The sequence below is a fragment of the Haloarchaeobius pelagicus genome (assembly GCF_051207375.1).
Lineage (GTDB): Archaea > Halobacteriota > Halobacteria > Halobacteriales > Natrialbaceae > Haloarchaeobius.
The window spans coordinates 387,921-613,545 of sequence record NZ_JBPJZD010000002.1; the positions used below are offsets into that span (position 1 = coordinate 387,921).

The 225,625-nt window shown below is 66.7% G+C and carries 223 protein-coding genes, 4 tRNA genes and 1 pseudogene (2 of these 228 only partly in view); 104 read left to right on the forward strand and 124 right to left on the reverse strand.

The features are described from left to right. The 4 genes from ACSC1S_RS14495 to ACSC1S_RS14510 all read right to left on the reverse strand — a co-directional run. Positions 1-138, reverse strand: partial view of a site-2 protease family protein gene (locus ACSC1S_RS14495; protein WP_261648504.1) — the 5' portion only. 993 nt of this gene lie to the left of the window's left edge; 138 of the gene's 1,131 nt are visible here — the first part of the coding sequence; its start codon is at positions 136-138; the stop codon falls past the left edge of the window. A gap of 374 nt (positions 139-512) precedes the next feature. Beyond that, positions 513-764: a DUF7123 family protein gene (locus tag ACSC1S_RS14500; protein WP_435319551.1), complete on the reverse strand. Its 252-nt coding sequence runs from the start codon at positions 762-764 to the stop codon at positions 513-515. A gap of 277 nt (positions 765-1,041) precedes the next feature. After that, positions 1,042-1,869, reverse strand: coding sequence for a molybdopterin synthase (locus tag ACSC1S_RS14505; RefSeq protein ID WP_261648507.1), 828 nt, complete (start codon positions 1,867-1,869; stop codon positions 1,042-1,044). Between the two features lie 53 nt (positions 1,870-1,922). Next, complete coding sequence (locus tag ACSC1S_RS14510) at positions 1,923-2,213, reverse strand: hypothetical protein (RefSeq protein WP_261648510.1); 291 nt, start codon at positions 2,211-2,213, stop codon at positions 1,923-1,925. A 335-nt stretch (positions 2,214-2,548) separates the two neighbouring features. On the opposite strand from ACSC1S_RS14510, the gene pyrH reads away from it, so the two are divergent. From pyrH to ACSC1S_RS14530, 4 genes are all read left to right on the forward strand, one after another. After that, complete coding sequence (gene pyrH, locus ACSC1S_RS14515; RefSeq protein ID WP_435364934.1) at positions 2,549-3,265, forward strand: UMP kinase; 717 nt, start codon at positions 2,549-2,551, stop codon at positions 3,263-3,265. Between the two features lie 138 nt (positions 3,266-3,403). Then, positions 3,404-5,074 (forward strand): lysine--tRNA ligase, encoded by a 1,671-nt coding sequence (lysS, locus tag ACSC1S_RS14520; RefSeq protein ID WP_435364935.1) that lies wholly within the window; start codon positions 3,404-3,406, stop codon positions 5,072-5,074. Between the two features lie 84 nt (positions 5,075-5,158). Next, a complete protein-coding gene (locus tag ACSC1S_RS14525; RefSeq protein WP_435364936.1) occupies positions 5,159-5,986 on the forward strand; it encodes a hypothetical protein in 828 nt (275 codons plus the stop codon). A gap of 90 nt (positions 5,987-6,076) precedes the next feature. Continuing rightward, a complete protein-coding gene (locus ACSC1S_RS14530; protein ID WP_435364937.1) occupies positions 6,077-7,873 on the forward strand; it encodes a site-2 protease family protein in 1,797 nt (598 codons plus the stop codon). Between the two features lie 55 nt (positions 7,874-7,928). Here ACSC1S_RS14530 and ACSC1S_RS14535 read toward each other — a convergent pair whose 3' ends face one another. Beyond that, complete coding sequence (locus ACSC1S_RS14535) at positions 7,929-8,459, reverse strand: PadR family transcriptional regulator (RefSeq protein ID WP_435364938.1); 531 nt, start codon at positions 8,457-8,459, stop codon at positions 7,929-7,931. Between the two features lie 113 nt (positions 8,460-8,572). Here ACSC1S_RS14535 and ACSC1S_RS14540 point away from each other — a divergent pair, with 113 nt between their 5' ends. Then, complete coding sequence (locus ACSC1S_RS14540) at positions 8,573-10,117, forward strand: heme-binding protein (protein ID WP_435364939.1); 1,545 nt, start codon at positions 8,573-8,575, stop codon at positions 10,115-10,117. A 569-nt stretch (positions 10,118-10,686) separates the two neighbouring features. On the opposite strand, the gene ACSC1S_RS14545 is transcribed toward ACSC1S_RS14540, so the two are convergent. Beyond that, the gene (locus tag ACSC1S_RS14545) at positions 10,687-11,739 is read right to left on the reverse strand and encodes an aldo/keto reductase (protein ID WP_435364940.1); all 1,053 of its coding nucleotides are present in this window, start codon (positions 11,737-11,739) and stop codon (positions 10,687-10,689) included. Positions 11,740-11,898: 159 nt separating this feature from the next. On the opposite strand from ACSC1S_RS14545, the gene ACSC1S_RS14550 reads away from it, so the two are divergent. Then, positions 11,899-14,034, forward strand: coding sequence for a glycoside hydrolase family 32 protein (locus tag ACSC1S_RS14550; RefSeq protein ID WP_435364941.1), 2,136 nt, complete (start codon positions 11,899-11,901; stop codon positions 14,032-14,034). A gap of 322 nt (positions 14,035-14,356) precedes the next feature. Here the strand turns inward: ACSC1S_RS14550 and ACSC1S_RS14555 are convergent, their stop codons facing one another. Then, on the reverse strand, positions 14,357-15,658 hold the full coding sequence (locus ACSC1S_RS14555) for a glycoside hydrolase family 68 protein (RefSeq protein WP_435365529.1): 1,302 nt from the start codon (positions 15,656-15,658) through the stop codon (positions 14,357-14,359). Between the two features lie 299 nt (positions 15,659-15,957). On the opposite strand from ACSC1S_RS14555, the gene ACSC1S_RS14560 reads away from it, so the two are divergent. Together ACSC1S_RS14560 and ACSC1S_RS14565 are read left to right on the forward strand one after the other, a co-directional pair. Next, positions 15,958-16,857: an acyltransferase gene (locus tag ACSC1S_RS14560; RefSeq protein WP_435364942.1), complete on the forward strand. Its 900-nt coding sequence runs from the start codon at positions 15,958-15,960 to the stop codon at positions 16,855-16,857. 35 nt (positions 16,858-16,892) lie between these two features. Next, the gene (locus ACSC1S_RS14565) at positions 16,893-17,981 is read left to right on the forward strand and encodes a PQQ-dependent sugar dehydrogenase (RefSeq protein WP_435364943.1); all 1,089 of its coding nucleotides are present in this window, start codon (positions 16,893-16,895) and stop codon (positions 17,979-17,981) included. Between the two features lie 27 nt (positions 17,982-18,008). On the opposite strand, the gene ACSC1S_RS14570 is transcribed toward ACSC1S_RS14565, so the two are convergent. Beyond that, the gene (locus tag ACSC1S_RS14570) at positions 18,009-19,301 is read right to left on the reverse strand and encodes an aryl-sulfate sulfotransferase (protein WP_435364944.1); all 1,293 of its coding nucleotides are present in this window, start codon (positions 19,299-19,301) and stop codon (positions 18,009-18,011) included. Between the two features lie 99 nt (positions 19,302-19,400). On the opposite strand from ACSC1S_RS14570, the gene ACSC1S_RS14575 reads away from it, so the two are divergent. Continuing rightward, positions 19,401-19,685, forward strand: coding sequence for a DUF7577 domain-containing protein (locus ACSC1S_RS14575; RefSeq protein WP_435319564.1), 285 nt, complete (start codon positions 19,401-19,403; stop codon positions 19,683-19,685). Positions 19,686-19,779: 94 nt separating this feature from the next. Next, positions 19,780-19,935 (forward strand): DUF7331 family protein, encoded by a 156-nt coding sequence (locus ACSC1S_RS14580; protein WP_261648530.1) that lies wholly within the window; start codon positions 19,780-19,782, stop codon positions 19,933-19,935. Here ACSC1S_RS14580 and ACSC1S_RS14585 read toward each other — a convergent pair. Next, on the reverse strand, positions 19,911-20,402 hold the full coding sequence (locus ACSC1S_RS14585) for a cupin domain-containing protein (protein WP_435364945.1): 492 nt from the start codon (positions 20,400-20,402) through the stop codon (positions 19,911-19,913). The genes ACSC1S_RS14580 and ACSC1S_RS14585 overlap by 25 nt on opposite strands. Before the next feature lie 95 nt (positions 20,403-20,497). Next, positions 20,498-20,752 (reverse strand): hypothetical protein, encoded by a 255-nt coding sequence (locus tag ACSC1S_RS14590; protein WP_435364946.1) that lies wholly within the window; start codon positions 20,750-20,752, stop codon positions 20,498-20,500. Between the two features lie 307 nt (positions 20,753-21,059). On the opposite strand from ACSC1S_RS14590, the gene ACSC1S_RS14595 reads away from it, so the two are divergent. Continuing rightward, on the forward strand, positions 21,060-22,424 hold the full coding sequence (locus ACSC1S_RS14595) for an RNA-guided endonuclease TnpB family protein (protein WP_435364947.1): 1,365 nt from the start codon (positions 21,060-21,062) through the stop codon (positions 22,422-22,424). A 101-nt stretch (positions 22,425-22,525) separates the two neighbouring features. Here ACSC1S_RS14595 and ACSC1S_RS14600 read toward each other — a convergent pair. Together ACSC1S_RS14600 and ACSC1S_RS14605 are read right to left on the reverse strand one after the other, a co-directional pair. Further along, positions 22,526-22,596, reverse strand: a tRNA-Gly gene (locus ACSC1S_RS14600). Between the two features lie 168 nt (positions 22,597-22,764). Next, positions 22,765-23,238, reverse strand: a complete 474-nt coding sequence (locus tag ACSC1S_RS14605) for a hypothetical protein (RefSeq protein ID WP_435319568.1) — start codon at positions 23,236-23,238, stop codon at positions 22,765-22,767. Positions 23,239-23,427: 189 nt separating this feature from the next. On the opposite strand from ACSC1S_RS14605, the gene ACSC1S_RS14610 reads away from it, so the two are divergent. Next, entirely contained in the window at positions 23,428-24,225 is a 798-nt protein-coding gene (locus ACSC1S_RS14610) for an NAD+ synthase (protein WP_435364948.1), read from the forward strand. 29 nt (positions 24,226-24,254) lie between these two features. On the opposite strand, the gene ACSC1S_RS14615 is transcribed toward ACSC1S_RS14610, so the two are convergent. Together ACSC1S_RS14615 and ACSC1S_RS14620 are read right to left on the reverse strand one after the other, a co-directional pair. Beyond that, positions 24,255-24,881, reverse strand: a complete 627-nt coding sequence (locus ACSC1S_RS14615) for a hypothetical protein (protein WP_435364949.1) — start codon at positions 24,879-24,881, stop codon at positions 24,255-24,257. 68 nt (positions 24,882-24,949) lie between these two features. Continuing rightward, a complete protein-coding gene (locus tag ACSC1S_RS14620) occupies positions 24,950-25,639 on the reverse strand; it encodes an enoyl-CoA hydratase/isomerase family protein (RefSeq protein ID WP_435364950.1) in 690 nt (229 codons plus the stop codon). A 60-nt stretch (positions 25,640-25,699) separates the two neighbouring features. Between ACSC1S_RS14620 and ACSC1S_RS14625 the strand changes: the two genes are divergently transcribed. The 7 genes from ACSC1S_RS14625 (at position 25,700) to ACSC1S_RS14655 (ending at position 34,483) form a co-directional block, all read left to right on the forward strand. After that, positions 25,700-26,371, forward strand: coding sequence for a DUF7114 family protein (locus ACSC1S_RS14625; RefSeq protein WP_435364951.1), 672 nt, complete (start codon positions 25,700-25,702; stop codon positions 26,369-26,371). Between the two features lie 64 nt (positions 26,372-26,435). Then, a tRNA-Thr gene (locus tag ACSC1S_RS14630) sits at positions 26,436-26,507 on the forward strand. 156 nt (positions 26,508-26,663) lie between these two features. Beyond that, positions 26,664-27,032: a DUF7980 family protein gene (locus ACSC1S_RS14635; RefSeq protein ID WP_435364952.1), complete on the forward strand. Its 369-nt coding sequence runs from the start codon at positions 26,664-26,666 to the stop codon at positions 27,030-27,032. 196 nt (positions 27,033-27,228) lie between these two features. After that, on the forward strand, positions 27,229-30,975 hold the full coding sequence (locus ACSC1S_RS14640; RefSeq protein ID WP_435364953.1) for a glycoside hydrolase family 97 N-terminal domain-containing protein: 3,747 nt from the start codon (positions 27,229-27,231) through the stop codon (positions 30,973-30,975). Between the two features lie 86 nt (positions 30,976-31,061). After that, positions 31,062-32,099, forward strand: a complete 1,038-nt coding sequence (locus ACSC1S_RS14645; protein ID WP_435364954.1) for an NAD-dependent epimerase/dehydratase family protein — start codon at positions 31,062-31,064, stop codon at positions 32,097-32,099. Between the two features lie 75 nt (positions 32,100-32,174). Beyond that, the gene (locus tag ACSC1S_RS14650; RefSeq protein ID WP_435319579.1) at positions 32,175-32,888 is read left to right on the forward strand and encodes a hypothetical protein; all 714 of its coding nucleotides are present in this window, start codon (positions 32,175-32,177) and stop codon (positions 32,886-32,888) included. Positions 32,889-32,962: 74 nt separating this feature from the next. Continuing rightward, entirely contained in the window at positions 32,963-34,483 is a 1,521-nt protein-coding gene (locus tag ACSC1S_RS14655) for an Hvo_1808 family surface protein (protein ID WP_435364955.1), read from the forward strand. A 30-nt stretch (positions 34,484-34,513) separates the two neighbouring features. Here ACSC1S_RS14655 and ACSC1S_RS14660 read toward each other — a convergent pair whose 3' ends face one another. The 7 genes from ACSC1S_RS14660 to ACSC1S_RS14690 are packed head-to-tail and all read right to left on the reverse strand — an operon-like array spanning position 34,514 to position 42,194. Continuing rightward, the gene (locus ACSC1S_RS14660) at positions 34,514-36,694 is read right to left on the reverse strand and encodes an LUD domain-containing protein (RefSeq protein WP_435364956.1); all 2,181 of its coding nucleotides are present in this window, start codon (positions 36,692-36,694) and stop codon (positions 34,514-34,516) included. Beyond that, positions 36,691-37,197 carry an LUD domain-containing protein gene (locus tag ACSC1S_RS14665; RefSeq protein ID WP_435364957.1) on the reverse strand — a complete coding sequence of 169 codons (507 nt, stop codon included), beginning with the start codon at positions 37,195-37,197 and terminating at the stop codon, positions 36,691-36,693. The genes ACSC1S_RS14660 and ACSC1S_RS14665 overlap by 4 nt, the downstream gene beginning before the upstream one ends. After that, the gene (locus tag ACSC1S_RS14670; protein ID WP_435364958.1) at positions 37,194-37,967 is read right to left on the reverse strand and encodes an ABC transporter ATP-binding protein; all 774 of its coding nucleotides are present in this window, start codon (positions 37,965-37,967) and stop codon (positions 37,194-37,196) included. Before ACSC1S_RS14670 ends, ACSC1S_RS14665 begins: the two co-directional genes overlap by 4 nt. Further along, positions 37,964-38,782 carry an ABC transporter ATP-binding protein gene (locus ACSC1S_RS14675; protein WP_435364959.1) on the reverse strand — a complete coding sequence of 273 codons (819 nt, stop codon included), beginning with the start codon at positions 38,780-38,782 and terminating at the stop codon, positions 37,964-37,966. Before ACSC1S_RS14675 ends, ACSC1S_RS14670 begins: the two co-directional genes overlap by 4 nt. Continuing rightward, a complete protein-coding gene (locus ACSC1S_RS14680) occupies positions 38,779-39,903 on the reverse strand; it encodes a branched-chain amino acid ABC transporter permease (protein WP_435364960.1) in 1,125 nt (374 codons plus the stop codon). Before ACSC1S_RS14680 ends, ACSC1S_RS14675 begins: the two co-directional genes overlap by 4 nt. After that, positions 39,900-40,919, reverse strand: coding sequence for a branched-chain amino acid ABC transporter permease (locus ACSC1S_RS14685; protein WP_435364961.1), 1,020 nt, complete (start codon positions 40,917-40,919; stop codon positions 39,900-39,902). The genes ACSC1S_RS14680 and ACSC1S_RS14685 overlap by 4 nt, the downstream gene beginning before the upstream one ends. A gap of 6 nt (positions 40,920-40,925) precedes the next feature. Next, positions 40,926-42,194: an ABC transporter substrate-binding protein gene (locus ACSC1S_RS14690; protein ID WP_435364962.1), complete on the reverse strand. Its 1,269-nt coding sequence runs from the start codon at positions 42,192-42,194 to the stop codon at positions 40,926-40,928. Positions 42,195-42,496: 302 nt separating this feature from the next. On the opposite strand from ACSC1S_RS14690, the gene ACSC1S_RS14695 reads away from it, so the two are divergent. Both ACSC1S_RS14695 and ACSC1S_RS14700 read left to right on the forward strand, forming a co-directional pair. Next, a complete protein-coding gene (locus tag ACSC1S_RS14695) occupies positions 42,497-43,150 on the forward strand; it encodes a potassium channel family protein (protein ID WP_435364963.1) in 654 nt (217 codons plus the stop codon). A 327-nt stretch (positions 43,151-43,477) separates the two neighbouring features. Further along, a complete protein-coding gene (locus ACSC1S_RS14700; protein ID WP_435364964.1) occupies positions 43,478-44,353 on the forward strand; it encodes a dihydrodipicolinate synthase family protein in 876 nt (291 codons plus the stop codon). On the opposite strand, the gene ACSC1S_RS14705 is transcribed toward ACSC1S_RS14700, so the two are convergent. Next, on the reverse strand, positions 44,318-45,028 hold the full coding sequence (locus ACSC1S_RS14705; protein ID WP_435364965.1) for a TOBE domain-containing protein: 711 nt from the start codon (positions 45,026-45,028) through the stop codon (positions 44,318-44,320). The two genes, ACSC1S_RS14700 and ACSC1S_RS14705, sit on opposite strands and share 36 nt — an antisense overlap. A 65-nt stretch (positions 45,029-45,093) precedes the next feature. Here ACSC1S_RS14705 and ACSC1S_RS14710 point away from each other — a divergent pair, with 65 nt between their 5' ends. The 6 genes from ACSC1S_RS14710 to ACSC1S_RS14735 all read left to right on the forward strand — a co-directional run bounded on the left by ACSC1S_RS14710 (position 45,094) and on the right by ACSC1S_RS14735 (position 50,719). Next, entirely contained in the window at positions 45,094-46,104 is a 1,011-nt protein-coding gene (locus ACSC1S_RS14710; protein ID WP_435364966.1) for an extracellular solute-binding protein, read from the forward strand. Between the two features lie 38 nt (positions 46,105-46,142). Then, on the forward strand, positions 46,143-47,123 hold the full coding sequence (locus ACSC1S_RS14715) for an ABC transporter permease (protein ID WP_435364967.1): 981 nt from the start codon (positions 46,143-46,145) through the stop codon (positions 47,121-47,123). Continuing rightward, positions 47,120-48,055, forward strand: coding sequence for an ABC transporter ATP-binding protein (locus ACSC1S_RS14720; RefSeq protein ID WP_435364968.1), 936 nt, complete (start codon positions 47,120-47,122; stop codon positions 48,053-48,055). The genes ACSC1S_RS14715 and ACSC1S_RS14720 overlap by 4 nt, the downstream gene beginning before the upstream one ends. A gap of 58 nt (positions 48,056-48,113) precedes the next feature. Continuing rightward, positions 48,114-49,325 (forward strand): outer membrane protein assembly factor BamB family protein, encoded by a 1,212-nt coding sequence (locus ACSC1S_RS14725; protein ID WP_435364969.1) that lies wholly within the window; start codon positions 48,114-48,116, stop codon positions 49,323-49,325. Continuing rightward, positions 49,322-50,113 carry a hypothetical protein gene (locus ACSC1S_RS14730; RefSeq protein WP_435364970.1) on the forward strand — a complete coding sequence of 264 codons (792 nt, stop codon included), beginning with the start codon at positions 49,322-49,324 and terminating at the stop codon, positions 50,111-50,113. Before ACSC1S_RS14725 ends, ACSC1S_RS14730 begins: the two co-directional genes overlap by 4 nt. A gap of 138 nt (positions 50,114-50,251) precedes the next feature. Further along, entirely contained in the window at positions 50,252-50,719 is a 468-nt protein-coding gene (locus ACSC1S_RS14735; protein WP_435364971.1) for a DUF7384 family protein, read from the forward strand. Positions 50,720-50,731: 12 nt separating this feature from the next. Here ACSC1S_RS14735 and ACSC1S_RS14740 read toward each other — a convergent pair whose 3' ends face one another. The 16 genes from ACSC1S_RS14740 to ACSC1S_RS14815 all read right to left on the reverse strand — a co-directional run bounded on the left by ACSC1S_RS14740 (position 50,732) and on the right by ACSC1S_RS14815 (position 61,594). Further along, complete coding sequence (locus ACSC1S_RS14740; RefSeq protein ID WP_435319596.1) at positions 50,732-50,938, reverse strand: hypothetical protein; 207 nt, start codon at positions 50,936-50,938, stop codon at positions 50,732-50,734. A 43-nt stretch (positions 50,939-50,981) separates the two neighbouring features. After that, complete coding sequence (locus ACSC1S_RS14745) at positions 50,982-51,761, reverse strand: SDR family NAD(P)-dependent oxidoreductase (protein WP_435364972.1); 780 nt, start codon at positions 51,759-51,761, stop codon at positions 50,982-50,984. A gap of 192 nt (positions 51,762-51,953) precedes the next feature. Further along, positions 51,954-52,520 (reverse strand): XTP/dITP diphosphatase, encoded by a 567-nt coding sequence (locus tag ACSC1S_RS14750; protein WP_435319598.1) that lies wholly within the window; start codon positions 52,518-52,520, stop codon positions 51,954-51,956. A 51-nt stretch (positions 52,521-52,571) separates the two neighbouring features. Next, entirely contained in the window at positions 52,572-53,225 is a 654-nt protein-coding gene (locus ACSC1S_RS14755; protein ID WP_435364973.1) for a helix-turn-helix domain-containing protein, read from the reverse strand. Positions 53,226-53,331: 106 nt separating this feature from the next. Beyond that, complete coding sequence (locus ACSC1S_RS14760; protein ID WP_435364974.1) at positions 53,332-53,604, reverse strand: DUF5808 domain-containing protein; 273 nt, start codon at positions 53,602-53,604, stop codon at positions 53,332-53,334. Between the two features lie 41 nt (positions 53,605-53,645). After that, on the reverse strand, positions 53,646-54,224 hold the full coding sequence (locus ACSC1S_RS14765; RefSeq protein ID WP_435364975.1) for a VIT1/CCC1 transporter family protein: 579 nt from the start codon (positions 54,222-54,224) through the stop codon (positions 53,646-53,648). Further along, positions 54,225-54,512 (reverse strand): DUF211 domain-containing protein, encoded by a 288-nt coding sequence (locus ACSC1S_RS14770; RefSeq protein ID WP_435364976.1) that lies wholly within the window; start codon positions 54,510-54,512, stop codon positions 54,225-54,227. 55 nt (positions 54,513-54,567) lie between these two features. Next, positions 54,568-56,163 carry a bifunctional N(6)-L-threonylcarbamoyladenine synthase/serine/threonine protein kinase gene (locus ACSC1S_RS14775; protein WP_435364977.1) on the reverse strand — a complete coding sequence of 532 codons (1,596 nt, stop codon included), beginning with the start codon at positions 56,161-56,163 and terminating at the stop codon, positions 54,568-54,570. Continuing rightward, positions 56,164-56,298 (reverse strand): 30S ribosomal protein S27ae, encoded by a 135-nt coding sequence (locus ACSC1S_RS14780; protein ID WP_261648580.1) that lies wholly within the window; start codon positions 56,296-56,298, stop codon positions 56,164-56,166. Between the two features lie 3 nt (positions 56,299-56,301). Next, entirely contained in the window at positions 56,302-56,604 is a 303-nt protein-coding gene (locus ACSC1S_RS14785; protein WP_435319602.1) for a 30S ribosomal protein S24e, read from the reverse strand. 114 nt (positions 56,605-56,718) lie between these two features. Continuing rightward, positions 56,719-57,264: a GTP-dependent dephospho-CoA kinase family protein gene (locus ACSC1S_RS14790; protein WP_435364978.1), complete on the reverse strand. Its 546-nt coding sequence runs from the start codon at positions 57,262-57,264 to the stop codon at positions 56,719-56,721. 1 nt (position 57,265) lies between these two features. Then, a complete protein-coding gene (gene spt4 / locus ACSC1S_RS14795; RefSeq protein WP_435319604.1) occupies positions 57,266-57,463 on the reverse strand; it encodes a transcription elongation factor subunit Spt4 in 198 nt (65 codons plus the stop codon). Continuing rightward, positions 57,464-58,033 carry a DNA-directed RNA polymerase gene (locus tag ACSC1S_RS14800; protein ID WP_261648587.1) on the reverse strand — a complete coding sequence of 190 codons (570 nt, stop codon included), beginning with the start codon at positions 58,031-58,033 and terminating at the stop codon, positions 57,464-57,466. A gap of 3 nt (positions 58,034-58,036) precedes the next feature. Continuing rightward, positions 58,037-58,423, reverse strand: a complete 387-nt coding sequence (locus tag ACSC1S_RS14805; RefSeq protein ID WP_435319605.1) for a type II toxin-antitoxin system VapC family toxin — start codon at positions 58,421-58,423, stop codon at positions 58,037-58,039. Continuing rightward, on the reverse strand, positions 58,424-59,659 hold the full coding sequence (locus ACSC1S_RS14810; protein ID WP_435319606.1) for a translation initiation factor IF-2 subunit gamma: 1,236 nt from the start codon (positions 59,657-59,659) through the stop codon (positions 58,424-58,426). It lies immediately after the preceding gene. Between the two features lie 90 nt (positions 59,660-59,749). Beyond that, a complete protein-coding gene (locus tag ACSC1S_RS14815) occupies positions 59,750-61,594 on the reverse strand; it encodes an SLC13 family permease (protein ID WP_435364979.1) in 1,845 nt (614 codons plus the stop codon). Between the two features lie 111 nt (positions 61,595-61,705). Here ACSC1S_RS14815 and ACSC1S_RS14820 point away from each other — a divergent pair, with 111 nt between their 5' ends. From ACSC1S_RS14820 to ACSC1S_RS14835, 4 genes are all read left to right on the forward strand, one after another. After that, positions 61,706-62,590 (forward strand): DUF7351 domain-containing protein, encoded by an 885-nt coding sequence (locus ACSC1S_RS14820; RefSeq protein ID WP_435319608.1) that lies wholly within the window; start codon positions 61,706-61,708, stop codon positions 62,588-62,590. 103 nt (positions 62,591-62,693) lie between these two features. Beyond that, positions 62,694-62,942 carry a hypothetical protein gene (locus ACSC1S_RS14825; protein WP_435364980.1) on the forward strand — a complete coding sequence of 83 codons (249 nt, stop codon included), beginning with the start codon at positions 62,694-62,696 and terminating at the stop codon, positions 62,940-62,942. A gap of 77 nt (positions 62,943-63,019) precedes the next feature. Further along, complete coding sequence (locus tag ACSC1S_RS14830; RefSeq protein ID WP_435364981.1) at positions 63,020-63,265, forward strand: hypothetical protein; 246 nt, start codon at positions 63,020-63,022, stop codon at positions 63,263-63,265. A 90-nt stretch (positions 63,266-63,355) separates the two neighbouring features. Beyond that, positions 63,356-64,327: a DUF5787 family protein gene (locus ACSC1S_RS14835; RefSeq protein WP_435364982.1), complete on the forward strand. Its 972-nt coding sequence runs from the start codon at positions 63,356-63,358 to the stop codon at positions 64,325-64,327. Between the two features lie 116 nt (positions 64,328-64,443). Here the strand turns inward: ACSC1S_RS14835 and ACSC1S_RS14840 are convergent, their stop codons facing one another. The 4 genes from ACSC1S_RS14840 to ACSC1S_RS14855 all read right to left on the reverse strand — a co-directional run bounded on the left by ACSC1S_RS14840 (position 64,444) and on the right by ACSC1S_RS14855 (position 70,007). After that, a complete protein-coding gene (locus ACSC1S_RS14840) occupies positions 64,444-65,331 on the reverse strand; it encodes a phosphorylase family protein (RefSeq protein ID WP_435364983.1) in 888 nt (295 codons plus the stop codon). A gap of 42 nt (positions 65,332-65,373) precedes the next feature. Then, positions 65,374-66,195, reverse strand: coding sequence for an MBL fold metallo-hydrolase (locus ACSC1S_RS14845; RefSeq protein WP_435364984.1), 822 nt, complete (start codon positions 66,193-66,195; stop codon positions 65,374-65,376). A 3-nt stretch (positions 66,196-66,198) separates the two neighbouring features. Continuing rightward, entirely contained in the window at positions 66,199-67,563 is a 1,365-nt protein-coding gene (locus ACSC1S_RS14850) for an ATP-binding protein (protein ID WP_435364985.1), read from the reverse strand. 215 nt (positions 67,564-67,778) lie between these two features. Beyond that, positions 67,779-70,007: a flippase activity-associated protein Agl23 gene (locus ACSC1S_RS14855; RefSeq protein WP_435364986.1), complete on the reverse strand. Its 2,229-nt coding sequence runs from the start codon at positions 70,005-70,007 to the stop codon at positions 67,779-67,781. Between the two features lie 312 nt (positions 70,008-70,319). On the opposite strand from ACSC1S_RS14855, the gene ACSC1S_RS14860 reads away from it, so the two are divergent. From ACSC1S_RS14860 to ACSC1S_RS14870, 3 genes are all read left to right on the forward strand, one after another. Then, positions 70,320-71,465: a thiolase family protein gene (locus ACSC1S_RS14860; protein ID WP_435364987.1), complete on the forward strand. Its 1,146-nt coding sequence runs from the start codon at positions 70,320-70,322 to the stop codon at positions 71,463-71,465. A 786-nt stretch (positions 71,466-72,251) separates the two neighbouring features. Then, a complete protein-coding gene (locus ACSC1S_RS14865) occupies positions 72,252-72,725 on the forward strand; it encodes an HTH domain-containing protein (protein ID WP_435364988.1) in 474 nt (157 codons plus the stop codon). 63 nt (positions 72,726-72,788) lie between these two features. Continuing rightward, entirely contained in the window at positions 72,789-73,544 is a 756-nt protein-coding gene (locus ACSC1S_RS14870; protein WP_435364989.1) for an ABC transporter ATP-binding protein, read from the forward strand. A gap of 4 nt (positions 73,545-73,548) precedes the next feature. Here the strand turns inward: ACSC1S_RS14870 and ACSC1S_RS14875 are convergent, their stop codons facing one another. The 7 genes from ACSC1S_RS14875 to ACSC1S_RS14905 form a co-directional block, all read right to left on the reverse strand. Next, positions 73,549-74,079 carry a 2'-5' RNA ligase family protein gene (locus ACSC1S_RS14875; protein WP_261648605.1) on the reverse strand — a complete coding sequence of 177 codons (531 nt, stop codon included), beginning with the start codon at positions 74,077-74,079 and terminating at the stop codon, positions 73,549-73,551. Next, positions 74,080-75,759, reverse strand: coding sequence for an aldehyde ferredoxin oxidoreductase family protein (locus ACSC1S_RS14880; protein WP_435364990.1), 1,680 nt, complete (start codon positions 75,757-75,759; stop codon positions 74,080-74,082). 408 nt (positions 75,760-76,167) lie between these two features. Continuing rightward, positions 76,168-78,069, reverse strand: a complete 1,902-nt coding sequence (locus tag ACSC1S_RS14885) for a cation:proton antiporter domain-containing protein (RefSeq protein ID WP_435364991.1) — start codon at positions 78,067-78,069, stop codon at positions 76,168-76,170. A gap of 99 nt (positions 78,070-78,168) precedes the next feature. After that, positions 78,169-80,136, reverse strand: a complete 1,968-nt coding sequence (locus ACSC1S_RS14890; RefSeq protein ID WP_435364992.1) for an AMP-dependent synthetase/ligase — start codon at positions 80,134-80,136, stop codon at positions 78,169-78,171. A 75-nt stretch (positions 80,137-80,211) separates the two neighbouring features. Continuing rightward, on the reverse strand, positions 80,212-82,200 hold the full coding sequence (locus tag ACSC1S_RS14895) for an AMP-dependent synthetase/ligase (RefSeq protein WP_435364993.1): 1,989 nt from the start codon (positions 82,198-82,200) through the stop codon (positions 80,212-80,214). 73 nt (positions 82,201-82,273) lie between these two features. Next, entirely contained in the window at positions 82,274-84,229 is a 1,956-nt protein-coding gene (locus tag ACSC1S_RS14900) for an AMP-dependent synthetase/ligase (RefSeq protein ID WP_435364994.1), read from the reverse strand. A gap of 68 nt (positions 84,230-84,297) precedes the next feature. Next, a complete protein-coding gene (locus ACSC1S_RS14905) occupies positions 84,298-85,206 on the reverse strand; it encodes an MBL fold metallo-hydrolase (RefSeq protein WP_435364995.1) in 909 nt (302 codons plus the stop codon). 135 nt (positions 85,207-85,341) lie between these two features. Here ACSC1S_RS14905 and serS point away from each other — a divergent pair, with 135 nt between their 5' ends. From serS to ACSC1S_RS14920, 3 genes are all read left to right on the forward strand, one after another. Further along, the gene (serS, locus tag ACSC1S_RS14910) at positions 85,342-86,718 is read left to right on the forward strand and encodes a serine--tRNA ligase (RefSeq protein WP_435364996.1); all 1,377 of its coding nucleotides are present in this window, start codon (positions 85,342-85,344) and stop codon (positions 86,716-86,718) included. A 112-nt stretch (positions 86,719-86,830) separates the two neighbouring features. Beyond that, positions 86,831-87,064, forward strand: a complete 234-nt coding sequence (locus ACSC1S_RS14915) for an SHOCT domain-containing protein (RefSeq protein ID WP_435364997.1) — start codon at positions 86,831-86,833, stop codon at positions 87,062-87,064. A 46-nt stretch (positions 87,065-87,110) separates the two neighbouring features. Then, positions 87,111-87,413 (forward strand): SHOCT domain-containing protein, encoded by a 303-nt coding sequence (locus ACSC1S_RS14920; protein WP_435364998.1) that lies wholly within the window; start codon positions 87,111-87,113, stop codon positions 87,411-87,413. An 8-nt stretch (positions 87,414-87,421) separates the two neighbouring features. On the opposite strand, the gene ACSC1S_RS14925 is transcribed toward ACSC1S_RS14920, so the two are convergent. Further along, positions 87,422-87,748, reverse strand: coding sequence for a nuclear transport factor 2 family protein (locus tag ACSC1S_RS14925; RefSeq protein ID WP_435364999.1), 327 nt, complete (start codon positions 87,746-87,748; stop codon positions 87,422-87,424). A 39-nt stretch (positions 87,749-87,787) separates the two neighbouring features. Next, a complete protein-coding gene (locus ACSC1S_RS14930) occupies positions 87,788-88,669 on the reverse strand; it encodes a redoxin domain-containing protein (protein ID WP_435365000.1) in 882 nt (293 codons plus the stop codon). 127 nt (positions 88,670-88,796) lie between these two features. Between ACSC1S_RS14930 and ACSC1S_RS14935 the strand changes: the two genes are divergently transcribed. The 4 genes from ACSC1S_RS14935 (at position 88,797) to ACSC1S_RS14950 (ending at position 91,956) form a co-directional block, all read left to right on the forward strand. Continuing rightward, on the forward strand, positions 88,797-90,539 hold the full coding sequence (locus tag ACSC1S_RS14935; protein WP_435365001.1) for a Rieske (2Fe-2S) protein: 1,743 nt from the start codon (positions 88,797-88,799) through the stop codon (positions 90,537-90,539). 75 nt (positions 90,540-90,614) lie between these two features. Next, the gene (locus tag ACSC1S_RS14940; RefSeq protein ID WP_261648625.1) at positions 90,615-91,031 is read left to right on the forward strand and encodes a hypothetical protein; all 417 of its coding nucleotides are present in this window, start codon (positions 90,615-90,617) and stop codon (positions 91,029-91,031) included. A gap of 37 nt (positions 91,032-91,068) precedes the next feature. Beyond that, positions 91,069-91,575: a DUF367 family protein gene (locus ACSC1S_RS14945; protein ID WP_435319632.1), complete on the forward strand. Its 507-nt coding sequence runs from the start codon at positions 91,069-91,071 to the stop codon at positions 91,573-91,575. Positions 91,576-91,806: 231 nt separating this feature from the next. Continuing rightward, on the forward strand, positions 91,807-91,956 hold the full coding sequence (locus ACSC1S_RS14950; protein ID WP_435365002.1) for a 50S ribosomal protein L40e: 150 nt from the start codon (positions 91,807-91,809) through the stop codon (positions 91,954-91,956). Positions 91,957-92,011: 55 nt separating this feature from the next. Here the strand turns inward: ACSC1S_RS14950 and ACSC1S_RS14955 are convergent, their stop codons facing one another. Continuing rightward, on the reverse strand, positions 92,012-92,623 hold the full coding sequence (locus ACSC1S_RS14955; RefSeq protein ID WP_435365003.1) for an MBL fold metallo-hydrolase: 612 nt from the start codon (positions 92,621-92,623) through the stop codon (positions 92,012-92,014). Between the two features lie 130 nt (positions 92,624-92,753). Between ACSC1S_RS14955 and ACSC1S_RS14960 the strand changes: the two genes are divergently transcribed. Genes ACSC1S_RS14960 through ACSC1S_RS14970 form a run of 3 tightly spaced genes read left to right on the forward strand, consistent with a single transcriptional unit; the run spans position 92,754 to position 94,140 of the window. Continuing rightward, positions 92,754-92,933, forward strand: coding sequence for a DUF5786 family protein (locus ACSC1S_RS14960; protein ID WP_261648631.1), 180 nt, complete (start codon positions 92,754-92,756; stop codon positions 92,931-92,933). A 6-nt stretch (positions 92,934-92,939) separates the two neighbouring features. Beyond that, the gene (locus tag ACSC1S_RS14965; protein WP_435365004.1) at positions 92,940-93,494 is read left to right on the forward strand and encodes an endonuclease dU; all 555 of its coding nucleotides are present in this window, start codon (positions 92,940-92,942) and stop codon (positions 93,492-93,494) included. A gap of 25 nt (positions 93,495-93,519) precedes the next feature. Next, positions 93,520-94,140 (forward strand): uracil-DNA glycosylase, encoded by a 621-nt coding sequence (locus ACSC1S_RS14970; protein ID WP_435319636.1) that lies wholly within the window; start codon positions 93,520-93,522, stop codon positions 94,138-94,140. Here ACSC1S_RS14970 and ACSC1S_RS14975 read toward each other — a convergent pair. The 4 genes from ACSC1S_RS14975 to ACSC1S_RS14990 all read right to left on the reverse strand — a co-directional run bounded on the left by ACSC1S_RS14975 (position 94,137) and on the right by ACSC1S_RS14990 (position 99,149). Further along, positions 94,137-95,168: a PhnE/PtxC family ABC transporter permease gene (locus ACSC1S_RS14975; RefSeq protein ID WP_435365005.1), complete on the reverse strand. Its 1,032-nt coding sequence runs from the start codon at positions 95,166-95,168 to the stop codon at positions 94,137-94,139. The two genes, ACSC1S_RS14970 and ACSC1S_RS14975, sit on opposite strands and share 4 nt — an antisense overlap. Then, positions 95,165-95,923: a phosphonate ABC transporter ATP-binding protein gene (locus ACSC1S_RS14980; protein WP_435319638.1), complete on the reverse strand. Its 759-nt coding sequence runs from the start codon at positions 95,921-95,923 to the stop codon at positions 95,165-95,167. Before ACSC1S_RS14980 ends, ACSC1S_RS14975 begins: the two co-directional genes overlap by 4 nt. A gap of 63 nt (positions 95,924-95,986) precedes the next feature. Next, positions 95,987-96,961, reverse strand: a complete 975-nt coding sequence (locus ACSC1S_RS14985; RefSeq protein ID WP_435365006.1) for a phosphate/phosphite/phosphonate ABC transporter substrate-binding protein — start codon at positions 96,959-96,961, stop codon at positions 95,987-95,989. Between the two features lie 136 nt (positions 96,962-97,097). Continuing rightward, positions 97,098-99,149 (reverse strand): thermonuclease family protein, encoded by a 2,052-nt coding sequence (locus ACSC1S_RS14990; protein WP_435365007.1) that lies wholly within the window; start codon positions 99,147-99,149, stop codon positions 97,098-97,100. A 133-nt stretch (positions 99,150-99,282) separates the two neighbouring features. On the opposite strand from ACSC1S_RS14990, the gene hisH reads away from it, so the two are divergent. Then, positions 99,283-99,948 (forward strand): imidazole glycerol phosphate synthase subunit HisH, encoded by a 666-nt coding sequence (hisH, locus tag ACSC1S_RS14995; RefSeq protein ID WP_435365008.1) that lies wholly within the window; start codon positions 99,283-99,285, stop codon positions 99,946-99,948. A 10-nt stretch (positions 99,949-99,958) separates the two neighbouring features. Here hisH and ACSC1S_RS15000 read toward each other — a convergent pair whose 3' ends face one another. From ACSC1S_RS15000 to ACSC1S_RS15010, 3 genes are all read right to left on the reverse strand, one after another. Next, entirely contained in the window at positions 99,959-100,126 is a 168-nt protein-coding gene (locus ACSC1S_RS15000; protein ID WP_435365009.1) for a hypothetical protein, read from the reverse strand. 47 nt (positions 100,127-100,173) lie between these two features. Further along, the gene (locus ACSC1S_RS15005) at positions 100,174-100,530 is read right to left on the reverse strand and encodes a hypothetical protein (protein WP_435319643.1); all 357 of its coding nucleotides are present in this window, start codon (positions 100,528-100,530) and stop codon (positions 100,174-100,176) included. Positions 100,531-100,608: 78 nt separating this feature from the next. After that, complete coding sequence (locus ACSC1S_RS15010; RefSeq protein WP_435365010.1) at positions 100,609-102,030, reverse strand: PAS domain-containing protein; 1,422 nt, start codon at positions 102,028-102,030, stop codon at positions 100,609-100,611. Positions 102,031-102,120: 90 nt separating this feature from the next. Between ACSC1S_RS15010 and ACSC1S_RS15015 the strand changes: the two genes are divergently transcribed. From ACSC1S_RS15015 to ACSC1S_RS15030, 4 genes are all read left to right on the forward strand, one after another. After that, positions 102,121-103,227 (forward strand): tRNA (guanine(26)-N(2))-dimethyltransferase, encoded by a 1,107-nt coding sequence (locus ACSC1S_RS15015; RefSeq protein ID WP_435365011.1) that lies wholly within the window; start codon positions 102,121-102,123, stop codon positions 103,225-103,227. Between the two features lie 82 nt (positions 103,228-103,309). After that, on the forward strand, positions 103,310-104,206 hold the full coding sequence (locus ACSC1S_RS15020) for a YihY/virulence factor BrkB family protein (RefSeq protein WP_435365012.1): 897 nt from the start codon (positions 103,310-103,312) through the stop codon (positions 104,204-104,206). Beyond that, the gene (locus ACSC1S_RS15025; protein ID WP_435365013.1) at positions 104,199-104,783 is read left to right on the forward strand and encodes a kinetochore Spc7 family protein; all 585 of its coding nucleotides are present in this window, start codon (positions 104,199-104,201) and stop codon (positions 104,781-104,783) included. Before ACSC1S_RS15020 ends, ACSC1S_RS15025 begins: the two co-directional genes overlap by 8 nt. Then, complete coding sequence (locus tag ACSC1S_RS15030; RefSeq protein WP_435365014.1) at positions 104,771-105,673, forward strand: phosphatase PAP2 family protein; 903 nt, start codon at positions 104,771-104,773, stop codon at positions 105,671-105,673. Before ACSC1S_RS15025 ends, ACSC1S_RS15030 begins: the two co-directional genes overlap by 13 nt. Here ACSC1S_RS15030 and ACSC1S_RS15035 read toward each other — a convergent pair. Further along, positions 105,621-106,268 (reverse strand): DedA family protein, encoded by a 648-nt coding sequence (locus ACSC1S_RS15035; RefSeq protein WP_435365015.1) that lies wholly within the window; start codon positions 106,266-106,268, stop codon positions 105,621-105,623. The two genes, ACSC1S_RS15030 and ACSC1S_RS15035, sit on opposite strands and share 53 nt — an antisense overlap. A gap of 42 nt (positions 106,269-106,310) precedes the next feature. Further along, the gene (gene glnA / locus ACSC1S_RS15040; protein WP_435365016.1) at positions 106,311-107,663 is read right to left on the reverse strand and encodes a type I glutamate--ammonia ligase; all 1,353 of its coding nucleotides are present in this window, start codon (positions 107,661-107,663) and stop codon (positions 106,311-106,313) included. A 126-nt stretch (positions 107,664-107,789) separates the two neighbouring features. Between glnA and lrp the strand changes: the two genes are divergently transcribed. Both lrp and ACSC1S_RS15050 read left to right on the forward strand, forming a co-directional pair. After that, positions 107,790-108,245: an HTH-type transcriptional regulator Lrp gene (gene lrp, locus ACSC1S_RS15045; RefSeq protein WP_435365017.1), complete on the forward strand. Its 456-nt coding sequence runs from the start codon at positions 107,790-107,792 to the stop codon at positions 108,243-108,245. Positions 108,246-108,443: 198 nt separating this feature from the next. Further along, on the forward strand, positions 108,444-108,758 hold the full coding sequence (locus tag ACSC1S_RS15050) for a thiamine-binding protein (protein WP_435365018.1): 315 nt from the start codon (positions 108,444-108,446) through the stop codon (positions 108,756-108,758). 60 nt (positions 108,759-108,818) lie between these two features. Here the strand turns inward: ACSC1S_RS15050 and ACSC1S_RS15055 are convergent, their stop codons facing one another. The 7 genes from ACSC1S_RS15055 to ACSC1S_RS15085 all read right to left on the reverse strand — a co-directional run bounded on the left by ACSC1S_RS15055 (position 108,819) and on the right by ACSC1S_RS15085 (position 113,577). Next, entirely contained in the window at positions 108,819-109,223 is a 405-nt protein-coding gene (locus ACSC1S_RS15055; protein ID WP_435319653.1) for a ubiquitin-like small modifier protein 1, read from the reverse strand. A gap of 212 nt (positions 109,224-109,435) precedes the next feature. After that, positions 109,436-111,079 (reverse strand): thermosome subunit beta, encoded by a 1,644-nt coding sequence (gene thsB / locus ACSC1S_RS15060; RefSeq protein WP_435365019.1) that lies wholly within the window; start codon positions 111,077-111,079, stop codon positions 109,436-109,438. Between the two features lie 232 nt (positions 111,080-111,311). After that, on the reverse strand, positions 111,312-112,052 hold the full coding sequence (locus ACSC1S_RS15065; protein ID WP_435365020.1) for an SOS response-associated peptidase: 741 nt from the start codon (positions 112,050-112,052) through the stop codon (positions 111,312-111,314). Positions 112,053-112,352: 300 nt separating this feature from the next. Next, positions 112,353-112,434 (reverse strand) — tRNA-Ser (locus ACSC1S_RS15070). Positions 112,435-112,498: 64 nt separating this feature from the next. Beyond that, on the reverse strand, positions 112,499-112,699 hold the full coding sequence (locus ACSC1S_RS15075; protein ID WP_435365021.1) for a DUF7981 family protein: 201 nt from the start codon (positions 112,697-112,699) through the stop codon (positions 112,499-112,501). Further along, positions 112,696-113,076, reverse strand: a complete 381-nt coding sequence (locus tag ACSC1S_RS15080; protein WP_435365022.1) for a Rid family detoxifying hydrolase — start codon at positions 113,074-113,076, stop codon at positions 112,696-112,698. Before ACSC1S_RS15080 ends, ACSC1S_RS15075 begins: the two co-directional genes overlap by 4 nt. 69 nt (positions 113,077-113,145) lie before the next feature. Next, positions 113,146-113,577, reverse strand: coding sequence for a PaaI family thioesterase (locus ACSC1S_RS15085; protein WP_435365023.1), 432 nt, complete (start codon positions 113,575-113,577; stop codon positions 113,146-113,148). A gap of 141 nt (positions 113,578-113,718) precedes the next feature. Between ACSC1S_RS15085 and ACSC1S_RS15090 the strand changes: the two genes are divergently transcribed. Then, positions 113,719-114,588 (forward strand): hypothetical protein, encoded by an 870-nt coding sequence (locus ACSC1S_RS15090; protein ID WP_435365024.1) that lies wholly within the window; start codon positions 113,719-113,721, stop codon positions 114,586-114,588. 137 nt (positions 114,589-114,725) lie between these two features. Next, on the forward strand, positions 114,726-115,007 hold the full coding sequence (locus ACSC1S_RS15095; protein ID WP_435365025.1) for an amphi-Trp domain-containing protein: 282 nt from the start codon (positions 114,726-114,728) through the stop codon (positions 115,005-115,007). A 30-nt stretch (positions 115,008-115,037) separates the two neighbouring features. On the opposite strand, the gene ilvA is transcribed toward ACSC1S_RS15095, so the two are convergent. Both ilvA and ACSC1S_RS15105 read right to left on the reverse strand, forming a co-directional pair. Continuing rightward, entirely contained in the window at positions 115,038-116,249 is a 1,212-nt protein-coding gene (ilvA, locus tag ACSC1S_RS15100; RefSeq protein ID WP_435365026.1) for a threonine ammonia-lyase, read from the reverse strand. 259 nt (positions 116,250-116,508) lie between these two features. Further along, a complete protein-coding gene (locus tag ACSC1S_RS15105; RefSeq protein WP_435365027.1) occupies positions 116,509-116,916 on the reverse strand; it encodes a gamma-glutamylcyclotransferase family protein in 408 nt (135 codons plus the stop codon). A 53-nt stretch (positions 116,917-116,969) separates the two neighbouring features. Here ACSC1S_RS15105 and ACSC1S_RS15110 point away from each other — a divergent pair, with 53 nt between their 5' ends. Next, a complete protein-coding gene (locus tag ACSC1S_RS15110; RefSeq protein WP_435365028.1) occupies positions 116,970-118,337 on the forward strand; it encodes an MATE family efflux transporter in 1,368 nt (455 codons plus the stop codon). Here the strand turns inward: ACSC1S_RS15110 and ACSC1S_RS15115 are convergent, their stop codons facing one another. After that, on the reverse strand, positions 118,338-120,656 hold the full coding sequence (locus ACSC1S_RS15115) for a PAS domain S-box protein (RefSeq protein WP_435365029.1): 2,319 nt from the start codon (positions 120,654-120,656) through the stop codon (positions 118,338-118,340). Positions 120,657-120,780: 124 nt separating this feature from the next. Between ACSC1S_RS15115 and ACSC1S_RS15120 the strand changes: the two genes are divergently transcribed. Continuing rightward, on the forward strand, positions 120,781-121,803 hold the full coding sequence (locus tag ACSC1S_RS15120; RefSeq protein WP_435365030.1) for a DUF7490 domain-containing protein: 1,023 nt from the start codon (positions 120,781-120,783) through the stop codon (positions 121,801-121,803). Then, the gene (locus ACSC1S_RS15125; RefSeq protein WP_435365031.1) at positions 121,800-122,300 is read left to right on the forward strand and encodes a DUF8060 family membrane protein; all 501 of its coding nucleotides are present in this window, start codon (positions 121,800-121,802) and stop codon (positions 122,298-122,300) included. Before ACSC1S_RS15120 ends, ACSC1S_RS15125 begins: the two co-directional genes overlap by 4 nt. On the opposite strand, the gene ACSC1S_RS15130 is transcribed toward ACSC1S_RS15125, so the two are convergent. The 3 genes from ACSC1S_RS15130 to citZ all read right to left on the reverse strand — a co-directional run bounded on the left by ACSC1S_RS15130 (position 122,297) and on the right by citZ (position 124,626). Beyond that, positions 122,297-122,641, reverse strand: a complete 345-nt coding sequence (locus ACSC1S_RS15130; RefSeq protein WP_435365032.1) for a hypothetical protein — start codon at positions 122,639-122,641, stop codon at positions 122,297-122,299. The genes ACSC1S_RS15125 and ACSC1S_RS15130 overlap by 4 nt on opposite strands. Before the next feature lie 56 nt (positions 122,642-122,697). Beyond that, complete coding sequence (locus ACSC1S_RS15135; RefSeq protein WP_435365033.1) at positions 122,698-123,165, reverse strand: hypothetical protein; 468 nt, start codon at positions 123,163-123,165, stop codon at positions 122,698-122,700. Positions 123,166-123,489: 324 nt separating this feature from the next. Beyond that, the gene (citZ, locus tag ACSC1S_RS15140; protein ID WP_435365034.1) at positions 123,490-124,626 is read right to left on the reverse strand and encodes a citrate synthase; all 1,137 of its coding nucleotides are present in this window, start codon (positions 124,624-124,626) and stop codon (positions 123,490-123,492) included. Between the two features lie 257 nt (positions 124,627-124,883). Here citZ and ACSC1S_RS15145 point away from each other — a divergent pair, with 257 nt between their 5' ends. Continuing rightward, on the forward strand, positions 124,884-126,101 hold the full coding sequence (locus ACSC1S_RS15145; protein ID WP_435365035.1) for a potassium channel family protein: 1,218 nt from the start codon (positions 124,884-124,886) through the stop codon (positions 126,099-126,101). Here ACSC1S_RS15145 and ACSC1S_RS15150 read toward each other — a convergent pair. Both ACSC1S_RS15150 and ACSC1S_RS15155 read right to left on the reverse strand, forming a co-directional pair. Then, positions 126,081-126,980 carry a DUF7536 family protein gene (locus tag ACSC1S_RS15150; RefSeq protein ID WP_435365036.1) on the reverse strand — a complete coding sequence of 300 codons (900 nt, stop codon included), beginning with the start codon at positions 126,978-126,980 and terminating at the stop codon, positions 126,081-126,083. The two genes, ACSC1S_RS15145 and ACSC1S_RS15150, sit on opposite strands and share 21 nt — an antisense overlap. A 63-nt stretch (positions 126,981-127,043) precedes the next feature. Then, on the reverse strand, positions 127,044-128,390 hold the full coding sequence (locus ACSC1S_RS15155; protein WP_435365037.1) for an MFS transporter: 1,347 nt from the start codon (positions 128,388-128,390) through the stop codon (positions 127,044-127,046). Positions 128,391-128,515: 125 nt separating this feature from the next. On the opposite strand from ACSC1S_RS15155, the gene ACSC1S_RS15160 reads away from it, so the two are divergent. The 6 genes from ACSC1S_RS15160 to ACSC1S_RS15185 all read left to right on the forward strand — a co-directional run bounded on the left by ACSC1S_RS15160 (position 128,516) and on the right by ACSC1S_RS15185 (position 134,752). After that, the gene (locus ACSC1S_RS15160) at positions 128,516-129,664 is read left to right on the forward strand and encodes a hypothetical protein (RefSeq protein ID WP_435365038.1); all 1,149 of its coding nucleotides are present in this window, start codon (positions 128,516-128,518) and stop codon (positions 129,662-129,664) included. 55 nt (positions 129,665-129,719) lie between these two features. Beyond that, positions 129,720-130,844, forward strand: a complete 1,125-nt coding sequence (locus ACSC1S_RS15165; RefSeq protein WP_435365039.1) for a hypothetical protein — start codon at positions 129,720-129,722, stop codon at positions 130,842-130,844. A 92-nt stretch (positions 130,845-130,936) separates the two neighbouring features. Next, a complete protein-coding gene (locus ACSC1S_RS15170; RefSeq protein WP_435365040.1) occupies positions 130,937-132,073 on the forward strand; it encodes a hypothetical protein in 1,137 nt (378 codons plus the stop codon). 85 nt (positions 132,074-132,158) lie between these two features. Next, entirely contained in the window at positions 132,159-133,115 is a 957-nt protein-coding gene (locus tag ACSC1S_RS15175) for a succinylglutamate desuccinylase/aspartoacylase family protein (RefSeq protein WP_435365041.1), read from the forward strand. Between the two features lie 5 nt (positions 133,116-133,120). Then, positions 133,121-134,224, forward strand: a complete 1,104-nt coding sequence (locus ACSC1S_RS15180) for a threonine synthase (protein WP_435365042.1) — start codon at positions 133,121-133,123, stop codon at positions 134,222-134,224. Positions 134,225-134,227: 3 nt separating this feature from the next. Next, positions 134,228-134,752 carry an NUDIX domain-containing protein gene (locus ACSC1S_RS15185; RefSeq protein ID WP_435365043.1) on the forward strand — a complete coding sequence of 175 codons (525 nt, stop codon included), beginning with the start codon at positions 134,228-134,230 and terminating at the stop codon, positions 134,750-134,752. 247 nt (positions 134,753-134,999) lie between these two features. Here the strand turns inward: ACSC1S_RS15185 and ACSC1S_RS15190 are convergent, their stop codons facing one another. Together ACSC1S_RS15190 and ACSC1S_RS15195 are read right to left on the reverse strand one after the other, a co-directional pair. Next, the gene (locus ACSC1S_RS15190) at positions 135,000-136,274 is read right to left on the reverse strand and encodes a TiaS agmantine-binding domain-containing protein (protein WP_435365044.1); all 1,275 of its coding nucleotides are present in this window, start codon (positions 136,272-136,274) and stop codon (positions 135,000-135,002) included. Between the two features lie 72 nt (positions 136,275-136,346). Then, positions 136,347-138,266: a right-handed parallel beta-helix repeat-containing protein gene (locus ACSC1S_RS15195; protein ID WP_435365045.1), complete on the reverse strand. Its 1,920-nt coding sequence runs from the start codon at positions 138,264-138,266 to the stop codon at positions 136,347-136,349. Positions 138,267-138,564: 298 nt separating this feature from the next. Between ACSC1S_RS15195 and ACSC1S_RS15200 the strand changes: the two genes are divergently transcribed. Further along, positions 138,565-139,569, forward strand: a complete 1,005-nt coding sequence (locus ACSC1S_RS15200) for a transcriptional regulator (RefSeq protein ID WP_435319681.1) — start codon at positions 138,565-138,567, stop codon at positions 139,567-139,569. A 56-nt stretch (positions 139,570-139,625) separates the two neighbouring features. Here ACSC1S_RS15200 and ACSC1S_RS15205 read toward each other — a convergent pair whose 3' ends face one another. Beyond that, on the reverse strand, positions 139,626-139,877 hold the full coding sequence (locus tag ACSC1S_RS15205; RefSeq protein WP_435319682.1) for a glutathione S-transferase N-terminal domain-containing protein: 252 nt from the start codon (positions 139,875-139,877) through the stop codon (positions 139,626-139,628). Between the two features lie 167 nt (positions 139,878-140,044). Between ACSC1S_RS15205 and ACSC1S_RS15210 the strand changes: the two genes are divergently transcribed. Next, the gene (locus ACSC1S_RS15210) at positions 140,045-142,357 is read left to right on the forward strand and encodes a DUF2298 domain-containing protein (RefSeq protein ID WP_435365046.1); all 2,313 of its coding nucleotides are present in this window, start codon (positions 140,045-140,047) and stop codon (positions 142,355-142,357) included. Here ACSC1S_RS15210 and ACSC1S_RS15215 read toward each other — a convergent pair whose 3' ends face one another. After that, complete coding sequence (locus tag ACSC1S_RS15215; protein WP_435319684.1) at positions 142,358-143,806, reverse strand: NCS2 family permease; 1,449 nt, start codon at positions 143,804-143,806, stop codon at positions 142,358-142,360. Positions 143,807-144,154: 348 nt separating this feature from the next. Between ACSC1S_RS15215 and ACSC1S_RS15220 the strand changes: the two genes are divergently transcribed. Further along, positions 144,155-146,074, forward strand: coding sequence for a DEAD/DEAH box helicase (locus ACSC1S_RS15220; RefSeq protein WP_435365047.1), 1,920 nt, complete (start codon positions 144,155-144,157; stop codon positions 146,072-146,074). Between the two features lie 22 nt (positions 146,075-146,096). On the opposite strand, the gene ACSC1S_RS15225 is transcribed toward ACSC1S_RS15220, so the two are convergent. The 6 genes from ACSC1S_RS15225 to ACSC1S_RS15250 form a co-directional block, all read right to left on the reverse strand. Beyond that, the gene (locus ACSC1S_RS15225; protein ID WP_435319686.1) at positions 146,097-146,813 is read right to left on the reverse strand and encodes a phosphoribosyltransferase family protein; all 717 of its coding nucleotides are present in this window, start codon (positions 146,811-146,813) and stop codon (positions 146,097-146,099) included. Between the two features lie 78 nt (positions 146,814-146,891). Further along, complete coding sequence (gene thrS / locus ACSC1S_RS15230) at positions 146,892-148,826, reverse strand: threonine--tRNA ligase (protein WP_435365048.1); 1,935 nt, start codon at positions 148,824-148,826, stop codon at positions 146,892-146,894. Positions 148,827-149,090: 264 nt separating this feature from the next. Beyond that, positions 149,091-149,594, reverse strand: a complete 504-nt coding sequence (locus tag ACSC1S_RS15235; RefSeq protein WP_435319688.1) for a DUF4352 domain-containing protein — start codon at positions 149,592-149,594, stop codon at positions 149,091-149,093. A 3-nt stretch (positions 149,595-149,597) separates the two neighbouring features. Next, positions 149,598-151,298, reverse strand: coding sequence for a b(o/a)3-type cytochrome-c oxidase subunit 1 (locus ACSC1S_RS15240; protein ID WP_435319689.1), 1,701 nt, complete (start codon positions 151,296-151,298; stop codon positions 149,598-149,600). Continuing rightward, entirely contained in the window at positions 151,295-151,855 is a 561-nt protein-coding gene (locus tag ACSC1S_RS15245; RefSeq protein ID WP_435319690.1) for a cytochrome c oxidase subunit II, read from the reverse strand. Before ACSC1S_RS15245 ends, ACSC1S_RS15240 begins: the two co-directional genes overlap by 4 nt. Before the next feature lie 4 nt (positions 151,856-151,859). After that, a complete protein-coding gene (locus tag ACSC1S_RS15250) occupies positions 151,860-152,051 on the reverse strand; it encodes a hypothetical protein (RefSeq protein ID WP_435365049.1) in 192 nt (63 codons plus the stop codon). 176 nt (positions 152,052-152,227) lie between these two features. On the opposite strand from ACSC1S_RS15250, the gene ACSC1S_RS15255 reads away from it, so the two are divergent. Genes ACSC1S_RS15255 through ACSC1S_RS15270 form a run of 4 tightly spaced genes read left to right on the forward strand, consistent with a single transcriptional unit; the run spans position 152,228 to position 156,130 of the window. Beyond that, positions 152,228-152,419, forward strand: a complete 192-nt coding sequence (locus ACSC1S_RS15255; RefSeq protein ID WP_435365050.1) for a DUF8131 family protein — start codon at positions 152,228-152,230, stop codon at positions 152,417-152,419. A gap of 4 nt (positions 152,420-152,423) precedes the next feature. Beyond that, complete coding sequence (locus ACSC1S_RS15260) at positions 152,424-152,954, forward strand: TlpA family protein disulfide reductase (protein ID WP_435365051.1); 531 nt, start codon at positions 152,424-152,426, stop codon at positions 152,952-152,954. A gap of 2 nt (positions 152,955-152,956) precedes the next feature. Beyond that, positions 152,957-153,721, forward strand: a complete 765-nt coding sequence (locus tag ACSC1S_RS15265; RefSeq protein ID WP_435365052.1) for a sulfite exporter TauE/SafE family protein — start codon at positions 152,957-152,959, stop codon at positions 153,719-153,721. A gap of 18 nt (positions 153,722-153,739) precedes the next feature. Next, positions 153,740-156,130 carry a heavy metal translocating P-type ATPase gene (locus ACSC1S_RS15270; protein WP_435365053.1) on the forward strand — a complete coding sequence of 797 codons (2,391 nt, stop codon included), beginning with the start codon at positions 153,740-153,742 and terminating at the stop codon, positions 156,128-156,130. A gap of 44 nt (positions 156,131-156,174) precedes the next feature. On the opposite strand, the gene ACSC1S_RS15275 is transcribed toward ACSC1S_RS15270, so the two are convergent. From ACSC1S_RS15275 to ACSC1S_RS15315, 9 genes are all read right to left on the reverse strand, one after another. After that, positions 156,175-156,402 (reverse strand): hypothetical protein, encoded by a 228-nt coding sequence (locus ACSC1S_RS15275; RefSeq protein ID WP_435319695.1) that lies wholly within the window; start codon positions 156,400-156,402, stop codon positions 156,175-156,177. A gap of 119 nt (positions 156,403-156,521) precedes the next feature. Further along, on the reverse strand, positions 156,522-156,773 hold the full coding sequence (locus ACSC1S_RS15280; RefSeq protein WP_261648724.1) for a hypothetical protein: 252 nt from the start codon (positions 156,771-156,773) through the stop codon (positions 156,522-156,524). A 145-nt stretch (positions 156,774-156,918) separates the two neighbouring features. Next, positions 156,919-157,452, reverse strand: coding sequence for an orotate phosphoribosyltransferase (pyrE, locus tag ACSC1S_RS15285; protein ID WP_261648726.1), 534 nt, complete (start codon positions 157,450-157,452; stop codon positions 156,919-156,921). A 183-nt stretch (positions 157,453-157,635) separates the two neighbouring features. Then, a complete protein-coding gene (locus ACSC1S_RS15290) occupies positions 157,636-158,181 on the reverse strand; it encodes a CDP-2,3-bis-(O-geranylgeranyl)-sn-glycerol synthase (RefSeq protein ID WP_435365054.1) in 546 nt (181 codons plus the stop codon). A gap of 25 nt (positions 158,182-158,206) precedes the next feature. Then, a complete protein-coding gene (locus tag ACSC1S_RS15295) occupies positions 158,207-158,929 on the reverse strand; it encodes a maleate cis-trans isomerase family protein (RefSeq protein ID WP_435365055.1) in 723 nt (240 codons plus the stop codon). Positions 158,930-158,931: 2 nt separating this feature from the next. Next, the gene (locus ACSC1S_RS15300) at positions 158,932-160,530 is read right to left on the reverse strand and encodes a hydantoinase B/oxoprolinase family protein (RefSeq protein WP_435365056.1); all 1,599 of its coding nucleotides are present in this window, start codon (positions 160,528-160,530) and stop codon (positions 158,932-158,934) included. Next, on the reverse strand, positions 160,527-162,542 hold the full coding sequence (locus ACSC1S_RS15305; RefSeq protein WP_435365057.1) for a hydantoinase/oxoprolinase family protein: 2,016 nt from the start codon (positions 162,540-162,542) through the stop codon (positions 160,527-160,529). The genes ACSC1S_RS15300 and ACSC1S_RS15305 overlap by 4 nt, the downstream gene beginning before the upstream one ends. 1 nt (position 162,543) lies before the next feature. Continuing rightward, complete coding sequence (locus ACSC1S_RS15310; protein ID WP_435365058.1) at positions 162,544-163,752, reverse strand: Nramp family divalent metal transporter; 1,209 nt, start codon at positions 163,750-163,752, stop codon at positions 162,544-162,546. A 148-nt stretch (positions 163,753-163,900) separates the two neighbouring features. Beyond that, a complete protein-coding gene (locus tag ACSC1S_RS15315) occupies positions 163,901-164,443 on the reverse strand; it encodes a ribbon-helix-helix protein, CopG family (RefSeq protein WP_435319701.1) in 543 nt (180 codons plus the stop codon). A gap of 118 nt (positions 164,444-164,561) precedes the next feature. Here ACSC1S_RS15315 and ACSC1S_RS15320 point away from each other — a divergent pair, with 118 nt between their 5' ends. Next, complete coding sequence (locus ACSC1S_RS15320) at positions 164,562-165,401, forward strand: proline dehydrogenase family protein (protein WP_435365059.1); 840 nt, start codon at positions 164,562-164,564, stop codon at positions 165,399-165,401. Positions 165,402-165,457: 56 nt separating this feature from the next. Then, positions 165,458-166,123 (forward strand): DUF502 domain-containing protein, encoded by a 666-nt coding sequence (locus ACSC1S_RS15325; protein WP_435365060.1) that lies wholly within the window; start codon positions 165,458-165,460, stop codon positions 166,121-166,123. Between the two features lie 120 nt (positions 166,124-166,243). Here ACSC1S_RS15325 and ACSC1S_RS15330 read toward each other — a convergent pair whose 3' ends face one another. The 4 genes from ACSC1S_RS15330 to ACSC1S_RS15345 form a co-directional block, all read right to left on the reverse strand. Further along, positions 166,244-167,197 carry a branched-chain amino acid transaminase gene (locus tag ACSC1S_RS15330; RefSeq protein ID WP_435319704.1) on the reverse strand — a complete coding sequence of 318 codons (954 nt, stop codon included), beginning with the start codon at positions 167,195-167,197 and terminating at the stop codon, positions 166,244-166,246. 72 nt (positions 167,198-167,269) lie between these two features. Continuing rightward, entirely contained in the window at positions 167,270-167,629 is a 360-nt protein-coding gene (locus tag ACSC1S_RS15335; protein WP_435365061.1) for an HVO_A0114 family putative DNA-binding protein, read from the reverse strand. A gap of 150 nt (positions 167,630-167,779) precedes the next feature. Beyond that, positions 167,780-168,457: a 3,4-dihydroxy-2-butanone-4-phosphate synthase gene (ribB, locus tag ACSC1S_RS15340; RefSeq protein WP_435365062.1), complete on the reverse strand. Its 678-nt coding sequence runs from the start codon at positions 168,455-168,457 to the stop codon at positions 167,780-167,782. A 1-nt stretch (position 168,458) separates the two neighbouring features. Beyond that, positions 168,459-169,163 (reverse strand): DUF120 domain-containing protein, encoded by a 705-nt coding sequence (locus tag ACSC1S_RS15345; RefSeq protein WP_435365063.1) that lies wholly within the window; start codon positions 169,161-169,163, stop codon positions 168,459-168,461. Positions 169,164-169,379: 216 nt separating this feature from the next. On the opposite strand from ACSC1S_RS15345, the gene ACSC1S_RS15350 reads away from it, so the two are divergent. Both ACSC1S_RS15350 and ACSC1S_RS15355 read left to right on the forward strand, forming a co-directional pair. Further along, positions 169,380-172,412: a PAS domain S-box protein gene (locus ACSC1S_RS15350; RefSeq protein WP_435365064.1), complete on the forward strand. Its 3,033-nt coding sequence runs from the start codon at positions 169,380-169,382 to the stop codon at positions 172,410-172,412. 46 nt (positions 172,413-172,458) lie between these two features. Next, positions 172,459-175,035, forward strand: coding sequence for a PAS domain S-box protein (locus ACSC1S_RS15355; protein WP_435365065.1), 2,577 nt, complete (start codon positions 172,459-172,461; stop codon positions 175,033-175,035). 14 nt (positions 175,036-175,049) lie between these two features. Here ACSC1S_RS15355 and twy1 read toward each other — a convergent pair whose 3' ends face one another. After that, positions 175,050-176,039: a 4-demethylwyosine synthase TYW1 gene (gene twy1, locus ACSC1S_RS15360; protein ID WP_435319710.1), complete on the reverse strand. Its 990-nt coding sequence runs from the start codon at positions 176,037-176,039 to the stop codon at positions 175,050-175,052. A 45-nt stretch (positions 176,040-176,084) separates the two neighbouring features. Next, positions 176,085-176,561 (reverse strand): hypothetical protein, encoded by a 477-nt coding sequence (locus ACSC1S_RS15365; protein WP_435365066.1) that lies wholly within the window; start codon positions 176,559-176,561, stop codon positions 176,085-176,087. A gap of 186 nt (positions 176,562-176,747) precedes the next feature. Here ACSC1S_RS15365 and argS point away from each other — a divergent pair, with 186 nt between their 5' ends. Beyond that, positions 176,748-178,502, forward strand: coding sequence for an arginine--tRNA ligase (argS, locus tag ACSC1S_RS15370; protein WP_435365067.1), 1,755 nt, complete (start codon positions 176,748-176,750; stop codon positions 178,500-178,502). 90 nt (positions 178,503-178,592) lie between these two features. Here the strand turns inward: argS and minD are convergent, their stop codons facing one another. After that, positions 178,593-179,507, reverse strand: a complete 915-nt coding sequence (gene minD / locus ACSC1S_RS15375; RefSeq protein WP_435365068.1) for a cell division ATPase MinD — start codon at positions 179,505-179,507, stop codon at positions 178,593-178,595. A 311-nt stretch (positions 179,508-179,818) separates the two neighbouring features. On the opposite strand from minD, the gene prf1 reads away from it, so the two are divergent. Further along, entirely contained in the window at positions 179,819-181,060 is a 1,242-nt protein-coding gene (gene prf1, locus ACSC1S_RS15380; RefSeq protein WP_435365069.1) for a peptide chain release factor aRF-1, read from the forward strand. 36 nt (positions 181,061-181,096) lie between these two features. Here prf1 and ACSC1S_RS15385 read toward each other — a convergent pair whose 3' ends face one another. The 10 genes from ACSC1S_RS15385 to ahaH all read right to left on the reverse strand — a co-directional run bounded on the left by ACSC1S_RS15385 (position 181,097) and on the right by ahaH (position 190,609). Next, positions 181,097-181,489 carry a DUF6276 family protein gene (locus ACSC1S_RS15385; protein WP_435365070.1) on the reverse strand — a complete coding sequence of 131 codons (393 nt, stop codon included), beginning with the start codon at positions 181,487-181,489 and terminating at the stop codon, positions 181,097-181,099. Positions 181,490-181,577: 88 nt separating this feature from the next. Next, on the reverse strand, positions 181,578-182,270 hold the full coding sequence (locus ACSC1S_RS15390; RefSeq protein WP_435365071.1) for a V-type ATP synthase subunit D: 693 nt from the start codon (positions 182,268-182,270) through the stop codon (positions 181,578-181,580). A gap of 147 nt (positions 182,271-182,417) precedes the next feature. Beyond that, positions 182,418-183,824 (reverse strand): ATP synthase subunit B, encoded by a 1,407-nt coding sequence (locus tag ACSC1S_RS15395; protein ID WP_435365072.1) that lies wholly within the window; start codon positions 183,822-183,824, stop codon positions 182,418-182,420. Positions 183,825-183,828: 4 nt separating this feature from the next. Further along, positions 183,829-185,592, reverse strand: coding sequence for an ATP synthase subunit A (locus ACSC1S_RS15400; protein WP_435365073.1), 1,764 nt, complete (start codon positions 185,590-185,592; stop codon positions 183,829-183,831). 3 nt (positions 185,593-185,595) lie between these two features. Beyond that, positions 185,596-185,919, reverse strand: coding sequence for a V-type ATP synthase subunit F (locus ACSC1S_RS15405; RefSeq protein ID WP_435319719.1), 324 nt, complete (start codon positions 185,917-185,919; stop codon positions 185,596-185,598). Continuing rightward, entirely contained in the window at positions 185,916-186,977 is a 1,062-nt protein-coding gene (locus ACSC1S_RS15410; RefSeq protein ID WP_435365074.1) for a V-type ATP synthase subunit C, read from the reverse strand. The genes ACSC1S_RS15405 and ACSC1S_RS15410 overlap by 4 nt, the downstream gene beginning before the upstream one ends. Next, positions 186,974-187,558, reverse strand: a complete 585-nt coding sequence (locus ACSC1S_RS15415) for a V-type ATP synthase subunit E (protein ID WP_435365075.1) — start codon at positions 187,556-187,558, stop codon at positions 186,974-186,976. The genes ACSC1S_RS15410 and ACSC1S_RS15415 overlap by 4 nt, the downstream gene beginning before the upstream one ends. Positions 187,559-187,578: 20 nt before the next feature. After that, the gene (locus ACSC1S_RS15420; RefSeq protein WP_435319722.1) at positions 187,579-187,848 is read right to left on the reverse strand and encodes a hypothetical protein; all 270 of its coding nucleotides are present in this window, start codon (positions 187,846-187,848) and stop codon (positions 187,579-187,581) included. A 228-nt stretch (positions 187,849-188,076) separates the two neighbouring features. Continuing rightward, entirely contained in the window at positions 188,077-190,290 is a 2,214-nt protein-coding gene (locus tag ACSC1S_RS15425; RefSeq protein WP_435365076.1) for a V-type ATP synthase subunit I, read from the reverse strand. Then, positions 190,277-190,609: an ATP synthase archaeal subunit H gene (gene ahaH / locus ACSC1S_RS15430; RefSeq protein ID WP_435365077.1), complete on the reverse strand. Its 333-nt coding sequence runs from the start codon at positions 190,607-190,609 to the stop codon at positions 190,277-190,279. The genes ACSC1S_RS15425 and ahaH overlap by 14 nt, the downstream gene beginning before the upstream one ends. 153 nt (positions 190,610-190,762) lie before the next feature. On the opposite strand from ahaH, the gene ACSC1S_RS15435 reads away from it, so the two are divergent. After that, on the forward strand, positions 190,763-191,464 hold the full coding sequence (locus ACSC1S_RS15435; RefSeq protein ID WP_435365078.1) for a methyltransferase domain-containing protein: 702 nt from the start codon (positions 190,763-190,765) through the stop codon (positions 191,462-191,464). A 344-nt stretch (positions 191,465-191,808) separates the two neighbouring features. On the opposite strand, the pseudogene ACSC1S_RS21830 reads toward ACSC1S_RS15435, so the two are convergent. Together ACSC1S_RS21830 and ACSC1S_RS15445 are read right to left on the reverse strand one after the other, a co-directional pair. After that, positions 191,809-191,928, reverse strand: a pseudogene (locus ACSC1S_RS21830) (type IV pilin domain-containing protein); the annotation flags it as partial. A 39-nt stretch (positions 191,929-191,967) separates the two neighbouring features. Further along, positions 191,968-193,167: a DUF7096 domain-containing protein gene (locus ACSC1S_RS15445; protein ID WP_435365079.1), complete on the reverse strand. Its 1,200-nt coding sequence runs from the start codon at positions 193,165-193,167 to the stop codon at positions 191,968-191,970. A gap of 152 nt (positions 193,168-193,319) precedes the next feature. On the opposite strand from ACSC1S_RS15445, the gene ACSC1S_RS15450 reads away from it, so the two are divergent. From ACSC1S_RS15450 to ACSC1S_RS15480, 7 genes are all read left to right on the forward strand, one after another. Further along, positions 193,320-194,663, forward strand: coding sequence for a helix-turn-helix transcriptional regulator (locus ACSC1S_RS15450; protein WP_435365080.1), 1,344 nt, complete (start codon positions 193,320-193,322; stop codon positions 194,661-194,663). Between the two features lie 93 nt (positions 194,664-194,756). Continuing rightward, entirely contained in the window at positions 194,757-195,557 is an 801-nt protein-coding gene (locus ACSC1S_RS15455) for an electron transfer flavoprotein subunit beta/FixA family protein (RefSeq protein ID WP_435365081.1), read from the forward strand. Further along, the gene (locus tag ACSC1S_RS15460) at positions 195,554-196,510 is read left to right on the forward strand and encodes an electron transfer flavoprotein subunit alpha/FixB family protein (protein ID WP_435365082.1); all 957 of its coding nucleotides are present in this window, start codon (positions 195,554-195,556) and stop codon (positions 196,508-196,510) included. Before ACSC1S_RS15455 ends, ACSC1S_RS15460 begins: the two co-directional genes overlap by 4 nt. 335 nt (positions 196,511-196,845) lie before the next feature. After that, positions 196,846-197,964 (forward strand): BMP family lipoprotein, encoded by a 1,119-nt coding sequence (locus tag ACSC1S_RS15465; protein WP_435365083.1) that lies wholly within the window; start codon positions 196,846-196,848, stop codon positions 197,962-197,964. Between the two features lies 1 nt (position 197,965). Next, a complete protein-coding gene (locus ACSC1S_RS15470; protein WP_435365084.1) occupies positions 197,966-200,404 on the forward strand; it encodes a methyl-accepting chemotaxis protein in 2,439 nt (812 codons plus the stop codon). A gap of 259 nt (positions 200,405-200,663) precedes the next feature. Next, positions 200,664-203,009, forward strand: a complete 2,346-nt coding sequence (locus tag ACSC1S_RS15475; protein ID WP_435365085.1) for a methyl-accepting chemotaxis protein — start codon at positions 200,664-200,666, stop codon at positions 203,007-203,009. A gap of 132 nt (positions 203,010-203,141) precedes the next feature. Then, entirely contained in the window at positions 203,142-203,984 is an 843-nt protein-coding gene (locus ACSC1S_RS15480; protein WP_435319732.1) for a polyprenyl synthetase family protein, read from the forward strand. A 17-nt stretch (positions 203,985-204,001) separates the two neighbouring features. Here the strand turns inward: ACSC1S_RS15480 and ACSC1S_RS15485 are convergent, their stop codons facing one another. Beyond that, positions 204,002-205,102, reverse strand: a complete 1,101-nt coding sequence (locus ACSC1S_RS15485) for a DUF373 family protein (protein WP_435365086.1) — start codon at positions 205,100-205,102, stop codon at positions 204,002-204,004. Positions 205,103-205,128: 26 nt separating this feature from the next. Beyond that, on the reverse strand, positions 205,129-205,989 hold the full coding sequence (locus tag ACSC1S_RS15490) for an N-acyl homoserine lactonase family protein (protein WP_435365087.1): 861 nt from the start codon (positions 205,987-205,989) through the stop codon (positions 205,129-205,131). A 154-nt stretch (positions 205,990-206,143) separates the two neighbouring features. On the opposite strand from ACSC1S_RS15490, the gene ACSC1S_RS15495 reads away from it, so the two are divergent. After that, positions 206,144-206,899 carry a YqcI/YcgG family protein gene (locus tag ACSC1S_RS15495; RefSeq protein WP_435365530.1) on the forward strand — a complete coding sequence of 252 codons (756 nt, stop codon included), beginning with the start codon at positions 206,144-206,146 and terminating at the stop codon, positions 206,897-206,899. Further along, complete coding sequence (locus ACSC1S_RS15500) at positions 206,896-207,459, forward strand: cysteine hydrolase family protein (protein WP_435365088.1); 564 nt, start codon at positions 206,896-206,898, stop codon at positions 207,457-207,459. Before ACSC1S_RS15495 ends, ACSC1S_RS15500 begins: the two co-directional genes overlap by 4 nt. On the opposite strand, the gene ACSC1S_RS15505 is transcribed toward ACSC1S_RS15500, so the two are convergent. Next, positions 207,451-207,951, reverse strand: coding sequence for a phosphate-starvation-inducible PsiE family protein (locus ACSC1S_RS15505; protein ID WP_435319736.1), 501 nt, complete (start codon positions 207,949-207,951; stop codon positions 207,451-207,453). The genes ACSC1S_RS15500 and ACSC1S_RS15505 overlap by 9 nt on opposite strands. A gap of 179 nt (positions 207,952-208,130) precedes the next feature. On the opposite strand from ACSC1S_RS15505, the gene ACSC1S_RS15510 reads away from it, so the two are divergent. Next, complete coding sequence (locus ACSC1S_RS15510; RefSeq protein ID WP_261648799.1) at positions 208,131-209,126, forward strand: radical SAM protein; 996 nt, start codon at positions 208,131-208,133, stop codon at positions 209,124-209,126. Between the two features lie 48 nt (positions 209,127-209,174). Continuing rightward, positions 209,175-209,330: a hypothetical protein gene (locus ACSC1S_RS15515; RefSeq protein WP_435365089.1), complete on the forward strand. Its 156-nt coding sequence runs from the start codon at positions 209,175-209,177 to the stop codon at positions 209,328-209,330. 70 nt (positions 209,331-209,400) lie between these two features. On the opposite strand, the gene ACSC1S_RS15520 is transcribed toward ACSC1S_RS15515, so the two are convergent. Beyond that, the gene (locus ACSC1S_RS15520) at positions 209,401-210,087 is read right to left on the reverse strand and encodes a hypothetical protein (RefSeq protein WP_435365090.1); all 687 of its coding nucleotides are present in this window, start codon (positions 210,085-210,087) and stop codon (positions 209,401-209,403) included. A 162-nt stretch (positions 210,088-210,249) separates the two neighbouring features. Between ACSC1S_RS15520 and ACSC1S_RS15525 the strand changes: the two genes are divergently transcribed. The 4 genes from ACSC1S_RS15525 to ACSC1S_RS15540 all read left to right on the forward strand — a co-directional run bounded on the left by ACSC1S_RS15525 (position 210,250) and on the right by ACSC1S_RS15540 (position 212,441). Continuing rightward, a complete protein-coding gene (locus ACSC1S_RS15525; RefSeq protein ID WP_435319739.1) occupies positions 210,250-210,696 on the forward strand; it encodes a TRAM domain-containing protein in 447 nt (148 codons plus the stop codon). 75 nt (positions 210,697-210,771) lie between these two features. Beyond that, complete coding sequence (locus ACSC1S_RS15530) at positions 210,772-211,248, forward strand: Tfx family DNA-binding protein (protein ID WP_435319740.1); 477 nt, start codon at positions 210,772-210,774, stop codon at positions 211,246-211,248. Between the two features lie 23 nt (positions 211,249-211,271). Next, the gene (locus ACSC1S_RS15535) at positions 211,272-211,631 is read left to right on the forward strand and encodes a DUF952 domain-containing protein (RefSeq protein ID WP_261648805.1); all 360 of its coding nucleotides are present in this window, start codon (positions 211,272-211,274) and stop codon (positions 211,629-211,631) included. Positions 211,632-211,655: 24 nt separating this feature from the next. Further along, positions 211,656-212,441, forward strand: a complete 786-nt coding sequence (locus ACSC1S_RS15540; RefSeq protein WP_435365091.1) for an SDR family oxidoreductase — start codon at positions 211,656-211,658, stop codon at positions 212,439-212,441. Between the two features lie 19 nt (positions 212,442-212,460). On the opposite strand, the gene ACSC1S_RS15545 is transcribed toward ACSC1S_RS15540, so the two are convergent. Beyond that, a complete protein-coding gene (locus ACSC1S_RS15545; protein ID WP_435365092.1) occupies positions 212,461-213,441 on the reverse strand; it encodes a mannose-1-phosphate guanylyltransferase in 981 nt (326 codons plus the stop codon). Next, positions 213,435-213,716 carry a DUF7091 family protein gene (locus tag ACSC1S_RS15550; protein ID WP_261648811.1) on the reverse strand — a complete coding sequence of 94 codons (282 nt, stop codon included), beginning with the start codon at positions 213,714-213,716 and terminating at the stop codon, positions 213,435-213,437. The genes ACSC1S_RS15545 and ACSC1S_RS15550 overlap by 7 nt, the downstream gene beginning before the upstream one ends. A 143-nt stretch (positions 213,717-213,859) precedes the next feature. Between ACSC1S_RS15550 and ACSC1S_RS15555 the strand changes: the two genes are divergently transcribed. The 4 genes from ACSC1S_RS15555 to ACSC1S_RS15570 all read left to right on the forward strand — a co-directional run bounded on the left by ACSC1S_RS15555 (position 213,860) and on the right by ACSC1S_RS15570 (position 216,287). Continuing rightward, the gene (locus ACSC1S_RS15555; RefSeq protein ID WP_435365093.1) at positions 213,860-214,078 is read left to right on the forward strand and encodes a hypothetical protein; all 219 of its coding nucleotides are present in this window, start codon (positions 213,860-213,862) and stop codon (positions 214,076-214,078) included. Positions 214,079-214,185: 107 nt separating this feature from the next. Beyond that, on the forward strand, positions 214,186-215,121 hold the full coding sequence (locus ACSC1S_RS15560) for a replication factor A (RefSeq protein ID WP_435319744.1): 936 nt from the start codon (positions 214,186-214,188) through the stop codon (positions 215,119-215,121). 1 nt (position 215,122) lies between these two features. Continuing rightward, positions 215,123-215,737 carry an RPA family protein gene (locus tag ACSC1S_RS15565; RefSeq protein WP_261648816.1) on the forward strand — a complete coding sequence of 205 codons (615 nt, stop codon included), beginning with the start codon at positions 215,123-215,125 and terminating at the stop codon, positions 215,735-215,737. A gap of 115 nt (positions 215,738-215,852) precedes the next feature. Then, positions 215,853-216,287, forward strand: a complete 435-nt coding sequence (locus ACSC1S_RS15570) for a DUF8146 domain-containing protein (RefSeq protein WP_435365094.1) — start codon at positions 215,853-215,855, stop codon at positions 216,285-216,287. Between the two features lie 12 nt (positions 216,288-216,299). On the opposite strand, the gene ACSC1S_RS15575 is transcribed toward ACSC1S_RS15570, so the two are convergent. Next, positions 216,300-216,758: a DUF5814 domain-containing protein gene (locus ACSC1S_RS15575; RefSeq protein ID WP_435319746.1), complete on the reverse strand. Its 459-nt coding sequence runs from the start codon at positions 216,756-216,758 to the stop codon at positions 216,300-216,302. A gap of 130 nt (positions 216,759-216,888) precedes the next feature. Between ACSC1S_RS15575 and ACSC1S_RS15580 the strand changes: the two genes are divergently transcribed. After that, positions 216,889-216,961: transfer RNA gene (locus ACSC1S_RS15580), tRNA-His, on the forward strand. A gap of 100 nt (positions 216,962-217,061) precedes the next feature. Here ACSC1S_RS15580 and ACSC1S_RS15585 read toward each other — a convergent pair. Next, on the reverse strand, positions 217,062-217,430 hold the full coding sequence (locus tag ACSC1S_RS15585) for an HNH endonuclease (RefSeq protein WP_435365095.1): 369 nt from the start codon (positions 217,428-217,430) through the stop codon (positions 217,062-217,064). Positions 217,431-217,937: 507 nt separating this feature from the next. Further along, positions 217,938-219,101 carry a CBS domain-containing protein gene (locus ACSC1S_RS15590; protein WP_435365096.1) on the reverse strand — a complete coding sequence of 388 codons (1,164 nt, stop codon included), beginning with the start codon at positions 219,099-219,101 and terminating at the stop codon, positions 217,938-217,940. A 70-nt stretch (positions 219,102-219,171) separates the two neighbouring features. Between ACSC1S_RS15590 and ACSC1S_RS15595 the strand changes: the two genes are divergently transcribed. Continuing rightward, positions 219,172-219,543, forward strand: a complete 372-nt coding sequence (locus ACSC1S_RS15595) for a cupin domain-containing protein (protein ID WP_435365097.1) — start codon at positions 219,172-219,174, stop codon at positions 219,541-219,543. 202 nt (positions 219,544-219,745) lie between these two features. Here the strand turns inward: ACSC1S_RS15595 and ACSC1S_RS15600 are convergent, their stop codons facing one another. Then, positions 219,746-220,207 carry a DUF7552 domain-containing protein gene (locus tag ACSC1S_RS15600; protein ID WP_435365098.1) on the reverse strand — a complete coding sequence of 154 codons (462 nt, stop codon included), beginning with the start codon at positions 220,205-220,207 and terminating at the stop codon, positions 219,746-219,748. A gap of 168 nt (positions 220,208-220,375) precedes the next feature. On the opposite strand from ACSC1S_RS15600, the gene ACSC1S_RS15605 reads away from it, so the two are divergent. The 6 genes from ACSC1S_RS15605 to ACSC1S_RS15630 all read left to right on the forward strand — a co-directional run. Continuing rightward, positions 220,376-220,672 (forward strand): DUF7552 domain-containing protein, encoded by a 297-nt coding sequence (locus ACSC1S_RS15605; RefSeq protein WP_435365099.1) that lies wholly within the window; start codon positions 220,376-220,378, stop codon positions 220,670-220,672. 55 nt (positions 220,673-220,727) lie between these two features. Beyond that, positions 220,728-222,782, forward strand: coding sequence for a DEAD/DEAH box helicase (locus ACSC1S_RS15610; RefSeq protein ID WP_435365100.1), 2,055 nt, complete (start codon positions 220,728-220,730; stop codon positions 222,780-222,782). Then, complete coding sequence (locus ACSC1S_RS15615; protein WP_435365101.1) at positions 222,779-223,510, forward strand: hypothetical protein; 732 nt, start codon at positions 222,779-222,781, stop codon at positions 223,508-223,510. Before ACSC1S_RS15610 ends, ACSC1S_RS15615 begins: the two co-directional genes overlap by 4 nt. Before the next feature lie 144 nt (positions 223,511-223,654). After that, entirely contained in the window at positions 223,655-224,389 is a 735-nt protein-coding gene (locus tag ACSC1S_RS15620; protein ID WP_435365102.1) for a DUF7504 family protein, read from the forward strand. 85 nt (positions 224,390-224,474) lie between these two features. Beyond that, a complete protein-coding gene (locus ACSC1S_RS15625) occupies positions 224,475-225,305 on the forward strand; it encodes a DUF7504 family protein (protein ID WP_435365103.1) in 831 nt (276 codons plus the stop codon). Positions 225,306-225,377: 72 nt separating this feature from the next. Continuing rightward, positions 225,378-225,625, forward strand: the start of a protein-coding gene (locus ACSC1S_RS15630) for an SLC13 family permease (protein WP_435365104.1). Its footprint extends 1,657 nt past the window's final position; 248 of the gene's 1,905 nt are visible here — the first part of the coding sequence; it begins with the start codon at positions 225,378-225,380; its stop codon lies off the right edge, out of view.

Below are 225,625 nucleotides of genomic sequence, written 5' to 3' on the forward strand. Positions count from 1 at the left end.
CACCACGTCGGGCTGCCGCAGGGGCATCCCGTAGTAGTACAGCGTCTCGCCGTCGGTCCGGACCTCCTCGACGTAGAACTCGTCGTCGAACGACGAGAGCGGTGGGCCGGCGTCTGGCGACAGGTCCCTGGCAGACATCTACCGAGCCTACGGCATCGTCGCGTAAAAACCCACGGCGGCGTCACGTTGCCGTAACCAGCGCGCGTGCTGCCAGCAGGAGCGCCGCGAGGGTGGGAGGGCCGAAGCGGGATAGCTGTCGCTCACCGGTGTGGTGAGATGACAGACGGGGGACCACGACAGGCCACCGGGGGCCGTGCGGGAGCGGACGGCGTGTGGGTGGGCTGTCGTTCGCAGCGGGTGTGGGAGCGCTGCGTGCGGTGCGGGAGTTGTCTGCGTGCGGTGCGGGAGTCGGGTGGGAGGTTGTCTGCGTGCGGTGCGGGGAGGTCAGGACGGGTCGAGGTCGCGAGGCGCGGGGACCTGCGGGACCGGTGGTGTGGGAGGCCGGTCCGGGTTCAGGCCTGTGCGACGCGCCAGGTGGTCGCACTCGTGTACGACCACTTCTCGATCTCGAGGTCCGTCGCGGACTCTCTGAGCTTGACCATGAGTGCGCCTATCTCCTTCGGGGAGAGGCCGACGTCGTCGGCGATGAACTTCGACTTGAAGTACATCTCGCCGTCGTTCGCCTTCTCGCGCAGGTAGTCGGCAAGGCGTGTCTCTTTGTTTGCGGGCTCGTTGTCAGCGGAGGGGTTCTGAGTGACGCTCATTTCTTTTCGCCTCGACCAATCCTATCTGCCGGGAGATGTTATAAAGGGGAGATGCTTCGGGCTGTTTCGCCACGTTTCGAGTGAAATCGCCGTATTTCGCCTCATTGTATTCTTTTTATTACCTTTAACGGCGCTTCGAGAGATGTTTAGACGTTTTATAGACGGCGCTAACGCTTTTATCCCGAATCCGTCGAGGGCTCGGATTCGTTCAGCTACAGCGACATATATCGGCAAGAGAGACCGCTTTCAGGCCGCGATTGCGTCGGTGCGCGCCGGCTCAGGTGCGCTCGTGTACCCAGAATTCTTCGTCCGTTGTCACTTCCTTCTTGAATATCGGCACCTCGTCCTTGAGCCGGTTGATACCGTCCTCGACGGTCCGGAACGCCTCGTCACGATGACCAGCGAGCACGACCACGAACACGATGTCCTCGCCGTACTCGATGACGCCGGTGCGGTGGTGCATGAGCACCTCGTGGACGCCCTCGCGCGATTCGAGATCCGCACTGAGCGCAGCCATGCGCTCTTCGGCGACGCCGTCGTACTTCTCGAACTCCAGTGACTCCGTCACGTCGTCCTCGTCGTGGTCCTTCGCACGGACGCGTCCGGTGAACGTGGCGATGGCACCCGCCTTCGGCGCGTCGGGCGAACGCTTCGCGCGCGCCACGAGCGAGTCGAGGCACTCGTACGGGTCGGTGTCCGCCAGTGCGTCACAGACGGCTTCCACGGCCACGTCGTCTGCGGTCTCACCCGTCACGAGCGCCTCGCCCGCGTGGTCGCGCCCGCCGAGGACGACCTGCGGGACGTTCGCCCAGCTGTACCCCTCCAGCAGGCAGAAGTCGTAGTCGGGGGCGAGGTCGTCGAGCGTCTCGTCCAGGGTCCGCTCGTCGCCGGTCGCGAACCACGAACCCTCTGCCACCCCGTAGGTCACGTCCGCGCCGGCAGCCCGGTGCCGGGCCGTGTCGCGGCCCTCGGTGTCGATGTCCGGGTCGACCGTGCAGTGTTTCACCGTCGCGACGCGACCACGCTCGCTGAGGCGCTCGACCAGCCGGCTCACCAGCGTCGTCTTGCCCGAGTCCGACGGACCGACGACACCCAGTACGTACATATCCGTGCGAAGCGGCGGCAGGCGCTTGTAGGTATCGCCCCGGCCAGTGAGAATCAGGGTTCGGGCGGCAGGCGGAACAGCCAGCGGACCCCCTCGAAGAGCGAGTCCTTGGCGACGACGAGGGTGAAAAAGAGGAAGAGGACACCGCCAGCGCGCCCGAACATCGGCTGGCCGGCCTCCTCCCCGAACGCGAGGACGACGAGCGAGAGGGACCCGAAGGTGGGGCCGGTCACACGCCGCAGGTTCGTCGTCGAGAGGGCCCCCGTGCGATACTGCACCACTGCGTAGCCGAGTATGGCACAGCAGGCGGTACCGAACACTATCGCAACGAGAGCCCCGAGCATACCATAGAATATGCGACGTTGACATAAAAGGGAGACGGTTCGTTCACCCGAAAATTGCCGTCTCGAACGGTCGAGTAGCCCGTTACCAGCCGTTTCGACAGTGACAGTCTGAGCCTACCAGTAGTCGGTCACCGACGGGAAACGTGGGTTCCAGCTGGGTAGCCACGCAGGTGGCACGGTGGAACCACCTACGAACACCGCCGGTCGCTATCCAGAACCCGATGACTGCACCGCGGTATGCTGTGGATACTATGGAGAACGCGTCCTGGCCAGACGCGTTCCCGCCGGTCCCGACTTGGCAATCCTTAAGAGATGCAGTGGGCTACACGGCGACAATGAAAGTAGTCGTCTCCGTCGGCGGGAGCGTCCTCGCGCCGGAACTCGACGCAGAGCGCGTCTCGGCGTTCGCCGACGTCATCAACGAACTCGTCGACGACGGGTGCCAGGTGGCAGCCGTCGTCGGGGGCGGCGGCGTCGCCCGGGACTACATCGGGACCGCCCGCGACCTCGGTGCCAACGAGATCGAACTCGACCAGCTCGGCATCGACGTGACGCGGCTGAACGCCCGCCTGCTCATCGCCGCACTCGGCGAGAACGTCGTCACCGCGCCCGCGAAGAACTACGAACAGGCCGGCGAGATAATGCGCAACGGCGACGTCTGCGTCATGGGCGGTGTCGCCCCGGCCCAGACGACCGACGCCGTCGGAGCCGCGGTCGCGGAGTACGTCGGCGCGGACCTGCTCGTCTACGCCACCTCCGTCCCCGGCGTCTTCTCCGCGGACCCCAACGAGGACCCCGATGCCGAGAAGTACGACCAGCTCTCCGCCGAGGAACTCGTCGAGGTCATCGCCGGGCTGGAGATGAACGCCGGGTCGTCCGCCCCGGTCGACCTCCTCGCCGCGAAGATCATCCAGCGCTCGGGCATACGCACCATCGTCCTCGACGGGAACGACCCGACGCGCGTCCTGGACGCGGTCCGCACCGGCGAGCACGACGGCACCGACATCATCCCCGAGGGCACCGGCGACAACCTGACGTACTGGGTCGAATAGAGCGACACCCCCGACCCGCCGCCGCGAGCCCCGTGTGACCCGTTTTCGCAGGTTGACAACCCTTAAGAGCGCGACAGCGGTACGCTCTTCCATGCAACAGACACGTGTTCGACCGACAGGAATCGGGGTGGGCGACCGGTGAGCCGCACCGACGACGCCACCAGTCCGTACACCCTCTCGGCCGACGACGACCGAGACGGCGAGACGGCCCGCCACGTCTTCTGGGCCGACCGCATCGCCGACGTCGTCGAGGCCCGCAACCCCGACGAGCCCATCATCATCAAGGGCGGTATCTCTCCCTCGGGCGTCCCGCACCTCGGCAACGTCAACGAGATCATGCGCGGCTACTTCGTCGCGGAAGTGCTGCGCGAGCGTGGCCACGAGGTCCGCCAGGTGTTCACCGCGGACGACCGCGACCCCCTGCGCAAGCTCCCGCGCAAGCTCGCCAACCTCGACGGCGACATCGTCGACCTGGGCGACGTGAACGCCGGCGCACTCGGCCGGAACCTCGGCCACCCCTACACCGACATCCCGGACCCCTTCGGCTGCTGTGACTCCTACGGCGCGCACTTCTCGAACCTCATCACCGAGAGCGCGGAGCTGCTCGACGTCGAGTTCGACATCGAGTCCAACACCGCGATGTACGAGGACGGCCGCTTCGACGACGTCGTCGAGTTCATCCTCGACCACGCCGACGAGGCCCGCGAGGTCCTCTCGCACTACCAGGACAAGGTCGACGAGGACTACGTCCCGTTCAACCCCATCTGTTCCGAGTGCGGGAAGATCACGGAGACCGTGACCGCCATCGACACCGAGGCCGGCACCGTCGACTACGTCTGCACCGACATGCAGGCCGGCGACAACACCATCTCGGGCTGTGGCCACGAGGGCACCGCGACCTTCCGCGAGGGCAAGCTCCCCTGGCGCTTCGAGTGGCCCGCCCAGTGGCAGGTTCTGGGCGTGGACTTCGAGCCGTTCGGGAAGGACCACGCCGAGGGCTCGTGGCCCTCCGGCGACGACATCGCCCGGAACGTCCTCGACATCCAGCCGCCGGTCCCGATGGTGTACGAGTGGTTCACCCTCGACGGCAAGCCGTTCTCCTCCTCGGAAGGGAACATCATCCTCGTCGGCGAGGTGCTCGAACTCCTCGAACCCGAGGTCGTCCGCTACTTCTTCGCGAAGGACCCCAAGAAGGCGCGTGACTTCTCCATCGAGCGCCTCGACCAGCTCGTCGACGAGTTCGACCGCTACGAACAGCTCTACTTCGGCGAGGTCGAGGGGACCGAGGACGAGATCGCGAAGGCAGAGCGCGTCTACCCCTTCGTCGTCGAGGACATCGACGAGGACCGGATTCGCCTGCCCTACACGTTCGCGGCCGTCCTCTCGATGTTCCCCGACGAGCAGACCCGCATCGACCACGCGAAGAAGCAGGGTCACATTCCCGAGGACGCCGACGACGCGACCATCGACGCCGCCTTCGAGCGCGTCGAGCGCGCCGCGAACTGGGCCGAACGAACCGACAACGAGTACAACTACACCGTGCTCGAGGAACTCCCGGACGTGGACTTCGACGAGGAGACCGCGGCCGCCCTCGACCAGCTCGCCGACTTCATCGAGGAGGGCCACGACGGCGAGGCGATACAGGGCGAGATCTACGAGTCCGCCAAGCGCCGCGACCTCGACATGGGGTCGTTCTTCGGTGCCGGCTACCAGCTCTTCTTCGGGCAGGACCAGGGCCCGCAGCTCGGCCCGTTCCTCTCGAAGCTGGAGCGCGAGTTCGTCGTGAATCGGCTGCGGCGAGAAGCCTGAATTCGGGGGTTGCGGTTTCTGCGGGAGCGAACAGGAGAACGTTTCGGGCGTGAAACCTTTGTGTATCCCCACGACAACCAGCCCATGCGCAGGTTTCCGCTGGACAGGCGGCGGTTTCTCGCACGCCTCTCCGCATCGAGCGTCGCTGGACTCGCAGGCTGCGTCTCCGATTCCGTTCGCCCCGGCCGTGACGGCCAGATTCGTAATTTCGAGGCAGACAACGAGTACTTCGAGAGGCCCCAGCTGGAGGCGGGTGAGAGCCAGTATCACCTCTTTTACGCGCCGCACTTCTTCGAACTCGAATACACGTTCACCCCGGCCCACGATACCGAAGGATACGCTGAGATGGGACCGGTAAACGTCGTCGTCGCGAACCTGGAGCCGTTCTTCGACTACGATCTCGACGAGATAAAAGCGGGCGAACTCTACCTGCCCGGCGCGAGCACGTTCGACCTGAACCTCGACAGCGAAACCGAAGTGACGCAGCGACTTCCCGCGGGCATATACCAGCTAGTGATCGACAACACGGAAGCCAACCGGAACGTCATTTTCGACCTGCAGGCGTTCGTGTACCGGTACGTACGCGACCCGGAGCGTGTCACGTGTCCCGAACCAGCCGACTCGAAACTACAGATCGAACTACTCCACGTGAACACGTTCAATCAGGACATCTACTACCACATCACGCTGGACGAAACCGACGCGGACTCGTACACGATGGAGCTGCGCCTCCTGGGGAAAGAGCGGGACATAGAGACGTTCACCGTCGAACAGTCACCGGACAGTTGTCGGACACACTTCGTCGGCGCACCAGCCTACGAGGACGATTATCAGTACGAATCTGACCTCCTCGTTGAAATCGTCGTCTCCGATGGCGAGACGGAGATCGCTCGCACGACGGAGCGAGTATAGCTCCCTAACCGCCCCGAGAGGTTTCCCAGAACACCACGTACCCTCCCCCAAACCAAACTCCTTTGCCCGTCCCTGCCCCAGTCACCGGTAATGGTCTCCACTCTGCAGTTGGTATTCGCCGGCTTCGCCGTCTACTGGATGGCGGTGCTGGTGGCCAAACGTGAGGGACTCCTCCCCTCGTACGTCTCCACACAGGGACCCATCCTGCTGATACACACGAAGCGGGGGCGGGAGTTCCTGAACTGGGCCGCCGGACCGCGTCGGTTCTGGCGGGCCTGGGCGAACGTCGGTGTCGGTATCGCGCTGGTCGTGATGTTCGGCGCGTTCGTCTTCCTGCTCGATGCCGCACTCTCGACGATACAGAACCCGCCGCCGCCGACGGCGGTGAACCAGCCGAAGAACGTGCTCGTCATCCCCGGCGTGAACGACTTCCTGCCGCTCTCGGTGGCACCCGAGATCCTGTTCGGCCTTGGTGTGGGTCTCATCGTCCACGAGGGCGGCCACGGCCTGCTCTGCCGGGTCGAAAACATCGACATCGAATCGATGGGTATCGGGCTGCTCGCCATCCTCCCCATCGCGGCGTTCGTCGAACCGAACGAGAACTCCCGCCGGGAGGCGTCCCGGGGCGGCCAGACCCGGATGTTCGCCGCCGGCGTGACGAACAACTTCGCCATCACCATCGTCGCCTTCGCCCTGCTGTTCGGGCCGGTCGCGGGCTCCATCGCGGTCGCGGACGGGGCGCTGCTGGGCGGCGTCGCAGCGGGCTCACCCGCCGACCAGGCCGGACTCTCCGGCGGCGACCGCATCACCGCGGTCGACGGCGCGACGGTCCAGAACAACTCCCACCTCACGGAGCTACTCGACGCGACCGACGAGAAGACCGTCCAGATAACGGTCAACGGTGAGGAGACGCGGACGCTCGAACGGGCCGTCCTGGTCCGCGAGGCGCTGGCGAACGGGCCGACCGGGCTCGACGCCGAGGCCACCATCCGGACCGTGAACGGCACGTCGGTCGATACGGTCTCGGAGTTCCACGCGGCCCTCGCCGAGTCGCCCGGCCCGGTGACCGTCGAGGCGACCACCGGCGGCGGCGAGGACGTGACCACCACGTTCGTCGCGGGTGCGTACGTCCGCATCGCCGAGGACGGTGCCTTCGCCGCGGCGGGTCCCGAACCAGACACGAACCTCATCGTGACCGAGTTCGCCGGCCAGCGGACCGTCACCTGGACGGACCTCTCGGAGGCCATCGAGACCACCGAGCCGGGCCAGACCGTCGAGATCGTCGCCTACGACGACGGCCAGCGCCAGACCTACCAGGTCGAGATGGGGAGCCGTGACGGCAACCCGCAACTCGGCGTGTTCGCGACCTCCTTCGGCACGGCCGGTCTCGACGTGACCGACCTCGGCGTGCAGTTCTACCCGGCCGACCGCTACCTCGCCATCCTGGGCGGGGGCGACCAGGCCAGCCTGAACGCGTTCGCATCCTCGTTCTTCGGCAAGATGCTGTTCGTGCTCATCCTGCCGGTCGTCGGCGTCGTCGCGGGCGCGACCGGCACGCTCCCGTACAACTTCGCGGGGTTCACCGGCGAGATAACGAACTTCTACGTCGCCACGGGGCCACTGGGCTTCCTCGGCGGCGGCGTGTTCCTGCTCGCCAACCTGCTGTTCTGGACCGGCTGGATCAACATCCAGCTCGGCTTCTTCAACTGCATCCCGGCGTTCCCGCTCGACGGCGGGCACATCCTGCGGACCTCGACCGAGGCCGTCATGTCCCGGCTGCCCATCCAGGCGACTCGCCGCCGGGTCCGCATGGTCACGACGACGGTCGGGCTCACCATGCTGGTGAGCTTCCTCGTGCTCATCCTCGGGCCGCAGCTGTTCGGCTGACGGTCGAGGTCTTGAAAACAGGGAACAGCTCGTTCCTTTTCGCGGGTTCGTCGACTCAGTCTTCGTCGTCCTGGTCGATGTCGTGGCGCTCGTAGAACTCCTCGGGCGTGTCCTCGATTCGGTCGAAGTCGTCGGCGAAGTAGTGCTCGTGGTGGCGAATCATCTGTTCGACCACCCAGCCGGAGAACTCGTCGTCGAAGCGCCACTCGCCGTCGATTTCGGGGACATCGAATCGTTCGTCGGTCGCGAAGGCGACGTAGACGTGGTAGAAGCCGAGGATGACGTCCGCGAACTCGCGGGCCTTCGTCGCGCTGTCCTCCCGGCGGTCGGCGAGTTCGTCGCGGCCCGCCTCGGTCAGCTCGAAGTACTTTCTATCCGGTTCGTCCTCGCGCTCGATGCGCTCGGCCCAGCCCTTGTCCTCGAACTTGTAGAGGATGGGGTACACCGAGCCGTAGGAGGGTTCCCAGTGGCCGCCGCTGATGTCACGGATTTCCTTGAGTATCTCGTACCCGTAGCGCGGTTTCTCCTCTAGGAGTTCCAGCACGAGATACGCGATGAGTCCTTTCGGCGGGCCGCTTTTCCGCATCGCGTGAGGCTTTCCTCGGTGGTAGTAATAGGGTTTCGATACCCACGAGGGGTTGCCCGCATCACGGACGACGAACCAACACGTCCTTACTCTCGGTCTCCCAAGCCGACGATATGGAGCGACGCGAACCTCCGATGACGGAGGAGGGCTGGTACGCACTGCACGACTTCCGAACCGTCGACTGGGACGCGTGGCGTGACGCCCCCGAACGCGAGCGCGAACGGGCCCTGGCGGACGCCCGGTCGTTCTTCGACGCGCATTCGAGCCCCGAGGTGGGTGGCACGGCGGTCTTCACCATCATCGGGCACAAGGCGGACCTCATGGTCCTGCACCTGCGCGAGTCGATGGGCGACCTCGACCGACTCGAACGGAGCTTCGAGAACACGGCGTTCGCGGAGTACACCGAGCAGTCGAGTTCGTACGTCTCCGTCACGGAGGCCTCGGGCTACACCGAGCGCGCCCGGGAGTACTTCGAGGGCGAGATGGACGAGGACTCCGGGCTGGCGCAGTACATCGAGTCCCGCCTCCACCCGGACATCCCGGACATGGAGTACGTCTCGTTCTACCCGATGGACAAGCGTCGCACGCCCGAGGACAACTGGTACGACCTGTCCCACGACGAGCGCGCCGAGCACATGGCGAGCCACGGGGAGATCGGCCGCGACTACGCCGGCAAGGTCACCCAGATGATCACCTCCAGCGTCGGCTTCGACGACCACGAGTGGGGCGTCACCCTCTGGTCCGACGAGCCGACCGAGATCAAGGACCTGCTGTACGAGATGCGCTTTGACCCCTCCTCCAGCCGGTTCGCCGAGTTCGGCACGTTCTACTTCGGTCGCCGGTTCGAGCCGGACGACCTCGACGCCTTCATGGCCGGCGAGGCGGTCCCGGCCGAGGAAGGGCATCCCCACGGCGACGCCGCCGGGCACCCCCACGGGGCGTCCGACCACGGCGAGAGCGGGCACTCCCACGGTGAGGGCGGCCACCCGCACGGCGAAGGCGGCCACGGCGACAGCGCGGAACACGGCCACGGCGACGACTCGGGTCGCCCGCCGACCGACCACGGCGCGGAGGTCCGCGAGGAACTCGAGGACCGCGGCGTCTACGGCGGCCAACCCCACGGTGAGGACGTGTACGCGGTCGTCCTCTACTCCGAGGCCGACACCGACGAGCTGTTCGCGGAGGTCGACGGTCTCCGGAAGAACTTCGACCACTACGACTCCCACGTCAAGACCGCGGTGTACGAGAGTGACGGCGACTCCCCGGCCGCCATCGCGAGCGTCTGGGAGACCGAATCGGCGGCGGACACCGCCAGTGGCTTCCTCACCGACCTCCCCGGTATCGTCCGGCAGGCCGGCGACGACGCCGACAGCGACACCTGGGGCACGATGGGGATGTTCTACACCGTCAAGCCCGAGAAGCGCGAGGATTTCGTCGAGAAGTTCGGCGTCGTCGGCGAGGTGCTCGAGGACATGGACGGCCACATCCAGACCGACCTCCTCGCGAACCGTGAGGACGAGGACGACATGTTCATCGCCTCGCGCTGGGAGTCCCAGGAGGACGCGATGGCGTTCTTCCGCTCGGACGCCTTCTCGGACACGGTCGACTGGGGCCGAGACGTCCTCGCGGACCGCCCGCGACACGTGTTCCTCGCCTGAATCGGCCGAGCAGGCCGCGACCGCAGTGTTCGAAGAACAGGGGTCTCCCCGACACGGTTCCCTGTGCGCTGTTTCCGGTACGCTGCGCTGTTTCCTGTACGCTGTACCCCGGAGAAACCGCGTGGAGAGCCGAAGCGACAGCCAACGGAGACTCGATTCAGATGGGGAAAGGAGCGGCTGCTGAAAGAGAGGTCACGAGGCAACGCGACGGTCTCGTTGCGGCGCGTCTGTCGCGTGCCCTCACCTGCCAGGGCCGCGGGGGGCTTGCGGCCAGACACGGCAGATGGCCCCGACCGGTCGGTGTGGGGGGTAGCCGACGGGTCGGGACGGTGCACCGTGTCGCACACGAGTGCGAGCGGAACCGATGCATTTCGACACGGAGTCGAAACGAAATCGGAGTTCTTCCGCACGCCGTGCGGCCGACCGGGAGTGATACCAGCGCACTGTGCTCCGAATCCCGGTCAGTGGCGAACGTCGTTGCACGCTTCTCACGGCGAGCTGGACGCTCCCGCGAGAAGGGCGTATATAAGTAGTGCGCCGGAGGGTATAGCTAATCGCTCGTTTCCTATTTAAGCGACACGCTTGTCTATCCCGGCGGTTTCTATATCTTCCCCGCCGACGGACGAACGGAGCACGTCCATCCCGTCGTCGCGGTCGACGTCGAACCCGTCGGCGTAGAGGTCCTGCACGCGCTCGAACTCCTCGTCCGAGAGCGGCGGGACGTCACTGGCGGCTGCCCACTCGTCGATGTCCTCGCGGGTGCGGAACGTCGGCGTGATGGTCGCCACCGAATCGTGATACAACAGCCACTGGAGGCTCGCCTGGGACATGGTTCGCTCGCCGTCGCGTTCGAGGAACCGGACCGTGTCGAGCTTGTCCCAGCCCGTCTCGTACCAGGCGTCCGGCCGGTACGAGCGGTGGTCGTCCTCGGCCAGTTCGGTGTCACGGGTGACCTGTTCGTTCAGGACGCCCGAGGAGTGCGGGACGCGGGGGATGAGGCTCGTGTTCGAGCCGGTCTCCGCGATGGTGTCGAGGAAGTGCCCGCCGACCTCCTGCTCGAGCATGTTCCAGACGAGCTGGAGCGAGTCGAACTCCTCGGTGATGGCCTTGTCGCCCTCGGCCAGCCAGCCGATGGAGGGGCCGAGCGCCCAGCCGACGGCGTTCACGAGGCCCTCCTCTTTCAGTTCGTCGAGGGTCTCCAGGACGTCGGCGTCGACCTCGTCGACGTTGGCGTTGTGGAGCTGGAGCACGTCGATGGTGTCGAAGCCGAGACGGTCGAGGCTGCGCTCGGTCGCGGTTCGAATCCACTCGGGCGTGATCTCCTTGGGGAGTTCGCCGTGGCCGGCCTGGGGGTTGTTGTAGAAGTCGTAGCCGACCTTCGTGGCGACGACGACCTCGTCCCGGCGGTCACGCAGCGCCTCACCGATGAGTTCCTCGCTTCGGCCGTGGCCGTACACGTCTCCGGTGTCGAAGTAGGTGATACCCTGGTCGAGCGCGTAGCGGACCATCTCCTTGGCCTGCTCTTCTGTCCGGTCGCCCCACCAGTCGGTGCCGACGACCCACGCGCCGAACCCGATCTCTGAGACCTCGAGTCCGGAATCGCCGAGTTCGCGATAGTGCATATCCCCGGGTTAGGAACCGGGATACTTAGCGGGTGTGCTTCGTTCTCGACCACTGAGAAAGAATCGGCCGGGAACGGGGTCCGCTCGGAGCCCTTCACGAGCCGCGAGTGACGAGAGAGAAGCAACGCTTTTCATTCGGTGCCGAGTTAAAAACTGCCAATGGACGGAATTCCGGTTCGCGTCGCGTGTCTCTACGTGGCCGAACTGACCAGTGAACAGCGGGCCGCCTACGACTGGTGTGCCGAGACGGCCGCCCGGGCGGACCGCATCTCGCTGGACGTGGTCGCGGACGGCGCGGTCGACCTCGCGGCGTACGACGCCGTCTGGTGGCACCGCGACCGCCCGCTGGATGGTGCGGACGTGCGAGCCGCCGGCGAGCCCCTGTCGGCTTACGTCGAGAACGGTGGCGGCCTCCTGCTCAGTCTGCGCGCCCTGGCCGCCGTCGACCAGCTGGGCATCGACCCGGTCGCCCCCGACGCCACCGGCGTCGACGACATCACCGGCCGGGCCGGCATGTTGCGCCGGTCGCTCCACGACGACCACCCGGCGTTCGAGACGTTCGAGGGCCGGCGTATCTTCACTCGCGCGCCCGACCGCGAACAGGCGTTCGCCCGGTACGAGCGCGTGGTCCCGGATTCGGGCGACGTGCTGGCGTGCTCGGTCCGGGGCGACGCCGACCTCGTCGGCCACCGCACCCTCGTCGAGTGGACGCCCGGCGCGGGCCAGGTCATCGGGGCCGGCTCCGCGCTCGGCTTCCGCGACCCCGGCGACTACGAGGACGCCATGCGCCACGAGCAGTTCGTGCGCAACCTGCTCGCGACGCTTTCGAGTTCCCGAACCCGGGGCGTGACCGGCCGGCCCGCGACGACGGAGGGCTTCACCCAGCTACGCGAGTACCTCGCCGACGACCACCACCGCCCCGCGTACCACCTCTCGCCGCCCGCGAACTGGCTCAACGACCCGAACGGCCTCATCGAATATGGTGGGGAGTACCACGTCTTCTACCAGTACAACCCGAGTGGGCCGTTCCACGGCTCCATCCACTGGGGTCACGCCGTCAGCGGGGACCTGGTGCACTGGCGCGACGAACCGGTCGCGCTGGCACCCACTCCCGGGGGACCGGACCACGACGGCTGCTGGTCCGGCTGTGCGGTCGTCGACGACGACGGAACCCCGACACTGCTCTACACCGGTGGCGAAGGCCACGTGCAGTTGCCGTGTCTGGCCACCAGCGACGACGACCTCCAGTCGTGGACGAAACACCACGACAACCCCATCATCGAGGAGGCACCCACGGACATCGACATCCTCTCGACCGACGACTGGGAGGCCGAGTTCCGCGACCACTGCGTCTGGCGCGACGACGGGTACTGGTACCAGCTCATCGGCTCGGGCGTCACCGAGGTCGGCGGCACCGCCCTGCTCTACCGCGGCGAGACCCTCCGCGAGTGGGAGTACGTCGGCCCCCTCCTGACGGGCGATGACGGCCACGGCACCGTCTGGGAGTGCCCCGAACTCCTCGACTTCGGCGAGAAACAGCTCCTGCACGTCTCGAACTACGACGAGGTCCGGTACTTCCTCGGCGAGGCCGACCTCTCCGCGCCCGCGTTCACCACCGACTACGAGGGCAAACTCGACTACGGCGCGTTCTACGCCCCGCAGTCGCTCTCGACCGACGACGGCCGGGAACTCACCTTCGGCTGGCTGCCCGAGGCCCGCGGCATGGAAGCCCAGTGGGAGGCCGGCTGGTCCGGGCTCATGTCCCTCCCCCGCGAACTCGACCTCGGCGACGACGGCCGCCTCCGCCAGCGCCCCGCCGCCGAGCTGGCCACGCTCCGCGAGCGCCACGCCGAATCGCGCGAACTCGGGCTCCCGACCGACGCCCATCGCCGGCTCGACCTGGAAGGTGCGGCCGAACTCCAGCTCTCGGTCGACGTCTCTCCGGGGGGTACCTTCGAACTCGGCGTCTGCGAGTCCCCCGCCCTGTCGGAACGCACCGCCATCCGCTACGACGGCGAGTCCGTCGTCGTGGACCGCTCACACAGCAGCCAGGACCCCGCCGCCGACCCCGGCGACCAGCACATGCCGGTCGACGGTGACGGCCAGGTCGACCTCCACGTCTTCGTCGACGGGAGCGTCATCGAGATATTCGCGAACGAGCACCGCTGCCTGACGAGCCGGGTGTACCCGACCCGGGCGGACGCGACCGGGGCCTCGATTCGGGCACTCGGCGGGCCCGTCGACGTCGACGTCGAAGGCTGGGAGCTCGACAGCGTGTGGCCGGCTGGACGGTGAGATCAGGAGAAACGGCTGTTTTCTGGGTTTTCACGAACACTCTGGCGCGTGCGGGCAGGAGCCGCGAGCATCGCGAGTGGCTCCTGTCGAACTCGCGCGAGGGATGAGGACCGCAGTGGAGCGCAGCGGAACGAGGACCTGAATCGGCTGGGGAGGGTGTGGTTGCGGTGGCGGTGCTGTGCGGTGGCGGGGCGGTGGCGGTGGCGGTGCTGTGCGGGGCGGTTTCCAGTGCCACCAGCGCGAGTGACCTGCTCGCCGTCACCAGAACCAGTTCGACCATCAGCGGGGAAAAGTCAGCTCTCAGCGACCCCGCAAACACGCCTCACCGGTACGAGTACCCAGAGTCCTCCTCGCGAGTCCCGTACCGCTCCGCGAACTCCACAGGCGGCAGTTCCTCGTCCTCGGTCGGGAGATGCCCATGGGCCAGCACCCCACGGAGCCACGTCTCGGCGTCCTCGAACCCTAACCGCACCGTCGGCGCGAGCGTCCCGCCGAAGCGACGTAGCTGCTCGTCCTCGGGGAGCAGGGCCACGTCGTCCAGCGACGGCCGGTCGAAGTCGTAGTAGTTGAAGAAGCTCGTCACCAGCAGTTCGTCGCGGTGCTGGTACACCATCCACGAGTACGCCTGGAAGGGGGCGTTCGCGGGGTTGGTCAGCACCAGCCCGGAGCCGTTCAGGGGCTGGTAGTCCCCCCGTAACTCGTCCGCGACGAAGCCGTAGAGGGCGTCGTACCCGGAGAGGCCGGGCGCGAACGTGTGGACGTGGCTCGCGGTGAACAGGTAGTACTGGCCGTCGTCGACGGCGATGTGGGGGCGCTCCAGTTCCTGGTTGACGCCCACTGCGTCGAGCAGCGGAGGCTGGAGATTCCAGTCGGTCGGGTCGCCCGTCGGGGAGTGGGCGATGCCGATGCTGCCGTTGAACTCCTGCTGGGCCGCGTCGCCGCCGCAGGCGTCCGAACCCTCCGGGACGGGGGTGTTCGCCTCGAACAGCAGGTAGGTCTCGCCGTCGGCGGGGTCCTCGAAGAACCACGGGTCGCGGAAGGTGTAGATCATCCCGCGGGACTGGTCTTCCGTCTCGTACCAGTCGCCGTCGGGCTCGGCGAGGATCTCGTGCTCCCACGGGCCCTGGAGGCTGAGGCCCTGGCCGCTCGTGTCGACGGTGCCGCCCGAGGCGCAGGCGAGGCGCTGGGTGTAGGTCAGTTCGTCCTCGCCGGACTCGCCGGCCGCGGTGTAGTAGAGGTAGCAGGTGCCGTCGTCGTCCAGCAGCGCGGAGCCGGCCCACTGTCGAGAGCCGAACGCCTCATCCGGGTCGACGGCGACGCCGCCGCGGTTCCACTGCTCGCCGTCCTTCGAGTAGTAGTACCGGATGGTCGCCACGTCGTGGCGCTTGCCGGGGAGCAGGTCCGCCGAGGCGGAGAGACAGAAGATGACGCGGTAGCCACCGGGCGTGGCGATGCTGCCGTCGCGCTCGCGCAGGAGCCACGTGTCCCAGATGTGGTTCTCGGAATCCGTGGTGCTCGCAGGTGGGTAGATGATGGGTGCGGTCGCGTCGTCACGCCGAGTGATGGTCGCGGCCTGGTCACGGGTCCAGGCAGGCGTCGCGGAACCGGGCGTCTGCTCGGTCATACACGACGTACTCGTCTCCGAGTGAATAGACGTACTCATTTCCGGCACGTCCCGTGTCGCGTCGTCGCGCTCCGTGTCGGTCTCGTCCCGGTCGCGATGCACGGTCGGTGTCGCGGAGCCGGGCGTCTCGTCGCTCATAGGAAAACTACTCGCTACCGAGTAAATAGTTATTGTCCTTCCCGGCAAGTCCCGCACCGGGGGTGTCGAGTCGCACACGGGCGAATCCCGGCAACACTGCCCGTGTGGTACAGAGTTCGCACAACCGAACCACCATATGTGTCCGTGACGAATGACCGCCCATGACGAAGCGACACGTCTCGTTGCCGGACAGTGCGGAGGCCGGCGTTCGAGCGTTCATCGAGGAGGTAGACGAACGACTCTCCTCCGACGAGAGCACCTGTAGCGTGGTCGAGGACGTGCTCGTCGACCTCCACGGCGACCGCGACGCCTACGAGCGCTGGAAGAACGGCGAAGACGTCTCCGCAGCCGAGCGGGTCCGCCTGCAGGGGTACGACCCGTGCAACACCACCCTCGAATCGGAGTACTACGCCGAGAAGGACGAGGAGGCGTTCAAGCGCTCGAAGCACCTCCAGTGGCTCTGGCGGCAGTTCGACGCCACACCGATGGCCGACAACGTCGAGTTCGCGCTCCGCTTCCGCCAGATGCTCGCCGAACACCTCTTCGAGGACGTGGGTGAGAACTGCCGCTTCTTCAAGGGCATCTCGTTCACCTACGGCCACAACATCACCATCGGCGACAACGTGGTCATCCACGACGACGTCCACCTCGACGACCGCGGCAAGCTCACCATCGGCGACCGCTGTTCCATCTCCGACGGCGTCCACGTCTACAGCCACGACCACGACGTCGTCGACCAGACCGCCATCGAGAACTTCCACACCATCGTCGAGGACGACGTGCGCCTCACCTTCGACGTGATGGTCCGTGCCGGCTGCAAGGTCGGCGAGAACGCCGTCGTCGGCGCTCGCGGCGTCGTCCAGCACGACATTCCCGCCCACCACATCGCTGTCGGCCAACCCGCCAAGAGCGTGAAGATAAAGCCCGGGTTCGAGGACGAGGCCGAACCGCTGGAGGACGCTGGTGTCAACCGCCAGGACGAGCGGAAGATCCCGTACGACCTCCCGGACGACTTCGAGGCGTTCGACGAGTTCGGACGTGACCTGTCGTCCCGGGAGTAACAGATTTTTACCGTGTCGGGCCGAATCGCATGACGATGCGACGCCGCCGGCTGCTCTCCACCCTCGTCGCCCTCCCCACCGTCGCCGGCGCGGGCTGTCTGACGCTCGACGACGACGACGAGCCGACGCCCACGACGGACGAACCCGACCCCGTCCGGCTCGAACGCGTCAGGATGCGCCTCGACACACCGTGGGGGGCCGCCTTCCACCCGCGCACCGGCGAACTCTACCTCACGGAGCGCCCCGGCCGCATCCAGCGGGCGACCGGCCGTGACGCCGGCCTCGTGCGCGACCTGACGGGCGAGACCGTCGAGCGCGGCGAGAGCGGCCTGCTCGGGCTCACGTTCGACCCCGCCGACCCGACCCGGGCGTTCGCCTACCAGACGTACCAGCGCAAGTCCGGCCTGTGGAACCGCATCCTCGAACTCGCCGTCGACCGCGACTTCGCCGTCAGCGGCGTCCTCTTCGACAAGATACCGGCCGCGGGGGTCAACAACGGCGGCCGGCTCGCGGTCGGCCCGGAGAACGCGTTATACGTCACCACCGGCGACGCCGACGACCCGGAATCGGCACAGGACACCGACTCCCTCGCGGGCAAGGTGCTCCGGCTCACCCTCGATGGCGAGCCCCACCCGGACAACCCGTTCGGGAACGCGGTGTACAGCTACGGGCACCGCAACCCGCTCGGCATCACGTTCGTCGAGGGGGAGTGCTACCTCTGTGACCACGGCCTCGACGGGAACGACGAACTCAATCGCGTCCAGCCGGGCGAGAACTACGGCTGGCCGGTCGTCACCGGGGAGACACGGGCGAACCGGTTCGTCGACCCACTGGTGTCGTGGAGCCCCCAGATAACGCCCGCGAGCCTCACCTACTACCGCGGCGGTATCGAGCGCTGGCAGGACAGCTTCTTCGTCGGCGCACTCACCGGCCAGCACCTGCGCCGCGTCGTCATCGCGGGCGACGGCCCCACGGAACAGGACACGTTCTTCGGCGACCTCGGTCGCATCCGGACGACGTTCACCGGCCCCGACGGCCATCTCTACCTCACGACGAGCGACCAGGACGGCGAGGGCGACCCTGAACCGACGGACGACGCCGTGTTCAGGGTCCTGCCGCCGTAGCCAGAAAAGGACTGTCTCGACCGCGGTTCAGCGCAGTCGTGCCACGCCGAAGAGCGCGAGGTCGAACACGAGGACGAGCGACAACACCGCCCCGAGGGCGGCTGCCGCGAACTCCTCGAACGACACCCAGCCGGGGAAGACGAACCGTGCCCAGGCGACGTAGGTGCCGACCTGCTTCTCGACACCGTCACCCTCGACCTTGCTCGTCAGGTTCTCCCCGGTCGCATCGACGCCACCCTCCTCGGGGCCGCCGAGTCGGTCGGCCGCGTACGGCATCTGTATGCCGCCGTACTGCCAGACGACCTCGCCCTCGGTGTTCAGCTCGATGACGCGGTTGTTGAACGTGTCCACGATGAGCGTGTTGCCGTTCTCCAGTCGGTCCGCGTCACGCGGCCAGAGGATACCCTGACTGTACTCCCAGACCTTCTCGCCGGTCTCGACGTCGTACTCGACGACGCGGTCGTTCTCGCTGTCCGCGACGAGGGTGGTCCCGTTCAGCCGCATCGGGTTGTGCTGTTCGTAGAGCTTGTCGTGCTCACCCGGCACCCCGACGACGCTCACCACGTCCTTCGTCGTCCGGTTGACCTCGATGACCACGTCGAAGTTCCGGATGGACAGCTGGAAGTTCCCGTTCTGGAGCAGGTCGATGTCGTTCATGTGCGTCCAGTCGTTCTCCGGGCCGGTGTACTCGGGACTGTCGTACTGCTGGTCGAACTCGGTTCCCTCACCGAGGTGGTCCCGGGCGTGCCACTCCCAGGTGATGTCACCCTGCTGGTCGACCGTGAACGCCCGGTTGTTGCCCATGTCGATGATGGCGGTCTCGCCGTTCGGCAGCCGGTCGGCGTCGTGGACCTCGTGGTTGTGGACGAACACGTCGTACCACGAGTGGTTCCACACCTCTTCTTTCGTCTCGTAGTCGAGTTCGACGACACGGTTGTGGACACAGCCGCCCTCGGCGAACTCTTCGGGGCACGCACTCGATGGGCGGTTCGTCGCCACGGAGGCGAGGATGTTCCCGTTCTCGAGCATCTCGACGTCGAACACCCGGGAGTTGTCGGGCTCGTACTCCCAGATCACCTCACCGGAGGGCGTCACCTCGATGGCGCGACCCTCGTACGCGTCGCCGTAGCTCTGGATGCCGATGAGCGTGTTACCGGCGTGCTGTTCGAGGACCGATGCCGTCTCGTTCGTCGTGTTCTGTTCGGTCGCCATCGGCGTGGCGGCGGCCGCAGGCGCACCGAAGGCGGCCTGCAACCCGAGATACGCCGTGACGAGGAGGAGGAGCGCGGAAACCGCGAGCATCCGGGACCGTCGTTCCATACCCGAGCCTGCAGGTGACGGTGCCTAACTCTGACGGAATTCGGTGCACCTGAGAGGCAAGTACCAACAGTAAAGTAGCGTGCTACGCTATACCACGGTATGGCAGAGGTCTGGGACTGGGCCATCGGCTACCTGCTCGTGTTCGCAGCGCTGCAGCTGGCGGTCTACATCTACTACCGGCGACAGACCGACAGCGGGCCGTCGCGCGCCGTCCCCGAGGGCGACGGCATCGGTTTCGAGGAGCGAGCGTCGAGCGCGCCCGCGACCCGCCGACGCGAACCCACCGGCGACAGCCGGCACTGCCCACACTGCGGCACCCCGAACGAGCTCGACCCGACGTTCCGGTACTGCCGGTACTGCGCCGGCGACCTCTCTGGCACATAGGCGTTTCGGCCGTTTCAGCCCACCTATTAGCCGTTTCGGCCGGTCTTGGCCAGCAAACATATACCGACCCGCGCAGAAGCCTGAATCGAGTCGAATGAACACGACCGATACCGAAGCAGAGCGCTACGTCGGCCGCGAGACTGTCAACGGCCTCATCATCTACGACCGAGAGAACCTCGACGCCTGGATCGAGTCCGATACGACAGTCGCCGTCGCGCAGTCCGACTACCGCTCCTCGCCGTCCCAGTAATCGACGGCCGCATCACGGGGGTAGTAGCCATCCACGGTTCGGGCCGCCGAATCACCCCCCGGAGGGGCACCGGCGAAGATGCCGAGTTTTCCAGAGTCCGGATACACCGTCACGTCAGGTTCCTGCATCGTCGACACACACAGGTAGCGAAGCGGCTCTTCGCCCGTGTTGACGACACGATGGCCACCCTCCTCGCCCGTCGGTAACGCCACGAAATCACCCCGTTCGAGCGCCTGCCCCCCATCGGCGGTTCGGAGCGTTCCCGTCCCCGCGAGCACGTAGATGGCCTCCTCGTTCGCCGTGTGGTAGTGGAACGGCCACGAGCGCGCTCCAGCCGGGAGTTCGTACAGGCTCGCCCCCAGCTGTTCGGCGTCGGCTGCACCACCGAGTCGCTTGCGCCGAAAGCGCGTCGCGCCCGTCTCCAGTTCGTCCCACTCCAGGTCTGCCTCGTTGACGTGTCCGACCATGGCCGACGCTACGAATCCAGTTCTCCTGATACTTTCGCGTCCGACACCTGCCGCTGGTCGATGCGAGAACGAGTCACCAGCGCGACTATCGGTCCTTACTCCTCGCGGAGGTACTCGTCGGGGTCGACATGCAGGTCGTCGTGGTCGATGGTATCCCACTCGCCCGCGACCGTCGCCCGGACCATCGTGAAGTCGTTGTCACAGTACCCTCTGGCCAGCTGCGGCCATCGCTCGACGATAGCCTCGCTGTCGTAGTGGATGCCCAGCAGTGCCTCCTCGTGTGTCTCGTAGAACGTTCCGAGCGTGGTCTCGAACGATGCCCCACTGTCGTGTTGTACGTTGTAGCTCACAGGTTCCCAACTCCCAACTCATCAATCGGCCAGTAGAATCATAGCTAATAGTATGTTATCGAACCGGTAGTTCCGCTGTAACCCGGCGGCGAGACGGCGTAGGGAGAGACTACTATCGATAGCCGTCGGCGGGTTTGCACGTCCTGGTGACATCTCGGGGAGAAATCGGGGAGATGTGCCGACCCTGCTCAGCATGGAAGAAAGGAACCCACCCTCCCGAGAACACAATAAAAGGTTAAAATTTATACCTATAGAAAGAGGAATCAAAACTGTCCGGGGTAATACAACGGTTGCGCCACCCAGTTCGATGACTACAATTGTGACCAAGACGTTGGAGGCGACGCTTGTCCAGCCCACTGCTCATAAGCAGTCTAAACTCGAGGATCTTCTCGAAACGTATCGTCAGGGTCTGCAAGAAGCGTTCGACGCCGGAGCGAGTACGATGTCATCAGTCAGTGACATCGTTACCCCCTACAATCTCCCATATCAGGCCAAAGCCGCACTCTGCAATTACGTTCCGAAACTGCAGAAGACGGACGAAGCCGAGCAGCTAGACGAGAATCACCCTGCACGCCTCACCAACCAAGCCGCGAGGTTCGACCATTCGGAGCACCGTCACTACGAATTCACGTGGTGGGTTCCCCGTCCCGGTCGGGGAACGAACTTTTGGATTCCGCTCCGTATCAACCCCGAGCAGGGATCGCTCTGGTGTGACCTCGTGGCCGACGATTTGAAAGCGGGTGAGATACGGCTTCAGAAACACCGAAAGAGCTGGGTACTGCATGTCACCGTTGAATACCAAGTCGAGAAACCAACGACTGACGGTGACGCCACGCACATCGGTTTAGATATCGGAGAAACCGCCCTCATCACGGGCTGTGCCCTCAAGGACGGTGCTCCGACTGACCCGTTCGTGTGTAGCGGAAGCAGAGCCAAGCATCTCCGCAAAGAGATGCATACGACCCTGAAGCGGCTCCAAAAGCGCGAAGCGTCCGAGTGGCGTATCGAAGACAACTTCTCGCACTACCAGAACGCGCTCACCGACATCGTGGAAAAAGCGTCTCGGCAGGCCGTCGAATACGCCAGACAGTACGAAAACCCGGTGTTGGTGATGGAGGACTTGACGTACATCCGTGAGCGGCTCGACTACGGGAGGTACATCAACCGCCGTCTCCACTCGTGGGCCTTCGCTCGACTGCAAGGGCGCATAGAGGACAAGGCAACGGAAGCAGGCATTCCGGTAGAGTACGTGAACCCGGCATACACCTCGAAAACGTGCCACTCGTGCCACCGCATTGGTCATCGGGACTCACAGGCAGAGTTCAAGTGTCCCAACGACAACTGCCACGTTTCGACGTTCCAGGCCGATATCAACGCTTCCGCGAATATCGCACGACGAGTTGACCCGTGGGGAGAGAGCGTGCCGCTTGACAAGGTGGAACGCGATGATTCACCTCGGGATGGGAGCGGTTGTGATACCGCCACGACTCACTGTGGGCAGCGCACATCCACGCAGATGACGCCCAGCAGTACCGGAGAGTCGAAACCCTCTGCCAGCGTTCACGAGACAGGGTCTCGTGAGTCAACCAAAACCGGAGGTCCTGGTGACGTTCGACAGACCGATTGTCTGTCAGGCGAGTCGGAGTCGCAATGCGACTCTGGCGTCGACTAGTGACTGGTATTCCCCATGCGTGGGAAGCCTCTCACTTCGAGAGGAGGATATCACTAGCTTGGGAACTTAAGCAGGAGTAGAAGACCTGTGGACGAAAGGAATGCGCCGGCCGGGAATCGAACCCGGACTAGTGGCTTGGGAAGCCACTGTCCTACCATTGGACCACCGGCGCTCACTCACTACGTTCGTTCGCGCCGAGCCTCCACTCACTTCGTTCGTGGAGACACCGGCGCTCACTGGCGTTGTGCCGCTGTACTGTACTATTGCTGACCTGGCTTTTTAAAGACATCGAATACCCATGATGTTGGCAGGGCAAAAGCCGCTGGACAGCGCCACGCTGTCACCCCCGGTTGTGGGAAGACGTTCGCGCGAATCCCGTGGTTTCGTCGAAGCAGCGGGACTCGCCACGGAAGGCTATCGAATCGCCCGCTTCGACGACGACCGCGACCGAATTGCCTCGATATTCGGGCGTGCAATCGAACGTGACCGGCGCGTCCACGTAGCGACCGTCTACACTGTCGAGCGTCGCGCGGACGTGAACGTCGTCCCCTTTGGACGCGTTTTCAACAAGCAGGACTGTTTCGAGGTTGACGGCCGCACCAGACTCACCAGCTGGGAGCGAGACGTACTGTCGGGCCAGCGTGTGTTCGTCCCGGTACGCCCTGACGACGAGTTCGTGGGATGTGGGAGATTCGTTCGTCACTCGGATACGTAATCGCTGGTCGGAGTCGGTCGTCGAACAGCCAGACAGGGTGGCGAGCGACACGAGCGCTCCTGCCGAGAGGAACGTTCGTCGGGAGGGTGTCGAATCCATCGGACCTTTCGAAAACGGGCCCACAAAACCATAAAAGATGTGTCATATTGTGGGCTGTCTCGACTGTGTAGTCCAGAGCGACGGGCCCGAACCACTACGCACCGCAATCCAGCCACATAGCTGGACGAACGTCCAGCCTCCGGCCGCATCGAGCAACGTATTAACGGGTGCAGGTGCAAGGCCACGATAATGTTGGACCTTCGCTTCTCGGAGGAAGAGCTGGCCGCCCAGCGCGACCACATCGTCTCGTTCATCCAGGACACAGTCGCAGCCGCGGGCGCCGACGGGGCCGTCCTCGGGCTCTCGGGCGGTGTCGACAGCACGACGACGGCGTACCTGGCCGTCGAGGCGCTCGGGAAAGAGAACGTTCGCGGGCTGGTACTGCCGGCGTCGGTCTCCAGTGATGCGAACATGAGCGACGCCGAGCGCGTCGCGGAGACGCTGGACATCGAGTACGACACCATCGAGATCGGCCCCATCGTGGACGAACTGGTCGACGCGATTCCGGACGCAGACGGGTCGACGGTCGCGGTGGGCAACGCCCGGGCACGCCTGCGCGGGGTCGTCAACTACTACGTCGCCAACGAGGAGAACCGCATCGTCCTCGGGACCGGGAACAAGGCCGAGGCGCTGACGGGCTACTTCACCAAGTACGGCGACCAGGCGGTCGACTGCAACCCCATCGGGAACCTCTACAAGCAGCAGGTCCGTCAGCTCGCGGCGTATATGGGCGCGTCAGAGGACCTCGCGGAGAAGGAGGCGACCGCGGAGCTGTGGGAGGACCAGACCGACGCACAGGAGATGGGCGTCGACTACGACACGGTCGACGCGGTCATCGCGCTCCACATCGAGGGCGGCGCATCGACCAGCGCGACCGCGCGCGAACTCGGTATCCCGGAAGCAGACGTGGAGACGGTCCGCGGGCTGTACGAGGCCAGTGAGCACAAGCGCCACATGCCGCCCGCGCCGTCCGAGCTGCGGCTCTGAGCGAGCGGCCAAAACTGGGTGAGAATCGCCTATTCGTCGACCGGGTCCTCGGCGACCACACGGACGCTGTCACCGCTTTTGAGCACGTAGCTCTCCGGGTCGACGGGTTGGCCGTTCACCTCGTAGACGACCGTCGAGCCCTGGCCGGACCGGTAGACGTCGTCACCGAAGGCGAGGCCGTTCTCGGTCACACCCATCCCCAGGGACTCAAGAGCGTACTCCAGCGTGACGCCCTGCCCGTGGACGTGCCACTGGCTCCCGCCACCGTTCTCGTAGTGAAAGTAGTCGTCCTGGAGCTGGTACTTGCTCTGGCTGAAGTCGAGCGACTGGCCGTCGATGGTGACGGTCATCGAGCCGTGCTGGTGGACCGTCCCGAGGCTGGCGGGCTGACGGACGCTATCGCCGGCGAGGGCGTTCGCCGCACTGGCGCTGGACCCGCCGCTGAGGCTCACCAGCAAGCCACCCACGATGAGCGCGAAGACGACCCCGACCGCGCCCAGCGCGAGGGTGCTGGTCGGGATGCCGTCGCCATCGTCGAGGTCGGCGACGCGTCGCTGTTCGATGCGGCCCAGGTCGTCCGGGTGCTCGTCGCGGAGGTGGCGGAGGTACGCCTCCTCGGCGTCGAACGAGGCCCCACAGTAGTCGCAATCGTGCACACGCGCACAGGAGTGCCCGACCGAAATCAATGCTTCCCTGCGCCGTCGGTACCCCGGTGCCCAGCCTGTTACCGGCCTAATTCGTCGGCGTGCTCGACGACGAGGTCCGCGAACACCTCGGCCTCGCGGGCCTCCTGCACCACCCGGTCGGTACCGTCGCGCATCCGCCGCTTCACTGCTGCCAGCGCGTCCGGCTCGTTCGCGGCGACCTCCTCGGCCACCGCCCTGGGGTCCTCGACCACCCGCGACACGAGTCCCATCCGGTGCGCCTCCTCGGCGTCGACCACCCGCCCCGAGAGCGCGAGGTCCATCGCATCGCCCTCTCCGAGGACGCGGGGCAGCCTGACGGTGCCGCCCCAGGCCCCGAACAGCCCGAGTGTCACGCCCGTCTCCGCGAACGTCGCCTCGGGCGTCGCGACCCGAATGTCACACGCCAGCGCGAGTTCGACCCCGCCGCCGCGCGCCGGGCCGTCGATGCCTGCCACGACGACGTTCTCGGCGGTCTCGATCGTCCGTGCAGTTCGCTGACCCTGCCGCGCGAACGTCCTCGCGTCATCGTGGTCGAGCGACGCCACCACGTCGAAGTCGGCCCCCGCGGAGAACGCGCCCGCCGCGCCGGTCAGGTAGACCACCGGGGTCTCGGCCGCCTTGATGGCGGCCGCCAGGTCGTCCAGTCCTGCCCGCGTCAACGCGTTCCGCCGCGACGGCCGGGAGATCGTAACCGTCGTCACGTCCCCCGAAACCTCCGTCTGAATCATGTCCCTGCGTCTGTCGGGTTTTCCAAAGGTCTTTGCCTTTCCCACCGCTAGCGACTGCCAATGGACGAGGCCGCTACGTGCCGCCGTGCCGCCATCGAGGCCATCCGGGACATCTATCCGGACCGCCTCCGGGACGACCTGGAGGCGCGACTCGAGTCGGCGTCGATGGCACCAGGAGTGCTGACGATTCGCTGTGCGCGCGCCTGTGACGACGCCGTCGACCCCGCGTCCGTCGCCGAGCGGGCCGCTGGAGTCCAGCTCATCTACGACGGACTCCGCCTCACCCGGACGCTGGCCCACGAGGAACCCTGGACCGACAGCGACGACCACACCCAGCCCAACCTCGACTCGCTCGCCGCCACCGTCCTCGTCTCCCGCGGCTTCTATCTCCTCGCGCGAACAGACGCCGCCAGCAAGGCCGTCGCCACCGTCCGCCGGTTCGGTCGCGACCAGACCGGCCGCCGCGCCCCCGACGCCGACACCGCCGCGCTCGACATCACCCTCGAACGCGACGTGTTCGAACTCGCCGCCACCGCCGGCGTCACCGCCGTCGACGCCACCCCCACGACCGAGCTGTTCGCACAGGTCGACGACCTCGCCGTCGCCGCCGGTATCGGGCTCCCCGACGCCGCGGCATCACTCCCGGCCCACACGGACCTCCAGACCGGCGCGACCGCCGGTGACGCGGCCAGCGCTGACGATCATGTCCGCCAGCCGGCGACGGATTCGTGACGACGAATCGAAGCCCTTAAAGATACGAGCGGGCAACCATGAAATGCGCCGAACGCGACACGGTGCCTGGGTAGCTTAGCGGTAAAGCGCGTCCTTGGTAAGGACGAGAGCCCGGGTTCAAATCCCGGCCTAGGCTTTTTCCGAGCGACTAACCCCGGAGCGATAGCGACGGGGTTGTCACGGATTCAACTCCCGGCCGATACCCACCCACTTCTCTCGCCGCCTACACCTCGAAACGGGAGGAATCTCGCTTATACTCGCAGCTCGCCTACAGTGTGTCACAGAGGCACACATGCTACGCCACACCCGACAACGCATCAAGGGTGGGCTCCTCGCGACAGTCGGCTTCATCCTCTCACCGCTCTCGTGGTGGAACGACCTGCTGGTGAACGTCCCGCTGGCGTACGCGTTCGCGACGGTCGTCGCCCTGTTGGTCCACGGGTCGTTCGTCCCTGCACTGGTCGTCGGCTACTGGCTGACGAACGTTCTCGGGTTCGTGCTGTTGCAACAGGGCACCACCAGCGTCGTCACCGGGGAGAACGAGCCGTACACGAGAAAGCGACTCACCCGCGATCTCCTGCTGTCGGTCGGGTACACGGTCCTCATCCTGGTGCTCGTCGAGGCCGGGGTGCTCACGTTCCCCGAGGGGTTGTTGCCCTGACCTGTGGGACGCGACTGGCGAACTCTGTCAGCGTTTTCAGTTCTTCTGTTCTCCTGTTACAAACGGGTGCTGCTGCCTGAAGACACAACCACACCCGCTGTACTGCATCTCGATACGCAATCGAATCAGTTGAGAGAAATACACGTGTCAGATTAGATAGGTACGTTTATTATGCGCCCCTCTGCCATGCTAGTCGATGTTTGACGAACGAAGTAATCACACTTTACCATCCATGGACCGGCGCGAGTTCGTGGGTGGATTGGCCTCGCTGGTCGCGGCGTCGGCGTTCTCGCTGACGGTCGCCGACGAGACGGCCGCGAAGGTCACGACGGGGAACGATGCAGCCACACAGACGGTCACGTCGCCGGACGGGAACGTCGCGGTGACGGTTGACGTGGCGGACGGGGTACCGAGCTACAGCATGAACCACGGCGGGGAGACGGTCGTCGCCGACTCACGGCTGGGCTTCGCATTCCAGGACCAGCCCGCCTTCGGCGAGGGCGTCACGGTGACCGGCAGCGAGCGCGCCACGGAGGACACCACCTGGACACCGGTGTGGGACCAGTACGACAAGATTCGCGAGCAGTACGAGGAGCTTCGACTCGGGCTGGTAGAAGAAGCCGACCCCGGTCGCCACCTCACGCTGGAGGTCCGGGCCTTCGACGACGGCGTCGGCTTCCGGTACGTCTTCCCCGAGGAGAGCGGGTTCGGCGAGTTCGTCGTCACGGGCGAACGGACCGAGTTCGCGTTCACCGGCGACCACACGAGCTGGTGGGTCGAGAACGACTTCAACAGCTACGAGTACGCCTACAAGGAGACGCCCCTGAGCGAGGTCGGCTCGGGAACGCCCTACGAGGGCGCACACACGCCAATCACGATGGAGACGGCGGGCGGGCGCTACCTCAGCGTCCACGAGGCGAACCTGGTCGACTACGCCGCGATGGCGGTCGAACCGGTCGCCGAGGGCTCGACCACCGTCCAGTCCACGCTGGCACCGATGCCCGACGGGACGAAGGTCTCGGCGGCGGCCCCGCACCGGACGCCCTGGCGCACGATACAGGTCGGCGAACGCCCGGGTGACCTCGTCGAGTCGAGCCTCGTCCTGAACCTGAACGACCCCATGGACCCCGAGGAGTTCCCGCAGGGGACCGACTGGATCCAGCCCCAGAAGTTCCTCGGCGTCTGGTGGCTGATGATAACCGGGCGCGCGGACTGGGAGTACACCGGCCCGCAATCGGGCAACCACGGGGCCCAGACCGACCGGATGAAGCGGTACATGGACTTCGCCAGCGAGCACGGCATCGACAGCGTGCTCGTGGAGGGGTGGAACGAGGGCTGGGACTCCTACCCCGGCGACGGGAGCACGATGGACTTCGACGACACGTACCCCGACTTCGACATCGAGGCAGTCACCGACCACGGTGCCCAGCTCGACCCGCCGGTCGCGATGACGGCCCACAACGAGACCGCCGGCAACGTCTCGAACTACGAAGCCCAGCTCGACAACGACCCGAACCCGTTCGCCGACTACGACGACCTCGGCATCAACTCCATCAAGACGGGCTACGTCGCCGACAGCGGCGTCTCCATCGACGGGACGACGTACAACCACCACTGCCAGGCACTGGTGAACCACCACCGGCTGGTGTACCAGGAAGCCGCGAAACACCGCCAGATGCTGGAGGTCCACGAGCCCGTCAAACCGACGGGCGAGCGCCGGACCTACCCGAACGTGATGACCCGCGAGGGCGTCCTCGGGCAGGAGTACGACGCCTTCGGCTACATCGACCCCTCGCACCACGTCACGTTCCCGTTCACCCGGATGCTCGGCGGTCCCGTCGAGTACACGCCGGGTATCTTCGACATGGACTCCGGTTCCGGGGGAATCGAGACCACGCGGGCGAAGCAGCTCGCGATGTACCCGACCTACCTGAGCGGCCTCCACATGGTGGCTGACCTGCCGAGTTCCTACCTCGCCGACCAGCCCGCGGTCTGTGCAGTCGACGAGGTCTGCCAGGCCGAGTTCGCCGACAGCGACGGGTTCACCACGAAGGCGCGCTGGGCCGGCGCGCAGGGCGGCCGGTACGTCCCGGTCGACCCGAACACGGTCGCCACCGACGCGTCGCTCTCGTGGACCGTCGAGGACGTCCCCGAGGCCGGCGAGTACGCGGTCCACCTGCGCTACGCCAGCGACGCCGAGAACAACGCGGTCCCGGCGGAGGAACCCCGGACCGCGACCATCGTCGCCAACGGCGACACCACGCAGGTCACCTTCCCGCCCACGGCGTACTGGGACGAGTGGACCACCGTCTCGGCGACGGTCACGCTCCAATCGGGCGAGAACGACCTCGCGCTCACACTCGCTGACGACGACACCGGCGGCCTGAACCTCGATTCGGTCGCGGTCACGGAACCCGACGCGTCGATGCCCGAGCCCGAACCCGACCCGACGCTCGGCCCCACAGTCGACGCCTTCCAGTTCATCGAGGACGTGCCGGCCGCCGGCTGGGACGACACCCGCGTCGTCGACGCGGACATCGGCTCCTACATGGTCACCGCCCGGCAGAAGGGTGCGGAGTGGTTCGTCGGCGCGATGACCGACGAGAACGGCCGCGCCCTCGACGTTCCCCTCGACTTCCTCGACTCGGCCACCGGCACGCGTAACGGCCACGAAGAGGGCACGGGGACGGGCCACGGCGGCGGCACGGGCAACGGGAACGGCCAGGGCAAAGAGAACGGCGAGGGCACGGGCCACACCAAAGGCAAGTACGTCGCCGAGATCTACTCCGACGGCATCGACGCCCGCTTCGACGAGAACCTCACCGACGTGCGCATCGACGAGGCCATCGTCACCGCCGACACGACCCTGCTCGCCTCGACCATCGAGTCCGGCGGAACCGCGGTTCGCATCCGCCCCGCGGACTGGGCGGACGTGGCCGAGCTGCCCGAGTACGAGTATCCCGAGCAGGACCTCGACGTCGAAATCAGAGACGAGACGTTCGTCCAGGAGCCCTTCGTCAGCGCCACCGGCTCGAATTCGGGCGACTACATCGGCGGCACCACGGTCGAACTCGTCGTCGACGGCGAGGTGGCCGCGAGCGCGAACGTCCGCTTCCCGCCGAACTCGACCGAGCAGACGTACGAGTTCTCCTACGCCATCGACACGCCGGGTACCTACGACGTGGTCGTCCAGACAACCGGCGAGGAGACGCTCGCGAGCGAGACGGTCACGGTCAAACCGCCAGAGACGGTCGCGACTATCAGCGACCCGACCGGCGACGACCACGGCCCCGGCGAGTACACCTACCCGACCGCCGGCGCGTTCCCCGAGGGCGTGTTCGACCTCACCGCGGTCACGGTCGAGCAGACCCCGAGCATCCACCAGTTCCGCTTTGAGGTCGAGACCCTGAACAACGCGTTCGGAAGCAGTCGCGGGTTCTCGCCACACATGTTCGTCTGCTGGCTCCGCGACCCGAACAAGGCCGGCGGGTCGACGGCCAGTCTCGACGACCTCGGCGCGAACGTCGACTTCGCCGAGGCGTGGCACTACCGCCTCGAGATCAGCGGCTTCACCAAGAGTGCAATCGACGCGACCGGCGCGGCGCTCACCGACGCCGACGGGAACACCGTCACCGTGCGCGAGAGCGTCGACACCGCGGCGGGAACCGTCACCCTGAGCCTCGACCGCGAGGCCCTCGACGGGGTGGACGCCGCGGACCTCGAACTCGTCACGATGGTCCAGTCCGAGAACTTCGGCGGGCTCCGGCCCGTCAACGAGACGGCCGGCGGCTACACCTTCGGCGGCGCGAAACCCGGCGCGGTCGACAACGCGCCGTGGATCATGGACCTGGTCACGCCCGACAGCGTGAGCCAGGCCGACGCGCTGGCCTACAGCGACACCGAGCGCGCGACGCTGCCGTTCGTCTCGGTGGGCGAGGAGTAGGTCGGAGAACTGTCTGTCGTCCCCTTCTTTCAGCAGACCGCCGCGACCAGCACCACGGTTATCGTGTTTCCGAACCGATACACCCCATGCCACGCGCCCTGCTCGTCGGCGGTACCCGCTTCATCGGTCGCCACACGGTCGAGGAACTGCTCGCACACGATTACGAGGTGACCACCTTCTCCCGGGGAAAGGCCGCAGACCCGTTCGCCGACACCGACGGGGTCTCTAACTACCAGGGTGACCGGAACGACCACGCCGCCCTCGAAGCCGCCCGCGACGAGGTCGACCCCGACATCGTCATCGACTTCGTTGGCATGTTCCCCGAGCAGATTGCGACCGCGACCGAGGTGTTCGCCGACGTGGATGCGTACGTGTTCGTCTCCTCCGGGTCGGCCTACGGCGAACAGCCGATTCCGATGCGCGAGGACGAGACGCCGCTGTGCGAGTGCACCCCCGAGCAGGCGACCGACGAATCGATGGCGAGCTACGGTCCCCGGAAAGCCGAGTGCGACCGCGAGGTGTTCGACGCCGCCGACCGCGGGGTGAACGCGATGTCGGTCCGCCCGATGCTGGTGTACGGCCCGCACGACTACACCCAGCGGACCGACTACTGGCTGCACAGGGTGTCAGAGTACGACCAGGTGCTGGTGCCCGGTGACGGCGACAGCCTGCTGCACCGGGCCTACGTCGCGGACGTGGCGCGGGCGCTCAGACTCGTCGCCGAGCGCGGCGACCCGGGCGAGGCGTACAACGTCGCGGACCGCGAGGCGACGACGCTCGCGGGCTGGCTGGAACTGGCAGCCGATGCCCTCGACACCGAGGTCGAGTTGGTGTACGCCAGCGAGCGCGAACTCGCCGCGAATGATCTGTCTCCCTCGGATTTCCCGCTGTTCACGGACGAACCGATGCTCGTCTCGACCGAGAAGCTGGCCGCCCTCGGCTGGGACTCGACGCCCCTCTCTGATGCCTACGAAATGACCGTCACGGAGCATCTGGAATCGGAGCGGGACGGGACCGAACTGGGCCCGGCTCGCGAGGCCGAGGAGGCGGCCATCGACGCACTCGGACCGGTCGAGAGCGACTACGAGGGCGGGGTCTCCTCGAAGCCGTCGCGGTCGGGGTAGCACGACCGCGCGGTCGAGGTAGTCCAGAAAACCGGGACACGGCACCGATTTGTACCTGCCCCGAGTCTCCCCGGTATGGGAACGCTGGCACTCGACATCGAGACCGCGAGTCCACACGGCAAGCCACGCGACTTCGAGGACACCGACTACTTCGAACTCGTGGCGGTCGCGGTGGGTTACGCGGCCTCGCCCGACGACGACCCCGAGACGGCGGTCTTCCTCCGCGAGGGCGGGTGGGAGGACGAACACACCGCCGACGTGTTGCAGGCCGTGCTCGACTGGGTCGGTGACCGCCCCGTCGACCGGACGCTCACCTACCACGGGACCGGGTTCGACGAGATCCACCTGCGGAACTGGGCGAGCGAGGTAGCCGAGGCGGGCGCGTGGCCAGAGGCCGAAGCCGAACTCGACCGGCTCTTCGCCGGCCACGTCGACCTCGCCGTACACGCGGGCGATGCCTACCAGGACCGGCTCCGGGGCCGCGCGACCTTCCCGAAGCTGGAGCGGCTCTGTCGCTGGGAGGACATCGACACCGGCGAGGTTCGCTATGCCGAGTACGACTTCCACGACGGCTACCTCGCCGGGATGGGCATCACCGACGAGGTCATGCAGGGGAAACACATCGGTGTCGCGCTCGGCGAAGCCTACGTCGACGGAATCGAGAACGGGCTCACCGAGACGGCGACGTTCCAAGAACTGGAGCGACTCCTGCGCGACTACGCCACCGGCGACATCGTCCCGCTGTTCGAGCTCGACGCGCTGTTCGGGCATCCCGACCCCGAGGAGTGACGACGCGGTCGACAGCCCCTCCGAGCGTGGTCGGGCACACGGCTTTTACCGTCCCCACCCCAACCGTCTGAGGAATGCGACAGCTCGGCCTGCTCGGCCTCGCCCTCGTCCTCGTCGTCCTCCTCGCCGGCTGCAACGCGGTCCCCATCGGCGCACAGGAGTCGGGGACCCTCGGTGTGAACGACTCGCTCGCGGGGAACGCGAGCGTCACCAACCCGACGAGCGACCCGCAGGGCTGGGAGGACGGGTTCTGGTACGACGAATCGCTGAACGTCACGACCGCCGACGGGCTCAGCGACGCCGAACTCGACGCCGTCGTCGCCCGCGCGATGGCCCGCGTCGAACAGGTCCGGGGCGTGGAGTTCGAACGACCCGTCCCGGTCGAACTCGTCACGCGGAGCGAGTACCGGAACACGATGCCCGCGGCCGCAGGCGGCGGGGGCGACACCGAGGCGTCGGCGACTCTGCAGGCCGCGGCCACCGAACAGGCCGCCCGATACGAGGCGCTGTTCCTCGTGGGCGAGTCGGCCGACGCTCAACAGCAGCAGTCCGAGAACCGCGGCTCGACCGTACAGGGCTACTACGACACCCAGGAGGACCGCATCGTCATCGTCTCCAACAGCGACCCGGCACGGCTCAACGAGGTGACGCTGGCCCAGGAACTCTACCACGCCTACCAGTTCCGGCAGGTCCTCGTCTCGACCCCGGTGCCGAGGAACATGAACGACGACCAGGTTCGCGGGGTCATCTCGCTGGTCGAGGGTGACGCGAACTTCGTCGACCGGCGGTACGAGCAGCGGTGTTCGACGGACTGGGAGTGCCTGGAAGACGACGGGACCGGTGGCGACGGCGGGGCTGACGAGGACGGCGACGGCGAGACCGCAGCCAGCACCGACGACGGCCCGTCGGTCCACATGGGGCTGTACCTGCTCTCGTACTTCCCCTACGCCGAGGGCGAGGAACTCGTCCACGACATCTACGCCGAGGACGGCTGGGAGGGCGTGGACGACCTGTACGATGACCCACCCCTGTCGAGCGAGCAGGTCATCGAGCAGGACCTCGACGCCGAGTCGGACCTGGTGCAAGAACCCGACCGGAGCAGTCAGGCGTGGGAGCGTGTCGACGTCGGGCCGCCGGGGTCGACCCTCGGCGAGGCCGGCATCGCCACGATGTTCGCGTACACCCTCTACGACGACCGGAACGCGACGCTGGTCTCGCGCGAGGACTTCCTCAACACGGATGCGAACGGGAGCGTGAACAGCTCGAACCCGCTGGACTACGACCTCCCCCCGAGTGACGGCTGGGCAGGCGACACGCTGTACGCCTACCAGAACGGCGACCAGACGGGCTACGTCTGGCACACGACGTGGGACTCGGACGCTGATGCGAGAGAGTTCGCCGACGCCTACCGCGAACTACTGCGCTATCACGATGCAGAACAGGTCGACGAGAACACGTTCCTCATCCTTCAGGGGCCGTTCGCCGACGCCTTCCGGGTGACCGTCGAGGGGAAGCAGGTGACCATCGTGAACGGGCCGGCCCCCTCGACGCTGTCCGGGATTCACGACGGGACCGCGAACGCGTCGGCAGCCTGAAAAAGACGAACGCGACGGCGACCGCCTGAGTTACCGGACGAGCAACTCGACCGGGTGTCGAATCCCCTGCGAGAGCAGGTCGCCTAACTGCTCGGTGCAGGAGGTCCCCGACGCGACGACGGTCCGCTCGCCCGCGAACTGCTCGCGGAGCGGTTCGCCGACGGTCATGCTCATCTCGTAGTACTCCGACTTGTAGCCGAAGCTCCCGGCCATGCCACAGCACTCGGTGTTGGAGGTGCGGACACTGGCTCCACAGTCCTCCAGCACCGCGACGGTGTACGGTTCCAGCCCGAGGGTCCGCTGCTGGCAGTGGCTGTGGTAGGCCACCTCGGAAGGTGGCGATTCCAGGGCACTCGAATCGGCCCCGTTCTCGAGGAGACCATACAGGTACTCCATCACCTCGTAGCTCGCGTCGCTCAGGCGCTCGTGGGACTTCGGCGCGAGGAACTTCTCGTACTCGCGGTCGAACATCGCGAGGGCCGAGGGCTCGACCACGACCACGTCGTGGTCCGCGTCGATGTGTTCGGCGAGGCTCGCGTACACCTCGTGGGCGTGGTCCGCTGCAGTCGAAACCATGCCCTGCGAGAGCGGCGCGCGCCCGGACGAGGCCACCTTCGGGACCCTGACGTGGACGTTCAGGGCTTCGAGCGCCCGGACCGCGGCCTTCCCGCGGTCGACCAGCACGTGGTTGGTGTAGAGGTCCGGATAGAGGACGGCCTCGCGGTCGGCCTCCTCGGCGGAGACGGTCGGGCCTCGCGAGTCGAACCACTTCACCAGCGTCTCGCGCTGGAATTTCGGTAACTCGCGACGGCGGTCGATGCCGAGGAAGCGGTCCATCCCGGCCCGGACCGGTTCCGAACTGGCCACCCAGTTCGAGACGGGGGCGGTCGCACTCGCCAGCTTCGCGACCGTGTCGAAGTTCCCGAACAGGCGCGTGCCGAGGTCCAGTCCAGCGGGCTCCTCGTCGGGTGTCAACCCCTCCACGAGATGGTCGAAGGCGTCGGCGTCTACGCCCCGGTTCACGCGGTCGCGGACGACCGTGTTTATCCAGGGGATATCGATCTTGACGGGGCAAGCGTTCACGCACCGGGTACAGCCGGTACACATGTCGTTGAACTCCGCGGCGCTGTCGAGACCGTGAACGCCGGCCTCCCAGCCGGTGCCGATGCCGCCGGAGTAGGTCTCGCCGCCGAAGCCGTGGCCGCCGACGGCCTGGAAGTTGCCACACGAGTTCGAGCAGGCGCCACAGCGGATGCAGTACAGCGTCTCGCGAAGGTGCTCGTCCTCGCGCATGTCGAAGCGACCGTTGTCCAGCAGCACGAGGTGGAACTCGCGGTCCTCGCCCAACCCGCGCTCGTCGGTCTCGAAGTCGAAGGTCGGCGAGTCCGTGGGTGGGGTGAACAGCGAGATGTACTGCGAGATGTCCTGCCCCGTGGCCGCCTTCGAGATGATGTCGATGAAGGGTCCGAGTTCGCGAATCGAGGGGATGAGTTTCTCCACGCCCGCGACCGCGACGTGCGTATCGGGCGTGACCGCGCACTTGCGGGCGTTGCCCTCGTTCGTGACGAGCGCGATGGTGCCCGACTCCGCCATCACGAAGTTCGCGCCCGTGACGCCCACGTCGGCCTCCATGATGCGCTCGCCCAGGTAGTCCCGGGCGAACTTCGTCATCTCCTCGGCCGTTTCGAGGGGTTCCTCGGGCTCGAATACGTCGTTGAGCAGGTCGGCGATCTCCTCGCGGGACTTGTGCAGTGCCGGGCCGACGAGGTGGCTCGGGGATTCGTCCGCGAGCTGGATGACGAACTCACCGAGGTCGGTCTCGTACACGTCGACCCCGGCGTCCGCGAGGGCGTCGTTGAGGTCCGTCTCCTCGGTCGTCATCGACTTCGACTTCACGAGCGTCTCCGCCGATTCGGACTCACAGACCTCCTCGACGTAGCGGTTCGCGTCCGCCGCGTCCTCGGCGAGGTAGACCGTCCCGCCGTTGGCCTCCACCGACGCCCGAACCGTCTCGATGAGGTGGTCGAGGTTCGCGATGGCGTCCTCCTTGATGGCCCGTGCCGCCTCGCGACTGTCTTCCCAGTCGTCGAAGCGGTCGATGGCCGCGTAGCGCTTCTCGTTCTTGTCCTGGACGCTCGGGCCGATGTTCGGGCCCTCCGCGTCGAGCAGGTGACGAATCTCCGCCGCCTTGCGTCTTCGTTCTGTGCTCATCTGTCTTCGATGACGATGACGTGTACTTCGTTCGGGCCGTGGACCCCTTCGACGAGGCCACCCATGTCGGCCGTCGCGGACGGACCGGTCGCGAACACGTAGGAATCGCGCCCGGATTCGAACTCGTCGGCGAGCCAGTCGACCGCGTCCCGGGTCCCGACGACGAGCGCGCTGGCCGCGACGACCGCGACGTGGCGGTTCGGGTAGAGACTCACCGGCTCGTCGCCCTCCGGCGTCGACCGGATGAGGATGCTACCGAGCGCGGCGACACCGAGGCGGGCGGGCGTGACACCCGTCTCGGCGTCGGCGAGGTCGGACGGACCGGGGTCGGTCGCCACCGATTCCGGGAGGCCGACGCCCTCGAACGGGAGCGGTGTCCCGACAGTGGGCGCGTCGACCGCCGCCGCGATTGCGGATTCGGCGTCCGCCGCAGGGACGACCTCGACGGTCGCCCCGGTCTCGGCGACCGACTCCGTGAACGCGTCTGTGATACCCGTACTCATACCCCGAGGTACGTCTTCCGAAGGGCGTCGTCTTTTCGGAGTCGCTCCGTGCTGACCTCGGCGACGATCTGTCCCTCGTCGAGGATGTAGTGGCGCGACCCGATGGCGAGCGCGGCCGCGACGTTCTGTTCGACGAAGAAGACGGTCACGCCCTTCTCGTCGTTGATGTCCGCGATGATGTCCTCGATGCGCCGGACGATGTAGGGCGCGAGCCCCTCGAACGGTTCGTCGAGCAGCATCAGGTCCGGGTTCGCGGCCAGCGCCCGGGCGATGGCGAGCATCTGCTGTTCGCCCCCGCTCATGTTCCGGGCGTGCTTCTCCCGCATATCGTCGAGTTCGGGGAAGAACTCGAGGACCGCGTCGACCGACAGCGAGTCGTCGACGGTGTTCACCGCGAGCTTGATGTTCTCGACCACGGTCAGTCGCGGGAAACAGCGTCGCTTCTCGGGGACGATTGCGATGCCCCGGTTCGCGCGCTGGTAGGACTTCAGCCCGAGGATGGACTCGCCGCGGTAGCGGACGTCGCCACCGGTCACCTCGGGCACGTCACCGCCCATGATGGCCCGGATGGTCGTCGTCTTGCCCGCGCCGTTGCGGCCGAGCAGCGAGACGAGTTCTCCCTCGTGGATGGAGAGGTCGACGCCGAACAGCACCTGTCCCGTCTCGTACCCGGCTTCGAGGCCGGCCACGTCGAGGACGACCGGGCCGTCGGCCACGTCTCCCTCTGCGTCCGATTCGCCGTCGCGTGGTGTCGCTGTGTCAGAACTCATAGTTCCTCCCTGATGCCGCCGAGGTAGGCGTCCTGGACCCGTTCGTCCGCCTGGACCTCCTCGGGCGTGCCCGTCGCGATTATCGAGCCGCGGTTGAGCACGCTGATGCGGTCGCTGATGGAGAGCACGACGTCCATGTCGTGTTCGATGAGGACGAGCGTGAGCCCCAGTTCGGACTGGAGCGACTGGATGAGTTCCGCGGTCGCGTTCGTCGCGTCCGGGCTCATCCCCGAGGTCGGCTCGTCCAGCAACAGCACGTCCGGGTCCGTCGCGAGCGCCATCGCGATACCGAGGCGGCGCTGGTCGCCGTGACTCAGGTTCTTCGCGAGCGTGTCCGGGTCGGCGTCGAGGCCGACGCGCCGGAGGTGCTCGCGGGCCGCGTCCTCGCCGACCTCGCGGTGGTCGCGGAACAGGTCCCAGCTGAAGTCGCCGCGCTCGGTGGTCTGGACCACGACGCGGACGTTCTCCAGGACGGTCTGGTCGGCGAACAGTTCGTTCGACTGGAACGACCGCGCCAGCCCCTGGTGCGGGCGGTCGTACTCCGGGTCGTCCGTGATGTCGGTGCCGTCGAGGTAGATGCGCCCCGCGGTCGGTTCCAGGGTGCCCATGACGGAGTTGAACAGGGTGGTCTTCCCGGCCCCGTTCGGACCGATGACGGCCCGGAGTTCGCCCGGTTCGATGCCGAGCGAGACGTCGTCGACCGCGGTCACCTCGCCGAAGGTCTTCCGGAGACCGTCGGTGGCGAGGGCGGCCTCGCTCTTTGGGACCGCCTGGTCGACGTCGACGTCCATCTTGCCCGGTGCCTCACCGCTCATTCGGCATCACCCCGGACCCGCGTGACGAGTCGGGAGATGCGACCGGTGAGGAAGCCCCAGACGCCTTCGAGCGGGGCCGCCACGACCACGATGACGAAGATGCCACCGAGGAAGAACGGCCAGTCCGCGGCGAGGTCGAGGCTCACGATACCGAGGTCTAACACCCCGAAGTCGGTGAGGAACTCCTCGGCGAACTGCCAGAGGAACACCCCGGCGATGGGGCCGAAGAAGTACCGGACCCCGCCGAGCACCGCCATCAGGACGGTGTCACCGCTCGTGGTGACCGAGAGCGTCTCCAGTGACGCCCCGAAGTCGTTGATGGAGAGCAGTGCCCCGGCGAGGGCCGCGAACATCGCGCTCAGGGTGAACGACTGCACCTTGTAGCGCGTGGTGTTCACGCCCATCGCGCGGGCGAGGTTCTCGTTCTCGCGGATGGCCACCAGCGACCGCCCGAACGGCGAGCGCGTGATCTGCCAGAGCGCGAGCATCGCCGCGAGGAACACCAGCGCGACGAACCAGTACCAGTCGAGCGAGCCGAAGCCCGCGACGTCGAACGGGAGGGGCAGGCTGAGTCGCCCCCGGGTCGTCTCGACGAAGCCGGGCAGGACGCCCTGCGAGATACCGTTCGAGCCACCGGTGAGTTCGCCGGGGTTCTTGTTCGCCGTGAAGTGGATGGCCTGGGCCACCGCCAGCGTCAGGAAGGCGAAGTATATCTCGCCCTTCTGCACCGTGAGTCGGCCGATGCCATACCCCAGGCCGGCCGCGAGAACCATCCCGAGTACTGTCGAAAGGGGGAACCCGAGCACGGGGAAGCCCGCGTGCCCGGAGACGCCCAACGCGGCGGCGTACATCCCGATGCCGAGGAACATGGCGTGCCCGAACGAGAGTAATCCTGTATAGCCGAACAGCAGGTTGAACGCCGCGACGTACAGCATCCAGATGAGCATCGTGGCCGCGATGGCCTCGAACCCGAGCAGGAACGGGAGCGAGACCAGCGGTTTGAGCAGCACAACGAGCGTGACGAGGCCGAGCGGGATGCGGTAGCGCTGGGCCAGCGCCTTCGCCGTGGCGAGGGCGTCGGAGTCGCGTTCGGCCTCGCCGTGGACCGTCTCGCCGCTCATTCGAGGAACCCCTCCTCGCCGAACAGGCCGCGTGGTCTGACCAGCAGGATGAGCACCATCACCAGATAGGGCACGATGCCGCCGATGTCCGCGCCGAGGAGGCCGATACCGGTGACCTCCGACAGCGCGTCGCCGACCGCCGGCACGAGGAAACGCGCCTCGCCGATGATGATGCCGCTGACGACGCTGCCGAACAGGCTACCGACGCCGCCGACAACGACCACGACGAACGCGAGGATGACGAACGTCTCGCCCATCGTCGTGTTCATCGTGTACTCGGGTGCATAGAGCGCGCCGGCGAGGCCGGCGATGGCCGCCCCCACGAAGAACATCGTGGTGAAGCGGAACGGAAGGTTCACGCCGACGAACTCGGTCATCTCGCCGTCCTGGACGCCGGCCCGGACGGTCAGGCCGTAGTCGGTCTTCGAGATGAGCGCGTAGACGGCGACGACGGTGACGACCGCGACCGCGACGATGAACAGGCGGAACGCGCCCACCTGCGTCGGGCCGAGGTCGACGCTCGCCGCCAGCAGCCCCGGCTTGTCGTAGCCCAGCGGCTGGGTGCCCCAGTGGCTCTCGATGACCTGCTCCATCATCATCGTCAGGCCGAACGTCGCGAGCAGGCTGACGATGGGGTCCTGGTCGTACAGGTACCTGAGAACCGTCATCTCGAGCAACACGCCGACGACCCCGACGAAGACGGGGACGAGCACGAGGGCCGCCCAGAACGGCAGCCCCAGCGTGACGACGACCGAGTACGAGGCGTACGCGCCGAGCATGAAGAACGCCCCGTGGGCGAAGTTCACGATGCCCATCAGCCCGAGGATGAGCGACAGCCCGAGCGTGATGAGCACCAGGACCATCCCGTAGACGAGGCCACCGATGGCCTGGTCGATGAACAGCCCCGGGTCGACCGCCGCCGTGATGCCCAGCAGGACGAGCGTCACGACGCCGACCGCCCACCAGACGGGCGAGACGTTCACGAGTCGTTCACGCGTGAGTTGTGTCGTGCTCATCGACTGTTAGAACGAGCACCCCGTGTCGGCCACCGAACGCGCCACGTCGTCCCCCGCGAACGTCTTGGTCGCGGTGAACCAGCGCTTGTAGGGGTCGTCCTGCATGTCGCCCTCCGGGAGCGCCTCCATGCTGAACGTCGGCTGGATGAGCTGGTGGTCGCCCTCACGCCAGTACATCTTCTCGCCGCCCTTGATGTCCTTCGCGGGCGAGGTGACCTCGTGGCCTTCGAGGGCCGACCGCATCTCCTCGGCACCCGAGGAATCCGCCCGGACCGCCGCCCGGACCGCCTGGTCCATCGAGACGTAGCCGAGGTAGTGCCGGACGTAGGGGCTGGTCTCGGAGTTCTCCGCGACGCGGGTCGCGAAGTCGTTGCTGGCGCTGTTCTCCACGCCGGGGCCCCAGACCTGGCCGGCCGCGTCGAGCACGCTGGCCGCCTTCTTGTCGTTGTAGACCGCGTCCTCCAGCTGGTGCATCGCGAGGACGTGGTCCTCGTGCATACCCTTCGCGAGGAGCTGGTTGGTCGCCTTGCGGAGGTCCAGCCCCGCGACGAGCATGCCGATACCGTCCGCGTCGGCGGACTTCGCCTCGTTGAGGTACGGCGCGTAGTCGTCGTTGGGGAACGGCGTCGCCGACTTCCCGACGACGGTCTTGCCCTGCGATTCGAGGATGCGCGTGACCGCCGCCTGGGCGGTCTGCCCCCACGAGTAATCGGAGTACAGCAGGTACCAGTTGTCCGCCTGGTTCGCCATCTCCTCGCCGATGGTCGCCGCGAGCATCGAGTTCGAGGTCGTCGGCCGGAACACGTACTTGCTACAGCCGCTCCCCGTGAGCGCGTCACTGTGTGCGCCCGTCGGGAAGTAGACGACCTCGTTCTGCGAGGCCCACTCGCCCATCTTCAGCGCCACGCTGGAGGAGACCGCACCCATGGTGAAGTCCGCACCGTCCTCCGTGACGAGTTTCTTCATCCGGCTGACGCCGGTGCTCGGTTCCAGTTTCGTGTCGCCGGTTTTGATCTCGATGTCGACGCCGAGTTCGTCCTTGAGGTCCTCGACCGCCAGCTTCGCGCCGTCGAGCGCCGACTCGCCGAACACGGCGAACGGGCCGGACAGCGAGGTCGTGTAGCCGACTGTCAGCGTGTCGGTGCCGCCACCGCCACCACCCAGGCCGCCGAGACAACCCGAGAGTCCGGTGAGGCCGGCCACCCCGGCCGCGCCGAGGGTCTTCAGTGCAGTGCGTCTACTCGTTCCCGTGCCGCGATTGTTGGTGCCACCCATGACATTCCATTTCAAACCCGGTGGTATAAGCACCTATGGTAGCCTCTCCCAGAGTCACCGATGAATTTACACTCGAGCGCTGGAATAATCAAGAACTCACAGAACCTGTGTTAGTTTGCCACAAACTACCAAATTATCACGGGCTGGTATGATACAGGAAACGATTGCCAGGTACACCGCCGACACCGTCGGCGCGACGCGAGCCCGGCCGATTCGTCCTGCCGAGTTCGAGAATCGCACTGGGGGAAACCGATGCCCGAGACGAACGCACTTTTTTACCCCCCGGTTGCGTAGCGTTCCCCATGAAGTTCGTTATCGTGGGCTACGGTCGAGTCGGAACCCGAACCTGCCGCATCCTCGCGGAGGAGGGACACGAGGTAATCGTCGTCGACAACGACTACGACAAGGTCCAACGTGCACGCAAAGAGGGCTTCACCGTCGTCGAGGGCGACGGCGAGGAGGAGGACATCCTCGAAGAGGCCGGTATCGCGGACGCCGACGCCATCGCCGCACTCACGCCCGACCTGAACGTGAACTTCACCGCCTGCATGGTCGGCAAACACCACGGGGCCCGTACCGTCTTGCGCATCGACGAGGACTACCGCGAGGACATCTACGAGAAGTACGCCAACGACGTGGACGAGGTCATCTACCCCGAACGCCTCGGGGCTGCAGGCGCGAAGACCGCCATGCTCGGCGGCGACTTCAACGTCCTCGCGGACATCACGGAGAAGCTCCAGTTCTCCGTGTTCGAGATTCCGGCGGACTCTCCGCTCGTCGGCAAGCGCGTCGTCGAAGTCGACCTCCCGGAGGAGGCCCGCATCTACGCCCACGGCCACGCGAACGAGTCCCTGACCATCCCGATGCCGACCACGAGCATCGAGGCCGGAGACCAGCTCGCCGTCGTCGTCGAGACCGAACGCGTCGGTGAGGTGCGAGACGCACTGTCGGCCTGACCGCAGGCAGCACGCTCGTTTTCGTCGGATATCGAACGCACAGTGACGACGGTCGAGTCGTACCGGAAAGGGGGGAAGAGGAGCGATGTGGGGGGAGAGACAGCGGTGTGCCGGGGTGCGCGCCGAGTGAGGATGGGATCGCGAGGCCGTCGGACCGCGCACCCGGTTTCAGCCATCCGCGGAGACAGTATAAAACTACGTCAGACACCCGTCAGACCCCGTATGAACGGCTGTGGTTCCTGCAGACGGTGCCGGTATCTGCGACGGGCCAGTACCCAGCTGGCCGGGGCGACCACACTTTTGCCAGGGCGGTGAGTCGTGGCGACCATGCGAGGAACCGGACTGCCGCTTGTGACGCCGTTCGCCGACGACGAGAGCATCGACGCGGCCGCGCTCCGTGCCCTGGTCGCGTGGGTCGAGGACGCGGGCGTCGACTTCATCGTCCCCTGCGGGTCGAACAGCGAGGCCGCGTTGCTCACACCCGAAGAACGGACGCGGGTGGTCGAGATCGTCGCCGACGAGACCGACCTGCCCGTGCTCGCGGGGACCGGCCACCCCGGCCTGCACCAGACCCGCGAGCAGACCGCGGCCGCGGCCGAAGTGGGTGCGGACGCCGCGCTGGTCGTCACCCCGTTCTACCACCAGCACGACCAGGCGGCCATGGCCGACTACTACCGGGACGTGGCCGACGCGAGTGCCATCCCCATCTACCTCTACAGCGTCCCGAAGTACACCGACACGGTGCTCCAGCCCGAGACGGTCGGCGAGCTGGCGACCCACCCCAACATCGCTGGCATCAAGGACTCCAGCGGGAGCCTGGAAGCGCTCCAGCGGACCGTCTCGCGCACCGACGACGCCGACTTTGACGTCCTCGTCGGGAGCGGGAGCATCTACGCCGCCGGCCTCGACTACGGTGCCGCCGGCGGCGTGCTGGCGATGGCGAACGTCGTCCCCGACCTGGCCAGCGAGGTGTACGCGCGACACCAGTCAGGGGATATCGACGGCGCGCGCAGCCTGAACCAGTCGCTCGTCGAACTGAATCGCGCCGTCACGGCAGGGCACGGCGTCCCCGGGCTGAAGGCCGCCATGCGCCACCGCGGGCAACCGGCCGGCCGGACGCGACGGCCGTTCACGCCGGTCGACGACGAGGCGGAACGGGACCTCGCCTCACTCGTCGACGGGGCGCTCGACACCCCGGTCTGACGCCACCGCCCGGGTCGCGGTCGCCTTGGCGGTCACGACGACCGGTGTGCCCGCTTCCAGCCCCAGTCGCGCCACGCTGTCTATCGTCACGAGCGCCGAGAGCGGCGCATCCGCGCCCACGTCCACGGAAACCGTGGCGATGGCCTGCCCGGCATCGACCCCCGTCACGGTCCCCTCGAACCGGTTCCGGGCGCTGGTGCCGCCGGCAGCCGGCGCGTCGGCCGGCTCGTGGAGCGTCACCGCGTCCGCGCGGAGCCAGACCTGCACGGCGGTCGCGTCGGGGGGAACCAGTGCCCGCACCCGGCCGGCAGCGGTCTCGACCGTCCCGAGTTCCCCGTCGCGGTCCACGACGCTCCCATCCAGAACGGTCTCGTCGGCCTCCGCGACGCCGGCGAACTCGGCGCTGAGGCGCTGGAAGCGAGCGAGCAGCTCCCGGGCGTGGGGCGTGAGCTGACTGCCACCACCACCCGAGCCGCCGCGGGTGCGCTCCACCAGCGACCCGAACGTCTCCTCCAGCGTCTGCAGCCGGGCGAGTGCCCGGGCGTACGAGCGACCGAGGTCGTCTGCCGCCCGGTTCAGCGAGCCGGCGTCGTCGATGGCCCACAGCAGCGTCGCGTCGTCGGCCCCGAAGGTCACGTCGCCCGACCGAAGACCAGCCTCGAAGTCGCCCTCCATGGCCAACCGTCCGCGACCCGTCGGCAAAACCGTTATGTCACCCCCGTCGAAACACCGTTGTATCTATGTCGGAACAACGCTACTCGCGCCGAACGTTTCTCGCCGGCGCGGCAGCCACAGGGACCGCAGCACTCGCCGGGTGTATCTCGTCGTTCACGGGCGGGAGCGGCGGCGATACGGCGACCATCTTCCACGCTGGCAGTCTGGCTGCCCCGTTCGGGGATGCCGAGGGGCCGTTCGAGGAGCAACAGGACGCCGACGTCGTCCGTGAGGCGAAGGGCTCCGTGGGGTCGACCAGGAAGATAACCGAGCAGGGCAAGTCCGCAGAGGTGCTCGGCGTCTCCGACTTCCGGCTCATCCGGGACATGGTCCTGCCCGACCACGGCAGCTGGTACAGCATCTTCGCGACCAACTCGATGGCCATCGCCTACACCGACGAGTCCACCGGGGCAGACGAGTTCTCGACGGGGAACTGGTGGGAGGTCCTGTCCCGTGACGACGTGGCCGTTGCCCACAGCGACCCCGCGGTCGACCCGAACGGCTACCGCTCCCGGATGGCGATGAAGCTCGGGGCCATCGAGTTCGAGGGCGAACGCCTCTACGACGAGGAGACTCGGGACGCGCTCATCGAGCAGGCGGAGATCCCCTCGGGGACCGAGACGGAGCTCATCGCCCAGCTCGAATCCGGCGAACTCGACTACGCCTGGCAGTACAAGTCCGCGGGCAAGAGCCACGACGTGAACGTCATCGACCTCCAGCCGGCGGTCAACCTCGCCGTGGCCGACCAGAAACACGCCAAGCACTACGCGAAGGCGACGGTGAACGCCGGCGGGAACACCTACACTGGCGCGCCTATCGCCTACGGCATCACCGTCCCCGGCGTGGCCGAGAACCCCGACCTCGGCGCGCAGTGGGTCGAGTTCATGGCCAGCGACGACGGCAAGGCCATCCTGGAGGACAACGGGTTCTCCCCGGTCTCGCCGCTGGTCGTTCCCGAGAGCGGGAAGAGCAACGTGCCGGAGAGCGTCATGGCCATGGCCGAGGCGAAGTCCAGCCTCGGTCCCCTGGAACTGTAGCGCGGGGTTCTTCACTCCACACTCCCTGTTCGATGGCGATGGAAGACCAGACGGCGACCGGGACAGCCCCGATGAGCGACACGCTCGGCCGCGGCTCGCTCGCCGTCGCGGTCGCCACCGTCCAGTTCGCCGTCTTCGCCGGGCTGGTCGTCCTCGACATGCCGACGCTCTACGTCCCGTTCGCCCTCGCCAGCGCCGCCACGCTGGGGTACGTCAGCGACCGGGGCTGGTTCGGCCTCGCCACCGCGACCCTCGGCACGGTCCTCTTGCTGGCACTCGCCCTCCCACTCGGGCTGTTCGTCGCCCGCCAGAAACCCGCCCTGGTCGCCCAGGCCCTCACCGACCCGGCCGTCCACCAGATGCTCTACCTGACGATATACGCGCCACTGGTCGCGGCGGTCCTCGCACTCCTGTTCGGCGTCCCGCTGGCGTACCTGCTCGCCAGAGGCTTCCCCGGTGACGCGGTCATCGCGGCCCTCGTCGACCTCCCGCTCGTGGTTCCGCACTCCGTCGCGGGCATCCTCATCCTGTTCGGCTTCGGCCGCCGCGGCGTCCTCCCGGGCGTCTCGGTCCTCGGGACGATGGCCGGGATGGTGCTCGCACTCTCGTTCGTGGCCGCCCCCTTCGCCGTGAACGCGGCCCGTGACGCCTTCGAGGCGGTCGACCCCAGACTCGAATACGCCGCCCGGAGCCACGGTGCGACCCAGACCGACACGTTCCTGCGGGTGAGCCTCCCGCTCGCCAAACGCGGCATCGCAACCGGCGGGGTCCTCGCGTGGGCCCGCGGCGTCAGCGAGTTCGGCGCGGTCGCCGTCGTCGCCTACACGGTCGAGTTCTTCTACCCGCCCGCGTTCGACACGGTCCTCGGCACCCACGCCCCGGTGTACATCTTCCAGCAGTACAACCAGTCAGGACTCGACCAGTCCGGGTCGGTCGCGTTCGTCCTGCTCGTGCTCTCGCTCCTGATATTCCTCCTCGTCCGATGGCTCGGCTTCGGCCAGCTGGGTGGTGCCTCGTGAGCCTCGACTTCACCATCCAGTCCCGGTTCACCGCGCCCGGCGCCGAGCCGTTCACCGTCGACGCCGATCTGGCGGTCGAGACCGGCGAGACGCTGGTCGTCCTCGGCCCCAGCGGGAGCGGGAAGACCCTCTTGCTGGAGTGCGTCGGCGGCCACCACACCTACCACGGAACCGTCGCGAGCCACGGCCACGACCTCAGTGACGCCCCGCCGGAGCATCGCGACTTCGGCTTCGTCTTCCAGGACTACGCGCTGTTCCCGCACATGACCGCCCGCGAGAACGTCGCCTTCGGGGCGAAGTACCACGACGACACTGGCGACCCCGACGACCTGCTCGCAGACCTCGACGTGGCCGACCTCGCCGACCGCTATCCGGACACGCTCTCGGGCGGTGAGCAACAGCGCGTCGCCCTCGCCCGGGCGCTCGCCATCCAGCCCGACGTGTTGCTCCTGGACGAGCCACTGTCGGCACTCGACGCACCGACCCGTCGGGGCCTCCGGGGTGACCTCGCGGACGTACTGGACGAGGTGACGGCGCTGTACGTCACCCACGACCGGACGACCGCCCGGGCGCTGGCCGACCGCGTGGCGGTCATGCGCGACGGGCAGGTCGTCCAGGTCGGGAGTCCCGAGGAGGTGTTCGAGCGACCGGCCACCGCGTTCGTGGCCCGGTTCGTCGGCGCGAACGTGCTCCCCGGAAGCCTCGTCGGCTCGAAGGCCGAGTCGGTCGCGATCCGACCCGAACACGTCCGAATCGGCGACGGGGAGTACACCGGGACCGTCGAACGGGCGGCCCGTGAGGAGGCTGCGACCCGGGTGACGCTGGACATCGAGGGAACGACCATCGAGGCGCTGGTCCAGGACCCGCCAGCGGTCGGCGAGGCTGTCGCGGTGGGACTGCCCGCAGCACACCGCAGCCGGCTCGACGGGTAGTCAATTCCGACGGCCAGCACCGACGGAAATATGCCAGTTCCGAAATACGTTCATGACGATGACCGACTGGTCCCCCTCCCGACGCCACTTCCTCCTCGGCTGTGCGACAGTGGGACTGAGTGGGTGCAACGCCCTCCAGCCCGACCCGCCAGCCCCCGCTCTTGGGGACTGGACACATCCCCGGGGCGACGCCGCCAGAACCGGCCACAGCCCGGTGGGCGACCTTCGCGAACAGCCTGGCGTCGCCTGGCGCACGGACCTCGAACGCATCGGCGCTCCGAACGCGACGGCAACGCTGTTCGACGGCACGCTCTACCATCCCGACGGCGGATTTCTCGCGGTCGACGCGACCGACGGAACCGTCCGCGCCCGCGGCACCGAGACGACGTTCTCGGCCCCGGTCGTCGCCCCCACGGCGGCCTACCGGAACGAGACGCTGGTCTTCGGGGGCGGCGGGGCCGTCACGGCCGCGAACCCGTCGAGTAGCGTCCCGGACAACCTCCGCCAACGCTGGCAGTTTCCCGGGCCACCGAGCGAGTCGGTGTTCCCGTCCCTCACTACCGGCGCGGACGATTCCGGGCCCGTCGTCGCCGACGGGACGGTGTACTGGTCGGGGCCCGTCTCAGGGGACGGTTCCCTCGTCGCCATCGACGCCAGCAGCGGCCGGAAGCGCTGGCACGTCACCGCCGAGAACGGCCTGCACGAACCCGTGGTCGCCGACGGCGCCGTGTTCGCAGGGAACTTCGCAGACGTGGTGGTGGCGGTCGACCACGACGGCACCGAACGCTGGCGGGTGCGGCGAGACATCGAGATCGTCGACTGGAACCGCTTCGTCGCCGACGACGAACGCCTCTACCTCGCCCGCAGCGAGCACGTCGCCGCGCTGGACACGACCACGGGCGAGGAGGTGTGGAGCCAGCCACTGATGGCTCGCAACGGCAGCCGCCCCGCCCTCGCCGACGAGACGCTCTTCGTCGGTGTCAACACCGAAGAGGGAGAGAACGACGAACTGGTCGCGCTCGACGCCGCAACCGGCGAGCACCGCTGGTCGGTGCCCGCGGGCTCCCACGACCGGCCGCCCGTCGTCGCGGGCGAGACGCTCTACCAGGTCGACTACGACACCATCGTCGCCCGGGACGTCACAGACGGAACCGAACGCTGGCGGTGGACGAATCCGGCTGAGGACGAGTTATCGGTCCCGACGCCAGGCGACAGACGTCTCTACGCCCCGGCGCTGCGCGAACTCCTGGCGCTGGAGGTGCCCGGATGAGCGCGAGCGAGCAGCCCGACCAGCGACAGCGTTCCAGCGGTACCATGGGACTCATCGGCGACGCCGTCGAGGACATCTGGGACGACCCCGCGCTGCTCGTGCCGTACCTCCTCGCCGGAGTGGTCGTCGCCGCCGTCGACACCCTCCGGCTCGCAGATCCCGTGCCCGTCGACGTGCAGACGACCGGGACGAACGGCCTGATACACGTCCGGATACGCTCGTTCCCGGGCGTGGTCCGGGTCGTCCAGTCCTGGCCGACGAGTCTCCCCGGACTCGAACCAGCATACCTGGCGAGCACCCTCGCGGCGAACGTCCTCGCCGTCGCCTGCGGCGTCCTCGCGATGGCACTGGTGGTGAGCCGGTTCGACGCGAAGACGAGCCGGGGCCGGCGGCCAGTCGGCCGACTGCTCGCCTACGCCCTCGTCCTCGGCGCGCTCGGGAGCGGGGTCGGCGGGCTGGCGCTCTGGGTCGGCTTCCCGGCGACGCTGCTGGCCGTCCTCGGGATGCTCGTCGTCGCGATGCGGACCTACCCGGTGCCCGTGCTGCTCCTCCGCGGCCGGTCGGTCGTGGACGCACTGAGACGGTCGATGACGCTGACCGCGGGCCACAACCGACTCACCTTCGGTCTCGTGACCGTCCTCGGCCTCGGAGCCCATCTCCTTGCGAGCCCGGTTCCCCTGCTCGACGTCGACCTCCCCCTCGCGGTCGGGACGTTCCTCGCGACGACCGTCGTTGGCCCGGTACACGCGCTCGCGACGGTCCACGCCACCGACCAGTGGGAGCGCTGACCCTCGCCGACGAGTCGCTTTTCACGTCCGGCCTCCTGCACCCAGACATGACCTGGGCCGAGCTGTTCGAGCGCGCCGACAGCTACGACGTGGACGAGGAGACCGTCCGAGAAACGCTCCGCCGCCACCGCGAGGACGATGCCTGAGGCGAGCACGCGTGTCGTCGCCGACGCGGACGTGTTGGCCGCAGACTTGCTCTGTGACGGCCCGAGCCGTGAGGCGCTCGACCACGTTCGCGGGCACTCGTGGATGACGCTCGTGGCGAGCGACCACCTGCTCGACGATGCCGAGACGGTCATCGCCGAGTTGGCCGACGCCGAGTTGGCTGCCGACTGGCGCGAGCGCATCGAGCAAGAGGTCGAATCGGTCGAGCACCCGCCGAACGACCACCCCGGGCTGGCGTCTGCCTACCGCGGCGAGGCCGCCCACCTGCTCAGCTTCGACCGCGGCCTCGGGAGCGCCAAGGCGGGTGCGGGCATGAACAAGCACATGTCACTGAGCGTCCGGCCGCCGGACGCGTTCGCGCGGCTGTTCGACCCGGAGAGCCTCTACGAGGCCGTGGTCGGCGACGAGTATCCGGGACCGGACGTGGACCCGCGGCAGTGAGCGACTGAGTCGTTACGCGTCGAGGTGGTTCTGGAACAACCGTGAAAGGACGACGTAGAGGAACACCAGCCCGAAGAGGGCCATTGCGAGCGTGGCGACAGTCATCAGCATGTCGTCGAAGAACAGGATCGGCGACGCGGTGACCAGTGCAGCTCCTGCGGCCATGAACAGCGCGAGTCGCTTCGGACCGACGCGGTGGAGAACGCTCTCTTGAGACATATTTTCAGCGATGACAACATGAGAGGTAAACGTTTCGCTCAGCTTACCGGTCGCTGTTGACCCGGCGAGCCACCCGCCGGAGGATGGGTCGGGGCGTCACGCGAGCGAGCACCGTGAGCACCTTCATCGAGAGTCCCGGGACGACGACGGTTTCGCCGCTCATGACACCCCTGTACCCCGCCTTGGCCACGGCCTCGACCGGCTGCATGTACGTCGACCCGACCGCCGAATCCTGCATCCCGGCGCGCGCTTGGAACTCGGTGTCGACCGGCCCCGGGCAGAGCACGGTCGCGTTGACGCCCGTATCCCGGAGTTCCTCGGCGATGGCCTCCGTGAACGAGTTGACGTACGCCTTGCTGGCGTAGTAGCCGGCCATGAACGGGCCTGGCTGGAAGCCAGCGACGGAGCCGACGTTGAGGACTTTTCCTGCATCTCGCTCGGTGAAGTCGTCGAGGAAGAGCCGGGTGAGCGTGACCAGCGTGGTGACGTTGAGCCGGAGCTGGGTCTGCTCGCGGTCGAGGGCCGATTCCGAGAACGGGCCGTACGTGCCGATGCCGACGTTGTTGACGAGGATGCCCACGTCGAGGCCGCGTTCGTGGACCTCGTCGTACAGTTCCTGCGGGGCGGCCTCGTCGTCGAGGTCTTTCGGAATCGTGGTTGCCTCGATGCCGTGGCGCGATTCCAGTTCCTCGGCGGCCGCGGCGAGTTCGTCCTCGCGGCGGGCGACGAGGACGAGGTCGTGGCCGTGGCGGGCGAACTGGCGGGCGAGTTCGCGGCCGATGCCCGAGGAAGCACCGGTCACGAGTGCGGTGTCGCGGTTCATACCGGGACGGGCGGGCCGGTATCAGAAACCGGTTCGGGTTCCGGCTGGCGGTTCGACTCGACTGTGGGTTCGAGAGGATGGCGAACAGGCGGCGCTCGCAGTCGGCCCGACGGTGCGCCACGCACCAGCCTCGGCCGCCGGGCGGCGGGGGTCAGGTCACGCCCCATCTGGTCCCGGCTTCTCGGAAAAAGGTTAGCGCGGGCCCTTGCGCTCGGCCGGTTCCTTGGCGAGCCAGTCCGCGAACTTCGCGAGGGCGCGCCCCCGGTGGCTGATGGCGTTCTTCTCTTCGGTACTCATCTCGGCCATCGTCTTCCCGTCGTGCTCGAAGATGGGGTCGTACCCGAACCCACCCTCGCCGCGCGGGGCGACGATGCGGCCCGGGACCGCGCCCTCGAACGTCGTCGTCTCCTCGCCGTCGTAGTACGCGAGGACGGTCCGGAAGTACGCGCGGTCGTTGTCCTGGAGGTCGGTGAGTTCGTACACGCGCTCGACGCCGACGGTGTCCTCGACGTACGAGGAGTACGGGCCCGGGAAGCCGTCGAACGCGTCGAGGAACAGGCCCGCGTCGTCGACCAGCACGGGCTCGTCGCTGTCGAGTTGCTCGTAGGCTTCGCGAGCCCCGTGGGCCGCGATGTCCGCGAGGTCGTCGCTCTGTATCTCGAGGTAGTCGTAGTTCACCTGCTCGACCGCGTCGGTGCCGAGGTACTCGCGTGCCTCGCGCACCTTCCCCTGGTTGCTCGTCACGAAGCGAATCGTCATGTGCGAGTGCCGGCGGGCAGCAGGCAAAGAGGCGTCGGTTGCTGGCGAGGGTCAGCAGTCGAGGTCGCCGAGCAGGGTGGACTCCGCCTTCCGGAGGTGCTCGGCCGCGGTTCCGGTCGCACAGTCCAGTTCGTCGGCTACGTCGGCGACCGACCCCTCGCGGGGCACGTCGTAGTAGCCGACTCGCTGGGCGGCCCGGACCGCCTCTCGCTGGCGGTCGGTGATGGGGACGCCCGCTGCGGTCGGGTCGGCCTCGTAGCTCCCGAGGCGGTCGATGGAGACGTCGATGCCGTCGGGTGTCGCGTCGAGTGCGGCCTGCAGGGCATCGGGTTCGCCGAGGATGCCGAAGGAGACCGAACGGTCGGTGTTGTACGACAGCGGCGGGACAGCTACGAGACTCAGCTTCGAGAACGCCGTGAGCAGCTGCTGGCCGGTCTCGCCCGGTTCGTCGAGGACGTACACGTAGAACCGGTCGTCGCCGAGCGGCGCGACCTCGTACGACCGAACGGAATCGACATCGGCGAGTCGGTCCTCGTACGCCTCGCGGTCGCCGCGGACGTGGAAGAGCAGCGTGTTCGCCTCGTCGTTCGCGAAGGCCCAGTGGACGAGGCGGTAGTCGCTGTACCCGCCGTGCTCGCAGACGAACGCGTGCATCGGATGAATCGTCTCGTCCGAGTGCGAGAGCGTGACAGAGAGGTACTTCATAATGAAAACCGGTCGCGGCTGGCAGGTAAATCCCGACCACACGCATCGCTGTGGCGGCTAGCAACGAAAACGAAGGAATCGACCGCTGCCGTCGGTCAGCCCCGATTCAGTCCTCGACGACGACTTCGACCGGCTCGTCTGCCGCCTCGGTCTCGCCCTTCTGTTTGCCACGCTCCATCCAGAGCATCCCGCCAGCGACGGCGAGGACGACCCACGACCGCCAGTTCGCGAGGTTCAGCGTATATCCGATACCGAACGGCTTCTCCACGAGCATCCCCTTGCCCGGCTTCCAGTACGACGAAAGCATTCGACTCAGGCTGGGGCGTTCGAAGTTGTACGGAACTCCAAGGATCTCACCGGAACTCGGCTTGTCTGCCATACTGAATTTTACGTCCGTTGTAGGTAAAAACGTACCTCCTCTCACCCCGGCAACAGGACGTTCACGACGGCCACGAGAACGCCTGCGAGCGCCATCCGAATCCCGGTCACCGTCCAGTTGAGTTCGGCGATGGAACCCATGTACGCACCGAAGGCGAAGAGGAGACCGACGCCGACAGCCACGGAAAGCAGCGTCGCCTGCAGCAGCGACACCAGCCACCCCTCGAACAGGAACGGGACCAGTGGAGTGAGCGTACCGACCAGCGGCCCGACCCCACTGGCGATGGCGTTCACCGCCCGGCCGGCGCGGTCCTCGCGCTGGAGGTGCGTGTCGTCGAGGTCCCGGAGCATGGCGCGTTCGAGCTCGCGACGCTGGCTCAGCTTCTCGGCACGTTCGATCTCCCAGACGCTCCACACGCCCGACGTACACAGGCCGACTGCGCCACCGACCCCGACGAGCACGACGGTCCGCCCGTCGGGCACGCCCGAGAGGTACGCGCCGGTCGCGACGCCGATGCTGGTGAGCGTCCCGTCGAACCCGTTCGAGACGAAGTAGCGCCGGGAGATAGACCGCACCGACGGTCGTCTGAGCGCGGCCTGCAGGGCATCGAGTCGGCTCATCTAATCCTGCGGCGTCTCGCTCTGTTCGACGAGTTGCTCCCCGCACGCCACCTCGTCGATGGAGTGGACCGACCCGCCCAGGTCCTCGACGCGCTTGCGGACCGTCTCGAACGAGATCTCGGAGCCCTCGACGGTGAGCTTCACCGTCTCGACCTGGCGGTCGGTCTCGACGAGCACCACGTTGACACCCTCGACCCCATCGAGACCCGCCACACCCCTGGCATACCGGACCGCGTTGGGGTCGTGTGGCTTCAGTACGTCCAGGACCAGCCGTCGTATCGGAGGCATCGCTACCTGTCGATTCGACGGGGAGGCCCTTCAGTCCGACCCCGGGTTCCGGGGATCACCCCGACTGGTAGCGGCCACGCCCCTCGACGGTCGCCAGCCGTCCGAGCACCGCGTCAGCCTGCTCGCTCGCGTCGCGGTACGCGTCACGAACCGCCTCGCGGAGGGGTTCCGGGTCGTCGGCCGTCCCGACGAGGCTCTGGTCGAAGACGTGGAGGTCCATGGCGTAGTCCTCGACGTGGTCGGTGTGGTAGCCCAGTCCGAAGTCGATGAGGTAGGTGCGAGAACCGACCCGGACGTTCCGGGTGGTCGGGTCGCCGTGGACGAACCCCGAATCGTGGATGGCCGCGAGGTGGCGACCCACGTCTCGAACGGCCGCCTCGGCGGGTGCCTCACGCAGGTCGCTCTCGCCGACGAACTCGAAGACGATGGTCGACTCCGTGGGGTCGAGGTCGCGGACCACGGGGGTCGGGACGCCGACGCGGCGCGCCTGACTCGTCAATCTCGCTTCGAGGACGGTCCGGTCGCGCCGGAGTTTGTCGTCGAGTTCGGCGTGCCGGTACGCCTTGGGCACGCGACGCTTGACGACGCGGTCCTCCTCGAACTCGACGACGGCCTCGGCCCCGCGGACCGTCACGCCCGTCTCCGGGCTGACGTGGACGTCCTCGTCCGCGCCGCGCCACGTCACCGGGACCTCGTCCGGCCGGAAGTTCGGGTCGACCGCCGAGTCGTCGATAGCGAGGGTGTCGCCGGCCCGTGCCATCTTCGCACCGAGGACCGCGATCATCCCCGCGTTGTCCCGCAGGAAGCGCGGCTCGGGCGCGTAGAACTCGGCACCGCGCTCCTCGCACATCGATTCGAGCATCTCGCGCAGTCGGGCGTTCTGTCCCACCCCACCGCCGAGGACGAGTTCGTCGCTCCCGGTGAGCGAGAGGGCGCGTTCGGACACCTCGGTGAGCATCCCGAAGATGTGTTCCTGCAGGGAGAAGCAGACGTCTTCAACCGGGACACCGTCGTCGTACGCCTGCTTGGCCGCGCTCATGATACCCGAGAACGAGAAGTCCATCCCCTTGACGACGTAGGGCAGGTCACAGAACTCGCCGTCTTTCGCGTGCTGTTCGACCTTCGGGCCGCCGGGGTGGGACCAGCCGACGTGCCGGGTGAACTTGTCGATGGCGTTGCCGACACCGGTGTCCATCGTCTCGCCCAGCACCCGGTATCGACCGTTCCGGTACCCGAGCAGGTGGGCGTTCGCCCCGCTGGCGTTCAGGCACACCGGCGAGTCGAAACCGGACTGCTGGCGGCCGATCTCGAGGTGGGCCACCATGTGGTTGACGCCGACCAGCGGCACGTCGAGCGTCTGGGCCAGTGCGCGCGCGGCGGTGCCGACGGTTCGAAGACACGGCCCCAACCCGGGGCCGCGGGAGAACGCGACCGCGTCGATGTCGCCATCGGCGCGCTCCAGGACCGTCGCGACCACCTCGGGCACGGCCTCGTGCATGTGCTCGGCGGCCTCGCGCGGATGAATGCCGCCGCTCTCCGGTTGGTAGGCGTCTGATTCGATAAAAATCGTGTCCGCGTCGTCAGCGGCCTCGGTATCGTACAGCGCGGCGCTCGCACACCACGCCGTACCCTCGATACCGAGGACTCGCATCTATTCCCACTCGGTGTAGGAGCACTTGCCGCAGTGCTTGCGGTCGCCGTAGTCGCCGAGGAACGTGTCGCCACAGCGCGGGCACTGCTCTTTCGTCGGGTTGCCGTCCTCGTCGTAGTATTCGTAGCGCGCCATGAGTTAGGCCTCCTCGCCTTCTTCGGTGCCGACGATCTTGTTTCGCTCGAGCATGTGCTCCTGCTCGACCTCCTGTGCGCGCTCGGCGGAGTCGTAGACCTTCGCGTAGCCGACGGTCTTGCGCATGCCGAACTTGGTGTCGAGCTTGCGCACGACGACCTCGTCCGCGTCCTTGTTCAGCTTGGCCGCGAGGGAGTCTCGGACGGAGAGGCGCGAGGGAGTCGCTTCCTCGTGAACCATCTCGAACGTAACGTCCGTACGGTGCAACATGGGGTTCTCCTCTTCGGAGATGATGTCGATGTCCATGATATCCAGTTACCAGTTACTTCCCCTCGTAGCGGGTAAAAGGATTTCGAAGTGAAGGGTCTCGTGTCCGGTTTCCAGACCGAGCCGACGCCCCACGCCGGCCGCGGTCTGCTGTCAGAACAGTGACCAGAACTGGTCGTGGTCGCCGTCCATCCGCTCGACCAGTTCGCGGATGTCGGCCTGGATGGCCTCGGTGACGCGGACGTGGACCATGCCCTCGTCGGGCTGGCCGTACACGACGCTCGCGCCGACAGGGGCCGCGAGAATCGCGGGCAAGGTAGCGAGGTCCTCCTCCCCGTCGACGAGGATGGTCGTCGGCTCGTCGGCCGCCAGCCCGTCCTGGATGGCGACGACGAGTGCCTCGGTCAGCGCGCCCGCCGGATTCGAGACGGTGACGTCGGGGTCGACGACGACCTCGTGTATCTCGTCATCGACGCGGTCGCGCTTGGTGTACTCGTCGACGAGCGCCACGTCCGGTCGGCGGTCAGCCTGCAGGAAGTGATAGGTGACGATGTCGCCGACGGCCACGAGCGGGCCGTCGACGTCCCGGAGAAGAATCTCTGCATCGGTCTCGACGGGACCCAGTGGGTCCTTGAACGCGCTCCGAAGCGCTCTGGGCAGGGTGAGCAAGACGCCGTCGTCGCGCGCTTCCTCGGGCACGTTATCTGACTTTGAGGGCGTACTTGCCCGGCTCCGTGACCTCCATCTCGCGGGCGATCTCGGATTCCTCGGGGTGGGCGATGATGACGTAGCCGGCCCAGTCCTCGGTCAGCGAGGTCGAGCCACAGCCGTCACACGAGTCGAGGTCGGGCTCGTTCACCCGGTGACAGTCTCGACAGACGACTCGGTTCTTCGCCATCTAATCACCCGCCTGCGCTTCGCGACTGTTGCGCTCGTCCTCGAGCCACCCGTGCTTGCCGAGGCCGGGCTGTTTCGCCGTGAGCCCGATCTTGGAGTCCCGCGGGTTGCGCTCGTCGATGCTCTTGGTGACGATGCGCGTGCGGACGGCGTCGTCGACACCGAGCGTGCGGTTGGACTCGTTCGAGGCGAGTTGCTGGTTCTCCGGGTCGAACGCGAGGTACTCGTCGGAGATCTGGGAGACGTGGAGCAGTCCGTCCACGGGGCCGATGCCGACGAAGGCACCGAACTCGACGACCTCGACGACCGTCCCGTCGACGACCTCCTGCATCTGCGGGTCGAACGTGACGGCGTCGAAGTCCGCCTCGTAGTAGACGCCCGGACGGTTCGGGAGGACCGCGCCCTCACCGATGTCGTGGACCTTCGTGACGGAGACGACGCTGCCCACGTCCTCGTCCATCCGTCCTTCGAGCTTGTCCTGCAGCAGTTTCTTCACGAGTTCGGGGGAGACGTCCCCGAGTTCCTCCGGCGGCACCTCGACCGTGTCTTTGAGCCTGACGCGCTTGTACATCTGTTATGGTTGAGTGATTGCGAGTTTGTTCCTGCCCCGTAAAGCTATTACCGGAATACCCGTGTCGAGCACCCGGTCTCGCAGCGGCAGGTCGTTCGTGACGACGTAGTCGACCTGCCCTTCGCGGGCGAGTTCGACCAGGGCGTCGTCGGCGTACGATTCGTCCGTGTCCACGATGAGACAGCGTTCGGTCGCCAGGTCGTGCCCGACGTTCGCGGCGGTGCCCTCCTGTCCACCCTTCTCCGAGAGGCGGCGCAGTTCCTCGACGACCGCCTGTGGTGTGACGAGGTCGGCCGCCTCGAGGAGACGGTCGAGTTCGTCGAACAGGCGCACGTCGAGTTCGACGGGCATCATCAGCGAACTCGTATCGAGCGCGACCCGGTGTGTCATCTATCCCTGGAGCGTGCCGACGCCGATGAGTCGCCAGCGAGCGCCGACGCGGCGGTTGATGGCTATCTTCGCACCCTCGCCCGCACAGACCGGGCGCTTGAGGTTGACCTCACACTCGCCGCCCCGGGCGGACGTGACTGCGCCGACCGTGGTGGCGGTGCCGACCGTGAGCATCAGCGGCTCACCGGTCGAGATCTCCTCGACCTCGTCCATGTCCTCGCCGACGACGCGGTCGAGCAGGTCGACCGACATCGTGAACGACTCCCACGTCGGCGGGAGCGACCCCGGCGGGCCAGCGATCTGGCCGGCGAGGGCGTCACCCTTCGTGTAGGAGGGGTCGAGGCCGGTCCCGACGCCGAGCAGGCCGCCCGGCGACGCTTCGTCGGTGGACTGCCCGCCGGCCTGGATGGACCGGATGGAGGTCGTGATGGGCTGGTACTCGGTCTGGCCGCCCTCGTCGACCTCGCGGCCCGGGCGGACTTCGAGTTCCTCGTCCGGGTGGAGACGACCCTGCACGAGCGAGCCACCGATGACGCCGCCCATGAGGTTCTCCCAGGTCGTGCCCGGGCGGTTGATGTCGAACGAGCGGGCGACGTGGAGTCGCGCATCGTCGTCCGGGTCGCGCTCCGGCGTCGGGATGCGCTCCTCGATGGCCTGCATCAGCACGTCCATGTTGACGTTCTGCCCGGCACTGACGGGGACCACTGGGGCGTCTTCGGCGACCGTCCCCTCGACGAAGTCCTGTATCTGCTGGTAGTTCTCGCGGGCCCGCTCGGCGTCGACGAGGTCGACCTTGTTCTGGGCGATGACGATGTTGTCGATGCCGATGATGTCGAGCGCCATGAGGTGCTCTTCCGTCTGGGCCTGCGGGACGTCCTCGGTCGCGCTCACGACGAGGACCGCACCGTCCATGATCGCCGCGCCGGAGAGCATCGTCGCCATCAGCGTTTCGTGGCCCGGTGCGTCGACGAACGAGACCGTGCGGACGACCTCCGTGTCGACGTCGTGCTCGGGGCACGTGTCCTCAACGGTGTAACACTCGGGCTCGTCGCACTCCGGACACCGCCGGAAGGTGGCGTCGGCGTAGCCGAGACGAATCGAGATACCACGCTTCATCTCCTCCGAGTGCTGGTCCGTCCACTCGCCACTCAGAGCCTGCACGAGCGTGGTCTTCCCGTGGTCGACGTGACCGACGAGGCCGATGTTCACCTCCGGTTGTTGGTGTTTTCCTGCCATATCGAGAGTAATCTTGGCTACGTCTACCCTTGTGCGCCTGATAAACCCACCGTTCTCGCGCGCGGAGCGCTCCCTCTCGGTCCCGTCTGCTCAGCCCACCGGTGGCCAGAGCACGCCGATGCCGAGCGTCGTCACGACCAGCAGCAACAGCTGCAATGGTCCCCCGACCCGGAGGTAGTCCGTGAACTTGTACCCGCCGGGGCCGTACACCATGAGGTTCGTCTGGTATCCGATAGGTGTCATGAACGCGGTCGACCCGGCGAAGGTACACGCCAGGACGAACGAGAACGGGTCGACGGTGCCGGGTAGTTGCTGGGCGGTCCCCACCGCGACCGGTATCATGAGTGCCACGCTCGCGACCGGCGTGATGACGTTCGCCAGCAGGCTCGTCAGCAGGTAGAACAGCGCGACGAGTCCGAGCACCGGGACCGTGGTCGCGGCGCTGGACACCACGAGGTCCGCGAGGTACTGGGCTGCCTCGGTCTCCTGCAGCGCGGTCGACAGCGGGAGGATGCCCGCCAGCAGGAAGATGACGTCCCACGAGACCGCGTCGTATGCGTCGCTCGTGTCGAGGCAGTCGGTGACGACCATCGCCACGACGCCCGCCAGCGCCGTGATGACGATGGGGAGCCGGGTGAACGCTGCCGCCAGGACGACCCAGAGCATGATGCTGATGGCGATCGGGGTCTTCACACTGAGCTCCGGCAGCTCCCGCTGGCCGTCCTCTCCCGCGCTCCGCGTGATGACCAGGTCGCCGTCGGCCTCCAGTAGCGACACCGCCTCGGACCGGCAGTACAGTAACAGCGTGTCACCGGCTTCCAGCGTCTTGTCCGCCAGTTGCTCGTGGAAGACCGAGCTGCCTCGCCGGATGGCCATCACGGTCGCGTCGAACCGTTCCCGGAAGCTGAGCTCACGGAGTGTCTCCCCGTCGAATCCCGAACTCGGCGGGAGGACCACCTCGACGAGTTCACCACGGATCCAGTGGGCACTCAGGCTGTCGCCGGTGACCTCCTCACGCGGGAGCTGGCGGAGGTCGTACTCCTCGGCGAACCGGTTTATCTCCTGGAGGTTCGCCCGGAGCGTCAGCACGTCGCCCGGCAGTATCTCGCGGTCGGTCTTCGGCGTGATGAACACCTCATCGTCCCGGATGAGCTGCAAGGCGTCGAGGTCTCGGCCGAGTTCCCTGAACGCGTCGTCGAGCCGCTGCCCTGCCAACGACGAGGTTTCACGGACCCGGACCTGCGCGAGGTAGTCGCTGACCTCGTACGTGTCGGTGATGTCCAGCACGGCTTCGATGCGCTCGGGGATGAGCCGTGGCGCGACGGTGAGCAGGTAGGCGCTGCCGACGATCAGCACCACGATGCCCAGCGGGGTGAGTTCGAACATCCCGATGCCCGACCGGCCCTCGATGAGGTCGCTCGCGAGGTCCGAGGCGACGATGTTCGTCGCAGTCCCGATGAGCGTCAGCGTCCCGCCGAGCATTGCCGCATACGAGAGGGGCAACAGGAGTTTGGATGGCGAGAGGTGGCTGTCCTCCGCCAGGTCGGTCACCATCGGGATGAACACCGCGACGACCGGCGTGTTGTTCACGATACCGGCGAGTGGGCCGGTCGTCCCGACCGTCGCCGCGAGCACCCGTTTCTCGTCGCCGTGTGTCACCCGTCGGAGGAAGGCACCCAGCTGGTCGACGATACCGGTCCGCTGGACGCCCTCGCTCAGCATGTACATCGCCATGATGGTGATGGTGGCAGAGCTGGCGAACCCGAGGATGGCCGTGTTGGCGTCGACCTCGGTCCAGGGTTCGAGGACGACCAGCGAGACGAGCACCCCGAGTGCCGTCACGTCCGGGGAGACCAGTTCGGTCAGGAACAACAGCAGGGCCGCGATGGTGACGGCGAACACCACGAGCATCTCGGTGGTGGGCGGGGGAACCATACGACGGCGTACTCACGTCACCGAAAAATAACTACCCACGAGTACTGACAGTTCTGTTACCAAAACTCGTTTCAGCGAACGTCTTTATTCCGGTAGGGAGATACGTCTCGTATGAGCAAAGCGAGCATCACCGACTGCGAGGACTGCGTCGAACCCGCCGAGGCGTTCTCCGTCATCGGCAACGAGACGCGGCTGTCCATCCTCGAGGCGCTCTGGCGGCTGCCTGACCGGCCCGTCCGCTTCTCCCGACTGCACGAGGAAGTCGGGATGCGCGACTCCGCACAGTTCAACTACCATCTGCAGCAGCTGCTCGGCCAGTTCGTCGTCCAGACCGACGACGGCTACGACCTCCGATATGCCGGCGAGAAGGTCGTCCGCGCACTCCTCGCCGGCGAGTTCACCGAGGACCCCCACTGGGACCCCTTCGAGATAGACGGGACCTGTGTGAGCTGTGATGCGACCCTCCTCGCCGAGTACGAGAACGAGAACATCACCATCGAGTGCCCCGACTGCGGCCACGCCCACGGCGAGTACCCGTTCCCGCCGGGTGGACTCAAGGACCGGACGAAGGCCGAGGTCATGCAGGCGTTCGACGAGCGCGTCCGCCACCTGCACTGTCTCGCGGCCGACGGCGTCTGTCCGGAGTGTGCCGGCCGGATGGAGAGCGAGATCGAACGCGGCGGCGACTGCTGCATCGGCCTCGACCTCCGCGTCGAACACACCTGCCAGCAGTGTGGCCACTCCCTGTGCTCGGCGTTCGGGCTCCTCCTGCTCGACCAGTCCGACGCCGTCACCTTCCACCGCGACCACGGCATCGACCTGAACGACACGCCGTACTGGGACCTGCCGTGGTGCGTGAGCGACCACTCGAACGAGGTCGTCTCCGAAGACCCGTGGGAGGTCGTCGTCTCGGTCACGCTCGACGACGAGACGCTGCAGGTCACCTTCGACGAGTCCCTCGAGGCGACGCGGGTCCAGCGCCAGCGCGAACGGTAGTCGACGGAGACCGCCGGAACAGCCCTCGCAGTCGCTTTCCTCACGCGAAAAGGACGTTCTCGCGTAAAACATCGATTTGGTCCCAGCACGCGTACGTGTCCGTATGCGCCGCAACGTCACATCGACGAAGGAGGCCATCGCCCGGCGTGGCTCGCACACGCTCGACCTGCTCGGACTCGCTGGCCTGCTGTTGCTGACCGTGCTGGCAGCAGCGGCAGTCCTGTTCGTCCTGCTCTGGTTCATGCCGCGGTTCGGCCTGCTGCTGGCCATCGCCGCCTGGGTCGTCGTCCTGGGTCTCGCCATCGGGCTGCCGATACTCGCCGTCCAGTACTTCGGGGAGTCGCTCGACTGAAGCGGATTTCAGTACGGCGGCTTACAGAAATGTAGTTCAGGTTATATATTTATCCTCAGGGGTACTCTCTCTACTTGATGATACACGACACCGCAACCTCGCACCGAATCGCACCCCAGAAGCACGCCTCGATCGCCGCCGTGGTCGGACGCGCCAGTCTCCTGGTCGTGGCCGCCGTGCTGGCGGTCGCAGTGGTCTTCGCCGCCGTCGCCGCCGTGCCGGCACTCGCGCTTCCCATCGGCATCGCGGTCTGGGTCGCCATCATCGGCGGCCTCGTCGCACTCCCGGTGTTCGCGGTCCAGGCCATCGGCGAGGCGCTGTAGCGCTCCACGACCGACGAGTCTCTTCTCCTATTGCTGTCTTCACGCACCGCTGGCGCGAGGTTTTAGGCCACAGCCCACCGAACGGGAGACGTGCGAGAATTCGGGTTCGAACTCCACCTCTGTGCGTTCCTCGAACGCGAGCGTGACGCCGTCCTCGCCCGCCAGCTCGGTGGCGGGGTCCACAGCAGCAGACGCGTCCTCGACGTGATCTGTGTCGAACCCGGACCGAGTTTCGCCGACCGAACCGCCATCACCGCCGAGCGTATCCCCGACCTCGCCATCGAGAGCGACATCGGCCCCGGGAGAGCACGCTACTACCGCGACGGTTTCGACTGCCGCCCGGACCGGGCGCGCCACGTCGTCGACTGGGCGACCGACATCGGCTTCTTCGAGCGCGAGCGACGCAGTGGCCGGGACTACGTCCGCCAGACGTGTCGCTATCCGGACGACTGGTTCGGCCGCGTACTGGCCATCGAGAACAAGCCCGACCTCGGCGCGCCCGGCGACCTGGAGACGCAGCTCCGCAAGGACGTGCGCCTCGGACTGGTCGACGAGGTGGTGCTGGCGACGGCGAGCCACGTCACCGGGGCGCACCTCAACCGCATCCCCGAAGAGGTCGGGGTGTGGCGTTTCGACCCGGAGACGCTCTCGCGGGAAGTCATCCGCGAGCCGATGGCTCTGCCAGTGGCCGACCCAGGCGTCGAGATCATCGACGAGCACGCGGGCTGGACCGAGGTCCGCATCGCCGACCCCGACCAGAAATCGCGGGCACGACGCCGCCTCGCCGAGCGCGCCTACGGCAAGGGCTGGCGGAGCTACGACTTCCCGGGCTGTGCCGAAGTCGAGGACACGGCGGTCGCTGGCGGTGGGGGCGTGCCCTACTGCGACTGGAAGGGACGCGTCGTCGACCCCGGGAACGAGTGCGGCCCGGACTGCCCGGGGTTCGAGGAAGCAGACCCCCCGGTCGTCGACGGCGAGGCGGAGCGCGACCGGCGGACGCCCTGGGTCGCCGACCCGGAGGGACAGGCGCGGCGACAGTCGGGACTCGACCGGTTCACGTAGGGGCGAACAGACGGCGAGAGAGAGGCGCGCGAACGGGATCGCCGTGCAACCGCAGACCCGTCCGCGTCAGTGGTTCAGGGCATGCCGGGGGTGGCCACCCTCTAGTATTTGAACCCTCAGCCGAGGCGCTCGTCCACCAGCGCGCTGGCGACCCGAACTGCGTTCTCGAGGCCGAGTTCGAACCCGGCCTCGAAGTCCTCGTCGTGGAGGCTCTCTGCCACCGATTTTCCGGGCCGGGGCCGGTCGAAGTTCGCGATACCGCGTATGCTCAGGTAGTCGTCGAGTCGCCCGAACCGGTAGAGCGCGGTCGCGGTCGCGGCGTCCTCCATCTCGGTCGCGCAGTAGGTGCCGGCGTCGTACTCGTCACAGAGCCACTGGACGCGCTCGGCGAGGACCCGGCCGTGCCAGAACTCGTCGCCGCAGACGTTGGTCCCGACGAGAAATTGCGGGTCCGCGTGAGCACCCCGACCCTCGTACCGTTCGCGGTGGGCTTTCACTTCCGGGTCGTCCGCGAGGTCGGTCTTACGAGCGAGTTCGGCGGCCCAGTCGAGTAGTGCAGAATCGGGCCGGAAGACGTGGTCGTCCAGCCGGTAGGGGTTCAGTTCGAGTGGAACCCCGCCGTCGCCCTCGGCGGCGTCCCAGCGAACCTTCACGTCCCAGTCGACGATGGCGTCCCCGAGGACCACGGAGCCGATGGTCGTCTCCGTGGGTGGGCCGCCCGCGACACCGACCGAGAGGAACAGTGTCTCCGAGAGGTCGAGTTCGGGGCTGGTGAGGGCGGCCGCGACGGTGGTCGCGGTGTTCGCCTTGCCCATCCCGGTCGGGAGGAGCGCGAGCGGGCCGGTTCCGTCGGTCGAGTCGGTGTACTGGAGCGGCTCGGGTGCACCAGGCAGGTCGCGCTCGTTCGCGAACCCGTAGCGGTCGAGCCACGGCTGGCGCTCGTCGAGCGTCTCGGCGTCGTGGACGAACGCCGGGAGGACGAGCACCGTGGGAGCGATGGTCATGTCTCGGCTGGCGGCTTGCGGTGAAAAACGTCTTTCTGTCTCTCAGAGCGAGTAGGTCTCGCCGTCGACCGCGATAGGCTCCTCGAACGCCTGCTCGACAGGGTAGTAGTGTGCGGCGTGGACAACCCGGGTTTCGCTGGCGTCTAAGTCCTCGGCGAGCGCCAGTGCCCCCTCCCGGGTCATGTGCTTCGTCCCGAACGTGTAGAACACGTCGCCGTGCTCGTGTTTCCCGCCGAGGGGGTGGTACTTGCAGAGTTCGCTCGGGACGATACCGTCCGCGAGCAGGAGGTCGGGATCGGCGAGGACCTCGCGAGACTCGGGGGGGAGGCCGTAGCTCGTGTCACCCGAGAACGAGAGGACTGCGCCGGTCTCGAGGTCCTCGATGCGGAGACCGTAACAGACCAGCGGTGGGTGATCCACCGGGACCAGCGTCACCTCGAACCCGCAGGTCTCGAAGGACTGCATGGGGGTCTCGGGGTGGACGGTGACCGCGTCGAGGTAGTCGTACTTCCGCGAGACGGTGTCGGCCACGCTTTCGTCGGTTATGGGGTCGGTCTCGTCCGCGGCGAACACGTCCAGTTCGTCGAACAGCCGGTAGGCATTGCCCAGTCCATCGAGGTGGTCGAAGTGGATGTGCGAGATGATCATCGCGTCTGGCAGGGGGACGTCCTCGCGGAGGAACTGGTAGCGGAAGTCGGGACTCGCGTCGATGAGCAGCGACTCGTCGGTCCGCTCGTTGTACACGTGGACCGAGAACCGCGTACGCTCGACGTCGCGGCGCTCGGCCTCCTGGCAGGTGTCGCAGTCGCAGCCGACGGTTGGCGTGCCGGTGGTGTCGCCGGTCCCGAGCAGCGTCACCTCCATAGCTCAGTGGTCGTGGTCGTCGTGGTCGTCGTGACTGTGGTCGTCGTGGTCGTCGTGGTCGTGGTCGTGCCCGCTCCCGTCACCGGCGACCAGCGCGTCACTGTCGTCCATCATGTCGAGGTTCTTCAGGTTGTCCCGCTCCTCGAAGTCGGCGACGGCGTCCTCGAGGTCCTCCTGTGTGAGCGTCATCCGTTCCTCGGTCAGCGCGTCGAGGACGGCTTCGCGCATGACCAGCCGGAGGTCACTTCCGGTCAGCCCCTCGGTGATGTCGGCGATAGCGTAGGGGTCGAACTCCTCGATGTCCATCGCCCGGGTGATGATGCGGAGGATGTCCGCCCGCATCCCGTGGTCGGGCTTGGGGAAGTTGACGATCTCGTCGAAGCGACGCCAGGCCGCGGCGTCGAGCTGGTCCGGGTGGTTCGTCGCGCCGATGAGCAACACGTCGTCCTGGATGAGCGAGATGTCGTCGATGCTCTTCAACAGGGTGTTGACGGCGCGCTTGATGGCGTTGTGCTCGTCCCCGCCGCGGGTCTTCGCGACGAAGTCGAACTCGTCCATGAACAGGATACACGGCGAGAGCCGCTTTGCCACCTCGAACGTCTTCTCGACGTTCTTGGCCGTCTCCCCGAGATACTGGCTCGTGATCATCGAGAGCTTCACCTCGACGAATGGGAGGTCGAGCTTGTACGCCAGCCCCTTCGCGGCGGAGGTCTTCCCGGTGCCCGGTGGGCCGACGAACAGCAGCTTGCCGATCTCCCGCAGGCCGATTTCAGCCAGGTAGTCGCGGTGTTCGATGGCCTTGACGACCTTCTGGATCTCGCCCTCCTGCTCCTCGGTGAGGACGATGTCGTCGAGAGTCTGGTCGATCTCCTCGGGTGCCCGGATGTCGACGAGGTCGAGCATCTCCTCGTCCTCCTCGTCCTCGAACATCTCGTCGAGCAGCGAGTCGATCCAGACGCGGTCGGCCTGGATGGGACGGTTGGTCTCCCGTGCCGCCTCGTAGGTGACGTCGACGTCCTCCTCGTCCTCGAACACCGACGCGAGGACGGGGTTCTGGAGGATGTCGGCATCGTCCATGCGCTCTTTCAGCCAGCGCTCGGCCATCTCCGGCTGGGTCAGGTTCAGCTTGCCGGAGAACTCGTCGCGGTCGGTGAACATCAGGTCGGAGACGGCGTCCCACGGGTGATCGATTCCCGTGGCCGCGCGGGCCGTCTTGTTCGTGACTGCGAGCGGACGCTCGACCGCCCCATCGGTGTAGAAAACCCGGCGATACCGAGGGGGCAGGTCGTTCTCGTCCAGCTCACGGTCGTTGGTGTACACGTGGGCTGTCAACAGGAACTCGACGACCGATAGCGCCGCGGTACTCATTCCCCGTAGCGTACTGGCCACACGCGCTTAAGACCGTCGAACTACGTGGAATCCGCGGTTCTCGTGGGATGCGACCACGCGACAGGGGGACCGTGACACGGCGCGCTGTCGTCGCTGCGACCGCTCTGGCGCGTGCTCGAAGGCGCGAGCCCGTCTGCTGCTGACTCACGGGGACGGCTCGACAGGGGACAGTCCGCCAGAATCCAGCCTGCAGTTCAAACCGCGGGACGCGCAACCGGGTCGACCGGCACACGAATCGAGGCCGCATCGTGCCCGACACCAGCCACGGCCGTCGTCCGGTCACTGCTGTTCGACCCCGACTCCTCCAGCGCGTCCTCGTCGATGTAGATCATGAACGGGGTACCCGGACCGAGGCCCTCGTCGGTCCGGTTGGTGGTCAGGAAGCGCTGGAACTCGCGGGCTTCGTAGCCGTTCTCCAGCGCCCAGTCGTGGATCTCGTCGGCGTCGTCGCCGTTGCTCCCGTTCCCGATGGCGATGATGACCGGGGGCTTCGACTCGTTGAGTGCCGTCAGCGAGAGCGTCGAGTCGTAGTTGAACGCGGCATCCGGGTCGTCGAGTGCCCGATATTGGTACATCTCCATGTACCACATCAGCGTCCGGCGGTCGAAGTAGCCACCCCCGGCGTTCGGTTGCAGGTTCTCCGACTCGTTCGAGACGTAGTAGCCGTTCCCGTAGAACATCACGTCGGTCTCATCGATGCCACCGTGCTGGTAGCCGACCCGTTCGACGTCCGCGAGGGTCGGCTTGAGGTCGGTACTCGAGGACTGCGCGTACTGGACGAGCGAGTTGTCGGGGCTCTGCGGTTCGCTGTAGACGAGGTTGCCGGCCGGAACCGCGATGAACATCAGGACCACGAGGACGACCACGGCCGAGAGCGCGACGCCGACCGCGTCGTCGTCGGTGAAGGCGTCGACGCCCCACCGGAAGACGATAGCGAGACCGACTGCCGCCGGGATGGCCAGCGGGAAGATGGCGTGGGTGGTCGCCCAGCCAGCGCGGATGTCGGTCGCGATGGGGTAGCCCAGGATGCTGACGAAGCCCCAGTACGAACACAGCGCGACGAAGTCCCGCGGGCCGCGGTTCGAGTAGCGGTCCACGATGAAGCCGACGATAGCGAACAGCAGGACGACGAGTGCGCCGTCGAGCATGACCGTCACGTAGTGCTCGAAGAACTGGAGGAACGGGTTGCCGTGGCCGCCACCCCACGTGCCCATGAACTCCTCCCAGGAGCCGACGAGGGACTCCCAGACGATAGCTCCGAACATGCCCACGTCGGCCGAGCCGATGGCGTTCCAGAGGCCGATGTCCATCCCGGCCTGCTCCGGGCCGGGCCAGCCCGCGACGCCTTCCTCGGTGAAGCCGCCGCCGCGGGGCGCGTAGAACAGCACGATGATGGCGACGAACTCGACGACCAGCGAGAACGCGAAGCCGACGGACTGCCAGTTGCCGCCCCACCAGGCGAGGTGGCGGTCGACCAGCACCCCACCGTTCGCCCGGCGTAGCTCGCTCCAGGTACCACGCAGGTCGAACGGGGCGAGCCAGTCGAGGTAGTCCACGAGCACCGAAAGGACGGACTCCCCGCGGGCCGGCGCGCGGAACAGCCGATGGTCGAGCAAGAGCGCGGCCGCCCCCAGCCAGCACACCGGGTAGAGCAGCACGTTCTCCTTGGTCGTCATCGCGAGCGCGAAGACGCCGACCCCGGCGGCGAGGTGCCAGCGCTTGCGGTCGTCGGCGTAGCGCAGGAAGAACCCGAGCGCGAACGCCGTGAAGACGACCAGTGGGATGTCCTCGCGCATGAACCGCGAGTAGTACAGCAACACCGGGTTGAATGCGAACAGCAGGCCGAGCGCGACGACCTCGGTGTCCCGCAGGTGCTTGCGGTAGAGCCACGCGGCCAGAGGCATCGACGCCCCGAGGATGGCGGGGACGAGCCTGGAGGTGAAGTCCGAGGGGCCGAGGAACTCGAAGACCCACTTGTTCACGTGGAAGAGGAACGGGCCGTGGACGATGGGGCGGTACTCCCAGACACCGCTTTCGAGGTAGCGGATGATCCAGTAGCCGACCCGACCCTCGTCCTGGTGGGCGACGCGCTGGCCGAGCCACACCAGGCGAGCGACCAGACCGAGAACGGCGAAGACGACCAGCGCGCCGAGGGCCCTGTCCGTGGAGGGGAAGGGGACGAGACTGTCCCGGTCGGCGACACGGCTGCGAGCCGCGTCGGTGAGGGACTTGCTGGTGCCGGATTCGTCGGCGAGAGACTCGCTGGCGGGCGACTGCTCGTCCTGGACGGGCTCTGGCGGTTCCGACGCTGCCGCCGCCGTCGCTGGGTCGTCGACCGACTGGGCGCTCCCGCTGGCACCACCGTCGGCCTGGGCGGTGTCCGCCGACGGACGGTCGGGCGAGTGCGGGGACTCGTCTGACATTAGTGGCGCAGAGTAACACAGCGGGTATACGCTTTTTGGGTTTCATCGCCGGGCGAACACGAGGGTCGGTCGTGCGTGGCGCGACCCCGTTCTCCAGGGCGACACGCCGCCGCTCCCCGGGCGAGCCACCACGACCACATCAACTCCTCATTCGTTGTATTCACGCAGGTTCGACAGCAATTTCGACCGAAACGCAGGACTGGACCGCTCACAGCCCGCGGTGGTACTGGAGCCTCAACCCCAAATAAACACCTGGTGAGATTACTTGGAGTTCTACGGTGATTTAAGGGGCAGGACCACCACGTACGTAGCATGGCAGCCAACACGCCCGTCATCGCGGCAGCGTACCGGACACCGCAGGGGAAGAAGGACGGAGTCTACGCCGACATCCGCGGCGAGGACCTCGCCGTCCCGCTCATCGACGAGATTCTCGCGGAGACCGGCCTCAGCGGCGACGACGTCGACGACCTCATGTGGGGCTGTGCGCAACAGCGCGGCCACCAGGACAACAACGTCGGACGCGTCATCGCCCTCATGTCCGAACTGGGCGAGAGCGTCCCGGCGACGACCATCAACCGCTGGTGCGCGTCCTCGATGCAGTCCGTCATCTCCGCCAGCGACGCCATCGCCGCGGGCAACCGCGACTGCGTCATCGCGGGCGGCTTCGAGCACATGACCAACGTCCCCATGGAGGGCGGGATGGACGGCCGAAGCTTCCACCCCGACTTCCAGGACATGTACAACATGATCGAACTCCAGATGGGCATGACCGCGGAGAAGGTCGCCCGGGAGTACGACGTGTCCCGTGAGGAACAGGACCGCTACGCCGTCCAGAGTCAGCAGCGCGCCGCAGCGGCCACGGAAGAGGATCGGTTCGACGACGAGATCATCCCCATCGAGACTCCCGACGGGAAGGTTACGGAAGACGAGGGCATCCGGCCCGGAACCGACTTCGAGACCCTCCAGAGTCTCCCGACCGTGTTCATGGAGGACGTGACCGCAGGGAACTCCAGCCAGATCTCCGACGGTGCGGCCGCGACGCTCGTCACCTCGAAGGAGTTCGCCGAGGAGCACGACCTCGAGATTCTCGCCGAGGTCGGCATGAACAACGTCGCCGGCGTCGACCCGACCGTCATGGGCATCGGCCCGGTCCCGGCCACCCGCGGCCTGCTCGAGCGTAACGGCCGCGACATCGAGGACTACGACCTCGTCGAGCTCAACGAGGCGTTCGCCTCCCAGTGTGTCTACGCCCGCGACGAGCTCGGCATCGACAACGACATCTTCAACGTCAACGGCGGTGCCATCGCCATCGGCCACCCGCTGGGTGCCTCCGGCGCGCGCCTCCCCGTGACGCTCATCCACGAACTCCGCAAGCGCGGTGGCGGCCGTGGACTGGCGACCCTGTGCGTCGGCTTCGGCCAGGGTGCCGCCATCGAGTTCGAAGTGGAAGGCGAGTAAGGGCTCTCGAGTTCACTTTTTTGTCCCAGCTTTTGTCGAGCACTGCGCGTGGCGAGTGATAGTGAAGCGACGCGGTCGCCTCGATGCGAACGGGGAACGAAGTGACCCGTGAGCGGCAACGCCACGAGTCACGCGAGAAGCGAGACGAATCCCGGTCGGTCGAGAAGAGACCCCGCCCACGAACCGGCCATCACTCGTGACAGTCAAGATCTGGAACGTGTACCGCCGAGGAAGCGGGGGTGAACCGCCGATTTCCGGGGACGATGGCGCAGCGGCGACCCGAGCAGTCCAGAAACAGACCAGTCTATTGGTTGAATGGTCCGAATACAGTCAATACTCGTCTGTTGTTTCAGAGTCGACTTTCGAGCCACAATACGAGGCTTCAGCACGGGTTAGCGATTTCTGAAAACAGGCGATTTGCCACCCACCAGACCAAACATTTGGCAGATACGACAGTGGAGAGATAGCTCAGCGAAGAAACCGGTCCTGTTTTCGCACCTATCTGCACACGAGAACAGAGTGACAGCAGGATGAACTATCAACGGAATATCCAGACGATTGTGAATACTCACGCGGGCAGTGTGTTCCACGCGCGTCGGACGTGTCGGTGCATGTGGACGACAGTCCAACAGGAAGAACTGTCCGCCAAAGGATAGTTTCGAGAAAACCGAGGGGCAGAACCGACCTCGGTGTGGGACCGTTCAGGTGGACGTGTCAATCGCGTACTGTGTTGGTTTGTGACATACACCCATACACCTTAGGTTCATCCGTCCCATTAGTACAGGCATGACCGGGGAATTTCAGACCGGGACTCGGCTGGAGCTCTGGCTTCGGCCGTCGTGCGAATGGATGTGCAGACACGAGAAGGGCCTCGTCGAGTGTACGAAGGGACTCGCAGACGCTGGCGTCGTTGACGAGGTCCAGGTAGAGCAATGGGGAAAGTACGCTCCCATCGACCCCGAAGACGCTAGCACCGAATCGGAGCGCAAGGCGAGCGAGCGACTTGCGGAGTACCGCGAGTGGGCCGCGTCGGAGGGGGTCGACCTCCACGCGTTCTCGCGGACGGCCGTGCTCACCCGCGGTGGCGAGCCGGTGACGATGCAGGTCCTCCCCCTCGTCGCACTCGCATCGTACGACGAGACGGGCGAGCTCCTGTGGGTCGTCCCCCACGGGCAGGGCTCGGCCGCAGTCAGCGTCACCGAACGACTGGACGACCTCGAAGCGCTCGCGTCCGAGGACCGCGTGCTGGTGGCGGACTGACCGCAGCAACCGACCCTTTTCGAACCGCGAACTTTCTTACCAACCCCGAGTGAACGCCAGCGTATGGCAGTCCCCGCCATCGAGACCGACGGGCTCACCAAGGAGTACGACGGGACGAGCGCCGTCGCCGACCTCGACCTCTCCATCGAGTCCGGGACCGTGTACGGCTTCCTCGGCCCCAACGGCGCGGGCAAGACGACGACCATGCGGATGCTGACGACGCTCATCCGGCCCACCTCGGGGACCGCCCGGGTCGCCGGACAACCCGTCACCGACCGCGACGCCGTCACCCCCCACATCGGGTACCTTCCCGAGGAGCCCCCCCTGTACGACGAACTCACCGGCCGCGAGCAGTTGACCTACATCGCCGGCCTCCGCGATATCCCCGACGGCGAGGCCCGCGAGCGCATCGACTCCCTCCTCCGGCGGTTCGACCTTCACGAGGACGCCAACAAGCGCATCTCTGCGTACTCGAAGGGGATGCGCCAGAAGACCGGCGTCATCCAGGCGGTGCTGCACCGCCCCGACGTGGTGTTCCTCGACGAACCGACCTCGGGGCTGGACCCCCGCGCCGCCCGGACCATGCGCGACACCATCGCCGACCTCGCCAGCCAGGAGATGACCGTCTTCCTGTCGACGCACATCCTCCCCGTCGTCGACGAACTCGCGGACCGCATCGGCGTCCTCCACGACGGCCGCCTCGTCGCCGAGGGCGCGCCAGAGGAACTGAAGCGCCGCGCCGAATCCGGCGAGGGGCGCAGTCTGGAGGAGGTGTTCCTCGAGGTGACGACCGAGGTCGAAGAATCGCTGGCGGAGTGACCGGTCAGAACTCCACGCGCGAACAGATCTTCGTCTCGCCGTCGTTCGACTCCAGGTGGGCGATGTCCTCGACGCGCATCTCCCAGTCGAACGACCGGTCCGAGAGGTACGACACCACGTCGCCGACCAGCTCCTCGTCGAGGCTGTAGTACGCCAGCGTGATGTGCGGGAACCACCGGTCCGGGTGGTAGTAGTGGTCGGCGTGGTCCGCGAAGTCGGTGAGGCTCGTCCAGACCCGGTCGTGCAGCGCGGCCAGGTTGGGTGACCGCGCGAGCGGGAGGTAGATGACCGGCGCGGCGGTGAACACCCCGAGCCCGCCCGTGTGGACGGTGAAGGGGTCGACCTCGGGCGTGACCGAGTGCAGGCGCGACTCGACGGTCGTCTTGTCGTACTTCTCCGCGACGTGATAGGAGATGTGCGGCGGTGGCAACTCACTGGCGGGGTCGATACCGAACTCGTCGTGGAGGTCATCCCAGAGGTCGAGGACGCGCTGGTGATGGTCGTCCGGCAACGTGGAGATGACCGCGGAGTTCATCTAGTCGTCAGCGCTCGCGTGGCCGGAGACGGTGCCGTCCGGGACCGTCCCGTCGTCGTTCCAGCCACGGACCTCGTAGTACTCCGAGAGCGCCGTCTCGAAGTCCGGCAGGTCGTAGGGCAGGCTGTCGTCGGCGCGGTCGAAGCCGCGCTGGTTGTTGAAGTGCCGTTCGAGTTCGATGATGCGCGCGCCGACGTCGAGCAGGTCGTCGTAGTCCGTGTCGAGCAGCGCGCCCAGGGTCTCGTCGTCGACGAAGTCACGGGAGAACTTGCAGACGACGCCGGAGTCCAGCACGGCAGCGTGGTTCTCCTTCTCGACGAGCTTCGGGGGCTTACCCTCCAGTCCCTCCTTCGGGACGGCCTTGTCCTTCCCGACGAGGGGGTACTCCAGCGAGTAGAATTCGGCGTACATGTGGTCGGCACCGCGGTTCGCCGTGGCGAAGGCGAGGCCCTGGCCGTTCAGGGTCCGGCCGTCGTGGGCGGAGAACTCCATGCCCTTGACCGACCAGTTCTCGACGCCCAGCTCCTCGTGACAGCGGGCGACGCCCTCGGCGAGCGTGTCGCCGATGTCTTCTCGCCTGGCGATCTTCTCGACCGTCTCGTGGACCAGGTCGGCGTTCCCGAACTCGTCCTCGCTGGCGAGGTACGCCGAGACCACGTCGCCACAGGAGATGGTGTCCATCCCGTACTCGTCGCACAGCTCGTTCGATTTCATCACGTCGACCACGTCGTCGATGCCTGCGTTCGAGCCGAACGACATGACCGTTTCGTACTCCGGGCCCTCCGTCTCGATGCCTGACTCCTCGTCCTTCGTCGGCAGCTTGCAGGCGAAGGCACAGGACGAGCAGGTGCCCTTCTTGTACTTCTTCTCCTCGACGGCGTCGCCGCCGATGCCGTCGGCACCCTCGAACGAGAGCTCGGAGAAGTACCGCGTCGGCAGCGCCTCGACGTGGTTCGCGTAGGAGGTGACGCTGGTCGTCCCCTGCCGGCGCATGATGTGGTCGCTCGTGGCGGCCTCGCGGTGGACGTCCATCTGCACGTCGGGGATGGTCACCTCGGGCGTGGCCTCCCCGCCGAAGGTGAGCGCCTTGACGTTCTTCGACCCGAGGATGGCCCCGAGACCGCCACGGCCGAAGGCACGGGTCTCGGTGGTCATGATGGAGGCAAAGCGCACCAGGTTCTCGCCCGCGGGGCCGATGCAGGCGACCTGGTCCTCCTCGAGGTCGTGGGTCGCGTCCATGTATTCGGAGACCTCGGAGGTGGTCGCGCCCTCGAGCTCCGGGACCTCCTCGAACTCGACGCCCTCGTCCGTGACGTGGATGGCGAGCAGTTCGTCGCTCGCGCCCGTGACCTCGACCGCGCTATAGCCCGTGCCCGTGAAGTTCCGGGACATGAACCCGCCCGCGTTCGAGGAGAGCAGCCCACCGGTCAGCGGCGAGACGCCCGTACAGCTCATCCGGCCGGTGAACGACATCTGGGACATCTGCATCGGGCCCGTCGCGAAGAACAGGGAGTTCTCCGCGTCGAACGGGTCGACGTCGACAGGAACCCGGTCGTACGCGAGTTTCGTGCCGACCCCGCGGCCACCGATGAACGATTCGAGGACGTCGTCGATGTCCGTCTCGTGTGTCTCGCGGGCACCGACGTCGAGCGTGAGGAGTGGACCGACTGCGTGTTTCATGTTCCGAGATAACGGTCTATTCCCGATAAACGTTGTTGCACGACTCGCAAGCGAGCGGCGCGTCTGACGCCGCGGTGAACGTGGGTGTTCGACCGATAGCCGGGGCGTCACGGGGACACCACAGACATGGTGTCAGTATTTACCCACCTCTCGGCCAACCGGGTAGCCATGCGCCGCGGAACGACGACGACAGCCCAGCACCCACGCCGACGAGGACACGGCCACCAGTACGAGGATGAACCCTGATGGTCTCACTCCTCGCACAGGTCGCCGTCATGGGTACGGCAGCATCGGCGGCTACCGACCCCGGCGACCCGAACCTGGTCGTCGGTGTGGGATTGCTCGCGGTCGCGCTGTTCGGCTGAGAAACGTCGAACCGCCCATCAACCGCAGGAAAACGAAGGTCGGTCAGTCGCTCGGGTTACAGAGGTTCATCGCTTCACGGACGCCATCGCGCCGACCGAGCAGGGTGATGCGGTCGCCCTCTTGCATCGTGAAGTCCGCGTCGGGGACCTGCGTGTCGCCGTTGCGGCTCACGAGCGCGATGAGACACCCCTCCGGGAGTTCCGGGCCAATCTCGCGGACGGTGCGCCCGATGAGCTTCTCCGAGGTGACCTGTATCTCCTGGACGTCCCCGGACCGGCCGATGTGGGTCATCCAGTTGGCGAGCGCGGGCCGTTCTATCTCGTTGTCGATGGCCCACGCGGTCGCCATCGCCGAGGAGATGGTCCGCACACCGAGGTCCTCGAACGCCTCGACGTTGTCCGGGTTGTTCGCCCGGGCGATGATGGTCTGGATGTCGAACTTGCTGTTTGCGAGCTGTGCCACGAGGAGGTTCGCGTCGTCGTCACCGGTTGCCGCCACGAGAATCTTCGCGTTTCCGGCACCCGCCGAGCGCAACTCGTCGGTGTCGGTGCCGTCACCCTTGTGGACCGTGTAGCCGGCCTCACGGGCGATTTCGACTATCTCGGGGTTCTTCTCGATGATGACGACGTTCTCCCCTCGGTCTTCGAGGCGAGCGGCGAGCTGTCGACCCACCTTGCCGCCTCCGATTACGAGTACACGCATTGGAATCACGTCGAGTAGTTCTGCGATCTGTCTGGCGAGTCCGGCCTCGAACACGACCGTCACGAGGATGACCAGGAAGACGGTCCCGACGAGGATGTCGGCACCGGCCAGGTTGGTTATCGCGGACTCCGGGTTCGAGAGCTCGAGCGCGAACAGCGTCGCGACCGACGCCGGGATGATACCGCGGGGGCCGACGAGGCTGATGAACCAGCGCTCGTTGGTGGTAAGGCGGTTCCCGGTCGTGCTGAGGAACACCAGCGCCGGCCGGAGGAGAACCGTGATGAAGAGGACGACAGCCATGCCTTGCCAGCCGAGGTCGAGCAGCTTCTCGAACTCCAGCAACGCGGCGAGCGCGATGAAGACGAACGAGAGCACGATCAGGGTTACGTCGCCCTTGAACGACTCTATCTGCTCCTCGTAGGGCAGGTCGGCGTTCCCGAGCACGATGCCGGCCGTCGCGGTCGCGGCGACCCCCGCCTCGGAGTAGATCTCGTTCGCGACCGCGAACGCGACGACCGCCCCCGCCAGGGTGAGCAGCCGTGCGTTCTGCGGCGCGTTGGCGGGCGAGAGGTCGACGTGCCGGAGCAGGTACCAGATGATGCCGGCGACGACGAGACCCACCAGGATGCCCGTCCCCAGTCGCTCGGCGAACAGCCGCACGTACTCGCTGACGCCGGGCTCCTGGACACGGAACGTCTCGAAGATGACGACCGCGAGGATGGCCGCGGTCACGTCGTTGACGATACCCTCGGTCTCCAGCACCGCCTCGACGCGGTCGCGGACCGCGACCACTTCGAGGATGGGCGTGATGACCGTCGGCCCCGTCGCGATCAGCAGCGAGCCGACGAGGAACGCGATTCCCCACTCGGCGTCGAGCAGGTAGCGAACGGCGATGGCCGTGCCGAGGAACGAGATCGCTGCGCCGAGGGTGACGAGTTGGAAGGTCGCTGACGGTGCCTCTCTGAGCTTCTCCAGTTTGAGGTGGAACGCGCCCTCGAAGACGATGATGGCGACGGCGAAACCGACGATTGCCGACAGCGGGTTCGGCCCACCGAACGTCTCCAGCGTGACCAGTCCCAGCACCTCGGGACCGACGATGATGCCGGTGATGATGAGGAACAGCACGCTCGGCACGCGGAAGCGGTCGCCGAGTACCTGCGCTCCCACGCCGAGCGCGAGTATCAGCGCCACGAGCGCGAGGAGGCTACTGCTCCCAGCGGCCGCTGCTGTCAGGGCTAGCACGACGCGTCACCTCGGGTGTCCGCCATGTGGCGGGGACGAAGGTCGCCTGTAGTATAAACGACCCGTTTGCCATCGAGGATTCCCGGAAATTTTCGGGGGTTAGTTACTCGCCGTCGACGCCGACTTCGCCTCCTCGTAGATGTCGAAGACGAAGTCCTCGTATCGCTCCGTGATCTTGCTGCGCTTTTTCTTCATCGTCGGGGTCAACATCCCGTTCTCCTCGGTGAACTCCTCGGGCACCAGCCGGAACTCCTTGATCTGTTCGTGCTTCTCGAAGCGCTCGTTGATGCGGTCGACCTCTGCCTGGATGAGCTCGCGGACGTCGGGGTTGCGACAGACCGCCTTCGGGTCGTCGGGCAGGTCGGCGTCGACCACGTCGCGCAGGGCCTCGAAGTTCGGGACGATGAGCGCCGAGATGAACTTCTCCCCGTCGCCGAGGACGAGTACCTGTTCGACCGTCCGCAGGGAGGCGAACGCGTCCTCGATGGGAGCCGGTGCGACGTTCTTCCCCGTCGAGAGCACGAGCAACTGCTTGGCGCGCTCGCGGAAGACGATGTAGCCGTCGGGACGTTCCTGGACGATGTCACCGGTCCGGAAGTAGCCGTCGTCGGTGAACGCCTTCTCCGTCTCCTCGGGCTTGTTCCAGTAGCCCTCGGTGACGTTCGGGCCCTTGATGAGCAACTCGCCGAAGGTCCCGAGCGCGTCGGTGAACTTGCCCTCCGGGACGACCGTCCGGTCTATCTTCGTCTCCTGGTCGTAGACGACCGGGCCGATGGTGCCGATCTTCGGTTCCTCCGGCGGGTTGGTCGAGACGACGGGTGCGGCCTCGGTGAGCCCGTACCCCTCGTAGATGGGCAGGCCCATCCCGTGGTACAGCGTACACAGTTCGGACGAGAGCGTGCCGCCGCCGCTGATGAGGAAGTCGATGTTGCCACCGAGCGCCTCGCGCACGTCGCTGAACACGAGTTTGTCGGCGAGCCAGTAGCGCGTCTTCAGCATCGGGCCGGGTTTGTCCGCACGGTAGTAGTCGCGGCTGACGTCGGTCGCCCAGTTGAACACGCGCTCTTTGAGCGACGACTCCTCGGCCTGCTCGCGGATGGCGTCGTATATCTTCTCGTACACCCGCGGCACGCTGGTCGCCGTCGTCGGCTCGACGGCCTGGAAGTCCTCTTTCAGGGTGTCGACGCTCTCGGCGTAGCCGACGCACGCCCCGGCGGCGAACTGCAGGAAGTGCCCCGTCAACCGTTCGAACACGTGTGCCAGCGGGAGGTACGACACCGTCTGCGTGTTCTCGTCCACCGTTGGAATGCTGCCGGACTTGTCCGGACGCGGGCCGTAGCGTCGGTAACACTGGTTCACGTTCGCCCGGAAGTTCCCGTGGCTGAGCTTCACGCCCTTGGGCTGGCCGGTCGTCCCGGACGTGTACACCAGACTGGCGAGGTCGTCCATCCCGACCGCGTCGATCCAGCCCTGGTACTCGTCCTCGTCGAATCGCTGCTTGCCCTGCTCGTAGACGTCCGCGAGCGTGTAGATACCGTCTCTGTCCGCGTGCTCCTCGGAGAGCGAGTCCATCGAGATGATGAACCGCACGTCCAGCGAGTCGACGACCTCCAGGACGCGCTCCAGGAGCACCTCGTTCTGGACGACCACGCCGGTCGCGCCCGGGTCTCCGAGGAGGTACTGTATCTGGGCCGGCGAAGACGACTTGTAGACGGTCGTCACGGTCGCGCCAGCGCCGAGCAGGGCGAAGTCACACTGCGCCCACTCCATGCGCGTATCGGAGAACATCCCGACGCGCTGGCCGTGCTCGAGGCCGAGCGCCCGGAACCCCGCCGCCAGGTTCCGGACGATGTCGCGCATCTCGTCGTATGTCAGTGTCTCGAACGCGCCGTCCGGTGCCGCATCGATGGCATCGGTCTCGGCCAGTGCACGGTCGTGGACGCCTCCTTTGTACATCTGTGCCGGCCTGTCGGCGTGTCGCGCTGCGCTCTCCTCGAACATTCGTGCCAGGTTGTTCTCGACGAGCACCTCGTCCGAGAACTCCCGTTCTGCCTCCCGCCAGTCCATAGTCTGGCACGAAACACACGGTACACACCATAATAGTTTATGGCTGAGTCGTCGGTTTACGCCGGTTTATACATATCAATCCGCTGTCGGTGCGTCGGCCGACTGCTCGTCGCCGTAGATGTCGGTCAACAGATGGTCGTAACGCTGCCTGATCTTCAGGCGCTTCTTCTTCAGGGTCGGCGTGAGCATATCGTTCTCGTCGGTCCACTCCTCCGCGACCAATCGGAACGCTTTCACTTGCTCGTGCTTCTCGAAACTCTCGTTCGCCTCGTCGATGGCCGCCTGGATCTGCCCCTGGGTGAACTCGTGGGCACAGAGCTCCTGGTCGTCGTCCGGGACGTCCACACCCTCGCTGGCGGCCCGGGACCGCACCTCGTCGACGTTCGGGACCACGAGCGCGGAGACGAACTTCTCGTCGTCACCCGTGACCATCACCTGTTCGACGACCGCCGCGTTCGAGATGGTGCTCTCGATGGGCTGGGGTGCGAGGTTCTTGCCGGTCGAGAGCACGAGCAACTGCTTCGAGCGCTCGCGGAACACGAGGTAGTCGTCGGGGCGCTTCGTGACGATGTCACCGGTTCGGAACCAGCGGTCGCCGTTCTCGTCCTCGGTGAACGAGGCGTCGGTCTCCTCGGGCTTGTTCCAGTAGCCCCGGGTCACCTGCGGACCCTTGACCAGCAGCTCACCCGTCTCCCCGAGCGTGTCGCGGAGGTCACCCTCGGGGACGACCGACTTGTCTATCCTGATGTCGGTTCCCTCGACCACCGGGCCGATGGTCCCGACCTTCGGCTCCTCCGGCGGGTTCGCGGTGACGCCGGGGGCCGTCTCCGTGAGGCCGTACGCCTCCCAGAGCGGGAGCCCCATCCCGTTGTAGAGCGCGGCGAGCTCCGGCGAGATGCTCCCACCGGCCGACAGCATCACCTCGACGTTCCCGCCGAGCGCCTCCCGGACCGTCGAGAAGACGAGTCTGTCCGCCAGCCACAGCTTCGCGCCGAGGACGACCCCCGGGGAGGAGGTATGGTACTGCTCCCGGGCGACCTCGGTCGCCCAGTTGAACACGCGCTCTTTGAACGCCGACTCCTGTGCCTGCTCCCGGATGGCGTCGTAGAGTTTCTCGAACACCCGTGGGACCGCGGAGGTGACCGTCGGCTGGAGCAACTGGAAGTCCTCTTTCAGCGTGTCGGGACTCTCGGCGAAGCCGACACAGCTGCCGACCGTATACATGTGGAAGTGCCCGGCATGGCGTTCGAACACGTGTGCCAGCGGGAGGAACGAGATGGTCTGGGCGTCGCCGGTGTCGGGCACCGAATCCGGTCGGTCCGGTCGGGGCCCGTACCGTCGCAGCATCTGGTTCATGTTCGCCCGGAAGTTTCGGTGGCTCAGCTGGACGCCCTTGGGCTGGCCGGTCGTCCCCGACGTGTAGACCAGGCTCGCCAGGTCCTCGAGGTCGATGTCGTCGATCCAGCCCTGGTAGGCGTCTTCGTCGAACCGTTTCTTCCCCTGCTCGTACACCTCCGCGAGCGTGTAGATGCCGTCTCGGTCGTCGTACACCGGGTCGACGTCGTCCATCACCACGACGAACCGAACGTCCAGCGCGTCGACGACCTGTTCGACCCGTTCGAGCAGCTCCTGGTTCTCGACGACGACCCCGACCGAGCCGGAGTCGCCGAGGAGGTACTTGACCTGCTCCGGCGAGGACGACTTGTATACCGTCGTCACCACGCCCCCGGCGGCGAGCAGCCCGAAGTCGGTCTGTGCCCACTCCATCCGGGTGTCCGAGAAGATGCCGACCCGCTGGCCGTGTTTCACCCCGAGCGCCCGGAAGCCCGTCGCCAGGTTCCGGACGATGTCGCGCATCTCGTCGTACGTGAGCGTCGCGAAATCGCCGTCTGGTGCGGCGTCGACCACCCCCTGGGAGACGAGCGACCGCTCGTAGATACCACCTTTGTACTTCTGTGCCGGCTTCTCGCTGTGTCGCTCGGCACTCTTCTCGTAGGTCCGGGGCAACGGCTCCATCGCGATGACGTCGCCGTCGAACGCCCGTTCTGCGTCCCGCCAGTCCATGATACGCCAACTGTTGACATGGCACAGAATAAGCATTGTAGCCGAAAGTTGACAGGAAACGGGACGTGGGGCGTCAGTCCTCGGCGTAGAGTGCCGAGATCTCGTCCGCGTACCGCTGCTGGATGTTCCGACGTTTCTTCTTCATCGTCGGCGTGAGCATGTCGTTCTCCTCGGTGAACTCCTCGGGCACCAGCCGGAACTGCTTGATCCGCTCGTACTTCTCGAAGTTCTCGTTGAGGCGGTCGACCTCCGCCTCGATGGTCTCGCGCACGAACTCGTGGGCACAGAGCGCCCCGGGGTTCTCCGGCAGGTCGATGCCCTCGTCGGCCGCGAGCGCCCGGAGACGCTCCGCGTTCGGCACGATGATCGCCCCGATGAACTTCTCGCCGTCACCGACGACCATGCACTGTTCGACCACCTGCGAGGATGCGAACGCGTCCTCGATGGGTGCGGGTGCGACGTTCTTCCCGGTCGAGAGCACGAGCAACTGCTTCGAGCGCTCGCGGAACTCCAGGTAGCCGTCGTCGCGCTGGTGGACGATGTCGCCCGTGCGGAACCAGCGGTCGCCGTTCTCGTCCTCGGTGAACGCTCGCTGGGTTTCCCCGGGCTTCTCCCAGTAGCCCTGGGTCACCGTCTCGCCTTTCACGAGCAACTCGCCGACGATACCCGGGTCGTCCGCGAACGGCTCCTGGTCGATGGCGCTCTCGTCGACCGTCACCTCGACGCCGGGCAGCGCCGGGCCGATGGTGCCGATCTTCGGTTCTTCGGGTGGATTGACGCTGACGACCGGCGAGGTCTCGGTGAGCCCGTAGCCCTCGAGGATGGGCAGGCCCATCCCGTGGTACAGCGCACATAGCTCTGCCGAGAGCGAGCCGCCACCACTCAGCAGGTAGTCGATGTTCCCGCCGAGGGCGTCGCGAACCTTCTTGAACACCAGCTTGTCCGCGACCGCCGCCTTCGCGCGGAGCCCGACGCCGGGATTCTCGGTCGTGTGGTACTCCTTGCCCACGTCGGTCGCCCACTCGAATATCTTCAGGCGCATGTCCGACTCCGCCGCCTGCTCGCGGATGGCGTCGTATATCTTCTCGTACACCCGCGGGACGCTCGTCGCGGCCGTCGGTTGCACGAGTTCGAAGTCCGCCTGCAGGGTGTCGGGGCTCTCGGCGTAGCCGACCGCCGCCCCCGACGCGAACATGATGAAGTGCCCGGCAGTGCGCTCGAACACGTGCGCCAGCGGGAGATAGGAGACGCTCCGGGTGTTCTCGTCGATGACCGGGGTGTCGCCCTTGTCGGGACGCGGGCCGTAGCGCTTGCGAATCTGGTTCACGTTCGCCCGGAAGTTCCCGTGCGTGAGCTGGACGCCCTTGGGCTGGCCCGTGGTCCCCGAGGTGTAGATGAGGCTCGCGAGGTCGTCCCACTCGCGCTCGTCGACCCAGTTCTGGTAGGCGTCTTCGTCGAATACCTCGGCCCCGCGGTCGTGGACCTCGTTCAGCGTGTAGATGTCCTCCCGGTCGTGGAAGCCCTCGATCCAGTCCATCACGACGATGAACTCCAGGTCGAGTTCGTCTTCGACCTCCAGCACCCGGTTCATCATATCCGCGTTCTCGACGACCACCCCGTCGGCGTCCGGGTCGTCCAGCAGGTACTGGACCTGACTCTTCGACGAGCCCGAGTAGACGGTCGTGACGACCGCACCGGCCGCGAGCAGCGCGAAGTCACACTGCGCCCACTCCATCCGTGTGTTCGCGAACAGCCCGACCCGGTCCGCGGGTTCGACGCCGATGTCACGGAACCCCGCCGTGAGATGCCGCACGATGGACTGCATGTCGGCGTAGCTGATGGCCCGGTACTCCTCGTCCGGCACTTCGGGAAGCACCGTCTCCGTGAGTGACCGGTGGTAGACGCCGCCCTTGTACAGCTGTGCCGGGCGGTCGGCGTATCGCTCGGCTGCCTCCTCGAACATCCGGGCGAGATTGGTTCGCCCGATAACCTCGTCCTCGTAGTCCCGCTCCGCGTCCTGCCAGTTCATATCATACCCAAGCAGGGCAAACAGAATAAAAACCTATGAACTTTCGGTCGGTTTCTGGTCGGCCGTCCTCACTGCCTGTTGTCCAGGTACCGTAACACGCCCCGCACGTTCATCGCGGTCTCCCCGCGGGCCTTCCGCTCGCCCCACACCTCGGTCATCTCCGTGTCTTCGACGAAGTACTCGACGACCGCCTCGTCGTCCGCCAGTTCCTCGCGCATCTCCTCGACGGTGGCGACCCACGCCTCCAGCTGGGCCTCGTACTCGGTCAGCCGGTCCGCGGTCGGGGTCGGGCCGAAGTGCGGGTACAGCAGGGTCGAGGGCGCGATAGCGCGAATCTTCTCGACGTCGTCGATGGCCTGTTCGAGGTCGAACTGCGGCGGCGGCGTGGTCTCCCGGACGCTGTCGAACGTCGGGACGTAGATGCCCGCCGCGTCCGCGGTGAACACGGCGTCGTTGGTCGGGTCGTAGAAGATGTGCTGGTGGGGCGCGTGCCCAGGGGCATCGGTGGCGTGCAGAGAGTGGTCGCCGAGGCGGATGACGTCGCCATCGGCGAGTTCGAGAATCCGGTCCTCCGGGACGGGCTTCGGCTCGGTGTACCACTCTATCTGGTCGCCGACGGCTCCCTTGGTCCCCTCCCAGAGCCGGGACGGGTCGACGAGGTGGCGCGCGCCACGTTCGTGGACCGCGACCGTCGCGTTGGGGCACGCCTCGGCGAGGTAGCCCGCGCCACCCGCGTGGTCGAGGTGGACGTGTGTGGGCACGAGGTACTCCACGTCCCCGGGCGCGATGTCGAGTTCAGAGAGCGCGTCGAGGATGCGCTCGTAGTGGGTGCCGATGCCGGTGTCCACGATGGCCACCTGCTCGGCATCGAGGATGTACACCGCACCGTACTCCTCGGTATCGTACATCCCCGTGTCGACGTAGTAGAGGTCGGTACACTCTCCTGTCGTGACTTCCTGCAGGTCCCCTGGAGCCATGTGTATCAACGCGACCCGAACCGGGAAAAAGATTCAGTCGTGGTGGGCAAGCAGTGCGGTGCGCTACCGTGCCTGTGCCACGCCGGACCACGGTTCCGATACGGTTTTCCCGGGCCCTCGTGAAGAATTCGGCAAATGCTTGACCGCCGGTACATCCGAGAGAATCCGGAGGAGGTCCGTGCGAGCCTCGCAAACCGAGGCTACGACATCGACCTCGACGAGATCCTCGACATGGACGAGGAGTGGCGCGAACTCAAGGCGAGAGGCGACGACCTCCGCCACGAGCGCAACACGGTGAGCCAGAAAATCGGCCAGCTCAAACAGGAGGGCAAAGAGGAGGAGGCCCAGGAAGCCATCGAGAAGTCCAGCGAACTCAAGGACGAGCTCGAGACCATCGAAGACCGTGCCGACGAGCTCGACGCGGAACTCGACGAGCGCCTGCTCGAACTCCCGCAGGTCCCCCACGAGTCGGTCCCGGTCGGCGAGGACGAGTCGGACAACGTCGAGGAGACCCGCTGGGGCTTCGACGACCTGCGCGACCTGCCAGACGAGGTGACCCCGCACTACGACATCGGCGAGGACCTCGACATCATCGACGAGGCCCGCGGCGCGAAGACCACCGGTGCCGGCTTCTACTTCCTCAAGGGCGACGGTGCCCGCCTCGAACACGCGCTCATCCAGTTCATGCTGGACGTCCACCGCGAGCAGGACTACGTCGACGTGTTCCCGCCGGTCCCCGTGAAATCGACCTCGATGCGCGGCACCGGCCAGCTCCCGAAGTTCAACGAGGACGCCTACCGCATCGGCGGCGACGAGTTCGACGACTACGACGACGACGACCTCTGGCTCTGCCCCACCGCCGAGGTCCCGGTCACGAACATGTACCGCGACGACATCCTCCTGCGGGAGGACCTCCCGCTGAAGCACCAGGCGTACACGCCGAACTTCCGGCGCGAGGCCGGTGAACACGGGACCGAAACGCGGGGAATCGTCCGCGTCCACCAGTTCAACAAGGTCGAACTCGTCAACTTCGTCGAACCCGAGGAGAGCTACGACCGCCTCCAGGACCTGGTCGACGAGGCCGCCGAGGTGCTCGAACGCCTCGGCCTGCCCTACCGCGTCCTCTCGCTCTGTACCGGCGACCTCACCTTCGCCAGCGCGAAGACGTTCGACCTCGAGGTGTGGGCCCCCGGCACCGAGAGCGACGACGCACCCGAGGGACTGGGCGGCCGCTGGCTCGAGGTGTCGAGCGCCTCGAACTTCGAGGACTTCCAGGCCCGCCGCGCCGGCATCCGCTTCCGCCGCGAGCACCACGAGAGCGCGGAGTACCTCCACACGCTCAACGCCTCGGGCACCGCCGTCGGCCGCGTGATGGTCGCCATCCTCGAGTACTACCAGAACGAGGACGGCACCGTCACCGTCCCCGAGGCCCTGCGCCCGTACATGGGCGGGACCGAGGTCATCGAGGGCCACGAGAAGGTCGGCGAGAGCGCCCTCGGGAAGGGCGAGTAACCCCTGCACAGTCCGGGTCGACCATTTCGTTCTCCCGGCCCGTCTTCTCCGGTATGCACCCCGTCAGTACCGACCGTGCCGCAAGTAGCCGCCCGCCCACCCGGTGCCCGCCATGCTGACCGCGTTCCTCGGCGGCCTCGGTGGCCCGGAACTCCTCGTGTTGTTCCTGCTGATCGCGCTCCCCGTGGGCATCGTCCTCGCGCTCGTCGTCGCCGTGCGCGGGCTCACCAGCCACCGGCAGCAGGATTCTGCACTCGAAGCGCTCCGGCTCGCCTACGCCCGTGGCGACCTCACCCGCAACGAGTACGAGGAGCGCCGGGACGTCCTCGAACGTGACCGGCGGTGAGTCCGCAGAAAGTTGATTCGTCGTGAGCACGAACTCGACACCGACGATGGTCCTCGCACTCGACACCCTGGCTACACCCGCACCCCTGTTCGTCGGCGGTATCGGCGGCCCGGAGATACTCATCATCCTCATCGTATTCGGGCTCCCCGCCGTGCTCGTCCTGCTGGCGGCCGGCGTCGGCCGCGAACTCCTGACCGGCGGCGACGACGAAGATTCCGCACTCGAAGCCCTCCGGGAGGCGTACGCCCGCGGCGACATCGACCGCGAGGAGTACGAGGAACGCCGCGACGTGCTGGTCTCTGACGGACAGGAACCGGAAGACCGGGCAGTCGAGACCGAACAGCAGTAACAGATTTCTTACCGGGTGTACGTCGACAACGCCGTTATCTCCCCCTCCGCGATCTCGAACACGTCGACGAACCGGACCAGGACGTCACCCGCGTCGGTCACGACCTGCCCCCTGACGGCCGTCTCCGTCCCGTTCCGGTAGACTGCCTCGACGGTGTGAGTCGTGTCACTCCGCGGCCGCTCCTCGCGCATGAACCGGACGAACGAATCGCGTCCCTCGAAGGTGCGGTCGGGGCGATGCTGCACGAACGCCGGCGACAGCGCCGTTCGAAGCGACTCGTACGCCCCCTCGTCAAGCGCTCGGTAGTACGTAGCGACAGGCTCGGCGAGGTCCATGCCCACGCTTCGACCCGGTGGTAGAAAGGTCCGTCGCGGTCAGGCCTGGTCGGGAAAGAGCGAACTCGGCTTGCGGAGCTCGTCCCCGGTACTCGCGGACTCGTGTGCTTGCTCCGCATCGGCCTGATACTCCGCGCCCAGCTCGGCGTCCGCTGCGTCGAAGTGCTCTGCCGCCCCGGCGTACCACTTCGCCGCCCGCCGGAAGTCGTCGCTCCGGGACCGCGCGTCCTCCGCGGCCGCCTCGACCTCCGCGGATTCCGAGAACCGCCTGGCGGACCGGAAGCTCTCGGCCGCGGCGTCGAAGTACGCGACCGCCTCGTCGAACTGGTCGACCGCGCCGCCCCACGCCTCCATCTCGTACATCGACCACGCGGTCTCGAACCGGTCGTGGCCGCCGTCGTAGTGCTCGAACCCGCGGGCGTAGCGCTGGATGGCGGTCCGGTCGTCCCGCACGTCGTCGAGCGCGCCGCGGACCTCGCCCAGCTCGGGGACGACCCGCTGGTCCTCGGTCGTCCACGTGTACCGGACGCGCTGGCGGTCGTCGATGACGACCACGGACCGTTGCGGGACCTTCCGGTGGCCGCGCCAGTCGTCCATGCAGACGCCGTACTCCTCGGCGACCTCGCCGATGGAGTCCGTCAGGAGCGGATACGTGATGTTGTTCATCTCGGCGAACTGTCGGTGGCTGAACACCGAGTCCCCGGAGATGCCGAACAGCGTCACGTCCGCGTCGAGGTTCAGGAGGTCGAAATCCTGCATCGTACACAGCGAGGAGGTACAGGTCGGGCTGAAGTCCGCGGGATAGAACGCGAGGACGACCACGTCTTCGCGGAGCGCCTCGGACAGCGAGAACTCGCCGATCTCGCCGTTCTCGACGCCGGGGAGTGCGAAGTCCGGTGCGTGCGAGCCAACCGATAACATGGCTTCCCGTTGTGTGCCCCCGAACTTAGCTCTGGCCGCCGGCCCGCGCCGTCGCCAGACAACTCAGCTAACATACAGGAACGCGCTTCAGGGAACGGTTTTCCACCCGGCGACCGAACCCTGTGCCATGGCAACAACCGACGATTCGTTCGTCCCGGTCGCGTCGCTCGCCGAGCTCGAAGCGGAGGGCCGAAAGCTCGTCACCCCGCAGGGTCACGCCATCGCGGTCTTCTACCACGAGGGTGAGGTCCGGGCGGTCGACAACCGCTGCCCACACATGGGATTCCCGCTCGCAGATGGCACCGTCGACGAGGGCGTCCTGACCTGTCACTGGCACCACGCCCGGTTCGAGCTCTCGTGCGGGGATACGTTCGACCCCTGGGCCGACGACGTCCAGACCTACCCCGTCGAGGTCCGCGACGGCGAAGTGTACGTGGACCCGGACCCACCGCTGGAGACCGAGCCCGCCGAGCACTGGGCGACCCGTCTCGACACCGGTCTCGAGGAGAACCTGCGGCTGGTCGTCGCCAAGGCGACCATCGGCCTGCTGAACGAGCAGATCGACCCCGTCGACCCACTGGCACAGGGCGTCCGGTTCGGGACCCGGTACCGCGAGCAGGGCTGGTCCTCTGGCCTCACCATCCTCGCCGCGATGGCGAACGTCCTCCCCGAACTCGACGATGAGGACCAGAAACGGGCACTCTACACCGGCCTGCGCCACGTCGCCTCCGACTGTGCAGGACAGGCCCCGAACTTCGACCAGCCGTCGTTCTCGACGCGCGAGGTCGACCCCGAGCGCCTCGAATCGTGGTTCCGCGAGAACGTCGAGGTTCGCGACGCCGATGGTGCCGAGCGCGTCCTCCGGACCGCCATCGAGACCTGCGACCGCGAGCAGGTCGAGACGATGCTGTTCGCCGCGGCGACCGACCACCGCTACCTCGATTCCGGGCACTCCTTCGACTTCGTCAACAAGGCCATCGAGACACTGGACCACGTCGGCTGGGACGCCGCGGACGACACGCTGGCGAGCCTCGTCGAGCGACTGACCGCCGCCCAGCGCAGCGAGGAACTCTCCTCGTGGCGACAGCCCATCGACCTGGCCAGTCTGCTGGACGACGCCTTCGAGGACCTCGACGACCTGGCGGCCAGCGGGGAGGGCCAGACGTGGACCGAACCTGCGGACTTCCAGGACACGCTGCTCTCGGACGACCCGCATGACATCGTGGCTGCGCTGTGTGGGGCAATCGAAGCCGGGGCGACGACCGAGGAGCTGGCACACGCCGTGGCCCACGCCGCTGCGACTCGCGTCGCCCAGTTCGGCACCGCGAACGAGTTCTCCGACTGGAACACGGTACATCACACGTTCACCTACGCGAACGCGGTCCACCAGGCGACCCGGCGCGTCGAGGCCACGGAACTCTACCGCGGCGTGTTCGACGCAGCGATCAACGTGTATCTGGACCGGTTCCTCAACACGCCGCCCGCGCCGATTCCGGAGCCTGCCAGCAGCGACCGCGGCCCGGCCGCCGTGCTCTACGACCTCCGCGAGACGTTCGACGAGGAGGGGCAGGTGAACGAGGCAGGAAGACTCGTCGGGGAGTTCCTCGACTGCGGGGGCGACCCCGCCGACCTGAAGCGGACGCTCGGGCACTGTCTCCTGCGCGAGGACGCGGGCTTCCACACGCTGCAGGCGCTCGAAACTGGCTTCCGGCAGTTCGACCTCGCGGGCGACGACTACCGGGCCAGGGTCGCGATGGTCGCGGTCGCCCGCTACATGGCGGCGCACTTCCCGACCCGCCGGGAGGCCGAGCAGACGTTCACCATCGCCTCGCGGCTGCTCCGCGGGGAAGCGGTCCACGAGGCGGACTGACCGGGCGTCGCTGCCCGAACCGTCGACATCTCTCCGGACGCGTCGCTTTTCACCTCGGGGCCCCTGCATCCGTCCATGCTGCGCTTTCAGGTTCACGGTGTGTACGGCGGCTGGGAGGCCGCCGTGACGGGTCCCTCCGATCACGTCGAGTTCGGCGTCGAGGCAGACGGCTCGCAGGTGTTGCACACCTACGGCTCGATGCACTCGCTGCTCCGACTGTACGACCTCGCCCGGCTGGAGCAGCCCCGCCACCCCCGCTTTCTGGGGTACGACGTGCACGAAGGGCCAAACGGCATCACCCTCGATTTCCAGGCCGCCCGGGTGGAGACGACGTACCCGGAGCTCCGCGAGGCGATGGAACCGTTCCTGACCGACCTGTTCGGTCAGCTCGACGCCCAGACCGTCGGCGACCGTGACGACCACATCGACACCATCCTCGACCGCGACGAGGTGCTGGTCGACCTGCACGAGCTTCGCGACCAGCTCGGGTAGCGAGGCGCTTTTCTCCCTCGACGGGGAACTCCCTCGCGTGAACCTCCACGTCCGCTACGAGGGTGACGACGACCCGAAGAAGTGCACGGCCCGCAAGCTCGCGCGGTTCGACCTCGCCGAGTTGCACCGCTCGAACCGGGCCACCCCCTACGGCGTCGTCCTCAACCCCCACGCGGAGCAGGCGCTCTCGCCGGCCGACGCGGACGCGACGAACCTCGTCGCGCTGGACTGCTCGTGGGAGACCGCCGAGGCCGCGATGTTCGAGATGCCGGGTGAGCACCGGGCGCTCCCGTTCCTCGTCGCGGCGAACCCGGTGAACTACGGCCGGCCGTTCAAGCTGACGACGGTCGAGGCGCTGGCGGCGGCGCTGTGCATCCTCGGCGAGCGCGACCACGCCGAGGAGATCCTCGCGAAGTTCACCTGGGGCGAGACCTTCCTGACGCTCAACGAGGAGCCGCTGCGGCGCTACAGCGAGTGCGCGGATTCAACGGCGGTCGTCGCGGTGCAAGACGACTACCTCGCGGACGAGGACGACGAGGAGTGAGCGGTCGCTGGTCGTCGGGTGAATGGCGAACAGACGGCACGGGGGGAGCAGACGGTACGGAATCTGCTATCCCGCGCGAGCGGGTGCCGCACAACCGCGGACGCTCGCGCGGTGACTCGTCAGTGCATGCCGAGACTGGCCCCGGCATCGGTCTTGAATGGTCGTGCAGGTGGGGTCGTGGGGCGACCCGACTCGGAAACGCTTTTATCCGCACCCGCATGAACTCACGATATGGCTAAATTCGACGCTGCGGTCGACCGGACGCTCGAGAAGATGATCTGCATGCGATGTAACGCCCGCAACGCGAAGCGCGCGGAGAAGTGCCGCAAGTGCGGCTACCAGAAGCTCCGCCCGAAGGCGAAGGAAAAGCGCGCGGCGTAATCGGCTCGACCCTTCTCTCCGAGGCAGCACTCCCGTAGCGTTGCGTCTGTCTCGCTCACTCGCCGGGGTACTTCGGCTGCCGGCGCTCGGCCCGAGAGAGGGCGGTCTCGACCACGTCGCGCACGTCGCCGTGGAACTCGTCGCCGTGACCGGCGTACATGTGTTCGACCGAGTCCGGCATGCGGTCGAGCAGGTCCTTGATGCTCGCGATGAGTCGTTCGCGCGACTGCCCGTCCATGTCGGTCCGGCCGAAGCTCCCGTAGTCGAAGGCGGCGTCGTTGTGGACCACGACGTCGCCCGAGAACAGCGTCGATTCGCTCACGTAGGCGACGTGGTCGGCGGCGTGGCCGGGGGTGTAGACGACCTCGAACGTCTCGTCGCCGATCTTCACGAAGTCGCCGTCGTCCAGTTCGTGGGTCCGGCGGGGATGCTGGGCGTAGGCGTAGCAGTCACACGAGAAGGCGTCGAGGACGGCATCGAGCTGGGCGACGTGGTCGCCGTGCTGGTGCGTGAGGACCACCTGGTCGAGGTGGTCGGTGTGGCCACGGACGACTTCGACGACGCCCTCCATGGCCCCGGCGTCGACGAGCGTCGTGCGCTCGCCGGTGACGAGATAGGCGTTACAGGTGAACACGTCGGCGTCTGCCGTCACGTGGGTCACGTTCATACTCGGAGCCTCGTGGCCACGCCAGAAAACGGTGGCGGGGCGGGCAAACACCGTTTCGACGACCGAATGGGTTGGTATTCCAAGGCATGGCCGTGGTTTTTTTGAGTCCTTAACGATTATACCCAAACGCATGGGCTTCGGGAGCTACGACGAATCGGAACAGGAGAACCAGAGCATCGACACAGACCTCGACGAGAGCGAGTCAGTAAACACACGGGAATCGAACCACGAAGGAAGCATCGAGTTCGAGAACGGGGCGTCGAACGACGAACTTATCGACCGGCTGAAAGACATCAAGACAGAGGAGTAGTCACGCGTGAAGCCCGGAGTGCGGGCGTTGGGTGTCGCCGAATCGTTCCGGGACGACGAGAGCACACTCGCGGGTGTCGTGGTCAGAGCGAATCGCGTTGTAGACGGTCTCTCTTTTGGGACGTGTACCGTCGGTGGGAGCGACGTGACCGCAGCTGTCGAGGGGCTGTACGACCGGCTCGGCCGTGAGGACGTCCGGTACGTCATGGTGTCGGGTATCGCACTGGCATGGTACAACCTGCTGGACATGCACCGGCTGGCCGACGCCATCGACCGGCCGGTCCTCTCGGTGACGTACGAGGCGAGCGACGGCCTGGACGACGCCATCCGCGAGGCGTTCGAGGGCGAGGCGCGCGAGGCCCGGCTGGCGACCTACCGGGCACAGCCCGACCGGACCCCCGTCGAAGTCAACGGTGAGACCGTGTACGTCCGGGCGGTCGGCGTGGACCCAGCCGAGGCGCGCGACGTGGTGCGGGCGTTCACCCCTGAAGGTGGGCGACCCGAACCGCTCCGGGTGGCTCGCATGGCCGCCCGTGCGGGGGACGCGCTCCGCAGGGATTAGGTACGCCGGGCGCGCCCATCCGGACATGGCAAACACGGATTCCCTCGAGAACATGGACGGCCTCGAGGTGACGGCCTGTGAGCGCTGCCCGGAGCTCTGTGAGTCGCGCAGTCGCATCGTCAACGGCGTCGGCCCCGACGACGCAGACGTGCTCTTTCTCGGCGAGGCACCCGGCGCGCAGGAGGACGAGGAGGGCGAACCGTTCGTCGGCCGGTCGGGCGACGTGCTCACCGAGGAGCTGCGGAACGTCGGCCTCGACCGCGAGACGGTCCGTATCACGAACTGCGTGCGCTGTCGACCGCCGGACAATCGCAATCCACGCAAGGAGGAACTCGCGAACTGTCGGGAGTACCTCGAACGTGAGATCGACCTCGTCGACCCCGAGGTCATCGTCACGCTCGGGAAGGTCCCCGCCGAGCACCTGCTGGACCGGTCGGTCGCGGTGACGAAAGAGACCGGCAGCGTCGAGGAGGTCCGCATCGCCGGCGAGCCCCGGCGGGTTATGCTCTGTCTGCACCCCGCGGCGACGCTGTACGACCGGAGCCAGCGCGAACCGTTCGAGGAGACGCTCGCCGAAGCCGCGTCGCTGGCCGGCGTGCGTGGAGACGGTGGAGAAAGCGGTCAGTCGCGGTTAGGCGACTTCTAGGCGCTGCGACCCAGCCACTTGTCGCCGTCGAACAGGCCACGAAGCCTGTCGAAGAAGCCCTCGGAGACCTCCTCGTCCGGGCGCAGGCGCGACCGGAGCCGCGAGGAGAACAGCTCGACGGAGATGACGATGACGATGACCATGAAGATGCCCGCCGCCGCGTGACTGAACGCGAGCTGGGCGAGCTGGCCCTTGATGAACTGGCCGAGACCACCGGCACCGACGACACCGAGCGAGATGGCGATGCGGACGTTGATCTCGAGGATGTACAGTGCCCAGGCGATGAATGAGGAGAACACCTGGCTCAGCATCCCGAAGGTGATGACCTGCGAGCGGTCCGCACCCGTCGAGGAGATGGCCTCGATGGGGCCGTCCTCGACCTCTTCGAGTTCGTCCGTGAACAGGCGGCCCATGTTTCCGATGGTGTCGGTCGCGATGGCGAACATCGCCGACAGCGGCGTCGGGCCGAACACCGGGATGTAGAACAGCACCCAGACGATGGCCGGGATGGCCCGGATGGTGCTCATCGTGCCGCGGAAGATGAAGTTGAACGGGAACGGCGTCACGCGCTCCGAGCCCATCACGCCGAAGAACAGCGCGAGGGGGAACCCGACGATGGTCCCGGTCGCGCCGACGACGATGGTGACGACGCTCGCGCCGACGATGGAGGTCGCCTGGTCACGCTGGAGGACGGCCTCGACGAGCGACCCGGGGTGGGTCAGGCTGCCGAACAGGGCGTTCCAGCCGTGGAGACCCAGGTCCTGGGAGTGCAGCGTGAAGAAGTAGAAGTCGGGACTGAGGAACTCGAGCAGGTTCGAGATGAACACCGGTCCCTGCCGGAACACCTGCGCGACGGTGAAGTCGAGGTAGACGAGGCCAGCACCGGTGAACACGAGCATGGCCAGCACGAGTCCGGCGTACAGGCCGCGCCGGATGAGCTGCTGGCGCTCGATGAGTTCGAGTCGCTCCGTCACACGAGGGTCCGTGCCGGAGACGGTGCCCCCGTCGGTGGCGGGCTCGTCGCTCATTGGGCGACCTCCTCGGCGGTGGCCGCGGACATCTCCTCGTCCTCGGAGTAGTAGATGTCGTCGACGATGTCCATGGTGAGTTCTTCCCTGCCGCCGTCGAACACCTTCTTGCCGTCGCGCAGGCCGATGTAGCGTTCACCGAACTCGCGGGCGAGGCCGACCTGGTGGAGGCTCGCGATGGTCGTCAGGTTGCGTTCCTCGGCCGCCCGTCGCATGTAGCCCATGACCTCCTCTGCGGCCTTGGGGTCGAGGCTCGCGACGGGTTCGTCGGCCAGCAACAGGGAGGGCTGCTGGACGAGTGCGCGAGCGATACCGACGCGCTGTTTCTGCCCGCCGGACATCGAGCCGGCGCGCTGGTTCGCCTCGTCGAGCAGGCCGACCGTATCGAGCGCTTCGAGCGCGGTGACCTTGTCCTCGCGGTCGTACCGCGTCAGCAGACTACTGATGAGGTCCTCGCGGGAGAGCGCACCCGTGAGTGCGTTCTTGTACGCGCTCATCGCCTCGACGAGATAGTGCATCTGGAACACCATCCCGATGTCACTGCGCCGGCCGGTGACCTTCGAGTCACCGATGTAGACGCCGCCCTCCGTGGGCTCTGCGAGCCCGTTGAGGAGCCGCAGGAGTGTCGACTTCCCGGCACCCGAGGGCCCGAGCAGCACGACGAACTCCCCATCGGGTATCGTGAATGACACGTCGTCGAGTGCGACTGTGTCGCCGTATCGTTTCGTGAGATTCTCCACCTGTATCGCTGTCATTACCAAATAATTCGTGAAGGAGGGTTAGTTTGTTTCGGACTCGACTCCGTCGGAAATCGCCGCTTATGCGGAGTCGAGCAGGTCGGTGCTCAGGTTGAGCTCGTTGGCGACGTCGATGACCGGCTGGTAGGTCTCGAGGTCGGCCGGGCGGACACCGTCGAACCAGAGGTCGTCCTCGACGACGCCTTCCTTGTCGGCATCGGTCTCGGAGTTCGGCTTGCCGTTCGCGCCGAGGTAGGCCGAGTCCGGTGCGTCCTTGAGCGCGTTGACGAGGTCTTCCTTCTCGGAGTCACTGAGCTCCGGGCTGACGATCATCGGTGCGCGCGGGATACCGTTGCCGTACTCCTTCTTGTAGTCGATGACGGGGCGGATGCCGTCGACGTAGCCGTTGTCACCCTGCGTGATGAACTTGCCAACGCCGGCGGCCTCGACCTGGCCGTCCTGCAGCGCGCTGAACGCTTCGGCGTGGCCGGACCAGGTGCCGGTGAAGTCCGCGCCGTTGTCGCTGACGGGGGCCTCACCGATCTCGAGGCCGGCGTCCTGCAGCATGTACAGCGGGTAGAGCGAGCCACTCGCGGAGGTCATGTCGGCGAAGGCGATACGCTTGCCCTCGAGGTCGGTGAGCGACTCGATGTCGCTGTCCTCGCGGGTGACGATGACGCTCGTGTAGTCCCAGGAGCCGTACGCGTGGCGCTGGAGGGCGATCTCTGCCTTGTCGGCTTTGACACCGAGCGCGGCGGCGAACGGACCGGTCTCGGCGATGTCTGCGGAGCCACTGCCCAGGCCCTGCAGCACGGCGCTGTAGTCCGCGGCGTACTGGAGCTCGACGTCGTTGCCGACCTCCTCGCTGAGGTAGTCCCGCATCGGGCCGTACTGTTTCTTCATGTAGTTCTGCGGCTCGGACGGGGACATCATGAACTGGACTGTCCCGTCACCGTACGCCTGTTCGCCGAACGAACCGAGACACCCTGCTGTTCCGGTAAGGGCCGCTGCCCCTGCCACACCTGCTGCCTTGAGGAAATCGCGTCGACTTTCCATAGCGAATCAATTCATAGTTCTTGATGTCGACCTTAAAAGTTCCTAATCTGTCTACGTGGAACTATGTAGATTCCATTAGTCACTATCCGAAGTAAAAAACAAAAATAACCGGCAAAAATAAAATCGAGAGACGGGATTAACTGTACGGGCCGAACAGGCCGAACGAGCTGTCGAACGAGCTCGTCGTCGGCACGGTATCGTCGTTGTCCAGGTTGTTGCTGGAGTCACGCACCGAACCGCCGAGCCGTAGGTCGGTTCCCAGCGCGCTCGCGAGGTCGTTCAGGTCGGTCGCGTCGCCGTTGGACGCACCCATCAGTACGACCGCACCCCCGGCCGTAACGAAGTCGGAGAGGGCGGTCTTTTCAGCGCTCGTGAACGTGCTCGAAGGTGTCGTCACGACGACCGCTCTCGCCCCCGAGAGGTCCGCGGTGGCGAGGTCGTTGCGCTGCTCGAACGCGATGTCCTGACCCTCCAGGTAGCGCTGGTAGTAGGCCGCATCCTCGTTCGAGAGCGCGGCGTCGGACCCGAACTGGCCGTGCCCACCGTCGATGACGATGCTCCCGGTACTGCTCGTGAGCGAGTCGACGAGGTTCGTGAGGAACGGGTAGTTGCCGTACTGGGAGGTGTCGACCGGGTAACCCTCCTCGGACTCGTAGGACTCGTCGATGGTGAGGCCGCCGACCATGGCGACGTTCGCACTCGAATCGACGCCGACGAGCGGCGTCGCGCCGGACTGGTCGTAGACCGGGGCGCGCGAGTCGGCCAGCGCGCCAGTGCTGGTCTCGACCGCGGCCGCCTTGGGGAAGAACAGCTCCGAGTAGCTGCCGTCGCGGATCTCGGTCGAGGCGTTCGGGTCGCTGTTGGCCCAGAGGCCGGTCCCGTTGGCGCGTGCGGTCGCCTCGGCGTTGCGGAAGGCGTCGTGCTTGGTGAGCGCGGACCCGTACACCCGGGCGTACCCCTGCTCGATGAGTTCGCGGTTGTAGAGGGTGTCCCGGCTGCCGTCGCCGGTCGCGTCGTACTTGACGTACGCGAGCAGGCGACCGAACGGGTCGGTCTGGCCCTCGTTGTCGTCGTAGAATATCTCGACCGTGTCGCCCACGTCGAACGCCTGCTTCGAGAAGTCGGTCGCGTTCGCGCCCCACGTCGCGAGGTAGTCGTAGGACTCGATGCCCTCCCACTCGGGCGGGCGCTCGGCAGAGCGGTTGCTCGCCTTCTCGGGCGTGTCGATGCCGAGGACGCGGATGCTCTCGACGCTGCCGTCCGGCATCGTCACGTCGAAGGTGTCCCCGTCGGAGAGGCTCTCGATGGTGACCGTGGTGGTGTCCGGCGACCCGCTGCCGCCGTCATCGCCGCCGTCGTCACCGCCGCCACCGCCGCCACCACCGCCCGACCCGCCGTCGAAGTAGCCGAAGTCCGTGTTGAACACGGTCGTCGTCGGCCGGTAGGACGCGCCGGCGTTGTTCTGGGTGTCCGCGACCTGGTCGTCGTTGAACTGGAACGACAGGCCGAGCCGGAACGTGATGTCGTTCAGGTGGTTCGTCTGGTCGTAGTTGTTGTAGTCGGACTGGTCGTGCAGGAACAGCACGCCGCCGCCGTTGACGAACTGTGCGAGCTTGTCGAGTTCGCCGTCGGAGAGCGCATCACCCGGCGACGTGATGACCGCCGCGTCCGCCCCCGACAGGTCGTTGTGCAGGTTCGTCGTCGGCTGGACGTCGTAGCCCGCGCTCTCGGCCGCCGATTCGAACGAGGAGAACTTCGAGAGGTCGTAGTACTGTCCGTTGCTCTCGTCCCAGATGACGGTGCCGGACCCGCCGAGTTCCTGGTCCCAGACGTTGAGGACGAACCGCTCGTTGTCGTAGCTCCCGTCGAGGTTCGCGTCGTCCACGAGGACGGAGCCGAACGCCACGACGCCGTCTTCGGACGCGACGAGGGGAATCTGTCGCCAGTCCCAGTAGACGAACGCGTCGTCGTCGTAGTCCTGGTCGTCGTTGGTCGCTTCGTCTTCCGCCCACACGGGGACGACCGTGCTGTCCGTCAGCGGTCCGCCGTCCGCCCCGTACAGACTGCAGGTCGAGTGGAATCGGAGTGATGTTACGCTCGTGGTGAGGGTGCCATGCCCGGTTCGTGCCGCCGCGGTTCCGCCAACCGCGGACGCGGCCAGAAGTTCTATGAAGCGTCGTCGACGCATCAGTTTAGCAGTTCAAAGAATTACAATTTAAACGCTTCTATTATTAATAAATAGCTCGCTCGGTTCTAAATAGTTGGTGGCTATAGCTTTCGGAAAGGAAACCGACTTGGCGGCGCGGGGCCGACGCTTACCCATGAGTCAACAGTCCGTCACCGACGAGCGCGAGACGCTCGCCTCGGTCGTCGTCGTGGACTACGGTCTCGGGAACCTTCGCAGCGTCACGCGCGGGCTCGAACGGGCCGGTGCCGACGTGGAGATATCGGGCGACCCCGAGGACTTCGCAGCCGCCGACGGCGTCGTCCTCCCGGGTGTCGGGGCCTTCGGCGAAGGCATGGAGAACGCCGAGTCCGTCCGCGACGAACTCGTCGCCGTCGCCGACCGCGGCCAGCCCCTGTTCGGTATCTGTCTGGGCATGCAGATGCTCCTGACCTCCAGCGAAGAAGCCGACCGCGAGGGCCAGGGCGACGTGCGCGGCCTCGACCTGATTCCGGGCACGAACGTCCGGTTCTCGCAGGGCCAGAAGGTCCCGCACATGGGCTGGAACGAACTCGACGTGCAACGCGAGCACCCCCTCGTCGAGGGAATCGATGGCGAGTACGCCTACTTCGTCCACTCCTACTACGCCGCGCCCGACGACGAACACGCGACGGTCGCGACGACCGAGTACGACGTGGAGTTCCCGTCCATCGTCGCCAACGACGAGGGCAACGTCTTCGGGACGCAGTTCCACCCCGAGAAGAGCGGGGAGACGGGGCTTCGTATCCTGAAAAATTTCGTCGAGTTCTGTGCCGAGTCCTGACCCGTCGGTCCTACGCCGACGCTGAGAATCGCCCCTTTGCGGCGAGATACGCCAGGGAGACGAGCCCGAGCGTCATCAGGGCGTAGTACAGTTGCGTCCCGTTCTCGACACCGACGACGTAGCTGGTTGCACCAAGTAGCGCGGCAATCACTGCGACGATGAGGGCAGCGGATTTCACGTGTACCCGGCCGATTATTTTTCCGAGGAGTTATAGCTTGAGATAACTCACAGGAACTCCCTGACCTCGGAGTACCACATGTCGTGGTGGTCGACCGCGTCCACGCGTTCTGCGATGGCGACCGCGAGCGCGTGCCAGCACTGCTCGGTCGGGTCGTCGGGGTCGAGGTTGTACTCGGCGTCCTTGCAGTTGCAGCCGCCGGCCTCGACGATGTACTCGTCCTCGTAGCCGACGACGACGGTGAAGTCGCGGTACTGCTTCACGCGACGCTCCGAGACCGCCTCGATGGCGTGGTGGCCCCGGTCGCCGTGGACCTGCATGATGCGCTTGGCCGCATCGGGCGTCAGGCTGCCGGCCTCCTCCAGCAGGCGTTGCCACTCGGCCACCACGTCCTCGTCGGTCACGCCGACCACCCGACAGCGAACACCCGAATCACTGGCGGACGTACGGACGGCCCCGTGAAAACAGGTTCGGCTGGTCGGTCAGTCCTGCTCGCGGCCAGGGACTACCGCTCGCTCGTCGTCGGGCTCCGGGTCCGGGGGTGTCGTGAGATCGGTCAGGTCGTCGATGATGGGCACCAGTCGCTCGATAGCCCCCTGGGCCGCGAGCACGTGGTCCCTGACGGGGCCGCCGGCCGACACCCGCCGCAGGTGACTTCGGGCGACACCCAGCCCGGGGTACACCTCGTCGGTGAGCAGGTCGTTCGCGTCGGCGAGCTGGTCGAGCGCGGTTTCGAGCTGTCGCCGGGCGACCTCGACCTCGGTGATGTCGTCGAACATGACGACGACGTACTCGAGTTCCCCGCCGGGGTCGAACAGCGGCGCGGCGTTGACCTTGCACTCGAACCGTTCGCCGTCGCCGCGGGTGACCACCATGTCCTCCCCGACGACCGTCTCGCCGGCTTCGAGGACCCGGTACGTCGGGTGTCGCTCTATCGGGTACTCCTCGCCGTCGAACGTGTACAGGCCCCAGTCCGGGTCGTCGTACGTGGTCCCGATGATGTCACCGAGGTCCATGCGGAGCAGCGTCGCCGCCCGGTCGTTGGCGCGGACGATGACCCGGTCCGAATCGACCAGCACGATGCCGACCGGGCTCGTCTCGAACAGCCGGTCCATCAGGTCCCGCTCCTGTCGCAGCGAGGCGTCGAGTTCGACCTGTTCGGTCAGGTCGCGGACGACACAGACGTGGCCGCCGTCGTCGAGCACGGCGACCGAGACGGACTCGGGGAACGGCGACCCATCGGCGCGCTGCCCCACCGCCTCGCCGTGCCAGGAGCCCTGTTCTTCCATCTCCGGGAGGATATTGTCCTCGAACCGGGCCGCCTCGTCGGGACCGTACAGCATGTGCCAGTGGTTCCCGACGATGTCCTCTGGCTCGTACCCGTACACCGCGGCGTAGGCGCGGTTCATGTACGTGTAGACGCCGTCGGCGTCGAGGATGGCGATGCCTTCGCTGGCCGTCTCGATGGCGTGCAACCGGCGGCGGAGGGTACGTTCCGTCCGGTAGCGCCCGACGAGGTTCTGGATGCGGTTGACCAGCAGCGTGTACTGGTCGGTCCCCCGACCCTTCTGGATGTAGTCGGACACGCCCTCGGAGATCGCCTGACTGGCGATCTCCTCGGAACCCTTCCCCGTAAAGAGGATGAACGGAAGGTCCTCGTCGACCTCACGCACCTTCGCGAGCAGTTCCAGTCCGTCCATGCCCGGCATATCGTAGTCACTGACGACACAGTCGACCCCGTTCCGGACGAGGTCGAGCGCCTCGCTCCCCGACGTAACGTCTGTCACCTCGAATCCGTCTGCCATCCGCTCCAGAAAGGTTGCCGAGACCTCCCCGAACGATGGTTCGTCGTCGACGTGAACGACCGAGATTCGATCCGTCGACGCCACCATACTCGATGCCATCTCCTGGTATAATGGACGGCGCCGAGTTCGATAAAAGGCGCGCCCACTCGTATCGAGCGGTTTAACGCCTTCCCTCGGTGACTGAGGAGTATGGACGTCACGGAGGGTCAGGTCACCGTCGACGTGCCCGAGCAAGACGGCACGGGGAAGACAGATTCGGTGTTCTTCAACCCGAAACAGGAGTTGAATCGCGACCTCACCATCGCCGTCTTGCGGGCCTACCGCGAGCACGACGAGCGGGCCGCGACGTACCTCGACGCGATGACCGCCTCGGGCATCCGAGGGGTCCGGGCCGCCGCCGACGGCTGGGACGTCACCATGTGCGACGTGGACCCCGAGGCGGTCGAGTTGGCCCGCGAGAACCTCGCGCGCAACGACCTCGACGGCACCGTCCTGCACCGCGACGTGAACGCCTACCTCTGGGACGAGTACGTCGACGTGGCCGACATCGACCCGTTCGGGACGCCGATGCCGTTCGCCGACACCGTGTTCGCCAACACCCGTGACCTCGCGTGTATCACGGCGACCGACACCGCCCCGCTGTGTGGCGCGCACTTCAAATCTGGCATCCGGTCGTACAGCGCCATCCCCCGGAACACCGAGTACCACGCCGAGATGGGCGTTCGCATCCTGCTCGGGGCGCTCGCCCGGAGCGCGGCCCGGTTCGACGTGGGCATCGAACCCCTGTTCACGCACGCCACGAGTCACTACGTTCGCACCTACCTCGACCTCACCCACAAGCCGAGTGCGGCGAACTGGAGCCTCGACCAGCTCGGCCACCTCTACCACTGCGAGGACTGCCTGTTCCGCGAGCCCGACCCCGGCCTCATCGCCCACCCGCCCGAGACCTGCCCCGAGTGCGACTCGAACCGCCTGCTCGAAGCCGGGCCGCTCTGGCTCGGCCCCTACCGTGACCGCGATTTCACCCTCGACGTGCGCGACCGCATCACCGACGACATGGGGACCGCCGAGAACGCCCGCGACCTCTGTACGACCATCGAGCGCGAACTCGACCAGCCGACCCACTACGACCAGCACAAGCTGTGCAAGCTCTGGGGTCGCGGTGCCAGCGGCATGGACGAGTTCCTCGAAACCCTCCGGGACGCCGGATACGAGGCCGAACGCGCCCACTACGGCGGGACCGCGTTCAAGACCGACGCCTCGATTCCGGAGATGCACGACGCGACCAGCGACTGAGACGAGGGCAGCCGGCGACGCTGTCCCGTAACCAATGGGCCGTCGGCGGGCCTTTTTGTAGCCTCTCGGCGTACGTCCACGTGTGTCCCAGCCATCAGCGGAGTCGCTGCCACCCCGGCTCCAGCGTGCGAAGTCGCTCCTCCTCGCCGTCGTGGCCCTCGCACAGGCCGAACAGCTCACGTTCCTCGCGGCGGCCATCGCCTACTACGCCTTCGTCTCGCTCATCCCGCTGGTCCTCCTCGCCGTCGCCGTCGCCACCAGCATCGGTGGGGAAGAACTCGCAACACAGGTCGTGAACGCCGCCAGTGACGTGATCACCCCCGCGAGCCAGGAGGTCTTGCTGGAAGTGCTCACCACGACCGAGGGCCGCTCGGCGACGACCGTGGTCGGCCTCGGCGTGCTCATCTGGAGTAGTCTCAAGGTCTTCCGCGGCATGGACCAGGCGTTCTCCGAGGTGTACGGGAACGGGAACGGCCACTCCTTCGTCGATAAGCTCACCGACGCCGCGGTCGGGCTGGCCGCGGTGGGTGCCGCCGCCTTCATCGCCATCGCCGCCATCACCGTCGTCCAGCTCGTCGAGTTCCCGTTCGAATCGATCCTCGGGCCGGTCGTCAGTCTGTTCGCGCTCGCCTTCGCGTTCTACCCGCTGTACTACCTCTTCCCCGACGAAGACGTCGGCTGGCGCGAGGCCGTTCCGGGGGCGCTGTTCGCGGCCGCCGGCTGGACCGTGATGGGCGTTATCTTCAACCTGTACGCGGGCTACGCGGGCGCAGCGTCGCTGTACGGCTTCTTCGGTGCCATCCTGTTGCTCGTCACGTGGCTCTATTTCGGGGCCCTGATGTTGCTGCTCGGTACCGCCCTGAACGCGGTGCTGGCCGGGCAGACGGCCAACCTGAACCCTGACCTGTCAGCCGCCGTGGACCGGCACCTTCAAACCGCGGGCCTGCGACAGGAAGAACCGACAGAAGACGATGCCTGAGGACGAGCCGCCGGCGGACGACGACCGGCCCGACGAGGGGGAACGCGCACCTGCCGACAGCGGCGACGACGCCGACCCGGCAGCGGACCCGGACCCGTCGGGCGACGGTGGTCCGGCCGGGGACGACGAACCGGTCGACGACCGTGACGCCGAACTCGACCGGCTCTACGAACGCCTCGCCGACCTCGAAGACCAGGTCGAGGGCCAGCGCGCCAGCAAGGCCTCGGTCGCCGAGTTGCGCGAGGAGCTCGAATCGTTCGAGGAGGACGTCGAATCCCGGACCGTCGACAAGGACACGGTCGAGTCCGACCTCAAACGGTACGTCCGGCGCAAGCTCCGACGCGGCCACGCCCGCGGCTGGGGCCCCTACCTCGTGTTGCTCTACGGGACCGCCATGACCCTCGGCCTGCTCTACGCCCCGAAGATGGAGGGCGACGGCTGGGTCGTGTTCGCGATGATAATCATCTGGCTGTCGGTGCTCGGGCTGTACACCCTGTTCGTCATCGTCGGCGTGACCTTCACCGTCCTCGGGGTGCCCGGCCGCCTCCGCGACCGCGTCCAGGAATGGCGCTCCTGACCCGCGGCGAGTGGGCGACCGAAGTCGCCCGCGGCCTCGTCCCCGACGTCCTCGCACCGGCGGTCGGCCTCGTCTCACACCTCGGCGACCCGGTGTTCCTCGTCGCGCTCCTCGTGCTCACGTACTGGTTCACCGACCGGGAGCGCGCCGTCCACCTGCTCGGTATCGGGCTCGGGGCGCTCGCGCTCGTCATCTTCCTCAAGAACCTCCTGCTCGTCCCCCGACCGACCATCGGGCCACCGGTCCCCGCGGAGTCGGTCCCCTGGCTGTTCCGGACCTCGTACCGCCTCGCAAGCGAGGCCGACGGCTACGCGATTCCGAGCGGGCACGCGATGGGGACGACCGTCGTCTACCTGGCGCTCGCGATGCGACGCGGCACCAGCCGGGCGTACGGGGCCGCCGCCGCCATCATCGCTGGCGTCGGGTTCGCCCGCGTCTACCTCGGGGCGCACTACCTGGGTGACGTCATCATCGGCTTCAGTCTCGGCGTGACCTACCTCCTGCTAGCGACGAGACTGCTCGACAGGCGGGAGCCGCGGGTCGCGCTCTATCTGGCGGTCGGCATCGGGATTCTCAGCGTTCTCGCGACGGCACCCGCCCCCACCAGCGACGCGATGGCGACGGTCGGGTTCGCCATCGGGGCGGCCGTCGGCTGGCAGGCGACTGACGTGCCGAGCGAGCCGTGGTCGCCCTCGCGCTCGCTCTGGCGGCCGCTCACCGTCGTGGGCGGCGTCGGGCTGGCGCTCGGGCTGGTCATCGTGGGAGTCGGAACGGAACCGCTGTGGGTCTTCGCCGCCGCACTACTCGCCGGCGTGACGGTCGTCGCGGTCCCCGGTCTCAGAACGGGAACGCCCGCCGACGCTGCCACGCCACCGTACCGAGAGCCGTGACGAGCACGACCACGACCGTCGACGCGACCGGGTTCGCCTGCACGACGGGCCACACCGCGGCCCAGGCGACCTCGATGGGCGCTTTCGCCTCGCCGCCGTTGGAGTAGCCGAGACCGGCCAACGCGGCCACGTAGATGGCCCAGCCCGCACCCGAGTAGAAGCTGAACTTCGTCAGGTCCATCTTGGCGAACCCTGCCGGGATGGAGATGGGCGTGCGGAGCACGGGGAGGAACCGACCCCAGAACATGAGGCCCTCGCCGTAGCGATTGAACCACTCCTGACTCTTGTCTATCTCGTCGTCGGGCATCCGGACGATGTGACCCCACCGGCGCATCAGGCGCTCACCGTTGACGCCGAACAACCAGTAACACAGCAGGCTCCCGATGATACCGCCGACCACGGAGACGGCGACGAACAGCCCGAACGTCGTCGGCCCGGTTATCATGAACAGCGCGGCCAGCGGGATGACCACCTCGCTCGGGATGAAGTGCAGGATGAACGAGGTCTCGAGGACCACGAAGACGAACAGGGCGATGAACCCGTAGCTCTCGATGAACGCGATAGAGAAGTCTGTGAGCCACGCGAGTTCGACCATTCACCCGAAAAAAGCCAGCAGACGATTATATGTCTCTTGGTCTCAGAACGTCTCGAGGTAGCGGTCGAGTTCCCAGTCGGAGACGTCGACGAGGTAGTCCTTGAACTCGGCGCGCTTGGCCTCGACGAACTTCTCGTAGACGTGCTCGCCGAGCGCGTCGCCGATGACCTCGTCCTCCTCGAGGGCGTCGACTGCCTCGCCGAGGTTGGTCGGCAGCGTGTTGATGCCGTACTCCTCGCGCTTCTGCTCGTCGAACTCGTAGATGTTCTCGCGGACCGGGTCCGGGCACTCGAGGCCCTGCTCGATCCCGTCGAGACCCGCGTGGATGAGCGCCGCGAAGGCGAGGTACGGGTTACAGGACGGGTCGGGGAAGCGAGCCTCGATACGGCTGGCGGCCGGGACGCGGGCGGCCGGCTTCCGGATGAGCGCGGAGCGGTTGCGGTCGGACCACGCGACGTAGACGGGTGCCTCGTAGCCGGGCACCAGGCGCTTGTAGGAGTTCACGGTCGGGTTCGAGACCGCCGTGATGGCCGGCGCGTGCTCGAGGATACCGGCGACGAACTGCTTGGCCGTCTCGCTCAGGTTGAACTCGTCGTCGTCGTCGTGGAACGCGTTCTCGCCGCCCTGGAACAGCGAGATGTGCGTGTGCATGCCGGAGCCGTTGATGCGCGGGATGGGCTTGGGCATGAACGTCGCGTGCAGGTCGTGCTCGGCCGCGATGGCGCGGACGACGGACCGGAACGTCGCGACGTTGTCGGCCGTCGACAGGGCGTCGTCGTACGTGAAGTTGATCTCGTGCTGGCCCTGGGCGACCTCGTGGTGGGAGGCTTCGATGTCGAAGCCCATGGACTCGAGGCCGTAGATGATGTCACGGCGGACGTCCTGGGCGAGGTCCTTCGGCGCGAGGTCGAAGTAGCCACCGGCGTCGTTGGTCTTCGTCGTCGCGCGCCCGTCCTCGTCCTCCTCGAACAGGAAGAACTCCGGCTCGGGGGCGGCGTTGATGTCGTAGCCCATGTCGTCGGCACGCTCGATGGCGCGCTTGAGGACGCCACGCGGGTCGCCCGAGAACGGCTCGCCGGTGGACGTGTTCATCACGTCACAGATGAGGCGCGCGGCCGCGCTCTCTTCGGTGTTCCGCCACGGCAGGACGGCGAACGTGGACGGGTCCGGCTCGAGACGCATGTCGGACTCCTGGATACGGACGAAGCCGTCGATGGACGACCCGTCGAAGTAGATGCCCTCGGTGAACGCCTTCTCGGCCTGGCTGGCCGGGACGGAGACGTTCTTCACGGTGCCGAGGATGTCCGTGAACTGGAGGCGCAGGAAGTCGACGTTCTGTTCTTCGATCTGGTCGATGACCGCTTCTTCTTCCGCAGACAGGTTTCCGCTTGTCATCTTTCTGGTCGCGTAATCCAACTATCCCCACTACAAAAACCCTACTGTTATACGCAATTCTACCCCCCTCCCAGTGGAACTGGATATTCGTAAAATTCTAATGGCTGGAGGCGTAGTTCTGACGTAATGACGTACGAAAATCTCGATGCGAAGTTGGTGAATGCCCTACTCGACAACGGGGACGCGAGTCTCCGTAGCCTCGCAGAACAGCTCGACGTCTCGGTGACGACGGTCTCCAACCACGTCTCTGCGCTGGAGGAAGAGGGCGTCATCCGCGGCTACACGCCCAAGATCGACTACGACCAGCTCGGCTACGACGTGACGGCCATCCTCCAGCTCAAGGTCGAGGGGAGTGCCCTCCCCGACGTGACCGAACGCCTCCGCCAGGAGAAACAGATGGTGTCGGTGTACGAGGTCACCGGCGACTACGACGTCATCGCCATCGGCAAGTTCGTCGATACGGACGGCATGAACACACAGATCAAGCGCCTGCTCACCGACCCCGAGATCAAGGAGTCGAACACCTCCGTCGTCCTGAACTCGGTGTGTGAGAACGAGCAGTTCGAGCTGGACCTCGAGTAGTAACTCGATTCTCGCGCCCTCGCGTGCGCTTGCGACACGGCCGCGACCGCCGGCCAGCACCGGCCAGCAGCCGCGTTCTCCTCGCTGGCTGTACTCTCTCGCCCGCTGGGCCGTCCCGATAGCCCAAGAAAGCGATTTTCGCCGTCGTGGTGTATGCTAGCTCGAATCGCGACCAGACCACACCGTCACACCACAGCCATGACAGTCATCGCCCGGTTCGAGATACTACCCGTCGGAGAATCGCACATGTCCGAGTCCATCGCCCGCGCGCTCGACGCGCTGGAGGAGACCGGCGTCACCTACGAGACGACCGGGATGGACACCATCGTCGAGGCAGAAACCGCCGCCGAGGTGTTCACCGCGCTCCAGGCCGCCCACGAGGCAGCCGCCGACGGCCGACTCGTCACCAACATCGAGATAGACGACGACCCCGAAGCCGAACAGAGCGCCGATGCCCGCGTCTCCGCCGTCGAGAAGGCTCGTAAGCACTCGGCAGGCGCGGCGAAGCCGTAGCACCGGTCACCTTTTCGGCAGCGAGAATAGTCGGACCGGCCAGCCGCGGCCGTCACCCCCTCAGGCGACGGCCGCGAACAGCCCGAGCTCGTCGTGGTCGTGCAGCGGCGCGGTGAACCGGTCGTCGTCGTAGGTCACGTCGTCGTGGTTGACGACGAGGTGGACGCCCGGCCTGAACTCGCCCGCATCGTCGAACACCGTCCCCGCGATGGTCGGGTACGTGTCGAGCAGCAGGTGGAGCGCGTCGGCGACCGTCGCACCGTCCTCGACCTCGACGGCGACGGACTTCTTGCCGACCGCGTGTTTGAACTCGCCGAACAGTTTCCACTCGACGTGGCTCTCGGGATGGTACGCCGAGAAGTCGTAGTCGTCACAGACCGCACAGCGACGGGGGCCGGTGGACGACGACGTCGCGTGGACGACACCGCAGTGTTGACAGACGTGAAGGTGGTTCCTGAATCCCATTGTGACTCCCCCAGGTAGAGATACGTCTCCAGCGAGATTCAACAGAGACCTGATTCCTCCAGTTCGCTGGGCTGTCGCTGTCCAGCGCGGGAAACGGGAGTGTGTGGGATGACAGACGAAAACGGAAAACTGCGATTCGGAAACTGCGTCTGGCTGTCTGCGGGTCGGGACAGGTGGTCGGCGAGTGGTGTGAAGTAGGTGTTAGCCTATTCTCACATCGCGCCGCCCATGCCACCCATGCCGCCCATGCCGCCGGGTGCGCCGCCTTCGTCGTCGCCCTTGTCGGTCGACAGGTCGCCGGCGGAGATGATGTCGTCGATCTTGAGGACGAGGTTCGCGGCCTCGGTGGCGGACGTGTACGCCTGCTCCTTGGAGTGAGCGGGCTCGACGACGCCAGCGTCGAAGGTGTCCTCGATGTCGCCGGAGAACACGTTCAGGCCGGCGCGCTTGTTGCCGCTCTCGTGCTCGGAGCGGAGGTTGACGAGGATGTCGATGGAGTCGAGACCAGCGTTCTCGGCGAGGACGCGGGGCACGAGCTCGAGGGAGTCAGCGAACGCCTCGACGGCGAGCTGCTCGCGGCCCTCGACGGAGTCGGCGTAGTCACGGAGACGCGAGGCGACTTCGACCTCGATGGCACCGCCGCCAGCGACGACGCGGCCGTCGGAGACGGTCTGGGCGACGACGTCGAGGGCGTCGGTGACGCCGCGCTCGAGTTCGTCGACGACGTGGTCGGTGGAGCCGCGGAGGGTGAGCGTGACGCCGTGGGCGTTCTCGGCACCCTCGACGTAGAACAGCTCGTCCTCGGCGTCGCGGCTGATGGAGCCCGCGCCGAGGTCGGAGGCGTCGAAGTCGTCGAGGTCGGAGACGACGGACGCGCCGAGGATCTCGCGCAGGAAGCGGATGTCGGACTTCTTCACGCGGCGGACGGCGAGGATGCCCTCCTTCGCGAGGTAGTGCTGTGCGAGGTCGTCGATGCCCTTCTGGCAGAAGACGACGTCAGCACCGGACTCGACGATGGCGTTGACCTTGTCCTTGAGCTGCTTCTCCTCCTGGTCGAGGAACTGCTGGAGCTGGGTCGGGTCGGTGACGTTGACCTCGGTGTCGACGCTGGCCTCCTCGACCTCGATGGCCTCGTTGAGGAGGAGGACCTTGGCGTCGTCGACCGTCTTCGGCATGTCGTCGTGGACCGGGTCCTTGTCGATGACCGCGCCCTTGAGGAGCTCGGAGGCGGAGGCGGGCTGGCCGGTCTGGGTCTCGATGTTGAGGTACTCCATGTCGACCTGGCCCTCGACGGTGACGGACTGGACCGCGTCGACGATGAGCTGGGCGAGGTGCTCCTTGTCGAGCTCTGCGCCCTTGCCCGTCATGGAGGTCTCGGCGACCTTCTTGAGGAGTTCCTCGTCGGAGGCGTCGACGCGCTCTGCGATGTCGTCGACCTCTTTGCGAGCCTGCTTGCTGGCGAGGTGGAAGCCCTTGATGATGGCGCTCGGGTGGATGTCCTGCTCGAGGAGGTCCTCGGCGTTCTTGAGGAGTTCACCCGCGATGGCGACGGCGGTCGTCGTGCCGTCACCGGCCTCGTCTTCCTGCGTCTCGGCGACCTCGATGATCATCTCGGCCGTCGGGTTGTCGATGTCCATCTCCTTCAGGATGGTTACGCCGTCGTTCGTGATGGTGACGTCGCCCATCGAGTCGACGAGCATCTTGTCCATCCCTTTCGGGCCGAGTGTGGAACGCACGGCCTCGGCGACTGCGCGAGCCGCCTGGATGTTGTACTCCTGCGCGTCACGGTCCTTGACGCGCTGGGACTCGTCGGACATCACGATCATCGGCTGACCTTGCTGCATTCGCTGGCTCATGTTCAGTCGAGGCATTGATTGTGCTTCTATATAAAAGTTGGGTATTCGGTGCGGCGCAGGTGGGGAGGCTGGCCAGCAGGAAACCCGCCTAATCGCAGTACAGTGGCCATCCACCACCCGACCCATGCACATCTTTACCAAACCACGAGCCGGCAATCTGGTCGCCGAACACAGGCATTTATATAGTATCGTGCCGGCGAGCAGGCACGTCCACGGGTCGAGACCGGCGTGCTCAGTTCGCGCCGAGTTCTTCGACGACCGCCGGCGAGTCGTTCGCCGGGTCGTTCACCGCCGTCGACACCGGGTACGCCCGCATCTCGCCTGCGGGATACGGTTCGAACAGACCGGCTGCCTCCTCGACCCCGCCGTGGAGCCACGTCTCCTCTTCGCCCTCGGGAACCATGACCGCCATCCGGTGGTGCAGGTCAGCCACGAGGTCGTTCGGCTCGGTCGTACAGACCGTGAACGAGACGACCCGTCTGGTCTCGGGCTCCGCCTTCCCGCCGCCCGCGAAGGCGTCCAGCCCGGTCTGTTTCTCGACGCCCTCCCAGACGGCATACAGCCCGGCCATCGCGAACGGCTTCTCGTCGGCGAGTGTCACGCGGTAGGGCTGTTTTCCACCTCCCTCCTCTTTCCACTCGTAGAACCCGTCTGCGGGGACGAGACACCGACCCGCCGTGGCGAGGTCCGCCCCCGCACCCGCCGACGCGAAGGCGTCCCGGAACATCGGCTTGTCCCGGACCGTCTCCGACCGGGCGTTGATAGGTCGGGGCGCGTCGTCCGGGTCGTCGGTCCACGACGGGAGGAACCCCCAGTTCGCCCGGGTGAGTTCGGCGTCCGGATCGGCCCGGATGACCGGCAGGTCCTGCCGCGGTGCCGCGTTGTACCGCGGTCCGTAGTCTGCAGGAACGGACACGCCGAACCGTTCTTCCAGCTCGTCCGGCGTCACGAAGAGACTGTAGCGACCACACATGCGCCTGCGTACGCGTGGGAGCCACAAAAGCGGGGGTTACCCGGCAGGCAGGAACACCCTGATAGCCAATGTTGCACCGGAAACGAAGGGGTTGGGGGCGGGAGGCGGTGCTCGTCGGAAGTGAATCAGTGAGAAACGTCAGGACAGGGATTTGAACCACGCCGAGACGGTCCGGGCGTGTGGCCTTCGGCCGGTCCGGGCTCCGTCTCGTCTCCCTCAAATCCCTTCTCACGCGTGTAGGATTTCACGACTGCTCGCAACACAGCGAGCTGGTTGCTCGTGACGGTGAAATCCTGAGAGCGCCAGGACAGGGATTTGAACCCTGAATCCCGAAAGGGAACACGCTTTCCAGGCGTGCGCCTTACCGTTCGGCCATCCTGGCTTCACCAGTGAGTTACCGGGTGTTGCATTTAACGGCTTTGTTTCGTCCGACGGTGTGCGAAAGTCTACCGCCCCCTGGTGAGGAGGCGAAACTCGGCGACGTAGGCCCCAGCGGCGACCGCGGCACCCACGACGAGAGCCACGCCGAGCGCCGGCAGGAAGCCGACACCGTCGTTCCCGAGTACCACGTACCCCTGGTAGAGCACGAGGAAGGCGAACAGGCCGACAGCACCCCACAGCAGGGCCGATTTCGCTCTCTGGTTCACTCGTTCGACGCGATGGCCTCGATCTCGACGCCGACGCCCTTCGGGAGGTTCGCGACTTCGACGGCGGAGCGGGCGGGCGGGTTGTCGAGGAAGTACTCCTTGTACGCGTCGTTCATCTCGTCGAAGTCCTCGATGTCGTCCATGAAGACGGTCACCTTGAGCACGTCCTCCATGGTGCAGCCCTCCTCCTCGAGGATGGCGCTGACGTTCTCGAGGGACTGGCGGGTCTGGACCGTGATGGACTCGTCGTCCAGCAGTTCGCCGTCCGGTGTCATCGGAATCTGGCCGGCGGTGAACACGATGTCGCCGTTCGTCGTCGCCTGACTGTACGCCCCGACCGCGGCCGGTGCCTCGTCCGTGCTGATGATTCGCTTCATGTCAGGGCCGACGACCGCCGCCGTCTTAAAAACCCCCGACTCCCCGGCAACGTTTCCGCGCTCCCGCCGTCACTCGTACCCGACGTCCGGCGTCAACTCCATCCCGCTGCGCTGGAAGGTCCCGCTGCCGCGGGCGATCTCGTTGCCATCGCTGTCCCACGCCACGGCCTCGGCGATGAGCTGGCGCGGGTTGTCGTTGACGACCTCGCCGACGGCGCGAATCTCGCCCGCCGAGACTGGGCGTTCGAGGTAGATGTTGAACTCCGTGGTGAGAACCGCCACGTCCTCGACCAGCGAACTCGCCGCGAAGAACGCCGCGTCGTCGAGCACCTTGAAGTACACCGAGCCGTGGACACCCCCCAGCGCGTGACACAGGGACTCGTCGACGGGCGTCACGACCTCGGCTTCACCCTCGCGGACGGTCAACTCCGGGTCGTAGAAGTCGTTGACCGGGGCGCTGGCGTACATCCCCTCCAGTTTCCGGAAGTGTTCCTCGTTCACGGACGATTGCTCGTGGGCTGGCGAGAAATAGCTGTGTGCCCCTCGAAACCCGGTCCACAGAGTGACTCAGGAGGACCCCAGCCGCCAGCGAGTGGCCGGAACCGTGGTGCCTTTGGACTCGCCTCCCCACGAATCGACGTGATGACTCACCCGGCTTCACCGGCCAGACGAGCCCTCGCCGGACTCGTGCTCGCGGGCGGGCTGCTGGTCGCTGCCAGCCGACTCCTCGCGGCGCGCGTCACCGACGTTCCCCTCTGCCCGCTCACGGCCCGGGGACGCATCGGCTCGAACTGGGTCGCGCGCTCCGGCGTCGGGACGGGCGAGGAGCTGCCCGGCGAGATGGACGACCTCGGTACCTTCGCTCGCCCCGACTTCGACCCCGCACTGGTCGCACCCGAGGTACGGAAGTTCTACGAACAGACGAGCCAGTACGACCTCGCCCTGACCGCGGAGTGGCACCGCCCCTTCCGGACCGGCGCGTGGCTGGCGAGTTTGCTCACCGGTGCCCTCGAACAGCTGAACCTCCCCGCACCGGGCGATTCGCGGGTTCGCCACCTGACGAACCACCTGGAACGGCTCGACCCGGCCGCCGACCCCCGCGAGGGTGCCCGGGCCTGGGTCCGGACCGACCGCGACACTGGCGAAGGCGTGTTCACCGCGATGTACGCGACCCACGTGCGAGGGGACGAACGGTTCGTCAACATCGGCGTTCCCCTTCCCTTCACGAATCTCTCGACGGTGCTGTCGATTCGCCACCTCGGAGACGCCGGTGCGGTCGAACTCGTGAGCGATACCGACGGCGGCCCGGGGCTCTACCTCGTGACGCCGGTTGGGACCTTCGAACTACCCATGAAACAGCGGTTCCGGGTGTGGCCGGTCGACGCGCCGGGTGCGCCGCCGGCACTGGACGGGAACGCGAGCGTCGTCGCGACCCACGAGATGTGGGTGTTCGGCAGGCAGTTCCTGACGGTCAGGTACGCCGGGGTGACGGCGGCCGACGACCCGGAGTAGCTGCCAGCGGCGAGCGGGACAGGAGCGACCTCGAGCGGTGACAGGCGCGACCCGGAGCCGTGGCAGGCCCGACCAGAGCGATGCTCCTCCTTGTGCCGATACGCAGAGTCAATAGCCTGCGTGCCGTAGCTGGACGAATGCCAGAAGAGACGCTGTTCGAGTTCGAACGGGACATGACCACGAGCGAGGTCGCACAGTACCTTCGGACGGTCGCGGACCGACTCGACTCCGGTGGCGAGTTCACGCTGGAATCCGGCGGCGACTCGGTGACGCTCTCGGTACCGGGGCGCGTCGAGTTCGAGGTCGAAATCGAACGGGAGACCTCGAAGTCCGGCAAGTCGCCGGAGATCGAGCTCGAGTTCGCCCTGGAGTGGGACGAGAACGGGAGCGACGACAGCGGCGACCTCTCCATCGAGTGAGGTCCTGCGAGAGGAGAGCGGCGACGTGACTCAGACCAGCACTTCGACCTCGTAGCCCGCGTCCCGAATCGCCTCCAGCAGTTGCTCGACGTGGTCGTGGCCCCTCGTTTCGAGGTCGACCTCGACCTCGGTGTCGGCCATGCCGATCTGCCGGGAGGTCCGGTCGTGCTGGATGGCGTAGATGTTCGCCTTCTTCTCGGCGATGATGTGCAGCAGTTCTTCGAGCGAGCCGGGGCGGTCGCGCAGGACCGTCTTTATCTTCACGTAGCGGCCCGTGGCGACCAGCCCGCGCATGACGACCGTCGTGAGCATGTTCAGGTCGATGTTGCCCCCGCACATCGCCGGGACGATGACCTCGCCCTCGTCGTAGTCGAACTTGTTGAACAGGATGGCCGCGAGCGGAGCCGCACCCGCGCCCTCGACCAGCGTCTTCCCGCGTTCGAGGACGTACGTCAGCGCCATCGCGATCTCGGGGTCCGAGACCGTGACGACCTCGTCGACGCGCTCCTTGATGACCTCGAAGGTCTGCGTGCCGGGACCACGGACCGCGATACCGTCCGCGATGGTGTCGACCTTGTCGAGCTCGTAGCGCTCGCCCTTCTGGAGGGACTGGGCGACGCTCGAGGCGCCTTCGGCCTGGACGCCGACGACCCGCGTCTCGGGACTCTTGGCCTTGATGGCGGTCGCCATCCCGGAGATGAGGCCGCCGCCGCCGATGGGGATGACGACGGTCTCGACCTCCGGGAGGTCCTCCAGGATCTCCAGCGCGATGGTCCCCTGCCCGGCCATCACGTACGGGTCGTCGAAGGCGTGGACGTAGGTCCGGCCCTCCTCTTCTTCCAGTTCGTGGGCCTTCTCGGCGGCCTCGTCGTAGTCGGTCCCGTAGAGGACGACCTCGGCCCCGTAGCTCTGGGTTGCCTTTATCTTCGAGATGGGGGCGTACTCCGGCATGACGATCTTCGCGTCGACCCCGGAGCGGGTGGCCGCGAGGGCGACGCCCTGGGCGTGGTTACCGGCGCTCGCCGTCACCACGCCGGCAGATTTCTCGTCATCCGAAAGCGTCATGATTCGATTGGTCGCGCCTCTGATCTTGAACGACCCGGTTCGCTGGAAGTTCTCCATCTTCAGGTGGACCGCGGCTCCCGTCATATCCGAGAAGGTGTGGGAGTACTCGATGGGTGTGTGCCGCGAGGTCTCACGTACCCGGGGCATCGCTTCCAACACGTCGTCGAGTTCGAGCATACAGGAACGTCGGCGGGCACGTCGTTAATTATTTTCGCACGAGAATTCTGCGACGCCGACGAGACGCGACCACCCTGACCGGTGTTCGAGCCAGCGGCTCGCGGGTGTTGGTCTGAAAGGGGAATACGGGGGAGCACGCGTGTGACGTGCAAGTGGAGAACTGGGCGGAACCCATATAAACGCCAGCCAAGCGGAGTGAAAGTGTAATCGCAAGACTGCGGCGCTGTGAAAGGGGCGTCAGACGGGTGTCTGCCGGTCGTCATTCGGGTCGTGCGACCACGGTACACTCCCGGGCCATGGTGCTCGCGACCCTGGCGTCAAGCGACCCCGAACCGGGCCACTCGATGGAGTCCTCGACAGCGAGTTTGGCCGGGTCCCCGACGTACACCTGCACGTCTCCGCCTGGCTGGTCGCCACTGCCCTCCGCCCACGGCACCGCCACCCGGACGTACAGCCCGCGGTCGACGCCCTCGTACCGGTCCAGCGCGTCGATCTCGTCGGTCCGGAGGATTCTCCCGGGCGTCTCTCCGCCGGGTGCCAACGTCGGGTACTGGCCCTCGACCCGGTGTGCGCCCCGGAGGACAGCGTCGGGGCCGAAGCGCCAGTCGTCCAGCAGCTCGTCGACGCGGGCCGGGTCCGTGAGCGTCCCGTAGACGAAACAGTCCATGACGCGGCTTCCGCTTCCGACGACTAAAAGACCCGAGACCGGGAAACCCGACCATGAACCGCGGCCGGCTACTGTCGGTGTGGCGGCGCGTCCTCGGCCTCTCGTGGCCCGTGATGGTCGAGCAGACGTTCCGCACTGGGATGCGAACCACCGACATCATCGTCACCGGACTGTTCTCGCCGGCCGCCATCGCCGCCATCGGCCTCGCCGACCTCTACGCCCGCTTCCCCCTGCGGATCGGCCTCGGGCTCGGCGGCGGTGCCATCGCACTCTCCAGCCAGGACACCGGTGCCGGGGCACAGGCGAACCGAGACGAGGCGGTCACCCAGGCCATCCTGCTCGGGCTGGTCGCCGGTATCCCGTTCGTCGCCTTCGGCTTCCTGTTCGGCCGCGAGGCCATCTCGCTGCTCGGCGCGTCGGACAGCGTCGCCCAGCTCGGCGGCACCTACCTCGCCATCGTCTTCACGACCGCGCCCGCCCGGCAGGTGTCGCTCATCGCCGCCCGCTCCCTGCAGGGGACCGGCGACACCCGCACCCCGATGTACGTCAACATCGTCTCGAACGGGCTGAACATCGTCGGGAGCGTGGTGCTCGGCCTCGGCTTGCTGGGGTTCCAGCGCTACGAGATCGTCGGCGTCGGCCTCGCGACCGCCTTCAGCAACGTGTTCACCGCGGTCGTGCTCTGTACGATAATGTCGCTCGGTGGAACCAGTGCCGGCTTCGCCCGGCCGTCGAATCCCATCATCGCTCGCCAGCTCGTCGTCGTCTCGGCCCCCCGCGTCGTCGAGGGCTTCGCCGACACCCTCGCCGAGTTCCCGTTCAACGCCCTCCTGCTCGGCTTCGGAACCGAGGTCAACGCCGCCTTCCAGGTCGGTCGCCGTCTCTACCAGCAGGTGACCGGTCCCCTCTCTCGCGGCTACAGCGTCGCCGCGAGCGTCGTCGTCGGGCAGGCACTCGGCGAGGGCGACCCGGACCAGGCGAAGGAGAACGGAATCGCGACCGCCCTGCTCGGCCTGGTGACCGTCGGGGGCATCGGCCTCGCACTGGTCGTCGGCGCGCCCCTGTTCGTCCGCGTCTTCACCCGTGACCCCGCGACCGTCGGCTACGCGGTCGACTTCGCCCGCACCTACGGGCTGGCCGCACCCGCGCTCGTCACCTTCGTCGTGTTCTCGGGGAGCCTCCAGGGCGGCAGCGAGACACGCACCCCGTTCGTCGCCCGGGTCGCCGGCCTGCTCGTGTTCTTCCTCGGCTTCAGCTACGTCGTCGGCGTGACGCTGGGCTACGGCGTGCTCGGCGCGTACGGTGGCATCATCGGGTACTACGGGCTGGCTGCCGTGCTCGTCACGGTCGGCTTCGTGCGTGGTGACTGGGCGAGACGGGCCGCGAAGATGATGGCCGACCGGGGCAGTGCGGCGGACTGATCAGGCTTCCACGTCGTCGTCCAGCACCGCCTCGTCGCACCACTCCACCCCCGAGAACACGAACCGCGCCCCGGGTGCCGCGTCGTCTATCTGCACCGACCAGTCGTGCGCTTCCGCGATGTCCTCGACGATGGCCAGCCCGAACCCGGTCCCCTCCGACGCCGTGGTGTACCCCTGCTCGAACACGAGGTCACGGTCCGCCGGGTCGATGCCGGGGCCGTCGTCGGCGACCGAGAATCCCGCTGGATGGTGCTGGAGCGTCACGGTGACGCCGGTGCCATCCGTGGTGCCGTGCTCGACCGAGTCGCCGGGCTGCGCCCGGCTGCTCGTGGAACCGTGTTCCACGCTGTTGCGAAAGAGGTTCTCGAACAGGGCCCGCATGCGCTCGCCGTCGGCCAGCACCCGGGGAAAACTGTCGGCCAGTATCAGGTCGGACCCGGTGGTGTCACACCCCGCCCACGCGTCCGTGACGATGCGCTCGAACGGGACCGGCTCCGGGTCCTCGACCGTCTTCCCCTTCCTGGCGAGAGCGAGCACGTCCTCGATGAGGTCCTCCATCCGGTCGAGCGCCCAGTCGAGTTCTTCCAGCGACTCGTGGTCGTACTCCACGGCCAGCAGGTCGCGGTGGCCCCGGGCCACCGTCAGTGGGTTGCGAAGGTCGTGACTCACGATGCTGGCGAACTCGTCGAGGCGTTCGTTCTGCCGTCGAAGCTGTCGTTCGCGCTCCTTCTGCTCGGTCGTATCCGTGTAGATGGCGAAGCCGAAGACGCTGTGCTCACCGAGCGTGACCGGGACGCCGTGGAGGATGAAGTCACGCAGTCCGTTCGCCGTCTGGCGACGGACCTCGGCGTGGATCGAGTTCCCGGCGATGAGTTCCTCGCTGAGCCCGGTCGCCTCGCCCTCCTTGCCGGGTGGGACGATGAACTCGTCGAGGTCCCTGCCGACGATGGTCGCCTCGTCGTACCCCATCACCGTCTCGAACGATGAGTTGACCGCCCGGACCTGCATCGTCCCGTCGCCCTCGAACACGTACGACACCGCCGGGTCGGGGATGTTCTCGAACAGCGCCGCGAACCGGTCACGCTGCTGTTTGACCTCGGCCTCGCGCTCGCGGAGGAGGTCCTCACGTTCGGCCCGTTGCAGCGCAGAGACGACGTTCGTCGCCAGCAGTTCGGCGACTCGCACCGTCGCGTCGTCGACCGACTCGTCGTGGAGCCCGCCCGCCGTCAGCACGCCGTGCCTGCCGAGTGGGACCGCCAGAACCCTGGTGTCCTCGTTCGCTCCCGGGAGCAAGCAGGTTCCCGTCTCCCCGTTGGTGAACAGGTCGGCGAGCGCCGTCTGCCGGTCGAGCGGGACCGGGTCCACGCCGTCGATATCCGTCGTCGCCACCGGGTCGAGCACGTCACCGTCGACGAGGAACACCGTGGTCTGTGGCAGCCCGAGGACGTTCAGCCCGGTCGCGACCGCCCGGCCGGCCACGTCGGCCTTCGTCTCGGCGACCATCATCTCCCGGGTGGCGTCGTGCATCATCCGCAGGACCTTCTCGCGCTGCTTTCGCTCCGTGACGTCGGTGTAGACGAAGTAGGCCAGGTCGCTCCGGTCGCCGATGCGGACCGAACGCATCAGGAACTCTCGCGGGCCGTCCGCGGTTATCCGGGTCCCCTCGGTCTCGAACGACTCGCCGGCCGCGACCCGCCTGTTGTACTCGCGCCCGATATCGCGGCGGCCCGGGGGGTGGACCACCTCGTCGAGGTCCCGGCCGACCATCTCCTCGGGGTCGTAGCCGAACACCTTGCCGAACGACTCGTTTACACGGATGACGTACGCGTGGTCACCCTCGAGCCTGGCTTCCGCGATCGCGTCGCTGGTGTTCTCGAACATGGTCACGACGCGAGCGTCGGCCGACCGGCCGCTCTCGGCCCGGAAGTGTCGTGCGGCCGCGACCGCTCGTCTCGCAGCCAGCCGCCGTGCCGTCTCGTCGCCCCAGTCGACCACGTCGGTCGCACCCGCGTCGAGTGCGGCAGCGGCGACCGCTTCCCGGTCCGTCGTGACCACGACGACCGGCAGTTTCGACGCCACGTCGCGGACATCCCCGAGACAGCCGACACCGTCGGAGTCGGGGAGGCTGGCAGCCGTAAGAACGCAGTCCGGTCGCTCGGTCGGGTCCGCAACCCGGTCACGAGCTGCCGCCGCCGTCTCTGCAGTCACCGTCTCCGTCTCTTGAGCCGTCTCGGCGATGGCCGAAACCAGCGCCTGCCGACGGTCCGCATCCCCGTCGACACAGAGGACGGACACGGAAACAGTGTCGTGTCCCATCATCAGCGAATCGAGTGGTCGAGTAACTACCACCAATCATGGGAGTGTTTGACTAAGTGGTTTCGGCCCCGGGATGTCGTCCCCTCACCACACAAGACATTTAATAAAACCGACTGAATCGGCACTTATGAAACCAGAGACGGGACTGGCTGCGGTCGTCGTGGCCGCCCTCCTCGTCACTGCCGGCGTCCTCGTGGCCGTCCCGGGAGCCCTCCAGCCCCCACCCGCCGACGAACCGGTCGAACGGCCGGGCCGGGTCGCACTCACCGAGATGACGATCTCGGCCGGGCAGGTCACCGGTGGGACCGCGACCCTCCAGGTGACGCCCTACGTCGAACACCGCGGTAACCCCGCCCCGAACGTGACCGTCGTCCTCCGGGCGGTCGACACCGACTCCGGCCTCGTCGAGGCGACGACGCGACTCGCCTTCGGCGACCTCCGGAACGAGTCGGAGCTGAACCGGACCGGCCGTCTCTCGGTCCCCCGCGAGGGTGGCTACCGCGTCGAGGCCGTCCTCTACCGCGACGGGGAGCGTATGACGGTCGGCTCGCGGACCGTCTCCGGCGTCGACAGCCTGACTCCGGCCTACGCAGAGACCCCGGTCGGCTTCCACGAGTTCGACGGCGACGCCGAGCTCCCCGTCATCGAGTACCGGGTCGCCTCGGTCGAGAACGACCGGGCGACACTGGCCGTGACGACCTACCTGACGAACACCGGTGACGACCCCGCCGAGAACCTCCGGTTCGTCCTGAAAGCCCGCCAGAACGGCTCGAACGTCGTCGCCGACCAGACCACGGTCCAGGTCGGGTCGGTCGCCCCGGGCGAGACGGTGACGCCGACCGCCGACCTGACCGTGCCAGATGGGTACAACTACTACCTCGATGCCATCCTCTGGAAGGGCGACACCATCGTCGGGACCGAGCGCTCCGTCGCGAACCTGGCGCCCGGACAGGGGCTGACGGTCAACTGGACCCGGTCGGCTGGGGGCTTCGAGTCCGGCGACTTCGAGACCGGTGACGGTCCAGCGACGGGCCCACCCACCACGGCATCGCCAGAGGCTGACGCCGGCGGCCAGCCCGGCTTCGGCCTGCCCGTTGCCCTCGTCGCGGTGCTCGTGACCGCACTGGTCGCACGGAGGGTCCACCGATGAGCCGCGACGACCCACCGGCCGACCAGCACGGTGGCACCGACCCCGAGACCACTACCAGCGACGCCGACAGCATGCCAGACCACGACCCCGACACCACCGACATCGACAGCACCGACCGGGCAGCCAGCGACGACATCGACACCGACCACGAGGACGACACGGCCGCAGACGAAGACGTCCCCGTCAGGGACGCGGAACCGGCCGCCACCGACCGCCGTGAGGCCCAGGGTCGTGAGCCCCGCCGGTCCCAGCGCGATGCCCGGACCGACCGCGACCTGCGCACGAAACTCTCCTGGCTCGCGCTCGGCGTGCTCACCCTCGTCTCGCTGTACATGCTCGGCGTCTTCTACTCGAACGCCTCGCGGTTCATCCGGCTCTGGGTCGGGACGGAGTTCGAACCGCTCGTGCAGGCCGCGTTCGCCCTCGTCCTGCTGGCGCTGTCGCTCGTGGGTATCGTCCGTATCACGCGCGGGCTGACCGAGTCGAACGCCGACTAGAGGCGACAGCACTCGTGGTCCAGCGAGTTCTGGAACACGTCGGCCGGGACCGCCCGGTTCCCCGGGAACGACCGGTCAGTCAGGCGCAGGTCGGCGATCCGGTTCACGTCGTACACCCGCCAGCCGTCCCCCGTCGTGAGGAAATCGGCCACCGCCGCTCCCCCGACATCGTCGCTTCCGCCGGTCTGGTCCGCCGCCGTGGGCCGCTGGTAGCCACAGAGCAGTTCCTCGTCGAACCTGGTGGTACCGTGATAGAACGGTTCGACGACGCGGCCCACGCCATCGTACTCGAACTCGACCATCCGGTTCGCCTGAATGGCCGCGCACACATCAGGTTCCATATGCGGTATGACGGGACCGCAGGGGATAGGGACCGCCTTTAGTCTCGAACCCCGGCTCAGACAGTCCCGTCGACGAAACAGTTGAATCGCTCGACAGCTTCCCCGACCACCTCGCCCGCCTGGTCGTACGCCACCACCCGGTACCAGCCGTGAGTCGGTGCCGGCCCGAGGTCGACGGCGTAGGGTATCATCCCCGGTTCCAGCCCGGTCACGGTCAGGCCGTTGTCCTCCTGGTTGTCCATCACCGGCACGTCGTGGACCAGCCCCCCGTCCTGGTCGTACACCCCGATGCGGACGACCGCCTCGGTCTCGACCGCCTCGGCTTTCACCCCGATGAGGAACAGGACCCGGTCCCCGTCCGCTTCCGCCCGGACCATCCCGATGGGGCCGGGCGTGGGGATGGACCCCCGGCTGGAGCAGTCGACGGTCCGGCCACCCCCGCCGATGCCGAGGCTCGTGCAGCCGGCCAGTGCGGCGAGGCCGGCGGTGGCGAGGCCGGCGAGGAGCTGTCGTCTAGAGCGCATATCCAGAGAAACGGCACGATTGGCAAAAGGGGGAACTCGCGGTGGGCCGAGGAGTTGTGGGGTTGTGACTCCCTCGTCAGAAACGGCTAGAACGCGCTGGCTGGGCGGGTTCACGGGCCTGCGGCCCGTTCACCATCGAGGTGACTCCGCCACCTCGCACTCTACCGCTCGTCGACGTCGACGAACGCCTCGTCCATCGGCCCGACGTATCGCGCACGCGGCCGGATGAGACGGTTATGCGACCACCTTTTTCATCGTCGGGTGCGCTCCGCGCACCCCTCCTCGAAAAAGCTGGGCTAAAAAGACGCTCCCTCCGGTCGCGCTCTACCGCTCGTCGACGTCGACGAACGCCTCGTCCATCGGCCCGACGTACCGCGCACGCGGCCGGATGAGACGGTTGTCGTCGTACTGCTCCAGCACGTGGGCGATCCAGCCGCCGACGCGGCTCATCACGAAGATGGGCGTGTAGATGTCGATGGGGATGCCCATCTGGTAGTACGTCGAGGCGGAGTAGAAGTCGACGTTCGGGGCGAGACCCTTCTCGGCGGTGAGGTACTCCTCGATAGCGACCGAGTAGTCGTGCCACTGGGGCGTCCCCGCGGCCTGGCCGAGTTCCTCGCTTTTCTCGGAGAGGATCTTCGCGCGGGGGTCCTTGACGTTGTAGACGCGGTGGCCGAAGCCGGGGACGCGCTCGCCCGCGTCGAGCCGGTCCTCGACCCACTCGACGGGGTCCTTCCCCGATTCTTCGAGTTCGAGCAGGGCCTCCATCACGTCCTGGTTCGCGCCGCCGTGCAGGCTGCCCGAGAGGGCACCGATGCCGCCCGGAATCGTGGAGTGGAGGTCGGCGAGCGTCGAGGAGATGACCATCGTCGTGAACGTCGAGGCGTTCAGGCCGTGGTCAGCGTGGAGCACGAGCGCCATGTCGAACGTCTCGGCGAGCACGTCGTCGGGCTCCTCGCCGTTCAGCATGTAGAGGAAGTTCGCGGCGTGGCTCAGGTCGTCACGCGGCTCGACGGGGTCGTCGCCGTTGCGGATGCGGACGAACGCGGCGAGGATGGTCGGGATCTTCGCGGTGATGCGGCGACCCTTTCGGAGGTTCGCGTCCTCGTCGGTGGAGTCGGCGCCAGCGTCGGGGTCGTACGCCGAGAGCTGGGACACGGTCGTCCGGAGCGCGGCCATCGGCTCTTCGTCCTGCTCGGCGAGTTCGCGGACCGTCTCCATGACTCCCTCGTCGACGTGTCGCTCCGCAGCCATCTGCGCTGTGAAGTCGTCGAGTTCCTCGCGATTGGGGAGTTTCCCGTGCCAGAGGAGGTAGAGGACCTCCTCGTAGCTGGCATCGCGGGCGAGGTCTTCGATCGCGTACCCGCGATAGATGAGACGCCCTTCGTCACCGTCGATGAAGCTCAGATCCGATTCGGCGACCAGAACGCCCTCCAGCCCTTTCTTGAGGTCGTCAGACATACGTTGAGCCTTGCGCACGCCCCCCGAAAAGTATTGTCGTTTACGCCGTTACTGCTGGAAGTCTGCCCAAAACACCCCAACTCGTTTCAACCCATCACCAGTTGGAATTAGACAACTGTGTGAGAATCTGGCCCACCGACGAGATAATCCTCACAGACGACCTGTGATACGACATGAAGATGTGGGTTCTGGGCAGTGGGCCCCCCGCACGATGGAGCCGGGCAACGCTTTTCTCGCGGCCGGGCGAACGTCGGGCCATGGATGCCGGTGACGTCGAGTACGAGCCCGTGAGCGTCAAGGAGGTGCTCGCGGAGATGAAAGACACCGCCGAGTTGATGATAGACCTGTCGTTCTCGGCGGTGTTGCTGGGGAGCTCGGAGGTAGCCGAGGAGGTGCTCGAACTCGAGGACCGGATGGACGTCCTGCAGATGCGGGCCCGCATGAGCCTGATGATGGCCGCGCGCTCGCCCGAGGACGCCGAGGAACTCGCCCCCGTGCTGGGGATGGTCGGCGCGACCGAGAAGATCAGCGACGCGACCGGCGACATCGCGAAGGTCGTCCTCGAGGAGATCGGCCTGCCGGACGCCATCCGGACGACCCTGCCGGAGGCCGTCGAGACGGTGGTCCGCGCCACGGTCGCGGCGGACTCGTCGGTCACCGGCCGGAGCCTCGGGAGCCTGAACATGGAGACCGAGACGGGCGTCCGCCTCATCGCGATGCGTCGCGGCGGCGACTGGCACCTCAACCCCGGCAAGGACACCGTCCTCGAACCCGGTGACGTGGTCCTGCTCCGCGGTGCCGAGGAGAACGTCGCCACCGTCTACCAGAACGTGACCGGCGACGAGTTCGTCGCACCCGAACCCGTCGAGGAGGGCATCGAGGACCTCGAACGGGCTGTCGACTCCATCGTCCTCATGAAGAACATGAGCGAACTCGCGGTCGACGTGGCCTACGGCTCGGTGCTGTACGGCAGCGAGGCACTGGCCGAAGAGGTCGCCGAACTCGAGGCCGAGGTCGACGCGCTCGAATCCCGCTTCGAGGCGTGGGTGTTGCAGGCCGCCGAACGTGTCGACGACCCCGTCAGCCTGCGCGGGCTGATGCACCTGGCGGGCGCGACCGAGGTCATCAGCGACGCCGCCCTCGAGATCGCCGAGGGCGTCCTCCGCGGGATGGGCACCCACCCGGTCGTCGCCGAGGCCGTCTTCGAGTCCGACGAGGTCATCGTCCGGCTGACCGTCGCCCCCGGCAGCCAGCTCGCGGGCACCACGCTCGGCGAGCAGATGGTCCGGACCGACACCGGGATGCGCGTCATCGCGGTCCGTCACCGCGACGCCGCGGGGAACGACTGGGAGATAATGCCGGGACCGAAGACGGAGCTCCGCGTCGGCGACGTGTTCATCGCGAAAGGGACCCGCACCGGGGCGACCCGACTGGCAGAACTGGTGGGCGACGACTCACTCGACGAATTCGAATAGCTCGTCGTCGTCGTCGCTGGGCTCCCAGCCCGCCGGCGTCGGCGAGTCGCGGCACGCTTTTCCGAGCAGTATCCAGGCGAGCCCGAGTGGCGACACCGTCAGGAGCCCGACCCAGGCCGGGACCGAGGTGACGGCGACGGCGGCGAAGCCGACCGCCGACAGCGGAACGACGGCCGCTGCGGCCAGTGCCAGCCCGCCAAACTCCTCGCGAGCCGCGAGCCCGAACAGCAACGTCCCGACGAGCAGCAGGCCCAGCCCCGTGGTGAAGGGCGTGACGAGGGGGACCTGGGTCGTCGACAGCACCGGCTCCGGGGTCAGCAACGCGCCGACGTGGACGGTGCCGAGCCCGACGACCGACGTGAGGACGGCGAGGCGACCGAGGTCACCTGCGACGAACTTGAGTCTGGTGTAGACCGCCCAGATACCGGGGAGGAACAGCAGCGCGGCGGCCGACAGCGTCGCACCCGAGGGTGCAGCCGCGACCAGCGACGTCGTCTCGGACAGCACCGCGAGCCCCGAGAGGCCGACCCAGACCAGCCCGCCGAGCGCGCCGACGGTCCCGGCGCGACGCACCCACTTCGGCGGGTCCATGACCTCTGCGACGGCGTTGCGGGCGGTGAGGACCGTCGCGACGAACATCGCGGTCGAGACGAAGACGACGAACGCGAGCACCACGAACAGCAGGGGCGAGCCCGTCCGGGGGCGCACGTCCGCCACGATGCTCGGAATCGCGACGAAGAAGACGAACAGCCCGAACGCGAGGACCAGGCCGCTCGCGACGCCGATTTTGACATTGCGGCCCGCGCCGAGGGCCGCGAAGAACTGGACCATCGGCGGGCGGCCCGGGCGGTCCTGGCCTGTGTCGGTGTTCTCGCTCACAGGCCGACCTTGGGAACTGAGGCACAAATCCGCGTCGGTCCCTCGCTGGCGGTTCCGTGGCCCTCACGCGTACGGGCCGAACTCCTCGCCCCGCACGAGGAAGTAGCCGGTCCCGAGCAGGCCCACGACGGTCGCGACCGTGAACGCGAGCTGGGGGCCCGAGAGGTCGAGACCGGCCAGCGTGAGCCCGCCGGTGCTGTAGAGCCAGCCGCCGACCGCGGCGCTCGGGATGGTGATGGCGTTCCGGACCAGGTAGTACGACCCCGTGACGCGCCCGCCCGCGTCCTTCTCGGCCGGGCCGACGATGAGCGCCTTGTGCGCCGGGAGGCCGGCGAACCTGAGTCCGGAGAAGGCCCAGATGGCCCCGACGACGACCGCCTCGGAGAGGGCGATGCCCGCGATGTCGAGGCCGCCGTCGGGCGCGTTCACCAGCAGGACCGGGAAGACGGAGTAGACGAGGAAGCCGAGGCCCACCACCGGCACGAGGCCGGAGCGCTGGGTGAGCTTGGCGACGGGCACCATCGTCAGCAGCGCCACCGCCATCTCGACGGCGAGGAACACGCCGAACAGTGCCTCCGGGGCGAGGAAGACGCCGAAGATCGTCGCCGTGGTCTGCAACTCGCGGGTGACGACCAGCACCGCGAACACGTACACCATCCCGTTCGCGAACCGGACCAGAGTGTCCCCGACGAGCAGGGGGCGCAGGGGTGCCGGGAGGCTCGCGAGGTCGTCGCGAATCTGGGAGACGCCGGCGAACTCCTTCCCGAAGGAGTCGCCCTCCGACTCGTAGAGGACGTACTGCGCCACGGTCGCGACGAGTGCAGCCCCGAAGGCGACCGCGATGACGTACCGGAAGCCGAGGTCGAACCCGTAGGCCGCCACGAGTCCGGCAGCGACGAGCGGACCGATCAGGAACGCCACCCTGCGGAAGGTCTCGGTGCTGGCGAAGCCCGTCGCGAGCTGGTCGGTCGGCACCGACTGCTTGACGATGGCGAACGTCGCGCCCAGCCCGAACGACTTCCAGGCCTGTGCGAACACCAGCCCCGCGAAAATCCACGCCCACGCCGGAATCGGCCCGACCGCGAGCTGTTCGGCGAACAGCCACAGCGCGAAGCCGACCGCGGAGGCGAACCCGAAGGCGGTGAGGGCGGTCCGCGAGCCGATACGGTCCGAGACGGCCCCGCCGGGATACGGGTACACCGCCCCGATGAGGTTCCCGAAGCTCCCGTACAGCCCGACGACGACCGAGGTCCCGCCCAGTGCGACGATGTACTCGCCCATGTACCGGCCCGTCATCTGGAAGCCGAGGCTGAACGCGAACATCGCCACCGAGAGCACGAACACGTCCCGCTCCAGCGCGAAGAACTGCCGGAAGTACGTGAGCGCCCCGGGCGTGTCGCTCTCTGCCATAGACGTGTCTGTGAGCGAGGCCGACAAAACCGGTTCGGTCGTGCCCGATTGCGACCGACGGGGTCGTACTGCACAGTGCGGTCGGCCACGCGATTTATGACAGTTCGGGCGAACGACACACCAACATGCAACGACGCCGACTACTGGGGACGATGGGGGCACTGGTCGGCTCTGCCGGGTGTCTTCGTCTCAGTGAAGGCGGTGGGGCGACCGGAACGGCAGGGTCGCAGACGGTCTCCGCGACCGACACCGCGGCTGGAACCGCAGCCAACACGAAGGCCGACACCACGACCGAATCTGGCACCGCAGAACCCGTCGACAGACCGCCGGGGCTGCAGGGCGACGGGGTCGAGGCGTACCTCGCCGACGCCCACCTCAACGCCCTCTCGCGGACCTCCTTCACCACGACGTGGCGGTTGACCCACCTCACGAGGGGTGAAACGGCGGAGGCGAAGCAGGCACTGGTCGGCGGGTCGGCCGCACTGGAGCGCTGGCAGGACGGCAGCGCCATCGACATGTACCGCACCGCCGAGGGTTCGTACTGGCGACAGGACGTCGGCGGGCAGTCCACCTACGGCCACGGCCGGTACGACTTCGACCGCCAGCAGCTCGCCCGGGCCCGCCAGCTCAGGGAGCTTTTCGCCGCCGGACAGTGGAAGCCACCCGAGGAGACCGACGACCGGACGTTCACCATCGAAGCCGACGGCGTCGGCGAGACGGGCAGGTTGAAAGACGACTGGCGGTTCGAGGCGAAGTCCGTCGAGTCGTTCACCGCGGAAGGGGAAGTCCGGCCAGATGGTATCGTGTCGACGCTCACAGCCGAACTCTCGCTCCTGCGGGAGGACGACGGGCAAGACCGACTCGTCAAACTCCGCGTCGACTTCCGGACGACCGACGTGGGGTCGACCGACGCCTCCAAGCCCGACTGGTACAGCACCGCGGTCGAACAGGCACCCGACGTGTCTGCCCGCATCACCGACGACGGGAACTACGTCCGGATGGAACACGCCGGGGGCACCGCGATGCTGCCCGGAACCAACGTGGTCCTCTACGACCGCGGCCCACAAGATCGCGGCAACTGGGGCTACAGCCAGCTACGAGACCCGGTGGAGGCCGGGACGACGCTCTACCTCTGGATGGAGAACGACGAGTTCCACTGGAACCGCGGCGGCAAGCCGGCGGACGCGAACCCGACGCCCCTCGACGACCGGTACGGCTTCTGGATGCACCGCGAGGGCGCGGAGTACTTCGGCAACATCGAGCTGCCGAAGTAGTGCTCCGACGGTGCCGTCGGACTTTTAACACGTCAAATCTATCTATCGACTCGACATGCGACGACGCCGACTACTGGGGACGATGGGGGCACTCGTCGGCTCCGCCGGCTGTCTCCGCCTCAGCGGAGGAGACACCGAGACGACACGACCCCCGACGTTCTCCGTGACGGACACGGGGACCGGGACCGCAGCCAACACGAAGGCCGACACCGCGACCGAAGCGCAGTCCGCCGAACCGCTCGACCGACCGCCGGGGCTCGAGGACGACGGCGTGGCCGTCTACCTGGCCGACGCACACGTCAACGCGCTCTCGCGGACCTCCTTCACCGTCTCCTTCCGGTCGACGAACCTCACCCGCGGCGATACCAACGAGGCACGGAAGGCGCTCGTCGGCGACGAGGGGGCACTGGAGCGCTGGCAGGACGGCAGCGCCATCGACATGTACCGCACCGCAGACGGCTCCTACTGGCGACAGGACGTCGGTGGACAGTCGACCTACGGCCGCCAGCGGTCCGCCTTCGACCGCCAGGAGCTCATCCGGGCGCGGGACCTCCGGACGCTCATCCTCGCCGGCCAGTGGGACGCCCCGGAGGAGACCGACGACCGCGCCTTCGAGATAACGGCCGACGGCATCGGCGAGCCCCAGGCGCTCATGGACGAGTACGAGGGGAAGGAGCTGAAGTCGTACGCTGCCGAGGGGACAGTCCTCGAGAGCGGCGCGATCGCCGAACTGGTCGCCGAGTTCTCGTACCTCCACCAGGAGGCCGACCGCCTGTTCAAGGTCCGCGTCGACTACCGGGCGGCGGACATCGGCTCGACCGACGCCTCGAAACCGGACTGGTACAGCACCGCGGTCGAGCAGGCACCCGACGTGACTGCCCGCATCACCGACGACGGGAACTACGTCCGGATGGACCACCAGGGCGGCAACGCGATGCTCCCGGGAACCGCCGTCGTCCTCTACGACCGCAACGGCCGCGGGAACTGGGGGTACCGCGACCTCGAACAGCCGGTCGAGGCCGGCACCACGCTCTACCTCTGGATGGAGGACGACCGGTTCCGCTGGAACCGCGGCGGCAAGCCGGCGGACGCGAACCCCACGCCCCTCGACGGCCGGTACGGCTTCTGGATGCACCGCGAGGGAGCCGAGTACTTCGGCAACATCGAGCTGCCGCAGTGACGACCGAGGAGAGTCGCGGTCCCCGCTCGGCTCTCGACTCGTATTCCGAAACGGCCGATACGTTTAGGCGAGTCGCTCGGAACGGCACAGGTATGCAACGCCGACACCTCCTCGGCACCCTCGCCGTCCTCGCTGGTACCGCAGGCTGTCTGAGACTGGAAGACTCGGGAGCCGCGACCACCGGTCAGGAGACCGTATCCGAGACCGCGTCCGAGACGCCGACTGCGACGGCAACGGCGACCGAGGCGGACACCACCGCCGAGACCGAGGGCTCCGCCTCGGAGGTGCCTGACTACCCCTCCGGACTCGACGAGGACGGTATCAAGACCTACCTCGCGGACACGCACAGCAGCGCCCTCACGGGGTCCTCGTTCACGCTCCGTCGGCGCATCGTCGACCAGGAGTTCGGTGGGGACCTGGAGAACGCACTGTACCAGGTCGCGGACGATGGTCGGGTCCTCGAAACCACCCAGTTCAACACCGAGGTCAAGAAGTACCACAGCAGCCGCGGGGTCGTCTGGCGACAGACCCACCAGGGACAGGTCCGGTACGGCGCGACCCCGATGACGCTTCCCGCCCGGGAGTTCACCGCCTACCGGTTCCTCCAGAAGCTGCTCCGGGCAGGGACGTTTGGCGCGCCGTCGGAACCGGATACGAGCGGCGACGTGGTGACGTGGGACCTGCAGGCAACCGGGGTAGCCGACCCCACGCCGCTCAAGAACCGCTTCGGTGCCACGTCGGTGAACGAGTTCGGCGCGGACCTCACCGTCGACGAGCGCGGTATCATCGAGGAACTGGTGGCCGAGTTCACGTTCGTCGCCGAGTACGACGGGAAGGAGAAATCACGGCTCGCGCGCATCGAGACCAGCGACGTCGGCAGAACCAGCGTCTCGGAGCCGTCGTGGACCGCCGAGGCCCGACGGCGCGCACCCGAGGTGGCACTCTCGATGAGCGACGACCGTCGCGTCGTCACCATCGAACACGAGAGCGGCGACCCGATTCCGGCCGGCACCGAGCTGACGATGTTCGACGGTTCGGGACACCTCGGGTTCACGCGCATCAGTCAGACGCTCCAGACGGGCGGGCGACTCGACGTGTGGGTCGAGAACGGCCAGCTGGCGATGGAGTTCGGCGAGGCGGACGGCGGGAGCGCGACCCACGAGTTCGTGGGGCGAACCGGCGTCTCGATGTTCCTCAACGGCGCGAACTACGTCAACCGCGAGGTCTGAGGCCGCGAAAACCCAGCGGGTGACGCCGCCGCATGTCGGTTCGTATACCGAACACCTAAAGGGTGACCGACCTATCTGTAGGGCAATGACGACCCTGGGAACCGCGAGCGCGGCCCCCGGCGAGGTCGACACCGGTCGCCTGACCGTCGGGGAGACCCGCGACGGCAGCCCGGTCGGCCTCCCCGTCGCCGTGGTGAACGGCGAACGGGACGGCCGGACCCTCTACATGCAGGCCGTGAGCGACGGGAACGAGTTGAACGGTGTCGGCGTCATCCGAGAGGTGTTCCCCCAGCTGGACCCGGCGACGCTGGCCGGCGAGATACGCATCGTCGGCATCGTGAACTACCACGGCTTCCAGATCGACTCGCACCGGAACCCCATCGACGACACGAAGCTGAACCGAACCTACCCCGGCGACCACGACGGCACCTCGTCCGAGCGCCTCGCCGCGGCCACCTTCGACGCGGCCCGTGACGCCGACCTCATCCTCGACCTCCACCAGGGGTCGGACAGCCGGATGATAAACGAGACGCGGGTGCGCTGTGGCCGCCGCCACCGCCTGCACCAGAAGTGCCTCGAACTCGCGAAGGTGTTCGGCGCGGGCCACATCCTCGACCAGAAGGGCCCCGACGGCCAGCTTGCACGAGCCGGTCCCGACGAGGGCATCCCGACCATCGACCCCGAACTCGGCGGCACCGTGGGCTTCGACCACGAGAGCATCGAAATCGGTGTCGAAGGCGTGTTCAACGTCCTCCGGTACTACGACTTCCTCGACGAGGACGCGACGACGGAGACCCAGACCCGCGCGAAGGGCTTCGACCAGTACGGCTCGCCGGCCGGCGGGCTCGTGACGTTCGAACCCGACCTCGGAGAGCAGGTCGACCGCGGCGACGTCCTGTTCACCGTCACCGACCCGTTCGGCCAGCTGAAGGCCGAAGTGACCGCCGACTCGAACGGTATCTTCTGGCGCGCCCGGCGGCTCCCGCAGGTCGCGACCGGCGAGTACGTCTGCTCGGTCGGCACGGACATCGACTCCTACTGATTCCAATGCAGCACCTCTACTGCCCCGAGTGTGGCACCGAACACGAAGCAAGTGCGGACGAACCGTGGCGGTGTCCGACAGACGGCCACGCGCTCGACCTCGAGACGCCGCCACTGCCGGACGGGAACCCGCTCCCCGTCAGCCAGCTGGACACGCGCCGCGGCCTCTGGACGTTCCACGAGTTCATGCCGGTCGACCAGCGCGTGACGCTGGGCGAGGGGTTCACCCCACTGGTGGACGCGCCCCAATGGGACGCCGAGTTCAAGCTCGAGTACGTCTCGCCGACCGGCTCGTTCAAGGACCGCGGCGCGACGACCATCCTCTCGCGGGCCGCCGGCCTCGGCGTCGAGAAGGTCATCGAAGATTCGTCGGGTAACGCCGGCTCCGCCATCGCGACCTACGCGGCCCGCGCCGGCATCGAAGCCGACGTGTACGTCCCGGCCGACGTGAAGCAGTCGAAGCTCATGGCCATCCAGCGCTCGGGTGCCCGCCCGGTCCGCGTCGAGGGGACCCGCGAGGACGTGACGAAGGCGGCCATCGACGCCGTCGAGAACGGCGAGGGCTGGTACGCCAGCCACGCCTGGAACCCCGCGTTCTACGCCGGCACGATGACGTTCGCCATCGAACTCGCCGCCCAGCGCGACTGGAGTGCCCCCGACGCCGTTGTCACCCCGGTCGGTCACGGCACCCTCCTGCTGGGAGCCTACCGTGGCTTCGACGTGCTCCAGCGCGCTGGCATCATCGACTCGATGCCCCGCCTGCTCGGCGCGCAGGCCGCCGGCTACGCGCCCATCGCGGACACCTTCCACGGCACGCCCGAAACCGAGGACGACCACCCCAACGACATCGCCGACGGGATCCAGATCCGCGAGCCGGCCCGGAAGGACCAGCTCGTCGACGCCATCGAGGCCACCGGCGGCGACTGCATCGCCCTCGGTGAGAACATCGTCGAGAACACGCTCGATGCCCTCCACCGCCGCGGCTTCTACGTCGAACCCACCTGTGCGACCGCGCCCGCCGCGCTCACCAAGTACCGCGAGATGGGCGTCCTCGACGAGGACGACGACGTGGTCGTCCCGCTCACCGGGAGCGGCCTGACGACGCTCTGAGCCGTGACGAGGTCCCCCGCCTCGTTCTGCCCGGACTGTGGCACCGAGACCGAGAGCACGCACGTCGACGGGCGCGACCGGCGGTTCTGCCCCGCCTGCGAGCGCATCGTCTGGCACAACCCCATCCCGACCGCCGGCGTCGCCGTGGTCGGTGACGAGGGCGTGCTACTCGGCCAGCGCGACGTCGACCCAGGCATCGGCGAGTGGGGCGTCCCCGGCGGCCACATGGAGGCCGACGAGACCCCCGAGGAAGCTGCCGCCCGCGAACTCGAAGAAGAGACCGGCGTCAGCGTCGACCCCGACGAGTTGACACTCCTCGAGACGTTCACGAGCGGCCCGTTTGCGGGGAAGTACGTCGTCTCCATCGGGTTCGCGGTCCGCGCCGAGGAGACGATGGGGGCGCCCGAGGCCCTGAACGAGGTGCAGGCAGTCGGCTGGTTCACGCCCGAGTCGTTCGCTGCCAGTGACGAGGTGCTGCACGAAGACCACGCCCAGCGCCTGCGGCTCGCCTGGGAACGGTTTGGGTAGTCAGGGTCGAGTGGAAGCGAAGGGGTTCTACTTTTTCAGTGGCGGGTGGCGCGCGCTGACGAGGGTGGCGAACGCCAGTGAGCCCGCGAAGTCGAGTCGCGCGAGGGACGACTGGAACGAAGCGTAGCGAAGTGAAAGGAGTCGGCTGGGGAGGGAGTGGTGCGGTTATGGACGCTAGCGAGAGTCGACGAAGTCGAACCAGCCGCAACGCTCGAAACACTACCAGAATCAACCAGAACCGACTGCGTCAACGCTCAGGATGTGTTTCGGCGTCGAACCCACCCCGCACCAGCGGTTTCGCGACGTGCCTGCGAGCACACGGCGGGACCTCGTACCACCCGGTCTCCAGCTCGCGCTCGACCGAAACCTCGACCTTCCCCGACGCATCGGTCCCGCAGTCCCGGCATCGATAGCCCTGGTTCCGGCCCGCGGACTTCATCGTGTTCCCGCAGCCGTCACAGACGGGGGTCTCGTAGCCAGTCCGGTTCAGTTCGCGAACCGCGAACTTCTCCAGCTTCAGGGTTCCATCGGTGACCTCGCCACAGACCGTGAGTTCGTCTCCCTCTCGGAGAGTGCGAACCCGGTCGCGAAAGCGCTTCGTGGGTTCGAAGGCGGCGCACTGGACGGACGTCTCACCCGCTGAATCCCCGAACTCGAAGAAGACGTGCCCGCCCCGCCTCGTCTCGGGCTCTGAGGCGACGACACCCGAGACTCGGTACGCCCGGTCTTCGTTCAAGGAGCCGAGTTCCCCGGGCGCCAGATGGGCGTCAGTCCCCTGGTTCGTCTGGAACGTCGCCGCGTCGAACACCGGCTCCGAGTCGATGGCTCCTGCTAGATTCCGGCAGGCCTCAGGGTCATCGCCACGAATCCCGTGCAGGATGGGACACGGTGTGTGCGGCACGCAGACTGCCTCCCCTTCGACCCGGTCCACGGTGTCCCAGGCGCGGGGGTAGTACTCGTCTGCCGCCGCGAAGAGCGAGTCGTAGTCGATGTCGCGCTCGGTGCCCCATCGCTCGGGCTCGCGGTAGCTGATGTGCTCGGTCGTCCAGTCGTCGAAGGCGGTCCAGGCACCGACGGCGGCGAGCGCACCGACCAGTCCCTGCGAGTTCTTCCAGCCGGCGCGGGCGTATTCGAACTCGTCGGCCAGTGCTTCGGCTCGGTCGACCGGGATAATCTCGCGGAGGGCATCGCAGGCGAACTCGGCGACCGCGTCGGGCACCTCGTCTGGAGACCCAGGTGCGACCACGAGGCCGGGGTTGGTCATCGGGTCGTCGGTTTCAGCGGCTCCATCCAGCTCCTCGCGGGCGAGTTCGAGGGCCGTCTCCGGGTCGGCATCGGTGTGAATCGCGAGGGCCGCGTTCCCGCGGGTCTTGAACTCCACCGCGGGGTTGAGCCGGACGAGGAGCAGGCGCTCGACCGTCGCGCCGCGGTCGCGCAGACGCGCAGCGACCCGGTTCGCGACGTAGGTCGTGCACATCCCGCGGGTGCGAGAGTCCGTGTCGTCCAGCCCGATGACCGTCATCGTGTGCGAGAAGTAGGGCGGTGGCTATCGGGGTTTCGACTCGTACCCGAAGAATTGGGGAGTGCAGCGACGTTACGTGCCCGTCCCGTTGCCCTGTTCGTCGTCGCCGTTCCCGGAGCCGCCGGGAGCCGGATGGCAGGCGTGCTCCGAGACGCGCTCGAACCGCTGGGGGAGCAGCGGGTCGTAGTCGACACCGTCGCCGACGCGCTCTCCCCGGCCCGCGTTGTTCCCGTCGGTCGTCGGGCCGGTCGGGTGCCCCCAGAAGTTGCAGGTCGCGTCGACCACACCGTTGCCGGATTCGTTCGTCGCGGCGACCTCGGTGTGGTCGAGGAAGTTGCAGTGGTGGACGTGGAGGTCGTCCCCGGAGGCGGTCCCCCGGGTTGTGACACCTCTCTCGTTTGCTTCGAAGGTCGTTCGTTCCACGGTGGCCTCGAGCGTGGAATCATCGTCGTATCCCCAGGTGAGCATGCCGACGTCGTTGTTCGAGATGGTGCAGTCGGTGACCACCACGTTCCGTACAGTAGCGTGTTCAGCCCGGCCGTCACGACTGGTGTCTCCCACCCCGAAGACGACGACACCGAGGTTGTACTTCGAGATGTCCTGTTCAGTCACCTGGATGTCCTCGATATCAGCACCGTAGCCGACGATCTGGATTCCGTGCCTCTCCGCGTACTCGTCGGGTCGGACATCTCGATGAATCTCGTTGTTTCGAACGGTAACACCGCGAACCAGACGGCCACGGCTCCACACGTTGACCCCGAGCTGGCAGTTCTCGAACCGGTTCTCCTCGACGGTGACGTCGGCAAGGTCACCGGCACGAGTCGTCAGTGGGATACAGCCGGTGCCACAGTCGACCGCCTCGTTGTCGCGACAGACCACGTCTCGGACGCCGCTTTTCGTGTCCGAGTCCGACGTGAACGAGGACATGGCCAGGAACTTGTAGGCGTGGTTCGCGCCGGTGACCCGGTTACCCTCGATAGTCACGTCACGAATCGCCGCGGCTCGTGACCAGTCCGGCCCACCGTTCGCGTCCAGAATGATGCCGTGTTTCTCGTTGGCCTGGATGTCATCGTCGCCGTCCGAGGTGAGTTCGACGGTGTTGTCCCGGATGGTGACCTGCTCGACGAGCGACTGCGCCCCGGAGTAGTTGTGAGAGAACACCTTGATACCAGAGATGTCGAACCGGCCGACGACCTCGTTGGCCGCGACCGTGACGTTCCGCGATACCGAAGTCCGACCGTCCTGTGCATTGGCCTGGATTCGAATGCCGTTTACGGGATTGCCGTCGGGTGTGTTCTGCTCCCACCAGTTCCCCTCCGCGTCGGGGACCGAGTCGGAAGCCGTTATCACGTTGTCCCGAACCACCGAATCGCTGACGCCGGACAGATTGATTGCCGTGTGTGCAATCGAATCGAACCGACAGCGCTCGACCGTCCAGTTCCGTGAGGTTCCCCGTCCGCCGTTGTACACAGCGACAGCCGACCCGACGATATGGTCCATCGAGACGTCACGGATGGTGACGTTGGACCGGTACCCGGTCTGGATGCCAGCCCCAGCCTCGTTGGTCTCCTGTCCGGGTGAGTTGAGGTCCACGCCGAAGTTCCTGATGACGACGCCCTCGATGGTCAACGAGGGACCGTCCTCGGTGTTCTCCATCGAGATGCCACCGGCCCCTGCCACACCGCCGCCGTCGATAACCGGCGCATCCGGGCCCGCCCCGGGTTCGTCGCCGCCGGTGTCGCCTCGCAACGTGAGCGATTTCGACGACGGGATGCCGACCTGTTGCTCGTAGGTGCCACCCGCGATGTGGATGGTCGCCCCGTCGGGTGCCTCCGCGACAGCCCGCTGAATCCGGTCGTACGCATCCGGGTCGTCCTTGTCGACCGTGAGTTCGCGTGCCGCCGTCGCCGTGGTCGTTCCGACGAGTCCGATACCACCTGCCATCAGCGACTTCTTGAGGAATGCTCGTCGCTGCGTTGGTCCAATCCCCATATTGGGTTGACAGTCAAATCAGGATGACAAATAACTGGTGGCCATCCGGGATGGGTCGGCTGAACCGAGCGAATCGGCGTGTGGGGCCCGGAATCCACAGACTGTGTTTCTGTTTGTGGTTCCGCACGAGACACTGCCTCCCCCGCGCCAGACACGAATCTTCGAGCAGCCCGCCAGGACCGGTTCGGGCACGGTTGTCCACCACCACCGCCCCGGAGCGATACCCGCGAAAACGCCCGACTCACCCACCCTCGCTCCGACACAACACATATATGCGAGAAACAACTTACGTGTCCGTATGTCTCGGGATGCACTGGTCGAGAACCTCACCGCCATGCTGCAGGATGCAGGCTTCCGCGTGAGCGACCGGTGCGTCATCCGTCCGAAGAGCTTCGACCTGGCAGCCCGCCGGGGCGAGGAACTCGTCCTCGTCAAGATCCTCTCGAACATCGACGCCTTCGACGCGGCGACCGGCGCGGAGATGCGACGGCTCGGGTCGTACCTGGACGCGACGCCCCTGGTCATCGGTCTCAGAACGCGCGACGAGGACCTCAAGCCCGACGTGGTGTACTTCCGCCACGGCGTTCCCGTCATGGCACCCAACACCGCGATGGACCTGTTCGTCGAGAAGGTGCCGCCGCTCATCTACGCGGCTCCCGGCGGCCTGTACGTCAACATCGACGGCGAGCTGCTGGCGGACGAGCGCGAACAGCAGAACATGAGCCTCGGACAGCTCGCGAGCGAACTCGGCGTCTCCCGGCGTACCGTCTCGAAGTACGAGGACGGCATGAACGCCTCCGTCGACGTGGCGATGCGCCTCGAAGAGATGTTCGACGCACCCCTGACCGCCCCGGTCGACGTGATGGACGGGGCCGACGAGGTGCGCGAGGCCGAGCCGACACCGGACGACCCGGAGGCCGACCCGGACGACGAACCCATCGTGACCGTGATGACCCGCGTCGGCTACGACGTGCATCCGACGCTTCGCTCGCCGTTCAAGGCCGTCAGCGAGGACAACGAGGCCGACGACGAGGGGCCGGTGTCACACCGTGACGTCCGCGAGCACACGCTGCTCACCGGCCACTCGAAGTTCACGAAGGCCGCCGAAAAGCGCGCCCGCATCATGAGTTCCATCGGGTCGGTGACCCGCACCCGGTCGGTGTACTTCGTCGACCGCTCGAAGCGCGAGTCCGTGCATGGAACCGCCATCATCGAGCGCGAGGAGGTCGAGCAGATGCGCGACGCCGACGACCTGCGCGACCTCATCCGCGAGCGGACCGACGTGGAAGAGGAGCCGGCCTGAGTCGGCACTGGCGGCGGTCGTTCTCTCGTCGAAACAGACAGCGTGTAGCGGCCGGCTTACGCTTCCGCGCCGTAGGTCTTCTCCAGGTAGGCGACGATGTCGTCCGATTCGGGCATCCCGTCGACGCCGTGCTCGGTGTCGACCAGGACGGGCACGCCCGTCTGGCCGCTGATATCCTCGACTTCGGTGCGCTCGGAGTGCGAGCGCGGCACCTCGTGGGAGACGTACTCCAGGTCGAGGTCGGCGAGCTTGGACTTCACTTTCGCGCAGTACGGGCACCCGGGCAGTTCGTACAGTTCGAGCGTCATGGCTGGCCGGACGTAGGAATCCCTATATAAAGAGGCCAGCGGTCCTGTGTGTGCCCGGTGCCAGACCACCGCCGGGAGCTGAACGGCGAGAATGGCCCGGCAACCCATGGCAGGCGGACCACCGGTGCACAAGACACTTACCTCTGTTTCTCTGATAATTTCGACACGTGCTGGTGAGCCCACTCGTGGTGTGGCTCATCGTGCTCGCCCTGCTCGCAACCGTCGGGACCCCGCTCGCGGCCGCCGCCCTCCCACGGTCTTATGACCACGGCACCGCGTTCGCCCTCCCCATCGCCCTGGTCGTGGTGACCCTGTTCACCTACTGGGCTGGACAGGTCAGCTTCACAACCACTACGGTCATCGGAGCGGTGGTGCTCCTCGCCGGTCTGAGCCTCCTCGCGAGCCGAGTCGCACCACCCGTTCCCCGCCGAACCGCCCTCGAAACAGCCGCGGTGTTCGGTGTCGCCTTCGCGGCCATGCTGTCCCTTCGTCTCGTCCACCCTGCCGCCATCCCGCCGGGCGGCGAGAAGTTCCTCGACTACGGGCTCCTCCGTGGAGTCCTGCGCGCCGACCAGCTTCCGCCCGAGGACTTCTGGTTCGCGGGCGAACGACTGCGCTACTACTACGGCGGCCACCTCGTCGCAGGAATCGTCGCGAAACTGTCCGGCGTCGAGTCGAGGTACGCCTACAATCTGGCGATACCGACCTTCTTCGCCTGCATCGCGACGGGTGCGTACAGTCTCGCGGGGACCATCGCCGACGCGCGGGACCGGTCGCCCCGGGCTGCGGGCGTGGCCGCCGCGGTGGTCGTCGCGTTCGGGAACAACCTCGCACCCATGGTCCGGGTGTTCCTCGGGTTCCTGCCCGACTCGCTCGTCGAGCAGTACGGTCGAGCCGCCGTCGCGGGAATCCGCGCACCCACCGGCGAGGCACTCGACGGCGTCATCGGCTACGCGAACTGGGGCTACTGGAACACCCGGTACGTGCTGGACGGGACGCTCGTCGTCTCGCCCTCGTGGGAGTACGTCAACGGCGACCTCCACGCCCACATGATGGCACTGCCGTTCCTCCTGCTGGTCGCCGCGCTCTGTTTCGCGTGGTGGCGAGCCCCGAGCACCGACCCGCAGCGCTGGCTCCGCCTGCTCGCGGTGATTCCGGTCGTCGGCCTTCTCGCACTGACGAACCTCTGGAGCGTCCCGACCGCCTGCGGCCTCGTCGCCCTCACGGTCGCCTGTGCGGGCGATCACCCGTTCCCCGGGCTCGACCGGGGGAGTCGCTGGCGGCGGGAGGTGACCAGACATGCCTCCGCGGCGGTGAGCGCCGTCGTGGTCGGGGTCGGCGGCGCGCTCGTCGCGGCACCGTTCCTGCTCGACCACACGCCGGTGAGCCGTGGCGTCGGGCTGTTCCCACCGCGGAGCGCACTCGTGCCGTTCCTGCTCGCGTGGGGCCTGTTCGCCGTGCCGTTCGCGCTCGTCCTGCTGCCGCGGGTGCTGTCGTGGACCGCGGGCTCTCGGTGGCGAACCGCGGGCGTCGGCCTCGTGCTCCTGGTGTCGGTTGCTGGTCTCGCCGTCGACTTCGCAGCCCTCGCCGTCCTCGGCCCCCTGTTCCTGGCGGGCTGGGTGCTCTCGCGGGCCCGGGCCGACTTCACCGCCGCACTCGTGCTCGCGGGGGCGGGGCTGTTGCTCATCGTGGAACTCGCCTACGCCCGGGTCTGGCCGGTCGGCGGCCACGAACGGTGGAACACGGTCTACAAGGTATCCATACAGGTCTGGACGTTGTGGGGCGTCGGGCTGGGTGTCGTGCTCGGCCGGTGGCACGACCGACTGCACGAGTCGCTGCGAGCGCTCGGACAGAACCGGGACCTCCCGGCGGCGCCCTCGAAGACCGTCCTGACGAGCGTCCTGCTCGTCGCCGTCCTGGTCTCGACCTGCGCGTTCCCGGTGCTCGTCTACAACACCCAGGTCGACCCGGTCGTCTCGAACCCCGGGCAGGCAGACCTCTCGCTCGACGCGACGCGATACGTCGAGCGGGCCCACCCCAACGAATCCGCGGCCATCGACTGGCTGAACCAGCGAGACGGGACGCCGACCATCCTCACCCAGGCCGGCGACGAGACGTACACGTGGCACTCCGCGCCGGCGACCCTGACCGCCCTCCCGACCGTCGTCGGCTGGGAGCACGAGGCCGGCTATCGCGGCATGGAACCGTACGAGAGCCGGGTGAACGACACCGCAGCGATATACAGCGGTAACTGGTCAGCGTCGGCGCAGCTGCTGGCCAGATACGACGTACAGTACGTCTACGTCGGACCCGACGAGCGCCGCCAGTACGACCGGCCGACGCTCGCGTATCCGGACCGGAAACTGGTCGCGTTCGAAGAGAAACCGGGAATCACGGTCGCCCACCAGAGCGGGACCGTGACCATCTACGCCGTCAACGAGACGGCGATGTGCGCCGCGGAGAACGTAAGTTGTCCGTGATCAGCCGAGGACGCCGCCGGTACGGACGACGAAGTAGACGAGGAACGCCCCGGCGAGCACCCACTGCCCGGCCGAGATGTCGTCGAACTCGCCCGCTGCCGTCTTCACGAGCGGGTAGCTGAGGATACCTGCCGCGATACCGTACGCGATGGAGAACGTGAACGGCATGACCATGATGGTCAGGCCGGCCGGCACCGCGTGCGTGATGTCGTCCCACTGGATCTCGACGACGTTGCGCAGCATCAGAATCGCGATGACGACGAGCACGAGGTGCGACGCGTACACCGGAATCGCCGCCGCGAGCGGGACGAACACGAGCGAGACGAGGAACAGCAGCGCGACGACGAGGGCCGTCATGCCGGTGCGACCGCCCTCCTCGACACCCGTCGCGGACTCGATGTAGGTCGTGACCGTCGACGTGCCCAGGATACCGCCCGCGGTCGTACCGACCGCGTCGGCCATCAGGGGCTTGTCGATGTCGGGGAGTTCGCCGTCCTCGTCGAGGAAGTCACCCGCCTGTCCGACGCCGACGAGGGTGCCGGCGGTGTCGAAGAAGTCGACGAAGAAGAACGTGAACACGACGAGCGCGAAGGTGAACGCCTCGACGTTGCCGAAGCCGCTGATGAACGCGCCGACCAGCGGCGTGATGTCGTAGGTGGCCGCGGGGAGTTCGCTCGCGACGAAGGCCCCCTGCTCGTTGATGAACGCTCCGGAGAGAACCGTCGGCGCGTAGCCAGCTAACGAGAGGCCGAACCCGACGAGCGTCGTCACAGCGACACCGATGATGATGGACCCCTTCACGCCGCGGGCGTACAGCCCGAAGGTGAGGAAGAGGCCGAGAATCGAGACGATGGCGACCGGACTCTGGGCGATGGACGAGAGCGCCACGATAGTACCACCCTCGCCGGTGATGACGCCCATCGCTTCCAGGCCGATGATGCCGAGGAACAGCCCGATACCGGTCCCGACCGAGAACTTGACCGGTTCAGGGATGAGGCCGACGACGAACTCACGCGCGCCGACCGCCGTGAGGACGATGAAGATGACACCCTCCACGAAGACCGCGGCGAGGGCGGTCTGCCACGGGATGCCGAGCCCGAGGACGACGGTGAACGCGAAGAACGCGTTCAGGCCGAGCCCGGGCGCTTGCGCGAACGGTCTGTTCGCGTAGAACGCCATGACAGTCGTGGCGACGACGCTCGCCAGGATGGTGACGACCGCCAGCATCTGGATGACCTGTCCCTGGGAGTAGCCCTGGATCTGCACCGCGTTGCTCATGATGGCGGGGTTGACGGCGACGATGTAGCTCATCGTCAGGAACGTCGTGATACCCGCGACAATCTCTGTTTTCAGGTTCGTCCCGTGCTCCTCGAAGCCGAAGTAGTCGGCGAACCAGCTGTCCCCACCCGTGGACGTGGACTGGTTTGCCGTGCTTTCACTGGAACCCATAATGCACGTATGGCCAACCACAGAATTACTAAATTAAAGTCTTACGGAAATTCAGCCCTGGGATACACACAATCCTGTATATTTTCACGGTTGTACCCTCCGAAAGCCGACAGAGCGCCACGACGACCATCGGCTTTCTGATTCATGCCTCGCGGGTCGCGGACGGGGTGGATACCGGCCCGTGAACCACACACCTATCACCTCGTTTTGAGGAACCCAGCACACCAGTCGGTCCATCTGCATCCGGCAGACGGACCGTACCGACCGTCGTTCGGGACGCCGTCCCGAAAACTTTCAATCCAGAGTCACTACGCCAATTTTTATACCGGGACGCACAACGTCATGGCAATGGACGTCGCGGACCTGCCCCTCGCCGACCGATTCGTCGACCACTTCCACGCGAAGGGGGTCGAAGAACTCTATCCCCCACAGGTCGAAGCGGTCGAGGCCGGTGTCTGCGAGGGCGGCCGCGTCCTCGCCGCGGTGCCGACCGCCTCCGGGAAGACCTTCGTCGCCCAGCTCGCGATGCTCACGAGCGACGGCCCCGCCCTGTACGTGGTCCCGCTCCGGGCGCTCGCGACCGAGAAGTACGACGAGTTCTGCGAACTGCCCGATGTCTCGGTCGGCATCTCGACGGGCGACTTCGACGCGACCGACGAGGACCTCGCCGAGCACGACATCGTGGTCGCCACCTCAGAGAAGGTCGATTCTGCCATCAGGAACGGGGCGGCGTGGGTCGAGGCCATCGACTGCGCCGTCGTCGACGAGATACACCTGCTCGACGCGGACGGCCGCGGGCCCACGCTGGAAGTCACCATCGCCAAACTCCGCCGGCTCACGCCGGACATCCAGCTGGTCGGGCTCTCCGCGACGGTCGGCAACGCCGAAGAGATCGCCGACTGGCTCGACGCCGAACTGGTCCGCTCCACCTGGCGGCCCGTCGACCTGAAAACGGGCGTGTACGCCGAGGAGACCATCAGCTTCGACGACGGCGAGCAGCGCGACGTCGACACCGGTGGCGACCCCGCCGCCGTGGCGCTGGCCCGTGACGCGGTCGAGGACGGCGGCCAGTGCCTCGTGTTCGTCTCCTCGCGCCGGGCCGCACAGGGCCTCGCGACCGACCTCGTGGACGAGTGGTTCGATTCTGCGCCAGAAGTCGCCGAGGAGTTACGGGTCAGCGCCGCCACCGACACCGGGATGGAACTCGCCCGGTGTGCCGCGAACGCGGTCGCCTTCCACCACGCCGGCCTGTCTGCCGAACACCGCCGACTGGTCGAGACCGCGTTCCGCGACCGCGAGCTGAAGGTCATCGTCGCCACCCCCACCCTCGCCGCGGGCGTGAACGTCCCCGCCCGCCGGGTCGTCGTCCGCGACCACGAACGCTACGACGGGACCGGGATGGAGCCTCTGCCCGTCCTCGAAGTCCACCAGATGTTCGGCCGGGCGGGTCGCCCCCACCTCGACCCCTACGGCGAGGCGATGCTGGTCGCCCGCGACGGCGAGGCCGACACCCTGCGCGAGCGCTACATCGGCGCCGACCCCGAGCGCGTCACCTCGAAGCTCCACAGCGAGGTCTCCCTGCGAACGCACGTCCTCTCGACCGTCGCCTCGGGTTTCGCGGACTCCCGTGCCGCCGTCCTCGAACTGCTCGACGAGACGTTCTACGGCCACCAGCGCCCCGGCAGCGACCTCGAGGCCGTCGTCGACGACGTGCTCGACTACCTCGAATCGGCGGGCATGCTCGACCGCACCGACGGCCTCCGGGCGACGAAACTCGGCTCCCTCGTCTCCCGGGTGTACGTCGACCCCGTCACCGGCGCGTCCGTCATCGACGCCCTGGGCCGGGCCGCCGACAACCCGCGGCTCACCCCCCTCACCGTGCTCGAACTCGTCTGTGACACCACCGACATGCCCGAACTCTACACCAGAAACGACGAGGCCGGTCGGCTCACCGACGAGGCGATGCGCCGCGAGTCCGAACTCACGAAGTCGGTGATGGACTTCGACGGCGACTTCCAGGCGTGGCTGGACGTGTTCAAGACCGCGAAGATGCTCTCGGACTGGTCCGAGGGCGCGGACGCCGACACGGTGGCTGAACGCTACGGGGTCGGCCCGGGCGACGTGCGCCGCATCGCCGAGCGCGCTGCCTGGCTCCTGACGGCGACCGAGTCACTGGCGGAGTACATCGCCGACGAGGGCACGGACGTGACGCGCGTCGCCCGGGTCATCCGGGAGACGCGCGAGTCGCTGGTCGAGCGCGACGTGTGACAGCAGGGAGACGCAGCCAGAATCAGGGTTCGACGTCGACCAGCGCGCCGACCGGCGCGTCGGTCCGCTCGGCCGCCCGTTCCTTGCCCTCGTCACCGACCGCGATGAGCGCGAACACGCCCGCCACGTCGGCCCCCGCGTCGGCCACGATGTCGAGCAGGAGTTCCTGGGTCTCGCCGGAGCGGATGAGGTCGTCGACGACGAGCACGGAGTCACCCGCGTCGAGCGCCGACGCCGGCAGATAGTAGGTGAGTTCGATGCCGGACTGGAGGCGCTGGCGGGCCTCGATGAACTCCTCGACCGCGGTCTCTTTCGACTTCTTCGCGTACACGCAGTCCGCGCCGAAGTAGCTCGCCATCGAGGCGGCGAGCGTGATGCCGTCGGTCGCGGCCGTCAGGACGGCGTCGGGGCGGTCGAAGGCGAAGGCGTCCGCGGCGACCGGCGCGACGAGGTCGAGGAAGGCCTGGTCGAAGACAGCTGCCGAATTATCGACGTAGCCCTCGTCGTCGACCCGGATGCGCGCGCCCAGTTCCGCGGCAAGTTCGTCGCGACCGACCCCTTCGACGACCTCCCGGGCCCGGTCAGCACTCGGAAGGACGTGCCCGTTCACGTAGCGGTTCAGGTCGCCTGCCGGCAGCCCCGTCAGCGCCGCCAGCTCGTCGTACGTCCGCGTCTCCTTCAACATCTGGAGGACGTCGACGGCGCGCAGCTGGAGGGCCGCCTTCTCGGCTCGGTTCATACCCACTATGCACGACTACACAATCATGAATACATCGAATCGGTCGGGTTAGAAAGTGGGCACGACCGTGGGCTCGTCCTAGCTCAGGAAGTTCGGCTCGACGTGCTTCTGGTCGCGCTCGGCACGGAGGTGCTCGAGGAACTCGTCGGTGTCGACGTCGTACTCCTGGCGCTCCTTGCGGTCACGCACGGAGAGGTTGCCGGCCTCCTCCTCGTTGTCGCCGACGATGATCATGTACGGCACGCGGTCGTTGTGTGCGCCGCGGATCTTGCGCTCGATGGTCGCGTCGCGGTCGTTGACCTCGACACGGAACTCCGAGAACTGCTCTTTGACCTCGTAGGCGTACTCGAGGTTGTCGTCCGAGATGGGCAGGATGCGGACCTGCTCGGGGGCGAGCCAGAACGGGAACTTGCCCGCGAAGTGCTCGATGAGGACCATGAAGAAGCGCTCGTAGGAACCGTACAGCGCGCGGTGGATCATCACCGGGCGCTCGTGCTCGTTCTCCTGGCTGACGTAGCTCAGGTCGAAGCGCTCGGGCATGTTGAAGTCGAGCTGGACCGTCGGGCCGTCCCACTTGCGCCCGAGGGCGTCGGTGAACGCGAAGTCGATCTTCGGGCCGTAGAACGCGCCGTCACCCTCTTCGAGGTCGTAGTCCATGCCACGCTTCTCCAGGACCGAGGTGAGTTGCTCCTCGGCCTGCTCCCAGATCTCGTCGCTGCCGACGGACTTCTCGGGACGGGTCGCGAGCGCGACCTCGAACTCCAGCCCGAAGGTGTCGAGGATCTGCATGATGATGTCCATGATGGCCTCGACCTCCGCCTCGATCTGGTCGGGGCGGGCGAACAGGTGGCCGTCGTCGATGGTGAACGCCCAGACGCGCGAGAGCCCGGAGAGCTCCCCGCGCTGTTCCTTGCGGTAGACCTTCCCGTTCTCGGCGTAGCGGATGGGCAGTTCGCGATAGCTCCAGGAGTGGTCCTGGTAGATGGCGGCGTGACCCGGGCAGTTCATCGGCTTCAGGCCGTACTCGTCGTCACCCACGTCGAACAGGAACATGTCGTCGTGGTAGTTCTCGTAGTGGCCCGACTGCTTCCAGAGGTCCGTCTTGAACACGTGGGGGGTCTCGACGTACTCGTAGCCAGCATCGAGGTTCATCCCCTCGATGAAGCGCTCGAGTTCGCGCAGGATGGTCTTCCCGTTGGGGTGGTACAGCGGGAGGCCCGGTCCCGTCACGTCCTGGATGGAGAAGAGGTTCATCTCGCTGCCAATCTTGCGGTGGTCGCGTCGCTCGGCCTCCTCCTTTCGCTCGAGGAACTGTTCGAGGTGGGACTCCTTCTCGAAGGCCGTCCCGTAGACCCGGGTCTGCATCTCGTTCTCCTCGTCGCCGCGCCAGTACGCGCCGGCGATCTCCATGAGCTCGATGCAGCCGATCTCGCCCGTCGAGGCGACGTGCGGGCCGGCACAGAGGTCCTCGAAGTCGCCCTGGCTGTAGAAAGTGATCTCCTTGCCTTCGTCGTGGAGTTCCTCCAGCAGCTCAAGCTTGTAGGGCTGGTCGGCGAGGCGCTCCTTGGCGTCCTCGTAGCTCACGACCTCGCGCTCGATGTCGAGGTCGGCCTCGATGATGTCGCGCATCTCCGCTTCCAGTGCGGGCAGGTCGTCGGAGTCGATGTCGACGTCGTCGAAGTCGTAGTAGAAGCCCTCGTCGGTCGGCGGACCGATGGCGAGCTTCGCGTCGGGGTACTCACGGAGCACGGCCTGTGCGAGGACGTGGGCCGCGGAGTGACGCATGACTTCGACGTATTCGTCGGACTGGTCCGTGACGATCTCGATCTTCGCGCCGTCGTAGACGGTCGCTTCCTTGGCGACGAGGTCGCCGTCGATCTTCCCGGCGACCGTGTCCTTCCCGAGACCGGGGCCGATCTCGTACGCGACGTCCTCGACGCTCGCCCCTTTCGAGACCGCGAGTTCCGAGCCGTCTGGTAGTACTACCGCTATCTGTTGTTCTGATTTCGACATGGGTGACGTTCCTCAGGCTGGTCAGTGTCTGCCAACGCGAGAACCGGTAGGTGAAGTTGTGATTTAGCGGGTACAAACCCGACCTGTAAAGCAGACACCTACCATCGTACTTTTCCATACCCGGTTGTGCGAGAAAAGAGTTGCGTTTCATTTAATCGAAAACATGCGTGGGAATGTATCACACGGTGGTGTCGGGGCTTGAGATAGAAAGTCCGACGTGTCACTGTCAGCGAAAGCGCAGTTTCTGGCCGTGACGAGGGCGGTTCACCCGTCCCGTTCGGTGACGGGCGCGAGTGGCACGGAGTGCTGGTTCCTCACGGTGACGCTATCGGTCGAGACGACCGAGGTGGCGTTCAGTGAGGCGACCGCGACGCCCTCGTCGACGGCCCACGAAGCCGACACCGTGGCCGTCTCCCCACGGGCGAGCCTGCCGGTCGAGGCGTTCGCCGACAGGGTCGTCCCGTCTTCCAGCGTCACGCTGTCGACCCGGAACTCGTAGGGGTCGTTGCCGGTGTTGCGCACGGTCACCTCGACGACCAGTCGGCGCTCGCCGTCGACCGTCTCGAAGTGGGCGTCCGTGAGTCGCTCCGTCTGCTCCGTCGTCAGCACGACCTCGTCGCCGATACCGACGGGCTCGCGCTGGTCCGCCGGCTGCTCCCCGCCGAAGAGCTGGTTCGACACCAGCCCGAAGAACGTCGCCCCCTCGATGACCAGCGGGATGCCGATGCCCACCACGATGAGCAGTCGGATGAGGGTCCGGCGCTCCATCGGTCAGGGGTTGATCGGCGGCGAGCCCGGCGTGAGCGCCCCATCCGCCAGCAGGTCCACGACCGGGATGCCGTAGGCGATCAGGATGAGGACGATGGCCAGCGCCGTCCACAGTTTGAAGTTGTCGAGGATCCGCGGGCTGTCGCTCGGCCCGGACAGCGGCTCCGGGATGAAGCCGTCGACGACGACCTTGCTCTTCTCGCGGTCGGCGTTCCACGTCCCGGCGAAGACGAGCCAGAACATGCCAAGGGAGACGAACAGCAGGACCGCCCCGATGGCGATCTGGAGCTGCATCTCCGCGACGGTCCCGAACGGCGTCTCGTACGCGATGCCCGTGACGCGCCCCCACTCGGGTTCGGCCGTCCGGCGGGGCAGGCTCGCGAGGCCAGCGCGGTGCATGGCGTTCGACATGAGCGTCATCCCGAGGAACCAGACGAACGGTTGGGCGACCGCGACGCCGCGGAACTGCAGGCGCTTGCCGGTGACCTGCGGCCACAGCCAGTACGTGATGGCCATGAACGTCAGGGCGGCCGCGGTGCCGACGGTGAGGTGGAAGTGGCCGGGCACCCACAGCGTGTTGTGGATGAGGTAGTTGATGTTCATCCCGGCGTTTATCATGCCGGAGAAGCCCCCGGCGGCGAACATCAGCCCAGCGAGCGCACACCCGGCGAAGGCCGGGTTATCCCACGGCAGGGCGCGAAGCCAGCCGAAGCGGCCCTCGCCGCCGCGCTGGCGCGCGCCGTGCTCCATGCTGGCGACGACGGTGAACGCCGTCAGCAGGCTCGGCAGCAGGAGGAACATGGTGTTCGTCATCGCGACGAACTTGAAGCCACTCGGGATGCCGGGGTCCATGTACTGGTGGTGGAACCCGACCGGGGTCGAGAGGATGAGGAACAGGATGAACACGACGCGGGCCAGCGGGTCGCTGAACAGCCGCCCGCCCGAGAGCTTCGGCAGGATGGTGTACCAGACGAAGTACGCGGGCATCAGCCAGAAGTACACGACCGGGTGGCCGAAGTACCAGAACAGCGTCCGGGTCAGCAGCGGGTCGACCGTCTCGAAGAGACCGAGCGACCACGGCAGCAGGAAGAAGAGCACCTCGACGGCGACGCCGAACGTCGAGATGTACCACATGAGCATCGTCGTCAGCACCATGAACGTCTGGAGCGGGACGCGCTCGTCCGGGTTGTCCTGCCGCCAGACGTAGAAGGTCCGGAACCAGTCGAGGCCGGCGATCCACGTCCCGACGAGGAACGCGGCCAGCCCGATGTAGAAGATGGGGTGTGCCTTCAGCGGCGCGTAGAACGTGAACAGCACGTCGGCCTGGAACGGAATCTCGCCCGCGAAGCCGCCCAGGATGGCGACCGTCGCGAGGACGGACCCGAGCGCCATCAGCAGCACCCAGGCGCGGGTGATGTTCCGGTTGGGGATGGGGGTCTCCAGGCTCCGGGTGATGCCCCAGGTGAACAGGCCACAGATGAAGAAGGTCGTGAAGACGAGCGCGAGCAGGACACCGTGGCCCGTCAGGACGGTGTAGTAGTCCGCCGAGGGCATGATACGCAGGGCACCCGTGCGGTGGAGTGCCTGCACCAGCCCCATCAGGCCGCCGATGAGGAGCGACCCGAACGCGATGGCCAGGCAGACCCGGGTGACCTTCGCCTCGAACGGGTACTCGTCGACGAAGTGCGTGGTCGTCGTGCTCATGCCGGGACCCCCGTCATGGCGCTACTCGAGTTGTTGCTGCTCGTCCCGTTGTACGTGTACTGGTCAGACGGGACGGCGATGACCTTGCCCTCCATGTTGTGGTGGTTCGCGCCACAGTACTCGTGACAGACGATGCCGTACGTATCGGCCTCGTCGAAGCGCGTCTTGATGGTCGCGACCTGTCCGGGGATGACCATCGTGTTGATGTTCGTCCCCGCCAGCTCGAACCCGTGGATGACGTCGCTACTGGTGATGTGGAAGGTCACGTTCGCGTCGGTCGGCACCCGGATCGGCCGGGACACGTCCGGCGTCCCCGGGTTGTAGCTGAACTGTCGAGCGACGATGTACACGTGGTACTCGTTCGGGCCGGTCTTGACGACACCCGGGTCGGAGAACTCCGGGTGCTCGTCGAGTGCCTGTGGGTCGACCTGCCCGCCCTCGTCGTCGACCATCTCGACTCCGGCACCGATGGCACCGTAGGTGATCGTCGCGATGAAGCCGACGATGAGCAACAATGCAACACCGAGCCAGAGCTTCTCGAACCTGTGAATGTGCATGGTCTCACCCGATCACCGTCGGTCCGTTGCCGAGGAACTCGATGAAGTACATGAACCCCCACAGGAGTACCAGGATGAGGAAGTACACCACGATGAGTGACGCCGTTCCGACCGGGTCGAACTCGTCGTGACCGAGTTCCCTGACGACGTCGTCGGTCTCGGCGGTGTCCTCCGCCTGTGGTACCTCCGTACTCATATCGACACCCCGTCTCGAGCGCACCCGCCCTGGGGGCGCGCGTGACCCGTACTGCTACTCGTGCTGCGCATAGACAGGCAGGCAGTTGTGGGCCACCCACACTATAATAGGGGGTGAATTCTCATGCTGTTGGAACCGGCGGTAGGCCAAAGAGGGAGGAACGAGTAGCATGGTCCATGAACCTCGACCGAACGCAATTCGTCGCGGGTGTGGGACTGCTCGCCCTGCTCCCCGTGGTGGCCTACGCCGCGATAGAGGGGATGTGGCCCGTCGTGCTCGCCCTGCTGAACGTCCTCCTCATCGCCGGCGGACTCTACTACATGCTGTCTCCGACGGAGCACGAGGGCGACCACGCCGCAGGCCACTGAGCACATGCGACGCCGAACGTTCCTCGGTGCGGCCGCCGGAGCCGCAGGCCTCGGTATCGGGGCGGGCGCGTGGGCCGCCACCGGGAACGGCACCGAGCGACTCCGAGAGACCACGGTCCAGACGCTCGACGCGCGGGGAAGCGAAGCGGGGACCGTGACAATCCCGGACGACCGCCCCGTCGTCCTCGACCTCTTCGCGACGGTGTGTGGTCCCTGTAAACCGCAGACCCGGGCGGTCGCCGCAGCCAGAACCCGACTCGGTGACGCCGCCCACTTCGTCTCGGTCACGGGCGAACCCGTCGGCGAGACCGGCATCTCGCCTTCGGGCCTGCGGGAGTGGTGGCGCGAGGCCGACGGGGACTGGACGCTCGCGCACGACCGCGAGGCGAAACTCGTCCACGCGCTGGACGCCCGCCAGATTCCCTTTCTCGCTATCGTCACCCCCGACGGCCACGTCGCCTACCGCGAGACGGCCCGGCCGAGCATCGTTCCGGCCGACCGCATCGTCGCCAAGGTCGAAGAGGTGACGGGCTGACGATGGTCCCCGACCCGGCGACCCTCGGCGTGTTCCTCGTCGTCGGCCTCCTCGCCGGGGCGCACTGTCTCGGCATGTGTGGCCCCCTGGTCACGCTGTACGCCGACCGGATGGGTGCAGACCGCGAACGTGTCTCCTTCCGGGATCTGCGCCAGCACCTCCTGTTCAACCTCGGGCGAACCCTGAGCTACGCCGCCATCGGGGGCCTGATGGGCCTGCTCGGGATGCTCGTCTTCGACGCGGCCGCGGTGACGCCACTCGCTGACGGTCTCCGGGGCGTGACGGGCGTCCTCGTCGGCGGCTTCATCCTCGTGACCGGTGCGGGCTACCTGTTCCGGGGGCGCACGGTCGGTCACGGCGTGTCGATTCCGCTCGTGGGAAGCGCCTTCCAGCGGGTCTACGGGGCGCTCACGGCCCACGTCGACTCGTGGGTCCGCGGCCCGCGAATCGTCGGCCTCGGCGCGGTCCACGGGCTGCTCCCGTGCCCCATCATCTACCCCGCGTACCTGTACGCGCTGGCGACCGGCTCACCCCTCGCCGGGGGGCTGTCGCTGGGCGTCCTCGGCCTCGGGACCATCCCGACGCTGTTCGCGTACGGGACCCTCTTCCAGTCCGCCGACGCCCGGTGGCGCTCGCACCTCCATCGGGCGCTCGGGGCGGCGTTCCTCGTGTTGGGGTACATCCCGCTCTCCCACGGGCTGATGCTGCTTGGCATCCACGTCCCGCACGTCCCGCTCCCGATGCCCGGCCCGACCATCCCTGCCTGACACCCCATCGCATCGCCAATGAGTACGCAGCATCCATCCGAGACCCCGGCCGACGAGACCGCCGACGAGTGCTCGCTGTGCGGTCTGCCGACGCCGGAGTCCCCCATCACGGCGGCCGACGTGGACGGGACGTTCTGCTGCCAGGGCTGCTGCGAGGTGTCGCGGCAACTGGGCGCTGTCGACGACATCGAGCGCCCCGGCGACGTGCGGGACGCCTTCGAGGCGTCCACGGAGTCCATGGAGGACGCCGAGACGGCCTACCTCGCGGTCGACGGCATGCACTGTGCGACCTGCGAGGCGTTCCTCGAAGGGTCGGGGCGGCAGGAAGCCGGCGTGGTCGACGTGGACGCCAGCTACGCCAGCGAACTCGTCCGGGTGCGCTACGACCCCCGGAAGCGCTCGGAGGCCAGCCTCCCCGACCTGTTCACCACCGCGGGCTACCGGGCCCGCCTGCTGGACGAGGAGCACGAGGACGACGGGACCGAACTCATGCGCCTGCTGGTCGGCGGCTTCTTCGGGATGATGACGATGCTGTGGTACGTCCTCTTCCTCTACCCGGCGTACCTCGGCGTGAACCCCGACGACCTGCTCATGAACGTCGCCGGGTCGGCGGGCCAGTACCTGCTGGCGAACATGGCCGTGATGGCCGCGGTCGTCCTCGGCTACACCGGCTACCCCATCCTGCAGGGCGCGTACGTCAGCCTGCGCTCGGGCATCCCGAACATGGACCTGCTGGTTGCGCTGGCCGCGGTGAACGCCTTCGTCTACTCGGTCGCCGTCCTCCTCACCGGCGGGACCGAGGTGTACTTCGACATCACCGTCGTGGTCGTGCTGGTCGTCTCCATTGGGAACTACTACGAGAAGCGCATCAAGCGCCGGGCGACCGACCGGCTGGGCGAACTCACCGAGGAACAGGTCCGGACCGCCAGAAAACGACTCCCCGGCGGCGACACCGTCGAGGTGTCGGTCGAGGACCTCACCGGCGGCGAGGCAGTGCTGGTCAAACCCGGTGAGCGCGTGCCCGCCGACGGTGTCGTCAAGGAAGGCACCGCCGCGGTCGACGAGTCCCTCGTCACGGGCGAGTCCGTCCCGGAGCGCGTCGAGGCGGGCGACGAAGTCGTGGGGGGTGCGGTCGTCACCGACGCCCCACTGGTCCTCGAAGTCGCCGACGACGCCCGGAGCACCCTCGACCGCCTCGTCACGCTCATGTGGGACATCCAGACCGGCCGGACCGGGGTCCAGCGCCTCGCGGACCGCCTCGCCGCGGTGTTCGTCCCGCTCGTCCTCGTCGTGGCCGTCCTCGCCGCGGGCTGGCAGCTCGTCTCGGGGGCGGGCGTCACGGGCGCGTTGCTCACCGGCCTCGCCGTACTCGTCGTCTCCTGCCCCTGCGCCCTCGGGCTGGCGACCCCGCTCGCGGTCGCCTCGGCGGTCGGGGCGGCCCTCGACGAGGGCATCGTCGTCGGCGATTCCAGCGTGTTCGAGACCGCGACCCAGCTCGACGTGGTCGCCTTCGACAAGACCGGGACGCTCACGACCGGGCAGATGCGGGTCCACGACGTGGTCCCCGGCGACGACACCACCGAAGACGACCTCCTCGCCCGGGCGGGCGCGGTCGAAGCTCTCTCGGAGCATCCCATCGGTGCGGCCATCGCCGAGGTCGCACCCGACCAGGACCACAGCGTCACCGACTTCGAGGCGCACCCCGGTCGCGGCGTCTCAGCCGACGTGGCCGGCGAGCGTGTGGTCGTCGGCCACCCGGACCTCTTCGCGGCCCGCGAGTGGCCCGTCCCGGAAACCCTCCACGCCCGGGTGGACGCCGCCCGCGCGTCCGGGAACGTCCCGGTCGTGGTCGGCTGGGCTGGCGCGGTCCGTGGCCTCGTCGTGGTCGGCGACGACGCTCGCGAGGAATGGGACTCGGTGGTCGCCGACCTCGCCACCGACGAGCGCGAGGTGGCAGTTATCACCGGCGACGACGAACGCGCGGCCGAACGCTTCCGGGTGACCCCGAACGTCGACCACGTGTTCGCGGGCGTTCCACCCGAAGCCAAGGCCGAGATCGTCGAGCGCCTGCAGGAACGCGGAACCGTCGCGATGGTCGGTGACGGGAGCAACGACGCCCCCGCGCTGGCGACCGCCGACCTGGGCATCGCCATGGGCGGCGGGACCGCGCTCGCGGCCGACGCCGCCGACGTGGTGCTCACCGAGAACGACCTCGCCGCCGTCTCGCGAGTGTTCGAGTTGACGCGGGCCGCGAAGCGTCGGGTCCGCCAGAACCTCGGCTGGGCACTCGCCTACAACGCCATCGCCATCCCGGTCGCCGCGACGGGCAACCTGAATCCCCTGGTTGCGGCGGTCGCGATGGCCGCGAGCAGCCTGCTCGTCGTGGCGAACTCCTCGCGGTCGCTGTGAGAGACGGCGAGAGACGAGTAACCAGCCTGGTCGCGGTGCGGCAGTTACCAGCGGGACGCTGGCCCAGTCTGTCCGACGAGCGCCAGCCCGAGGACGAGTACCACGAGGCCCGCACTGATACCGAGCACCTGTGTCCAGACGGTGAACGGCTGGACGAAGCTCGCCGCCAGCGGGTCGGCCGTTCTGTTCCCGAGGAACGCCGTCGCGACCGCCAGTCCGCTCAGCGCGACTGTGCCGCCGAGATACCTGACAACTCGTTTCAGGAGCCCCATACTCGCCTCGTGGAGCGACCCGTACAAAAAATATCTCCCGTATTGAACAAACCGCGAACGCCGAGGAGCGCCGCCGCTCGACGGAACAACACAGGTGGGATGACAGCAGAAACAGCCGTTCAGGGGCGGAACTCGACCTCGGGCGACTCGCGCGGCTTCTTCCGGCCGAGGAGCCAGGCCCCGCCGACGACCATCGCGCCGAAGAGGACCGAGATCGCGAACAGGCCGGTCAGTTCGATGCTGACGCCAGCGTCCGACAGCAGGAGGTACGCACCTGCTGAGACGAGGAGTCCGGCGATCAGCAGGAACACGGCCTGAATTACTTCGAGTTTGATTCCGGGACCAGCGTTCCGACGTTGCTTGATGCTCATGACAGCTAGAGAGAGGACGGGAAACAGGATAAAAACAGAAGCCGATTCCAAAGTGTTGAGAACGGGGAACAGCGCCGGGATGACCGGTTCACTCGACGGTCGGCTGTCCTGTCACAGTTCGCGAGGGAGCGAGCGTCGAACCGCCTCAGTTCTCCGCGTCGGCCAGCAGCTCGCTCGCGGTGACGAGCGCTTCCATCTCGACGCCGGCCTCCGCGAGGTTCTCGCGGCCACCCTCCTCGCGGTCGACCACGATGAGCGCCCGGTTCACGACCGCGCCCGCGTCGCGGAGCGCCTCGACTGCGTCGACGGCGGACTGGCCCGTCGTCGCGATGTCCTCGACGACGATGACCTCCTCGCCCTCCTCGAGGCGTCCCTCGACGAGGTTCGCCGTCCCGTACTCCTTCTGTTGCTTGCGGGCGATGACGTAGGGCCGTTTGGCTTTCAGTGCGGTCGCCGCGACCAGCGGGACGCCACCCAGGGCGACGCCGGCCAGCTTCGCGTCGGAGTCGGCGACGCGCTCGGCGAACGCTTCTGCGATGAGGTCGAGACAGGTCGGGTCCGTCTCGAACAGGTACTTGTCGACGTAGTACTCGCTGGTGCCGCCGTGGCTCAGTTCGAACTCGCCGAACTGGACCGCGTCGGCCGCCTTCAGGGCCGCGATGAGTTCCTCGGACGCCATTGCTCGTGAACGGGATGCGGGCGAGCATAAGCCCCGTGGATTCGTCCGAGCGTTCAAACGCGATGCCGGCACAGACCCGACGTGGTCTGACCGAGACCGGGTGTCGTCTCGCGGGTGCACGGCACAGCGATACCCGCCCCTGCTGCGGCGTGCCGTCTGTTCGCCACTATGGCCGTACAGTGCCTACCACGGCTCTTCTTTCAGGTGCAACACGTAGGCGATGCCGTTCGTCCCCAGGTGCAACAGCGGCGTGATGAGGAGGACGACCGCGAGCACCGGCAGGGTGAACACGTCACCGAACCAGCCCGGGTCGGCGACCGCCGTCAACACGAGCGCCGCGACCACGAAGTCCAGCTGGTCGAGACCGGGGAACGAGGCCCCACGCTCGCGGCCGGTCCGGCGCTTCAGGAACGAGGCGATGATGTCGCCGAGCATCGCGCCGAACGAGAGCGTGAACGCGACGACGAGCGGGAAGGCCGGGAGTGCCACTCCGAGCGCCTCGCTCATCGGATCGGCGATGGCCGACAGGCCGAACGCGAGGCCCATCCCGGCGAGCGTGCCGCCGATGGTCCCGCGCCAGCTCTTGCCATCACCGAGCAGCCGGCGACCCTTCCAGGTCCGGCCGCCGTCGATGGGCGGGCCGCCGCCGACCAGCACGGCGGCGTTGTTCGGGACGTAGGCCGGAAGCATCGCCCAGAAGGCGAGCACGACCGTCGCGACGAGGTCCATACTCGACCGAAAACAGCCCTGGCTCTTAACGACCTGTGATTCGTCCGAGGTGACCGGGCACGCAGTCGGTCGCTTCCCCGGCGGCCCGGAGCGCGTCCCACAGCGTCGCCGTGTTGCTCGTGACGACCGGGACGTCGAAGGCCGCTTCGAGGTCCTGGACGGCCGCGAACGTCCGGTAGTTCGTACACGAGACGAATATCGCGTCGGCCGCGACCTCGTCGCCGACGGCGTCGCGGACCTGCTGTGCCGCGTCGCTCGGCGTGAGCGCGCCGATCTCCGTGTTGGCCTCGATGCCGCGACCGTCGACGCTCGCGACCGAGACACCTTCGGCTTCGAGGAAGTCCACCTCACGTTCGTTCAGGTCGTCGGTGTACGGCGTGACGAGCGCGACCGATTCTGCGCCAAGTGCGTCGAGCGCCCGCTTCACCGACCGGGCGGTCGCGACCGCCGGAGCCTGCGTCGCTTCCGAGAGGTCCTCCTCTAACTGGGTGTCGAAGCCAGGACCGTGCAGGAGGCTCCCGGTCGTGCAGGCGTACGCGACAACGTCGACCTCGGCGTGGGACAGTCGCTCGGCTGCGGCGACCGCATCGTCGGCCATCGCATCGAGCTCCTCGACGGTCACGTTCTGCAGCGGCATCCGGGCCGTGTGGAACGAGACGCCACCGGTCAGTGTTACCGCGAGTTCGCGTTCGACCGTCGTGTTCGAGGACGGGACGACGAAACCGAGTTTCGTTGGCTGGCCCGACATGGTCACACCTTCTCGTCGGCTTCGTCGTCGGCTCGTGCGTTCTCGTCGCGGTCGGCCGGGTCGCCGTGACCGCCCCCGCCGGGCGTCTTCACCGTGACGGTCGTCCCGGCCTCGACATCTCGCGTCGTCTTCGCCGGGACGTCCTCGCCGTCGATGCGGTTCTCGCCGGTCGCACCGTCCTCGCCGCCGGCGACGCCCTTCGGCGCGTGCCGGCGACGTTCCGTGAGGAGCGAGACGGTCGCGTCCGCCTCGACGGTCACCGAACGGACGATGCCGAGCCCGCCGCGGTGTTCGCCGTCACCGCCGCTCCCCGACCGAAGACCGTACTTCTCGACGCGGAGCGGGTACTCGGCTTCGAGCGCCTCGACCGGCGTGTTGAGCGTGTTCGTCATGCCGACGTGAACCCCGTCGGTCCCGTCGCCGTTGGGCCGACCACCGGCACCGCCGCCGATGGTCTCGTAGTAGCTGAAGCCGTTCGCGTCGCGGCTGCCGATGACGAGGTTGTTCATCGTGCCCTGGCCCTGCGCCGGAACCCGGTCGGGCGCGGCCTCGGCGAAGGCGGCCAGCACCACGTCGGTGACGCGCTGGCTCGTCTCGACGTTGCCGCCGACGACCGCCGCGGGGGCGGTCGGGTTGAGCAGCGAACCCTCCGGGGCCTCGACCGAGATGGGGTCGTAACAGCCCTGGTTCGGCGGGATGTCCGGGTCGGTCACGCAGCGGACGACGAAGTAGACCGCACTCGTCGCCACCGCGAGCGGCGCGTTCACGTTACCGTCGACCTGCTCTGCGGTCCCTGCGAAGTCGACCGTCACATCGGTCCCGTCGACCGTGACGGTCGCCTCGATGGGGATGTCCTCGTCGGTCTGGCCGTCGCCCTCCAGCACGTCGCGAGCGTGGTACTCGCCGTCCGGCAGGGCGTCGAGTTCGGCCGTGATGCGGTCGCGCGAGTAGTCCATCACGGCGTCGAAGGCCGCGACGATTCGCTCCTCGCCGTGCTCGTCGACGAGGTCTCGCAGGCGCGCCTCGGCCCGGTCGTTCGCGGCGAGCTGGGCGCGGATGTCGGCCTTGCGCTCGCCCGAATTGCGGACGTTCGCGAGGACGATGTCCATCACGTCGTCGTTGACCTCGCCGTCGATGGCGAGTCTGGCGGGAGGCAGTCGCAGTCCCTCCTGGTAGATCTCGCGGGCACCCGCCGGCATGCTGCCGGGGCTCATCCCACCCACGTCGGCGTGGTGGGCGCGCGAGACCGCGTAGCCGAGAATCTCGTCGGAGTCGTCGCTGACGGTTATCGGCGAGACCATCGTCACGTCGGGCAGGTGGGTGCCGCCCTGGAACGGGTCGTTGAGCACCCACACGTCGCCCGGCTCGGGGTCCTTGGCGATGACCGCGTCGACCGCGGCGGGCATCGCGCCGAGGTGGACCGGGATGTGCTCGGCCTGGGCGACGAGGCGGCCCTCGGCGTCGAACAGCGCCGTCGAGCAGTCGCGCCGCTCCTTGATGTTGGGGGAGTACGCGCCGGTGATGAGCACCTGGCCCATCTCCTCGGCGACGCCCTCGAACTGGTTCCGGAGGATCTCGAGCGTGACGGCGTCGAGGCTCATCTTGCGTCACCCCCGTAGGTCATCACGAAGGTCCCATCCGGTTGCACCGCCCCGGCCCATTCGGGTGGGACGACCACCGTGCTCTCGTCCTGTTCGAGGATCGCCGGCCCCTCGACAGTCTCGCCGACGGGCAGGGACTCGCGGTCGTACACCGCGGTCTCGTGGAACCGCTCGCCGAAGAAGGCCTGCCGGGTCCCCTTCTGCGGGTCCTCGCCGGCCTCGTAGCGCACGGAGACCTCGTCGCGCTCGGCGACGGCGGTCGCCCGCACGTTGACGAGTTCGACCGGTTCGTCCATCCGGTAGCCGTAGGTCGTCTCGTGGGCCTGGTGGAAGCGCTCGGCGACCGTCTCGGCGTCGAATCGCGCGTCGACGGGCACCGTGAGCTCGAAGCTCTGGCCGAGGTAGCGCAGGTCCGCGGCGCGCTCGACCGTCGCCTCGGCACCCTCGGCCACGTCGTCGAGCACCTGCGAACCGAGTTCGTCGTAGGCCGTCTCGACGCGCTCGCGGTCGAGGTCGGCAAGCGGCTGGCGGAGCGTCCGCACCGCGTCGTGCTTCTCGTCTGCGGCGAGCAGGCCGTACGCCGAGAGGACCCCACAGGCCCGCGGGACCACCACGGTCCCAACGTCGAGGCGCTCGGCGAGGTTCGCGGCGTGCATCGGGCCCGCGCCGCCGAAGGCGACCAGCCCGAACTCGCGTGGGTCGTGGCCGCGTTCGACCGTCACGGCGCGGATGGCCCGCGTCATGTTCGCGTTCGCGACCCGGTAGACGCCGCGGGCTGCCGCCAGGGCGTCGTCGAGTCCGGCCGCGTCCGCCAGGTTCGCGAGGGCGTCCTCGGCGGCCGCCTCGTCGAGCGACAGCTCCCCGCCGAGCGCGGAGGAGCCGCCGATGTAGCCCAGCACGACGTTCGCGTCCGTGACCGTCGGGTCCGTCCCGCCGCGACCGTAACACGCCGGGCCGGGGTCGGCACCCGAGGACTTCGGGCCGACCCGGAGCGCGTTGCCCTCGTCGACCCAGGCGATGGAGCCGCCGCCGGCCCCGACGGTGTTCACGTCGACCATCGGGACCTTGATGGGGCGGCCGTTGATCTCCGCGTCGGTGGTTCGCTCGGCCTCGCCGTCGCGGACGAGGCTCACGTCGCTGGAGGTCCCGCCCATGTCGAAGGTGACGAGTCCGGAGAGGTCGTCTGCGGCGTCACCGGCGGTGGCGGCCGCGCCGACCACGCCAGCTGCCGGGCCGGACATCGAGGTCGTGACTGGGCGGTCGCGCACCGTCTTGGCCGCGGCGATGCCGCCGTTCGCCTGCATGATGCGCGGGGCCGGGACGCCGCGTTCCTCGGCGCGCTCTTCGAGGCGGCCGAGGTAGGCGTCGATGGCCGGCTTGACGTAGGCGTCGACCACCGTGGTCGAGGTTCGCTCGTACTCGCGGAACTCCGCGAGCACCTCGTGGCTGGCCGAGACCGGCACGTCGAGTACCTCCCGCAGGATCTCGGTGACCCGAGCCTCGTTCTCCTCGTGCTGGTAGGCGTGCAACAGCGAGACCGCGACGCTCTCGGCGTCGCTGTCTTCGATTCGGTCGGCGACCGCACGGACCGCGTCCTCGTCGACGGGTTTCTCGACGCCGTCGATGGTGGTCCGCTCGGGCACCTCGAACCGGCGGCGACGCGGCACCAGTGGGTCGGGCCGCGTCTCGTCGAAGTCGTACAGGTCCGGCCGGTCCTGCCGGGCGATCTCGAGCACGTCGCGGAAGCCCTCGGTCGTGACGAGCGCGGTCTCCGCGCCGTCCTCCTCCAGCAGGGCGTTGACCGAGACCGTCATCGCGTGCGTGAAGGCGTCGACCTCAGCCGGGTCGATGTTTGCCTCGGCACAGGCCTTCTCGATGCCCTCGACGACGCCGACGCTCTGGTCGGCCGTGCTCGGCACCTTCGCGGTGACGAGGTCGTCGTCAGGGGTCAGCAGCACCACGTCGGTGAACGTCCCGCCGACGTCGACGCCGACGCGTGTTCGATTCCCCACTTCAGAGCACCCCCGCGATGGAGAGCAGCGTCCGGATGCCGAGCCACAGCGCGATGGCCGTGACGAGACCACCGAGGACGTTCTGTAGGGTGGAGTTGGTGTACTTCCCGAGGATGTCGCCGTCGTTCATCACGTAGATGAGGAAGATGGCGACGATGGGCAGGAGGACGCCGTTGGCGACCTGCGCGAAGACGATGGCCTGCACGGGGCTGTAGCCGAGGGCGGAGAACAGCACGCCGACGCCCAGGATGGCCCCCCACACCGCGCGGAACCGCGTGGACTTGAGGTCGGCGTCCCAGCCGAGTGCGCCCGCCGTCGCGTAGGCACCGGCCAGCGGTGCGGTCGTCGCACTGGTGAACCCGGCGGCGAACAGGCCGATGCTGAACAGCACCTTCGCCTGCGTGCCGACGAGGGGTTCGATCTGCTCGGCCATCGTGCCGACGTTGTCGATGTTCGTCCCGACCGGGAACGCGGCCGCGGCCGTGATGAGGATGGCACACGTGATGGCCCCGCCCAGCACGATGGAGAGGATGGTGTCGGTGCGGGACTCGGGCAGGTCCTCCGGCCCGTCCCAGCGCTCCTGGACGCTGCTCGCGTGCAGGAACAGGTTGTAGCCGACGACCGTGGTCCCGACGAGCCCCGTGATGAGGAACGCCGAGCCCTCGGGCACCGACGGGACGAACCCGGCGGCGACCTTCCCGAAGTCCGGGCCGATGATGATAGCGTCGAGGACGAAGGAGACCGCCATGATGGCGATGAGTCCGACGAGTGCCTTCTCGATGAGCTTGTAGCGCCCGGTCCACAGCAGGGCACCGGCGCAGACGCCCATCAGCGGCCCCCAGACGTTCTCGCTGATGCCGGTCATCACGGCCAGGCCGGCGGCCCCACCGATGATGTTCCCGGTCTCGTACGCCGCCGTCCCGATACCGATAGCGGAGACCACGAGCGCGATGGCGATGTACGTCGCCGCCGGGTTGTCGAAGCGTTCACGCAGTGCCTCGCCCAGCCCCTCGCGGGAGACGAGGCCGAGCCGGGCGCTCATCTCCTGCAGGACGATGGTCGCGATGACCGAGAACGCGATGGTCCACAGGAGCGCGTAGCCAAAGCGCGCACCCGTCACACTTGCCGTCGTTACCGTGCCCGGACCGATGAAGGCCGCTGCCACCATGGCCCCCGGGCCAACCGCCTTGAGTCGCTGTACGATGTTCATGGTTGACTATGTACGGTAGTATGTCACACAGAAACGCCCTAAAAGGTACTTGAGAACGCCGAATACGGGCATCTCATCGAGTATGAAGTCGTATGAAGACGTGTGAAGATTCGGTGGGACCGCCGCCGGTGACCAGCCCGGCCACCGCCTACCGGTCGACCGCGGAGAAGATGACCTTCGACAGCCCCTCTTCCACCTCGAGTTCGAACGGGAGTCTGGCTGTGCTCTCCTCGATGAACCCGGTCATGAACCACTTGACCGACTCGGTCGGGAAGACGACGTGGTACGTCTGGCCCCTGCTCTCGCGCACCGTCAGGAACCCGCAGAACGAGAGCCAGTCAAGGAGTTCGCCGAGGGACTCGAACCGGTCCTCGTACTCGCGAGCGTGGAACGATGCGACGCGGTCGGCCGCCTCGACGAACTCGGGGGCCGGCTCTCCCTCGGCGTTCTCGACGTAATCCAGGAAGCAGTGCAGGAAGTCCACGTCGAGCAGCACGTGCTCGCCGCTGGAGAGCATCTGGTGGTACGATTCGAGGTTCGCCCCGGCATCGGCAGTCGCCGCCTCGAAGTTCGCCGCGTAGAACGACAGCGCCTGCCGAACCAGTTCGCTCTGTGGTTTCCCCGTGCGACTGGTGAGCGACTCCAGCGCGGTCACGGCGTCCTCGTCGAGCGAGACGGTGATGCGGTCCATTATCCCCTGATATTCGTCACATCAGATATGGCTTCCCCTGTCGGGCGCTGGTGAACGACACACAGGCCACCGACCCGGACCATCAATCCATTTATATCGTCGGTCCGGAGTTCCCTGCATGATTCCCCCCATCGCCTCCCGGTTCGTCGCCGGCGAGTCGCCAGCCGAAGCCATCGACCACGCCCGCGAGTGCAACGAGGGCGACGTGAAGGTCATCCTGAACCTGCTCGGCGAGCACTACGAGGAGCGCGGTCCCGCCGAGGAGGACGCCGAGGAGTACATCCGGCTGGTCGAGGACATCGGCAAGTCCGACATCGACGCCTGTATCTCGGTCAAGCCCTCCCAGATCGGCCTCGACGCCGGCGAGGACGTGTTCGACGACCTGCTCGGACGTATCGTCGAGCGCGCCACCGAGGCCGGCACCTTCGTCTGGGTCGACATGGAGGACCGCCACACCACCGACGCGACCCTCGACGCCTTCGAGAAGTACACGACACAGACCGACGGGAACGTCGGGCTCTGCGTGCAGGCGAACCTCAAGCGCACCGAGGAGGACATCGAACGCCTCGCGGCCCTCCCGGGGAAGGTCCGGCTGGTGAAGGGTGCCTACGACGAGCCGAAAGAGGTCGCCTACAAGAAGAAGTCGAAGGTGGACGAGCAGTACGAGAAACTGCTGGAGTACATGTTCGAGCACTTCGACGACGGCATCGCGGTCGGCAGTCACGACCCGAAGATGATAGACCTCGCCGCCGAGTTGCACGAGGAGTACGGCACCCCATACGAGATTCAGATGCTCATGGGCGTGCGCGAGGACGCCCAGTTCGACCTCGCCGAACAGGGGGTCGAAGTGTGGCAGTACGCGCCCTACGGCGGGAAGTGGTTCCAGTACTTCTACCGCCGGGTCCGCGAGCGCAAGGAGAACCTCACGTTCGCGCTGCGCGCAGTGCTCGGTCGCTGATGAATCCCGACCGATAGGAACAAACCCATTACCCCCCAGACTGATATCTCGCCTATATGTCCTCGTGGAAGCGTGACTTCGCGTCCGGCCTCATCGTCGTCATCCCGGTCCTCGTCACGGTGTTCGTCATCGCGTGGCTCTACGACAAGGTGGCCGCAGTCACCCCGAAACGGGTTATCAGCCCCGATCTGCTGACCGGTCTCGGACTCACTCAGAGCGCCGCACAGGCCCTCATACAGCCGTTACGCGTCATAGCGGTCCTCGCCGTCTTCATCGTCTTCGTCTTCTCCGTCGGCTATCTCATGCGGACCGCGGTCGGTGGCTTCTTCGAAGAGATAATCGACGACATCGCGAACCGCGTCCCCGGCCTGCGCGTCGTCTACAACGCCTCGAAGATGGCCGCCGAGACGGCGCTGGGTGGGACCGAAGCGCTCCAGGCCCCCGTGAAGGTCGAGATGTGGGGTGGGATGCGCATGACCGCGTTCAAGACCGGCAAGACGACCGAGGACGGCCGCGAGGTCATCTTCCTCCCGACCGCACCGAACATCACCACCGGGTTCGTCATCGAGGTCGACCCGGACGACATCGAAGAGACCAACGAGAAGGTCGAGGACGCCCTGACCCGCATCCTCTCGGCCGGGTTCGGCGACGCCGACCGTATGGGTGGCCAGATACCCATCGAGGAACTCACCGGCGGCGACACCGACGACGACGACGACTGACACCCTGCCCTGTTTTCCACGCCCGTCGCGACCGTTCCAGGAGCGAGACTCCCCGGCATCGATTCCAGCGGCTCTGGCTGGCGAAGATAGAAGAACGGTCGAAAGACGAATCGTCGGCGATCAGACGTCGACGTAGTCGAACCACTCGTCGTGGTCGTCGGTGCGGCGGTGGACCACGTCGAAGAAGCGCTGCTGGATCTCTTCGGTGACCGGGCCGCGCGAGCCGTTGCCGATTTCGACGTTGTCGACCTGGCGGATGGGCGTGACCTCGGCGGCGGAGCCGGTGAAGAACAGCTCGTCGGCGGTGTTGAGTTCGCCCCGGGAGATGGTCGCGCCGTCGTGGACCTCGTAGCCCAGCTCCTCGGCGAGCGTGATGACGGTGTCGCGGGTGATGCCGTCGAGGATGGACTCCGCGAGCCCGGGCGTGAAGATCTCGCCGTCACGGACGAGGAAGATGTTCTCGCCGGGACCCTCTGCGACGTTGCCCTCCTTGTTCAGGACGATGGCCTCGCGGAAGCCGTTGCGGCGGGCCTCCTCGCCGGCGAGCAGGCTGTTGACGTACAGCCCGGTCGTCTTCGCGTTCGTCGGAATCTGGCTGGAGGAGTGCTTGCGCCACGAGGACACCTTCACCTTGATGCCGTTCTCGAGGGCCTCCTCGCCGAGGTACGCACCCCACGGCCAGACCGCGATCATCGTGCGGGTCGGGCACTCACCGGGCGAGACGCCGAGGCTCTTGTAGCCGTAGTACGCCAGCGGCCGGATGTAACACGACGGCAGCTCCTGCTCGCGGATGAGCGTCTTCGTCGCCTCGGTGAGCTCTTCGGGCTCGTGCTGGATCTCCATGTCGTAGGGCTTGCAGGAGGCGTACAGGCGGTCGACGTGTTCTTCCCAGCGGAACAGTGCCGGCCCCTTCTCGGTGTCGTAACAGCGTGCGCCCTCGAAGACGCCGGTACCGTAGTGCATCCCGTGGGAGAGGACGTGAATCTGAGCGTCGTCCCAGTCGACGAACTCGCCGTCCATCCAGATTGTGTCGAGCGCGTCGTTCTCTTCGCGCATCTCGTCGAACGTAGCCATGTCGTAGAGTGCTGGGGAGACAGCAATAAAGATACCGCGATTATTGCCAGCGGCCGTACCGAGGCACCGACATCAGGACAGTGGGATGGTGACCTGTATCTCGTCGAACTGTGGGACCGGGCGGGTGGCGTTCCCGTGGTCGACGAGGTCGATGAGCCCGAAACTCTCGAGCGCCTGGAGCCGCTTGTTGACCTCCTTGAAGTCGTGGTCCGTCGCCGCCGTCAGCTTCGCGACGGTCGTCGGGTGTGTGTCGACGATGGTGCGCAGCAGGCGGATGTTCGAGGGCGAGAATAGCCGAGCGAGTTCCTCCTCGCTCCGGATGCTGAGCGCGTCGCGGTCGCCGCCGCCGAGGCGGGCGTAGAACTCTTCGGCGGATTCGAGGCGTATCTGGAGGGTCTCTGGCTCGGAATCGGATTCCGGTCGCGTCGCCATACTTTCACCACCTCGGCCACAACATATAAACGTGACTTACTGCAGCCTGCGGTCGGCGAGGAACGGGTTCACGATGAGAACACGGTGGGTTGTGACTTAGCTTCCTGCAATCGGAGAACAGCAGCAGCGACGCCGGAGCGGGTTCGTGGTCTACCCGAGTCGCGCCACGAGGTCCGCCCCCTCGACGTAGGGGATGCCCTCGCGCTTCGCGTAGGCGCGGGCGTCGGCCGGCACGAGCGCCTCGCCGGTCTCGTCGTCGAGCATCTCGCAAACGACGACGGCAGGAGCCGTTTCGGCGGCCTCGGCGAGCGCGATTCCCAGCTCAGTGTGACCCAGTCGCTGGGAGAGCAGTTCCGGGGCGGCCCGGAGCAGGTGGACGTGGCCGGGGGCGCGGAACTCCTCGACGAAGGGGAAGCCCTCGGGGTCGGCGGCGGCCTCGCCCAGTTTCGTGATGGTCAGCGCGCGGTCGGAGTCCGGGATTCCCGTGAATGTGTCGCGGTGGTTCACCGTGAGCGAGAACGACGAGCGCTCGTCGTAGCCGAGTTCGTGGTCCGCGGTGAGGGGGTGGTCGAGTTCCTCCTGCATGAACGGGAGGTCGAACGCCTCGGCCACCGAATCGGAGAGCGCAACACAGACCAGGCCACCGGCGTCGTTTCGCATGCGGGCGACGGCCTCGGGGGTCACGCCCTCGGCGGGGTAGACGAGGTCGGTCTCGCCCTCGCGGTCGGCCGCGTCGTGGATGGCGACGGGCTGGCCGGCCCGGAACGCTGAGATGGCGCGGTCGACGGCGGCTTCGGCGTCGGCCTCGCTCTGCGTGCTCTGGGACATCTTACTGCTCCTCGACATAGATGGTCACGTGGTCGTCGTCGGCCAGTTCGAGGGCGTCGCGGAGGCGCTCGGGGGCGATGATCTCCAGCTGGTCCTCGTCGTGGTGGGTGCGCTCGGGGGCGATGGTGTGGGCGGCCTCGTACGTCTCGCCGTCGGCGGTCTCGATGGTCGCCGGGTAGCAGATGCAGGGGCCGTAGGTGCGGTCGTCGTCCTCCCAGCCGTCGATGGGGACCGGCGTCATGGCCTCCATCGCGGAGCGCCGGCGGACGCTCTCGCTGTCGAGTTCGACGTTCAGGGTGCCCGCGAATGGCTCGTAGCCCAGGCGTTCCTCGAACTGTTCCATGTAGCCCGGCAGGGAGATGTAGTGACGCCCCTCGCCCATGCCACTGGTAACGGTGCCGTACAGTTCGACGCTGGAGCGCCCTTCGAAGATGGCGCGGTAGTCCTCGTACTCGCTGCGGAGGGCGCGTTCGCCGTCCTCGGTGAGGGTGACCCACTGGCCGTCGCTGACGGTCTCGCGGGTGACGAGTCCGGCGTCTTCGAGGCGCTGGAGGCGGCGCGACGCCGTCTGGTTGGACGCGTCGAGTCGGTCCGCGAGTCCGGCACAGGAGACCTTGATCTCGCCGTCGATGGCCCCGTCGAGGGCCAGCAGTTTCGCGACGGCGAGTTCGTCGTGGCCGACCGCGAACGACGCTATCTCTGACATGCCAGTGGCTTGGGACGCCGGTGGGATAAGCATACCGAATGTGGCATGCGTTCCAGAACTGAGATGGTGTATCACGCCAGTGTGACGCAGCGTGAGAAACGAGAGTCTAGTTGCAAGTTTGATTGCGGCACCAAAAGCCCATCGCTTCGGGCAACGGGGCAGGTGTGGCCGGAACGGTTAACAGACAAAAATACCATCAAGAGACAAGAACTCACCGTGCCAGGTCCATCGTCCGTGCTGTGGACCGCCCCCGCGAGCGACGCCTCGAGTCCGTGGGACGAGACGAGCCTCACCGTCGACCGCGTTCCCGTCGACGCGGACGCCTCGGCGACCGCGGTCGCCGACACCCTCCTTGCCGCCGACCCCGACTGCCTCGTCTGCGAGTTCGCCCTCCCGGGCGACTGCGACGGCCTCGACGTGCTGCAGGCGGTCCGCGACCGCGACCGGCACGTGCCAGTCGTCCTCCACACCGTCGAACCGGACGGTCGCGTCGCCAGCGAGGCGATCAGCCTGGACGTGACCGACTACTGCTACGGCGACGACCTCGTCGCCTGCGTCGAGTCGGTGCTCGACAGCCCGCACCAACCCGACGCCGAAACCCCGGAGCTCGCCTTCCAGCGACTCCACGACATCGTCACCGACACCGACGCGGACTTCGAGACGACGACCAGCCGCCTCCTCGACCTCGGCTGTTCGTACCTCGACGTCGACCTCGGGTTCGTCACCAGAATCGACGAGGAGTACCAGCACGTCGTGTCGGCAACCGGCGACCACGACGCGCTCCAGCCCGGCTCCCGTGCCCCCATCTCCGAGAGCTACTGTCGCCACACCGTCGCTGCTGACAGGCTGGTCGGCTACCGCGACGCCACCGAAGCGCTGGCCGACGACCCCGCGTTGGAGCGCTTCGGGCTCGGGTGCTACCTCGGCGGCACGCTGGTGGTCGACGACGAGGTGTACGGGACGCTCTGTTTCGCCGACGACGACGCCCGCGAGCGCGACTTCTCGGCGAGTGAACGCCGGTTCGTCGAGGTGATGGTCGACTGGTACAGCCAGGAACTCGACCGACGGGGTGCCGAACAGGCCACCGAGGTGGCGAGAGCGGAGCTGAACCGGGTCCTCGAACGCGTCGACGACGGCTTCTTCGCGCTCGACAGGGACATGCGGTTCACGTTCGTCAACCAGCGAGCCCTCGGCCTCCTCGACGTGGCCGCTGACGGGGTACTCGGTCAGCCGATTCGCACCGTGTACGACGACCCGACCGACTCGACGCTCCTCGACGCGCTGGAGACGGCCATGGTGCGCCAGGAGGCCGTCTCCTTCGAGGAGTACATCGACCCCATCGAGGTCTGGCTGGAGGTGCGCGCGTACCCGGCCGAGGACGGTCTCTCCGTCTACCTCCGGGACGTGACCGAGCACAAAGAACGCGAGTCGATGCTCGACGACCTGCTCGTGACGATGCGAGAGCTCGTCCAGGCCGACAGCACCGAGGCGGTCGCCGATATCGTCGTCCGTGCCGCCCACGACATCCTCGGCCTGGAGTACGTCGCGGTCCGGCTCCACGACCCCGACACCGACCAGCTCGACGTGGTCGCGGGCACGGACGGCCTGTTCGAGGACCTCCCGGACCGACCGACGTACGGGAGCGAGGAGGGCAACCCCGGGACCGCGTTCACCGCCGGCGAGTCGTTCGACTCGACCGTCGACTACCACGACGAGATACAGTCCGCCCGGTACGTCCCGCTCGGCGACCACGGCGTCATCTCGGTCGCCTCCCCGCAGGCCGACCCGGTCGGTGATATCCGCCGGGGCGTCCTCGACGTGCTGGCGACCAACGCCGTCGCCGCCCTCGAACGCGCCGACCGCCAGGAGACGCTCCGGGAGTACGAGACCGTCCTCGAGAACGTCCAGGACATGGTGTACGTGCTCGACGAGGACGCCCGGTACAGCTACGTGACCGAGCCGTTCGCGGACTTCCTCGGCTGCGAGCGCGAGGACCTCGTCGGCGAACCGCCCGGGCAGTTCCTCGGTGCGGCCGGCGAAACGACCGTCGAGGACCGCCTGGCGGCGCTGGCCGAGCGCGACGGCGGCACGGCGCGGACGTACGAGCTCACCATCGAGACGGCCGCCGGCGAGTCCGTCCCCGTCGAGATAGAGAGCACCACCCTACCCCAGTGCGAGGACGCCGACGGGTTCCCGGGGTCGGTCGGCGTGGTCCGCGACCTCTCCGACCTCCACAGCACGCGCGAGGAGCTGGAAGCGGAGAACGAGCGGTTCCGGAACCTCTTCGCCAGCATTCCGGACCCGGTCGTCGAGAACGAGTTCCGCGACGGCGAACCAATCGTCACGGGCGTCAACGACGCCTTCGAGTCGGTGTTCGGCTACGACGCCGAGGCCATCGTCGGCGAGTCCATCAACGACTTCATCGTCCCTCGAACCCGGCAGGAGAGGGCACAGTCGCTCGACGAACAGGCGAACGGCGACGAGATAATCACGGCCGAGGTCCGCCGCCGGACCACCACCGGTGACCGTGACTTCCTCTTCCGTGGCATCGGCTACGACCTGGACGACGGGACCCGTGCCGGCTACGGCATCTACACCGACATCACCACCCAGAAAGAACGTGAGCGCCGTCTCGAGGTCCTCCACACCGTCCTCCGGCACAATCTCCGTACCGAACTCACCCTCGTCGGCGGCTACCTGGACCTCCTCGCCGCCGAGGTCGACGCGCCGGACGCCATCGCGAAGGTTCGTGACGCCGTGACCGAGATAGAGAACCTGAGCGCGAAGGCCCGGACGCTCGAACGCGTCGTCGACGACGACAGCCACCCGTCCCCGATGGACGTCATCCCGAAGATCCGCGACATCGTGGCGACCGAACGTGACAACCATCCCGACGCCATCATAGGGACCGACCTGCCAGAGACGGCGAGTGCGGTCGCCGACGACGGTCTCGACCTCGCCCTGGCGAACCTCATCGAGAACGCGGTCGAACACGGCGGCGAGCACGTCACGGTCTCGCTGACCAGCGAGGCCGAGTCGGTCACCATTCGCGTGGCGGACGACGGCCCCGGCCTCCCCGAGCGAGAGCGGGAACTCGTCCAGGGCGAACGCGACATCACGCAGTTAGAACACGGCAGCGGTCTCGGGCTGTGGGTGGTCGACGCGGCCGTTCGCTCCCTCGGCGGCGACCTCTCGTTCGCGGACCCTGACACGGGCTGCGTCGTCGACCTGTCACTCCGGGAGAAATAGCCAGAAGCGTTTTCCTCGGTCATCGGTAATCCAAGGCAGGTATATCGTGTCGCACACGCGTTCGGTCCTCTACGTCGGGTCACACGACGAGGCCACCCGACGGTCGGTGAACGCGACCCATCCTGACGACTGGCACGTCATAACGGCGACGAGCGCCGCCGAAGCAGGCGACGCGCTCGCCGCGAACGCCATCGACTGCGTGCTGTGCGACCACGACCTCCCGGACGGGACCGGACTGGCCGTCCTCGACGCCATCGAGCCCGCGGTCCCGATTCTCTACCGGACGGCCGACCCGGACGGCGAGGTCGCGGCCGCCGCGACCGCCGCCGGTGCCACCGGCTACTGCTACGGGGACGACGACCTCGCCGAGCGACTCCGGGGGCTACTCGAGTCCGGAGACGCTGCCACCGAACCCGCCGAGACGCCCGTCGTCGCCTCCGACGCGTCCGCGGCGGTCATCCTCGACCGCATCGGCGAGGCCTTCTTCGCGGTCGACGACGAGTGGCGCTTCACCTACGTCAACGAGACCGCCGCAACCGTCCTCGCAAGCACGCGCGAGGCCCTCCTCGGCCAGAACATCTGGAACGCCTTCCCGGCCGCGACCGACCTGCCGTACTACGATGAGTACACGAAGGCGATGGCGTCCCAGGTACCCGTCTCGTTCGAGGCGTACTATCCGCCGCTTGACCTCTGGACCGACGTGACCGCCTACCCGGACCCCGACGGGCTGTCGGTGTTCTTCCGGGACGTGACCCGTCGCAAGCGCTACGAGCAGATGCTGCCCGGGCTCCTCCATACCACGCGCGACATGATGCAGGCACGGGACCGCGAGACCATCGCCGCCAGACTGGTCAAAGCCGCCGACGAGCTGCTCGGCCTCGACCTCACCGTGGTCCGGTTCTACGACCCCGAACGCGAGCTGTTGGTCCCCGTGGCCGGGACCGACTCCCTCGGCGAGGTCATGGGCGACCGTCCGACCTACGCCGTCGGCGACGGCGGCCCCGGCGAGGCGTTCGAGTCCGGGCAGTCCATCTTCCGAACCGATGTCCAACCGACCGACGACGACGACGCCCGCATCGAACAGGTCGAGGCTGCCCTCTACCTCCCCCTCGGCGACCACGGCACCCTCAGCGCCGCGTTCCACGCCGAGACGGGACTCGGACCGGTCGAACGCCAGACGGCCGAACTCCTCGCGGCCAACGCGACCGCCGCCCTCGACCGGACCGAACGCCGCGAGCGCCTCGAACGCTTCGAGGCCGTCATCGACTCCGTCGAGGACATGCTGTACGTCCTCGGCCCGGACGGCGAGTTCACCTACGTCACCCGGCCCTTCGCCGAGTTCGTCGGCTACGACCGGGACGAACTCGTCGGGGGGACTCCCGCGCTCATCACCGACGAGGCCGTCGTCGACCGCATCGAGGACGTCATCTCCGACCTCTGGGATGACGACGACCGCCGCAGCGGGACCGTCACGGCCCAGGTCGTCACCGCCTCCGGGACGCTCGCGCCCATCGAGCTGGACGTGTCGCTCCTCCCGGCAGAGGACGGGAAGTTCGCCGGCTCCGTCGGTGTCGTCCGTGACGTGACCGACCTCCGCGAGACCCGCGAGCAACTGCGCTCGGAGAACGAACGGTTCCGGTACCTGTTCGACCACATCCCGGACCCGCTCGTCGAGTGCGAGTTCTGCGACGACGGCCTCATCGTCACCTCGGTGAACCCGGCGTTCGAGGAGGTGTTCGGGTACGATAGCGAGACCATCGTCGGCGAGGGCCTCAACGACTACATCGTCCCGCCGGACGAGGTCGAGACCGCGAGCCGCATGGACCGTGAGACCGCGGCCGAGGGCGAGTTGACCGAGGAGGTCAGACGGCTCACCACGACCGGGGAGCGCCACTTCCTCTTCCGTGGCGTGAGCTACGAACTCGACGGGACGCTCTGTGGGTTCGGCACCTACACCGACATCACCGAGCGCAAGGAGCGCGAACGGCGGCTCGAAGTGCTCCACACCGTCCTCCGGCACAACCTCCGCACTGAGATGAACCTCATCGGTGGCTACGCCGAACAGCTCGAACGCAAGCTCGACGAGGACTTCGGGCTGGTGGAGGACATCCAGAACGAGGCCCGCCACGTCGCCAACCTGAGCGACACCGCCCGCAACGTCGAGCGCGCCCTCGACCGGGCGGACGAGTACACCGTCGACCGGCGGGACGTGACGGGGTTCGTGACCAGCGCGGTCGAGAAAGCCCGGTCGACGTTCCCCGAGGCCGAGATCAGCCTCGACCAGCCCACCTCCGTCGAGGCGATGGCGGACGACCGGCTCGTGTTCGCACTGACCAACGCCCTGGAGAACGCGGTCGAACACTGCGACGAGGCGGTTCCACGAATCGTGGTGACCGTCGAATCGTGCGGGGAGACCGTCGAGATACGCATCGCCGACAACGGTCCCGGCATCCCCGAACAGGAGCGCAAACTCGTCACCGGCGAGCGCGACATCACGCAGTTAGAACACGGCAGCGGTCTCGGGCTCTGGGCCATCACCTGGGTCGTGAACGCCTTCGATGGCGAACTGTCGTTCGAGACCTCGGACGGCGGGAGCGTGGTCGTCTTGCGACTCCGTCAGTAAGCCGCCGGGACTCCTCAGTCGTCGACGAGCGGGTCGTCCGCCCAGAAGTCGCTGTCCTTCTTCAGCTTCGGGACCCACGTGTCCGCCTCCTTCGAGAGCACGGCGACACGCGACTGTGGGACGTCCTTGATCTCGTCGTGCTCGGGCATGTGCTCGGCGACAGCCTCGGTGAACTCGACGACTTCTTCGTGGTCCGGCATCGCCGACCGGTCGAGGCGACCGCGCGAGTGCCCGACGTGCATGTACGCCTTCAGTTCGACGAAGTCCGGGTCGGCCCGTTCGTAGAACGCGGCGTACCAGTCGGGGTCCTTCATGTTCTCGCCCTTGACCAGGGTCGTCCGGAGGACGGTCCTGGTGTCCTCTTTGGCGGCGAGCACGTCCATCGTGTCGACCAGGTTCTCCCAGGCGTCGTCGTCGACCGCCTTCACCACGTTGTCGAAGGTGTGGCGCTCGGCTGCGTCGACCGAGACGTACAGTTGCGTGGGGTCACACCGCGAGAGCAGTTCAGGATTGGTCCCGTTCGAGACGAGGAACGTCGTGATGTCCCGCTCGTGGAACTCGTCGATGAGTTCGGGGAGGTACGGGTACAGCGTCGGCTCCCCGTCGAGCGAGATGGCGACGTGACGCGGCTCCATCGCCTGTTCGAACACGTCCCTGGGTACCTCGTCGTTGCCGCCGTACCCCGCGAGCAGCTCGCGCTGGAGTTCCAGCGTCGCGTCGGCGACCGCCGCCGGGTCGTCCCACTCCACGTCGCCGAGTTCGTAGGCGTGACCGGCGTGGTCGCGCCAGCAGAACACGCAGCGCTCGTTGCACTTGACGACCGGCGTCATCTGCATGCACCGGTGGGACTCGATGCCGTAGAACGCGTACTTGTAGCACTTCCCGTCCCCAGTCAGTGCGTTCTTGGTCCACCCGCAGGTCTGTGCCGCGGTGTGGTTCACGCTGTGGTAGTTCGGGCTGGAGACCTGCATCGGCCCATCCCCGGACTCCTCGGAGTCGCTCATTGCAGGCGGATTCGGCGGCCGAGGGGAAAAGCGAACTGGTGCGGCTCAAAGCAGCGCGACGACAACGACGTGCCCGTCGTCCTCCTCGTCTTCTTCCGCATCCTTCTCATCCCCCTTCTCCTTCCCATCCTTCTCTTTCCCGTCCTTCTCATCCCCCTTCTCTTTCCCATCCTTCTCTTTCCCATCCTTCTCATCCCCCTTCTCCTCGTCCTCCGATTCCGCCTCGTCGTCGTCACCGACGACGAGGAGCACGTCGTCGCTCTCGTCGTCCTCCGTGGGCTCGGTTTCGGTCGATGTGGCCGACTGCGTCTCGGTCGCAACCGTGGTTTCGGTGTCGGATTCGGACGTCGACGTGGCCGCGGGCGACTGGGATGCCGCTGTCTGTGTGTCCGTCGCGCCGCCGGTGGAGTCCACGTCCTGTGACACCGAGGGGGTGCCACCGGTTCCGACCATCGCGACCGCGACCCCGCTGACGAGCAGGACGATACCGAAGACCGACAGCAACCGCTGGAGCCGAACCATCGACCGTGGATACGCACCGCCGCCCTTTTGCTACCCTCTCGATAAGACGCTCGCATCGCGTTGCAGACCGTTTCGTTCTGTTGCGACCCGGCGACGGTGGCGCGACTGGACCGGACGCACGAACCGTCACCCTGGGGCGCTTCACATTCAGAAACCCCTTTACCCGAGAGCGAGGTACGTGGGCGTATGTTCCTGCAGCTACGGACGGAGGTCGAGGACGCCCTCACCGGGGCGCTCGCCGCACGCGACCTCCCCACAGACGACCTCGGTATCGAGGAGCCACCGGAAGACGTGCCGGCCGTTCTGGCCTCCAGCGTCGCCTTCCGACTGGCCAGCGAGGTCGGCGCACCGCCGCCGAAGGTCGCCGCCGACGTGGCGGGCGAGATCGACCCCGACGACTACGAGTACATCGGCGGCATCGAGACCCAGGGCCCGTACATCAACGTCCTCCCGAGCGACGCCTACTTCGTCGGGACGCTCCAGGCCGGCCAGGCCGAGGCGTACGGCCACCTCCCCGAGAAGAACGAGTCGGTGGTCGTCGAGCACACCTCCGCGAACCCGACCGGCCCAGTTCACGTCGGGCGCGCGCGCAACCCCATCGTCGGCGACGCCGTCGCCAACACGCTCGACTTCGCCGGCTACGACGTCGAGCGCCACTACTACGTCAACGACGCTGGCCGCCAGATGGCCGTGTTCACCTGGGCCTACGAGACCTTCGACGAGGAGGACTTCGACGAGCCACCCGAGCGCGACCGCATCGAGTACGACCTCGTTCGCTACTACCGCAAGGGCAACGCGTTCCTCGAGGACGGCCCCGCCGACAAGGTCGACAAGGCCGAAGCCGAGATCCAGTCCATCATGCAGGGCCTCGAAGAAGGCGACGAGGAGACCTTCGAGCGCGTCTCGACCGTCGTCGACCAGGTGCTCTCGGGCATGCAGGAGTGCCTCGCGCGCCTGCCCGCCGAGTTCGACCGGTTCGTCAAGGAAACCCAGTTCATGTTCGACGGCTCCACCGACGACCTGGTCGCACGGCTCAAGGAGCTCGACGAGGCTGTCTACGAGGAGGACGCCTGGCAGCTCGACCTCACCGAGCACGGCATCGACAAGAACATGGTGTTCCTGCGCTCGGACGACACCAGCCTCTACACCACCCGCGACCTCGCCCACCACGAGTGGAAGTTCGAGAACTACGACCGCGCTGTCACCGTCCTCGGCGAGGACCACAAGCTGCAGGCCGACCAGCTCCGGACGACGCTCGACCTGCTGGGTAACGACGTCGACAAGCTCGAGAACGTCATCTTCTCGTGGGTCAACCTCCCCGGCGGTCTCGGGATGTCCACCCGCGCCGGCACCGGCGTCGACCTCGACGACCTGCTCGACGAGGCCATCGACCGCGCCCGGAACGAGGTCGAGACCCGCATGGAAGACCGCATCCGCGACGACGACCTCACCGAGGAAGACATCGAGCGCATCGCCCACCAGGTCGGCATCGGGGCGGTCCGCTACGACATCGTCTCCAAACAGCCGACCAAGGCCATCACGTTCGAGTGGGACCAGGCGCTCGACTTCGAGGCCCAGTCCGCACCCTACGTCCAGTACGTCCACGCGCGCTGCTGTGGCATCCTCGACGACGCCGAGACGATTCCGGACGAGGTCGACGCGAGCGTCCTCACCAACCAGGCGTCGGAGGACCTGCTCCGCGTCATCGCGCGCTTCCCGGCCGTCGTCGAGGCGGCCGCGGACGACCTCGAACCGCACTCGGTCGCGACCTACACCCGCGAGTTCGCGGAGACGTTCAACGCGTTCTACCGCGAGTGCCCGGTGCTCTCCGAGGAGGACGACGAACTCCGCCAGGCCCGCATCGCACTCGTCGCGGCCTCGCGCCACACCATCGCGAACGCGCTGTCGGTCCTCGGCGTCGCCGCGCCCCACTCGATGTAAGGGCACCAGGGCCGGGTGCATCGCTCACGAGACCAGCTGCTGTTTTTCGTTGCATCGGAGAAGCAGCGACGACAGTCGACGCGGCGAGACCTATTCGTTCTCGTTGGTGCCGTCGTCGGCTTCCGCGTCCCGGATTCCAAGATTGCCTTCGCCGTCGATCTCGGAGATGGCCGCGGACACGTCGTCCTCGCTGGCCGCCTGTGCACCCTCGTCAGGCACCTCGCCACCGTCGGTGTCGGGGCGCGGCTGCTGGCGCTTCGGTGCCTCGAATCGCGGCCGCTCGTCGGCGCTTGCCTCACCGACCAGCCTGGCAGCGAGGTAGCGGTACGCCCGCGACGCGCGGCTCCGGGGAGAGTGGACGACCAGCGGCGTCCCCGCGAAGACGCTCTGTCTGACGGCGTCGTCCTCCGGAACCGTGACCAGCAAGGGCAGGTCGAGCCCGTCGGCGATCTCTTCGTGGTCGATGTCACTGCCGGGGCGCGTCCGGGTCAGGACGAGTCCCGCGAGCGTGCCGCCGGCCCGGTCGGCGAGTTCGCACGTCTTCGTCGCGTTCTGGAGCGCGGCCGGTTCGGGCGTGGAGACGACGATGATGGCGTCCGCGAGCCCGAGCGGGAGCACCGTCTCGTGGCTCACCCCGGCACCGACGTCGAGCAGGACGTAGTCGAACTCCTCGCGCAGCGTCGTGACGACATCGCGGAGGTTCTCGGTCTTGACGCCGGCGTAGCTGTCGAGTTCGTTCCCGCTGGGGACCGCCCAGATACCGTCCGCCAGCTGGTACGTGGCGTCCATGACGGCCGCCTCGCCGGCAAGTACCTCGTGCAGGGTCACCGAATCGGGGCTGAGGCTGACGAACCCTGCGAGATTCGCCATCCCGAGGTCGACGTCGACGATGGCGACGCGGTTGCCCGCGCCCGCCAGCGCGGTCCCCAGATTCACTGTTGTCGTCGTCTTCCCGACACCCCCCTTCCCGCTCGCGATAGCGTACACCGACTCCTGCGTGGTCATGCTAGATGGACAGACTCGTGGACGACTAAAAAACGTTGAGGGGGACACCGTAGCACGGCAAACCCTCTCCTATCGAAGGCCATGGTGTGCCCGTCACATAGGGGCGAACAGGCGGCAGCCGCGTCGCCGGTCGGGGGTCTGCCGCGCACCCGCCTCGGCCACCCGACCGGTCCTCATCAGGACACACCGGCGCTGGCCTCGGCATCGTATATGAACCCTCGACCGCCGTCTCCGGGCCGCTACCGTGGGACGTGTGGGCACGCGAGCCGCAAGGAACAGTTACTTACCGCCCGCCCGGCCTAGAATCGCCAATGAGTGAGCAGGAGGGCGAGGCGCAGTCCGACCGAAAGAAGTACGAGTTCCAGAAGGTCATCGAGGAGCTCCAGGACTACGAAGGATCAGGAACCCAACTGGTCAGTATCTACGTTCCCGAGGACAAGCAGATCAGCGACGTGGTCGCCCACGTCACCCAGGAGCACAGCGAGGCAGCCAACATCAAGTCCAAGCAGACCCGGACCAACGTCCAGGACGCCCTGACGAGCATCAAGGACCGGCTCCGGTACTACAAGAACCCGCCGGATAACGGGATGGTGCTGTTCTCGGGTGCGATCGACGCCGGTGGCGGCCAGACCGACATGGTCACCAAGGTGCTCGAGGGCCCGCCACAGCCCGTCGAGTCGTTCCGCTACCACTGTGACTCGGCGTTCCTCACCGAGCCGCTGGAGCACATGCTGGCGGACCAGGGCCTGTACGGCCTCATCGTCCTCGACCGACGCGAGGCCAACGTCGGCTGGTTGAAGGGCAAGCGTGTCGTGCCCGTCAAGTCCGCGAGTTCGCTCGTCCCGGGCAAGCAGCGCAAAGGTGGCCAGTCCGCCCAGCGTTTCGCCCGCCTCCGCCTCGAAGCCATCGACAACTTCTACCAGGAGGTCGCGGAGATGGCGAACGAACTGTTCGTCCCCGAACGTCACGAGATGGACGGCGTCCTCGTCGGCGGTCCCTCCCCGACCAAGGACGAGTTCATGGACGGCGAGTACCTCCACCACGAGGTCCAGGACATCGTACTCGGCAAGTTCGACGTGGCCTACACCGACGAGTCCGGACTCAAGGACCTCGTCGACGCCGGGCAGGAGGTGCTGGCCGACGCCGAGATCATGGAGGACAAGGAGCTGATGGAGACGTTCTTCAAACAGCTCCACAACGGGAACAAGGCGACCTACGGGTTCGAGCCCACCCGCCAGAACCTCGTCATGGGGTCTGTCGAGACCCTCCTCATCTCCGAGGACCTCCGCGACGACGTCGCCGTCTACGACTGCGGCGGTACCGAGGAGTACGAGGTCATCGACCACCGCAAGAACACGCCGACCCACCAGTGCGAGGACGGCACCGAGGTCGAGGCCGAAAAACGCGAGGACGTCATCGAGTTCCTCATGAACATCGCCGACCAGCGCGGCACCGACACGAAGTTCATCTCCACCGACTTCGAGAAGGGCGAACAGCTGCTCAACGCCTTCGGTGGTATCGCCGGTATCCTGCGCTACTCCACCGGCGTCTAACTCGACCGGTAGCGCGCCCACTCCTCCTGTTTCCGCCTACTCCAGCAACTGCTCCAGCTGCTGCCGTCGCCGCCCGATGGCCACCGACGGCTGCAGGTGTGTGTCTGCTTCGAGTTCTTCGAGCACGAGCATCGGGTCCACGCCCTGTCCTTCGACCCGTTCGAGCAACTCCTCTATCTTCCCGCGGTTCAGCGCGAGCGAGGAGAGCAACCCAACGATGAGTGCCATCTCGACCGCGGCCGCCTCGTCCGCGGGAAACGCATCACTCACCTGTGAGAAGTCGGCGCTTGCGGGCGCACTCTCGACGGGCTGGAGATGGAGACACGACGTGCAGATGGCTACCGCCTCGCTGCCACCCGGTGCGTACGACGCGACCGCGTCGGGCACCTGAAACGGGACGCTCTCCGACCGACACTCGGAACACTGCATACGAGGAAGGAAACGCCCGATTGCCTAAAGTCTAGGCGGCGCTACGCGCAACACGGCGAGAGACGAAACGAAGACGGATGAGAGAGATTCAGTCTGCGGCCGCAACGACGTCGGCTTCTGCTTCCTCGGCCTCCTCCTTCCGAGCTTCCTTCTCCTCTTTCTCCTTCTTGTCCTTGATCTTCTTCATGCGGAAGATCTCCTCGCGCTCTTGCTCTTCGAGCTTCTGCTCGATGTACTCCTGGTTCTCCTTGAGTTCGGGCAGGAGCTTGAACTCGAGTGCGTTGACACGACGCTTGGTCGTCTCGATCTCGGTGAGCATCTTCTTCATCGCCGTCTCGACCTCGGCGGCGAGGATGATGGTCTCCAGCAGTTCCTCGTAGGCTTCCGCGGCCTCGTCGATGCGCGCGGAGGTGCCCAGCACACCGTAGCCACGCTCGTCGAGGGACTTCCGGACCTTCGAGGACTCGATCTCGGGAACGACGACGCCCATGATGTTGCGGGACTCCGTCGTGATCTCCGGGTGCTCCTTCAGCGCGGCCGCCGCCCCGCGGACCGCGACGTCACCCTCCATGGCGCGTGCCATGTTGATCTTCTTCTGTGCCTCGTCGTAGTTCTCCTCTAAGTTCTCACGGACGTCCCGTGCCTGGTCGAGGATGTCCATGAACTCCATGATGAGGCCGTCGCGCTTCTGTTCCAGCGTGTCGTGACCCCGCTCGGACAGCTCGATGCGATCCTCGATCGCCATCAAGTTCTTGCGAGTGGGCTTGACGTCGTTGGCCATTACGAGGGGCTTGCACACCCAGCCTGTTAACCCTTTACGATTGACTTCACGCGCGAGCGCGTGCGAGGCGGCGAGCGTTGCCACTCGAGGGGGCTGACTGCCGGGCGCTGTCGCTCACGGCGCGGAAAGAGAGAGAAAGATACCTGTTCAGGCTTCGACTGCCTGCTCTTCTTCGACGTAGTACTCCTCGATGAGGTCCTCGTCGATACGGTTGAGCTCCTCCTTCGGGAGCGTCGAGAGCAGGGTCCAGCCGATGTCGAGCGTCTCGGCGATGGTGCGGTCCGTGTCGTAGCCCTGCTGGACGAACTCCTCCTCGAAGCGGTCGGCGAAGTCGAGGTACTTGTTGTCGAGTTCGGACAGCGCCTCGCGGCCGACGATGTTCACGAGGTCGCGCAGGTCCTCACCCTCCGCGTACGCGGCGAAGAGCTGGTCCTTCACGTCGGCGTGGTCCCCACGGGTGAGGCCCTCACCGATACCGTCGTCCATCAGGCGCGACAGCGACGGCAGCACGTTGACCGGCGGCTTCACACCCTGGGAGTTCAGGTCGCGGTCCATCATGATCTGCCCCTCGGTGATGTATCCGGTCAGGTCCGGAATCGGGTGCGTGTCGTCGTCACCCGGCATCGTGAGGATGGGCAGCTGCGTGACCGAGCCCTCGCGGCCCTCGATGCGCCCTGCGCGCTCGTAGAGCTGGGCCAGGTCGGTGTACATGTACCCGGGGTAGCCACGGCGACCCGGAACCTCTTCGCGGGCCGCACCGATCTCGCGCAGTGCCTCACAGTAGTTGGTCATGTCCGTGAGGATGACCAGCACGTGATAGCCCTTGTCGAACGCGAGGTACTCTGCCGTGGTCAGGGCGAGACGCGGGGTGACCGTCCGCTCGACTGCGGGGTCGTCCGCGAGGTTCATGAAGACGACGGAGCGCTCGAGTGCACCCGTGCGCTCGAAGTCGTCCATGAACTCGTTCGCCTCTTCGGCGGTGATACCCATCGCGCCGAAGATGACTGCGAACTCGGTGCCTTCGTCGTCGTCGCCCTCGTCCTCCTCCGGGACGGTCGCCTGACGGGCGACCTGGAGTGCGAGGTCGTTGTGCGGCAGACCGGATGCCGAGAAGATCGGCAGCTTCTGGCCGCGAACGAGGGTGTTCATGCCGTCGATGGCGGAGACGCCAGTCTGGATGAACTCCTCGGGGTACTCACGCGAGTACGGGTTGATAGCCGCCCCGACGATGTCGCGGCGTTCGTCCGGGACGACGTCCGGGCCGCCGTCGATGGGGCGACCGGACCCGTCCAGCACCCGCCCGAGGAGGTCCTCGGTGACGGGCATCTTCATCGTCTCGCCAAGGAAGCGAACCGAGGACTTGCGGTCGATACCTTCGGTGCCCTCGAAGACCTGGATTGCCACCAGGCCTTGCGAGGATTCGAGCACCTGGCCACGCTTGATGTCGCCGTTCGGGGTCTCGATCTCGACGATCTCGTCGTACCCGATGGCCTCGTCGACCTCGGCGAACACCAGCGGACCGCTGATCTCTGTAATCGTCTGGTACTCCTTCATGGTCTTAGTACATCTCCCGGAGTTCGTCCGCGAGATCGTTCTCGATCTCTTCGACGTACTCCTCGTAGTCTTCTTGCACGCCGATGCGGTTGAGCCGCGGGGCGGCGTCGGTGTTCTGGATCTCGTCGACGGGGACGCCAGCGTCGAGGGCGGCGAACGCCTCGTCGTTGAACGTCTTGATCGCGTCGAGCATCATGTAGATCTTGTCGGGCTCGCAGTACGTGTCCACGTCGTGGAACGCGTTCTGCTGGAGCCACGCCTCGCGGAGGTAGCGAGCGACCTCGAGGGTCAGCTGCTGGTCGTCCGGAAGCGCGTCCTTGCCGACGAGCTGGACGATCTCCTGCAGTTCGGCCTCCTCGTCGAGGACGTCGACGGCCCACTGGCGCTTCTCCGGGAAGTCCTCGCGGACGTTCTCTCGGTACCAGGGGTCGAGCTGGTCCTTGTACAGCGAGTACGACTCGTTCCAGTTGATTGCCGGGAAGTGACGACGCTCGGCGAGGTCCGCGTCCAGCGCCCAGAACGTCTTCACGATACGCAGGGTGTTCTGCGTGACCGGCTCGGAGAAGTCACCGCCCGGGGGCGAGACTGCACCGATCGCGGACACGGAGCCCTCCGTCCCGTTGATGTTCTCGAACTTGCCGGCGCGCTCGTAGAACTCGGAGAGACGCGCGGCGAGGTAGGCGGGGTAGCCCTCCTCACCGGGCATCTCCTCGAGACGCGAGGAGATCTCGCGCATGGCCTCTGCCCACCGCGAGGTGGAGTCGGCCATGAGTGCCACGTCGTACCCCATGTCGCGGAAGTACTCCGCGATGGTGATACCCGTGTACACACAGGATTCACGCGCGGCGACCGGCATGTTGGACGTGTTCGCGATGAGGCACGTCCGGGACATGAGCGGCTTGCCCGTCATCGGGTCCTCCAGCTCCGGGAAGTCCTCGATGACCTCGGTCATCTCGTTGCCACGCTCGCCACAGCCGACGTAGACGACGATGTCCGCGTCGGCCCACTTCGCGAGCTGGTGCTGGGTGACCGTCTTCCCGGACCCGAACGGTCCCGGAATCGCGGCCGTCCCACCCTTCGCGATGGGGAACAGACCGTCGAGGATACGCTGACCGGAGACGAGCGGCTCGCGCGGGGTCTTCTTCTCCTTGGACGGTCGCGCACGGCGGACCGGCCACTCCTGGTACATGGAGACTTCCTCGCCGTTCGCGAGTTCGACGACCGTCTCCTGGACGGTGAAGTTGCCGGACTCGACGGACGAGACCTCGCCACCCTCGTAGTCGGGCGGCACCATCACCTTGTGCGTGATGCTCTCGGTCTCCGGGACGGTCCCGACGATGTCGCCGGGTTCGACCTCGTCGCCCGCCTCGACCTCGGGAGTGAACTCCCAGGTCTTCTCCAGGTCGATACCTGGTGCGTCGACACCGCGGTCGAGGAACGCAGACTGCATCTTCTCCTCCAGTTCGTCGAGCGGGCGCTGGACACCGTCGTAGATGGCGTCCAGCATGCCGGGCCCGAGGTCGACCGACAGCGGCTCGCCCGTGTTCTCGACGGGTTCACCGGGGGCGACACCGGAGGTCTCCTCGTACACCTGAATCGTGGTCAGGTTCCCTTCTATCTCGATGACCTCGCCCATCAGACCTTCGTCGCCGACGTAGACGACGTCGTTCATCCGGGCGTCGAGGTCCGCAGCGGTCACGACGGGACCGCTCACGCTCTCGATGACGCCGTCCTCGCGGACGGTGTCGGATTCTGTTGCTTGACTCATGATTTAGTCTTCATCCATCAGGTCGATGCCGATGGCTCGTTTGATCTGGTCGCGCAGCCCGCTGCTTTCCGAATCGCCACCCAGCGTGACGAACACCGGTTCCACGCTCGTCTCGACTATCTTGCGCGGCTCGCGCGAGAGGTAGTCGAGGTCGTCGGCGTGGATGACGACGATACCGACGCCGTCGTCCTCGGCGACCCGCCGGACGGCGTCGTCGAGTTCCGCGTCCTTCTCGTCCTCGGGGACGTTCTCGAACGCTCGGACGCCGGCCAGCCGGAAGCCGGTGGTGAAGTCCGGACTGCCGATGACAGCTATCTCCTGGCTCATATGGTGACCAGCTCCGCTTCGATCTCCTCTTCGGTCAGTCCCGCTTCCTTGCCGCGCGCGATGGCGCGGATGTTGTCGATCTCGCGTTCCTTCGCGATGAGGTACGCGAGCACCGGACAGATGGAGAGCGGGAACACGTGCGAAAGGTGGTCCGCGTACTCCTGCAGGGCCGCATCGAGCGCGTGCTCGAAGCCGATGAGGCTCTCCGCGTCCTCGAGTTCGGAGAGTGCGGCCGAGAGGTCGTTCCCGTACGTGCTGTCGCGGATGCGTGCGACGAGCTCGTCGGTGTTGCTGACCAGCTGCGTGAGTTCTGCGGCGTCGAACAACCGCCCACCCTCGATGAAGTACTCCGAGGGGTCGATGTCCGCGCCACTGCGTGCGAGACGCAGCGCGTTCCGGACGTTACGGAAGTCGATCTCCGCCTGCAGGAACTCGAGGTACAGCGCACCGGGGCTGTCCACAGCGTCGGTCGAGCCGACCTCGTCCAGCAGGTGCTCGTAGAACGCACGGTCGACGGCGTTCTCGAGCGGGACGAGCACGTTGGTCTCCTGGTACTCCTCGAACGCGACCTCGAGGTCGGGCCCGAAGAGCGTGCCTTCCAGTAGCTCCACGGCATCCTCGATGGACTGGGCCTCGAGGAGTCGCTGCAGGAAGCGCTCGTCGAACTCACCGGCGCTAATGAGGTCGGGTTCGACCTCCTCGGCCGACGAGTCGGCGTACAGGCCGCGCAGGATCGTCTTGACGTTCCACGCGTCGAACTTGCGCAGGTACGCCGCGATCTGGTTGTAGATGCGGCCGTCCGCCCATCCGAGCACGTCTTCGAAGTTCTTCGCGAGGTTTCGATTGAGCGCGTACTCGATGAGGTCGACCCCGCTGTGACGGGAACCGAGCGCGTTCATCTCGGCCTCGTACTCGGTCTCCTCCATGTAGCGGGCGATCTCGCCCGGCCCCATGCGTACGAGCTTCCGATAGTCCTCGTCACCGAACAGCTTCGCTCGACGTGCCCTGACGCGGGCGTTGACGTATTCTGGATTCGAACCGCGGTCGCTCTTGCTCATTGCTCGTCGAACAGCTGGGAGCTGATTTCTCGCAGGTTGTCCTCCCAGACGTCTTCGAGCACCGAGTCGAACGTGTTGTTGACCCGGAGACGACTCTCCTCGCTCTCGACGACGACGCCGCCGAGGCAGTCGTACTCGCCGGCGTACTCGTAGCCGTCGTAGTCGGCGAGAATCGTCTCGAGCAGGTCTTCGTCGCTGGCGCGGCCGTAGACGGCGGCGCTGTCGACGGTGTCGAACTCCTCCGCGGCTGCGTCGAGCAGCGCACGGGTGAGTTCCTCGCGGTCGTCACCGTCCAGGGCGACGATATCGGACTCGACGTCCTCGCGGACCTGTTCCAGCACGTCGCGACGCGCTTCGAGGCGCATCTGCTTGGCCTCGAGTTTGGCGCTCGAAAGCTGCTGCTCGCGCTCCTGTGCTACCTTTCGTTCGGCCGCGCGCTCTGCCTCTTCGAGCGTCTCCTCGGCGTCGGCTTCGGCTTCCGAGATGATCTCCTCGGCCTCCGCCTCTGCGTCCTCGCGGATTTCCTCCGCACGCGCGCGGGCTTCGTCTCGTATGTCCTCAACGACTGTTTCCAAACTCATTGTAAGAAAGTGGGGGCGGTTTAGACGAAGAGCGCGACCAGCGCGAAGATCACCAGCGTCTCGGGCAGGACCGTCAGAACGATCCCGATACCGGTAGAGATGGAGTCTTCGGCGAGTGCGCCGACTGCGGCGGCACCGATGCCGCGTTCTGCGTACCCTGCACCGATGGCAGCCAGCCCGATACCGAGGGCTGCACCGGAGTCAGCAGGAATCGCGGAGTGCTGATCGAGGGCGATGTCTGTTACGTTGTTCAGTGCGGTCATTCCGACGTCGGCGAGAGCTTCGAACATGTTTACGTATACCTCGTGGTTGTAACCGGACAATCGCTAATCACCGCACTGGCTTCATAAAACTTCCCAAAAGAAACCGCCGTTTCTGCCGGTATAACAGCTAAATGGCGGTGTCCAAGGGGTTTATACTTTCGATTGACGCCGAGTTTCCTGACAGCCAGGAGAGACGAATCTGAACAACTGTGAGGAATCAACCGCCAAACAGCGAGAGAAACGAAAGGGCCGAGCTCAGTCCTCGGTGGTGTAGGTGCGCTCGTACCCGAACGGGTTGAACACGCGACCGCCACCCTCGTAGAACTTGTCGAAGAACTCGACGTACTCGAGACGCACTCCCTGCAGTCCTGCGCTCGTAACACCGAGCAGCAGGACGACGAGGTGGCCGACGATGAGGATGAGGACGCCAGCGAGCGCCATCCCGATACCGCCGTGCATCAGGCCGCCGAACATGACCTCGGTGACCTCGTGGCCGTGGTACGTCCCGACCTCGAGCATGTGCTTGGGGTCGTGGGTCGTCCCGAAGTGCCACTCGGCACCGTGGTCGCCCTCGACGACGTACACCCCGAAGAAGAGCAGGTTGACGACGAACGCCATCCCTGCCTTCGCCAGGATGACTGCCCCGATACGCAGGTAGGACAGGACGTTGACGAGCACGTTGACGGACTCCAGCGCACCGACGAGGATACCGAAGCCGCCCATGTGCTGGACCTCACCGTAGATCATCGCGACGAGCCCACCGACGAACAGCACCAGACCGAGGGTGCCGATGGTCGGCGAGAACCCGGTGAATCCGAGGTCGTAGACGGCGTTCGAGCCGCCGAACGACTGGAACAGGAAGTCGGGCTTCAGACCCTCAGCCTGCGTGCTGAAGATCCACATCCAGACCCCGAACATCATGGTCGCCCACGAGCCGTTCTCGATGAACGCCGTGACGGGACCGTGGTCGAGGTCGTTGATGAAGCCAAAGACGTACCCCACCGTCAGGTGGAGCAGGCCGAGTAGCATGCTCACGACGAGCCAGGTCTGGCCGTACTGCAGGTACGCGGGCTGGAGCCCCTTGTGCATCGGCGGACTGCCACCGAAGAGGACCTCACCCAGCACGTGTAGGCCGAATATCTCGCCGTACAGGATACCGAACAGCATGGTGAACCCACCGGCCCACAGGCCGATGCCACCGAGTGCCTTCAGCACGTCGCTGTCGGTGCGCGTGTAGAGCAGGAAGCCGACCGCGGTGTAGATGAGTCCGTAGCCGAAGTCGCCCAGCATGAACCCGTAGAACAGCGGGAACGTCATGAGCAGGACGATGGTCGGGTCGAGTTCCGTGTACTTCGGTCGGTTGACCATCTCGATGAGGAACTCGAAGGGTTCTGCGGCCTTGTTGTTCTGCTGGACGGTCGGCGGTGCGTCACCCATGGTGACGACGCCACCGTCGGCAGCTGCCTCCTTTCCGCTGGAGGTCCCGTGGGTCTCACCAGAGACCTCCGAGGAGCTGACCGCGTGGCCCTCGTGGTAGTCCGCACGCTCGATCTCCTGGACTTCGGCGTGGTCGCCGACTTCGGCTTCGACCTCGCGCGTGAGCGTGTCGACCTCGTCGGTCGGGAGCCACCCTTCGGCGACGAAGGCGTTCTCCGTCGTCGCGAACTGCAGCGGCGCTTCGGACTTCTGGACGTCGATGGACAGGCGCTCCTCGGCGGCCAGCAGGAAGCCGGCGGCGTCGAGGCGCAGGTCCTCGAGCTCGTCCTCGACCGTCGAGAGCTTCGATTCGAGCTGCTGCCGACGGTGGCGCAGTTCGTCGATGTACTCGGTCGGGTCGCCCTCCCCGTCGGGAATCTCCTGACGGGTGAAGTTCGCGCGGACGAGCAGGTCGTCGAGCAGGCTGTCGCTCGCGTTCGACTCGGGGTACGCGAAGACGGCGATGAGGTCGCCGCCACCGGTCTCGACGTCGAACGACCGGATCGCCTTCGCCCCGTTGAGCTCGGCTGTCACGGCCTCGACGTCGCCTTCACCGACTGCGACCTGCAGCGAATCGTAGCCCGAGAGCAGGTGCAGCGGGATTCCGAGCTCGGCGTACGGTGCGAGCGAACTCACTTCCTCGTCGAGTTCACGCACTTCCGCCTCGAGCTCGTTCCGGCGGTCATCGAGACGGTTCGCCTCCTGGCGAACCTCTTCGAGCTCCTCCTCGAGCGCGTCGTCCGTGACGATGCGGCTCGGGCCGGCGTGTTCGGCCTCGACACCCAGGATGCTCTTGATGGAGCGAACGGTGACGAGTTTCTCTGAGGCGTCCTCGGCACCCTCGACGGGGTTCCCGTTGGAGAACCCGTCCCAGGAGCCGTCGTAGTCGCTCAGGTGAACCAGGCGGAGATCGTGTACCGTCTCGATGACGTCGTCCATGACGGACTTCGAGCCCGTCACGGACACCTTGCTCATTTGCTCAGGTCTGAGCATGTACCTCCTCCGTGAATGTTTCGAGGACGTAGTCGACGACCTCGCTCGTGCGTCCCTCGGCGCGGGTACGGAGTTCCTCGCGCTCCGCCTCTCCCTCCTCGAGGATCTGCTCGCGTTCCTTGGCTATCTCGGTGCGAGCTTCCTCAAGGCGGTTCGACTCGAGCTCACGTGCGTCGTCCTCCGCCTCCTGGCGGATTTCTTCGGCACGGTCCCGGGCCTCGGCGATGCGCTCGTCGCGGTCGGCTTCTGCCTCGGCGACGATGTCGTCGGCCTCCGTCTCGGCCGTCTGAATTCGTTCGAGAACCTCTGGCCTCGGCATGGCTTGAACACGCGTGAGTTTACATAGCGGCTATAAGGTAGTTGCGAAAGGTGCTGGACCGGGGTTTCACCTGAGTGCGCCGGTCGATCACGAACGTTCACTCACGATTCAATCGCGACAGAACTATGGCGGGACGTTGCTAAACCCCGGCCAATGGGAATCCTCGAAAACAAGGCTCGTGCACGCCTGTTCTACAAGTATCTCTCGAAGGTGTACGATACCATCAACCCGTTCATCTGGAACGAGGAGATGCGCACCGAGGCCATCGGGATGCTCGACATCGACCCCGACGACCGGGTGCTCGACGTCGGCTGTGGCACCGGGTTCGCGACCGAAGGACTCCTCGCACACGAGAACATCGACGAGGTCTGGGCGCTCGACCAGAGCCCGGACCAGCTGGCAAAGGCCTACGCCAAGTTCGGCAAGCACGGCCCCGTCCACTTCCACAAGGGCGACGCGGAACGGCTGCCGTTCGCGACGAACAGCTTCGACGTCATCTGGTCGTCTGGCTCCATCGAGTACTGGCCGAACCCGGTCCGCGCACTGCGTGAGTTCCGTCGCGTCGTCAAGCCCGGCGGGCAGGTGCTCGTCGTCGGCCCGAACTACCCGAAGACGACGGTCATGCAGAAGGTCGCCGACGCCATCATGCTGTTCTACGACGAGGAAGAGGCCGACGAGATGTTCACGGCCGCCGGGTTCGAGGACATCCAGCACCGACTGATGGGGCCGAACTACGACCCCGACATCGCCATCACGACCGTCGCGCGTGCACCGGGCGCAGACGATGCAGCGGACGCGACGGCCGAGGAGGGCGAGACCATCGAAGACGACGCCGGCCCGGAAGCCGAAGCCTGAGAACGGGCGACCGTCTCGACCCGACCGACCACGAGTTCCTCGCTGTAGAACGTCACCACGACTCGCGAGTCCGGTGAGAGCGTCGGCCGGTTCGTCCCCGCGATTCTGACGCTCGCGGTCTCGCCCGCGGTCCACGTCGAATCGGCCGCGGTGTTGAACGGCCCGGTCGGGCCCGGCGCGAACCCACGCGCGGAGAAGAACGGCACCGGTGGCTGGTGTGCGAGCCGTGTCCCATCGACCTCGACCACCACCCGCAGGGTTTCCACGTCGACCGTCTCACCACCGGTGTGTGTCACGGTGATACGCCCGGTGTCGGCGTCCGCGGTGGCCGCGAAGCTCGCACGCGGGGCCTCTGTCGGTGGGGTCTCGTAGACGCCGACCACGACGACGCTCGCGAGGACGAGCGTCACCGCGAGCAAGAGCGCGGTACCGACGACGGGGGTGACTGCACGGGGAGAGAGCACGCGGGGTCTGGCCGCGGCTTCGGATAAAAAGACTCGGCGTCAGGACGAGACGGTGACGTTGATCGGGCCCTGTGGCAGGTCGACCGTGACCTCGTAGGCACCGCTCGGCTGGGTGAACCAGTGGACGCCGTCCTCGTTCGTCTGCCCGACGACCGTGCCATCGACCATCACCGGCGCAGCGATGGCGTCGCCGCTGAGGACGTTCTGGACCTGGATGCGTGCTGGCCCGCCGTTGGCCGTCTCGTTGATGACGACCTCGACGCCGTAGTCGGTCGCGTTGACGCTGTTGCTGACGGGGAGCGCGGAGACGGTCAACTGCTGGTACTCGCGGTACACCTTCCGCTGCGAGCCATCGACGTAGATACGGATGGAGCCCTGGTCAAGGGGACTCTCGTAGAACCAGCTGCCGCGCCTGAACTCCCAGATGTTCACGCCGGAGCTCTCGCGCACGTACGGGTATCGGCCCTCGGTGTACTCCAGGAACTCCGTTCGGTTGTCGAACCCGTTCGCCGTGTCGGTGTCCCAGTGGTCGAGTCTGACCGCCTCACGGTAGTACTCCAGGTCCGGGCCAGTCTGTGCGAGCAACTGGATGACGACACCGGACTGTGAGCCCTGGACCTGGGCCTGCAGCGACCCGTCACGTTCGTTGTTCAACGTCCGGAACAGGGCCGACCGGGTCGGTGTGCTGTACTCGTTGGCCTGTCTGGTGAGGTACCCGAGGGATGCGCCGGTCGAGCGTTCGAGCCGCGCTATCGTGTCCTTGGTCTGTTCGGCCCGGTAGCCGACGAGTGCGAGTCGCTTCAACAGCTCTCGCTCGGAGATGTCACCGGCCCCGTACGCTTCGATCGCCTGCCGTTCCTGCTGTTGCAGCGTGTCGACCCGCGACTCTACGTCCTCGATGGCCGTCTCCACGAGTGCCTGCCGTGCCTCGTCGGAGGACGCGGCACCGAGGCGCACCGAGAGGAGTTCGAGCCGGTAGCTGTTGTCGACGGTCTCACGGTTCATCACCACGGCGGCACCGAGGTCGAGACCGGGCGTACCGTAGCCCTGTCTGGAGACCGTGTCGAGTTCGAGTCGTCGCGTCGTGTCGTTCGAGATGGACGTGCGACTCGTCACGTCCGCCGACGGCGTTGGCCGCTCGGCGGCAGTGTCTGCGGGGACCGCGGGTGCGCTGGCGGCCGTCCCGATGGGCGACAGGACGAGGAGGGCCAGCAGGGCGACGCACGTGAAACGTCTCATTGGTCGCCCGTACTGCGCGACGGTACAAAAACCGGTCGACGTCTCTCGAACGAGCACGAGAACCCTCGAGAGCCGGCGAGACATTTCATAACGGCTGCTGATGTTTTATCTCGATGGAAAGCGTTTTTTCCCCGCGGCATGGACGCACCTGTATGCGGTCCCTCTCTGTCGTCACAGCCGCCCTCCTCGTGCTCGCCCTCTTCACCGGGGTCAGCACCGGCGTGCCGAGCGGTGCTCACGCGGGCACACCGGCCGCGTCACCCGACCTCGCGGTCGCGCAGGACTCGTTCGAACCTGCAGACCCCGGGACGGTTATCGAGGTGAACGTGACCGAGTCGGGCGACGCGCAGTGGTCCGTCTCCTATCGCTATCGCCTGACCGGCGAGAACGAGACGACCGCCTTCAGGCAGTACGGTCGCGCCGTGGCGAAGGGACAAGAGCAGTTGACGTTCTCAGCCGAGCTGTTCCAGCAGTTCGCTGACCAGGCATCGACGTGGACGGGACGCGACATGGAGATCCGGGACACGTCGTGGCAGGAACCGGTCGTGCGCGAGCCGGCACAGACCGGCACGACGACCACCACCACGACGGGGAGTGACGAGACGGCGACCAGAATCGGCGTCCTCACCTACACCTTCACGTGGACGAACTTCGCCGAGGTCCAGGGGGACGGCGAGGTCCGCGTCGGGGACGCGTTCGGCACCGAGAACGAGACGTGGCTGCCGACGCTGTACGATGGGCAGCGGTTCGTCATCAACGAGCCGCAGAACTTCGCCATCATCAACTCGCCGGCCGACAAGGGCCCGCAGAACAGTTCCCTCATCTGGGACGGCCCGCAGACGTTCGAGCCGGGATACATCGAGGCGACGTACGTCCCGCGCGAGCCCTCGCAGACCCCGACGACACCCGGCACGACGCCGGGCGGCCTGGGTGAGGAGGGCGGTCTCCCGCTCGAACTCATCGGGTTCGGGCTCCTCGTCGTCCTGGTCGCCGCCGGGAGTTACCTGTTCGCGCGGTGGCAGACCGAACGGGAGCAGTCCGCACCAACTGCCACGCCGAACGGCGGGCACGACACGGTGGCGGCGGACAGCTCGACGACCGACGGTCCGCGCCAGTCGGAGACCACAGACACCGGTGCCGCGACGGATGCGATGGCAGCCGCGAGCGCAGGCGCGGCGGCCGCGGACGAAGCGACGGACGACGAAACCGAGGCAGAAGACTCCGCGGCCGACGCGGACCAAGAGGAGGAGGAACTCGACCCCATCGACGTAGAGCTCCTGTCGGACGAAGAGCGCGTCCTCCGCCTGCTCAGACAGAACAACGGCCGGATGAAGCAGGCGAACATCGTCAAGGAGACCGGCTGGTCGAACGCGAAGGTCTCCCAGCTGCTATCGGGGATGGACGACGACGACGAGATCGAGAAACTCCGGATCGGCCGGGAGAACCTCATCACGCTCCCGGGCGAGAGCATCGGAGACTTCGACGACGACGCCTGACGGCCGACGCGCCCGGGAGAGTCTGACAAACGATTTTCACAGGGTCCCGCGTTTCGTAACCATTTACGTAGGTGCCGGCATAATCAGCCGTTGATGAAGGTTCTCGTCACCGTCAAGGAGGTGGCCGCCGTCGAGGACGAATTCCAGATCGATGGGACGTCAATCGACGAGAGGTACCTCGAATACGACCTCAACGAGTGGGACGACTACGCGGTCGAAGAAGCCGTTCAGCTGCAGGAGAACGGCATCGCCGACGAAGTCGTCGCCGTGACCATCGGACCCGAGCGGTCCGAGGAGACAATCCGCATGGCCCTGGCGAAGGGTGCGGACCGCGCGATTCGCGTGTGGGACGACGCCATCGAGGGCACGGACCTGCTCGACGTGGGTGCGAAGACACGCATCCTCTCGGCGGTCGTCGCCGAGGAGGAGCCGGACCTCGTCCTCAGCGGTGTCCAGGCCGACGACGACGGGTTCGGCGCAACGGGCGTCTCCCTCGCCGACGAAATCGACTACGAGTGGGCCGCGGTCGTGAACGACCTCGACCACGACGCGCTCGACGCCGAGAGCATCGCGAAGGTCCACCGCGAACTGGAGGGTGGCGTCGAGGAGCTCACCGACGTGGAGCTCCCCGCCGTACTCACCATCCAGACCGGTATCAACGAGCCGCGCTACGCGAGCCTGCGCGGTATCCGGATGGCCCAGCGCAAGGAGATCGCCCCGAAGACGCTCGACGACATCGGTCTCGACGCCGACGCCGTCGCCAACGACCTCGAACTCACCGACATGTACGAACCCGAATCCGAAGGGGACGCCACGTACTTCGAGGGCGGCCCGGAGGAAGAAGCCGCACAACTTGCTGACCTTCTGCGGGAGAAGGGGGTGGGTGCGCAATGAGCGACATCCTCGCAGTCGCCGAGCACCGCCGCGGTGAACTCCGCGACGTGAGTTTCGAGCTCGTCACGGCCGGCCGCGAACTCGCCGACGCGACGGGTGGCGACCTGCACGTCGCCATCATCTCGGGCGACCTCAACGACTTCGCCGAGCAGCTCAAGGTCGAGGGCGTCGACACCATCCACACCGTCGCCGACGGTGAGGAGTTCAACCACGACGTGTACGCCCAGGCCGTCACGCAGCTCTACGACGCCATCGCCCCGCAGGTCCTGCTCATGCCGAACTCGGTGAACGGGCTGGACTACGCGCCCGCGGTCGCGAACCGCCTCGATCTGCCCTACGTCAGCGACGTGATCGGGATGGAACTCGGCGACGACACCCTGACCGCCACGCGCGAGATGTACGGTGGGAAGGTCGAGACGGCGACCGACGTGCCCGCAGAGCACGTCGCAGTCTCCATCCGGAGCGCCGAGTGGCCGATGACGGAGGAGACGGGCGACGCCGCCGTCGAGTCCTTCGACGTGGATCTCGACGAGGATCTGATCCGCTCGACCGTCACCGGCTTCGAAGAGGTCGGTGCCGGCGACGTGGACATCAGCGAGGCGGACGTGCTCGTCAGCGTCGGCCGCGGTATCGAGGAGGAGGAGAACCTCGACCTCGTTCGTGACCTCGCCGACGCGCTCGACGCGACGCTGTCGTCGTCGCGCCCGATCGTCGACGCTGGCTGGCTCCCGAAGAACCGGCAGGTCGGTCAGTCCGGGAAGGTCGTCACGCCCGACGTGTACATCGCCATCGGCATCTCCGGGGCGGTCCAGCACGTCGCCGGCATGAAGGGTGCCGACACCATCGTCGCCATCAACACCGACCCGAACGCGCCGATCTACGACATCGCCGACTACGGTATCGTCGACGACCTGTTCGACGTCGTGCCGGCGCTCATCGAACAGTTCTCCTGAGCGGCCCGCTCCCGTTTTTTTGCCCGAGTAGCCCCGGGTTTTCGGCATTATACAAACACCGGGTATGTTTTACACCGGCCGTACGATTCCGTTCGGAACACGAGTGAACGCGCCCAATCAGGTCCCGTTGGGAGGCTGACGGGATACCCCGTGAACAGACCGTCAGATTTCGGGAAACTAAATTGGCATTCTTTTTATGATTAAGCAGGTCGTGCGTGGATAGCCACCGACCCACACACTCGAAACCGCAAGACAACTATGAGGAACAGAGTCATACAACCTCCATTGTACCTCGGCAAGAAGATATAAGTATTCGAGGAGATACCTGCCGAGATATGGATAGGAGTATCACGCGGCGAGGGGTGCTGACTGGTGCCTGTGGTGGTATCACGTCGGCACTCGCCGGGTGCACATCCGTCGTACCCGGGATGGGAACGGGAGACGGTGATGGTGGCACAGAGACGGCGACACGACAGTTCGACCAGAGCGAGACGTTCATCGGGATGTTGTACGCGACCAGTGGGCTGGACGACGACTCGTTCAACGACATGGCCAACCGTGGGGTCAAGCTCGCTCGCGTCCGGCACGGCATCGAGTACAAGAACGCGGTGCCGGAGAGCGTCGACCAGATCCAGGAGCTGCAGACGGAGTACGCGAAATCGACGAACCCGCAGTTCGACCTCACCGTCTGCATCGGCTTCCTGCAACAGGAGGCGTTGACGAAGACCGCGAAGCAGTATTCCGACCAGAAGTTCATGCTGGTCGACGCGGTCGTCGACCGGGACAACGTGGCGAACTACGTGTTCAAGGAGCACGAGGGCTCGTTCCAGGTCGGCGTACTCGCCGGGTCGCTGACGTCGCAGGGGTTCTCGGCGGGGGCCGGCCAGACCCGCGTCGACCGGAAGACCGTCGGTTTCGTCGGCGGCATCGAGTCCGACCTCATCAAGAAGTTCGAGGCCGGGTTCATGGCCGGGGCGAAGTACGCTGACGAGGACGTCGAGGTCCTGCGCGAGTACGTCGGCAGCTTCAGTGACGTCGAAGCCGGCCGGCAGGCGGCCCAGTCGATGTACGACGAGGGCGCGGACATCGTCTACCACGCCGCCGGCGGGACCGGCGTCGGGGTGTTCCAGGCCGCCCAGGAGAACGGCCGGTTCGCCATCGGCGTCGACTCGGACCAGTCCGAGACCGACCCGCGGTACGCGAACGTCATCCTCGCGAGTATGGTCAAGCGGGTCGACACGGCGGTGTTCAACGCCATCGACACCATCGAGAAAGGCGAGTTCGACGGCGGGTCGGTCCAGTCACTCGGGCTGGACCGGAACGGTCTCGAGGTGGCGTACGGGAACGTGGTCGGGCCAGAGATACCCGAGCTGGCGAAACTCCAGGTGGACGACACCCGGTTCAAGATCGTCAACGGGGAGATCGACGTCCCCACGACGCCGGAGGCGGTCTGAGATGGCGGACGACTCTCCCTCCATCGGTGCGCGACTCACGCCGGGGTTCATCCGCCGGCGCTACTCGCTGAAGTTCGCCGTGTCCTTCCTGCTCGTCGTCCTCGTCATCGGCTCGGTCGGTGCCGTCGGCTACGTCCAGACGAAGGACACGGTCGAGACGAACACGCAGGCACAGCTCGAGGAGACGAGTTCGCTCCGGGCGTCCTCGCTCTCGGAGTGGACCGAGAGCATGCGCATCCAGACGCGGACCGTCTCTGCCGGAGAGGAACTCCGGGGCGAGGAGCAAGGCTCGTCCTACGGAACGGCGGAACGGTACCTCCAGACCAGGGAGTCCCGGCTCTCCGGTGACATCCTCGGCATGCACCTGGTCAACAGCTCGACCGGCCGCGTGATGGCCAGTACGGACCCCATCTCCGGGTTCAAGCTCGAGGAACTCGGCGTGCCGTGGGCGAACGCGAACGTCTCGGGGAAGTCCGCCGAGAAGGCGGACGAGGTGTGGGTGTCCGACAGTTCCTACGAATCACCGCTGACGCCATACACCCAGGGGGACGTGGTCGCGTTCGCGAGCGCAGTCCCGAACTCTGACGACCGCTACGTCGTCGTGGTGACGCGTATCCAGACCCACCTGGACACCATCAAGGACTCCGAGACCGAGGGACAGACCCGCATCATCAACGAGAACGGCGGGACCGTGTTGACGCCGGGCGGTTCGGTCGACCAGAGCGTCCACGGTGACGGGCTCTCGGCAGCGCGGTCCTCGGGGGACACCGCGTTCGAGACCGCGGGCAGCCAGGTCCACGCGTACGCCGCCGTCGACGGGACCCAGTGGGTCGCGATCACCAGCGTCGAGACGAACGAGGCGTTCGCCGTGCGTGACACGGTCGGCCAGAACGTCCTGCTCATCATCGCGAGCGGGCTGCTCGCGCTCGGCTTCGTCGGCGTGGTGCTCGGTCGCCAGACCGTCACCCCGCTGGCGAAGCTGCGCGACCGCGCCAGCCAGATGGAAGACGGGAACCTGAACGTGAACCTGGAGACGCGCCGGGTCGACGAGATCGGCCGCCTGTACGGCGGGTTCGCGGAGATGCGTGACTCGCTTCGCGACCAGATACAGGAGGCCGAAGCCGCCCGCAGCGAGGCCGAAGCCGCCCGGACCGAGGCCGAGCGCCTGAACACGCACCTCGAACGGAAGGCAGACGAGTACTCGCAGGTGATGCGGCGCTGTGCCGACGGCGACCTGACCCAGCGCATGGACGCCCAGTCGCAGAACGAGGCGATGACCGACATCGCCAACGAGTTCAACGAGATGATCGGGCAGATAGACGAGACCGTCGCCCAGTTGCGCGTGTTCGCGACCTCGGTCGCGAGCGCGTCCGAGGAGGTCACGGCGAGTGCCGAAGAGGTCCAGAGCGCGAGCCAGCAGGTGTCCGGGTCGGTCCAGGAGATCTCGGACGGGGCCGAGCGCCAGAACCAGCAGTTCCAGTCCGTGTCCGCCGAGATGGACTCGCTTTCGACCACCACCGAGGAGATCGCCGCCTCCTCGAACGAGGTCGCAGACCTCGCCCAGCGCACGGCCGAGACCGGCAGTGCAGGGCGCGAGGCCGCACAGGAGGCCATCGCCAGCATGGGAGAAATCGAAGACGAGTCCGCCGAGGCCGTCGAAGCCATCGAGGACCTCGAGGCCGAGATGGCACAGATCGACGAACTCATCGAGTTCATCACGGACCTGGCGAAGGAGACGAACATGCTCGCGCTGAACGCCAACATCGAGGCCTCGCGTGGCTCGGCCGAGGGCGCGAACGGCGATGGCGGCGACGGGTTCGCGGTCGTCGCCCAGCAGGTCAAAGAGCTCGCCGCGGAGACCAAGGACGCGGCCGAGGACATCGAGGCGCGTCTCGAGGGCATCCAGGAGAAGACCGACCGCACCGCCGAGGAGGTCCAGAAGACCTCGACGCGCGTCTCGGAGAACCGTATCGCCGTCGAGAACGCGGCGGACGCACTCGAACAGATCGCGACGTACGCCCAGCGGACCAACGACGGTGTCCAGGAGATATCGGCAGCGTCCGAGGAACAGGCGGCCTCGACCGAGGAGGTCGTCGCGATGGTCGACGAGGCGGCGACCATCTCCGAGGAGACCACCGCCGAGGCCGAGAACGTGGCCGCCGCCGCCGAGGAGCAGACCTCCTCGCTGTCAGAGGTCACGAAGAGTGCATCCAGCCTCGCCCAGCAGGCGTCCCAGCTGAGCCGTGCCCTCGACCGGTTCGAGACGGAGTCGGACGGCACCAGTGGAGAGGGCCCGCTCCTGGCCGACCAGCTGTCGGTCTCGGGGGACGCGGTCGACGACGCGTCGGCCGACACCGCAGACGCGGGCGGCGCAGACGAAGACGACGCAAAGAGCGCGTTCGAGTTCGCGAACTATCCGGAGCAGGGCAGGGAGGACTGACAGCGAGCACAGCCGCCGACCTGGGCGACCGTCGCCCCGTCCGTTCAGATAGTTAACTCATTCTCGACTAAACATTTCGCAGACATATACGTGCGCTGCCACAGCTGTGGCTGCGGAAAGGCAGAGATAGAATCACCCCGTTACCCTTCGAAAAGTAACGTGAACGGCGGAAAGATACATACGTTTCCGAGGATACCTGCATGTAATGTCAGGTGTGTTGGGACGTCTTGTGCCGGGGCCGATCCGGCGAAGTTACGCGTTGAAGTTCGCACTCGCGCTGTTCAGTGTGCTCGTCATCATCGGTGGGGTTGGCGGCTACATCTACTTGCAGACTGGGACAGTGCTCGAAGAAGACACGGGGAGAGAGCTGAACGCCAGTGCGAAGATCCAGGCACAGTTCATCGATCAGACACTCCGCGAGACCAGAACAGAGGTCGAGCGCCTGAGTACGTCCGACGCCGCCCAGGACGACAATACGAGCTCTGAACGACGGGCGTTGATGCGAAGTGCAGCCTCGGACGAGTACGTCGATTCCATCTATCTGGTCGACACGTCATCGGGGGCGATAGATCAGCAGGTCGGACGGGGAACCGGTGCGGACGGAGACAGCCTCACCGACGCGTTCCAGACGAAGCTGAACGAGATGGAGTCGGCACAACTGGGCCAGGTCGTTACCAGCAAACCCTTCCAACTCGGGGACCGGAAAGTGATGGTCGTCCGGAGTTCGGTGCCGAACCAGGCCGATAAGTCGTTCGTCGCAGTGCTCGACATGCAGTTGCTCTCGGTGACCGCACTCCCGCAGGTGAGTTACGGAGAGGTCGTCGTCGTCGACGGCTCCGGGACGGTGATGCTGTCGGCCGATGCGTCGAATATCCTCCAGACGGACACGGTTCCAGCCAGCGAGATCGACGGGTCCAGGGGCTTCAAGACCCTCGACACCAGCGACGGCGAGAAGGCGTTGAGTTACCGCCAGCTGACGACCGAGGACTGGACCGTCATCCGACGGGTCCCGGAGTCACAGGCGTTCGCGCTCCAGGACACCATCCTGACGCAGCTGGTCACGATGCTCGGACTGGCGTTCGGGAGTATCATCCTCATCGGGATGACCATCGGCCGGAACACGGTCAAATCGGTCGCGAACCTGTCCAACAAGGCCGGTGAGATCGAGGCAGGAGACCTCAACACCGAGATCCAGAGTTCGCGGGTCGACGAGATCGGTGCCCTGTATAACTCCATCGACAACATGCGCGAATCCCTGCAGGACCAGATCGCCGCGGTCCAGCAGGCACGGACCGACGCCGAACAGGCACAGGCGGAAGCCGAGCAGATGAACCGCCACCTCGAACGGAAGGCCGACCAGTACCGCGACGTGATGCAGGCGTGTGCGGCCGGGGACCTCACCCAGCGCATGGACGCCCAGTCCGAGTCCGAGGCGATGGCCGACATCGCCAACGAGTTCAACCGGATGGTCGCAGAGCTGGAGGAGACGACCGACCGCGTCAAGACGTTCGCGAGCGACGTGGCGACGGCGTCCGAGGAGGTCACGGCGAGTTCCGAGGAGGTCCGCTCCGCGTCCGAGCAGGTCACGGAGTCGGTCCAGGAGATTTCCGACGGGGCCGAACGGCAGAACCAGAGCCTCCAGTCGGTCAACACCGAGATGGACGCCCTGTCGACCACGACCGAGGAGATTGCGGCCTCCTCGAACGAGGTCGCCGACCTCGCCGAGCGCACCGCCCAGACCGGCCGGAGCGGTCGTGACGCGGCAGAGGACGCCATCGAGGGCATGAGCGAGATCCAGGAGGAGTCCGGCGAGGCGGTCGACGCCATCGAGGACCTCGAGGCCGAGATGGAACAGATCGACGAACTCATCGAGTTCATCTCCGGACTGGCGAAGGAGACGAACATGCTCGCGCTGAACGCCAACATCGAGGCCTCGCGTGGGGCCGCCGGTGGGGACGGTGGCGCTGGCGACGGGTTCGCGGTCGTCGCCCAGCAGGTCAAGGAGCTGGCGCAGGACACCAAGGACACCGCGGAGGACATCGAGAAGCGCCTGGAGACCATCCAGGACCAGACCGACCGCACCGCCGAAGAGGTCCAGCGCACCTCGAACCGCATCGCAGAGCACGCGGGCTCCGTGCAGGCGGCCGTCGAGGCACTGGACGAGATCGCCGAGTACGCCCAGCAGACCAACGACGGCGTCCAGGAGATCTCCGCGGCATCCGAACAGCAGGCGGCCTCCACGCAGGAGGTCGTCGCGATGGTCGACGAGGCGGCGACCATCTCAGAGGAGACCACCGCCGAGGCCGAGAACGTCGCTGCTGCGGCCGAAGAGCAGACGACGGCACTCACCGAGGTGTCTAGCAGTGCGAGCGACCTCGCGGACCAGTCCGCCCGCCTGAGCGAGGCCCTCGACCGCTTCGAGACCGACACGGAGCGCGTCGAATCCGACTCGTGGGGCGACGCGGAAGAGGTGATGTTCGAGGAGACGACCGAGGACGGAGCGACCACGCCTGCTGACGACCAGCACGGCGAGATGCCAGCAGAATCGCCAGAGGGTTCGGAGGACGAGCAGTCGGACGATACCTTCGAATTCGGCGACCACTGAGCGGGAACACGGTCCCAGTTCCCCCACTCGACCCCACACCGTCGTGCGGTCGACACGGAGACGCGGGAGCGCGGTCCCGATTGCGGACACGTTCCGTCACCTACTTTTTGGGGCGTTCCTAAGCGGTCGGTGATGGAGTTCCTGGAGCGCCGGCGTGGGCTGGTCGACGACCGGTTAGTGGAGGTGCTCGACGCCGTCGAGCCCGGCGAGCTGGCCGACGAGCTACGACACGTCTCGCTCTCGGGCGGCAAGCGAGTCAGACCGACCGTGACCGTCCTGGCCTGCGAGACGGCCGGTGGCGACGCGGAGGACGCCGTGGACTTCGGCGTCGGTATCGAACTCGTGCACAACGCGTCGCTGGTCGTCGACGACATCATCGACCAGTCCGACATCCGCCGCGGGACCGCCGCGGCGTGGGCCGAGTACGGTTACGGCCCCGCGATAATCGCCTCCGACGGGCTGCTGGGCGAGGCGTTCGCGCTGTTCTCCTCGGACCCGCAGGCGATGCAGATCGTCGCCGAGGCGATGGTCGAACTCGGCGAGGGCGAGGCGACGGAGATCGCCGCCCAGCCGACGAACGAGCGCGAGTACATGGAGCTCGCCCGGCGGAAGACGGGCGCGCTGTTCCGGGCCGCTGCGGAGTTGGGCGCGGTGGCCGCGGGCGCGGACGCCTACACCATCGAGGCACTCGGCGAGTACGCCGAGCGCGTCGGTATCGCCTTCCAGATCCGCGACGACGTCCTCGACGAGACCGCGGACGCCGACGACCTCGGGAAGCCGACCGGGCAGGACGCCGAGATGGACCGTCCGTCCGTGGTGCAGGTGACCGAGCTCACGCCCGAGGAGGCGAACGAGCGCGCCGAGGCCGAAGCCGAGGCCGCGCTTGAGGCGCTCTCGAAGGTCGATACGGGCGACTCGGAGGCCAGCGAGTACCTGCGCGACCTGGCGCGGTTCGTGGTCGTGCGAGAGCGGTAGGATAGACGAATTCGTTTTCAGCCGGTTTCAGCGTCCGTCTCCGCCCCTTCCGAGAAGTGCGTCTCCGCGATGGCGAAGGCGAGCGTGCTGACCAGCCCCAGGAGCGTCCCGCCCGTCAGGACCGCCGCGAGGTTCGAGAGGCTCATCAGCCCGAGGAAGAACGCCGAGACGGCGTGAAGCACCGCGCCCATCGCGACGACGTAGAAAGGTGCGTTGAGATAGCGCCATTCGAGGGTGTCGGCGATGTACTCGTCCGTTATCTGCCCGAGACTGGTCGTGACGCCGGCGGCGGCGAACCAGCGGACCGAGCCGAACGTGAGTGCGGCGAGCACCTGTGACGCCGAGAGACCCGTCCCGGTCTCGGCCTGTGCGACACTCAGGTACTCCACGCCACCGACGCCCCCGACGACGAGGAGGGCAGCCGCGACGACGTACGAGAGCAGGGTCATCCGGCCCGCATAGAGGCTGTTCCGGACGCGCTCGAACGTCGAGTCGAGCTTCTCGCCGAGACCGAGGCCGCGCGAGAGCAGGTAGAACCCGAGCAGGGCCGACGCCAGCCCGAGGACGCTCCCGACGGTCACGTCCATGAACGTCGCCGCGATGGCGAGGGGATACACCAGCAGGAGGATACCGATGGGGACGAGCAAGGTCCCGCGGGTCTCGGGGTCGTTGAGCACCTGCTTCATGGTGTAGTACATCGATTCGAGGTCCTGGGCCTGCCGGACGACGACCCGGCGGACCCCGTCGACCTTCACGCGGGACCGGATGACGGGGATGACGGACTCGTCCTGGGCCCCGTCGGTGACGATGAGCGCGGTGACCTCCTCGCTCGTAGAGAGGCCCGCCAGCACCTCGTCGACCTCCTCGCCGACCTTCCGGTTGGCGCTCACGTCGCTTTTCTCGTTCCCGGTGACGGCCGCCACCTCGACCGCCTCGTCGTGGATGGTGTCGAGCAGGTTGATGCCCTGGAAGAGGACGTTCACGTCGGAGTCCTCGGGGTCGGCGGTCGCCAGGGCGACGGCGGCTTCCTCGACGTTCTCTCGGCCGACGACAGGGGTCCGCGTCCCTGTCTTGCGACCGATGTCGTCGTCGAGGTCGACGCACAGCACGAGCAGCATTCAGTGCGTGGGTTCGCCGTTGCCGTTCAAGTGCTTTTGGTTGCTGGCATCGCGTCGGGCGGGACCCGGCAGAACTCGTGCTCGCGGAGTCGGCGCGGCGCGTCCGGGTCGTGCGAGGGCAGGACCACGGTCGGACGCTCCGCAACGAACCGGAGGATGCGTCGCTGGGTCTCGCGGTGGGTGTCGGCGTCCATCGCCACGCCGTCGACCTGCCGGGCCAGCAGGCTCTGCTGGTCGAAGGCGGCGTCACCGGCCAGGAACAGTTCGCCGTCGCCGGTGTCGACCACGACCGACAGGTGGCCGTGGGTGTGTCCCGGTGTCGGGACGAGGAACACGCCATGGGCGAGATGGTGTGACGCCGAGAAGGGACCGATTTCGGGACCGTCGAAGGTGATACACGTCGGGGCGAAGTTCGCCGGGAGGTGCTCCCGCAAGGTTCCGTAGCGCGCGCCGCCAGCCATCGCGTCCTCGTACTCGCGCCGCGAGCAGACCACCTCGGCGTCGGGGACGTCGCACAGGCCGTCGACGTGGTCGAAGTGTGCGTGGGTCAGGACGACCGTGGCCACGTCGTCGGGGTCGAACCCCAGCCGCCGGAGCTGTGGGTCGAGTTCGTCCTCGGGAGCCACGTCGACCTGGAACTGCCACCGGTAGAACCAGCGCGCCAGCGGGGGGTAGTAGCTGGAGAGCGAGGCCGCCGCGCGTTCGCCCGTGTCGACGACGATGGGACCCTCGGGGTGGTCGATGACCCAGCCGAGGATGGGCAACGGGTCGTGGAAGTTCGGGTCGAGCGCCCAGCGCAACGTCCGCACGGCCCGGGACTGGCCGCGGCCGCGGTAGTGCGCCTCCTTCACGCGAATCGAACCGAACCGGAGGGGGTGGACGTCCATGGAACCCGTACGCCGCCGGAGAGTAAGAGCCGTTCGTCGGTCGTGTGGGACGACCCTGATCTCTCAGGCGCTGGGAAGCAACCGTGGCGTACTAACCGCTGCGCGCTAACTCTGGTGCATGAGTAGACGGGTCGTCACCAGCGGGTCGGACCAGCTGACTGGGACCGACCTCACACGCCTGTTCGACCAGGAGCGCCTCCACCAGCGCCTCGACGCGGGTACCCTGCCGGACTGGGCGGTCGAGCACTACGAGGAGTTCCGGAGCGCCATCCTCGGCGAGCGGAACGGCACGCCGTTCCCCTGTTACTTCGGCGTCGACTCCGAGGAGAAGGGCTGGGCGCTGTACACGTTCGTGCCCGGCCTTGACGACGAATCGCTGCTGCACTTCCGTGACGTGATGCTGGCGTTCCTGAACACGTACGAACACCACTCGCCGCGGACCTCGCTGGTCGCGTTCTTCCAGCACGACGGGACCGAACTCTCCGAGGCGGAGTGGTACGAGCGCTACTGGCACGTCCTGCAGTTCCTGCACGACAACGACCCGGAGGCCTGGCCCGACGAGTTCCCGACCGACCCGGACCACCACCAGTTCGAGTACTGCTTCGGCGGGCACCCCATCTTCCCGACGGTCCGGGCCCCGAGCTACGAGCGACGCCACAGCCGCCACAACCCGCACGGGCTCGAGGTGACGGTCCAGCCCCGGGCCGTCTTCGAGGGCGTCACCGGCGACACCGAAGCCGGACAGCGCGCCCGCGAGGTCATCCAGGGTCGCCTGGAGGACTACGATTCGGTCTGCCCGCACGCCCACCTCGGCGAGTGGGAGGACGACACGAGTCACGAGTGGAAGCAGTACATGCTGCCGGACGGTGAGGAGGAACTCGAGGAGTGCCCGCTGGAGGTTCGGGCGTGAGCGAGGACGAGCGGTCGGCGCGACCCGACGCTCTGCTCGTCATCGACGCCCAGTGCGGCTTCGACGAGCCGGGCTGGGGCGATGAGCGCTCGACGCCCGACGCCGAGGAGAACATGCAACGGCTCCTGGAGACCTGGCGCGAGCGCGGCTGGCCGGTCGCCCACGCGAAACACGACTCGACCGAGGACGGCTCGCCCCTGCGGCCCGACACCGCCGGGAACGAATTCAAGGAGGGTCTGGAACCCGCGGGCGAGGAACCGGTGTTCGCGAAGACGGTCAACAGCGCCTTCATCGGGACCGATTTGGAATCCTGGCTTCGCGAGACGCCCCACGGCCGGGTGGTCATCTGCGGGCTCACCACCGACCACTGCGTCTCGACGACGACCCGGATGGCCGAGAATCTGGGATTCGAGCCCGTGCTGGTGTCCGACGCTACCGCGACCTTCGACCGGGCGATTCCGGGCGGCGGGCACCTCTCGGCCGAGGAGAACCATCGGGCCGCCCTGGCGCACCTCTCGGGCGAGTTCGCCGAGGTCGTCGAGACCGACGACCTACTCTGACTCGACCGACGCTGCTTCTGTCGTCGCGGCGCTCCGGCGCTCGATGTACAGCAGGACGCCGAGCCCGACGAGCACCACGGTGTAGGCCGCAGCCGTGAGGAGCGCGTCGGTCTTGCTCGGGTAGACGTCGGTGCGGAAGACGATTATCTTCCGGACCATCGCGATGACGCCGGTGTAGACGACGAGCCGGACGATCTCCGTCGTCTGGGTCTCTCTGGTGTACGCGAGCACCGTCTGGTACACCTCGACGATGATGAACAGCAACAGCGCGGTGTCGATGAAGCCGACCACCACGAGTGGGTCGGTGATGTCCCCGGTGCCCACCGAGCCAGCGATCTGCATCCCGAGGTCGAGCACGCCGACGGCGAACAGGAAGACGAGCACGAGCGCGGCCACGAACTCGACCCCACGCATGACTGTCTCCGACAGTTCGACCCCGCGGTCGAGGGTGAAACGGGGTCGCTCGGGCGGGCGCGGCAGGTCAGTTGCCATACCGTGCTAGAGGAAGGCTAGCACGAAGAAGGGGCAGAACCCTCATCGGGCGAGGTGGTCGGGAGTGCCGACTACACCCGTCGCACTGCACCGGTCGCGAACGTGCCATGCACCCCCGAGCCACGCCGTCTCCATTTCGCACGCTTTTTCCCGTTCGGCCCGATTATACCGTACAACGAATGATCTCCAAGGGCTGTGAGCAGTGCGCGGAAGGCGGAAAGATGGTCATGTTCGTCTACGGCTACTGTGACCAGCGCGACTGCTTCTACTGCCCGCTCGGTGAGAACCGCAAGAACGTCACCGACGTCTACGCCAACGAGCGCCTCGTCGAGTCCGACGAGGACGTCATCACCGAGGCCAAGCGCATGGACGCCCTGGGCACCTCCATCACCGGCGGCGAACCCCAGGAGGCGCTGGACCGCACCTGTCACTACCTCTCCCTGCTGAAAGACGAGTTCGGCGAGGACCACCACACCCACCTCTACACCGGCATCACCGGCGGCCGCGAGAACATGCGCCGCCTCTCGGAGGCCGGCCTCGACGAGATTCGCTTCCACCCACCCCTCGAGTTGTGGGGCGACATGCACGGCACCGAGTGGGAGGAGATACTCTACATCGCCCGCGAGGAGGGGCTGACCCCCGCCTTCGAGATTCCCGGGATCCGCCCCGAGAAGGAGTTCCTCGAGTTCCTCGACGAGGGGGCCGCCGAGTTCTGTAACATCAACGAGTTCGAGATGTCCGACGGGAACTACCGCCGGATGCAGGAGGAAGGCTTCGAGCTGAAGGAGGGCCACATGTCCGCGGTCGACGGCTCCCGCGATGCCATCCTCGACGTGATGGGTGACCACGAGCGCGTCTACTTCTGCACCAGCGTCTTCAAGGACGCCGCCCAGCACCGCCGGCGGCTGAAGCGCATGGCCCGGAACGTCCGCCGCGAGTTCGACGACGTGAGCGACGACGGAACCCTCGTCTACGGGAAGACCTACACCGACCCCGCCGTGTTCGAGGCGCTGGGCGTCCCCGAGGAGTTCTACACGGTCAAGGAGAACCACGTCGAGGTCGCCTGGTGGCTGCTCGAAGAGATGATCGAGGACGGCGACGTCGACGACGGCGAAATCGTCGAGCAGTACCCGACGTACGACGGGCAGGTCGTGGAGCGGACGCCGCTGGCGTAATCTGGCGTCCGAAGAACGCTTTTCTGGCAGCCGTCTGTTGTCCCTCACATGCCCGACGACCGATATCGACTCGGTCTCCTGCTCCTCGTCTTCGGCGGCTTCGTCTGGACGAACACGACAGACCTCCTCGCCGGACTCGGGATACTGGTGTTGCTCGTCGGGTTCGTGCTCGGTGCGAGCTGGGCGCTGGAACCCGCGGAGTGAGCAGAGGCTTGCAGTCGTGGGGCTGCAGTCGTGGTAGTTGTGTAGACGGGCCAGTTCGGTCGCGCTCCGTTCAGAACGCCCCACGCGGCGGGACACCGGCCACCCGCGCCGCCACGATACCGCCGAACGCGACCGTCAGCACGGCGGCCATCGTCGCAGTGAGAGAAGCGCCGACGCCGAGCCCGAGTCCCCCGACGACCAGCGCGACCAGCACGGTCGCTCCGAGCACGCCCCGCGTCGGGAGGCGCTCGCTCGTCAGGTGGTCGTAGGTTCCGAGTGCCGGCAGGAACGCGAACAGGGCGGACAGGCACCCGAGCCAGGGCTGACCGAACGCGAGACCACCGGCGAGCCCGGCGAAGCCGACGCCGGCACCGGCGACGAGCGTGGGAACCGGGGGCGGTGAGACGGCGTCGAAGGCGACAGCGTAGGCCGCAGCCGGGACGGCGACGCCCAGGCCGACGACCAGCCCGAGCAGGGGGTCGCCGCCGAGGAGCCCGACCGCGACACAGAGCAGGCCGATGGCCGTCGCGACCGCGAGCACGGGCCGGGGCAGGATGGTCTCGTCCGGGTCGTCGGCACGGACGACGGTGTAGGCCGCAAACGGGTAGAACAGGGCGGCCGCGACACCGATGTACCCGAGGAACGAGGCGGGGTCGGTGACGAGGTCGACCTCGCCGACGAGGACGGGGAAGACGAGCCACGTCGTCGCGAACAGCACACCGACGACGATGGCGGCTTCGGGGACCCGACGGGTCATACCGGCACTCGGGACGGGAGACGTGAAACGGTGTCGCTCGCGGGCACCGGCGGTGGACGTGGGGCCAGTATGTGCCGTCATCACATACGAAACCGGGCGAGACAGTTCGGCTGATTCAGGGAAGGCGCAAGCGTTTAGATGTCTGCCTCGTTAGTCGTGTCCATGTCGGACTGTCCACTCGCGGACGACTGCCCCAGATTCGAAGAACGTATCGCCGGGATGGGCTGTGCCCATTACGGGGACCGCGGGGGGATGGAGTGGTGCAAGAACTACGACCAGCCGATCTCGGACCTGAAGACCCAGCCGGTCAAGCCCGGCGAGCAGATCGTCGTCGACGTGACGGACATCCACGAGTCCGGTGCTGGTATCGGCCGCACCGACGAGGGCTTCATCATCTTCGTCGACGGCGTCCTCCCGGAGGCCCGGGCCAAGGTCGAGGTAACCAAGGTCTACAACAACCACGCGCAGGCCGAAGAGGTCGAGCGGCTCCCGATGGAGGACGAAGACGAGGACGAAGAGGAACAAGAGCCTCGCACCTCCCGGCGGAACAAGAGTGGTCGCGCCTCCCGTGAACGCCTCGGCAGCCGCGACAACTTCTGGGGCAAGTAGCCGCCCCAGCCCTGCGAACCGCACCCACGGACAGTCCACCGACCCTTTTTCGCGTGGCGGTTCCTACGCCGCCATATGGCCGACGAGTTGCCCGACGTAGACGACATCCTCGACGAGACGGGGTTCTCCGCCGCCGAGAGCGTCCTGACCCGCCGACAGGCCGAGGTGCTCGCGCTCCGGGAACGCGGCTTCGCACAGGCCGCCATCGCCGAGCGTCTCGGCACCTCACGTGCGAACATCTCCAGCGTGGAATCGACCGCCCGCGACAACGTCGCGAAAGCCCGCGAGACGGTCGCGTTCGCGGACGCGCTGGCCGCGCCGGTCCGCATCACGGTCGAGGCCGGGTCGGACCTCTACGACGTGCCCCAGCAGGTGTACGACGCCTGTGACGCGGTCGACGTGAAGGTCCCCTACGCTGCACCCGACCTGATGAAGGTCGTCAACGACGCTGCCGGCGACGCTGTCGACGGCCGAGAGATCGGCGACGACCTGCTCATCAGCGTCACCACGGACGGGACCGTCCAGGTCCGCCGGCAGAAGGACACCGATTAGGCCGTCGAGTCGCTCTCTCAGGTATGGGTCTCATCCTGCACATCGTCCCCGAATCCGACTGGGACGACGACACCGACGAGTATCGCCCCGCGAGCCTCGACGACGAGGGGTTCATCCACTGCTCGAAACCGGAGCAGGTCGAGGACGTGGCGAACCACCCCGAGAACGACTTCCCGGACGACTGCCTGCTCGTCTGTATCGACGAGTCGAAGGTCGACGCGGACATCCGCTACGAGAACGGTTTCCCGCACATCTACGGGCCGCTGAACACCGACGCCGTCGCGTCGGTCGTCGAGTTCCCCATCACGGACGAGGGGACGTTCGGGCTGCCCATCTCGGTCGCCATGGTAGAGGCAGACGTGGTGCGTAACTCAGGAACTTAGGGTGATGGGCTCCACTACCCCTGCATGGACCTGAACCTCGAAGGAGAGACCGCACTGGTAACGGCGAGTTCGTCCGGTCTCGGGCTCGCGAGCGCGAAGGCACTCGCCCGCGAGGGCGCGAACGTGACCATCTGTGGGCGCGACCGCGACCGCCTCGACGCAGCGGCCGAGGAGATAGAGAACTATGGCTTCGGCGAGGTGCTCGCCCGCCAGGCCGACATCACCGACCCCGACGACGTCGCCGACATCGTCGAGACGACCGTCGAGGCGTTCGGGAGCCTCGACCACCTCGTCACCTCGGCGGGCGGCCCGCCGTCGGGCCCGTTCCTCGACATGACGGAGAAGGACTTCTATGCGGCCTACGACCTGCTCGTGATGAGCGCGGTCTGGACGCTCAAAGAGGCGTATCCCCACCTGGCGGAGAGCGACTCGGGGAGCTGGGTCGCCATCACCTCGACCAGCGTCGTCGAGGCCATCGACGGCCTCGTGCTCTCGAACGCGGTCCGCCGGGCCGTCGTCGGCCTGGTGGACACCGTCGCCCGCGAGTGGGCACCCGACGTGCGTGCGAACGTCGTCATGCCCGGGGCCCACGAGACGAGCCGAATCAAGGAACTCATCGAACAGTCGATGGAGCGCGGCGAGTACGACAGCTACGAGGAGGGGCTGGCTGACTGGTCCGCCGACATCCCCATGAACCGAATCGGCGACCCGATGGAACTCGGTGACGTGGTGGCGTTCCTCGCCTCGGAGAAAGCGAGCTTCGTCACCGGGACGTCGCTCCCGGTCGACGGCGGCCGGACGCGGAGCTAAGGAGAAACCAGACCAGCACTCAGAACCGCTCTTGCTCGCGGAGTTCCGAAACGACCTCCCGCACTCGCTGTGCGTCCGATTTCGGCACCACGAGCACCCGGTCGTCGTAGGCCGCGACGACCAGGTCGTCGACACCGACCAGCGAGACGTGTTTGCCGTCGCTGGCGACGACGTTCCCGCTGGAATCGATTTCCAGCGCGTCGCCCAACACCGCGTTCTCCCCCTCCAGCAGGCGCTCGAACGCGTCCCACGAGCCGAGGTCGTCCCACTCGAAGTCGGCCGGGACGACGTACGCGTCGTCGGTGCGTTCGAGGACGGCGTAGTCCACGCTGACCGACTCGGCACGCTCGAAGCCCGTTTCCGCATCCTCGGCCGTCGCGATCGGTTCCAGTGGGGTCCCCTCGCACTCGCGAAGGAAGGCGTCGGGCGTCCACGCGAAGATGCCGGCGTTCCACAGGAAACCGTCCGCGACGAACGTCTCGGCGGTCTCGGAATCGGGTTTCTCGCGGAACTGCCGAATGGGGGCAGCGCCGTCGGTGAACGGCCCGGGTTCGATGTAGCCGTACCCGGTGGCGGGCCGGGTCGGCTCCACGCCCATCGTCACCAGCCCCCCGGTTTCCACTGCAACCTGACAGGCACGGGTCGCGACCGTCGCGAAGTCGCCCGTGACGTGGTGGTCGCTCGGGAGACACAGCAGGACGCAGTCGCCGACCTGCTCGCGGATTCTGCGGGCCGCGTAGGCCAGTGCCGGGCCGGTGTCTCTGGGTTCGGGTTCGACGAGCACGCCCGCACTCGGCGCGTGCTCGCGGACCTGCTCGGCGTAGTCCGCCCCCGTGAGGACGTACGTCTCGTCGGCGAAGCCGGCACGCGAGACGGTCCGGGCGAGCAGGGAGTCGTCGCCGCCGAAGGCGTGGAACTGCTTGGGGCGGTCGCTTCGGCTCGCGGGGTAGAGCCTGGTTCCGGTTCCCCCGGCGAGCACCAGCGCGACTGTCGTCACCACGTCTCTATCTGCCCCTCCTGGATGTCCTCCAGGCAGCCCTGGCAGTCGGGGTTCTCCGGGTCGAAGCACTCCGGCACCCCGGCCTCGCTCAGCAGGACGGCGCGCTTCTCGGCGTAGCGCCGGCAGACGATTCTGGCCCGCCCGTACTCGTCGCGGGGGAGCTTGCTCACCTGTCTTCCCGTCGTGAAGTTCTGGCGGGTCTTGGCGTACTGCCGGCCGGCCGAGCGGAACGTCTTGCGGATGAACCGGCCGACGCCGTCGTTCTGGTCGCTCACCGGGGGCACCCCCCGGGCACGAACGGTCGCATTGTTGTCGAATCGTAGCGGCGCAGGGCACTAAGGTACGTCGGTGGGGACGGGGGCCAACAGCACAGCCGGGCGGTGGACCGAAGTGCGTCGTCTCCGAACTGTCGCACGGGATGCCCGTCGCCACCTCTTCCACCATCCGCAGCCGGACCCGGCTCGCCACGGCTGTCGCCATGGCCGCGTTCTCGACGTGGTTCAACCGGGGCGGCACCGTGACGACTCCAACCGACGCCGTCGAGTGGTTCCTCGTCTCCGCGGTCTTGCTGTACCTGCTGTTCACGCTCCTGCGCGTCGCCGCGGACCGGGTTCGGGGCTACCCCGGAGACGGCTGAGAGAGGGGTGGCAGTTTCACTTTCACTGCCCTTGGGACAGTTTAAATACTATCGCGCACCAACATCGGTACGTCTCCCACCGAAACACACGCGGAGACAGAGAGACCATGACTGATGTGCGCCAGCACGCGGAAGACATACACGAACAGTTCTCCGGGCACGACATCGACGTGTCCGTCGACGACATCGAAGAGCGTCTCGACCGGCTCATCAACGAGTTCAAGGTCCCCATGGACGAGGCTACCCGTAGCGTCCGTACCCACTACCTCGACGAGGCGGGCATGGACCGCGACGAGCTCGGCAGCGGCGGTGCCAACGACGAGATGCTCCTCGGTGACATCGACCAGGACGAGCAGTGGATCGACGTGACCGCGAAGGTCACCCAGCTCTGGGAGCCCCGCTCCGACGCCGTCGCGCAGGTCGGCCTGCTCGGCGACGAGTCCGGGACGAAGAAGTTCATCTCCTTCACCACCTCGGAACTGCCCGAGCTGGAGGAGGGCAAGTCCTACCACCTCAGCAACGTCATCACCGACGAGTACGAGGGCAACTTCTCGGTCAAGCTCAACCGCACGACCGGCATCGAGGAACTCGACGAGGAGGTCGAGGTCGGCGACGACTCGACGACCGTCGAAGGCGCGCTCGTGGACATCCAGTCCGGGAGCGGCCTCATCAAGCGCTGTCCCGAGGAGGACTGCACCCGCGTCCTCCAGAACGGCCGCTGTGCCGAACACGGCGAGGGCGAAGGCGAGTTCGACCTCCGCATCAAGGCCGTCGTCGACGACGGCATCGACGCCCACGAGGTCATCTTCGACAAGGACGCGACCGAGTCCGTCGCGGGCATCACCCTCGACGAGGCCAAGCAGATGGCCATGGACGCACTCGACACCACGGTCGTCGCGGACGAGATTCGCGACTCGATCATGGGCACGTACTACCGCGTCGAAGGCCCAACCTTCGGCCGGTACGTCCTGGTCGACGACCTCGAAGAGCTGACGGACAGTCCGAGTGGAGAAGCGGCTCTCATCCGCGCGAGGTCGATGTGACATGAGTCAGGCACCCACCCGCGAAGTCGCAAAGCGCGTCTTCGCACGCGAGTTCAACGACGCGACGTACACGTTCAAGGAATCCGACGACGAGCGCGCCCCCAACTTCGCGCTCCTGCCGACGGGCGACCGCGCCAACCGCGTGTTCGTCGTCGGCACCCTCACCGAGACCGAGGACATCGGTGACGACTCGGAGTACTGGCGTGGCCGCGTGGTCGACCCCACGGGCACGTTCTTCGTGTACGCTGGCCAGTACCAGCCCGAAGCGGCCTCGTTCCTGCGCGAGACCGAACCGCCTGCCTACGTCTCCGTCGTGGGCAAGCCGCGCACGTTCGAGACCGACGACGGCAACGTCAACGTCTCTCTGCGGCCGGAGTCCATCACGCCGGTGGACGAGGCCACCCGCAACCGCTGGGTCGTCGAAGCCGCCGAACGCACCCTCGACCGTATCGAGGCGTTCGACGACGAGACCAACGAGTACGCCGCCATGGCCCGCGAGCACTACGACCCCGACATGCTGGGCATGTACCGGGACGAAGTGATCCAGGCACTGGAGAGCATGGACGGCGTCAGCGGTGACGACGAGGAAGAAGACGAAGCGGAAGCCGCGGTCTGAGCGGCTCCGAGACCGAGTACGCTTTTTTCGCCCGGCGTGACACCCCGAGAGCCGCCGGTTTCGACAATCGTCTGACGAAACTTCAAGTACGTCCGCTTCCCTAACCTACCACAACATGGGCAACAAGAACAAGACCATCTCCTTTCGCGTGAACGAGGACGCCTTCGACACGCTCCAGGAGATCGCGGCGGAACGCGACATCTCCCTCTCGGCGGTCTTCCGCGACTACGTCGATATGCTGGTCGCCCACGACGGCCAGGTCGAGGTGCTCCCGGAACACGAGATGCCGGAGCGCGACATCAGTGGGAGCGACGACGAGTGGCCACCGAAGGTCGAAGTCCCCAAGAGCTTCGTCCGCGAGCACGAACGCCTCGAACTCGAGGCCGACCACCTCCGCGAACAGCTCGACGAGTACAAACAGTACGTCACCCACCTCCGCGAGGCCCTCGAAGACGCAGAGGACAGTGAGGAGGTCATCCACCTCGAAGACCTCGACCTCGGGAACGAGACGGACCGCGACGAAGACTCGACCTACCGCATCCGCGACTGAGTTCTCGACGCCCTAGCCGGAGAGTTCGTCCTTCGTCTGTTTCGCCCGCCGACGCATCTCCTCGTTCCCGTCGACGCGAGCCAGTTCCTCCATCGCCTCCAGCGTCCGGACCCCGTCGTCGAGGAACGAGAGGATGTCGCCCTCGTAGGCGTACACCATGTAATCGTCGCCCATCACGTCGACGATGGCTCCCGGGTTCAGCCCCTGTGCCCGCAGTTCGAGCAGGTAATCGATGAACTTCCGCTCCGGGTGCCCACAGTACGGCGCGTTGTCACAGCCACAGTCCATGAAGTCCTTCGCGAAGTCGAGCACCCGCTCCCGCGTCGTCTCGTCCAGCTTGTCGAGGCTGTCCCCACCGTTGAACAGGATGTCCAGCGTCGCCCCCTTGAACGCCCCCTTCGGGATGTTCGTGTCCAGCTGGGAGCTGAGCTGGCGGTGGTTCTTGACGTATATCTTGTCCGTGATGGCCACGCTTGGAGATGGATAACGCCGTGGCGGGCAAAAACGCCCCGGTCTCGCCGCGCGTGTGTCTGTCTGTCGTGGGGAGGCCGAGTCGTAACGTATTTTTACGCTGCTGGATTACCTGTGACTGCACACAGTGTCCGGGTTGGGGTAGTGGACTATCCTTCAGCCTTGTGGAGGCTGAGACGCGGGTTCGATTCTCGCACCTGGACCCTTCATAATTCTTACAAGAAACAACAACCGTAGAAAGTAGTTTACGGCTCTGTTGGGAGATTTTGGGGACGCACTCGTTCCAAAACATAGAATTTTTTACTATATCCCGGCAGTCGCGTTCCGCAGTTCGGCCCACGTAATCTTCCCAGAGTCAGCTTTCCTGTGACAGCCCGGGCAAAGGGAGACGACGTTGGTCAGCTCGTGCGCATCTTCGACGTCAAATCCGACAGACTCGGCGAACATTCGGACGGGCACGAGGTGATGGATGTCTGGATTTCGCCCGAGTTTCTCGTTCGTCGTTCCACAGATGACACAGCAGTAGTCGTCGCGTTCGAGTGCCTGTTTACGTACTCGCGCCCACCCATTTCCGTACGGGCCGATGTCTCCACCTTTCCAGTTTGGGTGGCCGGAACCGGAGTTTCGGTTCGAGAGCCACTCGCTTCTGCACTCTTCACCACAGAGCGTCACGTCCCCGATCTCGCTCGGGTATCTCAGCACTTCCGCTCCGCACACGGTACATTTGACCTCGCGTCTGCCGCCGTTCCACCGGGGATTGTCCGTACCCTCCAAAGACGGGGCTGTTCGCCACTCTCCTTCCTCGACACAATCCGGGCAGTAGAGACCCGACTTCTCGCTGGGATAGTACTCGAAACTCGAACTACAGATTCGACACGTCGCTTCTCGCGTGGCATCCCTGTAGTTCGGGTTCTTGGGTCCCTTTCGTGAGGACCCTGTCTGGCGACAGTCGTCAGAACAGTACTTTCGCTCGTGTTCGGAATAAAAATCTGATTCACACAGGTCACACTCTCGATTCGGGAGACGGTCGCCGTGAGCTCGCCAGTGGTGTACTCGTACGCCCCGTTCGGTCTCGAATTCGCGTCCACACCTCGGGCAGAGCCGGCTCTTGCTGGTATCGTCTGCATCCATCTCGATACCGAATTTCTGCCCAAATAGGCTATAAACTATCAGCAGCCCTCAGTCAGCCGTCCCGGCCCGCGTCGCCGGGTTCGCCGAGCCGCTCTCCTGGATGATGTTGAACGCCGTCATGAGGTCCGAGCGGGAGATGAGGCCCACCAGGTCACCGTGGTAGTCGGTGACCAGCAGTCGGCCGACCCCTTTCTCTTGCATGGTCTGGAGGGCTTCCATCGCGTCGGCCTCGGGGTCGATGGTGACGAGTTCCGTGGTCATGATCTCCTCGACGAGGTAGGCGTCGCGTTCGACCGACGGGACGCTGCGGGCGTCTTCGAGCGTCACCAGGCCGACGAGGGTGCCGTTCTCCAGCACCGGGTAGCCGGTGTGGCGCTCCTGGAACATGCGCTGGATGAGCGTCGCCACGCTCTCCTCGCGCTCGATGGTGTTGAGGCGGTCCCAGGGGGTCATGATGTCGCGGACGGTGACGTTCTGGAACGCCGCCTTCATCACGACCTGCTGGGCCTCGGAGGACGCCCCGATGTAGACGAAGAAGGCGATACCGATGAGCAGTATCTGGAAGGTGAACAGGCCGAACAGGCCGAGCAGCAGGGCGAACAGCTTGCCGACCTCGGCCGCAATCTGCGTCGCTCTGGCGTACGGGCGGCGGCGTGCGAGCAGTGCACGGAGCACCCGGCCACCGTCCATGGGGAAGCCGGGGAGCATGTTGAACACGGCGAGCGAGATGTTCATCAGTGCGAGGTAGCCCACGACGAACCGTGGCGCGGGGTAGCCAGACGGGAGCGCGACGAACGCGACCGCGGAGGCGACGCCGACCAGTACGGACACGATGGGCCCGGCGATGGCTATCTGGAGTTCCTCCTTCCAGTCCTCGGGCATCTCCGAGAGCGAGGCGATACCCCCGAATATCCACAGCGTGATGGAGTCGATGGGGTAGCCGTACCGCATCGCGACGAGGGAGTGCCCGAGTTCGTGCAGGACGACCCCCACGAACAGGCCGATGGCTGCGGCCGAGCCGACGATCCAGGGGGTCGGCCCGGACGTGAGCGGGCCGATGGGGAGGCCCGCACCGAACACCTGGTTCATCAGGTCGGCGACCGCCGCCACACGGTCACCGATGAGGTAGGCGAACAGGGGAAGTACCAGCAGGAACGTCAGGTCCAGCTTGATCGGGATGCCGAAGAGCGACCCGATACGGAAACTTCGCATGGGAGACAGTAGCCGCGGGACGGTATTAAAAGGGAGGCCGTTTTTGTAGCCAGTGGCCCTACCGTCGGGCATGAGCGACCCCGAACCACTCGTGCGACGCGCCGCAGACATCGACTACGAGGACGTGGATGCCGCCGCTGGCCTGCGCAAGGGCGTGCTGGTCTCCGAAGAGCAGGGTGCCCCGCACTTCGCCATCCGGCGGTTCACGCTCGACCCCGGAACCGAGGTCCCGAAGCACACCAACGCGGTCGAACACGAGCAGTACGTGCTCGAGGGCGAGTACGTGGTCGGAATCGGCGACGAGGAGTACCGCGTCGAGGCCGGCGACTCGCTGCTCATCCCCGCCGGGACCGTCCACTGGTATCGCAACGACAGCGACACGCAGGGCGCGTTCCTCTGTGCGGTCCCGAACGGGGACGACGAGATAGAACTGCTGGAGTAGTCCTCTCAGCCCAGGTTCCGGTACACTTTTGTCTTTTTAGGCCGGCCTAAAACACATGAGCAAGCGCCAATCAAGCGCCAATCAGCCTCGCACGACCCGGTCTCGCGCCGCCGTCGGCCTGTTCCGTGGCATCTTCGGGACGGCCGAACCGGACGACGAGACCGAGAAGTAACGGTCGACGACTCCGTTTCTCGACCGGATCTCAGTCCGAGAGCTTCGCGTCCAGTTGTCGCGCCACCACGTCGTCGTCGAAGGGTCCGTCGTCGCGCGAGAGGTGGATGAGCGGCGCGTTCTCCATCTGTATCCACTCGCCGTCGCGGCCGTTGCTCAGCGTCACCGATTCCTGGGTTCTCGGGAGGCCGTTCGAGCGCATCCCCTTCGTGCGGGAGCGGGTCGTCGCGACGTGCAGGGGCGTGTCGTCGTCCTCGTAGACGGTCGGGTGGTAGGTCGGATGCTCGGGGTCGAGTTCGCACATCGCGGCCTGGTACTCCCGGGTCGCGTCGGCGGCCTTCTGGGCATCGGCGCGGGAGTCGAACCGGGCACCGGTGGCGGGCTCGGGTCGGTGGCCGGTGGTCGAACAGGCGACGATGAAACCGCCGTCGTCGCTGGCGAGGTCGGCGACGGTTCGGCGAGCGGTCGGGAGGCGCTCGGCGGGGTCGGTCATACCCGCCACTATTTTAGGCCGTCCTAAAAGAGTGCCGATTCGGTCCGCAGCGCCCCCAATTGTCTCGAATCCAACCACTTTCGGGCGACCTAAAAACAGAGTAGCGGTCTCGGCAGTATCTCGCGCAATCCATAACGATTTTTTATTCATAGGTCTTCGACACGACTGATGGCACGCTATCGCGACGGGTTCGGCGAGATTCGAGCCCACCTGGATGCCCTCCACGCCCCGGGTGGCCCGTACCACGTAGTCTGTGCGAAGACCGGCGAGCCCCCGGCCCCACTGCAGGGGCTCCGGTTCGACGACCGCCAGACCGCCGCGGAGGCCACCGAGGTCGCAGTGACCTACCGTGCGTACCTGCGCCTCTACGACCCATCGGTCCCCTTCACCGACCTCATCGTCACCGAAGACGTCGAGGTCGAGGCGGAGGCGAGCCGACAGCCCGCCGCGGTCAACCGGGACTGACCCGGGGCGGGCGGAACGCAGAACCCTGAAATACCCCACTCACGTATCGCCAGCCGTGTCTAAACAGGTCCAGCGCGTCGACACGTTGTTCCTCCACCAGACCGGAGACACCTACCTCGCCGTCGTGGTGCGCGACGGCAAACGCGTCTTCCGCGCGAAGCTGGAGCTCAAAGAGACCAACGCCGGGCCCCGTCCCGGCCGCTTCCGGGTCATCCGCGGCTCGTCCGAGGAGCCACGCAGCCCCGACGAGTTCGTCGAGATAGCCCGCCGAGCGACCCGTATCCGCATCTCCGAGCAGACCACGAAACCGGCTCGCGACGAGCTTCGCGAGATGCTCGGTGGCTACCAGCTGGACGCGAAGGTGGTCCGGACCTGTCGCTACTGCGCCTCCGACGGGCGCTACTCCCCGATCACTGCAGACTCCGCGGTCAAGTCCGGGCAGGACTACATCTGCGTCGACTGTGCGGTCACCGAACTCGAACAGGAACTCGCCTACCACGGCGAGTTCACCGGGGCTGCACAGGACCGCCTCGAGGAGCTGATGCTCGAGGTGCAGGACATCGAGAAGATCAAGAACCTGCTCAAGGGCGAACTCGACCCCGACCTCACGAAGTTCGACGAGATCTCCTCGACGACCGACGACATCGAGCTCGTCCGGACCGACACGCTGAACCTCCATCCCGGGCTGCAGGGGATGCTCGAAGACCGCTTCGACACCCTGCTCCCGGTCCAGAGTCTGGCCGTCGACAACGGCCTCTTCGACGGTGACGACCAGCTCGTGGTGAGCGCGACCGCGACCGGGAAGACCCTCATCGGCGAACTCGCCGGCATCAACAACGTCCTCAACGGGAAGGGCAAGATGCTCTTCCTGGTGCCCCTCGTCGCCCTCGCCAACCAGAAGCACGAGGACTTCGAGGAGCGCTACGGCGACATGGTCGACGTGACCATCCGCGTTGGTGCGAGCCGCGTCGCCTCCAACGGGTCGCGCTTCGACCCCTCGGCCGACGTCATCGTCGGCACCTACGAGGGTATCGACCACGCGCTTCGTACCGGCAAGGACCTCGGCGACATCGGGACCGTCGTCATCGACGAGGTCCACACGCTCAAGGAAGACGGTCGGGGCCACCGCCTCGACGGGCTCATCTCCCGGCTCAAGTACTACAGCGACAGGCGCAAGAGCCAGCGCCAGGACTACGGCGGGGCCCAGTGGGTGTACCTCTCGGCGACCGTCGGCAACCCCTCCGAACTCGCCCAGAAGCTCCGCGCGAAGCTCATCGAGTTCGAGGAGCGTCCGGTCCCCATCGAGCGCCACGTCACCTTCGCCGGTGGGCAGGAGAAGCCGCGCATCATCAACCGGCTGGTGAAACGCGAGTTCGACCGGAAATCCTCGAAGGGCTATCGCGGCCAGACCATCGTGTTCACCAACTCCCGCCGGCGCTGTCACGAGATCGCCCGGAAGATGGAGTACCAGGCCGCGCCCTACCACGCCGGGCTGGACTACGGCCGCCGGAAGAAGGTCGAGCGCATGTTCGGCAACCAGGACATCGCCGCGGTCATCACGACCGCCGCACTCGCCGCCGGTGTCGACTTCCCGGCCTCGCAGGTCGTCTTCGACTCGCTCGCGATGGGTATCGAGTGGCTCTCCGTGCAGGAGTTCAGCCAGATGCTCGGCCGGGCGGGTCGTCCGGACTACCACGACCGCGGGAAGGTGTACATGCTGGTCGAACCTGACTGCAGCTACCACAACTCCATGGAGATGACCGAGGACGAGGTCGCGTTCAAGCTGCTCAAGGGCCAGATGGAGCCGGTCATCACCCGGTACGACGAGGACGCCGCCATCGAGGAGACGCTGGCGAACATCACCGTCGCGGGCAAGAAGGCCAAGAAGCTCAACGACCGGATGCTCGGCGAGATTCCGACGAAACACGCCATCGGGAAGCTGTTAGAATACGACTTCATCGACGGCTTCGCGCCGACCGACCTCGGCCGCGTCGTCTGTACGCACTTCCTCACGCCCGGTGACGCCTTCACCATCCTCGACGGGGTCCGCAAGGAGAAACACCCCTACGAGGTCGTCGCGGACATCGAGTTGAAAGACCAGGAGCTGTGACGCCCACCCACGTCGTCGTCCTCGGGTGGGAAGCGGACCGGACTGCGGACGAACGTGACGCCGCGAACGAGTCAGTTCGGGCAACCCTGGAGGCCGGTGACGCGGTTCGGGTCGTCCTCCAAGACGAGGACGGTCTGCGAGCCGACCATCCTGATGCCTTCGACCGGTTTCGTACCGAGTTCACGTCACCTGGGAGCGAGTCGGCCAGACGGCAGTATCGTGGGAACCTCCCCGACTGTGCGCCCGCCCTCGACGCCCTGCTCGACCTGAAGACGTGGCATCGCTTCGTGACGCTCGACACGCTCGTCGTCGAGAGGGCGGGCGAGACGGTCCTGCGGTACGTTCCGGACCATAGCGACATGGTCATCTGGGGCGAATCTGTCGCCGAGCACGTCGCTGGGGCACTCGCCGGCCACCCAGCTGCCGTGCTTCCGGCGGACCGAATCGAGTGGGGTGACGAGACAACCACGGTCGCCCTCGACCCTCCGAGCCTCTGCGTCGGGAACGCGTGTTTCAGCCTCTCCCACCTCGAAGGGGCGACCATCGACCACGAGACCGACGAGCTGGTGCTAAAGTGGCCGGAGTCGCGGGGGCTCCTCGGGAAGGCACTCGATAGCCTCGGCCCCGACCGGCCGACGCGACTCGCGCTCCCCCCGGACGACCCCTCGCGCGAGCACGTCGAAACCGTGGTCGACCGACTCGGTGTACTTCTGTCTGACGGCCCGTGACTGCGGAAATCACCGTTTGCGCCGGCGAGAGGGGCCACAACGCTCATTACGAACCTTTCAATTGGCCAAAACTATCAAGAGTAATCCTGCCATCCCGTTCGATAACACCGGGGTCCGGCGGCAGGAAACCGGCCCTCCACCATCATGACTGGAATCGAAACCATCGGGGACACTGGGAACGTGTTGCTGACCGACCGCGAGCACGAACAGGAGTACTGTGGTGACCTGCTCGACGCGAGCGCGACCGACACTCGTGCGGAGCTGACGGTCTCGTTCCCGAAGGCACAGACGGAGAAGACCGGCTTCGGGAGCCTCTCGTCCAGCCAGCCGGCGAAGAAGGGTGTCATCTCGGTCGGCGACGTGATGCGCTCTGCCGCCTCGAGCAGCCCCGATTTCTCGGCCCCCGTGCCGATGGACGCCGTCGAGGACCCGGGCAACCTGCAGGCCATCGGGACCTCCATCAGCCGGTTCTGCGAGCAGTGGGACCGCCAGCAGTTCGACATCGTGGTGTGTTTCGACTCGCTGACCGAGTTACTCGAGCACGCGAGCACCGAGGCCGTCTTCCAGTTCTGCCACGTCCTCAACAGCCGTCTCCGTTCGGTCGGCGCGCTGGCGCACTTCCACCTCGACCCGGACGCACACGACGACGAGACGGTCGCCACCTTCCAGTCGATATTCGACGAGACCATCGGTGAGACCACGGACGCCGACGCCATCGAGGAGTTCGCCCAGGCCACCGACGACGACATCGCCGCGCTCACCGACGGCTGGGGCGAGGAGGCACAGTACTCGATCGTCGGCGATGGCGACTACGACCGCCCCGACGAGGTCACCGAGGCCTCCGACGAGGAGATCGCCGACCTGCTCGACGGCTGCTGACCGGCCAGAAATAATTAATAGTGAGGAATTCAACGATGGATGCAATACCCTCGGTCGGTGAACCGAGGGGGGTTGGGTGTCAGGTATGATGGACGACGGGACGACAGCGGCTGGACGAACAGTTCTCCTGCTCGACGAGACGACGGCATCGGAGTCCGGCGAGCACTGCGACGAGTTGATGCACGTCTGTGAGGCGGCCCGCCGGGCCGAACTCACCGTGACGTTCCCGCAGGACGTGACCGACAGCGTCGACTTCGCGTCGCTCTCGGGCGGTCGCCAACCCGCGAAACGCGGGGTCATCATCGTCGGCGAGACGATACGCGCCGTCGGTGCCGGCGAGCCCGATTTCGACGAACCACTCGTCGAGGACACCGTCGCGGACCCGGGCGACCTCCAGAGCCTCGGCCAGAAGATAAGCCGGTTCTGCAAGGTATGGACGAACGCTGGCTACGAGATATCGGTCTGCTTCGACTCCCTGAGCGACCTCCTGGCCGCGAACGACCCCGAAGTCGTCTTCAAGTTCTGCCACGTCCTCGCTGGCCGCCTCAACTCGGTCGGTGCTGTCGCTCACTTCCACCTCGACCCGACCGAACACAGCCAGCAACTCCAGTTGACCTTCGAGCAGATCTTCGACGAGACCCTGCTCGAGGAGATCGACGTGGAACACCTCGTGCCGACCCGGCGGTCGACCGCCAGCGACACCGACGTGGCCCAGGGCACGGCCTCGCTGACCCTCGAGGACACCGACGACGGTGGCACAGCAAGCCCTGACAGCGGCAATTCCGCCGGTGAGTCCAGCCCCGAGACAGGGGCCGACACGGTCGACCCTGCAGGCGATGACCCCGCCCGAGAGACTGGCGGAGAGGCCTCCGACGAGGAGATAGCCAAGCGGTTTTCCGCGATGAACGGACCCTGACCGGTATTCCAGGCTCTCGTCAGTCCTCCCGGTTTCCGTAGCCTTTTCTTGTGGCCAACCGTTCCACGGCCTGTGGTCGCACTCACGCCCGAGATACTCTACGTCTTCGCGCTGGTCCTCGTTGCGCTCGTGTTCTTCGCGACCGAACCCGTCCCGGTCGACATTACCGCGCTCGGCATCATGGTGGTGCTGCTCGCCACCGGACCGCTCACCGAGCAACTCGCTCGGTTCGGGCTCATCGGCGGTCCGCTCTACCTGCTGGGGAGTGCCGAGACCGGCCCGGCACCGGAACTCGGCATCGCCGGCTTCGCCTCGACCGC

Coding starts and splice junctions, on each gene's coding strand:
- ACSC1S_RS14890 (WP_435364992.1), bottom strand. CDS start 80,136: ATGGACTGGCGGGAGGCAGAACGGGAGTTCTCGGACGAGGTGCTCGTC.
- ACSC1S_RS15435 (WP_435365078.1), top strand. CDS start 190,763: ATGGGAATCCTCGAAAACAAGGCTCGTGCACGCCTGTTCTACAAGTAT.
- ACSC1S_RS15270 (WP_435365053.1), top strand. CDS start 153,740: ATGAGTACGCAGCATCCATCCGAGACCCCGGCCGACGAGACCGCCGAC.
- ACSC1S_RS15445 (WP_435365079.1), bottom strand. CDS start 193,167: ATGAGACGTTTCACGTGCGTCGCCCTGCTGGCCCTCCTCGTCCTGTCG.
- ACSC1S_RS14505 (WP_261648507.1), bottom strand. CDS start 1,869: ATGTACGTACTGGGTGTCGTCGGTCCGTCGGACTCGGGCAAGACGACG.
- ACSC1S_RS15300 (WP_435365056.1), bottom strand. CDS start 160,530: ATGAGCCTCGACGCCGTCACGCTCGAGATCCTCCGGAACCAGTTCGAG.
- ACSC1S_RS15295 (WP_435365055.1), bottom strand. CDS start 158,929: ATGTCGGGCCAGCCAACGAAACTCGGTTTCGTCGTCCCGTCCTCGAAC.
- ACSC1S_RS15275 (WP_435319695.1), bottom strand. CDS start 156,402: ATGGGGCTCCTGAAACGAGTTGTCAGGTATCTCGGCGGCACAGTCGCG.
- ACSC1S_RS14820 (WP_435319608.1), top strand. CDS start 61,706: ATGAGCAAAGCGAGCATCACCGACTGCGAGGACTGCGTCGAACCCGCC.
- ACSC1S_RS15205 (WP_435319682.1), bottom strand. CDS start 139,877: ATGACGCTCGAACTGTACGAACTGCCCGGGTGCCCGTACTGCGCGAAA.
- ACSC1S_RS14635 (WP_435364952.1), top strand. CDS start 26,664: ATGCTACGCCACACCCGACAACGCATCAAGGGTGGGCTCCTCGCGACA.
- ACSC1S_RS14875 (WP_261648605.1), bottom strand. CDS start 74,079: ATGAACTCCGCGGTCATCTCCACGTTGCCGGACGACCATCACCAGCGC.
- ACSC1S_RS15095 (WP_435365025.1), top strand. CDS start 114,726: ATGCCAGAAGAGACGCTGTTCGAGTTCGAACGGGACATGACCACGAGC.
- ACSC1S_RS15480 (WP_435319732.1), top strand. CDS start 203,142: ATGGAGTTCCTGGAGCGCCGGCGTGGGCTGGTCGACGACCGGTTAGTG.
- ACSC1S_RS15515 (WP_435365089.1), top strand. CDS start 209,175: ATGCCCGACGACCGATATCGACTCGGTCTCCTGCTCCTCGTCTTCGGC.
- ACSC1S_RS14815 (WP_435364979.1), bottom strand. CDS start 61,594: ATGGTTCCCCCGCCCACCACCGAGATGCTCGTGGTGTTCGCCGTCACC.
- ACSC1S_RS15260 (WP_435365051.1), top strand. CDS start 152,424: ATGCGACGCCGAACGTTCCTCGGTGCGGCCGCCGGAGCCGCAGGCCTC.
- ACSC1S_RS14990 (WP_435365007.1), bottom strand. CDS start 99,149: ATGCGTCGACGACGCTTCATAGAACTTCTGGCCGCGTCCGCGGTTGGC.
- ACSC1S_RS15560 (WP_435319744.1), top strand. CDS start 214,186: ATGACTGATGTGCGCCAGCACGCGGAAGACATACACGAACAGTTCTCC.
- ACSC1S_RS14950 (WP_435365002.1), top strand. CDS start 91,807: ATGGCTAAATTCGACGCTGCGGTCGACCGGACGCTCGAGAAGATGATC.
- ACSC1S_RS15595 (WP_435365097.1), top strand. CDS start 219,172: ATGAGCGACCCCGAACCACTCGTGCGACGCGCCGCAGACATCGACTAC.
- ACSC1S_RS14665 (WP_435364957.1), bottom strand. CDS start 37,197: ATGAGTACGGGTATCACAGACGCGTTCACGGAGTCGGTCGCCGAGACC.
- ACSC1S_RS15170 (WP_435365040.1), top strand. CDS start 130,937: ATGCAACGCCGACACCTCCTCGGCACCCTCGCCGTCCTCGCTGGTACC.
- ilvA (WP_435365026.1), bottom strand. CDS start 116,249: ATGCTCGAACTCGACGACGTGTTGGAAGCGATGCCCCGGGTACGTGAG.
- ACSC1S_RS14530 (WP_435364937.1), top strand. CDS start 6,077: ATGGTCTCCACTCTGCAGTTGGTATTCGCCGGCTTCGCCGTCTACTGG.
- ACSC1S_RS14915 (WP_435364997.1), top strand. CDS start 86,831: ATGCTGACCGCGTTCCTCGGCGGCCTCGGTGGCCCGGAACTCCTCGTG.
- ACSC1S_RS14640 (WP_435364953.1), top strand. CDS start 27,229: ATGTTTGACGAACGAAGTAATCACACTTTACCATCCATGGACCGGCGC.
- ACSC1S_RS15245 (WP_435319690.1), bottom strand. CDS start 151,855: ATGCACATTCACAGGTTCGAGAAGCTCTGGCTCGGTGTTGCATTGTTG.
- ACSC1S_RS15345 (WP_435365063.1), bottom strand. CDS start 169,163: ATGTCAGAGATAGCGTCGTTCGCGGTCGGCCACGACGAACTCGCCGTC.
- ACSC1S_RS15600 (WP_435365098.1), bottom strand. CDS start 220,207: ATGACCGACCCCGCCGAGCGCCTCCCGACCGCTCGCCGAACCGTCGCC.
- ACSC1S_RS15190 (WP_435365044.1), bottom strand. CDS start 136,274: ATGACGGTCATCGGGCTGGACGACACGGACTCTCGCACCCGCGGGATG.
- ACSC1S_RS15215 (WP_435319684.1), bottom strand. CDS start 143,806: ATGGGTTCCAGTGAAAGCACGGCAAACCAGTCCACGTCCACGGGTGGG.
- ACSC1S_RS14750 (WP_435319598.1), bottom strand. CDS start 52,520: ATGACGATTCGCTTCGTGACGAGCAACCAGGGGAAGGTGCGCGAGGCA.
- ACSC1S_RS15325 (WP_435365060.1), top strand. CDS start 165,458: ATGTCCTCGTGGAAGCGTGACTTCGCGTCCGGCCTCATCGTCGTCATC.
- ACSC1S_RS14625 (WP_435364951.1), top strand. CDS start 25,700: ATGGACGAGGCCGCTACGTGCCGCCGTGCCGCCATCGAGGCCATCCGG.
- twy1 (WP_435319710.1), bottom strand. CDS start 176,039: ATGAGCGACTCCGAGGAGTCCGGGGATGGGCCGATGCAGGTCTCCAGC.
- ACSC1S_RS15080 (WP_435365022.1), bottom strand. CDS start 113,076: ATGAAGCGAATCATCAGCACGGACGAGGCACCGGCCGCGGTCGGGGCG.
- ACSC1S_RS14765 (WP_435364975.1), bottom strand. CDS start 54,224: ATGAGCCGACTCGATGCCCTGCAGGCCGCGCTCAGACGACCGTCGGTG.
- ACSC1S_RS14975 (WP_435365005.1), bottom strand. CDS start 95,168: ATGAGCGACGAGCCCGCCACCGACGGGGGCACCGTCTCCGGCACGGAC.
- ACSC1S_RS14840 (WP_435364983.1), bottom strand. CDS start 65,331: ATGACCATCGCTCCCACGGTGCTCGTCCTCCCGGCGTTCGTCCACGAC.
- ACSC1S_RS14565 (WP_435364943.1), top strand. CDS start 16,893: ATGCGACGCCGCCGGCTGCTCTCCACCCTCGTCGCCCTCCCCACCGTC.
- ACSC1S_RS15310 (WP_435365058.1), bottom strand. CDS start 163,752: ATGAACATCGTACAGCGACTCAAGGCGGTTGGCCCGGGGGCCATGGTG.
- ACSC1S_RS14780 (WP_261648580.1), bottom strand. CDS start 56,298: ATGGCGCGCTACGAATACTACGACGAGGACGGCAACCCGACGAAAGAG.
- ACSC1S_RS14970 (WP_435319636.1), top strand. CDS start 93,520: ATGGCAAACACGGATTCCCTCGAGAACATGGACGGCCTCGAGGTGACG.
- ACSC1S_RS14645 (WP_435364954.1), top strand. CDS start 31,062: ATGCCACGCGCCCTGCTCGTCGGCGGTACCCGCTTCATCGGTCGCCAC.
- ACSC1S_RS14510 (WP_261648510.1), bottom strand. CDS start 2,213: ATGCTCGGGGCTCTCGTTGCGATAGTGTTCGGTACCGCCTGCTGTGCC.
- ACSC1S_RS15010 (WP_435365010.1), bottom strand. CDS start 102,030: ATGGCATCGAGTATGGTGGCGTCGACGGATCGAATCTCGGTCGTTCAC.
- ACSC1S_RS15490 (WP_435365087.1), bottom strand. CDS start 205,989: ATGGACGTCCACCCCCTCCGGTTCGGTTCGATTCGCGTGAAGGAGGCG.
- ACSC1S_RS15335 (WP_435365061.1), bottom strand. CDS start 167,629: ATGGCGACGCGACCGGAATCCGATTCCGAGCCAGAGACCCTCCAGATA.
- ACSC1S_RS14620 (WP_435364950.1), bottom strand. CDS start 25,639: ATGATTCAGACGGAGGTTTCGGGGGACGTGACGACGGTTACGATCTCC.
- ACSC1S_RS15220 (WP_435365047.1), top strand. CDS start 144,155: ATGGACGTCGCGGACCTGCCCCTCGCCGACCGATTCGTCGACCACTTC.
- ACSC1S_RS15055 (WP_435319653.1), bottom strand. CDS start 109,223: ATGGGATTCAGGAACCACCTTCACGTCTGTCAACACTGCGGTGTCGTC.
- ACSC1S_RS15485 (WP_435365086.1), bottom strand. CDS start 205,102: ATGCTGCTCGTGCTGTGCGTCGACCTCGACGACGACATCGGTCGCAAG.
- ACSC1S_RS14755 (WP_435364973.1), bottom strand. CDS start 53,225: ATGAAGTACCTCTCTGTCACGCTCTCGCACTCGGACGAGACGATTCAT.
- ACSC1S_RS15365 (WP_435365066.1), bottom strand. CDS start 176,561: ATGGTTCGGCTCCAGCGGTTGCTGTCGGTCTTCGGTATCGTCCTGCTC.
- ACSC1S_RS14700 (WP_435364964.1), top strand. CDS start 43,478: ATGCGAGGAACCGGACTGCCGCTTGTGACGCCGTTCGCCGACGACGAG.
- ACSC1S_RS15625 (WP_435365103.1), top strand. CDS start 224,475: ATGATGGACGACGGGACGACAGCGGCTGGACGAACAGTTCTCCTGCTC.
- ACSC1S_RS14570 (WP_435364944.1), bottom strand. CDS start 19,301: ATGGAACGACGGTCCCGGATGCTCGCGGTTTCCGCGCTCCTCCTCCTC.
- ACSC1S_RS14730 (WP_435364970.1), top strand. CDS start 49,322: ATGAGCGCGAGCGAGCAGCCCGACCAGCGACAGCGTTCCAGCGGTACC.
- ACSC1S_RS14870 (WP_435364989.1), top strand. CDS start 72,789: ATGGCAGTCCCCGCCATCGAGACCGACGGGCTCACCAAGGAGTACGAC.
- ACSC1S_RS14785 (WP_435319602.1), bottom strand. CDS start 56,604: ATGGACATCGACATCATCTCCGAAGAGGAGAACCCCATGTTGCACCGT.
- ACSC1S_RS14500 (WP_435319551.1), bottom strand. CDS start 764: ATGAGCGTCACTCAGAACCCCTCCGCTGACAACGAGCCCGCAAACAAA.
- ACSC1S_RS14960 (WP_261648631.1), top strand. CDS start 92,754: ATGGGCTTCGGGAGCTACGACGAATCGGAACAGGAGAACCAGAGCATC.
- ACSC1S_RS15145 (WP_435365035.1), top strand. CDS start 124,884: ATGGATGCCGGTGACGTCGAGTACGAGCCCGTGAGCGTCAAGGAGGTG.
- ACSC1S_RS14650 (WP_435319579.1), top strand. CDS start 32,175: ATGGGAACGCTGGCACTCGACATCGAGACCGCGAGTCCACACGGCAAG.
- ACSC1S_RS14655 (WP_435364955.1), top strand. CDS start 32,963: ATGCGACAGCTCGGCCTGCTCGGCCTCGCCCTCGTCCTCGTCGTCCTC.
- ahaH (WP_435365077.1), bottom strand. CDS start 190,609: ATGCCGAGGCCAGAGGTTCTCGAACGAATTCAGACGGCCGAGACGGAG.
- ACSC1S_RS15265 (WP_435365052.1), top strand. CDS start 152,957: ATGGTCCCCGACCCGGCGACCCTCGGCGTGTTCCTCGTCGTCGGCCTC.
- ACSC1S_RS14935 (WP_435365001.1), top strand. CDS start 88,797: ATGGCAACAACCGACGATTCGTTCGTCCCGGTCGCGTCGCTCGCCGAG.
- ACSC1S_RS15165 (WP_435365039.1), top strand. CDS start 129,720: ATGCGACGACGCCGACTACTGGGGACGATGGGGGCACTCGTCGGCTCC.
- ACSC1S_RS14805 (WP_435319605.1), bottom strand. CDS start 58,423: ATGACACACCGGGTCGCGCTCGATACGAGTTCGCTGATGATGCCCGTC.
- ACSC1S_RS14850 (WP_435364985.1), bottom strand. CDS start 67,563: ATGAGTACCGCGGCGCTATCGGTCGTCGAGTTCCTGTTGACAGCCCAC.
- thsB (WP_435365019.1), bottom strand. CDS start 111,079: ATGAGCCAGCGAATGCAGCAAGGTCAGCCGATGATCGTGATGTCCGAC.
- ACSC1S_RS14585 (WP_435364945.1), bottom strand. CDS start 20,402: ATGGTCGGACACGTCAACGAGGCAGACCTGGAGTGGGACGAACTGGAG.
- ACSC1S_RS15125 (WP_435365031.1), top strand. CDS start 121,800: ATGAGCCGCGACGACCCACCGGCCGACCAGCACGGTGGCACCGACCCC.
- ACSC1S_RS14760 (WP_435364974.1), bottom strand. CDS start 53,604: ATGGCAGACAAGCCGAGTTCCGGTGAGATCCTTGGAGTTCCGTACAAC.
- ACSC1S_RS15455 (WP_435365081.1), top strand. CDS start 194,757: ATGAAGGTTCTCGTCACCGTCAAGGAGGTGGCCGCCGTCGAGGACGAA.
- ACSC1S_RS15540 (WP_435365091.1), top strand. CDS start 211,656: ATGGACCTGAACCTCGAAGGAGAGACCGCACTGGTAACGGCGAGTTCG.
- ACSC1S_RS14535 (WP_435364938.1), bottom strand. CDS start 8,459: ATGCGGAAAAGCGGCCCGCCGAAAGGACTCATCGCGTATCTCGTGCTG.
- minD (WP_435365068.1), bottom strand. CDS start 179,507: ATGACCACGCAGGAGTCGGTGTACGCTATCGCGAGCGGGAAGGGGGGT.
- ACSC1S_RS14980 (WP_435319638.1), bottom strand. CDS start 95,923: ATGACAGCGATACAGGTGGAGAATCTCACGAAACGATACGGCGACACA.
- ACSC1S_RS15110 (WP_435365028.1), top strand. CDS start 116,970: ATGAACCGCGGCCGGCTACTGTCGGTGTGGCGGCGCGTCCTCGGCCTC.
- ACSC1S_RS15330 (WP_435319704.1), bottom strand. CDS start 167,197: ATGGCTACGTTCGACGAGATGCGCGAAGAGAACGACGCGCTCGACACA.
- ACSC1S_RS15320 (WP_435365059.1), top strand. CDS start 164,562: ATGATTCCCCCCATCGCCTCCCGGTTCGTCGCCGGCGAGTCGCCAGCC.
- ACSC1S_RS15470 (WP_435365084.1), top strand. CDS start 197,966: ATGGCGGACGACTCTCCCTCCATCGGTGCGCGACTCACGCCGGGGTTC.
- serS (WP_435364996.1), top strand. CDS start 85,342: ATGCTTGACCGCCGGTACATCCGAGAGAATCCGGAGGAGGTCCGTGCG.
- hisH (WP_435365008.1), top strand. CDS start 99,283: ATGAGTCAACAGTCCGTCACCGACGAGCGCGAGACGCTCGCCTCGGTC.
- ACSC1S_RS15315 (WP_435319701.1), bottom strand. CDS start 164,443: ATGGACCGCATCACCGTCTCGCTCGACGAGGACGCCGTGACCGCGCTG.
- ACSC1S_RS14610 (WP_435364948.1), top strand. CDS start 23,428: ATGTTGGACCTTCGCTTCTCGGAGGAAGAGCTGGCCGCCCAGCGCGAC.
- ACSC1S_RS15225 (WP_435319686.1), bottom strand. CDS start 146,813: ATGAACCGAGCCGAGAAGGCGGCCCTCCAGCTGCGCGCCGTCGACGTC.
- ACSC1S_RS15410 (WP_435365074.1), bottom strand. CDS start 186,977: ATGAGCAAGAGCGACCGCGGTTCGAATCCAGAATACGTCAACGCCCGC.
- ACSC1S_RS15450 (WP_435365080.1), top strand. CDS start 193,320: ATGCGGTCCCTCTCTGTCGTCACAGCCGCCCTCCTCGTGCTCGCCCTC.
- glnA (WP_435365016.1), bottom strand. CDS start 107,663: ATGACAAGCGGAAACCTGTCTGCGGAAGAAGAAGCGGTCATCGACCAG.
- ACSC1S_RS14895 (WP_435364993.1), bottom strand. CDS start 82,200: ATGGACTGGCGGGACGCAGAACGGGCGTTCGACGGCGACGTCATCGCG.
- ACSC1S_RS14605 (WP_435319568.1), bottom strand. CDS start 23,238: ATGGATTCGACACCCTCCCGACGAACGTTCCTCTCGGCAGGAGCGCTC.
- ACSC1S_RS14855 (WP_435364986.1), bottom strand. CDS start 70,007: ATGTCAGACGAGTCCCCGCACTCGCCCGACCGTCCGTCGGCGGACACC.
- ACSC1S_RS15535 (WP_261648805.1), top strand. CDS start 211,272: ATGGGTCTCATCCTGCACATCGTCCCCGAATCCGACTGGGACGACGAC.
- ACSC1S_RS14675 (WP_435364959.1), bottom strand. CDS start 38,782: ATGAGCGGTGAGGCACCGGGCAAGATGGACGTCGACGTCGACCAGGCG.
- ACSC1S_RS15420 (WP_435319722.1), bottom strand. CDS start 187,848: ATGTTCGAAGCTCTCGCCGACGTCGGAATGACCGCACTGAACAACGTA.
- ACSC1S_RS15135 (WP_435365033.1), bottom strand. CDS start 123,165: ATGCGCTCTAGACGACAGCTCCTCGCCGGCCTCGCCACCGCCGGCCTC.
- ACSC1S_RS15200 (WP_435319681.1), top strand. CDS start 138,565: ATGTCTCGGGATGCACTGGTCGAGAACCTCACCGCCATGCTGCAGGAT.
- ACSC1S_RS15400 (WP_435365073.1), bottom strand. CDS start 185,592: ATGAGTCAAGCAACAGAATCCGACACCGTCCGCGAGGACGGCGTCATC.
- ACSC1S_RS14525 (WP_435364936.1), top strand. CDS start 5,159: ATGCGCAGGTTTCCGCTGGACAGGCGGCGGTTTCTCGCACGCCTCTCC.
- spt4 (WP_435319604.1), bottom strand. CDS start 57,463: ATGGCGAAGAACCGAGTCGTCTGTCGAGACTGTCACCGGGTGAACGAG.
- ACSC1S_RS14800 (WP_261648587.1), bottom strand. CDS start 58,033: ATGTACAAGCGCGTCAGGCTCAAAGACACGGTCGAGGTGCCGCCGGAG.
- ACSC1S_RS15520 (WP_435365090.1), bottom strand. CDS start 210,087: ATGACCCGTCGGGTCCCCGAAGCCGCCATCGTCGTCGGTGTGCTGTTC.
- ACSC1S_RS14740 (WP_435319596.1), bottom strand. CDS start 50,938: ATGTCTCAAGAGAGCGTTCTCCACCGCGTCGGTCCGAAGCGACTCGCG.
- ACSC1S_RS15250 (WP_435365049.1), bottom strand. CDS start 152,051: ATGAGTACGGAGGTACCACAGGCGGAGGACACCGCCGAGACCGACGAC.
- ACSC1S_RS15555 (WP_435365093.1), top strand. CDS start 213,860: ATGCCCGTCGCCACCTCTTCCACCATCCGCAGCCGGACCCGGCTCGCC.
- ACSC1S_RS15590 (WP_435365096.1), bottom strand. CDS start 219,101: ATGCGAAGTTTCCGTATCGGGTCGCTCTTCGGCATCCCGATCAAGCTG.
- ACSC1S_RS14560 (WP_435364942.1), top strand. CDS start 15,958: ATGACGAAGCGACACGTCTCGTTGCCGGACAGTGCGGAGGCCGGCGTT.
- pyrE (WP_261648726.1), bottom strand. CDS start 157,452: ATGGCGTCCGAGGAACTCATCGCGGCCCTGAAGGCGGCCGACGCGGTC.
- ACSC1S_RS15505 (WP_435319736.1), bottom strand. CDS start 207,951: ATGGCAACTGACCTGCCGCGCCCGCCCGAGCGACCCCGTTTCACCCTC.
- ACSC1S_RS15620 (WP_435365102.1), top strand. CDS start 223,655: ATGACTGGAATCGAAACCATCGGGGACACTGGGAACGTGTTGCTGACC.
- ACSC1S_RS15255 (WP_435365050.1), top strand. CDS start 152,228: ATGAACCTCGACCGAACGCAATTCGTCGCGGGTGTGGGACTGCTCGCC.
- ACSC1S_RS14905 (WP_435364995.1), bottom strand. CDS start 85,206: ATGGCTCCAGGGGACCTGCAGGAAGTCACGACAGGAGAGTGTACCGAC.
- ACSC1S_RS15050 (WP_435365018.1), top strand. CDS start 108,444: ATGACAGTCATCGCCCGGTTCGAGATACTACCCGTCGGAGAATCGCAC.
- ACSC1S_RS15530 (WP_435319740.1), top strand. CDS start 210,772: ATGGCCGACGAGTTGCCCGACGTAGACGACATCCTCGACGAGACGGGG.
- ACSC1S_RS14580 (WP_261648530.1), top strand. CDS start 19,780: ATGAACACGACCGATACCGAAGCAGAGCGCTACGTCGGCCGCGAGACT.
- ACSC1S_RS15180 (WP_435365042.1), top strand. CDS start 133,121: ATGCAGCACCTCTACTGCCCCGAGTGTGGCACCGAACACGAAGCAAGT.
- ACSC1S_RS15030 (WP_435365014.1), top strand. CDS start 104,771: ATGGCGCTCCTGACCCGCGGCGAGTGGGCGACCGAAGTCGCCCGCGGC.
- ACSC1S_RS14985 (WP_435365006.1), bottom strand. CDS start 96,961: ATGGAAAGTCGACGCGATTTCCTCAAGGCAGCAGGTGTGGCAGGGGCA.
- ACSC1S_RS14745 (WP_435364972.1), bottom strand. CDS start 51,761: ATGAACCGCGACACCGCACTCGTGACCGGTGCTTCCTCGGGCATCGGC.
- ACSC1S_RS15090 (WP_435365024.1), top strand. CDS start 113,719: ATGACTCACCCGGCTTCACCGGCCAGACGAGCCCTCGCCGGACTCGTG.
- ACSC1S_RS15405 (WP_435319719.1), bottom strand. CDS start 185,919: ATGAGCCAGGAGATAGCTGTCATCGGCAGTCCGGACTTCACCACCGGC.
- ACSC1S_RS15175 (WP_435365041.1), top strand. CDS start 132,159: ATGACGACCCTGGGAACCGCGAGCGCGGCCCCCGGCGAGGTCGACACC.
- ACSC1S_RS15390 (WP_435365071.1), bottom strand. CDS start 182,270: ATGGCCAACGACGTCAAGCCCACTCGCAAGAACTTGATGGCGATCGAG.
- ACSC1S_RS14775 (WP_435364977.1), bottom strand. CDS start 56,163: ATGCGAGTCCTCGGTATCGAGGGTACGGCGTGGTGTGCGAGCGCCGCG.
- ACSC1S_RS14555 (WP_435365529.1), bottom strand. CDS start 15,658: ATGACCGAGCAGACGCCCGGTTCCGCGACGCCTGCCTGGACCCGTGAC.
- thrS (WP_435365048.1), bottom strand. CDS start 148,826: ATGTCGAAATCAGAACAACAGATAGCGGTAGTACTACCAGACGGCTCG.
- ACSC1S_RS14705 (WP_435364965.1), bottom strand. CDS start 45,028: ATGGAGGGCGACTTCGAGGCTGGTCTTCGGTCGGGCGACGTGACCTTC.
- ACSC1S_RS15280 (WP_261648724.1), bottom strand. CDS start 156,773: ATGAGCATCAAGCAACGTCGGAACGCTGGTCCCGGAATCAAACTCGAA.
- ACSC1S_RS14830 (WP_435364981.1), top strand. CDS start 63,020: ATGATACACGACACCGCAACCTCGCACCGAATCGCACCCCAGAAGCAC.
- ACSC1S_RS14810 (WP_435319606.1), bottom strand. CDS start 59,659: ATGGCAGGAAAACACCAACAACCGGAGGTGAACATCGGCCTCGTCGGT.
- ACSC1S_RS15160 (WP_435365038.1), top strand. CDS start 128,516: ATGCAACGACGCCGACTACTGGGGACGATGGGGGCACTGGTCGGCTCT.
- ACSC1S_RS15105 (WP_435365027.1), bottom strand. CDS start 116,916: ATGGACTGTTTCGTCTACGGGACGCTCACGGACCCGGCCCGCGTCGAC.
- ACSC1S_RS14550 (WP_435364941.1), top strand. CDS start 11,899: ATGGACGGAATTCCGGTTCGCGTCGCGTGTCTCTACGTGGCCGAACTG.
- ACSC1S_RS14680 (WP_435364960.1), bottom strand. CDS start 39,903: ATGAGCGGCGAGACGGTCCACGGCGAGGCCGAACGCGACTCCGACGCC.
- ACSC1S_RS14575 (WP_435319564.1), top strand. CDS start 19,401: ATGGCAGAGGTCTGGGACTGGGCCATCGGCTACCTGCTCGTGTTCGCA.
- ACSC1S_RS15605 (WP_435365099.1), top strand. CDS start 220,376: ATGGCACGCTATCGCGACGGGTTCGGCGAGATTCGAGCCCACCTGGAT.
- ACSC1S_RS14940 (WP_261648625.1), top strand. CDS start 90,615: ATGCTGCGCTTTCAGGTTCACGGTGTGTACGGCGGCTGGGAGGCCGCC.
- ACSC1S_RS14545 (WP_435364940.1), bottom strand. CDS start 11,739: ATGCACTATCGCGAACTCGGCGATTCCGGACTCGAGGTCTCAGAGATC.
- ACSC1S_RS15130 (WP_435365032.1), bottom strand. CDS start 122,641: ATGGAACCTGATGTGTGCGCGGCCATTCAGGCGAACCGGATGGTCGAG.
- ACSC1S_RS15015 (WP_435365011.1), top strand. CDS start 102,121: ATGGACGTCACGGAGGGTCAGGTCACCGTCGACGTGCCCGAGCAAGAC.
- ACSC1S_RS14670 (WP_435364958.1), bottom strand. CDS start 37,967: ATGAGTTCTGACACAGCGACACCACGCGACGGCGAATCGGACGCAGAG.
- ACSC1S_RS15395 (WP_435365072.1), bottom strand. CDS start 183,824: ATGAAGGAGTACCAGACGATTACAGAGATCAGCGGTCCGCTGGTGTTC.
- ACSC1S_RS15525 (WP_435319739.1), top strand. CDS start 210,250: ATGTCGGACTGTCCACTCGCGGACGACTGCCCCAGATTCGAAGAACGT.
- ACSC1S_RS15155 (WP_435365037.1), bottom strand. CDS start 128,390: ATGGCAGAGAGCGACACGCCCGGGGCGCTCACGTACTTCCGGCAGTTC.
- ACSC1S_RS14715 (WP_435364967.1), top strand. CDS start 46,143: ATGGAAGACCAGACGGCGACCGGGACAGCCCCGATGAGCGACACGCTC.
- ACSC1S_RS14770 (WP_435364976.1), bottom strand. CDS start 54,512: ATGCCTCCGATACGACGGCTGGTCCTGGACGTACTGAAGCCACACGAC.
- ACSC1S_RS15385 (WP_435365070.1), bottom strand. CDS start 181,489: ATGCAGTGTTCCGAGTGTCGGTCGGAGAGCGTCCCGTTTCAGGTGCCC.
- ACSC1S_RS15025 (WP_435365013.1), top strand. CDS start 104,199: ATGCCTGAGGACGAGCCGCCGGCGGACGACGACCGGCCCGACGAGGGG.
- ACSC1S_RS14955 (WP_435365003.1), bottom strand. CDS start 92,623: ATGAACGTGACCCACGTGACGGCAGACGCCGACGTGTTCACCTGTAAC.
- ACSC1S_RS14860 (WP_435364987.1), top strand. CDS start 70,320: ATGGCAGCCAACACGCCCGTCATCGCGGCAGCGTACCGGACACCGCAG.
- ACSC1S_RS14900 (WP_435364994.1), bottom strand. CDS start 84,229: ATGAACTGGCAGGACGCGGAGCGGGACTACGAGGACGAGGTTATCGGG.
- ACSC1S_RS15570 (WP_435365094.1), top strand. CDS start 215,853: ATGGGCAACAAGAACAAGACCATCTCCTTTCGCGTGAACGAGGACGCC.
- ACSC1S_RS14735 (WP_435364971.1), top strand. CDS start 50,252: ATGCCTGAGGCGAGCACGCGTGTCGTCGCCGACGCGGACGTGTTGGCC.
- ACSC1S_RS15120 (WP_435365030.1), top strand. CDS start 120,781: ATGAAACCAGAGACGGGACTGGCTGCGGTCGTCGTGGCCGCCCTCCTC.
- ACSC1S_RS15235 (WP_435319688.1), bottom strand. CDS start 149,594: ATGGAGCGCCGGACCCTCATCCGACTGCTCATCGTGGTGGGCATCGGC.
- ACSC1S_RS15065 (WP_435365020.1), bottom strand. CDS start 112,052: ATGTGTGGTCGCTACAGTCTCTTCGTGACGCCGGACGAGCTGGAAGAA.
- ACSC1S_RS15510 (WP_261648799.1), top strand. CDS start 208,131: ATGATCTCCAAGGGCTGTGAGCAGTGCGCGGAAGGCGGAAAGATGGTC.
- ACSC1S_RS15115 (WP_435365029.1), bottom strand. CDS start 120,656: ATGATGGGACACGACACTGTTTCCGTGTCCGTCCTCTGTGTCGACGGG.
- ACSC1S_RS14660 (WP_435364956.1), bottom strand. CDS start 36,694: ATGAGCACAGAACGAAGACGCAAGGCGGCGGAGATTCGTCACCTGCTC.
- ribB (WP_435365062.1), bottom strand. CDS start 168,457: ATGTCCCAGAGCACGCAGAGCGAGGCCGACGCCGAAGCCGCCGTCGAC.
- lrp (WP_435365017.1), top strand. CDS start 107,790: ATGACGTACGAAAATCTCGATGCGAAGTTGGTGAATGCCCTACTCGAC.
- ACSC1S_RS14920 (WP_435364998.1), top strand. CDS start 87,111: ATGGTCCTCGCACTCGACACCCTGGCTACACCCGCACCCCTGTTCGTC.
- ACSC1S_RS14845 (WP_435364984.1), bottom strand. CDS start 66,195: ATGGAGGTGACGCTGCTCGGGACCGGCGACACCACCGGCACGCCAACC.
- ACSC1S_RS14595 (WP_435364947.1), top strand. CDS start 21,060: ATGACTACAATTGTGACCAAGACGTTGGAGGCGACGCTTGTCCAGCCC.
- ACSC1S_RS15195 (WP_435365045.1), bottom strand. CDS start 138,266: ATGGGGATTGGACCAACGCAGCGACGAGCATTCCTCAAGAAGTCGCTG.
- ACSC1S_RS15290 (WP_435365054.1), bottom strand. CDS start 158,181: ATGGACCTCGTCGCGACGGTCGTGCTCGCCTTCTGGGCGATGCTTCCG.
- ACSC1S_RS14825 (WP_435364980.1), top strand. CDS start 62,694: ATGCGCCGCAACGTCACATCGACGAAGGAGGCCATCGCCCGGCGTGGC.
- ACSC1S_RS15240 (WP_435319689.1), bottom strand. CDS start 151,298: ATGAGCACGACGACCACGCACTTCGTCGACGAGTACCCGTTCGAGGCG.
- prf1 (WP_435365069.1), top strand. CDS start 179,819: ATGAGTGAGCAGGAGGGCGAGGCGCAGTCCGACCGAAAGAAGTACGAG.
- ACSC1S_RS14685 (WP_435364961.1), bottom strand. CDS start 40,919: ATGAGCACGACACAACTCACGCGTGAACGACTCGTGAACGTCTCGCCC.
- ACSC1S_RS15465 (WP_435365083.1), top strand. CDS start 196,846: ATGGATAGGAGTATCACGCGGCGAGGGGTGCTGACTGGTGCCTGTGGT.
- ACSC1S_RS14710 (WP_435364966.1), top strand. CDS start 45,094: ATGTCGGAACAACGCTACTCGCGCCGAACGTTTCTCGCCGGCGCGGCA.
- ACSC1S_RS15425 (WP_435365076.1), bottom strand. CDS start 190,290: ATGCTCAGACCTGAGCAAATGAGCAAGGTGTCCGTGACGGGCTCGAAG.
- ACSC1S_RS14695 (WP_435364963.1), top strand. CDS start 42,497: ATGAAGTTCGTTATCGTGGGCTACGGTCGAGTCGGAACCCGAACCTGC.
- ACSC1S_RS15415 (WP_435365075.1), bottom strand. CDS start 187,558: ATGAGTTTGGAAACAGTCGTTGAGGACATACGAGACGAAGCCCGCGCG.
- ACSC1S_RS14930 (WP_435365000.1), bottom strand. CDS start 88,669: ATGTTATCGGTTGGCTCGCACGCACCGGACTTCGCACTCCCCGGCGTC.
- ACSC1S_RS15035 (WP_435365015.1), bottom strand. CDS start 106,268: ATGGTCGAACTCGCGTGGCTCACAGACTTCTCTATCGCGTTCATCGAG.
- ACSC1S_RS14925 (WP_435364999.1), bottom strand. CDS start 87,748: ATGGACCTCGCCGAGCCTGTCGCTACGTACTACCGAGCGCTTGACGAG.
- ACSC1S_RS14540 (WP_435364939.1), top strand. CDS start 8,573: ATGGAGCGACGCGAACCTCCGATGACGGAGGAGGGCTGGTACGCACTG.
- pyrH (WP_435364934.1), top strand. CDS start 2,549: ATGAAAGTAGTCGTCTCCGTCGGCGGGAGCGTCCTCGCGCCGGAACTC.
- ACSC1S_RS14865 (WP_435364988.1), top strand. CDS start 72,252: ATGACCGGGGAATTTCAGACCGGGACTCGGCTGGAGCTCTGGCTTCGG.
- citZ (WP_435365034.1), bottom strand. CDS start 124,626: ATGTCTGACGACCTCAAGAAAGGGCTGGAGGGCGTTCTGGTCGCCGAA.
- ACSC1S_RS14725 (WP_435364969.1), top strand. CDS start 48,114: ATGACCGACTGGTCCCCCTCCCGACGCCACTTCCTCCTCGGCTGTGCG.
- ACSC1S_RS14690 (WP_435364962.1), bottom strand. CDS start 42,194: ATGGGTGGCACCAACAATCGCGGCACGGGAACGAGTAGACGCACTGCA.
- argS (WP_435365067.1), top strand. CDS start 176,748: ATGTTCCTGCAGCTACGGACGGAGGTCGAGGACGCCCTCACCGGGGCG.
- ACSC1S_RS15460 (WP_435365082.1), top strand. CDS start 195,554: ATGAGCGACATCCTCGCAGTCGCCGAGCACCGCCGCGGTGAACTCCGC.
- ACSC1S_RS15565 (WP_261648816.1), top strand. CDS start 215,123: ATGAGTCAGGCACCCACCCGCGAAGTCGCAAAGCGCGTCTTCGCACGC.
- ACSC1S_RS14880 (WP_435364990.1), bottom strand. CDS start 75,759: ATGAAACACGCAGTCGGTCCACTCCTCACGCTCGACGTCGGTGCCCGC.